The following is a 225,964-nucleotide window of genomic DNA, read 5'->3' on the forward strand; positions in this document are numbered from 1 at the left end:
ACCTGCAGCGGTTTGGCCCCGGCCATCCCCAGGCCACCCGCGCCGCTGCCGAGCTCGATGCTGCACTTGCTCCGTTGCTGGATGAAGCCGAGAGCCACGGGTACGCGGTCATCGCTGTGGCCGAGTACGGGATCGAAGACGCGCACTTACCCGTGGACATCAACCGGGTGCTGCGCAGGGAAGGCCTGCTGGAGGTCTATGTGCAGGACGGCAAGGAGCAACTGGATACGTGGGCCTCCCGCGCCTTTGCCGTCGCGGACCACCAGGTGGCGCACGTCTACGTCCAGGATGCAGGCGACGTTGCCCGTACGGCGGATATCCTCAGGGCGACCCGGGGGATCGATGAAGTCCTGGACCGTCATGCCCAGGCGAGGTACGGGCTGGACCATGAGCGGTCCGGAGAGCTCGCCGTCATTGCCGAGCCGGGCGCCTGGTTCACGTACTATTTCTGGCTGGATGATGCCCGTGCGCCCGAATACGCACGCGGCGTGGATATCCATCGAAAGCCGGGGTATGACCCGGGCGAACTCTTCTTCGACCCGGCTGACAAGCTCGCGAAGGCCAAGGCAGGCCTGAACCTGATCAGGAAAAAAGCCGGGCTGCGCTATGCCATGAGCACCGTGCCCTTGAACCCGGCGCACGTCCGGGGGACGCACGGAAGGCTTCCCGGCTCCCGCAACAGCACTCCGGTGGTGATCTCTTCCGAGGACCGGATGCCGCCTTTTGTCGAAGAGCTGATGCGCGGGGGAAAGCCTATCCCTGCTGCAGCGGTCAAGTCCCTCGTCCTCCAGACACAGGGACTGCCTGAATGAGCATCAGCTGACTTTTATTTATCAAACAACAAACGTTTCGAATCACTCCGAACGCTTGGAGCGGCTTTGTTGTGCGCCCGTCGGGGAAGCGAGTGTAAAGAGTGTTTTTGAAAGCTGGCTTTGTTTTTTCAAACCACTGGCGCTTGGGGTGGGCCTCCGTTACCGTTCATCGAACCTGACTCCGGCTCGTCCGGGTCCCTCAATGGCGAGAAGAGAGAGCGATGACAGTCACAAGACGCGGGTTAGCCCAATCACCCGGGCATCGGACGGATGCCAGCAAAACCTCGGCCAAACGTGCACGCCGCGGCAGCATGGCGCTGGCGCTGGCCGCGCTGATGGCCGTATCGCTTGCGGTAGCTCCGGCACAGGCGAAGCCGCGGCCGGGAGCACCCGCAACACCTCCGCCGGACTCGGCGTTCCAGAAAGTAACCCTCAACGATTTCCCGGGCGAACCTGTCGACCTTGCGGTGCTGCCCAATAAGGACGTCCTGCACACCACCCGCCAGGGTGAGGTATGGCTGAACGATTCCTCGACGGGCCTCAATACCCTGGCGGGGACACTCGACGTCTATGAGCATGACGAAGAAGGTCTGCAGAGCATCGCGATTGATCCGAAGTTCGGGCAGAGGGGCCACAACTGGGTCTACATGTATTATTCCCCGCCCCTGGATACGCCGGTTGATGACCCGGCAACCCCGGGTGTCAATGAAGGCGATGCGCCTGCCACGGGTACGCCGGCGGATTTTGAGCCCTTCAAGGGCTACCTCCAGCTGTCGAGGTTCCGGTTCGACGGTGCCACCATCGACCTGGCCAGCGAACAGCGGATGCTGGAGGTTCCCGTAGACCGTGGCCTCTGCTGCCATGTTGGGGGCGACATTGTCTTCGACGCCCAGGGGAACCTTTACCTCTCTACGGGCGACGACACCAATCCCTTCTCGTCGGGCGGCTACGCCCCGCTCGACGAACGGCCCGAAAGCAACCCGGCGTACGATGCCCAGCGGACCTCAGCCAACACAAACGATCTTCGCGGCAAGGTGCTGCGGATAACCCCCCAAAGGGACGGCGGATACACCATCCCCAGGGGAAATCTCTTCAGGCGGGGGACTCCTCTCACCCGTCCTGAAATCTACGTCATGGGACTGCGCAACCCGTTCCGGATTGAACTGGACCGGAAAACCGGCGAGCTCTTCATTGCGGATTATTCACCCGACGCCGGCACCGCCGATCCCCTCCGGGGTCCGGCAGGAACCGGCAAATGGGCAGTTGTGACAGAGCCGTCCAACTACGGCTGGCCCTACTGCGCCACCGCGGAGCTCCCTTATGTGGACTACGACTTCGCCACCAATACCTCCGGTGCGGCGTTCGACTGTTCGGCACCCGTCAACGAGTCGCCCAACAACACGGGCCTGCGCGAGTTGCCCCCGGTAGCCCAGCCTGAGGTCTGGTATTCCTACGACGTTTCCGAGACCTTCCCGGAACTGGGGACCGGCGGAATCGGCCCGATGGCCGGCCCGGTCTACAACTTCGATAAGAGGGCGAGCAAGGGCCGGGATTCCGTTGCCTGGCCGCGATACTACGACGGCAAGTCGTTCATGTACGAGTGGACGCGTGACTACATCAAGGCGATGACCATGAGGAGGGGCGAGCTCGTCTCGATCGAGGACGTTGTCAGCTCGATCGTGGTCGACAACCCCATGGATATGGAGTTCGGCCCTGACGGTGCGATGTATGTGCTGGAGTACGGTGACGGGTATTTCGGTGAGAACCCGGACGCCCAGCTCTCCCGCATCGACTACATCGGCGAGGGCGGGAACCACAGCCCGGTAGCCGTGGCTTCCGGTACTCCCACGGTGGGCCTGCCTCCCCTGACCGTCCAGTTCTCCAGCGCGGGCACTACGGACGCCGACGGCGACAGGCTGCGCTACGCATGGGACTTCAACTCCGATGGAGTGGTGGACTCGCGGGACCCCAATCCGACGTACACCTATGAAGAGATCGGGACCTACAGGGCAAGTCTTCAGGTGACCGATCGGGGCGGCAGGCACGGGGGTAAGTCCTCGTCCGCGGAGGTTGTTGTTGAAGTGGGCAATCAGGCGCCGGTGGTGGAGTTCGTGACGCCTGTTGCTGGTCAAACCTTCCAATTCGGTGACACCGTCAGCTACGAAGTCCTTGTCACGGATGACCAGCCGGTGGATTGCTCGAGTGTCCAGGTCACCTACATTCTGGGTCACGACGCCCACGGCCACCCGCAGACGAGCACCTCGGGCTGCACCGGGACCATCACCACCACCGTGCCCGCCGGGCATGATCCCGGGACCGACAACCTCGCGGGCGTCTTCAGCGCTACCTACACCGACGGCGGTGAGGGTGGAACGGGTCCGTTGACCGGTACTGCCGAAGTTGTTCTGACTCCCTCCAACTAACGTTTGCTGGAATACGGAGCATAAGCAGGAAAGGACCCTGTGTCGGGAAACCCGGCACAGGGTCCTTTCCCTTGAACGCTGTTATTCGTCTGCCGGCGTTTGCAGGAAGCCTGCCGGATCTGACAGCAGGGGTTCGAAAACCAGCTCCGCTGCTCCTATCAGGATGGGATCGTCCCCAAGCGGAGCAAGCTCGATTCTCACGTTGTCCCAGGGCCCGCGGGTTCCGGACCCGTGCAGCGCCTCGTCCAGGGCGCCGGGCGCGGCACGGACCAAGATGCGAAGGAACCCTCCCAGCACCACAACTGAGGGGTTGACGAGGCTGATCACCGTTTTCAATCCCACAGCGAGCAATTCGACCTGCCGCTGGATCACCGAACGCACCCCATCGGCGTCGGAACCGTCCATAAGCTTTTCCATGAGGATTTCTTCAAGGTTCTCGGTCTCGCCGGCCGGCAGCCCGATTGCCTCGATGAGCGCTTCCCTGGTGACCTCGGCCTCGAGGCAGCCACGGGAACCGCAGGTGCATGCGGCACCGTTTGTGCGCACATGTGTGTGGCCCAGCTGCCCGGCGAACCCGGTTGCACCCCTCAGCAGATGGCCGCCGCTCATGATTCCGCCGCCAATCCCGCTTGCCCCGCCGTAGAGGTACACCAGATCCGGAACATCCTGTCCGGCTCCAAAGGCCGCCTGTGCAATGGCACCCACTACGGCGTCGTTGGCGCTGACTGTCTTCAACTGGAGCGCGTCGCTGAGCAGTGCGGGAAGCGGCTCGTCCCGCCAGCCGAGATGCGGCGCCTCTATGACTTTTCCGCCGCCGGGTTCCACCAGCCCGGGAACGGCGAGTCCGACACCCACGACGCGGTGCCCGGGCGGCAGTGCAGTACGCATTCCTGTGTAGACCGCGGACACGATATTCACCACTTCGATAACTGACGGAGCCCTGACGGTGTGGAAACGGACCGCGTTGACGATGCGGCCGCCCAGGGAGACTAGGGCAACGCTGACGACGTCGACGTCCGGGTTGACGGACAAGGCCAGGGTGGCGGGACTCGGCTCGATCATCCTGCTCGGACGGCCGTGCTGCTGGGCCTGGTCAATGTCACTTTCGACCACGAGCCCCAGCTGTGACAGCTCGGAGACCAGCGCCCCAATGGTGGAACGGTTGAGTCCAGTGGTCCGCGTGAGCTGGGCGCGGGATACGCCAGCGGTGGAGTGCACGAGCTGCAGCACTGTTGAGAGGTTGTGCTGGCGGTTCGAATCCCTGTTGCTGCCGAGATACGTGCGTGCCGTGTTTTTGCCCTGTGTTGGGGAAGTCATGCGGCAGGCGTTCGTCCGGCACCGCGGTGGGGAGGACGCCCGGCCAACGACTGACTAAACGGTGAGGTCCGATTCCACGCCTGCATATTCTTCCCCCGTTGTAGGTCCCTCTGGCGGACGGCGCCAGAACCGGACTAGTTTCCCACAGTATTCCTGCTCCCGGGTACCACCTCCGGAAAGCAGGCTCAGAGCGAATGCAGACCGGCAAGAACTGAAGACAGGAGGCTTTCCAGGCTGTCGCCCAGCCCGGCCGGCACTTCGTCTCCCAACTGCTTGAGGGCGGCCTGTGCATGTTCGGATGCCAGCTGGACCGCGTGCTCCTGTGCCCCGCAATCCCTCAGCAGGGCACGGACCCATTGGGCCTCCGCAGCCGTCATCCGGTCTGAGCCTATAAGTTCCGAAATCTGCTTCCACTGAGGTTTCGTCGCCGCGTAGGAGAGCATGGCTGTCCGCTTACCTTCCCTGAGGTCTCCCCAGTTCGTCTTTCCGGTGTGCTGTTCCTGCCCGAAAACCCCGAGAACGTCATCGGCAATCTGGTAGGCAATCCCGGCGTCGCGCCCGAAGGCTGCGAGTGTTGCTGCAACGGAGGCCGTGGCTCCGGCCAGTACTGCGCCGGCCTGAAGCGGCGCTTCAAAGGAGTAGACGGAAGTCTTGTGGCGGGCCACTGTCCGGATCTCCTCCGGTGAGGGCATCTCCGCCGCCCGGGCAAATTCGACATCCAGGAGCTCTCCGCCGATCGTGGAAAAAACTGCGTAGTCCAGAATGCCGTTGAGTTCCTCCCTGACCTTGGGGCACGTTTCCACGCTTCCGTGGAGGCGGTAGGCTCCGGCAAGGACGAGGTCTCCGGCAAGGAGCCCGGAGGCCATGCCGGCATGCTGGGCGGCCGCGGCGGAAGCGCCCGCGCGCCGGGCCTTGTTGCTGTAGTGCCCCGAAACGTTGGGTACGCCGTGCCTCATGACGTCCCTGTCGATGACGTCGTCATGGATGAGGAACGCGTTGTGGAGGAGTTCGTAGGCGGCGCCGAGCCTGGCCGCGGCGGCGGAATCCATTCCTCCCAGCTGGCGGTAAGCCAGCAGAAGAAGGCGGGGGCGAAAGCGTTTTCCGCTGGCGGCGCTCCGTTCGATGGCTTCCCAAAGGCTGAGGTAGGCCGGATGGACGGAGACCGCGCGCAGCTTGGCATCGGTGAAAAACCAGTCCAGCACATCTTCAACCAGACCCAGGTCGGTATCCGTTTCCACTGCGTACTCTGTGTTAAGGAAGTTCACTGGTGCGCCCCCTGCTTCTTCTTCGCTGCCTGCATGCTGCCGATGCCGTCGCTGCGTGCGGGAGGCTATCCTCCCCGCTTGGATGGCCGTGTGGAAGCGAAACGCTGCTGAAGGAGGACCGCGACCACGATGATCAAGCCTTTCACGATGGCCTGGACAGAGGTGTCCAGGTTGTTTTGCGTGAAGACGTTGGTGAGGGTGCTGAAAATGAGCACACCGAGGACCGTGCCCATAATTGTTCCTCGGCCGCCGATAAGCAGGGTTCCTCCGACGACGACGGCGGCGATCGCGTCGAGTTCGTAGAGCAGCCCGTGGGTGGAGGTTCCTGCCGTCGTTCGGCCAAGCATCATGACTCCGGCAATGCCGGCGCAGAGTCCGGAGAGAACGTACAGCGTGACCAAGTGCCGATTGACCTTTATGCCTGCCAGGCGGGACGCTTCACGGTTTCCTCCAATTGCAACGGTCCTCCGGCCGAAGGTGGTGCGGTTCAGCAGGAACCAACCCGTTGCAGCCGCCACAATGAAAATCCACACGAGGACCGGAACGCCAAGGAACTCTCCCCTCATGACCTTGAGGAAGTCCCGGTTCGTCACGATTTGGGTGCTCCGGCCGGAGATGAGTTCAGCTACGCCTCGTGCTGCCACAAGCGTCGCGAGCGTGGCGATAAAGGCAACCACGTTTCCGTAGGCAATCACCACCCCGTTCAACAGCCCGACTCCCGCGCCGACCGCGAGGGGAACCAGGACCATAAGCAGCCACGATGATTCGGCTGCCGCGAGTTGGATGCTCGTCATGGTGGCGACCACCGTTGCCAGACCCATGACGGACCCCACGGAAAGGTCGATGCCCCCGGCCGTAATCACGAAGGTGACGCCAATGCTGATGACGCCGATGACGGACGCAAGCCGCAGGATGGTGAGTAGGTTCTCCACATTCAGGAACCGGTCGCCGCTCGTGACGGCCCCCACCACGAAGAGCAGGGCCAGTGCAATGACCAGCCCAAGGCTGCGTCCCAGGGAACCGCCGAGGGCGCCTTTCAGCGGGTTCGACCTGGCAGTGCCGGTGCCGCCGGCGGGGCTATCGGCCGGATTAGCGACAGTGGTGTTTGGCTCGCTCACGCGGCACTTCCCTTCATAATGAGATCGAGCACGCCATGCTCGTCAATGTCGCTTGGATTGGTTTCGGTGAGGACGTTGCCGTCATCGATGACGAGCACCGTATCCGCAAGTCCCAGCACTTCCTCGATTTCGCTGGAGACGACGATCATGGCTGTCCCGTCCGCCGCGAGTCGTCGGATCAGGTTGTAGATTTCCGCGCGCGCCCCGACATCGACGCCGCGGGTCGGTTCGTCGAGCAGCAGTACCGGGGTTCCGTGCACGAGCCAGCGGGCAAGGAGGATCTTCTGCTGATTACCGCCGGAAAGGGTGCGGGTGATGCGGTCAGGATCGGCTGGACGCAGTTCCAGGGCGCTGATTTGGCGGCGGGCGGCGTCCCGCTCCGCTTTTTCGTTGAGGTACCCCGCACGTGCGAACCGGTCGAACGTGGACAGCGTGACATTCTTGAAAAGCGGCTCGTCCAGTATCAGCCCCTGGCTTTTCCGTTCTTCGGGGGAGAGCCCGATCCCGGCCTTGACCGCGGAGCTCACGGAGCCCGGGCGGATTCTCCGGCCCTGAACCGAGACTCTGCCCGACGTTGCCTTCCGGACTCCGCAGATGGTTTCCAGAATCTCGGAGCGCTTGGATCCGACCAGTCCGGCAAAGCCCAGGATCTCGCCCGCCCTGACCTTGAAGCTGACCTTCCGGAACTGCCCCTGCAACGCCAGGTCTTCCACGTCGAGAACGACTGGCGCGTTTGGATCCACCGGTTTCCGTGCGGGAAAGACGTTTTCGACGTCCCGTCCCGTCATGAGCCGAATCAGCTCGGTTCTGGAGGTTTTCTCAACCTGAAGCCCGCTGGCAGTGCTTCTTCCGTCCTTGAGCACTGAAATCCGGTCGCCGATCTGGCGGATCTCCTCCAGGCGGTGGGAGATGTACACGACGGCGATGCCCTGGGCGGTGAGCTCCCGTACCACCCGGAAGAGGTTTGCCACCTCGCCCGAATCAAGGACGGCACTTGGTTCGTCCATGATAATCAGCTTGGTGTCGCGGGACAGCGCACGCGCCAGGCTGACGATCTGTTTGTTGGCTGCCGACAGCGTTCCCACCTCAGTGGCGGGCGGGAGCCGGCCGTGGCCGAGCCGTTCCAGCAATGACCGGGTGAGGGCGTTGGCACTCCGGACATGGAGGATCCCCCCGCTGGCGTTTTCGTGGCCGAGAAAAATGTTCTCCGCCACCGTCAGGCCGTCCACGACGTCCAGTTCCTGGTACATCGTTGCAATGCCCAGGTCCAGGGCCTCTGTGGGATGCGAAAACGAGACCTCCTGGCCCTCCCAGAGGATCGTCCCTCCCTCCGGCTGATGCACACCGGAGAGGGTCTTGATCAGTGTGGATTTCCCTGCACCGTTTTGGCCCATCACACAGTGGACCTCACCGGGGCGCACCTGCAGGTCCACTCCTTTGAGTACCTGTACTGCACCGAACCGCTTCGTGATGCCGCGGACCTCGAGCAAAGGGGGCTGGTCTCCATCGAACATGTGTGGAACGTAGCACATTACGTCGGGGCTCGGTATAAGGTCGTCGATTATTTTCTATCTTCTGTTATTGTGATGCACGTCACGCAAAGTTGCGGCTTCGGGGTGGCCGTGTCCTTGGCGAAGACGCACCTACTCAACGAGGAGACACAGATGCCCGCAGTTCTCAAGAAACGGAAAATGCTCATCACCGCCGGTGCCTTCCTGGCTGTAGGTTCGCTGGTCACCGGGTGCACAGCAGGCGATGACGAAGGTGACAGCCAGCCCTCAAATGCATCGGTTGAAGGGAATCAGGCCGAAGGGGACTCAGTAGTCATTGGATTCTCGGGACCGGCTGCTGACCACGGTTGGCTCGGTGCCATCAACAGTGCTGCTCTCGATGCGGCGGAGGAGATGCCGGACGTAGACCTGAGAGTGGCCGAAGGTACCAATGATGCCAACCTTCAAATCAGCCAGGTGGAACAGTTCATCAACGACGGAGTTGATGCCATTGTGCTGCTGCCGACGGATGGTGCGGCCCTGACCCAGGTCGCAACGCAGGCCACCGAGGCCGGCATCACCGTGATCAATGTTGACCGTGAGTTCTCCAGCCCTGCCGCAGCCCGTGCCACCGTCCTGGGGGACAACTACGGCATGGGCGTGAGCGCCGGTAACTACATCTGCGAGAAGCTGGGCGGGAATGACGACGCCGTCGTCGCGGAAATCGCCGGGGTCGACTCCCTGCCGCTGACCCAGGACCGCAGTCAGGGATTCGCAGACGCCCTCGAAACCTGCGGACTGGACGTGGATAACCGGGTGGCAGCGGACTTCACGATTGCGGGCGGCGAAGCGACAACGTCGCAGCTGCTGTCCGCCGCCCCGAAGATTGACGCCATCTGGAACCACGACGACGATCAGGGCGTCGGGGTCCTCGCCGCGATCGACAACGCCGGCCGGGATGAGTTCTTCATGGTCGGCGGTGCCGGATCAGCTAATGCCATGCGCGAAATCCAGTCCGGGGAAAGCGTCCTGGAGGCCACGGTGATCTATCCCTCCACCCAGGCTGCGGACGGCATTCGCCTGGCCAGGCTGATCGTGCAGGACAAGGCAATGAGCGACCTCGTGGAAGTCGAAGTCCCGAAGCGCATTGTCCTGAATGCGCCGGTGGTCACGCAGGAAAACGTCGAGGAGTACCTGCCGACCGCCTTCGAATCCTAGGACCGAAAGGCGGGGTGCCCGGGATCGGGCGCCCCGCCTGTCTCCGGGCGTTACCTGTCCACGGTAGGCATCTCGGGGATGGCGCTTTCCATGCGCTCGGGCGTCCAGTACTCCAACGCGTCGGCAGCCTCGCCGGGTTCTGCCGTCCGGGAGACGGACAGTGCGCAGGGATCAGAACCACTTGCCTCCGGGGCGGCATCATCCGGCGCGGCAGCCTCGTCGGGAGCGGCAGCCTCGTCCGGAAGCGGCTCGCCCGGGGGGACAGGCTGGGCCGGCAGCACGGGTGAAAACTCCTCCGCCGGTTCCGCCGGCCCGGCGTCCGTGCCGCCCCCGCATTCGATCTCCGGGGCAGAGTGGGCCGGCAGTGCAGGATCCGGGGAAGCAGCAGGCTCCGCACCCGTGCCGCTCCCGCAACCCGCCGCTAGCAGTGAGGCAGCCAGCACCAGGCAGCATGCTGCTATCCCTTTACGTGTCATGCGGGCAGGCTAGCGCAGATTGGAACCGAACGGTGCGTCCGGGAGCCCCGCGAAAACCGAGTAGCCGCCGCAGAAGGTGCCGGAACCGGAGTTGCAGCGCCTAGTAGCCGCGGCTGTTGGGTGATTCGGTGCCGATGACGGTCAGGCTGATGTCCGGGTGGTTCTTTTCCACCCGGCGCAGTGCCCAGACATCGTTGAACACGGCCACGAAGGCGCCGTCGGTCCGCACCAGCACTTCGGCGCCGTGTACGTTGCTGAGTTTTTCGGCGGCGTCTGCCGTGGTGAGCCGGGCCAGCGAGTAGGAGAGCTGCTCATAGCGCATGGGCGCATTAAAGTCCTGCGTCATGCGGTCCTCGACCACTTCGAACTGCATCGGGCCGACGGCGGCCAGGACCGGAGCCTGATCGCCGCGCCGGTCCGAGCGCAGCACCTGGATGATGCCCTCGTGCTCGAGCTGGTCTATGCCGCGGCGGAACTGCTTGTAGCGGCTGGGGTCCTGGGACCGGGCCACGCGGAAGTGTTCGGGGGAGAAGAACGGAATAGGCGGGTATTCCACCGGTTCCTCGACATAGAGGCTGTCACCCACCCGCAGGGCCGAGGCGTTGACCAGCCCGACGACGTCGCCCGGGTAGGCCTGGTCAATGACTTCGCGTTCGCGGCCGAACAGGTGCTGGGCGTACTTGGTGGCGAACGTTTTGCCGGTATTGGAGTGCGTGACCACCATGCCGCGTTCAAAGATGCCGGAGCAGACGCGGATGAATGCCACGTGGTCGCGGTGGGCCTTGTTCATGCCGGCCTGCACCTTGAAGACGAAGCCGGAGAACGGCGCCTCGACGGGACGGAGTCCGCCGTCCTTGTCCTCGCGGGCGGAGGCCGACGGCGCAAGGTCCACCAGTGCGTCCAGGATCTGCTTCACGCCGAAGTTCAGGGCTGCGGAGGAGAAGAGGATGGGGGTGGCCTTGGCGTCCAGGAACTTGTTGCGGTCGAACTCGCGCCCGTCGATGACCAGTTCGGCTTCGTCCAGCGAATCGGTCCAGACGTCACCTTCGCGGGCCAGGGCATCTTCGGGGCTGAAGTGCTCTTCCTTGGCCAGCGAGGCACCGGAGTTCTGCCGTTCGAAGTGGACGTATTCGTCCTTCTGCAGGTCCCACACGCCGCGGAAATCGCCGGCAATGCCCACGGCCCAGGTCAGCGGCATCGGCTCCAGGCCGGTGCGTTCGGTGATCTCGTCCATCAGGGCCAGCGGATCCAGGCCCGGCCGGTCCCACTTGTTGATCACGGTGATGATGGGCAGGTTCCGGGCACGGCAGACCTCGAACAGCTTCATGGTCTGGGTTTCCAGTCCCTTGGCAGCATCCACCAGCATCACGGCGCAGTCGACGGCTGCGAGGACGCGGTAGGTGTCCTCGGAGAAGTCGGCGTGGCCGGGGGTGTCCAGCAGGTTGATCACGGTGTCGCGGTAGGCGAACTGCAGGGCCGTGGAGCTGATGGAGATGCCGCGGTCCTTTTCCATCTGCATCCAGTCGGAGACCGTTTCGCGGCGGTTTTCCTTGCCGTTGGTGGCACCGGCCGTGCCGATCACCCGGGCGTGCAGGGCCAGCGCTTCGGTGAGCGTGGACTTACCGGCGTCGGGGTGCGAGATCACGGCAAAGGTGCGCCGGCGGGCGGACTCCCGAACGATCTCTTTGGTGGCGGTGGCGCTGACGGGGGTGGAAACCTGTTGGGACACTCCGCTGCTTTCAGACTCTGGTGATGGAACTGCCGGTGGGTGGAACTGCGTGGTACCCGGCAGCCGGCTGCTCAGAACACAGCTTTCTCATTCTACCCGCCGCCCACGGGACGCTATGACGGCGGGGCGGGTGCCGTCGTCGTCGTCACCGCGGCTGCGTTGCCGTCGTCACTGTCCGTGGCATCCGGGGTGTGCAACCGCGCACGGCGGGAAAGCAGGGGTGCCGCCGCCAGCAGGCAGCCGGCACCCATGGCCGTGACCAGTACCTGGTACGGCAGGACGCCGATCAGCACCGCCGCAATCACCGAGGCTGCGACCTGCGGCAGGTTCACCATCACCTGCGTCACCGCTGCGGTCCGGCCCTGCATGCCGGGCGGGGTCTCGGTCTGCCGCAGCGTGACGAAGGCGATGATCAGCCATGAGGCACCGGCGCCCGCTGCAGCGGCGGCGGCGAGGACCAGCGGCAGCATGGTAAGCGCGGTGCCCAGGACGCCTGCGGACAGCAGGATGACGCCGAGGACCATGCAGGAGCGCACTCCGATCCGCCGGATCACCAGGCTCGCCGTGACCCCGCCCAGAACGGCCATATCCCCCTGCACCCCCAGCAGGATGCTGAGAAATTCCGGCGGCCTGCCCAGCCCCTGCTCCACAGTGGCGAAGACGGTCACGTTGAGGATTCCGGTGGCGCCGATAGCAATGCCCAGCGTCAACAGGGCGCGGCCGAGCAGCGGATGCCGGGCCATAAACCGGATGCCCGCCGTCGTGCTGTGCCAGAAACTCTCCGCCGCATCCGGCAGGTGGACCGTTTCGGCGAGTTTCAGGGTGGCGAGGACCAGTGCCGCCGTGAGGAAGCAGCCGCTGGCCAGCAGCACCACGGGATCCATTCCCCACAGAGCGAGCATCGCGGCTCCCGCCAGGGGCGAGACGATGCGCAGCGACTGGTCAATGCTGCTGAGGATGCCGTTTGCCGGGGCGAGCAGGCGGGTATCCAGGAGGTCACGCAGCAGCCCGGACTGCGCGGCGCCGGTGATATATGAGCTGACGGCATACACCGGTATCACTGTGTAGACCAGCCAGACGGAACTGACGTCGCGGACCGCCAGGAGGGCCAGGACGACGACGCCGGCGGCCAGGTTGTTCAGGATGAGCAGCGGCCTGCGCCGGTAGCGGTCCGCGAGGCGGCCGGTGAAGGGGGCAAGCAGGGCCGGCAGGCCGAGAGCAGCGAACACGAGGCCCGCCGCGGCGTCGCTGCCGGTGAGCTGTTTGACCCAGATGGCTGCAGTCAGGAACAGCACCGAGTCGCCGAAGTTGGAGAACACCCAGGCGAGCGCGAGTCTGCGGAACCCGGGGACTCGCAGGACGTCACGGTTGGTGCCGGTCACCGGCCCCGCCGGGTTCACTCCTGCCCCGGATCCACGTTGAGGACGGAGAACAGGCGGACCGGAACCGCTCCTTCGGGGCGCTGTTCCGGGTTCTCCCAGCGGCCTTCGAAGCGTTGGGCCAGATGCCACAGCTCTTCCCGCAGCTGGAGGATCTCTTCGTGCGTGGCGTAGGTGCGGGCCTCGTGCACCGTGGAGACCTCGAGGTCTTCCGGGGGAAGCGCGGGGGAGCGGCGGAGCCAGGACTGAATCCGTTTCAGCTGGCGGTCCACCTCTATTGCGGCCACGGCTGAAACCGCGTGCACGGAGCCGGGTGCTTCCGGATCGATGACGTGGGACCGGTGGAGCGAAACCGGCTTCCACGGTTTTTCGCGCCCCTGCCGCTGGACCTGTTCGATGAAGCCGTGCCTGGCCAGGATGCGCAGGTGGTAGGAACAGCTGGCCACGGATTCGCCGATCGCTGCGGCGCACTCGGTCGCCGTCGCAGTGCCGACGTCGTCCAGGTGCCCGAGCAGTTCCAGCCGGACCGGATGGGCCAGGGCGCGGATCTGCACCGGATCGGCGAACACCTGCTCGCCGGACGCTCCCGGGGTGGCCGCGTGCTGCTTCGGGACGGTATCCGCCGGGTCCGGTGTCGAAGTCATGGACTGAGGCTAGATGCTAAAGGAATCTTTAGCAAGGGTTCTTTAGATTGGACCCGGGAGTCATACCGCCGGTCTGGTTACCCGGGCGTGCGAATCGCCTATTGTGGTGCACGGCACATACGCAGCGGCTTCGGACACCTGGTCCGTGGTCCGCTCCCCGCCTTACAACGACGAAAGGCCCTGAAATGGCTGAAGCGTTCATCATCGACGCCGTCCGCACTCCCGTCGGCAAGCGCAAGGGTGGGCTGAGCACCATCCACCCCGCTGACCTTGCAGCCCACGTGATTGCCGAAACGGTCCGGCGTGCAGGGATCGACTCCGAGGAATATGACGAGGTCATCCTTGGTGCCATTGACCAGGTGGGACCGCAGGCCATGGATATTGCCCGCACCTCCTGGCTCGCGGCAGGGCTGTCCGAACGGGTTCCCGGCACCACTGTGGAGCGTCAGTGCGGCTCCGGCCAGCAGGCCGTGTCCTATGCGGCGCAGGCCGTCATGAGCGGTACCAGCGACTTGGTGATTGCCGGCGGCGTGCAGAGCATGTCCTCCGTCCCGCTGTCCTTCGCCAATTCCGCGGCTAAGGAACTGGGCTTCCCGAACCCGTTTGCAGGCTCTGTGGGCTGGGAGAAGCGCTATGGAAACCAGCAGATTTCGCAGTTCGTCGGCGCGGAAATGATGGTGAAGCAGTGGGGGCTGACCCGCGGGGAGATGGAGGACTTCGCCGTCGAATCCCACCTCCGCGCCATCGCCGCCCAGGCCGAAGGCCGCTTTGACCGCGAAATCCTGCCTATGAACGGTGTGACAGCCGACGAGGGTCCCCGGGATCCGGACCGGGCGAAGATTGCCACCCTGGCGCCGCTGGCCGAGGGCGGGCACCTCACCGCCGCCACCTCGTCGCAGATTTCCGACGCCGCCGCCGTCCTGCTGGTCGCTTCCGAGGACGCGGTGCGCCGTTACGGGCTGAAGCCCCGCGCCCGGATCCATTCCATTTCCGCCCGCGGAGATGATCCGGTCATGATGCTCAGCGCACCCATCGAGGCAACCCGGCATGCGCTGAAGCGCACCGGTATGAGCATCGAGGACATGGACCTGCTCGAAATCAACGAGGCCTTCGCCTCAGTGGTGCTCGCCTGGCAGCGTGAACTCGGGGTGGATATGGGCAAGGTCAACGTCAACGGCGGCGGCATCGCCCTGGGCCACCCCATCGGGGCCACCGGTGCCCGGATCATGACCACCCTGCTGCACGAACTCGAGCGCACCGGCGGCCGCTACGGCCTGCAGACCATGTGCGAGGGCGGCGGCCAGGCGAACGTAACCATCATCGAGCGGCTGGACGAAGGCTTCCGGCTGTAGGCGGCACGGGGCGGCACCCGCATTGGGCATCAGGTGAAATTAGTCCGAGGCTTCCAGGATCGTGTCGTAAGCCTCGGCGTCGATGAGGCCTCTATCGAAGGCTTCTGCCACCTCATCAAATGTTCCCCGCTCTTCCGGCGGAAGTATGGCTTTCCATTCCGTTGCGAGCTGTTTGGCTGAGTCCTGCTTTTTGGCATAGGGCCACGTTGAGAGCTGGCGGATCATTTCGGCACGGTCGATGTCGCCTGCGGCGTAACGGGCGGCAATTTCCGAGGGAGTGGCTCCGCTGAACCCCGGCGGAACCGCCTGGATCTCTTTGGCTGCAGCCGCCTCGTGACGGGCCCCGGGGTGGTCCAGGCGGCCCAGGTCGGTGCGGGCTTTGTCAGGTGTGCGGTCATGGCTGGTGTTTGATGTCATATTCCAACCTCCTATAGGAGGAAGCTTATCTACACCGGGCGTTTGACACGTGACCCGGCTCACTTCAAACTGGAGCAGGTTTTCTAATACGCACCAGTTGTTTTCATGGAGCGTACTTCAAGAGCACCCCCACCCACTGAGGCTGCGCGCAGCCCGTTCTGAAAGGCTGGCCCATGGATACCCCCACTCCGGCCCGGTCCCTGTCCGAAAACGACGTCCTCGAAGCAGCGGCACGCCTGGTCGCCGCCTTTGCGCGCACGGACACGGCCGAGTACTTCGCCGCGTTCGCTCCGGACGCAACCTTTGTCTTCCACACGGAACCGGCCCGGCTGGAAAGCCGGGCCGAATACGAGGCGCTCTGGGCATTCTGGCTCGCCGACGGCTGGTCCGTCACGGCGTGTGAGAGTACCGATGCGCATGTGCAGGTGTACGGCACCAGTGCGGTGTTCAGCCACACGGTGCTGACAACGGCAGGCACTCCCGGTGCCACGGAGACCACCCGGGAACGGGAAACGATCGTCTTCACCCGGTCCGGGGATCAAATCCTGGCAGTCCACGAGCATCTTTCCCCGGTGCCGGACCCCGGCTTCAGTCTCGAGCCGGCCGATGCGGGTGCCGCCGCCGTTGCCGATGCGGGTGCCGACGCCGGCGCCACGCCCGTCGTCGTCGTCGCCTAAGGGGATCCGATGTCCGCAGCCGCGCAGCCGTCCGCCTGGACCCGTCTGTCCCGCCGCCTCGATAAGGACGCCGAGGGCTACGGGCCGCTCCGCGGCACCCTCGGCGTCGGGCGCATCGGCATGATCTGGCTGGCCGCCAACCTGGTGGTCACCACCCTGCTCACCGGAACCCTCTTCGTTCCCGGCGTCAGCTGGCCCATGGCCCTGGGCATGATCGTCCTGGGCACCCTCATCGGCGGCGCCGTGCTGGTGCTGGTGGGCAACATGGGCACCCGCACCGGCCTGCCCACCATGTCCCTGACCAAGGGGTCCTTCGGACTGCGCGGCTCGTTCCTGCCCGTGGCCGCGAATGTGGTCATCCTCATGGGCTGGAGCTGGGTGCAGGCAATGCTTGCCGGGGTGACCGTGAATTTCCTGGTGGAACGCGCCAGCGGGTTCTCCAGCCCCGTCCTCTTCTCCGTGCTCTGCCAGCTGCTGGTGGTGGCCCTGGCCATCTTCGGCCATAAGGGCATCGCCCGGGTAGAGCCCTGGCTGGCGCTGGTCATCCTGGCCATCATGGCCTACGTTTTCACGGTCGCGTTCCGGGAATTCCCGGTGTCGGACTTCGCCGCCATTCCCCGGGACGCCGAGGCCGGGATGTCCGCGATCTCGGTGCTCGACGTCGTCATTGCCACGGCCATCTCCTGGACCGTCCTTTCCGCCGAGTTCAACCGGCTGGCGAAGTCGCAGACCGCCGGTGTGGCCGGCTCGGCCGTCGGCTACGTGGTCTCGACGGTTCTGGCCATGGCGCTGGGCGCCACCGCCATCGGCTATGTGGTGCTCGACGGCGGCGAGGCGGTGGGCTTCGATCCGGCCCTGATCGTGGGGATCTTCGGTGCACCGCTGGCCGTGGTGATTTTCCTGTCCGTGATGGCCACCAACACCATGGTGGTGTACGGCATGGTCTCCTCGGTGGTGAACATGGTGCCGTCCCGGCGGATCCGCTTCCTGCCCACGGCCCTCGTACTGGGTGCCGTGTCCATCCTCGGTTCCACCTGGCTGGGCCTGCTGGACAGCTTCACCTCCTTCCTGACCGTCATCGGCGCCCTGTTCATCCCCGTCTTCGCGGTGATGATCGCTGACTATTACGTAGTGCAGAAGCGTTCGTACAGCGCGGACATCCTGCGCGGCGACGGGGGCCGGTACTGGTTCCGGAGCGGTGTCAACGCGGCGGCGCTGGCGGCCTGGCTGGTGGGTGCAGGTGCCTCCGTGCTGCTGACCTATGTGCTGCCCAGTCCGCTCGGAGCCACCATCCCCACCTTCGCGGTTACCTTTGTGCTCTACCTCGGCTGGTGTGCGGTGACCGGTCGCGTGGTTTCGGGCCGGCCGCAGTCCCTGCACCTGAGCGAGACCGCCCCGGCAGCCGCAGCCGGCGGAGCGGTCTAGCCGATGCAGGTTGTTGACCTCAGCCATCCGGTCAGCACCGGAATGCAGGTGTTCCCGGGCGACCCGTCCGTGGAACTGCGCAGCGCCGCCACGGTGGCTGCGGACGGCTTCGCCGTGGCGCAGCTGCACCTGGGCAGCCACTCCGGAACCCATCTGGATGCGCCGCTGCACACCGTGCAGGGCGGCGCGGCAGTCGACGCGATGCCGCTGGAGTCCCTGATGGGTCCGGCGCGGATTGTTACTCTGCCCGAGCCTGCCGCCAATGCCGTCCTCCGCTGGGAAGACGTGAGCGGACAGCTGGAAAACCTGCTGCCCGGAACCATCGTGCTGTTCTCCACGGGCTGGTCCCGGCACTTCGATACGCCCGCCTACCTGGAGCATCCGACCTTCGATGCCGGGATCGCCGAGCGTCTGGTGGCGGCCGGGGTACGGCTGGTGGGCGTCGATACCCTCAACCCGGATCCGACACCCGGACCGGCGGACCCAGGGCAGTCCCAGGGCGGACCGTTCCTGCCGTTCCACGATGTGTTTCTGGGTGCCGGAGGCGGGATTGTCGAGAACCTGACTCGCCTGGACGCGGTGCCGGTGCCGGAACCGTGGTTCTCGGCGCTGCCCCTGCGGCTGGAGGGACTGGACGGCTCGCCGGTACGCGCCGTGGCGTTTAGGCCCTGACCCGCTTCTTCAGGAGAATTTCCGCATGTGCTTCCAGCCCGGGTCGGGGAGGTGCCGGGTGTCCCCGCCGGCAGCACGGGCCGCAGTCTCGATTACCGCGCCGCTGTTTTGGTCCTCGGAGTCGGAGTAATAGTGCAGCACGCGCGTGCCGGCTGCCGTCTCCTGGGCCACCAGGATCCCGCGGGTTCCGAGTGCGGCAGAGATCCCGTCCTCGGCTCGGCGGAGGAAGTCCAGGGATGCCTGCGTGGGCAGGCCGTCGTCCTGGTAATCGCTGTAGGTGAGGCGCACCTCGGTGTGGAGGTCGAACATCGGGTAATCGATCCAGCGCAGCGGCCGTCGGGCTTTGGCCATGACCCGTTCCCCTGCGGGCGTCAAGGCCTCCATCAGGACCCAGGTTCCGCCTCGTTCCCGGTCCGCGAGAGCCTTGGCCGCTGCAGCAAGATCGGACGCGGTGGCCGTTGCGGTTGCTCCGTTGGTGCTTGTATCGACGGCACCCACCCATCGTTCCACTCCGTCCTCACCGAGAATCCAGTCGAGGATCAGGAAGGAGACCTGCAGCGGGACGCCTTCGGGCAGGTCAGGGAACACCGGATGATGCACCTCGAGGTTGAGCCGTTGCCCGCCGGGATCCTTCGAAATACGGAAACGGACATCACCGGCATCCAGGCGATAACCGTCGATCATGAGGGCCTGGCCGCTGACACCGGGAACGGGTTGCCGGGCGGCCGCGAATTCCCACGCGTCGTCTGCCGCCGGAGCCGCACGGAGCCACTGTTCCGCAATCCGGCGCAGAACCGCATCCCCGTCGGAACTGACGGCCAGCAGATGGCGGGCTCTCCGTCCGGCGCCGGTGTCCCAGGCCAGATCGGGATGGACGGCAGCCAGTTGTTCGCCCATCTCAGCGGAAAGACTGCCCCATTCTCCGCTGTCCGCCGCCGCGGTGAACCGCGCAGATCCCTCTGAGGCCCACCACTGCCAAAACCCCGTGATCGGGTGTACCGACGGAGAATCCCTGCGTGTGAAGAGCCCCATGTTTCCTTCCCCCTGCGCTGTGCTGACGCGCATGAATCTACTCCAGCCACGCCGCAGGACCTAACCCTGGCCTTCCGCCCTCACATCAGCCCGGCGGCCCAGCGCAGCCGCAGGCTCTCCTCCAGTTCCTGTTCGGCAATCCGGCGTTCGATGGCGGTCAGCTGTTCCTCCAACCGGGGGATCCACCGGTTCTCCACGGCCCGCTGCCGGGTGCGTGTGGCGGCGAGTTCCTCCGATACCAGCAGCAGGGCCCGCTGCCCGGCCGCAGCGGACACGGCGGCCTCCAGTGCCGTCCGGTGTGCGGCTGCCGTATACGCCAGGGCGGAACTGCCTCCCGGCGGCGGGGCTGGCGGCACCGTGCAGGACGCAGACTCGGGATAGGAGATTCCCATGGCCCCGCCCCACTGCACGACGGCGACGGCAGGGTCCGGCGGCGCGGCCTCCAGCAGCCGGTCCGCACCGTCCAGCCCGGTGCTGCGCTGCAGCCACACCGCTGCCGTCCGGGCCGCGGTCTCCCAGGCACGGATGCCGGCATCAGCCTGCTCCTGCAGTCCGTCGATGGCCGCCTGCAGGATGCGCTGCTTCCGGTCCAGCAGCTCGGCTCCGCGCCGGGCCGTGGCGAGCCGCCGCTGCACTTCGGACCGCTCGGCCCGGCTGCCGCCGGACCGGAACCCGCTCACGGCAGGTACCGGTCCAGGAACTCGCCGGACAGCATGGTCAGTTCACGCCGCGGCAGCAGGGACAGCGCCTGCCAGGCCAGGCCCAGCGTCTGCTCCAGGGTGCGCAGCTCGTCCCGTCCCTGGTTGAGCAGTTCCCGCTCCACGACGGTCCGGAACTCGATGTACGCCTTGTCGGTTTCGCTCAGCGCGGCGGCCCCCACGAGTTCGGCCAGTTCCGCTGCCGACCGGGCGCGGGCCATGGCGGAGAGGATCTGGGCCGCGACGTCGAGGTGGTCCTCCCGGGTCCGGCCCCGGCCGGCGCCGCTGCGCATCAGCCGTGACAGCGAGGAGAGCACGTCCACCGGCGGGTAGATGCCACGGGCGTCGATGTCGCCGTCGAGCACCACCTGCCCCTCCGTGATGTAACCGGTCAGGTCCGGCACCGGGTGGGTGATGTCCCCGGCGGGCATGGTCAGCACCGGCACGACGGTCACCGACCCCTCCCGCCCCCGGACACGTCCGCAGCGTTCGTACAGCGTGGCCAGGTCGCTGTAGAGGTAGCCCGGGTAGCCCCGCCGGGCTGGGATCTCCCGGCGGGCCGCGGACACCTCACGCACCGCCTCGGCGTAGCTGGTCATGTCCGACATCACCACCAGCACGTCCGACCCGTCGTCATAGGCCAGGGACTCCGCGATGGTGAGGGCAATGCGCGGGGTGAGGATGCGTTCGATCACCGGATCGTCGGCGGCGTTCAGCAGCAGCACCAGTTCACCGGCAGCGGAGCGTTCCTCCAGCCGGTCGCGGATATAGGCGATATCGGCGTGGGTCATCCCCATGGCGGCGAACACCACCCGGAAGGCCCGCCCGGAGGAAACGGTGGCCTGCGCGGCGATCTGCGTGGCCAGGGTCAGGTGCGGCAGCCCGGGGATGGAGAAGATCGGCAGCTTCTGCCCGCGGACCAGGGTGGTAAGGGCGTCCACCACGGAAATGCCGGTAATCACCGGGTCCTGCGGCGGTTCACGGTACACCGGGTTCAGCGGCCAGCCGCTCACCGGTGAACTGGTCTCCGCAGTGACCGGCGGACCGCCGTCGAGCGGCTCACCCCGCCCGTTGCAGACCCGGCCCAGCCACCCGGTGCCCACCGGCACCGCCAGTGGCCTGCCGGAGAACCGGACTTCCACCCCGCCCAGCGCCATCCCCTCGGTGCCTTCGAGTACCTGCAGGGTGGTTTCGTCACCGTCGACCTCCAGCACCAGCCCGTGCCGCTGGGCCGAGCCTTCGACGTCGACCGTGGCGAACTCGTCCCAGCCCACGCCCTCCGTGTCCCCGAGGACCAGCAGCGGTCCGCGCAGTTCCCGCACATCGCTGTGGCCCACCCGCGCCCGGTTGCTGCTAGCCATTCGCATCTCCTGTCACTGGCTGGTCCAGGGTCTCGGTCAGGCGCCGCACAAAGGCCCGGCCGCGCTCCTCCACACCGGCGGCATCTGTGGGCCCGGTGTCCTCGCGCAGGCGCAGGACGGGGGTGAAGTCGTAACGGTCGACGTCGGCCGGCGGCACTCCGCGCGCCACGAGGGTCTGGCAGGTTTCCACCACGTCCAGCACGGCCTGCAGCAGGGCGGCGCCCTTCCCGGCCGAGCTGTAGCCGTCATTGGGGCTGAGCGCGTTCTGCAGCAGCACCCCGTCACGCAGCAGCCGCCCGCCCAGCAGGACCATCTGCTCGTGTCCCGGGAGGGAGGAAGCGCCGATGATTTCCGCCAGGGCGGTCAGCCGGTCAGCCTCCGCCAGGAGCAGGGAGGCCTGCGCCCGGCGCTGCGCCCACTGCGGATCCCCGTGGGCGGCGTACCAGCGGCCCAGGGACTCGGCGTCGCGGGAGAAGGAGCCGCGCCAGCTGACCGCGGGGTAGTGCCGGGAGTAGGCCAGGTCCCGGTCCAGCAGCCACAGGGAACGGACAAAGCGCTGGGTGCCGGTGGTGACCGGTTCGCTCATGTCCCCGCCGGGAGGGGAGACCGCCCCGATCACGGTGACCGACGCCGTCGCCCCGCCCAGGGTGCGCACCCGGGCGGCCCGCTCGTAGAACGCGGCCAGTTCGCTGGCGAGGGAGGCCGGATAGCCTTCCTCCGCGGGGAGGTCGCCGTTGCGGTTGGCGAACTCGCGCAGCGCCTCGGCCCAGCGGGAGGTGGAATCGGCAATTACGACGGCGTCGTAACCCATGTCGCGGAAGAACTCGGCCACGGTGACGCCGGTGGCAATGGAGGCTTCCCGGGCCATCATGGGCATGTTGGAGGTGTTGGCGATGATGACGGTCCGGTCAATCAGCTTGCCGCCGGTGCGGGGGTCGTCCAGTCCGGAGAGTCCTTCGAGGACGTCGGCCATCTCGTTGCCGCGCTCGCCGCAGCCCACATAGACAATCACGTCTGCGTTGGACCACTTGGCGATCTGCTGCAGGGTGAGGGTCTTGCCCGTGCCGAAGCCGCCGGGGACAGCGGCCGCGGCGCCGCGGGGAACCGGGAACAGCAGATCCAGGACCCGCTGCCCGGTCTGCAGCGGCACCACGTCGGTGATGCGCTCGCCGAAGGGCCGGGGGGTATGCACCGGCCAGCGCTGCGCCAGGGGCACCTCCAGGCCGCCGATCCGGGCCACGGGGTCCAGCGGGCGGACCTTGCCTTCGGCCAGCCACGTCACCTCCCCGGAGACCGACGGCGGTGCCAGCACCCGGAACTCGACCGTCCTCACTCCGGGAACGGTCCCGAGGACCTGACCGGCCCGCACGGTGTCGCCGACCGTGATCGAGGGCGCAAACTCCCACAGGGTCTCCAGCACCGCCGGGTCTTCGGCCGAACTCTGCCGCTCCTGCGTGAGCCACAGGGGAGCGGAGGAGAGCGGACGCAGCAGCCCGTCGAAGACCGTGCCCAGCAGCCCCGGCCCCAGCAGTCCGGCCAGTTGGTGTCCGGTCCGCTCGGCGCGGTCGCCGGCCTTCAGCCCGCCGGTGTATTCGTAGGCCTGCAGCGTGGCTTCGTCTCCGTTGATGGATACCGCCTGCGCGGCAATGCCGTCGGGCCCGATGTTGACCACCTCGAGCATGGACAGCCCGGGCAGCCCGCTGACTTCCACGAGCGGTCCGCTGACCCGGGTGATCCGGCCGCTGCCTGCTGTTTCAGCGGGGTTCGGAGTCCTCACGCGTCGTGCCATAACCGCCGCACCTCCCCGGCGTGGTCCTCGAGTGCCTGCTCGGCCAGGGTGGACAGCGACAAATCCAGGCGCCGCGAGCCTGCGGTGCCGATGACGCCGCCCTTGTGGCTTTCGGTGACTGAGGCCATTGGTCCGAGGATCCGGTCCGCCTGCGCGGTCAGCCTCCGCAGGATCTGCGGATAGCGCGGGTCCCGCCGCACTTCGCGCACCTGGTTCTGCACATGCTCGGCCAAGAGGCTGCGCAGATGCTCCTGCTCCGCCAGCACCGTCCGGCGGGCCTGCCGGCGGGCACGGGCGGAGGACGCCACAGCTTCGGCGCGGGCGGCCTCTGCACCTTCCCGCTGCGCGGTGCGGTGGATGGTGTCCGCCTCTGCCTGGGCCCGGCCCAGAAGGTCCGCTGCCTGCTGCCGTGCCTCGGCATCGGAGCGGGCCACCGCCGTTTCGGCTTCCTGCTGCAGTGCCCGGCGCACCGGCTCCAGGGCTGTCTCGGCACCCTGCGGCAACCGGGTCATGAAGGCAGCACCACCGTCAGGGGCGACGCCGGATCCGCCAGTTCGTCGCTCAGATGCGCCGCGGCGTCGGGCGTGAGCAGGACAATGCAGACCGAATCGGGCAGCCCCGCCCAGACCGCCCGCACGTCCGCTGCCCCGGCGGCCGGGTACAGCCCGGCCCCCGCGAGCCGGTAGCCCTCCAGCAGCGACGGGCTGCCCACCGCGGCCACGGTTCCCTCCCGGCGGCTCATGCCTGGCCGATGAGGATGATGGAAATGATCAGTCCGTAGATGGCAATGCCTTCTGCCAGGCCCACCACCACCATGGCCCGTCCGAAGATTTCCGGCCGCTCGCTCATGGCCGCCAGGGCGGCTGAACCGGTGTACGCCACGGCAATGGCTGCGCCGATGGAGGATCCGGCGACGGCGATCGCGGCGCCGAGCAGGGCGGCGCCGCTGCTGTCGCTGCCGTCGGTGGCGGCAGCGACAGCGGTGACCGCGGCACCGCCGCTGCCCGCCGTGGCCGGGGCTGCGTTTAGTGCAGAGACCAGCAGCGCCAGCGCCCCGGCCATGAGGAAGGCGTTCAGCCCGAGCAGTGCGCGGACTCCGGCCCGCCGCCGGCGGCGCATCAGGGCCAGGGCACCTCCGGCCAGCAGGACGGTGAGAATCAGGACCAGCGGAAGGACGGCAAACCAGGGATTCACGGCAGGTGCCTTTCAACAGGGGGAAGGGCGGAGGCAGCGGGAACGGCGGAGGCCGCGGCGGGGGAGGTGGAGGCCGCACCGAGGTCGGGGGCCCAGGGCCGGAAGCGGCGTCCCTCCTCGGTGAAGACGCGGGAGAAAAGCTCGTAGTACTCCAGCCGCAGGGCCTGGATACCGGCGACGAGGCCTTCCAGGGCGAAGGTCAGCACATTGCCCAGCACGAACATCAGGATGGCGGGAATGATCCGCCACCCCGGTTCCCAGATGGCGGTTGTCGCCTGCCAGACCACCATCATCAGGGCGGCATGGGTGAGCCCGAACGCCGCCAGGCGGGTGAAGGACACCAGGTTCGATGCCAGCTGCACCACGGTGTCCACCAGCTCCACCGTGGCCTGCAGTCCGCCGGTGGGACCGCCGCCGGATTCCACGAACAACCCGATGAAGATGAGCACCAGGGCAACCAGCGCCACGGTTCCGGCGGCCACCAGGATCACCGGGCTGCCCGCCAGCAGTCCCCAGGCCACCAGCCCGATGGCGGTAAACAGCAGCGCCCCGGCCAACCCGGAGCGGGCGTACAGGGCATAGCCCCAGCCGCCTTCCCGGACCCGGTTGATGCTGCCCAGCGCGTAGGACCCGGCCAGCAGCACCGCTCCGAGCACCAGGGCGGCGACAATCAGCGGAATGGGTTCTTCGAGCGGTTCCAGCCACAGCACGGGCAGCACATGGGTGGGGCCGAAAAACTCCCCGTACAGGACGCCGAAGAACACCGCGGCGGCACCCGCGCCGGTGATGAAGAGCCAGGTTTTGCGGTACCGGTCCAGCCACGGCGCCGGAAGGAACCGGATCAGCAGTCCGGCGATCACCAGCAGCGCGCCTTGTCCGGCGTCGCCGAACATCATTCCGAACATCACGACGTAGGCCACTGCGGCTATCCGTGCCGGGTCCAGGTCCGCGTACGGGACCGTGGTGTAGGTGTCCACGAGCAGCCGGGACAGCCGCGGCCGGCGTCGTTCCTCCCCGGTGAGCTGGGTGGGCGGCTGCACACCGCGGGGCCGGCGCAGCGGAACGGCGGAAGCGCCGTGCGGTTCCAGGGCCTTCCGCAGTTCCGGCAGCTGCCGGCTGGGGGACCAGCCGACGAGCCCGGCCACGGGGCCATGCACGACGGCGGCGTCCGCAGCGCGGTCCAGTTCCTCCGGGCCGTTGCCGGGTTCGTAGGGCAGGTCCAGTTCGACGGCGGCGCTGGCGGCCACCTCGGTGAGCACGGGGCGGGCGGCATCGGCCGGCCAGACCAGGGCAATGCGGTCCATCCGGACCGGGCTAAGGGTTTCACGCCACGGCATCCAGCACCTCGCTTCTCCCGAATCCTGCAGCCGCCGCGGCCAGTGCGGCCCGGACCCGCCAGGCATCCGCGGCCAGGACCACCATGGCGCCGAGCACCACGTCCGGACCGGGCAGTCCGGCCCGCAGCAGGTTGAAGCCGTCTGCTTCCACCTGTGCGGCGACGCGGGCTTCGGCCTGCCACAGTTCGTGCGGCTCCTGCACCTCGGCCAGGACCCGGCCTGCCGCGGGGCTCAGGGCAGAGGTCAGTTCTGCCAGCGAGGCGGCTTCGGTCCAGCCGGTGCCGATCAGGGGGCGGAGCAGGGACACCAGCCGGTCCGGAGGCCGGATGCGATCCACCAGCAGCAGACGGGCTGCGGTCAGCACGGCACCGGCCACAGCCCACGGGCGTGCCGCCGGCGCGGCTGAGGCCAGCCGGCGGAGCCAGACGGCGGTGAGCAGGTCCGGCAGCGCCGTTTCGGTATCCGGGTCCCCCCACGGGGAGGCAGCGAGCATCGCGAACAGCGTCTCGGTGGAGTCTGCGGTGCGCAGCCGAGGCCAGGCCATGGCGAGGCCGCCCAGGTCGAAGGCAGCGGCGGAGGGCGGAGCGGCCGCCGGCGTGGCGGCAACGCCCGCGGAGGCGGACGGCTCCGGAGCGGCCGGGCCGACCGCGGTGCCGGGGCCTGCCCGGAGGGCGGCGGCGAGGGCGAGGATGTTGTCCGCCTCGAACCGTGCCGCTGCCGCCCGCACCAGCGGCGTACCGCCGGCAGGGAGCCAGCCGGCCAGGACGCGCAGCTGCCAAAGCACGGTCCGCCGGGTCGCCTGCTGCGCGGAGCTCAGCGTGCGGGCGCTGGAGAGCTGGTCGGAGTACACGGACCCCTCGAGCGACTCGACGGCAGCCGGCAGGTCCGGCAGCGTGGACAGTTCACGGCACGTGCCGGCGCCTACCCGCCGCTGCGCCATGGACCGGGCCCGCACTGAGGCTGCCACCCAATCCGCCCTCATTCGCCGGGGTCCGTTCCGCGGCCCAGGAGGTCCTGCACCAGGTCTGCCACGATGGCGGAGGCGAGCTCAGGTACGCGGGATTCGCCCTGCCTGCGAAGGGTTTCGGCCTCCTCTTTGGCGGCGGCGAGCAGTTGTTCGTCCTCGCGGGCGGCTTCGGCGGACACCCGCGCCGCGGCGTCGGCCCTTACGGCGGCGCTGTCCATCCGGGCCTGCTCCACCAGGGCCGCGGCCTGCCGGCGGGCGGCGGCCACCGTCTGCTGGGCCTGCGCCTCGGCGGATTCGGTACGGCCCTGGCTTTCGCTGATCGTGGTGTCGAGGGCTTCAAAGACCGGGATGAGCTCAGCGGCCATACCCTCGTCGTCGATGGCCGGAACACCGGCGGGTCCGGCGGGCCCGGGCGCGCCGACGGGACGGAAACGGTCCAGCAGGCTGTTGCGTGCCATGCGGCACCTCCCTGAGCGGAGGAAAACGGGTACGGCTAGTCGCCGGTGGCTTCAGCCTCCGAGGCCTCGCCGTGCCGGACTATGTCACCGTCGGTGAAGAGGATGCCCCGGGCGATGTCCCGCCAGAGGGGAGTGCGGCGCAGCAGGAATTCCAGTTCCATGCTGAAGTGTTTGAATTCCTCGCCGAGTGAATCGAGCATGATGGCCCGCGACTCGGCATCCGGCTCCACCGCCATCCGCTGGACGTACCAGCCGATGGCTTCGGCTTCCTCGGCGAGACTGGCGCACATGCGTGCAAAGGTCCGGGTTTCTGCGGGAAGTTCGGAAGGCGGCTCATGGTATTGGTCTGTGGCCATTTGCATCTCCTGAGGACCGGTGGTCCCGCCGTCCATGCGGCTGCGGAACATTTCCCCCGTTCCTCGACGTTACGTGGGACGCGGTGGGGAAACAATGGTTCCGGGCAGGATCAGCGGGCCAGTCGGGCGTAGGCGGAGGCGAAGTGCACGAGCGGGTCCGCCTCGTCGTCGGCGTTGGCCCGGCGGCCCATGGCTACCACCTCGCCGATGACCAGCTGGTGCGTAGCCGCCGTTGTCACCTGCGTGGTGCGGACCTCGAACCAGGCGATGGAGTCCTCGATGATGACGGCACCGGTTTCCGGCGCCCTGCCGTAGTCGACCTGGGTCAGGAGCCCTTCGAGGGGCGAGCCGGGGCTGGCGAGCCAGTTGGCGGTGCCGCGCAGCCGGGCCGGCAGCAGGCTCAGGGCCCAGCTGCCGGCGTCGACCACTGCCTCTGCAATGCGCGCCTCCGCGTACAGGCTCACCAGGAGGGTGGGCGGATCGTAGGAGACGGAGAGGAACCCGCTGACCGTAGCCGCGTAGTCGCGTCCGCGCAGGCGGGTGGACACCACGCCGACGCCGGACGCGATGTCCGCGCTCAGCTCCCGGTACGTGTCAATGACCTCGTCCGGGACGTCCGGCCCGGCCACGGTTTCCCCGGGAAAGACTCCGTGCTCCATGGGGTCCTACTCTGCGGTGCCGGCGGACGCGTCCTGCGGGACCAGCTTCACGGAGATGGAGTTGATGCAGAACCGCTGATCGGTGGGTGTGTCGAAACCTTCGCCCTCGAACAGGTGGCCCATGTGCGAATCGCAGTTGGCGCAGCGGACCTCAACCCGGTCCATACCCATGCTGCGGTCATGCAGGTAGCGCACCTTGCCCTCGGCCAGCGGGGCGAAGAAGGACGGCCAGCCGCAGTGCGAATCGAACTTCTCGCTGCTGGTGAACAGATCGCTGCCGCAGGCGCGGCACTGGTACACGCCGGCGGTCTTGGTGTCCCAGTACTCGCCGGTGTACGGCCGTTCGGTGCCGGCCTTGCGCAGCACCGCGAATTCCTGCGGGGTGAGTTCCTCGCGCCACTGTTCGTCGGTCTTCTGGACAGGGACGGTTCCGGTGTTCTCTTCGGTAGTCATATCCGCGTCAACGCTTAAGACTCGCCAATAAATCCCGAGCCGGTGTACAGATGCAGCACGGGCACGCCGAGCCGGTCCTGGGCTTCATTGGCCCAGTCGGTGCGGAACGTATCCTCGACGGCGTGCGGCCGGGTGATCACGACCACCTGGTCCGCGGACGTCCGCTTGGCGGTTTCGACGACGGCGGCCACCGGGTCTTCACCGGTGACCGTGCCGGTGGCCTCCATACCGGCCGCGTGCAGCTGCTCCAGTGAGTCGGCGAGCGAGGTGACAGCTTCCTTCACCTCGTCGGCCTTGGACTGGCGGCCGCCGGTCAGGCTCCGGAACGCTTCCGCGAAATCCAGCAGGCTGAGGTTGTCCAGCACGTCCACCAGCAGGTTCCGTCCCGGATCGGCGGGCACCAGTACGTCAAAGCGGACGGGGGCATCGCCCACCAGGGACCGCAGGTTCTCAATATCGCGGCTACCCAGCGATTCTTCCGTCAGCACCACAATTGTCGAAGTCATGCGCACCAGCCTAGTACGCCCCTCCCTGAAGCTCTCATCAGGGGCCGCACCGGCCTGCCGTTACACGGAGCCAGTGCCCATCCGGTAAAAATGTTCTATGGGTATTTCCGTTCCTCCTGATGCATCCGCCGGCACCACCCCGGTTCTGTCGGTTCCGTGGGTCCGTTGGACGGCGTTCGGTGCCGGCATCGGCGCCGCAGCATCCACGGCCGTCGTGGCGGCCGCCTCCGGCCTCGGCATTTACTTCGCGCGCCAGGTTGTCACGCCGGCGCGCGCGCGGGACGCGAACCTGGAAATCCTGGCTGTCCCCGACAGCGAGCATGGCCGCCAGATCATTCTGCCGGCCAACCTCGACACCACGGTCGAGGGTACCTACAGCCTGTACTTCGACAACGGCGACGGTCACGCCCGGATCGGTGCCATCCGCTCCTATGTGCCGCGCGAGGGTACCGTGCAGCGGGATGTGGAGGAGGTGTACAGCGGCGACCTGGGCAAGGCCCGGCGCGGCTGGTGGAGCGGCTCCGTCTATCCCTCGCCCGCCGCCGTCGGCCTTCCGGAAGAGGAAGTCTCCATTCCCGTGGACGGGGGAGAAGCGCCGGCCTGGCTGGTGCGTACCCCCGGGGCCGAGACCTGGGCGATCATGGTCCACGGCCGCGGCGCCCGGCGCACCGAGTGCCTGCGGGCCCTGCGCACCGCCCGGGAAGCCGGACTGACCAGCCTGGTGATTTCCTACCGCAACGACGGCGAGGCCCCCTACGCTCCCGACGGCCGTTACGGGCTGGGGCTGACCGAATGGCAGGACGTCGAGGCGGCCATCCGCTACGCCCTGGACCACGGCGCCAAGGACGTGGTGCTGTTCGGCTGGTCGATGGGCGGGGCAATCAGCCTGCAGGCTGCCGACCGTTCGCCGTTGAACCGGTACATCCGCGCCATGGTGCTGGACGGTCCGGTAATCAACTGGGTGGACGTGCTGGCCCACCATGCCCGGGTGAACCGGATTCCGGCGCAGGCCGGCCGGCTGGGCCAGTGGCTGATTTCCAACGCTGCCGGCCGCGCCTTGACCGGCCTGGCCGCGCCGCTGGACCTCAAGAGCATGGACTGGGTGACCCGGGCGGAGGAAATCCGGACCCCCACGCTCATCCTGCACAGCAAGGATGACGACTTTGTGCCCTACGGTCCGTCCGCGGAACTGGCGGAGAAGAACCCGGACGTCATTACGTTCGAGCCCTTCACCAGGGCCCGGCACACCAAGGAATACAACGTGGATCCGGAGCGGTGGGAGCGTGTGGTGCTGAGCTGGCTGAACGACGCACTGGGCCGCACCCGGCATCCCTCGGAGCACCGTCTCGACGCGGAGTAGCGGGTTTCTATCCCGCGGGCTTCTCGGCGCGGGCTAGGCAGGCGCCGCAGCGATCGGCGCCGCGACGGCGTGCGTGAGCCGGATCAGGTCAAACGGCGACAGCCCGATCTGCAGGCCCCGCCGGCCGCCCGATACATACACCGTGTCCAGCAGTTCCACCCGGGAATCGATTCCTGCGGGGGAGGGGTGCTTCTGGCCCAGCGGCGAAATGCCGCCCACCATGTAGCCGGTCCGCCGCTCTGCGTCGCGGCGGTCGGCCATCACGGCCTTGCGCGCACCCATCAGCGCGGCGAACTTCTTCAGGTCCAGGTTCAGGGCCACCGGAACCATGGCCACTGCGAGGTGCCCGCCGAGGTCCACCATCAGCGTTTTGTAGACAGCTTCGGGTGGCACGCCGAGCTTTTCCGCGGCTTCCAGCCCGTACGACGGCGCGCCGGCGTCGTGCTCATAATGACGCACCGCGTACGTAACCCCCGCGTCGTCCAGTACCTTGGTGGCCGGCGTCGCGCCCTTGCCCGAATGCTTGTCGCGGTGTCCTGACATGGCTGCGCCTCCTGTGCTCCTGCGGCCGCCCGAGTTACACCTGGGCCCGGCCGGTTACGGCTGCGACGGCTGCTGTGCCAGTTTTTCGTGCTGGGCGAGCCGGCGCTTGATGCGTCCCAGCATGGCTGACATTCCCCGCATGCGCAGCGGGGTGATGGCCCGCGTGAGGCCAAGACGGTCAGGAACATCGGCGGGAACGGCCAGGATGTCCGCGGCTGGAAGCCCGTTCAGGCCTTCGTACAGGACGCTGGCGAACCCGCGGGTGGTGGGAGCCTCCGGCGGTGCCTTGAAGAACAGCGACACCAGGTGTTCGGGGGAGTCGTCCACGTCCAGGCTGAGGAACACCGGCGACTGGCATTCCACGACCTGTTCCAGCAGCTCGGGGCGGTCGGCTATTTCGGCCGGCAGCTCGGGCAGGCTGCGGGAGAATTCCAGCAGCAGTTCCAGGCGGTCGGATTCCTCCATGGCCTGGAAGTCGTCAATGATCTCGGCCAGGGAGTCCGGGACGGCTGTTTCGGGGGTGGCAGTCATGCGTATTTCTTTCTTTGAAGCGGTGGAAGATCAGCTGGGGGCGTTGCCGGGTTCTTCACCGCGGGCAATCGGCACACGTACTGCGTTGCCCCATTCGGTCCAGGAGCCGTCATAGTTGCGTACGGATTCGAAGCCGAGCAGGTGCTTGAGGACAAACCAGGTGTGGCTGGACCGTTCGCCGATGCGGCAGTAGGCCACGACGTCGTCGCCTTCCTTCAGCCCGGCGTCGTCCTTGTACAGCGCCTCAAGTTCCTCCCGGCTGCGGAAGGTGCCGTCTTCTGCGGCGGCCTTGCTCCACGGGACGGACTTAGCGGTGGGGATGTGCCCGCCCTTCATGGCGCCCTCGTCCATGTAATCGGGCATGTGGGTGCGTTCGCCGGTGTATTCGGCGGGGGAGCGGACGTCGATCAGCGGTCCCTTGCCCAGGTGTCCGACGACGTCGGGCAGGAAGGCGCGGATCTTCTCGTCGTTGCGCTCAACGACGGGGTATTCGGTGGGGTCCACGGAAACCTTGTCCGTGGTCATCGGCCGGCCTTCGGCAATCCACTTGTCGCGGCCGCCGTCGAGCAGGCGTACGTCCTCGTGGCCGAACAGGGTGAAAACCCAGAGGGCGTAGGCGGCCCACCAGTTGCTCTTGTCGCCGTAGATGACGACGGTGGAGTCCCGGGTGATGCCCTTGCGGGCCATCAGCTGGGCGAAAGCCTTGCCGTCTACGAAGTCGCGCGTATCGGCATCGTTGAGGTCGGTGTGCCAGTCGATCTTCCGGGCACCGGGGATGTGTCCCGTTTCGTACAGCAGGATGTCCTCGTTGGATTCGAGGACCACCAGGTTCTCCGCGTCCAGGTTGTCGGCCAGCCACTGTGTGGAGACCAGACGTTCCGGATGGGCATAAGCGGTGAACTTGGGACTGCTGTCAGCTGCGATCGACATACGCGAAACTTCTTTCCTCGACAATTGGGCTTCTATCTAGCCTAACGACGACGGGGACGGAAAACTTCCAACGGATCGAACCGGAGAGGTGGGCGGGGCCTGCGGTCGTGTTGCGGGTGCCGGTTTCCAGCGGTTTGACCGACTCCGCAAACCAACTGGCTGACCCCGCAAATCATCATCGAGGGTTGCAGCTCGAGTTGGGCAGGCCGGTCCGGCGAGGGGCTCGGTGTGGCCCTGGATGCAAGTCTGGAGTATCAGCGTCCTGGGGTAAGTAGTGGCGTTAGAAAGACAGGTATTTTCGGTTTCTTGGAGGGGCTGTTTTGGGGCTGTTTTTGGTCCGGAAATGTCAGTGCCGGATGAAATCCTGAGGGTATGGATCAGCTCGGGAACACCGGACGGACAACCGAAGAACCAGGCAGTGAAGACCAGCAGCCAACGGGGCAGACTGGTGAAGCAGATGCGTCCCGTAAGCCTTGCACCCTGTCGGTGTACCGGGCGGAACTGGCTGCCCAGTCTTCCGGGACTGCTGACGCGAGTACGGACACTTCCGCTGCCACTCCCGAGGACGGCACCCGATCAGCCGAGAATCCCGTTCCTGATGCCGGGCCACGCCTTGTCGACCCCTCCGTCACCGAGCCAGCCGATCCCGGAGGTCCCACGGCCGCTGATTCCGGAGCCGACGCCTCTACTGCAGGCGCTTCCGAAGCCGGGATTCCTGCCGAGGGGTATCCGGACGGTTTTACCGGGACATTGGCGTTGCAGAACCTTGAATCCTTTGACGAGCAGATGGTCGGCGAAGCTCTGTCCCGGATGGCGCATGCGATGTCCTGGGTGCAGGCGCAGGAGGCCCGCCTAGTGAACCGGATGAAGGAGATTTTCCGGGACGATTTCCATGCCGCGTCGGGGCGGCTCGAACCCGGGATGGCGTTCAACCTCGCAGCTTCTGAATGCGCCGCCATCCTGAACGTTCCGCAAGTTACCGGGCAGCGGCTGATGTTCGAAGCTGGCATGCTGTGCGGGACTCACACCGCTACCCTGGCCGCGTTGGAAGAAGGGCAGCTTAGTTACCAGCACGCGCAGGTAGTGCTGGACCAGTGTGAGAACGTTCCCACCGAGAAACTGCCCGGGTTTGAGGCGGACCTGCTGAAGGCTGCAGAGGGGAAGACTAGGGCTCAGTTCGCCTGCAAAGCCCGGCGGCTGCGCGAAATGAAGTTTCCGGACACCGTCAGCAAAAGGCATCTGACCGCGTTCGAGAACCGCAAGGTCACCCTTGACCGCGAAGAAGATGGCATGTCCTGCCTGTCTGCCTATCTTCGGGCCGAGGAAGCCCAGCAGGTCTACACGACCCTTAGTACCGCTGCCCGTGGGGAACAGGCGGCCGGGGATTCCAGGTCCACCGATCAGCTGCGTGCCGACATTCTGGCCCAGCTGCTGATGGGCGGCCTCCGCTCAGGCTCGGGCGGGACGACTGACGGCGGTGGCCAGGCAGCCGGGAAGGCGAGTGCGGGCGGGACCAGGGCGGCCGGCGCCGGTGGGACCGGATGTGATGACGGCAGCGTCGTGCCGCGGGCGGAAATCATGGTCCTGATCAACGCCGAAACGCTCTTCGGAGCCGACGACAAGCCGGCCGAACTGCACGGTTACGGGCCCATCAGCGCCGAAGCGGCCCGACGGCTGGCCCGGAACGCTGCCGGCTGGACCGGTTTGGCGCAGGATCCGGAGACGGGAGAAATCCTGGGGGTGGGACGGCGCCGGAAAGTGCCGGCCGGCCTTAGACGCTGGCTCCGTGCAAGGGACGGAACCTGCAGGTTCCCCGGCTGCCGGGTCAGCACCGCGAACGCGGACATCGACCACACCATCGACTGGGCGAAGGGAGGGCCCACGGACCACGGGAACCTGGAACACCTCTGCCGCAGGCACCACCGGTTCAAGACCCTGGGCCTTTGGAAGGCCTGCCAACCTGAGCCGGGAGTGATCGAGTGGACCTCACCGACCGGACGCATTTACCGGACCGAGCCTTTCCTGGAACTCGGGCCACCGGAAACGACGCCCACCCGAACACCAGACCCTGACCCGCGACCGGATTCCAAGCAGGGAAACCCGGGACAAACCGAATCAGCGCTGCAAGAACATCTGGAGGACTCGATACCGCCGTTCTGAGCCGACCAAATAAACGTTCTGAGCCGACCAAATAAACACGGCACTGCTTATTCAGTTCAGTTGGCGGCACCGTTTATTCAGTTCAGTTGACGACGTCCGTTCAGCTGGTGACGTCCGCGCGATGTCGCGGTTGGCCACGTCCGAGGTGTGACGCAGGTGCCACCCAGGGAACGGCTGCAGCGGAAGCCTCAGGCGGCAGACGCAACGCCAGCACAACGACGGCGGCACCGACGGCCGCGAACATCACCTCCAGCGGCTGATACTCGACAACCACGATTTCCCACGCTTCGAGACCGATGAGAGAAACACCGGCTGCTAACGAAACCAACCGCGCTGCACGATGCCGCCGCAGGTGCAGCAGCCCCGCAGCCAGATAGCCCCCGCCGCAACCCGCGGCCAGGAGCAGGCCGGGAAGCCGCCAGTTCCGAAACGGGGTCCGCCGCAGCACGGACGGATCGGCATGCAGAAACGCCCCGTCAGGACGCAGAGCCAGAAGCATGCCGCCGCCCACGGCAGCAGCGGAGGTACCGAACTCCAACCCCATAAGCCCCAGCTCGCCCGCCGAATACCGTCGGAACCATCCGACATCCTTCCGCATTGTCATGCTCCGACTATGGGCTGCAGACCCTGCCCCGTCCATCGGCAGCGTTTCCAAATTCCCAGACGCATTGGCGTATCGTTGCGAGGGCGGCGAAACGCCGCAGGAAAGCAGTCCAGGCACCAGCCGGACGCAGGCATCAAACGGACGGAAAGCGCGCAGTGGCACAACTCGAGCACCTGACAGAACGTACTCCCCAGGTATCGGTGGATGAACTGCTGCAGGGATTCTTCCCCTCGCCCCGGTTCGGCAGCGTGTCCTTCGATTCCTACCGGCCCGATCCGGCGCAGCCGTCGCAGGCCAAAGCCGTGGGCGCGATGCGCACCTTCGCCGCCGACGTCGACACCCCGGAGCCCAGTGCCCTGCGGAAGTTCTTCGGCGGTAAAAAGCCCGAGACCAAAGCCGGGTTCTACCTTGACGGTGGTTTCGGCGTCGGAAAGACCCACCTTCTGGCCTCCCTCTGGCACGCGGTGGAGGGCCCCAAGGCCTTCGGCACGTTCGTGGAGTACACCAACTTGGTGGGCGCGCTGTCCTTCCGCAAGACCGTGGAGGCGCTGAGCGCCTACAACCTGGTCTGCATCGACGAATTCGAACTCGACGATCCGGGCGATACAGTGCTGATGTCCCGCCTGATGCGGGAGCTGGCCGACGCCGGCGTGAAGCTCGCGGCGACCTCCAACACCCTGCCGGGTTCCCTGGGCGAAGGCCGCTTTGCCGCCGTCGATTTCCAGCGCGAGATCCAGGTCCTGGCGGACCAGTTCGACGTCGTCCGCATTGACGGCGAGGACTACCGCCACCGCGGGCTGCCGGAGTCCCCGCAGCCGGTCTCGGACGGCGAACTGGAAAGCCGGATGGAAGCGGAATTCTCGGGCCGGACCGTCGCCGTTGACGACTTCTCCGAACTGATCAACCACCTCTCCCAGGTCCACCCCAGCCGGTACCGCCAGCTGATCGACGGGGTCGACGCCGTGGCCTGGCACAACGTGCAGACCATTACCGAACAGTCCGTGGCGCTGCGCTTTGTAGTGCTGGCGGATCGGCTGTACGACAAGGATGTGCCGATCCTGGCGAGCGGTGTTCCGTTCGATCAGCTGTTCACCAAGGAAATGATGGCCGGCGGCTACATGAAGAAGTATTTCCGCGCCGTCTCGCGTTTGACCGCCCTGGCCCGCGAGGGCCAGACAGGCGAAGCGTCCTGAATCCCTGAGTCCGGCCGCGCCGGACGTTAAACGAAGGAAGCGCCGGTGCCGCCTCACGGCGGGACCGGCGCTTCCTTTGTCGTGCTCCTGGGGCTGATTAGGCCGGAGGCGTCTGCTCGGGGCCGCTGCCGGCACCCGGCTCCCGGTTGCGGTTGGTCTTATCAACCGCTTCGGAGGCCTTGCTCTGGAAACCATCGATCTTGCTGGAGTACTTGCGGCCGGTCTTCTGGTCCACGAAGTTCCCCGCCTGATCGATACCGCCCTTGATCTTGTCGGCATTCTGTCCGACAAATCCGGTGGCCTTTTCCTTCAGCTCACCGGCCCTGCCCTTGAGCTCGTCAAATACAGACACGGATCACCTCCTTTCACAGGGGAAACCCGCTCGTTTCCCGTTCCCGTCCATGGTAGGTCCGCAAGGGGGTAGAGGAAAGGACTTTCCTCTACCGGCATAGCCTTCGCTAGTCCTCCTCGCCGCCGTCGCGGACACCGTTACCGGTATGACCGTGACGGCCGCCGTGGTGGTGGTCCCTGCCGCAGTTGTTGTCCAGCTCAATCCGGATGATGCTGGCGGCCGTCGGAGCCGGTTCTGCCGGAGGTTCCGCCACCGGCGGCTCCTCCGTGCTGGGCTCGGTCGGTGCTGCGCCGGCCAGGGCATCCACCGAGGCATACAGAGCATCACCGCGCAGTTCCAGGGCGGCTGGCTGGTTGACCTCAAGGAACAGCTCGGGGGTGTCCGATCCGGCCGGCACCACGGAAATCCGGCTGCCGAACAGTTCAGCCACGAAGATGTCTCCGTTGTCGTTCACTGCTAGTCCGGTGGCACCGAAGAAGCCGGCGGCCACAAGTTCCGTCACGCCCGTGGCTGGGTCGATCCGGAAGACCGATCCGGGGGCCGCTCCTTCCAGCCCTCCCGGCAGCGCGGTGACGTACAGGGCGCCGTCGGGCCCGCGTTCGACGTCGGTCGGCACGGGTTCCACGCTGTAGGTGAGTCCCACTATGCACTCGGGCAACCCGAAGGCTCCGGCCGTCTCAGCGGTAACGGTAAACGGTATCGGCGGCAGCACGGCAACCGTGGAGACGCTGCCGTCGTACCCGGCCAGGACCAGGGCATTCATCCCGGCGTCGGCCACAAAGACTCCGTCCCGGGACGGCAGGGAAGCGACGGGGTTGGAGTCCGTCAGCCCGGTGTAGGGAGCAGGGGCGAGAGTCGGCGGCAGCTGTGCCGCACATTCGGCGGGAAGCGCCTCCTCGAATCCGTAGGTGTTGATGCTGTCCGGATTCTCGGCGAATTCGTAGGCGGCGATGTCGGCGACGGTCTCAACGTTGCCGTCCCGGTCAACTGACTTCAGCAGCGCGATGGTCGTCTCCGGGTTGTACGTTCCCGCACCGATACCAGCCGTGTAGTAGGTGGTCCCGCGCGCGCGGGAAACGCCGGCAACACCATAACCCTCGGGCTCCGCCGCGAGGACTTCGGGTTCGCCGCCGCCGGTAACGCGGGTCAGAAGTCCAATAAATGATTGGGCTACGTCGAGGGTGCCCCTTCGGCCGACGGCGAAGCTCAGGGGACTGTTCAGCCCGTCGGCAACGGTGGTCACTTCCCCGGCAACGGGAGCGGGTGGGGGTGACGGCGGGTGGTGCCGGCCGCCGGCGGACGCAGGTGAGGCTGCCAGCCCCAGAGCTGCAGTTGCGGCAAGGACGGCGAGGGCAGGTGATGATTTCTTCACGGTGTTCTCCTCAGCATTGGTGGGTGCAATGCGAGACTTGCCTCCAGGCCTCCCGTGGTTTCCCCGCCACGCCCCCGGCCGAGGCAGTTCGAGCCTAGGGGCGGCTGAGTTCCGCGAACACGTAGCTTTTCCACATGGGCCGGCTCGGCCCTCAGAAAAACCAAGTAGTCCCCGCGGTGCCTATGCGAGTATTCCGGCTGCACGTCGGGCTCGAGGTGCTGTCCGCCGCCCGGGCGTGGCTCCAGAGGTCAGGGAGTTTCGGGTGGTGGACTGGGGCCGTATCACCGATGCCCTACCGCCCACGTACGAGGACCGATCGATGCCTGCACGCACTTTGACCCCCGGAGCCCCGTCCCCGCTACCGGAGCACACCCGCCGGCCAATTCCGCATGGACGGGCAGCTCTGGCGGCGGTTCTCGGTTGGGTGTTCCTTGGACTCGGCCTGGGTGTGTCGATCGGAATTTCGGAAGCCCTGGGTCAAGCTTTTGGCTGGGGGCGGCTGGCTGTAGTCCTGCTGCAGGCACTCCTGATGACCGCCATTGTGGTGCCGGGCATCGTGCTGCTGCGTCGTAGGCTGGACCACCGCGGTCTGGACGGGCTCGGCCTCAGCCGGTCAGCCGTCCGCCCGCTGACCCTGGGCGTCGCCGTCGGCGCCGTGACCGGAGTTCTCGTCTGGCTACCCGCAGGCCTGGCCGGGTGGATACGTGTGGAAGAGGTCGACGTCGCCGCTTTCCTGGGCTTCCTCCTCTTGAACGGCGTGGTGCTGGCCCTCTATGAGGCGCTTCCGGAGGAACTGGCCCTGCGCGGGTATGTATGGACGAACCTGCGGGACGGCTGGGGGACCGCGGTCGCGACGCTGGTGACCACGGCCCTGTTCCCGTTCATTGGAGTGGTGGTTGGTCCGGTGCGGTGGGCTGTCACCACGGTGCTCGGGGGCGACGGCGGGCACATCGAGGTGTTCCCGGCAGGCAATGACCCGGTTGTCTATATCGTGCAGCTGGTGCTGTTCGGGCTGGCGCTCATAGCGGCCCGCCGCATCCCTCTGTCCGGGGCGTTGCTGGTGGCGGTTGCATTCCACTGGACGCAGCTGACGGTCACCCGCACGATTCTCGGCGGAACGGGATGGCTCGACTCAGGATGGACCATCACATTTGTTGAACCGGACGCTATCGCTCTTGTGCTGGTGCACATAGTCCTTGCCGGCATTGTCTTCGTAGCCATACGGCGGCGGCTGGAGCGCCGGGCCGGCCAAGCGGGGTCGGGGGAAACGGGCTCCCGCTAAGCAGGTTCCGCCATCGCAAGAAGGCGGGCGCGGGCGGCTTTGAGTTCAGCCGCAGTCAGGTAGGGGGTTCCGACAGAGGCAGCGATTCCTTCAGCCGCATAGCGGATAATCAACGACTGGACGGAATCGATACCGTCGGCGTCGAAAGCTTTCCGCCATTTCTCCGCATCTGCCTTAAGCACCTCCTGGCCGGTCTGGTCACTCCCGATAATGAGCAGGAGCGAACCGGCCGAGAAGACGTCTCGTGCTGCGGCGTCGTCGTCGGTCAAAGTCCGGATGTACGCGCGGAGCAGCCTGCCCGGCCGGTCCTCTGATAAATCCAAGCGCTCGTGGACCGCGTCCCGGAAGCGCTGTGACACGTCCACCAGGATTGCTTCCTCAAGGGCGCTTCTGGTGGTGAAGTGGTGGGTCAGCGCACCCTTGGACACTCCGGCTGCTGCCGCAATGTCAGCAAGGCTGACGTTCGCGCCGTGCGTGTAGAACATTCGGGACGCGGCGTCGATGATGGCCCGCCGCGTCCGTTCCTTATCGCGCGTAGCAGGTGTTTCAGTGGGTTCCACGGGCGTCTCCGGTGTTCTTAGCAGACGGGATAAGCCGCCAGGCGATAACCGCGGCCACCACCAGCAGCGCGGCAGCAATAAACGATGTCACCTGCATGCCGTGCGTGAACGCCTGCTGCGCCAGGGCCAGCAATGCGTCATCGGTTCCGCCCAGTTCGCCGGCGGCGCTGGCCAGGGAATCCTGCAACGCCGCCGCCGCTTCGGGCGGGGTGCCGGCGGGAACCTCCAGCTGCGCCCGGTAGAGGGCGGTCTGGACCGATCCGAGGACCCCGATGCCCAGGGCAACACCGAGCTCATAGGCCGTCTCGGCGATAGAGGATGCGGCACCGGCACGTGCCGGCGGAGCCGCAGCCACCACGGCATCCGTGGACAGCGTCATGGCCAGGCCCGTCCCCAGGCCGATCACCGCCAGTGCAATTCCTATGCCCAGGTAGCTGGGCAGCCCTTCGGTCAGCCCGAGCATCGCCAGCCCGAGGGCACCGATGAGCAGGCCGGCTGCAATCGCACGCCCCAGACCCAGCTTGGACAAGGCGAACCCGACCACACCCACAACGGCCAGGGAAGCAACCGTCGCGGGCATTTCGGCCATGCCGGCCCAGAAGGGGGAGTATCCGCGGACTAATTGCAGGTATTGGGAGAAGAAGAACAGCAGTCCGAAGAAGGCAAAGATGGAAAGCGCGTTGGCGGCAACCGCTCCGCCGAAGGCTGGAATGCGGAACAGGCTGATGTCGACCAGGGGTGTTTCCAGCCTTTGCTGCCGCCGGACGAAAACCCACCCGGCGGCCAGACCAAGGAGGAGGCCCGGGAAGACGGACCAATCGATCCCTTGACCGACCACCTGCTTGACGGCGTAGACCACCGGCACAATGGCCAGCACGGAAAGCACGGCGGAAACGAGGTCGATTCTTCCGGCGTCGGGATTGCGCGACTCGGGTAGGAGCCAAATGCCAAGGACCACGATGAGGGCGATCACCGGAACGTTGATCAGGAAGACCGAACCCCACCAGAAGAATTCCAGCAGGGCGCCGCCTACCAGCGGCCCGACCGCGCCGCCTGCCATTGCTCCGGCAGACCAAATAGCTATGGCCCGCGTCCGCTGGATCGGATCGTGGAACAGGTTGCGGATGATCGACAGGGTTGACGGCATGATGGTCGCGCCGGCAATACCCAGCAAAGCGCGGGCCGCAATCAGGATCTCCGCGGAAGGTGCGAAGGCCGCCAGCAGAGAGGCACCGCCGAAGGCGATGCTCCCGATCATCAGGAGCCGTTTACGGCCGATCCGGTCCGCGAGGTTGCCCATGGTTACCAGCAGCCCGGCCAGGACAAACGAATAAATGTCACCGATCCAGAGGATCTGTGTCGCGGTAGGCGCAAGCTCGGCAGTCAGCGCGGGGACAGCCATGTAGAGGACGGTTCCATCAATGGCCAGCAGGGTCACGGTCAGGATCAGGACGATGAGCGCGAGCCATTCCTTGCGCCCCGCTTTGGCCGGAGAGATGTGGGGGTACGTGCTCATGCCCCTAGGCTAACAAACCATATGGTTCGTTGCCGATCGCGACGCTGGCGAACCCTTCGGCCTTCCGGCAGGGACTCAGCGCGGCGGAAGCATTACACATACCAAGCCAAGAAATTATCGAATCTGCGCTAGACCATTCCGGACACCGCCGCCTAGGGCTTGACGGTATTCGCGGGCCCACGCAATAGTTTCACTAATGCGTGGGCCCGGAAGCCCGAGCGTTACCGGATATTCCAATGCGATTTCAGGGGGAGCAGTGATGGAAAAGGCTAAGTGGTCGGCTGCGGAAGTCGTGATTTTCGGTGTTGCGGCTTTTTGCTTGATTCTGGCGCTCGTGGTGGCACCAGTGTCTTCGCCGGGTATTGCGTCGGCACAATGGGTTCCGTTGGGGATCGGCGCTTTTCTCGCCTTCGAATTCGTGGATGTCAGGCGCCGCCGCACGTCGGCATAAGACGTTGCTCAGTCGATCCAGGAACGCATCGTGTCGATCAGCGGCTCGGTAGGCCTTCCGATCAGCTTGGACAGCTCTCCCGGCGCCGGAGCCAGCGCGCCGTCGTGCATGTTGGCATTGAGCGTGCCCAGGAATCCAGCGGTCCCCTCATCGAGTCCGAGGCCGATCAGTTGTTTCTGTTCCTCCGCCGGTGTCAGGACCTCGTAGCGGACGGGAGTGCCAAGCACCTCCTGAGCGGCAGCCGCGAACTCCCAGTAGGTCCAGGCCGTGTCCCCGGACAACTCATAGGCCGTGCCCTCATGGCCCGGAGTGCTCAGCACGACGGCGGCCGCCTCGGCATAATCCCGGCGCGGAGCGCTGGCAATGCGGCCTGAACCCACGCTGTTGGCAACGACGCCCGTCCGGCGTGCGGCGTCGAACTCCTGCCGGTGGTTTTCCGTGTACCAACCGTGACGCAGAAAGGTCGACGGAATGCCGGAGGCGGTGATGAGCTCCTCCGTGGCCCGATGATCCGGAGCGAGGGCGAGTACCGACGTCGGCGCGTCAAGAACCGACGTGTAGACCAGGTGACGGACCCCGGCATCCTGCGCCGCTTCCACCGCGGTGGCGTGCTGCGGCACGCGCCGTCCCGGTTCGCTCATGGAAATAAGCAGGACCTTTTCGACGCCGTCCAGCACACCGGCTGCGGTGGTGGCGACGTTGAGGTCAACCTGTGCGGTACGCAGGCCGCGGTCGGCAAGCTCGGACAGGCGGTCCCGGTTGCGGCCGAGGGCAAGAATGTTCCCCGGGGCGGTGCCGCGTCCTATCAGGGAGTCGATGGTGAGGCCGCCGAGCTGTCCGGTTGCACCGAAGATGGCAATGCTCATGGATGGTTCCTTTCAACGAGGATCCGGGAGGCCATCCCGGCGGCAGGAATCGGTGACAGAGTAGGACACTGCCGGCTAGGTCGCCAGCGAGGCAAGTGGACGGTACCGTTTGCACATCGACAGCCGGCACCCAGCCGAGCAGACGCAGAAGGGGGCACCATGGCTTCGCAGAGATTGGCCGGGGGCGTCAGGTTCGTAGAGCGCCCGCCCGGATGGCTTCGGTGGGGAGGCGGTGCCTTCCTGGCAGCCGTTGGCGGCGCGTTGGCCGTCGGGGCAGCCGCCGATTCCGTCTGGCCGTTGTATTTAGCGGCCGCAGGGCTCCTGCTCGCTGCCGGTTGGTGGTGCTTCCTTGCGCGGATCACGGTCGCGGTGGACCAGCAGGCCGCCATCCTGAGAGGACCCCTGTGGAATCGATCCATTCAGCGCCAAAACATACAGGACATTACGGTGGCCAAAGATCACGGCCTGAATACCGGACTGGTGAACTGGCCGGTGACACGGCACGCACACGGCTCCCTGACGAGGCTTAACCTGGGCGGCGCCGGTGCCGTGACGTTCTCCGACGGCGGCAGCCACCGCTACCAAGTGGTGCTGGAGGATCTTTCTGCCGCCGAGGACCTGGCCGACGTGCTCAGGGCCTGATCTGCGGCCGGCGCCGAGGTGTGCCACAATCGTGGCCATGCCGCTGACTTCCGTCTCCGCCGACAATGGTTCCCTGGCGATCGCCTGGTCCTTTTCCGCATCGGTTGAGGCCGTCTGGAACGGATTGACCGATGCCGGCTTGCTGTCCCAATGGCTGGGCCGGCCGATCGAATGCGATGTGCGAACCGGCGGAACGGTCGCCGTCGACCACGGCGAAGGCTACAGATCCCGCAGCGTCATCACGGAAATGGCCCGCCCGCAGAAGCTGGCCATGACCTGGGAGTTCCCGGAGGAACCTGTTTCCCGGATCGCCATCCGGCTGCGCACCGTCGATGCCGGAACACTGCTGGAATTCGCGCACCACGATCTCGGGACCCTTGTGGATTCCTACGGGCCCGGTTGGATCACCCACCTGACGTATCTGGAGGCCGCCGTCGCCGGCGCTGCACTTCCCAACGCACAGTTCTGGCCGCTGCATTCCACTCTGGAGACGCTGTATGCGGCCCACCTGGAGCAGAAGCGGATTACGGCCTGACGTTTTTCTTCTGCAGGATGATCTCCGTCTCGACGGGCGTAAAACCAAGCCGGGTGTTGATGGAACGCATCCAGACATTCTGATCATCGCTGCTGGTCCGGACTCTGGAGACATTTCCACTCTCAACAGCACGGTGCAGCGACGCCAGCTTCACAGCTGCCCCGAGTCCGTGGCCGCGGTGGCCGGTAACCACGAGCGTTCCTTCAATCTGCGCCGGGCGGCCGGGATGGGTGGCGGCGAGCAAACAGGTCCAGGCCGCCACGTTTGCGTTCAGGTCCACGGCAATGGATTCAATGACTGTGGATCCCTGAGCCACCCACAGGTCGATTTCTTCCGCGTATTCAGCAGGGGAGACCGGGGTCTCGCCCCAGCCGAGCTCACCGTTGGGGGCCTCGGCGTCCACCAGGCCTTTGATCTGTCCCACTTGTTCCCGGAACCGTTCCGGGACGCCGTTGACGTACGTCGAGATCTCGTAGCCCGGCGCCGTCGTCGGGCCGGTCAACTGGGCGTCGCGGAGGTCAAGTTCGACGACGGTTTCGGTGGTTGCCGCGGTATAGCCCAGCGGGGAGGCGAACTTCCGGGTGAGCGCATCGATTTCGGCTGTGGTGGAGCGGTAGGCGCTTGCCACGAACCTCGTGGTCGACGCCGGACTCGCATCTTCCGCTGCACGGGCCAGCGCGGATCCAACTCCCGTGTTCTGGTGGGCAGGATCGACCCAGACAAATATCCACGTGGTGTCCGGAGTGTCCGCTGAATTCATCGCGGCAGCAAAGCCAAGCAGCGTGGTCCCGTTCCAGGCTCCAAACAAATGGTTTCGCCATCCGTTGGGTGTGCGCCACCCGAGAATACGTGCTTCCCGGCCGAGGGGAGTCCATCCGGTCCGGACATTTTGGTTAGCTGAGGATTCAACGCGGTACGCAGCAGCCATGTCGGCGTCATTAGTGAGGTCCAGCGGGCGGATGTCCATGGACGACACTCTAGGCATTTAAAACAATTCCGGCGCAGCACCCCTGGGTGCCGCGCCGGAATTGTTTTACCGGCACAGGGCCGGTCAACGCTGGTTACGCGTTGTTGTTGTTGCTGTGTCCGCGGTGGCCGGACTTGGCCAGGCCGCGGGCAACCATCAGACCGACCGTGAGGAAGGTGATGTATTCCATTGCCTGTGCGGCGTTGAACGCGTCAAGGCCGTTTTCGCTGGCGTTGTCGCCGACAACTGCAGCCGTGATGACCGTGGCGATAACCGCCAGGACGTAAACGGCGAATTCGAGGGTCCGCGTGGACACCTTGATGTCGTTGGCGTTGCGAACGGTGGTGCTGTGATCGTTGTGAGTCTGCGTATTCGCCATGTGGGTCTCCTAAGTAGTGGTGTGAGCGGCCTGACGGCCATGCAACTTTGATCCCGCTACTGAAACCATGTCGACATTTTCTCTACTCGAAAGACTTTATGCGTAGGAGAACTAATAAGCAAACTTACATTTGGCACCCGGGCGTCGGACTGGTGGGGGAGACGCTTAAACAAAAGAAGGAACAGGCAAAAACCTGTTCCTTCTTTTCCGGCGGTCAAAGCCGGGGGAGAGCGGACGACGGGATTCGAACCCGCGACATCCACCTTGGCAAGGTGGTGCTCTAGCCAGCTGAGCTACGTCCGCAAATAAAAACAGTCGAAACTGTCCGTGCGCGATACTGGGATCGAACCAGTGACCTCTTCCGTGTCAGGGAAGCGCGCTACCGCTGCGCCAATCGCGCCCTAAACTGCTCGGCCCGTTCAGGATTACTCCTGGAAAACCATAAGCAGAAGGGAGAGCGGACGACGGGATTCGAACCCGCGACATCCACCTTGGCAAGGTGGTGCTCTAGCCAGCTGAGCTACGTCCGCAAGAAAAGTACTGAAACAGTACTGTTCGTGCGCGATACTGGGATCGAACCAGTGACCTCTTCCGTGTCAGGGAAGCGCGCTACCGCTGCGCCAATCGCGCCCATAAATGGGTTCTTTACAATCCACTGTGGAGGTGGGGACGGGATTCGAACCCGCGTATACGGCTTTGCAGGCCGCTGCCTCGCCTCTCGGCCACCCCACCGTAACCGCCGCATAAAGCTTTGGAGAACCGAACCCGTAAACAACCGGGACCGGCTTGTACAGTGACTTGCGAGCGGACGACGGGATTCGAACCCGCGACATCCACCTTGGCAAGGTGGTGCTCTAGCCAGCTGAGCTACGTCCGCATGTTGATGAGTCGAGGTGCTAAGTGCCCCGGAATGCTTGCGCTTTCCGCGGCGAACCCCCGCTTTCCAACGAAGAAAAACTCTATAGGACGTTTGCGGGTTCGTCCAATCGGCCCCGGGATCAGGGCTGGTTTGGACTCGCGCCGGATGTGGGCTAGCATCTTTACACGTTGGAGTGCTTACGGGCGCATCAGCTCCAAACAGCAGAACAAAGCAGTACAGAGGGGCGATTGGCGCAGTGGTAGCGCGCTTCGTTCACACCGAAGAGGTCACTGGTTCGAACCCAGTATCGCCCACCCTTTCTTACCGGCAGGCATCAGGAATCACTCCTGGTGCCTGTTTTGGTTAAACGTCAGAGCCGGGTGACAAACTGTCTGTATGACTGAACCAGCACTGGCCCACGCCACCGAATACGGCCGCATGTACTCGCGGTCGCTTTCCGAGCCGCCCACGGTCCCGTCCATCACCACAGTGATTTCCCAGGGCTCCACCTCCCTGGACGGCTGGCACAGCTATATGGCGGCCTCCGCCGTCGTGAAGGATCCCAAGCTCACCGCCGCGCTCGGCAGCCCGTCCCAGCTGCGTTCCGTAGTGAAGGAAGCGTCCTCGGCCTCCGAACGCTACCGCGACGCCGCTGCCCAGCGGGGTACACGCGTCCACTTCTACTGCGAACAGGTGGCGCTCCGGGCCCTGGGCCGGCCGCATGAAGTTGAACGCGCCCGCGAGGACCTGGCCGCCCGCGGAGAGCACCAGTTCGCGGACCGGTTCGACGAATGGTGGAAGCTCTACGACGTCCAGCCCATCGCCCCGGAAATTACCGTGTGGAATGCCGAACTCGGCTACGCAGGCACCCTGGATCTCGTGGCGCGCATCGGCGGCCGGCTTTGCCTGATCGACTACAAAACCAAGAACACTGACCGAGACGGCCAGGTCAAACAGCTGGATGACAAAGTAGTTATGCAGCTTGTTGCAGGCATGAAGGCACAGGAATCCCTGGTCGACGCCGCTGCCGGCACCTGGGAGCCGTGGGCATACGGCCAGGACCCGCTGCTGCTCGGAGTCGCCGTTGGACAGACCGAGGTGCGTCCCATGCGGGCCAACCCGGACGTGCTGCCCCAGCACTGGTTCAAGTTCTGCGCGCTGCGGCGGGTCTGGCAGACCAGCATCGACGCCGTTGCCGCCGGCCGTGCCCTGCTTCCCGTGCCGCCGCCCCCGGTGGGAGCACACGAAACCCCTGCCCCGCGGGCTGCACCTCCCGCCGCCTCCGCCCCCGAGACTGCAGATCCGCAGACTTCAGTGCCGGCAGGCGCTCCGCAGCCCTGATCGTCCCGGTCAGCAGCGGAGCCAACTAGACTGGATTCCGATCCCATGCAGCAACAGTAAGGAACGAAACTCCAATGGCCATCCTGACTATCCGCACGCTCGGCGACCCGGTCCTGCGGACCCGCGCCGAAGACGTGACCGACTTCGGCCCCGAACTGGCGAAGCTGGTAGCGGACATGGAGGAGACCATGGAGGACGTGGAAGGGGCCGGACTGGCTGCGCCGCAGGTCGGCGTGAGCCTTCGGGTCTTTACCTACAGCGTCGACGGCCAGTCGGGCCACGTCGTGAATCCGGTCCTGGAACTCAGCGAAGACCTCCAGCCGGACCACCTGGAAGGCTGTCTGTCCATCCCCGGACTCGGCTACCCGGCCCCGCGCTTCCGCTGGGCCCGGGTCACCGGCGTCGACCTGCACGGCAACCCGATCAGCATCGAGGGCGAGGGCATGCTCGCCCGCTGCTTCCAGCACGAAACGGACCACCTGAACGGGTCGCTCTACATCGACCGGCTCGAAGGGGAACACCGTAAGGAAGCCCTGCGGGCCATCCGGCAGCGCGAATACGACGCCGTCGCGGACCGCACCGCGGCCCTGCGCGCCCAAAGCGTGGGGTCCAGCTTCGGCACCTTCGGCCAGGTCGCCGCCGCCAAAGGCACCTTCGGCACCCAGACCGGAGCTTAGGTAAGCGTGACACTGCGAGTCCTGTTCGCCGGCACCCCCGCGGTGGCCGTGCCGTCCCTGAACGCACTGATTGACGCCGGGTTCGACGTCGTCGGCGTCCTTACCCGTCCGGACGCGCCGCTGGGCCGCAAGAAGGTCCTGACGCCGTCGCCGGTCGCCGCCCGCGCCCAGGAGCTGGGCCTGCCGGTCATCCGCGCGGCGAAGGTCGACGACGAAGCGATCGCTGCCATTAGCGCGCTGGAGCCCGACGTCGCCGCGATCGTTGCGTACGGCGCCCTGGTTCCGGCCCGCGCCCTCACCGTGCCGAAGCACGGCTGGATCAACCTGCACTTCTCCCTGCTGCCTGCCTGGCGCGGTGCCGCTCCCGTGCAGCACGCCGTCATCGCGGGGGACGACATCACCGGCGCCTCGACCTTCCTGCTCGAAACCGGACTGGACACCGGCCCGGTGTACGGCACGCTCACTGAAACGGTGCGGCCCGAGGACACCAGCGGCGATCTGCTGGAACGCCTCTCGCACTCCGGTGCCGTGCTGCTGGCACAGACCCTCAGTGCGGTCGACGCCGGCGCTGCCGTACCGGTGCCGCAGCAGGGCGACATCACCCTGGCGCCCAAGCTCAGCATCGACGATGCCCGCGTGGACTGGCAGCAGCCCGCCCTGGCCATCCGCCGCCGGATTAACGGCGTCACGCCCGAACCCGGCGCGTGGACCACCTGGGACGGCGCCCGGTTCAAGATCGGAGCTGCCCAGCTGCGCTCCGACGTCACCGACCTGCGCCCCGGACAGGTCCGCTTCACCGGCGGCGGGGACGCCGCCGCCGTCGTGGGCACCGGCTCACACGGACTCGAACTGCTGCGTGTCCAGCCCGCAGGCAAGAAAATGATGCCGGGGGCCGACTGGGCCCGCGGCCTCGCCAACCGTGAGGACGTGGTCTTCGAATGACCCCCCAGCCCGACCAGCCCAACAAACACCGCAACGACAAGGGCCACGAACGCCGCCGCGCCGCCGTCAAGACCCGGACAGCCTCCGCCCCCGGCCAGCGCACCCGTGCCGCTGATCCGGCCCGGCTGGTTGCCTTCGAGGTGCTCCGCGCCGTCTCCGGCGAGGACGCCTACGCCAACCTTGTGCTGCCCAAGAGCATCCGCAAGCACCGGCTGGACAAGCGCGACGCCGGCTTCGCCACTGAGCTGGCCTACGGCGCACTGCGCGGCCAGGGAACCTATGACGCCATCCTCGCCAAGTGCGTGGACCGCCCGCTGGAACGGCTGGACCCCGCCGTCCTCGATGCCCTCCGCATCGGCACGCACCAGCTGCTGGCCATGCGCGTGCCGGCCCATGCCGCCCTTGACCAGACCGTGGGCCTGGCCCGTGCCGTCATCGGCGCCGGACCGTCGGCACTGATCAACGCGGTGTTGCGCAAGGTCTCCGCCCGCAGCCTGGACGAGTGGGTGGAGATCCTTACCGAGGGTGAAACCGACGCCGTGAAGCGCTCCGCCATCGAGCACGCGCACCCGGAATGGATTGTCCGTGCCCTCCGCCAGTCCCTGGTGGCGCACGGACGCAGCGTCGACGAAATCACCGACCTGCTGCGTGCTGACAATGACGCCCCGGTCGTGAACCTGGTCGCCCTGCCCGGACTCGGAAACCTCGATGAGGCCCGTGCCGCCGGAGCCGTGGACGGCGAGCTCGTGAAGGACTCCGCACTGTTCTCCGCCGGCGACGTCGGCCGGCTGGACTCGGTCCGCGCCGGCACCACCCGGGTGCAGGACGCCGGCTCGCAGCTGGTGGCCCGCGCCCTGGCCGAACTGGACCTCGGCGGTGCTTCCGTGGATGAAGACGGCGTGGAAAAGTGGCTGGACATGTGCGCCGGCCCCGGTGGAAAAGCGGCGCTGCTGGCCGCCCTCGCGCACGAATCCGGAGCCGTGCTGCTGGCCAACGAGCCCGCTCCGCACCGGGCGCAGCTGGTCCGCCAGGCGCTGGACGCGGTGCCGGGGGAGACCTGGAACGTGCGGACCGGAGACGGCCGCACCATCGCTGAGGACTACCCGGAAACCTTCGACCGGATTCTCGTGGACGCTCCGTGCACCGGTCTGGGGGCCCTGCGCCGCCGCCCGGAGTCCCGCTGGCGCCGCAAGCCCACCGACGTCGGCGAACTCGGTATCCTGCAGCGCGAACTGCTCACCACCGCCGTGGATGCGGTGAAGCCCGGGGGAGTGGTGGCCTACGTGACGTGCTCACCGCACCCGGCGGAAACCACCGCCGTTGTCGCCGATGTGATGCGCAAACGCAACGACCTGGAGCTACTCGACGCCGGCGCTGCCCTGGACGCGGTCAGCCTGCCCGGCTCGCTGGAGGCCGGCCATGAATCCACCGCCCAGCTCTGGCCGCACATCCACGCCACTGACGCCATGTTCCTGGCGCTGATCCGCCGCAAGATCTAGGAGACCCTTCGTGAGCAAGTGCTGCATCAACCCGAGCATCCTCTCGGCCGACTTCGTGAACCTCGAAGCCGAGCTGCAGCGGATCAGCGCCGCGGACGCCGTGCACGTGGATGTGATGGACAACCACTTTGTACCGAACCTGACCATCGGGCTGCCCGTGGTCGAACGGATCCAGCAGGTGTCCGCGCTGCCGCTGGACGCGCACCTGATGATTGCCGACGTCGACCGCTGGGCGCCGCTGTACGCCGAGGCGGGCCTCGCTTCGGTCACGTTCCACGTGGAAGCATCGGCGGCGCCGATCAAGCTGGCCCGCGATCTGCGGGAGCGCGGTGCGAAGGCCGGCATGGCCCTGCGTCCGGCCACCCCGGTGGAGCCGTACCTGGACATGCTGTCCGAGCTGGACATGCTGCTGATCATGACCGTGGAACCCGGCTTCGGCGGGCAGAAGTTCCTGGACGTGACGCTGCCGAAAATCCGGCGCGCGGCTGAAGCCGTCCGCGGCTCCGGGCTGCCGCTGGCCATCCAGGTGGACGGTGGAATCTCGCAGGAGACCATCGAACGGGCAGCGGAGGCGGGTGCAAACGTCTTTGTGGCCGGCTCGGCCGTGTACGGCGCGGGTGATCCCAATGACGCTATCCGCAAACTACGCGCATCTGCCGAAGCGGCTGTGTAAGAATAGTTAGCAACAAACGTGCTCCGGGGTCGGTGTAATTCCGAACCGGCGGTTATAGTCCGCGACCCGCACTGCTGATCCGAGAACCTCGGAGAAGCGGTTCGGTTGAATCGGTGAAATTCCGATACCGACAGTTAAAGTCTGGATGGGAGAAGCACGTGCAGTTTGTTGTTCCGCCGGCTTTGCCGACCCTTCGAGGTCCCCTTTTCCAGGGGTGACCCCTCGAACCGGACGCATCCCGGCGATGCATCGCACTGTCGTACCCCCGGAGCACCCGCTTAGGGATAGGACGACATGGATTTTCTGCGATGGCTCTTCGAGGCACAGATTCCGGTGGGCTCAAGCTCACTGCTGGTGCGCGAACTTGTGGGCAACATCTTCGGGCTGCTCAGCGCCTTCGGCGGTATGCGCCGCAAAGTCTGGGCCTGGCCGGTCGGCATCCTCGGCAACCTGCTCCTGCTGACCGTCTTCCTCGGCTCCATGTTCGGCGGGGCCGATACCGCCACCCTGCTGGGTCAGGCCGGACGGCAGATCATGTTCATCGCCGTGTCCATCTACGGTTGGCGACGCTGGCAGCAGAGCAAGACCAACGGCGAGGACGCCGTCACCCCGCAGTGGGCCACCGGCCGTCAGCGGATCGGGCTGGTCACCATCATGCTGCTGGGAACCGTCGCCCTGACCCCCGTTTTCGCCCGGCTGGGTTCCTACGAACCGGTGTGGGCCGATGCCTGGACCTTTGTCGGCTCGCTGCTGGCCACCTACGGCATGGCCAAAGGCTGGGTCGAGTTCTGGCTCATCTGGGTGGCCGTGGACATTGTGGGCGTGCCGCTGCTCTTCAGCACCGGCTACTACGCCACCGCCTTTATGTACCTCTTCTACGGCGGCTTCACCCTTGCCGGCTTCTTTGTCTGGTGGAAGGCCAAGCGGGACGAGAAGCCGCAGGTGGAAGTGATGATGCCGGATCCGCGTACCCGGTAAAGAACCCTTGGCCGGCAGTTAAACCCGGGGCCGGCGCCCAGGATGGACGCCGGCCCCGGCAACGAGGAGGCGCACCATGGAACCAACCAGCACCAGTGTCAGCAGCTTTATCGACGGCGTTGCGTCGCCCGTTCGCCGCCGCGACGCCCAGACCCTGGTCGCGCTGATGGCGCGGATCACCGGCGAGCAGCCGGCTATGTGGGGGCCGTCGATCGTCGGCTTCGGCAGCTACCACTACAAATATGCCAGCGGCCGGGAGGGGGACGCCGGCGCGGCGGCATTTTCTCCGCGCAAGGACGCCACCACGGTGTATCTTCCTGACGGGGTGGACACGTACACCGAGCAGCTGTCCCGCCTCGGGGACCACAAGACGGGTGCGGGCTGCCTCTACATCAAGGATCTGGCTAAGGTGGACCTCGATATCCTCGGAGGGATCATTGCCGAGTCCTACCGGCGCGTTACCGCGGAAACCCCCGGCAGCTGAATCGACCGGAAGGACGACTCATGAGTGAGCAGGACAGCCGCGGCCTGGGGACCAGCATCGACGACGCCTGACCTGAAAACCTCTCACTCCGTTCCGATAGGCTGGTTTGGCCCGATGCGGGTATCAAAGCAGCCGGAACGGGGGAGCACCATGGGTGCGATGGACGATTTGCTGGGACCGAACGAGGTCAAGGCACTGCACGATGTGCTGGCCGGCGCGGCACCGGGCGTCGATTGGGACGGGGTGCTGGCCACCCGGACCCGGCTGGAACCGCTCTCGCTGCGCGGCCGGACCGACGCCGTCGCGCACGCCCTCGTTCGCGCGTTGGGCACCTACCCCACGGCTGCAACGGCGTTCCGTGACGCGCTGGAGGATCCGGGCTTCACCGGTTGGGCGCTGTGGCCGGTCACGGAAGCAGCGGTCACCTTGGCACTGGACGACGGCGGCACCCGGGCCTTCGACGACGCCCTGGCCCTGCTCGCGGAACTGACTCCGGGGCTGACCAGCGAGTTCGCCATCCGACGGCTGCTGCAGGCCGATCATGACCGGGCACTGGCCATCATCCGGACCTGGACCGACCATCCCAACGAACACGTACGCCGGCTGGCCAGCGAGGGAACCCGCCCCTACCTGCCCTGGGCCGTCCGGGTACCGCTGCTGCTCGCTACCTCCGGGGCCACGCTGCCGCTGCTGGATGCACTGCACAATGACGAGTCCGAATACGTGCGCCGGTCCGTCGCCAACCACACCAACGACCTCGCGCGGCACGCACCCGAGCTGGTGCTGGAGACAGCCGCGCGCTGGCAGCAGACAGGCACGCCCGGCAGTGCATGGGTGGTCCGGCGCAGCCTGCGCACCCTGGTGAAAAAGGGCAATCCCGGCGCGCTCGAGCTGATGGGTTTTCATCCGGCGGAGGTGAGCGTTAACGGCCTGCGTACGGAAACAGCCATCCTGCAGCTGCCCTGTGAGCTGGCCTTCAACTTTGACCTGACGAACACCGGGGAGACTCCGGCCCGACTGTCGGTTGATTACGCGGTGCACTACGTCAAGGCGAACGGAGCGACGGCGGAGAAGGTTTTCAAGCTGACCACCGTGTCCCTGGAACCGGGGGAGTCGCGGCAGCTGAGCGGCCGGCACGGGTTCCGGCAGATGACCACCCGGCGGCATTACGCGGGCACGCATGCCCTGGAAGTCCAGGTCAACGGGGTCCGGCACGGCCGGCTGGAGTTTGATCTGGTCCTATAGGGTCCCCGAGGACCACGGCTTGTTAGCCTGTGCCCATGAAATCAGTCACGGTCCGGCAGCCCGGGCCCTCCGCCGTCGAAGTCCAACGCGCTGGACGGCGGGCAGCGTGGCTACTGCTTGCCCGCCTCGGAATGGTGGCGGCCGCAACGGTGGCGGCCTGGTGGATCGTGCTGGCCGTCGACGGTACGGCCACGTTCCCGCCCACGCCGATGCTGGCCGCCCTCAGCCTGATTCCGGTGAACATCGCCTCGCTGCTGCTCGTTTCGCGTCTGCTGAAAAGCGAGGGCTCGAGCCTGCGGTCCCTCTTCGCGCCGCGGCGGTCGGTGTTTCGGGACGCCGGGTGGGGCCTGCTGTGGATCGCCGTCCTCTATGTACCGTTTGTCCTCGCCGTTATGGCCACGATGTGGGTGCTGCATGGCTCCGGCATGTTCGACGCGTTCGCCACCGTGTTCTACGACCCCGACGCCGCCACAATCGCCTCACCGGTCTGGTCACTGATCCTCGGCATCCTAGCTGTGGTGACATTCGCTCCGTTGAATGCCCCGGCCGAGGAAGCCGTTTACCGCGGCTACGCGCAGTCCCGGCTTTCGGCCTCGTGGTCACCGTGGCCGGCGATGCTCGTCTGTTCCCTGGCCTTCGGCGCGCAGCATGCGTTCTTCGCTCCGACCACCGACGCGATGGTTGTGTACGTGGTTGCCTTCACCGTCTGGGGGCTCGGGTCGGCGCTCATCGTCCGCGCCCAGGGCCGCCTGCTGCCGATCACCATCGCGCATCTGATCGTGAACCTCATGACGAGTTCGCCTGCAGTTGTGTTCCCGATCCTAGTGCTCACCGGCGTCGTGCAGTACTGACTGGGTTACGGGACCGCAATGAACCAGACAAATGAAGCCGGCGTGATGGATGAGGCGCGCCGTGCCGCAGTTCAGCGGCGTACCCTCACCGTGGTTGTCCTCAGCCAGATTCTCGGCGGGGCGGGGCTGGCCGCGGGCGTCACGGTGGGGGCCCTTCTGGCGCAGGACATGCTTGGGTCGGAGGGGCTGTCCGGCCTGCCGGTGGGGCTGATTACCTTGGGGTCCGCGCTGGCTGCCTACCTCGTGGGAAGGGTTACCCAGCGGGCCGGACGGCGCATCGGACTCGGAGCCGGTTTCCTGACCGGTGGCCTCGGTGCGCTGGGCGTGGTCCTGGCTGCTGTGGTGGACAGCCCTCTTCTGCTGTTTGCGGCGCTGGTCCTTTACGGAGCAGGAACGGCCACCAACCTGCAGGCTCGATATGCCGGAACGGACCTTGCGCTACCGGACCGCAGGGGGCAGGCCATCAGCATTGCGATGGTCTCGACGACGTTCGGGGCGGTTGCCGGACCCAACCTGGTGACGCCCATGGGCCGCTTCGCCGACGGCCTCGGTATCCCTGCCCTGGCCGGCCCGTTCCTTCTTGCCGGAGCGGCGTTCCTGGCCGCCGGCGTCGTACTGCTGGTGCTTTTGCGCCCGGATCCGTTCTTGCTGGCACGCCTGTTTCGGAACCAGGCAGCGGATCCGGTGGAGGGCACCGTCGGTGCAGCAGCGGTACGTCCGGGGACCGGAGTCTACGTGGGTGCCGCCGTGATGGTGCTGACCCAAATCGCGATGGTGGCGATCATGACCATGACGCCGGTCCACATGCGGGCGCACCACCATGAGCTTGCTGCAGTCGGCATGGTCATCGGCGTGCACATCGGCGCGATGTATCTGCCGTCGCTCGGAACCGGCGTCTTAGTAGACAAAATCGGGCGTACTCCAATGGCTATCGCTTCTGGGGTAACCCTGCTCTTGGCCGGAGTCACCGCAGCCTTCGCACCGGGGGAATCCCTGGGCCTGCTGATCCTGGCCCTCGCCCTGCTCGGTATTGGCTGGAACTTCGGCCTTATTTCCGGCACGGCACTGGTGGTTGATAACACGTCCCCGGAGATCCGCCCACGTGTCCAAGGCAAGATCGATGTGCTCGTTGCTTTGGCCGGGGCCGGCGGGGGAACCCTGTCCGGCGTGGTGATGGCGGGCACCAGCTACGCCACACTAGCCCTTTCGGGCGGCATCCTGGCCTTGCTGCTGATCCCGGTGCTGTTCTGGGCCCGGCGTAGCAAGGCGGCCTGAGGTCGTTAGTCGCGGACGGCGGCTACGGCTTCAATTTCGACGAGCTGGTGGTCGTAACCCAGCACCGTCACTCCCAGCAACGTACTGGGCGCGTCGTGGCTGCCAAAGGCATCCCGGACTACTTCCCAGGCGGTGACCAGGTTCGAGTGGGAGCTGGACGCCACCAGCACCCGGGTGCTGAGGACGTCCTCGAGTGAAGCCCCTGAAGCCTTCAGTGCAAGCTCCAGGTTCACCATGCATTTCGCCGCCTGTCCGGCGTAATCGCCGATGGCCGCCGTCGAACCGTCTGCCTCCAGTGGGCAGGAGCCGGCGAGGAAGATCAACCGCGCGTCGGCGGGTGCCGTGGCGGCATAGGCGTACTCTGCGGCGTCGGAAAGCTGTGCGGAGCGGATGAGGGTTACCTGGGAGGACTGCGCTGAGACTGACATGGGTGCAGTCTAAGCGGCCCGGTTCCGCTCCCGTGGTTGACCGGCCGAGTTAGTCGGTTCCGGCGGTACCGCTGCGCCGCTCCAGGAACAGGGTGTCCCGCCATTGACCAGCGTGCGGTCCGTGGCTCATTTTCGCCACGCGGTGGCGCCTGCCAACCACGCGGAAGCCCTCTGCCTGGTGCAGGGCGAGGCTGGCCGTGTTCTCCGGAAAGATACTGCACTGCAGCGTCCAGATTCCCGAGGTCTCCGCGGACGCCACCAATGCACGCAGCAGAAGCCTTCCGATGCCGCGTCCTCTGGCTGCGGGGGCGATGTAAACAGAATGTTCGACGACGCCCCGGTAGGCATCCCGGGTGGAAACGGGGGAAGCCGCAGCCCATCCCAGAACGCCGTGTCCTGCGTCGGCAACAAGCCGGAGCCCGGGTAGATGGCCGGAATCAAAGGCTTCCCACGCGGGCACCTTGCTCTCGAAGGTCGCGTGGCCGGTGGCAATCCCCGCCGCGTAGATGCTGCGCACCGATGGCCAGTCCGAAGCCAGCAGGGAACGGACGAGCACCGCACCTCCCGGCTCAGCGGCAGGCCTGCTGCTCACCGGGGCGACAAAACAGCAGCAGCGCGTTCCAGTGCACCCGGCACGATGGAGTAGTAGGCCCAGACGCCGCGCTTCTCGCGGTGCAGGATGCCGGCGTCGACCAGGATCTTCAAGTGGTGGGACACCGTCGGCTGGCCCAGTCCGATCGGTTCGGTGAGGTCGCACACGCAGGCTTCCTTGTTCTCCTGCGCGGCGATCAGCGAGACCAGGCGCAGCCGGGTCGGCTCGGCCACGGCCTTGAGCAGCTGGGCGAACCGCTGGGCATCTTCGGCGCTCAGCGCTTCGGAGGTCAGCGGGGTGCAGCAGGCCTCAACGGCGGGAGCGGGAGCTGTCAGTGCAGTGGTCACCTGCCCATTATGCACAGATTGACAGGTATCGATATATCTCGGGATACTCGACATCGAGAGATATCGATATTCATCAATGTCGGCCGCCAGGTCAGCATCCCCGCCGAGGAGCTTTGTGAGCACGTCCACCGCACCACCCCAGACAGGCCAGGTCACCGCCCGGCTCTCCACCCTGGACCGCTTCCTGCCGCTCTGGATCCTCGCCGCGATGGCCGCCGGCCTGCTGCTGGGCCGTCTGGTTCCGGGCATTGGACCCGCGCTGGACTCGGTGAAGGTGTCGAATGTATCGCTGCCCATCGCCGTCGGCCTGCTGGTGATGATGTACCCGGTGCTGGCCAAGGTCCGCTACGACGAAACCTCGCGGGTGATTGCCGACCGGAAACTGATGATCACATCGCTGGTGCTGAACTGGGTGGCTGCACCGGCGTTTATGTTCGCGCTTGCCTGGATTTTCCTGCCGGACCTGCCGGAATACCGCACCGGGCTGATCATCGTGGGGCTGGCCCGCTGCATCGCCATGGTGATGATCTGGAACGACCTGGCCTGCGGTGACCGCGAAGCCGCCGCCGTGCTGGTGGCCATCAATTCCGTGTTCCAGGTCCTCGCCTTCGGCGCGCTGGGCTGGTTCTACCTGCAGGTCCTGCCCGGCTGGCTCGGCCTGGAAACCACCAGCACCGGCTTCTCTTTCTGGGCAATCACGGGCAGCGTCCTGATCTTCTTGGGCATTCCGCTGCTGGCCGGCTTCCTCACCCGCGTCCTGGGCGAAAAGGCGAAGGGCCGCGACTGGTACGAGGGTACGTTCCTGCCGAAGCTTGGCCCGTGGGCACTGTATGGCCTGCTGTTCACCATTGTGCTGCTGTTCGCCCTGCAGGGGGACGAGATCACCTCGAACCCGCTCGACGTCGCCCGCATCGCCCTGCCGCTGCTGGTCTACTTCCTTGTGGTGTTCGGCGCCGGCATGCTCCTGGGCAAGCTCCTGGACCTGGGCTACCCCCGCACCACCACGCTGGCCTTCACCGCCGCCGGGAACAACTTCGAACTGGCCATCGCCGTGGCGATCGGCACCTACGGTGTGACCTCCGGACAGGCGCTGGCCGGCGTCGTCGGACCCCTGATCGAAGTCCCGGTCCTGGTCGCGCTGGTCTATGTCGCCCTCTGGGCGCAGAAGAAATACTGGCCCGCCGCCACTCCCGCCCTTGCCACCTCTCCAAACGCCTCGACAGAAAAGACGAACCGATGAGCACCACCGAAACCCCCGCCAAGCCCTCCGTCCTGTTTGTCTGCGTGCACAACGCCGGGCGGTCGCAGATGGCTGCCGCGTACCTGCGCACCCTCGGCGAGGGGCGGATCGACGTCCGGTCCGCCGGATCCGCGCCCGCCGACTCGGTCAACCCCGCCGCCGTCGAGGCGATGGCCGAGGAGGGCATCGACATGTCCGCAGAGCTGCCCAAGGTGCTGACCACCGAGGCAGTGAAGGAGTCCGACGTCGTGATCACCATGGGCTGCGGCGACGCCTGCCCGATCTTCCCCGGCAAGCGCTACGAGGACTGGAAGCTCGAGGACCCGGCCGGCCAGGGCGTGGACGCCGTCCGCCCCATCCGCGACGACATCAAGGCGCGGATCACAGCACTCATCGCCGATCTGCTGCCGGCTAAGTAAAACCTTCGTACTCCTTGAGGAAAAGCACCAATGAACACTGATCTGTCCCAGCTTCCCGTCGCCGTCATCGGGTCCGGCCCCGTCGGCCTGGCTGCTGCCGCCCACCTGATCGAACGCGGGCTGACGCCGGTCATCTTCGAGGCCGGCGACGCACCTGCCGCGGCCGTGCGCGCCTGGGGACACATCCGGCTGTTCTCGCCGTGGCAGTACGACGTCGACGCCGCCGCCCGCCGCCTGCTCGCCGGCACCGACTGGCAGGAACCGGATGCGGAAACCCTGCCGACCGGCGCCGAACTCCTCGAGCAGTACCTGCAGCCGCTGGCCGCCGTCCCCGCCATCCGGAACGCCCTGCACACCAACAGCGAGGTTGTTGCGGTCAGCCGGGAAGGCCTGGACAAGACCCGCACCGGCGGACGGGATACCACTCCGTTCCTGGTCCGCGTCCGCAACACCGACGGCACAACGGCGGATCACCGTGTCCGCGCCGTCATCGACGCCTCCGGCACCTGGAGTTCGCCGAACCCGCTGGGCTCGGCAGGACTCGCAGCACCGGGGGAGGCCGAGGCCTATGCGGAGGGCTTCATCACCGCTCCGCTGCCGGATGTCACCGGCCGCGACCGCGCCCGTTTTGCCGGCAAGAACATCCTGGTGGTCGGCGCCGGCCATTCGGCGGCCAACACGCTGCTGGCACTGGGAGAGCTGGCCGAGCAGGAACCGGGCACCCGGATCAGCTGGGCCATCCGCCGTTCTTCGGCGGCGAGTGTGTACGGGGGCGGCGACCTCGACGGGCTGCCCGCCCGCGGTGCGCTGGGCAGCCGCCTGCGGACCCTGGTCGAGGAAGGCCGCATCGATCTGCATACCTCGTTCACCATCACCGGGTTCAAGAGCGCCGACACCCTGACCGTCGTCGGGAGCACGCCGTGCGGGGAGACGCAGCTGGATGTGGACCTGCTGGTGCCGGCCACCGGCTTCCGGCCGAACCTGGACATGCTGCGGGAAGTCCGCCTTGATCTGGACCCGGCCGTGGAAGCGCCGCGGGCACTCGGGCCGCTCATCGACCCGGAATTCCACAGCTGCGGAACCGTGACGCCGCACGGCGCCCGGCTTCTGGCCCATCCGGAGAAGGATTTCTACATCACCGGAATGAAGTCCTACGGCCGGGCCCCGACGTTCCTGATGGCCACGGGCTACGAGCAGGTCCGCTCCATCGTCGCGGCCCTGGCCGGCGACCAGAAGGCGGCCGACGACGTCGAACTCGTCCTGCCCGAAACCGGGGTCTGCTCCACGGACCTTGGCGGAAGCTGCGACACCGTGGCCGGCTGCGACACCGGCGACGCAGCTGATCAGGGTGACGTGTCCTGCTGCGGAACTCCGGAACCGGCTGCGGCACCTGCTGCCGAGTCCTGCTGCGGAACTCCGGAGCCTGAAGCAGCGGCACCCGCTGTGCCCGCTGAATCCTGCTGTTCGGCACCCGCTCCTGCGTTCCTGGGCATCCCGACGGGCCTGGCCCACGGGCGGTCCACAGAGCAGGAATAGGAGCGGCCGGGGCGCCTGCTGTGCGAGGCGCCCCGGGTCGCGTGCCTAAACCGTTTCGGCCGTCTTCTTGTTCCTTTTCTTGCGGATCATGTCGTCGGCGATTGCATACGTCATGAAGCCTCCTACTCCACCCATGAATAGGAGAATGAGTAGAGGCCCGAAGTACCCGTCTTCGTCGCCCTCCACAACGGCCTTGCCAGGCTCCTCAGGGTCGTAGAAAACGGTCATTTCCGTACCGCGGAGCTTGTCGGCCACCGCCGATTCCGAGCCTTCGCGCTTCTGGTAATACCGCTCGCGGTAATCAACCGAATAGGCAGCGCCGCTTTCGACAGCGTAGGAAACTTCCATGACCTTGTAGCGCTTGGCTTTGCGCCCATCGCCGAACCGAACGTCGGCGACTGTTCCTACCGAGGGGACGCCGTCTGAGACGAGCTTATGGTCTGAATATGCCATGACGATTCCAGGGATCCCAAGGCCCAGGCCGAACAGCAAGATGCAGACGCCAACAAGCAAAGCGCTCCAACTACTCATTTGTTTCTTCTTGGGGGAGCGGTCGCATTCTTCGCCCCTCTTGCACTTTTCACACTGGCTGGCGTGCAGGACCTCAATATTCCGCGCGCCGTCAGAACTCAGTTCCACGTGAATAACTCCCCCTGTTTTGTACCGTGAATATGCCGTGGGCGGCCTTATCCGGGATGGACTATATCACCGGATAATGCACCGAATGCTCCCTGTTTCAGGCGGGAACCCGTGCTCCTGACGCAGGGCGAAAGGCAGACCGCTTACTTCCGCAAAGCGTCGCAGGCCACCCACGTCCATGGAGCACGATGCTCCGGTACTACGCTCATGCGATGGACTCATCAACGTATCTTCGTGATCTCTTCGGCCTACATGAGCGCGTGGCTCTCGTGACGGGAGGAAGTTCAGGCATCGGCAAAGCGATCGCCCTCGCACTCAGCGCAGCGGGCGCACACGTACTCATCGCTGCCCGGACCGCCGCGGCGATTGACGGGGCAGTAGAGGAAATACGCCAGGCAGGAGGCTCCGCCGACGGCGTCGTCGTGGACCTCTCGACCCGCAAAGGTGCACACGCTCTTGCGGATGCTGCAGGTGCTGTCGACATTCTGGTGAACTCAGCCGCTATCAATCTTCGCCCCCTGATGCCCGAGCTCGACGAGAGCGCCTGGGATAAGACCATGCAGGTCAACCTCGAGGCACCCTTCATCCTCGGTCAGCGTCTGGCGCCCGGAATGGCCGAGCGCGGTTTCGGCCGGATCATTCACATCAGCTCTCAGCAGGCCCATCGAGCGTTCGCGTCAAGTGGTGCCTACGGGGTATCGAAAGCAGCAATCGAAGCTTTGGCCCGATCGCAATCCGAGGCGTGGGCGCCATACGGTGTCACCGCAAACGTACTGGTGCCGGGCTTTGTGGAAACCCCCTTGAATAAGCGGCTCAGCTCGGACCCTGCTGCAGTCCATGCTCTGGCCAGGCGGACACTTGTCGGACGAAATGGTGTGCCGGAGGACTTTGCCGGCGCCGCCGTGTTCCTGGCCAGCGCTGCGTCAACTTACGTCGTCGGGCAGCTTGTCGCCGTCGATGGAGGCTTCTCAGTCCATTAAGAATCCGCAGCTACCGCCGGCGCCGGAGAACTTAGTGGGTGTCGATCCAATACCGGCGTTTGGCGTTGCGGCTATCTTCGTAGATGCCGCCGTTCTTTTCGATGGTGGCCCGGGAACCGGCGTTGTCCTCATCGCAGGTGACGAGGACCCGGGAAATTCCCAGTTGGTGGGCGATTGGCAGGGCGTCTTTCAAAGCACGGCCAGCGTGGCCGAAGCGTCTGGCGGACGGCCTCACGCTATACCCGATATGCCCGCCTTCGTTGAGGAGGAAGTCATTCAATTCGTGCCTGATTGCCTGAGCTCCAACTACAGTGCCCGCTTCGGCAATCCACAGATAAGTGCAGGGAACGTAGCCAGGCTTCCGTGGACTAGCGGGCAGGGCGGCGGCAACGAGTTCATCCACGAATAGGCCAAAGACGTCTGGGTCCTGGAGTTCTCCCAGCGTCCAATCTTCGCCACCGCTGCCGTCCCTGTGTGCCCCATCGAATTCGGTGGCCGCAGCCAACCAAGAAGAGTGGTATTTCCGATCGGGGGTGATAAGCGTAGCCATCGCAAAAGACTATCTGAGGACTTTGCCTGACGTTCCTCCGTTCCGTGGACGTCTAATACTGCTGCCTGCGGCCCCGGCTCCGGCTTGGGTCTGCAGCATCCGCTCGACGGCGGTGACGACCGCTTGCCGGCGAGCGGCAACTTCCTTGCCTCTGACTGGATTTCCCTCGAGACCGGTAAGCCCTTCCGGTGAGAGCTGCCAGGCCTGCGCGATGGCGTAGATGAAGAGACGGCGTAGATGAAGACCAGAACGTCGACGGCGGACAGTGGGTGGGCGGCAGCCGTCGCGACGGCGAGACCTAGCTGGCGGCCTCATAGGGCTCGCACTGGGTCTGGAGTTCCGTGGCGGCGGTGGTCCAGGACTCGGCGTTGAACATCCACGCCCGGGAAGGCTTTTCGGCCTGCATGATGACGTTTTCAGTGGGTGAAGACAGCTCTTTCAGCAACGGGGCCATGTCTGCAGATGCATCCCCGGCTATGGCGAGGACTTCACTGTGGAGTGGGCGTGCGTCCTCCGCGCTCATCTCCACGCTGCTTGTCCCGCCGCCGATCCTCACAATGGAGATCATCTGGTTCAGTGGTCCTTGGCCGTCTGTCCCGAGGAGTTTGAGGCAGGACTGCTCTTCCGTATCCTTAACCACTGGTTCGGTCGAGGGCGCCGCCGATGCCGGAGGCGACGACGGCTTAGCTTCAGCCTCCGTGGTGGCCGTACTGCAACCGCTGACGAGCAGCAGCGCGAGGACAGGGACGGCAGCAGCTTTTCTCATGGTTTCCCCCGGGAGTCGTAGACGGTGGTGTCAACCTAGCGGCTAACTGCCTGCCCTGCCAAGCGACGGCGGTGCGCCGACCACGCAGATGGAACTGGAGATCAAACGCGATACGCACATCTGCCGGCGCCAACATCGACATAGTGATGTCCGCGGTGGGGAAGCGGTGGGGAAGCGGTGGCCGCGCGTCGCGCTGGGGGGACCCTCAATCGGGTGCCGTGCTTGTGCTGCCATGTCGTCAGTTTTGAACGGATGTGCTCGGGCACCCCTAGTCGGCGCAAGCGAAGGCGCGGGGCCCATTGCAGGTCCCGCGCCTCGGTGTTCCTATAGCTCACTACTGCCAGGTCGGGCTCATGCCCTCGGGGTAGCGGGAGCCGAATCCGCCGGTCGGAAGGATCTCTTTGATCCGGGCTAGGTCGGCATCAGTGAGACTGAGGTCAACGGCGCCGACGTTCTCTACGACGCGCTTGGCACTGCGGGTGCCGGGGATCGGGACGATGTGTTCACCCTGTGCGAGGAGCCAGGCCAGGGCGAGCTGCGCCACGGTGGCGTCCTTGGATGCGGCGAGTTCAGTCAGCTTACGGGTGGCGTCGACGTTCTTCTCGAAGTTGCCGGGCTGCCAGCGGGCGTCCCAGCTGCGCATGTCGGTCTCGTCATACTCGGCGGCCGGCTTCGCGGTGCCGGTGAGGAACCCGCGCCCGAGGGGTGAGTAGGGCACGAAGCCGATGCCGAGCCCGTTCAGGACGGGGAACAGGACCTCCACGTCGCGCTCGAAGAGCGAGTACTCGGTCTGAAGGACCGAGACGGGTTGAACGGCATGGGCGCGGCGCATGGTCTCCGGGCCGGCTTCGCTGAGACCGAAGTACTTCACCTTGCCGGCGTCGATAAACTCCTTGACGGTCCCGGCGACGTCCTCGATGGGGACGTTGGGGTCCACTCTGTGCTGGTAGAGCACATCGATGTGGTCTACGCCGAGACGACGCAAGCTGTTCTCGACGACCTCGCGGATGTGTTCCGGGCGGCTGTCGAGGCCGTAGTCGGGTGCCTTGAATCCGAACTTCGTGGCGATGACGACGTCGTCACGGAAGGACTTCACGGCCCGGCCTACGATTTCCTCGTTCGCACCCCAGCCATACATCTCGGCTGTGTCAAAGAGTGTCACGCCCAGCTCGTGTGCTTTCCGGATCGCGTCAATACCCTCCTGCTCGTCGCCGGGACCGTAAAAATCCGAGATCCCCATCGAGCCGTAGCCAATGGCGGAGGTGGTCAGGCCTTGCGTGCCCAAAGTGCGTGTCTGCATTATGTCTCCTCATGGGGGATCGAGCGGCGCCCAAGATGCCGGCCGAACGTGCGAGCAGTCTATGCCTTAGGTGGCAGAGACTGTCAACAGAGGCAATGTATGCTCTGAGCATGAGTGCAAGTAGCGACGGAGTCGGGTTGAGGCAGCGCACGCGCGATGCCGTACGCCAGCAGATCGCGGAGCTTGCTCTCGTAATCTTCGACGAGCAGGGTTTCGACGAGACCACCGTCGACCAAATTGCAGCGGCTGCCTGCATTTCGCCCCGGAGCTTCTTCCGGTACTTCGCCTCCAAGGAAGACGTGGTCCTGGGTGACCCCATGCTCTACGGCGAGCCCGTTCGACAGCGGCTGGCCCAAAGCCTGGAATCGATGCCCATATGGCAGGCCCTGCGCGCGGGGTTCGAGGCGGTCGTGGAGACAATCGAAGCGGACCCTGAACGGGCCCTGCGTGCAACGCGAGTGATGATCAGCACGCCGTCTCTGCGCGCCCGGAACACGGAGAAGCACCTGGCCTGGATGACCGTTCTTGTGCCGCTGGTCGCCGCCGCCCTGAACTGCCCCGAGGAGGAACGGCAGTATCACGCCCGGGCAATCACGCTGTGCGCTCTGACCTGCCTCGACGTCTCCTCCGCCGAGTTGGTACACCGCAACGGTGCGGTGACATCCCGGGTACTGCTCGATGAAGCGTTCAGGCTCCTGAAACCCACAACACTGGTCGACTAAGCCTGCTCCTGAAGGACTCACATTCCTTTGGTCCGGATCAGCGGTGGACTCGGCGCCGGGAAGATTGAAAAAGGGGGGGGCTGATGGGGGAGACACCGCGGGAGCACGGCATGCTCGATGTGGACGACGGCCAGAGCATTTACTGGGAAGAATGGGGCGTGCCCGACGGCACGCCCGCGCTGTACCTGCACGGCGGCCCCGGGAGCACCCTGGCAACCAGCGCCTACCGGCACCGTTTCGATCTCACGCGCACCCGGCTGCTGGGCCTGGATCAACGCGGCTGCGGACGTTCCCGTCCCCATGCGGCAGATGCGTCCACGACGCTCGAGGCTCACACCACTGCGCATCTCGTCCGAGACATTGAGACCCTGCGCGAAGCACGCGGCGTCGAGCAGTGGATCGTCAACGGAGTGTCCTGGGGATCGACCCTTGCCCTCGCTTATGCGCAGGCGCACCCCGAACGCGTCCTCGGCATGGTGCTGGTAGCGGTCACGACGACGAGCCGGCGGGAAGTGGACTGGATCACCGAAGGCGTCGGCGCAGTTTTTCCCGAAGCCTGGGATCGCTTCGCCGCGCACGCGGAGCGAAGCGGGATTGGGTACGAGCGCGGACACGGACGGCTGGTCGAGGCCTATCTGCGTCTGCTGAACTCGCCGGATCCTGCCGTCCGCGACGCCGCCTCCCGCGAATGGGCACTGTGGGAGGACACCCACATTTCCATCGGCACAGGTGGCTTCCGCCGTGATCCGCGGTGGAATGACGACGCCTACCGGACCGCCTTCGCCCGGCTCACCACCCACTATTGGACGGCTGCCGGCATCAGCGACCCACCCATCCCGGCCGGCATGGACCGCCTGCGCGGCATCCCGGGAACGCTGATCCACGGACGCCGCGACATTTCCGGTCCCGCCGTCACCGCATGGGACCTTCACCAACGCTGGCCGGGATCAAGGCTCATTATCGACGACGGCGACGGCCACGGCGGCGGGAGCATGGGGGAGCACTGGGAGCAGGCCAACGCATTGCTCGTCAGCGGAGTCACCTTTCCCTGATGCCTATGACACGAGTTCTTCTCCATCGAACAGCTGCTGAACCTCTGTCCGTGCGTTTCTGAACTTGGAAAACAGCAGCACGAACCCGGACAACAGGAGAATGCCCGCCGCGGCCCAGAGTGCCGTTCCAGTTCCGGCAACGGCTGCCAAGGTGCCTCCAAGCGGAGCGCCGATCACGATCATTCCGCGGTTCACCGAGCGCATGGTTGCACTCATCCGTGCAATGAGCCGATCCGGCGTCACGGCCTGCCGATAGCCCATTTCCAGCGGCCCTTCGGCCCCCATGGCCAGGCCGAAGAGGAACTGCCCCGCACTCGCCAGCAGAAACGCTGCCCACAGCTCTCCCGGCCACTCGGCCGGTGAACCGTGGCCCCCGCCGTCGTACGCCGGATCGGCAACGAAGGGTGCCAGTGCCACCAGAACGACGGCGACCGGCTGGCCGAGGCGGGCAGCGACGATGACGCGGCCCGTACCCCATCGGGTGCCCAGCCGGGTGGAGAGCGTGGTGCCGATGACCGCACCAATGCCCGCACAGCCCAGCACCAGACCCATGCCCAGGGCGCCCAAGCCAAGGTCAAGTAAAAGAACCGCAGGCAGGACGGCCCCGAGGATGGCGGAGCCGATGAACCACAGGTGCGTGCTCCAGGCCAGCGGACCAAGGTAGGCATGGCCGTACACCCAGTCCAGTCCCTCTGCGATTTTCCGGTGGAGCCGTTGTCCGCTTCTCACCGGAGCCAGAGGTTCCGGCCGTTCCAAGGTCAGGAGCACCGCTGCCGAAAGAAGATACGAGACGGCATCGAAAAGAAGTGCCACCGGTGCGGTCACCAAAGCCACCAGGCCGCCTGCGAATGCAGTTCCCGTCGCCTGGGCCGCGGTGTCACTTTGCTGCAGCCGGGCATTGGCCTGAGTCAGCAGGGGACGGGGGACCAGCTGCGGAAGGAAGCTCTGGTAGGCAGCGTCGCTGGTCAGCGCCAGGAGGCCGAAGGCGAACATCAGAACCAGCAGGACCGGAACCGAGATCCCATCCGCTGCCGCCGTGACGCATACGCCGACGAGGATCACGGCACGGCCGATGTCTCCGCCGACGAGTACCGTCCGCCGGGGAAACCGATCAATCCAGATACCGGCAACTAGACCGAACAACAGATAGGGGGCCCACCGGGCAGCATTGACCAGCCCCTGGTCCAGTGTCGTCCCGTTCATGGTTACGAGCACCAGTACGGACAAAGCCAAAGTGGTCGTATAAGTTCCGAAGTCGGACACCGTCGACGCGAGCCAAAACCGGACGAATGCCGGATAGCGACGCAGGCTCGGCTCTACCTCTTTGGCGCCGCCGCCCCTCATTGCTGCTCGTCGGGAAAGAAGAGCTCCTCGATGGTGCTGTTGAAGACCGCGGCGATCCGGAAGGCCAGGGGAAGTGACGGGTCGAAGCGGCCGCGTTCAATGGAGATGACGGTCTGGCGGGATACACCGAGCTCGTCAGCGAGCCGCTGCTGGGACCAGGTCAGGTGCTGACGGGATTCGCTGACACGATTCTTCACGTCAGCCTCGCCGCCGCAGCACCAGGTACCGGGTGCCGAAGGAGGCAAAGCCAAGAACGAGCACTGCTGGAAGGGCGAGCTTCAGATCAACCGGAAAGTCCCGGGGAATGAAGGCCAGAACGGTAGCAGCTATGCCCAGGACCAGAACCAGGTCCGTGAAGGAACCCGCTGCCGCCTTGTCATGCCAGCCGGATTCAACGGAGTCGTCAGGGCGTTCAAGGGCGCCCTCGAGGGTGTCCCGGTCCACTACGACGAGATATATCAGGAGCGTGGCCGGCATCGCGAGGCAGGCGGCAAAAACCCAGAAACCCAGGGCGGGATGCGAACCGGCCACGCCCGCGAGGATAGCCAGCAAACCTCCTGCCGCACCCAGTACCAGCCCGCCCGGAACGGCAATAGCCGGGGCCGGCACCCGTCCGGTTCCGAACTTGGCGTATCCCCACTTTGTACGTGTTTGCTTCACAGGCATTGCCGGCCTCCTCGCGGTGTACAGCGTGCTTTACACGTACAGTGAGCTTTACATTTCTGCTGCTGTCAAGGGTAGGGATCCACTACAACTTGGACCTCGTCTTCGTAGAGAACCCGGCCCGGATCGGGTGACCGCCTTTCCTGCCAGTTGGCCCCGTAGCGGGTGAGCAGGCCGAGGTATCCGGGGATCCTGGCCAGCAGGTGGTCTGCGGAAACCCGAAACCATGCCTGCGCGTGCGGGTTTATCGCACGGTCGTATACGCCGGGATCGGTTGTGCCGGGATCCGGGTAGGCGTCGTCGTACCAGGCGTTCGCGCTGGTCCACCACTCGTAGTCTTCACGGGACAGCCTGCCCTCCCTCGCGAGTCCGTTGGCTAAACCGAATATCCCGATTCTGGCTCCCCGTGCATTCGGTTCGGTTGCCTCGTACCTGACGAATTCCTGGTCTGCGTCCATGACCTGCATCCTTGCATGCTGGTGCCGGGGTAATGGGCTTCCGCTGGCGGGGCGGCAGGGTGTGGAACACAGCGACCGCCTGGCTACCGGGGACCGTCGAGGATGCTCAGCGCCCGGTAGATGGTTGTATGAATGGGTGCAGGGAGATTGTGCCGGGCTGCAATACGGATGACGGTGCCGTTTTGTTCCTCGAGTTCGGAGGGCCGTCCCGCGATGAGGTCGCGCTGCATGGAGGCGGTGCTGTCGGGCGCAAACGCGTCGTACTGCGCCATTGTGGCTTGGACGTCGTCCTCGGTGAGGTTCGCGCCGGCCGCTGTTGCGACGGCGGCGACCTCACGCATGGCGTCCTCAACCAGGGCACGGGTCTGCGGATGGGTACGCGTTTCACCCACGCTCCTGCGGCACAGCGCTCCAACTCCTCCATACGAGGTAATGAGCATGAACTTCCGCCAGAGGTCAGTGGTGATGTCGTCCGAGATGCGGGTGCTGATGCCGGCGGAGGCCAATGCCTCGGCGAGGACCCGTACGCGGGCCGTTGGTGCGCCGTCGAGCTCTCCGAAGGTGACAGCGGGGTATCCGCCAACATGATGGACGTGCCCCGGCTCCACGAGATACGAAATGATCATGCACAGGCCGCCGAGAGCATGCCCGCTGCCAACGGCTGCCGTGATCTGTTCGGATGCGGTGACCCCGTTTTGGAGCGGCAGCACCGGGGTGCCGGGTCCGAGGAGGGGAAGTGCGCCTCTCATGACGTGGCGGACGTGGCCTGCTTTACAGGCCAGGACGACGGCGTCGCACTCACCGATGGTCGCTGCATCCGTGGAAACACCGCTCACCGGGATGAATTCGTCCCGACCGTCGCCGGTGGTGACACGTATCCCGTGCACGGAAAGGGGTTCCACATGGCGCGGTGTGACCAGGAGATGGATGTCGTGTCCTGCCCGCGACAAGGCTGCGGCGAAGTAAGCCCCGACTCCGCCGGCACCGACGATTCCGATCTTCATGATTCCGTGGTGGGTAGGTTGCGCATGCGGCTAAGGATAACGGGAAGGCAGCCGCTCCCCACCGGAGCATGATCCGCTACTGAGCTTTCCTCCGGGAACGACATTGGCAATGTGGCAGACTCTGCGGATGCCACTTATTCAGGTACTTAACGCGTCGCCGTCCACCACCGAGAAGAAGCGCCAGCTGCTGGCAGCGCTCACGGAAACGTATGCCCGGGTTATGGAGATTCGACCGGACACTATCCGGGTTGTTCTTCACGAGCTGCCCCGTGAGAATTGGTCGGTCGCCGGAGTGACCCTGGCGGACTCCGGCCAGGATGAATCCGTCCGGGCGGGCTGACGACAGTCGCCGTTCCTCATCACTAGGTGAGGCTCTTCGACGCGCGGACGCGTTAGCGGGTCGTCCGGCCGGAGACCACTTTCCAGGTCTTCCAGGCTGACTGGGATAGGCCCTGGATTGCGGCCTGCGCGCTCGCAGCACCCTGCTCACGAAGGTCCTGGTAGACAGAAGTCAGCCCTCTGTCCGTTCCGGCAGCGGATGCGTCCCAGCCCGTTAGGGCCAGTTGACTGGGTACAGCGATTCCATTTGCTTCGACCGCCTGGAGCGCTCCAAGAGCCAGTTCATCACTCATCGTGAGGAACAGGTCGGGCGTGCCAGGGCCATCCAACAGTCTTTGTGCGGCCCGCGCTCCATCGCTGAAGGCATTGGTTGAGCAGAAAGCGACCGGGACTTGGTTCCAGTCGAATCCGGCAGCGGCAACTGCGTCCTGGAATCCCAGAAGCCGGTTGCGGGTGACCGGAAAGGTTGAGGCCAGAGGATCCGGGCCGTTGCTGAGCGTCTCGAGGCGTTCCTTAGTGGAGGGGAACGCAATGACCGCAGCGTTCCGGCTCCCGCGGAGCCCGAGCGCCGCAACTGCGCGCGCCGCTGCCCGGTCATCGATCCCAACAAATCCAAGTGACTGCCGTTCCGGGCCGGCATGGATAACAACAGGCTTGCCGGTCAGGCTGAGCGCCTCGAGGACCGGATCGTCGTCAGTGGTAGTCCAGACCACAAACCCATCGACCGCAGCTGCGCGGATCCGGGAACTGTCATCAGCGGACCCGTTGGTGGGAAGAATGGTCATGGCCAGACGGTGCTCCGCACAGACATCGGCGATGCCCGCCAGGAATCGGGCAGCCTGAGGGTCCTCGAACGCGTAGGGCAGTGTCTCACCGAGTACGACGCCGAGGGCGCCGCTGGTTCCTCTGCGCAGCGAGCGGGCACTCGGGTCAGGCCCTGCATACCCGAGCACTTCGGCTGCCGAGAGGACTTTCCGGCGCGAAGCAGCTGATACACGCGACGGCCTGCTGTACGTATACGACGCCGTCATCACCGAGACGCCGGCGCGTTTGGCGACGTCGGCGAGGGTGACTTTTTCGGTGTTTCCGGGCTCTGGCATGGCACCAGTGTATCTGTGTATCGTTACACATATGACTTCCCTTGCTGTGCAGGCGAACCTCAAGGGCCCCGGGGCCTCCTATGCCTCATTTGCCGCCTTTGGCATGTTCTGGGGAACGTGGGGAGCAAGTATTCCGCGGATCCGGGACCAGAGTGTCCTAACGGATGGGCAGCTGGGGACGGCGTTGTTGTTCATCGGTGCAGGGGCCCTGCCTGCCATGCTTCTGACGGGGCGCCTTCTCGACAGGTTCGGCATTCGGATGATCACTGCTGCGGCGCTGATTCTGCAGGCAGCGGCCGGTTTCTGTGTGGCCGTGACCGCAACCGGAATGACCAGGCTCTGCCTCGCCCTGCTGCTGGTGGGCGCATCCAGCGGAGCCGCCGACGTCGCCATTAATGCAGGAGCGGGGCACGCAGAAAGGGAGGCACGGAAACCGGTTATCACCCGATCCCACGGTACGTTCTCTGCATTGGTCGTTTGTTCCAGCCTGCTCACCGGCGTGCTAAACGGGTTCGACGCCCCACCGGCCGTCAGCTTCACACTGGTCGCCGCCGCAATGGCCGCCGCTGCCGTATATGTACTGTTCGCCCTTCCATCCCGGCCTCAGGTCCGCGAAGGCGCCCCGGCTCCCGAACCGGACGGGGCCGAAGCAGACAGGGATGTCCCCGCCCCGAATGCTCTCTTTCCCGTTCTGCCGGTGGTATTGGTGGGCTTCCTCGGGGCACTGGCCCTCGCCGGTGAAAACGCCCATCAAAGCTGGGCAGCGGTGTTCTTCGAAGACATCCTTCATACAGGTGCTGACCTCAGTTCAACTGCTCCAGCCATGTTCGCAGCCGTTGCGGCCATTACCCGCTTCAGCACGGGCAGATTGAACCCGGACCGTGCCACACGGACCGTACTCCTGGGCGCCGCCGCAGCAGCTGTAGGCGCAGGTCTGATCGCAGGGTCCACGACTGTTGCCGCAGCCTTGGCGGGACTTACGGTCGCCGCCGCTGGAACGGCAGTGCTGTACCCGACGCTGCTGGGCATCGTCTCCCGCACCACGAGCGGAGACGCTCAGGGAAGGGCAACATCCTTGCTCGCGACCATGTCCTATCTCGGGTTCCTGCTTGGCCCCGTCTATGTTGGGCTCTGGGCGGATGCGGCAGGGCTGCGCGGTGCGATGATCGCTGTGGCTGCTCTCGGCGTCGTTCTCGTTTTCCTCGCTCCGAAGATGCTTCGCCCCACCCTGCACGCTTCTGCACCAGGAAATGGATAAAGATGTTCGAAAACATGACATGGCTGAACGAACCAGCGAGCTGGAAAGACGGCGGCGACTCGCTGACGCTGGAAACCGCTGACGGTACGGATTTCTGGCGGAAAACCCACTACGGATTCATCCGCGACACGGGACACTTTCTCTCCACTGAAGTTGCCGGTGACTTCACGGCTACCGTCACGTTGGCCGGAGATTTCACCGCACTTTATGATCAGGCGGGGCTGATGTTCCGGATCGATGAGCGGACGTGGCTGAAGGCGGGAGTCGAGTACAGCGACGGCGCCCTCCAGCTCAGTACGGTGATCACGAACGGCACCTCGGATTGGTCTTTGTGCCCTCTCGGAGCTGACCAGGATGAGATAACCCTGCGGCTGTCCCGGCAGGGCACCGCGGTCCATGTGCAGTACCTGGAACCCGGTGCCCCGGCCGGACAGTGGAAAAGCCTGCGGCTGGGTTACCTTCCACTGGAAAGCCTTTGCCAGGTGGGGGTGATGGCCTGTTCGCCGCAGCGCGGAGGTTTGACCGTCCGTTTCACCGGCTTCAGCATTGCCCCCTCGGACGGGATTAATCTGCATCCCTGAGACAGGCATGAGTTATGCGGCCGCCGTGGGTTATCGTTCCCGGATGATGTTTGAAACCGACCGCCTTGAAGCCCGCCACTTTGTGGATGAGGATTTGGAGGACTTTGCAGCGCTCTGCGCGGATCCGGCGGTCATGCGGTTCGTCGGTGACGGGACGACGCTGGACCGGTCGGAAGTCGCAGGATGGATTCAGGTCTGCAAAGAAAAGTATCTGAAGCGCGGCTATGGCACCTCAGCCGTCTTTGAACGGGACAGCGGCGAATTTGTCGGCTATTGCGGCGTCATCCGGGCGCCCGGCCAGGACTTTGACGAACTGATATACGTTTTCCATCAAAGGTTCTGGGGCAAAGGTTATGCCACCGAAATGGGCCGGGCGATGCTCGCCTACGTCTTTGAGCTCTCTCACCTGGAGTTCATCTCCGCGACGATCGATGCCGGCAACGAGGAATCGAAACGGGTAGCGTGCAAGATCGGAATGGCGGAGCGGCCGTTTCCCGACGACGACGTGAGCTACTGGACTATCGATCGCCCCGACGACTAACGGGCTCGGAGCGGTACCGCACCTCCGACAGTGTGGACCCGGCGAAGACCTGTTCCTTGGTTGCCCCGTCCAGGGACATTCCCCTTCGTTCGTAGAAGGTTCGTCCCCACTGGTTGGAATCCAGCACCCACACCGAGACAGCGGTATGCCCGCTTCCGCGCAACTGGTCCATCGCTGCCTCCCACAAGCGGCGTCCGACTCCCGTGCCGACAAAGTCCGCCAGGAGATAGAGGGCGGTGACCTCACCGACCCGGGGATCGGCGTCGTCGTCGCCGCTGGTGTCAGCGTGGGAGAACCCCACTATTTTCGAACCGAGCACGGCCAGATGCGGTGCAGGCGCCGGCCCGTCACGGATCAGCCGCTTCCAACCCGCCGACCGTCGCTCTACGTCCAGCCCGTCCAGAAGGGAATCCGGCATGAGGCCGCGGTAGGCCCACTGCCAGGCTTTGACATGGACCAGCGCGAGAGACTCGGCGTCGTGTTCGGTGGCTCGGCGGATTTCGACGGTCGGCATGGATATCAGTGAACAATGCGGGGGACATTTGCGCCAGCGCTTCATGCCTCTGCCCTGAAACGGTACTGCTGCGGTGAGTGGACTAGCCCGGAGATGCCCGCCGTTAGCGGCAGACGACCGGCTGCTGCACAAACCCAGTCGGTCCCACCGGCACGTAACCGCTGAGCTCATTTCCGTCGGCGTCGAGCTGTACGGTGTATTCGCTGGATTCAACCAGCCGGTATCCATTAAAGGTGGAAGCGCCGTCGACGGTGAGCTGTCCGCCGGCCGCGTTCCATTCCAGGGTGTAGTTGCCGGCCTCGATTGGCCGGTAGCCGTCGTCGGTGTGCCACTCGCCAGCCGGCCGGCCGATTCCGTAGCGGCCCACCGCGTAAACCCTGCCACTTCCGGACGTGAAGAACGCGGACTCCCGCACCGCGGCGCGGCATCCCTCCGGCCCCTGGGGCTCCAGGATGAAGCTGTCCGTCCCTGCATTGAGCAGCGATCCGAAGGCGAGGCTTGCGACCGCGGCGGAGGCGAGGAGGGCCGGGGCCGAGGAGTGCGGCCGGGTATTCGGGTGGTCGCGATCCCGGCTCCACGTGCTGAGCCACCGGAACGCCAGTGCTACCAGGAGCAGTGCGATAGCCGCCATCCCGGGACTGACGATCCAGGAACCGATAACCAGGACCCACCCGGTGGCGGATGCCAGGATGCCCACCAGTCCAAGCAGCAGGCAGGCGCCCGGCACAACAACCCGCAACGCAACTGTCCGATAGTGAGGTTCGTTGGAATCCACGGTTACAACCTTTCCCGGAGCCAGGTGTTGGCCCGGGTGACCGCTTTCCCGATCTCGTCCGCTGGCCGGCCGTTCAGTAAAGCGAACGCGACCTGCTGCAGCCGGAACGTGTTCCGCCGGACCGCAGCACGGCGCACCTCCGGGGAGCTGGCAATCAGCGGCAGGTTGTCCCATCCATTCCAGGCACCGATGCAGGCAAGATCCGTGGAGCGGTCGCTCCGGGACGCCAGATCCCAATCCAGTACTCCGACTATGCGGTTCCCTTCCCAGAACACGTTGTGTCCTGCGAGATCGCCGTGGGCAAAGACCTCGCGGACCGGTTCGAGGTTCGCCAAGGCGGCGACCGCATCCGCAGCCCGCCCCTGAACGTCCTGATCAAGACGCGGCAGAACCTCTTCACACTGGATCCGGTACCAGTCCGAGCCTCCGCAGAAGGCCAGGGGCTCGGCCAGCAATCCCTCGAGCGGCTCCGCGGGAATGGAGGAGACCGAGCGGAGCAGCTCCTGCAGCTGGCCGGGGTCGCCGTCACCTGCCGGACAGGGCCCGCCCGGGATCAGCCGGGTCGCGACAGCCGAAAGCCCCTCGAGCTCCACGACGGGTCCCAGGGACCGGGGGAGGAGGAAGCCGACCGATTCCGGAATGCTGTCCACCAGCTGCTGCCGCTTCCGCATAGCCGGTGCCATGCCCGGATCCCGTCCGATCCGCACGGCGGCGTTGCCGTCCAGCAGGACCACAACATGAGCCGATCCAATTTCCACAATCGACCGAGGAGCCGCCTGCACCGCCGGGGGCAGCCCTTCGACGGCGGCATCCACGAGTGCATGCAAAGTGCGGTTCTCGATTGTCCCCATGGTCCGAACCTAACAGGGCCGTCGGCGTCGAGCCCGCAGCCCGGTTGCAGGACGGCCGTGGACGCGAACGCCAGTGACCCGGCGGTAGGCTCATCCTTCCCGGACGGACATCTACGTTCGGCGGCAGAGCGTTGGGGGACGAATGAAACAGGCAGTCATTCTCGGAGGGACGGGTGTCCTCGGGCAAGCCATAGCGCACCGCCTGCTGGAATCCGGGTGGGAGGTGCGGGTGACCGGCCGGAGCGCTTCGAAAATGCCGGCGGCACTCCGGCAAGCCGGGGCGGCATTCGTGTCGTCGGACGGGCGCAGTGCCCGCGACCTGGCGCACGCGATCGGTCCAGGCGCTGATCTGCTGGTCGACGCCGCCTGCTACACGGCCGTCGACGCCGAACTGCTCCTTCCCCATCTGGCGTCGATCGGCTCGGCGGTAATGCTGTCCAGCAAAGCGGTCTACATCGACGACGCCGGCAACCACGTCAATTCCGACGTCGCGCCTCGCTTCGAGCGTCCCGTGCAGGAAAGCCAGCAAACCATGAAGCCGTCCCACGGCAACTACGATTCCCGTGAGGGCTACGGGGCCAACAAGGTGGCGGCCGAGCAGGTGCTCCTGGACAGCGGGCATCCGGTGACGGTCATCCGTGCCTCGAAGGTCCACGGTGCCGGCGCCGTAAGGCCGCGGGAATGGATGTTCGTCAAGCGCGTCCTGGACCGTCGGCCCGCGGTCTTCCTCGCCGGCAACGGTGCCGGCGGCGATCACACCACCGCTGCCGTCAACACCGCGGCCCTGGTCGAAACGGTTGCCGGCCGGCCGGGCCGTCGGATCCTCAACAGCGCGGACCCCGACGCCCCCACCGCCCGGGAGATTGCCCGCACCGTCGCGGCGTACCTGGGCCACGACTGGGAGGAGATCCTCCTCGGGGCCACTGACGATCCCGGCCTCGGCGCGCATCCCTGGGATCTCACGCCGCCGCTGGTCCTCGACACCCAAGCCTCGCTGGCCCTGGGCTACCGCCCGGTGGGCACCTATGCGGAGACCGTTCCGGCCGCCGTCGACTGGCTCCTGGCTTCACCAGCCAATCAGCCCGCCGGCGGGGATCCGTTCTTCACGTATTACATCGACTACGCCCGCGAGGACGCCTACCTAGCCGCACGCTGAGAATCCATGACGTGCACGACGACGACGCGCGGCAGCCGGTGCGCAACGGCAGCGCAATCACGAAGGTTGAGCGGAACGGAAGGATGGGGAACACCATGCAGTGGAATGCCGGACAGGCGTTAAACGATTTGGAACAGGCGGCAAAAGCCGCACTTCCGGAGTACGTGTACGGCTACTTCGCCGGGACTGCCGGCGGCGGCGAATCCGTACAGGATGCAGCCGCCCAGTGGGGTGATGTCAGGTTCCGTCCGCGGGCGTTCACCCGGACGTCCTCACGGGGAACCGCGACGTCCGTATTGGGCGTGCCGCTCCAGACGCCCGTCCTGGCGGCGCCGATGGCACAGCAGAACGCAGCGACGCCCCTGGCGGAACTCGCCACTGCGCGTGCAGTGCGCCGCACCGGATCGCTGCTGGGAGTCTCCACCAATACATCGGTACCGTTCGCGAAGATCGCGGCAGAAGGGGTGCCGTGGTGGTTTCAGGTGTACGTCATGAAAGACCGTGGCCTGTCCGATGCCCTGGTTGAACGGGCTGCTGCCGCCGGCGCCAGGGCGCTTCTCCTCACCGTGGACACGACACGGCTGTCCTCGGGCGGACTAATCATCGATCCGCTGCTGTGGCCGGAGGTACCGGGCAAGACGAGGCTGGCCAACCTCCTGGAAGAGGATCTATCCGGACTTCCCGGCGGCGCCACGGAGGCAGCGGGGGACCTGACGCTGGACGTCATCAGTGACCTGCGCGAACGTTCGGGTCTTGAGGTGGTGGTCAAGGGGATCCTGCGCGGCGATGATGCCCGCAGGGCGGTCGATGCGGGAGCCGCCGGCGTGCTCGTGTCAACGCATGGCGGCCGTCGGCTCGGCAGATCGGTAACGTCCATCCAGGCGCTGCCCGAGGTGGTCCAGGCCGTCGGCGGTGACTGCGAGGTCTACGTCGACAGCGGTATCCGCACCGGGGACCATATTGCGGCGTCCCTGGCCATGGGCGCACGCGCCGTTTTTGTCGGACGGCCCATGCTGTGGGGACTGGCTACCGGCGGAGAGGACGGTGCAGCAGCCGTCCTGGGTGGACTCACCGAGGAACTGCGCGCCACCATGGCCGGTATCGGTGCGGACAGCATCGCGGACATTACCGCGGACCTGCTGTAGGACCCATCCGCAACATGTTGAGCGGCGTTCCCGGCTCGGACGACGGCGGACGGCGTCGAACCCGACTGGAGCGTCAGCACGGCTGGCGCCAAGACAGCGGGTGAGCCGGCCTTGATGACCGCCCGGGATCTGCACACGCACGGTAGACAACCGCGCAACCTGCCCGGAAACTTCAACCATCCCCGCCCCCGGAAGGAAAGAACACCATGCCCACCAAGATCACGTTCGTCATTGACAACCCCGCCGACCCCGACGCGTTTGAGACTGCCTACAAAGGCATCGCGGACAGCGCCAAGCAGCTCCCGAAGCTGCGTCGCTACGAGGCCGGCAAGGTCTGGCCGAAGGAAAACGGCTCACCCACCCCTGCCCACCGGACGCTTGACCTGTACTTCGACAGCTATGAGGACGCCTCGGCGGCCGTGACAACACCTCACGCTGCGGACCTCTTCGGTCAGCTGAAGGCCAGCGGGACCACCTTCATCGCCCTGTTCTCGGAGGTGGAAGAGGGCTAAGCGGTGCACGGTTTGCCTGCCTTAATCCTTATTCTCCTGGCGTCGATGCCCGTGTTCCATCACCGGACCACGGGCATCGGCTCTAAACAGTTCCGCTCGGTGATTCCCGGCCGGTTACCGAATCGCGCCCGCTGCAGTCCAGTTCCCGGGCCAGGGAATCCAGCTCTTTCGGGTAACCGCTCGGGAACTGAGGCTGGTTCTGTGTGGGTGGCCGGTTGCTTGCTTTCGGTGCACCTGCGTGCCGAAGATCCCGGTCTAGTGCGGCAATGCCCTCCACAGTCCATGTGCGTGCAATCCCAAGACCGCCGTCACCAAACGGGATACGGACTTCCTTGTCACTGAGGGGCTCGGGGTAGGCCTTGGCCGAGGTCCAGGACAGGTACGCTGCACGGGTTAACCAGATTTCCTGCTCCACGGACTGACTGCTAAGCCGTGCTCGGTCAGGCTCCCAGAGCCGGACGAGATCCAGAAACCACCGGGCAGCCTCAGGGGGAACGCCCACCGGGAAATCATCTGCGAGTTGCAACTTGACCTGATTGGTCAGTTCCTGATCGGATCCGGCCGAGCCGCTCAGGAGAACCATATAGGTGCCGTTTGGGTCCGGGCTGGAACGCATGGACATGAAATAGCTGCTCAACTGGGGTGCAGCATCGCGTTCCCTGGCAGTTCTCGGATTGATAAGTCCGGTAAGGCTTTGCTGTTCGGCCGGTACGACCTCATAGCTGACGGCGGTACTGTTCCGCTCACCGGTGTCGTGGTACCACTGCAGGCCGGTCCACGCGGACAGCAGCGACATCGTGCCCGCCAGACGTGCGGCGACGGTTTCGGGCTTTTCAACCCTCCCGGCCCAGTTCAGGTTGATGAACGGACCACTGCCGCTGCCGAACATTTCCTTCGCAGACTTCATATGGTCAACGTACAGCCTGCCCTGGCACCGAGGCCCGTGTCCCCTCACCGGGAACACGGGCCTCGGCTCTCACCGGCATATGTTCGGCCGGGTGCTGGACTGCGCGGATCAACCGTTTTCGCGGCCCGGATGCGGGCTTCCACCTGTTGTGAAACAGGTGGAATCAGAGACGCTGGGAGGACCGCCAGAGGTGCAGGGGCTAAGCGTGTAGACGACACCAGCTAGCTCGTAAGCAGGGAGAATCCATGGTTGAACCGGCCCCCGTACACAGCATGGGTCCGCCGTCGGCCGTGGTTCAAATCCGAGGCGCTCGGGTCCACAACCTGAAGGACGTCGACGTCAACGTCCCGCTGGACCGGTTAGTGGCCGTTGCAGGAGTCTCCGGCTCGGGAAAATCCTCGCTCGCCATGGGGGTGCTGTATGCGGAAGGGTCTCGGCGGTACATCGAGGCGCTGTCCACCTATACCAGGCGGCGGATGGCGCACGCCGCCCGCGCGGCCGTCGACTCCGTGCGCCACGTCCCCGCCGCGCTGGCCCTGCGCCAGCGGCCCGGCGTACCCGGGGTCCGTTCGACCTTCGGGACTTCCACGGAGCTGCTGAATGTGCTGCGGCTGATGTTCTCCCGGCTCGGATCCCATCTGTGCCCCAACGGGCACCGCCTGTCCCCGACCATCGACGTCGCCGCAGGCAAGGAACTCGTATGCCCCGAATGCGGGGCGGCCTTCCCTCCGCCGGGCGCGGAGTCCCTGGCCTTTAACTCCGCCGGCGCCTGTCCGGCCTGCGAAGGCACCGGCACGGTCCGGGAGGTGGACGACGCCGCCCTCGTCCCGGACCCGTCCAAAACCATCCACGACGGCGCTGTGGCCCCCTGGCGTATGTTCGGCCTGACCATGATGTCGCGCGTCGTGGCCGAATTCGGTGTGCGCACGGACGTCCCGTACGCCGAACTCACCGAACGTGAGCGGCAGATTGTGCTTGCCGGCCCGGAGGAGAAAAAGCACATCAGCGCAGCGACCAGTAACGGCAAGCTGTTCGAGGTGAACATAACCTACCGCAACGCCCGCCTGGCGGTGCAGGAAGCAATGAGGAACGCTACCAATGAGGCGGGCCTGGCCCGGGTGGCCCGTTTCATTAGCGCGCACACCTGCCCGGTCTGCCAGGGAACGCGCTTGTCCCGGGCAGCGCTGGGGACAGAAGTGGCGGGCATCAACCTCGCTGACGTTTCGGCCAAGACACTGGACGAGACGCTCATCTGGGTGCCGACCGTCGTCGACCCGCTGCCGGCGGAAATGCACCCGATGGCCCGGATGACCGTCTCCCAGTTCGAGGAGATGGCCCGGCGCCTGGTCCAGCTTGGCCTGGGCTACCTTACCCTCGACCGCGCCGGTGCCACGCTATCCACGGGGGAACGGCAGCGGGTGCAGCTCGCCCGCGCGGTGCGCAACGAAACCACCGGGGTACTCTACGTCCTCGATGAACCGTCCATCGGCATGCACCCGGTCAACGTCGAAGGCCTCGTCGGGATCATGCGGGACCTGCTGGACGGCGGGAACTCGGTGGTGCTGGTGGACCATGACGTGCAGGTGCTGCGCGAGGCCGACTGGATGATCGAGATGGGGCCCGGCTCCGGCACCGAGGGGGGGTCCATGATCGCTCAGGGGCCAATCAGCGGGATTACTGCGGATCCTGCTTCACTGATTGGGCCCTTCCTCGAGGGCAGCGGGGAGCCCATAGTCCGCCGACGTGCTGCCGCCGAGGCAATGTACGACGCCGGCACCGTCCACCTGGCAACGGTACCCCGCTTCCGGAGAACGTGGTGTCCGTTGATCCGTCCGGCCTGACTCGGGAAGACGTGGTGGATGCGACCCCCATTGGCGTGAATATCCGCTCCACCGTCGCCACCTATTCGGGCATCCTCGACAACCTGCGCCGTGCCTACGGCGCCACGGACGCCGCCAGGGAACGGGGGCTGGCGGCGGGGGATTTTTCCTACAACACCGGCTCGTTGCGGTGCCCTCGCTGCGAGGGCACCGGCCAGGTGGTGCTGGATGTCCAGTTCCTGCCCGACGTCGACATACCCTGCCCAGACTGCACCGGTTCCCGGTACGCTCCGGCCGCCAACGACGTCCTGCTGGACACCGCCGGCGGGAGGTTTACGCTGCCGGGTGTCCTGGCCCTGACCGTGCGCGAGGCGTACGAGGTCCTTGCCTCCCTGCCGAAGGTGCGCCGGAAGCTGCGGACCCTGAAGGACCTCGGCCTCGGCTACCTGACGCTGGGGGAGGACACTCCGGCACTATCCGGCGGCGAGGCACAGCGGCTCAAGCTTGCCGGTGAGCTGGGCCGGGACCAGTCCGGCACCCTGTTTATCCTCGACGAGCCCACGGTCGGCCTGCATCCGCTGGACACGCGGGTGCTGATCAAGGTGCTGGACCGGCTCCTGGCCAAGGGCGCCACGATCGTGGTCATCGAACACGACCTGGACCTGATTGCGAACGCGGACCACGTCATCGACCTGGGGTCGGGCGGGGGCGAGGCCGGTGGCCGGATCATCGCCACCGGTACGCCCGACGACGTCGCCGCCAACCCTGCCAGCAGCACCGGCCGCTACCTCAGGGCCTTGCTGCAAGGTGACGGATAGTCGCAGGGAAAGGCCGGAGTCGCCCCGTAGTACGCTTCGGGCCATGGGAACTCGGCGAAGCATCAGTAAATCGGATTACCGGCTTTACGCCCGGCCGGTGCCCGGGGAAAGCGGGGACTGGGTGGAAGTGGTAGCCGACGGCGGTGAACCTCCGCAGGCATCCAGTCGTACCACGCATACCGACGAGGAGTTCAATGACGCAGGCGGTGACGACACCGCTGCTGAATGGCCCTTTGACTCGGCTGCTACTCCCGGGAGCCGGTTCAATCCCTATCTATGTGCCGCGTGGGCAGTTGTGGCGATCATGCTTGTCCTGGGACTGTTCTGGCTCTTCGGCAACCTCCAAGCGATGACGGCTATCTACAGCACCACGGGAGCCATGAGCCAGCAGGACATGGTGATGATGAAATTCCACTTGATGGGTGTGTACCTGCTGCCCTTCGGCCTGGCCGGCGCCCTCGCCCTGCTGACCGTTCAAGCTGCCGGATACCGTCGCTAACGCAGGGACCGCCGCAGCAAGCCCAGGGCTGAATTCCTAGGACATTCCGGGCAGGGCGGCCAGAGCGAGACGGTTGTCGGGGTGCCATTGACGGCGGCACCGCAGCGCCGTAGGTTATCGACAATCGTTATTAACGAAAGTCGATATGGGGGAACCGTGAAGCTTACGAAAGACACCGGTGCACCGGCAGGCGAAAAGAGAATCGTTTCGCGAACGGACGCAATGGTGTTCATGGTTGTGGCGGCATTGGCCGCAGTCGTCAGCACCGCCTTTTCCGTCTCCGAAATCGTCGGGTACTTCACGGGCCCGGTGACGCTGGAGCTTCCGGTCGACGCGCAGGACCAGAGTGTGGACGGGCTGAGTGCCGGGGTAAGAGGGCACTACACAACACTGACGGCTACGGTTCCCGCTCTTCCCGCTGGCCCTGCAGCGCTCCTGGCCTGGTCTTCGGCGCTGCACCAGGCAGGTGTGCTGGCCGTCCAGGCGTTGGTCTTCCTGCTGGCCTACCGGCTGCGCAGCGCGGTCTTGTTCACCGCGGTGTCCGTGAGGATCATCGGTGCCTGCGGTATCGTCCTGCTGCTGGTAGGGACGTTTAGCCAGGGCCTCTACGGAATCGCGGTGCCCCGCGTGGCGGACCAGGTTGTTATGGAGCGGCAGACGGGCGACGAACTGGTCCTCTTTGAAGGCACGCTGAGCCCCTGGCCGCTGGTGCTTAGCCTCGTCCTGATACTGATTGCGGGGGTTTTCCAGTACGGACGCCGGATTCAGCAGGATTCGGACGGTCTGGTCTGATGCCGGCGGACGATTCTTCCGATATCCACTGCCGTCTTGATGAACTCCTGGAAGCCCGCGGCATGACCTTGACGGAACTGAGCCGGCAGGTCGGTGTCAGCCTGGTGAATCTGTCGGTGCTCAAGAACGACCGGGCCAAGGCCATCCGGTTCTCCACGCTGACCGCGATCTGCAATGCCCTGGACTGTGAGGTGGGGGATCTTTTGGTCACCGTTCATGGTGCATGAAATCAGGCTTTGCTCTACGTCCACTCCTCTTTCTGCATGAATCCGCGGAATCGTTACACTGCTACTGCTGAAGTTGTCTGGTCCTCCCGCCCGTTATCGATAGGTCTCGAAGTGTCTAAAGCGAAAGAAATCCCCGGCGTACAGCCGAGCGAAAGCCTTGTTCCGAGAGTGGCCGCGCCATGGCTGGCAGTCGTGTTGGCTATCGCTTCGATCGTGGGAATGATCTTTGCCAGCGAAACCATGGACGATCCTCAGGTTGAGGGTGACGAAGACTGGCTGATGCTGGGGATCGTCTTTCTTCTTATCGTTTTCGTTGTTTCTCTTGTTGTGCTCATCAAGGTCGGGGTCTCCGCCAAGCGGAAACTGTCCGCAGCCAACGGCCGGATCGCGGAATCGCTGCGCTGGCAATACGGCTTTACCGTTGACCGTCCGAAAACTTTGATCCTGACGGACCAGAGCAAGCCCAGGCTGAATCCCTACGACGTACCGGCTACCGATCAGTACAGGCGGCCGGTCAATATCCGGATTAGCCCGGATGAAACGGGCACCAAAGTGGTTGCCTCCATCTGCGAGGAACATCCCACTCCAGAGGACAACCATCCCCACGAACGGCACTAGGCCGGGGCGGCGAAAGCGCGCCAGGAGGAAACGCGCACTAGGCCCGCTGCGCCCTCCGTGCTTCCTGCAGGGACGCCCTCAGCTCCGGATCGGCCGCTGCGTCTGCGGCGGTCCAGGCCAGGGCCAGAGCGGCATCCAGCACGGCAGCATCAGCCCCAGGCCCCTGCGTTTCCGCGGCAAATCCCGCGGTATGCGGCGCGGCCGTGGCCCCCAGAACGGCGATCACCGGGTGGATCGCGGGCAGTGCGTGCGAGACGTTACCCATGTCCGTGGATCCTCCTCCGCCTCCCGGCGGACGCACCAGGGTACGGCCGGTCGCAGTGAGGTTCCGGTTCCAGAGACCGAGCAGTTCATTGTGCTGGCGCACCGGCAGGTAGGCGGGGGAATCCTGCTCCCAGGACCAGCTGCAGCCGGTAGCCAAGGCGGCTCCCTCACAGGCGAGCAGTACCCGTTTCTTGGTTTCGTGCTGCACGTCCGCGTCAAGGGCACGGACTTCGAGCAGCACTTCGGCATAGTCCGGAATGACGTTGATGGCCGATCCGCCGGCCGGCACCAGTGCGTTGATCCGCACACCGTCGGGCAGCTGCTGGCGCAGCAGACCGATGGCCACCTGCGCCACGGTTGCCGCATTCAGTGCGTTGACGCCGTCGGCCGGCGCGGCGGCCGCATGCGAGGCCTTGCCTCGGAACTTCACCCGGAACCGGTCACAGCCCTGCGACGACGTGCCGCTGCAGTCCAGATCGACCCCCGGTGTCGGATGGGCCATCAGGGCGATGTCGGCGGCAGCGAAGGCGCCGGCGTCGAGCATCAGGACCTTCCCTCCGCCCTCCTCTTCGGCCGGGGTGCCGAGCAGGACCACGGTCAGATCCAGTTCCGCGGCCACCGCGGCGAGCGAAAGGGCCGCGCCCACGGCGGAGGCGGCGATGATGTTGTGCCCGCAGGCATGGCCGATGCCCGGTAGGGCATCGTATTCGGCGCAGAGCACCACCCGGAAGGATCCGGTGCCGTAGACCGCCTCGATCGCTGTGGGCAGTCCATAACAGCCCACAGTCGTCGAAAAGCCCTCGTCCCGGAGCAGGGCGGCCACGCGTGCCGCGGACCGGTGCTCGGTGAAGGCCACCTCGGGGTCCGCATGCAGCTCGGCGGACAGGGTCAGGAGGGCTGACCGGTGCCGGGTCAGGCGTTCGGCGATGGCCGCCTTGGCGGTGACCGACGTCGTCGTGGTGCTCATGCGGTGTGTTCCCCCTGGGCGGAAGCGGACGGTGCAGTGCCGGCGGCCGGAACCTTGACCGGGGCTGCTCCGTCGTTGCCGCGGAAGCGCAGGGCCACCAGAGCCAGGGCCAGAGCCAGCGCCGCGCAGATCCCCCAGACGATCAGGTACGAGGTGTTGGCCGAAGCGACGGTGGCCTCGCCGTCGATCTGCAGGGTGACCAGGAACGCGGACATCACCAGCGCAAACACGGCACCGCCCACCGACCCGGCCGCGGTACGGGACGTGTTGTAGAGGGCGGAGGCGACGGCGACCGAGTCCGCCGGTGCCTTCTTCACCACGATGGCGGGCAGGACGCCGAGGATCAGGCCGTTGCCGAAGGCACCGACCAGCATGGCGGTCAGGAAGGGGACCGTGCTGGTGGAGAAGCCGATCATGGCCAGATAGGAGACCACGCCCAGCAGCGCCCCGAGGACCACCGTGGATTTGGCGCTGATCCGCGCCGCGATCCGGTCACCGAGGGTGGCGCCGGCGAAGCTGGCCAGCGCCAGGACCAGGAAGAGGACGCCGACGGTGGCCTCGGACAGGCCCAGACCGAAGCCGTGCGTGTCGGGATCGTTCAGGATGAACAGCGAACCGGCGGTCTGGGAGCCGAACATCTGCGCACCGAACAGGGACGCACCCAGGATGGGCAGGCCGATCCCCGACGTCGTAAGGACGTGCAGGTCAACAAGCGGGTAGCGGACCTTGCGCTCGACCATCACCCAGAGCACCAGGACCGCCAGCCCGAAGGCGATCGAGCCGAGGGTCAGACCTGACGTCCAGCCCCAGCTGCTGGCGTTGGCGATGCCCAGCAGGGTGGAGAGCAGGCCCGTGGTGAGCAAAGCGGCGCCGGCCCAGTCCACGGTCCCCGCGCTTCGGGTGGTGGTCTCCGGGACGAGCCAGGCCACGACCGGGATGCAGAGGAACATAAACACCGCAGGCACCAGCAGGACGATGGTCAGGTCGTTCACCACGGCGAGGAGGATGCCCGAAACCATGGCGCCGATGGCGCCGCCGACGGTCAGGGCGCCGACCAGTTTGGCGATGCTGCGGCCTGCGGTGTCCTCGCTCCGGCTGCGGACGATGGCGAATTCCAGCGGCAGGAAGGCCGCGAGCGGTGCCTGCAGGGCACGGCCGAGCAGCAGGACCCCGAAGCTGGGGGCAAAGGCCACGATCACCGACCCCACCGCCACCAGGCACACCGTGATCAGCAGCATCCGCTTGTGCCCGTAGAGGTCGCCCAGCTTGCCGAGGATCGGCACAAACGCGACGGTCATCAGCAGATAGACCACGCTGACCCAGTTCAGGGCAGCGTCATCCACCGAGAAGTCCTCGCCGATGCGGGCCAGCAGGGGCGGAAACCAGCCCTGCAGCAGCCCGGAGCCGAACTCCATAACAATCAGGAAGCCGACGGCGCCGCCGGCCGCCTTGGTACTGGTGCTGGGGGAGGACTTCATACTCATCCGTTCCGGATTTGGTCACGCGCGGTGATACAGTCCTGCCAAACTACCGAGGGCATCCGCCGGGCCCGAATAAAATGCAGAATGTTTAGCACAAATGAGGGTCGCATGCCGGAAAGTTCCCTAAATCCACTGGATCTGCGGATTATCAACGCACTCCAGATTTATCCGCGGGCGCCCTGGACCCAGCTGGCGCCCATCCTCGGGGCCGACGCTGCCACGCTGAACCGCCGCTGGCGGGACCTGCACGCGGCGGGCAGCGCGTGGATCAGCACCTTTGACACGGGCAGCTGGGAGGCGGGGGCGCTGGTCGAGATTAACTGCCATTCGGGCGCCAACCTGCGCGTGGCGGCAGCGCTGGCCGAGACGCCGGAAGCCATCGGCGTCGACCTTACCGCCGGCGGCCGCGACATCGTGGCCACCGTTGCGGCCTCCAGCGAAGCCGCGCTCTGGGCGTATCTGCTGGACGAACTGCCGCTGGTCGACGGCATTGAATCCGTCCGCAGCCATCCGATTGCGCGCAACGTGTTCGACGGCAGCGCCTGGCGGGTGCGGGCCCTGGATGCCGTGGAAACCTCGCAGGTGCAGGCCCTGCTACCTGCCGCCGGCGGCCGTCCGGCCGGCCGGAACGCCCGCCTGGAGCGGGAGATCATTGCCGTCCTGAACCAGGACGGCCGGGCCACCGCGACGGCAATCGGCACCGCGCTGGGCGAAAGCGCGCGGCATATCCGCGAAACCCTGGCGCAGATGACCGCGTCCGGGCGGCTGCACCAGCGCACCGACCTGGTCCGCGGTGCCTCGGGCTGGCCGGTGAGCGCCTGGTATTTCCTCCGGGTACCGGCTTCCAAGCTCGACGCCGTGGCCGCCCGGCTGCCGCATCTGGACGAACTGCGGATCGTCTCGCACACGGTGGGACCGTATGACCTGATCATGGGCGTCTGGCTCAAGAGCCTGGCCGAGGTGCAGCGGCTGGAGCAGCATCTGGAGGTGAAGCTGTCCGGGGTGTCAACGGCGGACCGCTCGGTGGTCCTGCGCAGCGTCAAGCAGCTCGGGCAGATTCTGGACCACCGCGGGCGGGCCACCGGCCGGAGCAACCTGCACGCGGTCTAGGGGCTTAGCTCTCCAGAGCGTAAACCTGAGCCGGGTCGCGCTCGAGGATTCGGTCCCGCATTTCGCGCTTGAGGACTTCCAGGTGGGCCAGCTCCGCGGCGGTCTTGTCCGGCTTGGCGGTGAGCTCGATGAACTCGTCCGCGACGATGCCCTCGTTCCGGATCACGCAGGTGACGGTTGCGTCCCCGGCGGTCAGCTCGAAGACGTAGCGGGCCAGGGTGTTGCCACGCTCGGGCCGGGCGAGTTCCGGCAGGACGGCATAGCGGTCGCCGGTGACCGCACGGGTCACGAGTTCGAAGGCGTCCCGGGCGCCGGGACCGCCGAAGGGGGTGCGGATCCGGATGTCGCGGCGCTCCACCCGGCCGCCGGGGGTTCGTGCGGCCAGCTCAGGCAGCGCCCGGCCGAGTGCGGCGAAGGCATGCGCGACGCCGCCGGGGAAGCCGGGGCCGTGGTACTTCATGCAGTCGGCGAAGGTGAAGTCCAGCTGCACGCCGTCCTCCCACACGGTGAGCGTGCGTTCGGGGTTCGGGATCGGCGTCGGTTCGGGGCGTTCGGGGGTGGCTGCGGGCTTGCTCATGGTGGGGTCTTACTCTCGGTGCGGGGAAATCTGGCCATCAAAACTTTACCGACCTACCGGTTTATGCGCCTAGCCGGGGCCGTTCCGCGGCGTCGGATCCAAGCCATTGTGGCGTTTGAGGTAAGACTTTAATATGTTCGTGGGGGAGCCCGTGGTCCTCGTTCTGTAAGGGGCGATCCAAATGACTGACTTCTTTACGGCCCAGCCGGGCGAGACCGCGGCTCCATTGCCGCCGGGGCCCATCCTCTGTACCGGGACGGTCGGAATGCGGCGCGTTCACCGTTTTTTCCTTTGGGCCTACGACGAGGCACCCGGCCTGGTGCGGTCCACCCCTATTGGCGATACGGATCGCGCCGCATACGTTGGGGAAGTGCTCGGAAACTTCGACAGCGTGCTGCACATCCACCACGAGGGTGAGGACCTGCTCATGTATCCCCAGCTGGCTGGCCGGGCACCGGGGTGCGCCCTGCATGTAGCGCAGATGCTGGAACAGCACCGGCAGGTGGGGCAGCGGCTTGAACACATCGAACCGGTCCGGCGACGCTGGATGGAGACGGCGGACGCGGCGGCCGGCGAGGAACTCGCTGAACGCTATGAGGACCTCTCCGCTCTGCTTAAAGTGCACCTGCGCCGCGAAGTCACTGAGGTGATGCCCGTGGTGGACAGGGTGTTGAGCGAAAAGGAAATGGACGCGGTCGGCCAGCACGGGATTGAACAGTTCGACAAGAAGTTTTTGGTGGGCTACCTCGGGATGATGATGGCCACGAACCCTTTGGACGACCGAAAGGCTTTCTTCAAGGAAATCCCTGCGCCGGTCAGACTTGCCTACCGCCTCGTGGGGCGCCGAATGTATCGGCGACAATATTCGTCACTCTTTCCCGGGCGTGAAATCCCGGAGACACTTTAATCTGTTCGTTAGCATCCGTGCGGTTTCTCTTTTCGCCGACCTGCCGATTTATCCACCTAGCCGGAGCGGTGCCGCGCAGCAGCGTTGAGCCGTGCGGCCTGCAGGGTCAGGTGGTTCCGCTCCGCCAGATTCGGCGCCAGCAGTGCGGCCTCCGTATAGAGCCGAGCGGCCTGTTCGACGTCGCCGCTCTTCTCATGCAGGTACGCCCGCGCCGCAGTGTGCCGGGGGAGCGACGCCTCCAGTTCCGCCAGCGCGGCAAGGCCGGCACGCGGCCCGTCCGCCTCACCGACGGCGACGGCCCGATTTAACTTCGCGACCGGGCTGCCCGTGAGCCGAACCAGTTCGTCGTACCACTGCACAATCTGTGGCCAGTCGGTCTCCTCCGCCTTCTGCGCATCCGCATGCAGGGCGGCGACGGCGGCCTGGGCCTGGTATTCACCCAGCCGGTCACGCGCCAGCGCCCGCTGCAGGATACCGACCCCTTCGGAGATCGCGCGGGTATCCCAGCGGCCGCGGTCCTGCTGCGCCAGCGGAACGAGCCGACCGCCGTCGTCAATCCGCGCCGGCCGGCGGGCGTGGTGCAGCAGCATCAGCGCCAGCAGTCCCCGCACCTCCGGATGGTCGACGGCGGCGGCCAGCTGCCGGGTGAGCCGGATGGCTTCGGCGGCGAGGTCGACGTCGCCCGAGTAGCCCTCGTTGAACACCAGATACAGCACGCGCAGCACGGTGGCGACGTCGCCGGGGGTGTCGAACCGGACGCCGGCGACGGTCCGTTTGGCCCGGCTGATCCGCTGGGCCATGGTCGCCTCGCCGACCAGATACGCGGCGGCGATCTGCCGGGTGGTCAGCCCGCCGACGGCGCGCAGGGTCAGCGCGACCGCCGAGGACGGGGACAGCGACGGATGCGCACAGAGGAAATACAGCTGCAGCGTGTCGTCGGTGGAGCCGACGACGCCGGGTGCGGGTTCGGCGTCGATCCTTAGTTCACGACGACGGCGGGACGACTCTGCGCGGGCCGCGTCGAGGAACTTCCGCCACGCGGCGGTGACCAGCCAGCCCTTCGGGTCCCGGGGCGGATTCTCCGGCCAGGTGCGCAGGGCTTCGAGCAGAGCGTCCTGCACCGCGTCTTCGGCCGCCGCGAAGTCGGCTCCGCGGCGGACGAGGACGGCGATGACCTGCGGGGTGAGCACCCGCAGCCGGCTTTCCTCCACGGGGTTATTCCGTGATCGTGACGGGCGCAGCCAGGAACGGACGGACCTCGATCCACTCGTGCAGCGGTTTGCCGCCGGCGGCCGGTGCCGCGGACAGCTCGCCGGCCAGTTCGAGTGCGCGGTCATAGCCGTCCACATCGATGGCGAACCAGCCGGCAATCAGGTCCTTGGTTTCCGCGAACGGACCGTCGGTCACCGGAGGCCGACCCTCGCCGTCGTACCGCACGAAGGTTCCCTCGGGGGAGAGGGCCTGGCCCTCGACGTATTCGCCGTTGGCCTGCAGCCGTTCGGCATAATCCTCCATAAACTGCATGTGCGCCGCGACTTCATCCGGTGTCCACTGGTCCATCGGTACGTTGTTGAGCGCCTCGGGTGCGCCGCGGTAGTGCTTGAGCAACAGAAACTTGGCCATGACGGTCTCCCTTGTTCTCCTGCAACTGTTCCCCCACGACACCGCCATTGTGGCTGTGTTCACTGCTGGGACGGAACGGGGAAGGGAATCTCGACATGGAATTGCAGGGCCGTTTCCGCGGCCGTCTGAGAGTTTCGGCGGAGCCTAGGCAGCTGTGCCGGGCGGGCGTAGCGTCGGTAGGCGTGAGTGAAGTTTCGCTGCCGCTGCGTCTGGCCCGGGCCGTGGGTACCAGCCCGGTCGCGGAACGCGTTGCCGCCGCCCAGGAGTTCCTCTACAAACCGGTTCTCGAATGGGCGCGGAAAAGCCCGTTCCATACCGGCGTCCTTGGGCACTCAATCCATCCGCCGCTCACTGATCTGACGCTTGGCTGCTGGGGCAGCGCGTCCATCCTCGATGTAGCCGGAGGACCTCAGTCACGGCACGGTGCCGCCGTCCTGGTGGGCGCGGGGCTGGCCGCGGCGGTGCCCACCGCTATCGCCGGGGCCAGCGACTGGGCAGGAATGACCGGCGACGCACGTCGAATCGGCGCCGTTCATGCCCTGGGTACCGATGTGGCGGTGTTTACCAACGCGGGATCCCTGATCGCCCGGGCACGCGGCCGGCACGGACTGGGCGTGGCCCTGGCCCTTGCCGGCAATGCGGTTCTGGCGGGTTCCGGCTTCCTGGGCGGGCATCTGGCGCTCAACCGCGGAACGGCCCGCCGGGTACCTGTCGACGTCTGAGGGGTTTGCACGCGGGACTCAAGCGAGAGAAGTCAGGAACGCCGTCGTATCCGCTGCGACCTGTTCGGGGCATTCCCACAACACCAAGTGAGCGGCGTCGGGATAGATCTTCAGTTCCGCTCCGTCTATGCGGGCGGCCAGGGTGTCCTGGTCCGCGCGGGGCAGCAGGCCGTCCTGTCCGCCCAACAGGATCAGCGTGGGAACGTCGATGGTTCCCGTTTCGGTTGGCGGAACTGCCGTGTACAGGCCGCGCAGACTCAGCTTCCACGCGTGCGCTGGCATCTTGACGCCGTCACGCACCCGGTCCTCCATGAACCACGGGGGAACCTCCTGGATGAGGGGAAACGAAGCGAGGAAACCGCGCACCCAGTCCTCGGCGACCGGATCAGTCAAGCCGTTGACGTCGTCGGCGAACCCGGGCCGGCCCTGCAGGGTCAAGGGGGAGCCCACCAGCACAAGCGCCGCCACCCGGTCAGGGTGCTCAATGGCCAACTGCTGGGCCACATAGCCGCCGCTCGAGGAGCCAAGGACCGACGTCGTCGCCACCTCGAGAGCGTCCAGAACCGCTGCGGCATCCGCTGCCTGTTCTGCCAGCGAGTATCCGTCCTGCGGTTTGGCGGCATCGCCATGGCCGCGGAGGTCCGGGGCATAGACCCGGAAGTTGGCTAGACCGGGCAGCAGCCTGTCGAAGCTCCGGCGGGATTCGGCCCAGGCGTGCAGCAGCAAGACCGGTGGTGCATCGGCGTCGCCCTGGACGAGACACGGCACAGTGATGCCGGTGTGAAGCCGAAGATTCCGGACCTCGGATGCCATGGTTCAGGGTACGTCGCGCGGGCGAGAGGTTCGAGTAGAAAGCCATCGCAGCTAAGTCGCGGCGGAGAGCTCTGGATAAAGACAACGCATAACATCCGCAGCAGGTTCGTTATCTGGACCGGTAGGTTCGCTATATGAGCAGATGCTTCGTGAGCTCCCGCTCTCCCGTCGTTATCGCGGCCGCTGCAAGAGACAACCTTGAACAGTTACATGACCAGACAGACGCCCTCATCATCCAGCCTTTGTTGCTGTATTCACCTTGGCGCGGCGGGAAAATGTCCTCCAGGGTGGAACTGGTCCTATGAAGTATGGAGCCCGCTAAAGTGACCTAACCGTAACACCTGACTAGAAATACGACAGAAACTCAACTTGTCGAAGCGATGCCGTTGGTTTCAACCCATGACGGCAGTTAGCAAGGTAGGATGCACGGTATGGCACTGGGTATGCAAGATCATAGTGAGATCCGGGACTCGGAACTCAAGGAACTGTCAAATAGGGTTTCAAAAAGAAGTTATGGCAGTTATATGCTAGCCATGCACCTGAATAAGCTTCGAGCGTATTCAGGTGCTTCCATTCGGTTCGACTTTCCGGTCACAGCACTTGTAGGACCTAATGGGGGCGGTAAAACCACAGTGTTGGGTGCTGCTGCCCTCATTTTCGAGGCGATCCCGCCCCGGCGTTTTTTCGCAAAGAGTGGCAAATATGACGCCAGTATGCTCAATTGGAAAGTCGAATACGAGCTTCTGGAGCGCGATAGTAAGAATACTGTCGCAACTCGGACAGCCAGTTACCGTAAGTCAAAATGGAACAGAACCGGTATAAAAAGGCCAGTCCTGCTCTTCGGTGTCACTCGTACAATCCCCGCAAGTGAACGAACCGACTTGCATTCCTTTATTGGCGGTTCCTTTGAAGGATATAGTGAGCAGGTGCTCTCCGAGGGAACTCGGGAAGCTGTTCAGCGAATTCTCGGAAAAGAAGCGCAGAGGTATCTCCTGGTAGATGCGTCAAAAATGAGTGACAAGAAGTTGTATGCTGCGACGACGCCCTCAGGGGACGCGTACTCCGAGTTTCACTTTGGTGCTGGCGAAGCTAGTGTCATCCGCATAGTTGCAGATATTGAAAAAAGCCCCGATGAGTCGCTAATTCTGATTGAAGAAATTGAAAATGGTCTACATCCGGTGGCAACGAAACGCCTCGTCGAGTACCTCATAGGTGTGGCCAGGAGGAAGTCGTGCCAGGTTATATTCTCGACGCACTCCAACGATGCCCTGGCACCACTGCCAGATGAAGCCGTCTGGTCTTGTAATAACGGAACTCTAGCCCAAGGAAAATTAGATGTTGGCGCTCTCCGTACGCTGACCGGACAAGTTCAGGCGTCATTTGCCATTTTCGTTGAAGACCGCTTCGCAGAAGAAATGGCGCTGGCGGCGTTGCGTCGCTATCACCGAACTATGGGTGTGGACCTGCTCGGTGTAGCAATCCATGCCGTAGGCGGTCATGGAAATGCGGCTAAGTTCGCCCGTGCCCACAACGACAATCCGGCTATATCGTTTCGAGCCATGGCCATTCTCGACGGTGATATGAAGGATAAGGTCGATCAGGATAAAATGATAGTTGCATTTCCTGGGGATAGTGACCCCGAGCTCCACGTCGCAATTTCTATCGCGAGCATCCTAGACCGAGTGGCGGCAAAGATCGCCGTTTCCTTCGGACTCCCTGTTTCCGAGCAGACTCGGGTTAGCGAGGTGATTCGCAGTCGCATGCGAACAAATCATGACCCACATGTGCTCTTTGAGCAGATTGGTGAGGATCTGGACTTCACTGCGGGTATTACTGTTGAGCGGACATTCCTCGGGCTCTGGGCAGAAGAGTTCCCCGAAGAGGTCGAAGCGATCTTCGCCCCAGTAAAGGCTGTCATGCCTCGGCGCAGCTCAAAACCGCAGGCTTCGCTGGCCTAGTTTCTGCTGTTTGCGCTTACTCGTCTGGAGCACACAAGTGCGTCGATTGCCGACGCTCTATCGTCTTAACCTTGGCTCCTAGTTTTGCGAGGGTCCACTCACCCACGCTCCCCTTAGTACGTCCACTCTGCGAAGCAGAGGGAAACTCTTTGACTAGTTCGTCACATTCATATATTGTGCATTTGGGCGCGAGCGCAACGGGCGCACTGGGGAATACTCCAGGCACAGGTTCGACTCCTGCGCGTCAGGTTGCATGAGTCGGTGTAATCATGCAGTCTGACGTACAGGAGTATAACTTTGGCAGAGTGGCCGCGGACTGAGGAATTCAGTCGTCATTCAGAGAACCTGAAGGCAGTTAGTGCCGATCTGAGGCAATTGCAGAGGATTCATAAGTCTCTAATTCGACAGGGCGGGGAAGCTGCAGCAAAGAACACGGCTCCCGAGGTGTGGGCCATATCTCGCATGCACTACCTAACGTTGGGTGTCTGGGCCGAGGCGTCACTTAGGAAAATACTCACCGACCCTACAGGTTTCAACGATAGGGAGCGGGGTGTCGTTTGGCGTAATTCCAGCCAAGAGACGCAGTGGTTATCCACTATCGAGTTCGCGGCTCGTAGGCACTTTTCTGTGCCGATGCACTTACCGGTGAGCAGCGTGACGACTGATCCGCGTTTTTTTCAGCGATATGAGGCGGTTCTGGAGATCTTTGTTGATCACATCAATCCAGTTATTCGTGACAGGAACACCTTGGCTCACGGCCAATGGGTATGGAAGCTGAAGAGCCGAAAGTATAACGAGTTTCTTGTCGGCCGCGTCGAGCTTCAGCGCCAAAACTATAAGGAGTTGTTCGCGAAGGCGGAGATTCTCAAAACGTTTGGCCTCTTGATTCAGACCCTGGCTGTATCGGGCCCCACCTTCCACCGTGACTTTAACGCCTATTCGAAGAAGATCCTAAGTGCCATGGATGGTACCTCCGCAGACGATTATTACGCCTACGCAAAGGGCCTTCAAGTAAGCCGAGTAGTGCCGAGCTGAGGTCGCCGGCCATGTAGCGCGAGTCAGATTACTGACTAAACTATAAATCAAACTTTCTGCCATATGGGATTGATCGCCGCTCTCCCGCGGACCAATATGGCTTGCAACTCCTGAATCAGAGGCCTAGTTGGTAAGGGGCAACGGGCGTGCCCCGTGTGTCGTGAGCGAGTGGACCGCTGGGCTGCCAGGCCCCCGCTCGTCACACCACGCCCCACGATTCCGCCCCACCCGGCGCCACAGCGTACCCTTGCACTGTGAAAACCTTCGAAGACCTCTTTGCCGAGCTGAGCCAGAAAGTTCAGGACCGCCCCGCCGGGTCACGCACCGTGGCCGAATTCGAGTCGGGCGTGCATGGCATCGGTAAGAAGGTTGTTGAGGAGGCCGCCGAAGTGTGGATGGCCGCCGAATACGAATCCGATGCCGAATGCGCCGAAGAAATCTCCCAGCTGCTCTACCACCTCCAGGTCCTGATGCTGGCCAAAGGCCTGACCCTGCAGGACGTCTACAAGCATCTCTAGCCGCGCGCTGACTTTCAGCGTGTGGCCCGCCGGTCGAACCTTTTTCCAATCGAACTTCCAGCGAAAGATGCTCCCATGCTCCGTGTAGCCGTACCCAACAAGGGTGCCCTGTCCGAATCCGCCTCCGCCATGCTCAACGAGGCGGGCTACCGCCAGCGCCGCGACACCCGCGAACTGGTCATGGTGGACCCCGATAACGACGTCGAGTTCTTCTTCCTCCGCCCCCGTGACATTGCCGTGTACGTCGGCGCCGGAACGCTCGACGTCGGCATCACCGGCCGCGACCTGTTCCTGGACGCGGAGGTGGACGCCGAAGAACTGATGAACCTCGGCTTCGGCGCCTCCACCTTCCGCTTTGCCGGCCCGGTGGGGGACTTCTCCTCCATCGACCAGCTCGAAGGCAAGCGCCTCGCCACCAGCTACGACGGCCTGCTGCGCTCCTACCTGTCCGAACGCGGCATCAACGCCTCCGTGGTCCGGCTCGACGGTGCCGTGGAATCCTCCGTGCGCCTCGGCGTCGCCGACGCAATTGCCGACGTCGTCGAAACCGGCACCACCCTCCGCGCCGCCGGAATGGAAATCTTCGGCGAACCGATCCTGAAGTCCGAGGCAGTGCTGATCGGCCGCAAGGGTGCCAGCCCCGCCGGCGTCGACGTGCTGATCCGCCGCCTCCGAGGCGTCCTGGTGGCACGCCAGTACGTGATGATGGACTACGACGTCCGCAAGGACCTCGTGGACGAGGCCGCGGCGCTGACCCCGGGCCTGGAATCGCCCACCGTCTCCCCGCTCCAGAACAGCGACTGGGTGGCCGTGCGCTCCATGATCAAGAAGTCGGACACCAACCGGATCATGGACGAGCTCTACGATATCGGCGCCCGCGCCATCCTGGTCAGCAGCATCCACGCCTGCCGGATCTAGGGAAGGGGACACGCCATGAGTGTTGCCATCCGCGTCATCCCCTGCCTGGACGTCGACGCCGGGCGGGTGGTCAAGGGGATCAACTTCGAAGGCCTGCGCGACGCCGGCGACCCGGTGGAGCTCGCGCACCGGTATGACCGTGCCGGCGCCGACGAACTGACCTTCCTCGACGTCACCGCCTCCTCCGGCAACCGCGACACCACGTTCGACGTCGTTGCCCGCACCGCCGAAGAGGTCTTCATTCCGCTGACCGTCGGCGGGGGAGTGCGCTCCATCGCGGACGTGGACCGGCTGCTGCGCTACGGCGCGGACAAGGCCTCCATCAACACCGCCGCCGTCGCCCGCCCCGACGTGATTGACGAAATCACCCGGCACTTCGGTTCGCAGGTGCTGACGCTCTCCGTGGACGCGCGGCGCACGCACGACGGCGCCACGCCGTCGGGCTTCGAAGTCACCACCCACGGCGGGCGCACCGGCACCGGGATCGACGCCGTCGCCTGGGCGAAGGAGGCCGCCGACCGCGGCGTGGGGGAGATCCTGCTGAACTCCATCGACGCCGACGGCACCCGTGAGGGCTTCGACATCGAGATGATCCGGGCCGTCCGCGCCGCCGTCGACGTGCCGCTGATCGCCTCCGGAGGGGCCGGCAAGCCGGAGCATTTCCCGGCCGCTGTGATTGCCGGGGCTGACGCCGTCCTGGCCGCCTCGGTGTTCCACTTCGGCCCGGACGACGCGATCCATCAGGTGAAGCAGGCCATCCGCGACGCCGGGTTCGACGTCCGCTAGCTGCTGCCGGAAACCCCTCACGGCCGCGCCGGCCGTGAGGGCGCGCGGGGCCGCCTCCGTCTTCCGCTGTGAGCGCGGATGGATGTGGCATGCTCACGTCCATGACTTTGCAAACACGCGTGCGACGCGCCGAAGTAAGCGACCTGCCTTTCATCCTCCGTCAGGAGCGCGAGTACATGGAGACCATCGAGCCGGATGCGCTCCTGGGGTGGCTGACAGTTCTCGACCAGAACCTCGAGCTCTGGATCGATTGCCTTCCCAACACGCTCTTCTGCGTTGATGAAGACGGGCACCCGCTCGGGTATGTGATGTGGAGCCTCGACGGCGACACCGCAACCCTGGTCTCGATCAGTGTCCTCCGCAGCCATCGTCGTCAGGGACTCGGGCGGCTCCTCCTGGAGGCGTTCGAGCAGAGAGCCACCCCAAGCGGAGCCCGCGTTGTGGAAATCGCCGTGTACCGCACCAACCAGGCACGCCTGCTCTACCAGGGCGCGGGCTATGAGGCTACGGGCCAGGACGGCGAATATGTGCTGTTCAGCAAGATGCTCAGCCCTGCCGAAGAGGATAACCGGGCATTGCTGGGGTGAGCGACCGGTGAAGTACGGACGCCCGCAACGTGCGAAGCATGTGAACCGTCAGGACGCGGGGACGGCAGGGAGCATTCTTCGAGTACGACGTAGCGCCACAGTTTTTGTGCTGCTGTTGGGTATCGCCGGATGCGCGGACGATTCGTCGGTGGCGCCGACATCTGCGAGTTCAACGGGAGGGGGCGCAGCCGTGGAGACAGAGGTGACGTGGCAGGGAGCCAAGGCCCGGACGCAGGCTATGGAACTGGAAATCGCGACTTCGATTCCCGAAGGAAAAGTGGCCAAGATTGATCAGCAGCCGACCGGTGTTTTGCTCGACTGCAGCGATTCATTGGTGAATTGGAATGGCGGGGCCATCATTACTTTGACTGCTGGGACAGAGCCGGAGCCCTTAGTCAGTGCGATTAAAGCAAAGTATGAGGACAGCCGGTTCAACATCAAGACGCGTGATCCCAATCCGGCGGGACGCTACGAAGTGCAGCTGCGCTCTCGCGATACCGCAGAAATCTACTTCATCGTAGCGGGATGGGATCCGGGCACTATCCGTATTGCTTCTGGTTCGGACTGCTTCACGTGGCCCGAGAATGAGTACAAGGGCGGTGAGTTCTAGGGTTCCCTGCGGGGGTAGGACCGGTACCCCCGCAGAGAGGCTCCTGCGTGCGGCGACGGAGGTTGTTCCTCTAGGCCCTTGCCTGGACGAGGTTGGCGAAGGGGAGCCTGCCGTATAAACGGACAAACTCCGCCTGGTACTTTGCGAGGGCCGGGTTGAGCTCGTCGGGCGGCAGTTCCTTCCACGCCACCAGAAGATCATCTGCATCGAGCAGCTGCCAGATCAGCCGGCCGTCCCAGTGCCCCGGCGGCTTTCCCCTGCCGAAGTCCACGAATTCGGAGATCTGCCGGCGCAGGCCGCGGTTGCCCTGGCTGCCGGCGCCGGCCTTGCCGAGAAACAGCACGTCCGCATCCGCCACCCACTCGGCGGCGAGCTCATCCCGGGACAGGGTTGGCTTCTTCTTTTTGAACACCCCGGCCGTGCTTTCCTTGAGGAACCGCGGTTCGAACCCCTCGGGCCGCAGCACGGCGAAAATGCCCTGACGCTGCGGGATCCGGTTGATGTCCAGACCGTCGATGGGCCGGAAACCGGTGAAGCCGTCATCCTTGAGTGATTTCCTGTTCAACGGGTTCGGGTTCCTTGCATCGAAATTGGGGCGGGTGCCCACCAATGATATCCGGACGCCCCGGCGGTCGCACTCGGTAACTTCCGGGTCGGCAGGCCACAATGGTCCTGTTACTCCACGAAGGGACTCAGAGCGTGCGCTCCACCGCCGGACCCGGCCTGCTGTTTGTGCTGGTCTGCGCCATGGGCGCCGGCCCGATGATGAACTACGGGCTTTCGGCCACCAGCACGCTGATCATGGCGGACCTGGGGATCAGTGAAGCGCAGTTCGGCGTGCTGGCGGCCACCTGCTTCGCCGGAGCTGCGGTGTCCTCGATGTGGCTGGGCCGGCTGAGCGACCGGATCAGCGCCCGCTCCCAGCTCCTGATCATCTTCGGCGGCACCGCCCTGGCCCTGGGCTTCGCCGCCGTCTCCGGCAACTACTTCTGGTTGCTCGCCGCCGTCCTGCTTTCCGGCCCGGCGCAGGCCATCTCCAACCCCACGACCAACCGGATCATCATCCGCGCGGTCGAACCCGGCAAACGGCCCGGCTGGATGGGCATCAAGCAGTCCGGGGTGCAGGCCAGCCAGCTGTTCTCCAGTCTCTTTTTCCCGGCAGCCGCCCTGGTTGCCGGATGGCGCGGTGCCGCCGTCGGCGCCGTCGTCGTCCTGTTCCTGCTGCTGGCCTACGCGTGGTTCCGGCTGCCGCCCGAACCGCGGCTCGCAGCCCCGCAGGCCTCGGGACGACGGACGGCAGACCGCAAGTTTCCCGGCTCGGTCTGGCTGCTGGCCGCGTTCGCCCTGTTTTCCGGCGCCGGCATGCAGGCCACCAACGTCTACCTGCCCCTGTTCGCCCAGCGGGAGATCGGCTTCTCGCTGCTAATGGGCGGCGTCACCGCCGCGGTGGCCGGCGTCGTCGGGGTGACCTCCCGGGTGCTCTGGGGGCGGCGGATGGCCGACGGCGTCCGCGCCTCCACCCTGCTGCTGATCCTCGCAGCCGGCGCGGTCTGCGGCGCCGCCCTGCTGCTCGCCGCCGGACAGACCGGAGCGTCCGCGCTGCTGTGGTCCGGCGTCGTCTTCCACGGCGCCTCCGTGCTGGGGGTGAACGTGGTGGTGATGGCCGGGGTGCTTCGGGAAGTGCCGCCGGAACGGGTGGGCTCGGCGTCCGGAGCGGTCTCCCTGGGCATGTACTCCGGGTTCGCGCTGGGACCGCTGGCGATGGGCCTGCTGCTCCAGTACTCCGGCGGTTTCCTCGCCGGGTGGCTGTCCATCGGCGCGGCGTACCTGATCTGCGGCGGCATCGGCCTGGCGTACCGGCGGCGGGGCCCGAAGCGGGACGGATCCGCCGTCGTCGGAACCCCGGGGAAATAAACGACGCCGGATCGGACTTGTGCTTTAAGTGCCCTATGGCACGGTTCCCCACAGCTTGGAGAAATATGACTACCGCACGCGCTTACGCAGCCACCTCCGCCACCGATCCGCTGGTTCCCACCACGATCGAACGCCGCGAGGTCGGCCCGCATGACGTCCTCATCGACATTGCCTATGCCGGTGTCTGCCACTCGGACATCCACACCGTCCGCGGCGAATGGGGACCCATCGCGTACCCGCAGGTTGTCGGCCACGAAATCGTGGGCACTGTGGCCGAGGTCGGCACCGAGGTCACCGCACACAAGGTCGGCGACCGCGTAGGCGTGGGCTGCATGGTCAACTCCTGCGGCGAATGCGAAAACTGCCAGGCCGGCATGGAGAACTACTGCCTCAACGGCAACGTCGGCACCTACGCCAGCAAGGACCGCGACGGCACCATCACCCAGGGCGGCTACGCCACCTCCGTCGTGGTCAATGACGGCTTCGTGCTCCGCGTTCCGGAGAGCATCCCGTATGAAGCAGCCGCTCCGCTGCTCTGCGCCGGCATCACCACCTACTCGCCCCTCGCACACTGGAACGCGGGACCGGGCAAGCGGGTCGCCGTCGTCGGCATGGGCGGGCTCGGCCACATGGCCGTGAAGATCGCCGTCGCCATGGGCGCCGAGGTCACCGTGCTGTCCCAGACGCTGAGCAAGCAGGAAGACGGCCTGCGTTTCGGTGCCGAGCACTACTACGCCACCAGCGACGAGAGCACGTTCGAGAAGCTGCAGAACACGTTCGACCTGATCATTAACACGGTCAGCGCGCCGATCGACCTGCAGCAGTACCTGTCCCTGCTGCGCCTGGACGGCACCATGGTCAGCGTGGGTGCCCCGCCCGAGGCGCTGCCGATCTCCGTCTTCACCCTGATGAGCAAGCGGCGCTCCTACGCTGCCTCCAACATCGGCGGCATCCGCGAAACCCAGGAAATGCTGGACTTCTGCGCCGAGCACGGCATCGCTCCCGAGATCGAGCTGATCAAGGCCGAGGACATCAACACCGCCTACGAGCGCGTGCTGAAGTCCGACGTCCGCTACCGGTTCGTCATTGACGCGGCGACTATCTAATTCTTAACCGTTTCGCAGGAAGGGCGCTCCACCATTGGGTGGGGCGCCTTTGCCGTATGTGCAGGTAAGCGTGCCCGCTCCGCGTCCCGTAAATCACCTCCGTCCCTATGGCGTAAAGCCGGGCATTCCCGGGGGTAACGCCCTCAACCGACCCGGTGCCGCTGTCCGGGACAGGTCCCCGGCGGACTTATTATTCTTATATGCCAATTCTGCGTCTCGAGGACGCCATCTACGACCACCTGCCCGTCCCGCATCATGGAGCCGGACTGTGAGCGGGGGACTCGTCGCCCTGCTGGATGACGTTGCCGCGCTTGCACGCATAGCCGCCGCCTCCGTGGATGACATTGCTGCCGGTGCCGCGAAGGCGGGAGCCAAGGCTGCCGGCGTCGTCATCGACGATGCCGCCGTGACCCCCCAATACGTATCCGGTGCCGACCCGTCCCGTGAACTCCCGATGATCAAGAAGATCTTCTGGGGCTCACTGCGGAACAAGCTGCTGATCATCCTGCCGGCACTGCTGCTGATCAGCGCCTTCATCCCCGGTGTGATCCCCTTCATCCTTATGCTCGGCGGCACCTACCTCTGCTATGAGGGTGCGGAGAAAGTCTGGCACAAGTTCTTCGGCCACCATGAGGACAAAGAGGCGCCGGCGGTGGAGCGGGGTCCCGACGCCGAGTCCAAGGTAGTCAAGGGAGCCATCACCACCGACTTCATCCTGTCCTGCGAGATCATGGTGATCTCCATGAACGAGGTGGGCGACTCGTCCATCTGGGCCCGCGCGGCCATCCTCGTGGTTGTGGCCATTGCGATCACCATCCTCGTCTACGGGGCCGTGGGGCTGATCGTCAAGATGGATGACATTGGCCTGCATCTGGCGAAAAAGGAGTCAGCAGGCTCCCAGCGCCTCGGCGGACTCCTGGTGAAGGGAATGCCTGCGGTGCTGGCCGCCATCACCCTGGTGGGAACCGTCGCCATGCTCTGGGTGGGCGGCCACATCATGCTGGTAGGCGCATCCGACCTCGGCTGGCACGCGCCGTACGACCTGGTCCACACGCTGGAGCACCCCGTGGCCGGCCTTGCAGTGGTGGGCGGCATCCTGGGCTGGCTCGTGAATACGCTCTGTTCGGCCATCGTCGGACTGGCCTGGGGCCTGGTCATCATGGCGGTTCTGCACCCGCTGATGAAGGTTCTGCCGTTCGGTAAGAAGGACGCACATGCCGGTGAGGCCAAGCCATCAGCCGCCGGGCACGCAGCGGCGGAGAAACAGGATACCGATCCCGCCGGCTAATCACCGGCACTGCGGTGCCGTGCGGTTACCGTCGCAGATGCATTCGCCGCCGACCTAAGTTCACCGTTTGACAACAAAGGCGCCCCACCGTTTGGTGGGGCGCCTTATTGCTGCCCCGGTAGCAAAGCGTTTTTCCTGAATGGCTCGCGCAGCCCTTGGCTCAGTGCCCCGCTGTTTACTGTTTGGGTTTCTATGGTTTTTCCTCTTCGAGTGCGGGGCGGCATTTTCACATAAGTAATTTTTTACCCTTGTTTGATGCAGAAGGCGTTGGTATGGTCACCACCGTCCAGTCGCTGGTGATTCTGAGTCCGGCGGAGAAGCATTAATTGCCAGGGGGAAATTCTCATGTCACGTGTGTTGTCTACCGAGCAGGCTAAGACTGCTATCGGCCAAGTTCAGTCCATCATCAACGGCGGTTTCACGGAACAGATTGCAGCGCTCGATGCGCAGGGCAAGATCCTTTCCGATCCGAACACTTGGGATGGACCCCTAGCCTCGCAGTTCCGGGGTTCCGTGTGGCCGGAAACCAAGGCTGCACTGGATAAGGCCCGGGAGGAACTCGAGCAGCTGCGTACCCAGCTCCAGCAGATCTCGGAGAACATCTTCTCCGCAGGCGGCGGCGCCTAAGCGCTCGTAGTTCTCTTCACGTAATGACCGGGTAGCCGCACCGCTTCGGCGGGCGGCTGCCCGGCCCTCAAACCCTTATCTTGACCGGCCGCGGATTTTCCGCGCCCGTGCTTCAGGGTTTCGATTTTTAGAAGTGTTTTCTGCCGTTTTGCCTCCTGTGTTATGTCCCGGAAGTAAAACGCAGCGTCTTGGTTGATCTTTTCCGGGTTTGTCCAGTGGGGGGCATTGAGCATGTCTGATTCTGAAACTTTCGTTGAGGTGCCGTTGCTGCCGGAGGATTCCCGGGGACGGTTTGTCTATTCGGTGGCCGAGGGGCTGAAATCCGCGTTCGAAGATGCTGCCTCCCGGCTTGACGGCCAGGCCGGATCCCGGGCCTCTTACGTCTCCACAGGCAAGCAGGAGTTCAACGGGCAATTCGCCAACAAGTTCCAGGACAACGCCGGCGTTGCGGCCGCGGACGCGAGGAATCTGGCCGAGGCACTGCGGACAGTGGCCAAGTACGCGGGGCAGATGATCGACGCCGGCCATGACGAAGACGACCGCCGCCGGGAAAACAATGAATGGGTCTACCGGCACAATAACCGCAGCATGTTGGAGGAGATCGGGGACTGGATCTGGGGGGAGGGAAAGCGCCCGAACGAAGATCGCGGTCCGGCGCCGACGTTTGAACCGGCGACGGCGGTCCCCGGGGACAGGGACACACCGCCGCCCGGCAGCGGCGGATACGGCGGCGGGACGTCCTCGGCGCGGCCGGAAAACCTTCATTCCTTCGCGGTAGGATCCCGCGGTCTGGACGGCGAGCTGACCGCGGTTCCGGGCACCTTGGAAGGCCACCTGTCCTCGTTCGCGTCTCTCTGCACCTGGGGGACCATCGAAGCATCCGGGGTGATGCGGGCCTACCACGAATACCTGACGGCCAATGAGAACGATGCGCGCTGGGCGGTCACCGTCGCAGATGCGTTCGCAGCTGCCGGCGCGGAGACGGACGTCTCGACGGTCTCGGACGCGGCCCTGGCCGCAGCACTGGCCGCCGCAGGCGTGGATGCGACCCGTGATGCACTGAAGATTGACCCGCCCACAGCTGCGGGAGCGATTCCCACCACCGGCTACGCCAACGACCCCGTGAACACGGCCACGGGCAACTTCATCGAACCGGAAACGGACTTGGGCTTCCCAGGCACAGCCTCGAACCTGGTCCTTACACGGATGTACAACTCGCTGGCCTCAGGCCTTCAGACCCCGGGTGTGTTCGGCCCCGGCTGGGCATCCGTCCTGGACCAGCACCTGGTGCTCTCGGATGAGGGCTGCCGTTGGGTGCTGGCCGACGGCCGTGCCGTGGACTTCCCGCGTGAAGGCGAGGCCTGGGAACGTGCGGTGGGGGAGAACTACTGGCTGACCCGCGAACCAGCAGCGGCCCCCGCATTTGCCGGACTGGCCTCCGTACCCGAAGGCAGCACCGATCTGCTCGTGGTCCGCGACAACCAGGGCGCCTGGTGGGCCTACACCCTGGCCGGTGTCTGGCTCGGCGCCGGGTCCGGTCCCGGCCGGACAGTGTCCGTCCACCGGGAAGACACCGACGACGACGGCGCCGGCCGGGTGACCCGCCTGTCCCATGTGCGCGGCCGGTTCCTGGACATCGACTACGTGAACGGCTTGGCCGCCGTGGTCCGGGCTTCGGACGGACGCCGGGTGGAATACGGGTATGACGACGCCGGGCGGCTCGTTTCGGTCACCACCGAAACCGGAACCCGGACCTACCGCTGGAACGAAGCCGGTCTGATCGATGCCGTCTACTCCGCCGTCGGGGTGCTGGAAGCCGAAAACACCTACGACGAGCAGGGTCGGGTGATCCTGCAGGTCACCCAGCACGGCCGCCGGACCCGGTTCGCCTACCTCCCCGGCCGCGTCACCGCCGTCTCGGATGAGGACGGCACCCGCTCCAACTCGTGGATCGCCGATCCCAAGGGCCGGCTGGTCGGGGTGCTGGATTCCCATGACCAGCGCCAGTCCATGGCCTACGATCGGCACGGCAACCTCGTCTCGCTCACCGAACGCGACGGGTCCGTCACCGTCCACGCCTACGACGAGCGCGGACGGCGCACCCGCACCGTCACCCCCGAGGGGGCGGACCTGACCTACGGCTGGGATGAGCAGGACCGGATCACCACCCTGGTCACGGAGACCGGGTCAGTCGTCACGTATGAATACAGTGATGAGCTCACCCGGGACCCATCGGTCATTCTCGATCCGCTCGGCGGGCGCACCGAACTGTCCTGGCAGAACGGGCTCCTGACCCGCGTCACCGACCCGGCCGGAGTAACCGTCGAGTTCGACTACGACGGGTCCGGCGATCTGGTCGCCACCCGCAACGCGGTCGGGGATACCGCCCGGATCCTCCGCGACGCTGCCGGCCGCCCCACAGCGGCGGTCAGCCCTTCCGGGGCGCAGACCCGCTTCTCCTACAACACTGCCGGCCTGCTGGTCCGGCGGGAGGAAGCCGACGGGGCCACCTGGTCCTTCGAATATGATGCCGCCGGGCGGCTCACCGCGTCGGTTGTCCCCGACGGCGGCCGGACCACGCTGGAGTATGCCGTCAACGGTGAACTGGTCCGCACCATCGACCCGCTGGGCCGGGCCACGGAGCGGGTCTTCGACGAACTCGGCAACGTCACCGCGACGGTCCTGCCCGACGGCGCCCGCTGGGGCTTCACCCACGACACCCTCTCCCGCCTGACGGGCATCACCGACCCCGCGGGCCACGACTGGATCCGTGAATACGACAAGATCGGCAACCTGACCGCCGTCGTCGATCCCACCGGTGTCCGGACCGAGGCCGCCACGGACCGCGGGGCGGGCACCGCCACCGTGGCGGACGCGTTCTCCGCCGCGACCTACAGTTTCGACGAATACGGCCGCCCGGTCCGGGTCGAAGGGGCAGACGGGTCCGCGGAGCTGGTCACCTATGACGCGGCCGGCAACCCGGTCGAGCTCATCGACGGCGAGGGTGGACTGACGATTCTGGGCCGGGATGTGTCCGGGAAGATCATCTCAGTGACCTCCCCTTCGGGCGCGGTGACCCGGTACGAGTACGACCTCTGCGGACGTCCCTGGAAAACCATCGACCCCCTGGGCGCGGTCACGGAACTGCTCTACGACGCGGACCAGCGCCTCACCGCCCGGATCCTGCCCACCGGTGAAACCGAGACCTTTGACTACGACCCGTCCGGCCGTCTGGTCCTGCGCGCGGCCCCCGGCAACGGTAATGCCCGGTACGGATACGACAGAGCCGGCCGGCTGAGTTTTTCCCAGGACTCCTGGTACGGCACCCGGCGCTTCAAGTACAACGTAGCCGGGGAACTGGTCGAAACGATCAACGGCGTGGGCGGGCGGACCCGGTTCGAGTACGACGTCCGAGGCCGGCTGATCCGGATCACCGACCCGCTCGGCGGAGTCACCACCCGCACCTACACCGCAACCGACAAAGTTGATTCGGTCAGTGACCCGCTCGGCCGGGTCACCACGGCCACCTATGATCCGGCGGGCCGGCAGCTCTCGCAGACGGATCCCGACGGAAACACCACCACCTGGACCTATGACGCGGCAGGCCGGGAGACGAGCACCTCCTATAACGGGAAGCTGCTCTCCTCGGTGGACCGTGACCGGCAGAACCGCCGCGTAGTCATCACCGATTTCACCGGGGACGACGGGCTGGCGGTTGAGCATGAACTTGGCTTCAACCGCCGTCATCAGTTGGTATCCCGGACCCGTGGCGGGCAGGGGATGTCCTGGGAGTACGACGCGGATGGAAACCGCACCGGGTTCACCGACGCGACCGGGACCACCACCGCCTATCAGTGGGACGCCGCCGGCCGGGTGACGACGGTCCGCAACGCCGTGCTGGGCGAGGCGGTGTTCATTCATGACGCGTCCGGGCGGCTGGCTGCCGTCACGGCGGGGGATTTGGTCCAGGAATGGGTCTACCGGAACGGGTACCTGGCCGAGCACAGCCGGACCAACCGTGCAGCTGGCGACGGTCCGGATATCACCTTGATTGGACGGGATGATGATGGCCGGATCACCGGCCTGACCCGGGCGGGCGCGGTAACCCGGTATGGGTATGACGGTGCCGGGCAGATGGTCGCGGCTGCGACCACGCCTTTGGGTGCGTCGGATGCTGCCGCTACCGTTCGGGCGCAGGTCTCGGAGTGGGAGTACGACGCCGGCGGCCGCCTGGTCCGCGAACACACCCCGGCTGGGCCCCGCACTTATGCCTATGACATGGCCGGGCAGTTGGTCTCCGTCATGGAGACGGACGGGTCCCGGACGGAGTACGTCTACGACGGTCTCGGGCGGCGGTCCCGGCTGATCGGTGCCGACGGATCCTGGACCGAATACGCCTGGGGCGACACCGGGTACCTGCAGGGCACGGTCGAGCGGACTCCGGACGGGGCAGAGACTTCCCGGCATAACTTGTGGGTGGATGCCCTGGGCGACCTGGCGTCGGTTGACGGCTGCCCAGTGTGGTGGGACACGGCGAGCCCGATCCCCACGCTGGCTGGCATCGGGGACGAGCAGGTGTTGTCCCTGCCCGGCGGTGTCACTGGCATTGGCGAGGCCTGGACCGCGCCGGGGTGGCGGGCCGCCCGGCCCACAGATGAAACCGATCCGTGGGCAGTACTGGGGGCGTCGGTCATCCCCGAACCCGGTGCGGTATCCGGGGTGTCGGGTGGTTTACCGGCCGGGATCGGTCTGACCGGTAACGGCGGCCTGGATGTTGCGGGTCTGGAGTGGATGGGAGCCCGGGCGTATGACCCGGCAGCCCGTGGTTTCCTCTCCACCGACCCGCTGGCACCGGTCCTGGGTGCAGGCTGGGACGGCAACCCCTACGCGTATGCAGGCAATAACCCGCTGAACGCCAGTGACCCCACCGGCCTGCGTCCGTTGACGGATGAGGACCTGAAGGCCTACGACGCGGCCAACCGTGGCGCGTTGGCTGCTACCGGTGATTGGTTTGCGGATAACTGGGAATACGTTGTCGGCGGTGCGGCGATTCTGGGCGGGGTCGCATTGATGTTCGTGCCCGGCGGCCAGGGCTTCGGTGCAGCATTGATCATGTTCGGTGCCGACGTGGTGATCCAGAAGGCCACCACGGGTGAGGTGAACTGGCTTCTGGCCGGTCTCAACCTGGTAGGTTTCGGTGCCGGCGCGATTGCAGCCAGAATCATTCGCAACCCCGTGGTGCGTGAGGCCGTGAAAGACGGGGTCGAATGGGCGGTTGACGAGCTCGGAGAGCAGATTGTCGGACCGGATCCAGAAGTTGTTCCAAATCCCTCGCCAACTAAAAAGTTGGGCGAACTTGACCCCGTGCCGGACGGGGTGGTGTACCTCCGGACGGACGATCTCGGGGGCGTGAAGCCATACATTGGGCAGGCAAAGAGCCCGGAGAGGTTCAAAATACGAAAAACCGAACATCGCAGGGCATTCCCCGACGCAACATTTCGGTACCGTCCATTGGGCTACGCGGAACCGGGGATTGAGCTGGATAGACTGGAGGAGTTCCATATCCGCGAATGGGGTGGGCCCACAAATAAGGGGAACCCAGATAGCGGGATTTCTAATAAAAGGCACCAAATGAATGATAAGAGATATCAGGAAGCTGGAGGCGATCCGCGGTGAGTAGGCAAAAGTGGCCTTCTTTGAAAGATGGTGACGTCTTCAAGATCCCACTGGGTGACGGCAGGGCGGCCGTTGGTCAGATTGTATCTGAGCATTTGTCTGAGTATTACGTGGTTATCTTCGATTTTGTGGCCCCCGAGGAAGAAGTGCCTTCGCGGGTCACGGAGGCACTAGAGTCTGAGCCGCTCTTTTCTGGACTTTCCCTGGATGCTCTGTTCCGCCCAGGGCGATGGCAGGTACTGGAGAACAGGCCAGTGGACGGCCGGAATTTTCTTCCGGCGTATCGGATCGTTATTGGCGGTCCCGGCAACGTCATGGCCGAGAATTTCCGGGCCACCCGGAGACGACCTGCCACGGACTTGGAGAAAGAGATACTGCCTTACCGGGACACATTTTCCGCAGCGATTTTTGAGCGGGCGATGCGAGCCCATGTCGGGTTGGAGCCCTGGCGAGATGTTTTCGATGAACTCCGAGTGGGGAGACACGTCAAGAGTGCGGACCTTTTCGACGACTGAAAACCGGGCTTACATGGTGCGACACAGGAAGCCCTGTGACAGGGCTGGAAGCTGATGCGTGCCGGTGCCGTGCCCGGTCCGCGTAACGCTTCCGGTCAGGGGTGGGGCGCACGGCATCAGGAAGCTGGAGGCTATCCACGATGAATAAGCAAAAGTGGCCTTCCTTGAAAGATGGAGACGTCTTTAAGGTCCCTCTGGGCGACGGCAGGGCCGCTGTTGGCCAGGTTGTTTCCAAGTACTTGTCTGCCACGTATTACGTACTGATTTTCGATTTCATCGCAGCGGAGGAAGAGGTGCCGTCCTTGGTCTCGGAGGCGCTCAAGTCTGAGCCTCTCTTTGCCGGGCTCACCTTTGATGCATTGTTTCGCCCTGGGCGCTGGCAGGTACTCGAAAACAGACCGGCGGACGGTCGGAAGTACCTTCCGGCCTATAAGGTCGGGTGGCATGTGCCGGGACAGTACGTGGTCGAGGACTTCCGTGCCACACGGAGGCGACCTGCCACAGACTTGGAAAGGGAGATCCTGCCTCACAGGAAGACACGCTCGCCCGCAATTTTTGACGACGCTATCCGGGCTCACGCTGGGTTGGAGCCGTGGCTCGAGTACTACGATGAGCTTCGGCCATGGACTATCGTCACCAGTGCGGAGCTCTTCGACGACTGAAATCCGGGCGCGTGGTTCGGCCCCGGAAGAGTTGAGACAGGGCTACGGCCCGGCTCGTGCCGGTGCCGTGCTCGGTGCGCCTATCGCTTTCGGTCAGCTGATGGGGGCGAGCCCGGTTCGCTGGACAGGTTTCTCTTTCTATCCCAGCCTCGTCGTGGATGCCGGGAAGGACTAATGCGAGATATCAGGAAGCTGAAGGCGATCCACAGTGAATAAAAAGTGGCCTTCTTTGAAGGACGGTGACGTCTTCAAGATCCCACTGGGCGACGGCAGGGCGGCCGTTGGCCAAGTTGTTTCCAAGTACTTGTCTGTGTACTACGTGGTTATTTTCGATTTTGTGGCTCCGGAGGAACAGGTCCCTTCACGGGTCACGGAGGCACTTGGTTCTGAACCTCTTTTTGCTGGACTTTCTCGCGATGCCCTGTTCCGCCCAGAGCGATGGCAGGTGCTCGAGAACAGGCCGGTGGACAGTCGGAAGTTCCTTCCGGCCTATAAGGTCGGGTGGCGCGTCCCGGGACAGTACGTGGTCGAGGATTTCTGGGGCACCCGGAGACGCCCTGCCACGGATCTGGAGGAACAAATTCTTCCCTTCAGGGCAACAAACTCCGCTGCGATTTTCGAGGATGCTATCCGCGCGCATGTTGGGCTGGAGCCTTGGGATGAGTTCTATGACGAGCTCCGAGTGGGGAAGTTTGTCAAGAGCGCGGACCTTTTCGACGACTGAAAACCGAGCTTACATGGGGCGGCCCAGGAAGGGTTGTGACAGGTCTGCGGCCCGGCTCGTGCCGGTGCCGTGCCCGGTCCGCGTAACGCCTCCGGTCCACTGGAGGGCCGACCCGGTTCTCTGGACAGGTTTCTCTTTCTACCCCAGCCTCGTGGCGGCCGCGGAGAAGGACTAATGATGCGATGTATCAGGAAGTTGGAGGCGATCCGCGGTGAGTAGGCAAAAGTGGCCTTCTTTGAAAGATGGTGACGTCTTCAAGATCCCTCTGGGCGACGGCAGAGCCGCCGTTGGCCAAGTAGTTTCTTCGTACATAGGTGAGTATTACGTAATCATCTACGATTTCGTGGCGCCGGAAGAGGAAGTCCCCTCGATGGTCTCGGAGGCGCTTGAATCCAAGCCTCTTTTTGCTGGGTCGTCTCTCGGTGGGCGGTTTCGCTCGGGGCGATGGAAGGTACTTGGAAACATGCCGGTAGACGGCCGAAAGTTCCTTCCCGCATACAAAATCGGATGGCGCATTCCAGGAGAATACGTGGTCGAGAATTTTTGGGGCACCCGGAGACGCCGCGCCACGGATCTGGAGGTACAGATCCTTCCTTTCCGGGCGACACATTCCGCTGCGTTTTTCGAGCACGCGATGCAAGCACATGTAGGGCTGAATGCATGGCACGAAGCGTTCGATGACGTCTTGGTAGGGGATATCGTCACCAGTGCGGACCTCTTCGACGATTGAAACCGTGCGACCCAGGAAGGGTCGTGACAGGGCTACTGGCTGACCCATCCGGGTGAGTTGGGCCCACCAGATGAGCGACCGAAGATGCGAAAATTCAGGAGGAGCCCCATGGTCAAGAATCGAAGAGTTTCAGCGCCGAAAGGCGGCGACATCTTCACGATTCCGTTAGATGATGACCGGGTTGCGCTGGGGCAAGTTATCTCGTCTTTTCATGCCGCGTATTACATAGTTGTATTCGAATGTACTTCGCTGGCAAATGAAATTCCATTACAGATCCCTGAGGCACTGCGCTCCAGGCCCTTCCTTGCGGGACTGACCTTTGCTGCCCTCATTCGTCATGGGCACTGGACAGTCGTGGAGAATAGGCCCGTGGACAGTAAAAAGTTTCTGCCGGCATATAAGACCGGGACCGACAAATTGGGAAACTGTATGATTGAGGACTTCAAAGGGCAAGTGTGGCGACCCGCCACCGCACTGGAGGAAAAACTAATACCCTTTAGGGAAATAACCTCACCAATCCGCTTTGAAAAGGCTATGAAAGCCCACATTGGCTTGGAGCCTTGGGATGAATCAATATGAGCGCCTTCGGATGGGAGACGTGGTCACCAGTGCGGATCTATTTGGTGATTACTAAGACGGATCCATCTGACAGCTGAGTCGCTTATGGAGAAGTGAACGGCAAGTCAGTGCTCCATTGGCCGTACCCGCTAGTGCTAGCGACGATCCGCGGGCCGGAAAGCCGGTGTGTCACGCCGCATGGATCCCTCTTGGGCAGTACTCTCCGAGTCATGACTTACGACATTCTGGCGTTCGATCCGGACAGTGTGACGGACGCGAATTTCCCCGCCTGGTGGGAAGCTCAATCGAGTTGGTCAGAGAGCCACTCTTACGATGACGTCTCCGTGGCAACTCCCGCGCTGCGAGCATTTTACAACGAGCTCGTTTCGACTTTCCCTCCGATGAACGGGCCAGACTCTCCGACCAATGAGGAAATCGAGGAAGATCCCGATTTGGAAGATCGACTTACCGATTACTCGATCGGCACGGCCGTGATCTATGCGGCGTTTGCCTGGAGCCAAGACTCAAAGGCGCGACCTCTTTTTACCTCGTTGGCTGCAAAGCATGGCGTCGCCGTCGCGTTGGTCAGCGACGGCGACGAGATCCTTCGCCCGCCGACTACTCAATAAGCCGACAAGGGCACCACGCCGGCACGGAAAGCTCACGGGACAGCCGGCACAGCCGATGGGGTCCCACTACAAGTACTGTGAGCATGGTGCTGCGGTCATGACCCGACCGAACGCCGGAACGTGACGTGCGTGGTGCCACTCGGTGCTGACTCAGCGGTGACCTGCGAGCCCGCCTCCAGACCGCGCAGGTCATCCCACAGCCGGACCCCGCGGCCGAGAATGATGGGGGCGATGCCGACGTGAAGGTCATCGACGAGGCCGGCCCGAAGGAAGTCGCGCACGGTCGACGCGCCACCGCCCACTCGCACATCCCCGCCCCCGGCGGCCGCGGTGGCCGTATCCAGCGCCTCCTCGGGCGTTGCCGTGAGGAATTGGAAGGTGGTGCCTCCGGCCATCTCGAGCGGGTGCCGCGGCTCGTGCGTCAGCACAAAGACAGGAACATGGAAGGGCGGATCCTCGCCCCACCATCCGCACCACTCGGGGTCATTGGGGTTCGCATGCAGCCCGAACATCCCCGCCCCCATGATCTCCGCGCCGACGTCTTCAAAGTAGCGCGCGGCATAGCGGTCATCGACGCCGGTGGTTCCTTCGCCGCTTTCATCGTGCAGCACCCGCTGACGGAAAGTTCGGGTGGCAGCATACGCGGCGGTGAGGCGCCCCCAGTCGTCACCGAACGGGTTCTCCGGAGTCTGGTCCGTAGTCGTGGCGAAACCGTCGAGAGAGATATTCAGGTCAACGCGGACACGGCTCATAGCTGGCCTCCCTGCGGGTCAGGCGCCTCGCGACGCCCTTCCAGTAATAACTAAAACCTAAAGCCCGATGCCGGCACTTTCCAATAGGGCGACGGCGTCCGGCTGGCCTTCGTACATCACCAGGGCATGCCCGGTCCGGCCGTGGGCGTGCAGCAGCAGCTCACAGGGTTCGCCGACAATCGCCACCGAGACCGGAGCGCGTTTGGCGACATGCCGGGGACCGTCCGGGCGGACCAGCACAATGCCCAGGGTCCACGCCGCGGTGCGGCGATTCTGGGCGGGGTCGCATTGATGTTCGTGCCCGGCGGGCAGGGCTTCGGTGCAGCATTGATCATGTTCGGTGCCGACGTGGTGATCCAGAAGGCCACCACGGGTGAGGTGAACTGGCTTTTGGCCGGCCTGAACCTGGTGGGTTTCGGTGCCGGCGGGGTTGCATCCAGAATCGTTCGCAACCCCGTGGTGCGTGAGGCCGTGGAAGACGGGGTCGAGGGCGCTGTTGACGAGCTGGGAGAGCAAGTTCTCGGACAGGAGAGGCTAGGAGGCCTCTCCCCTGAGCCGGAAGGGATCGTCTATCTGCGCACTGACCCGTCAGGTCAGGTGAAGCCTTACATTGGGCGGTCTGAGTCCGGAGAGGTTTGAGGCGCGAAAAACAGAACACAACAGAAGCATTCCCGGGATCACATTTGAATTCGATGAATTGGACCGAGCAGAGCCGGGCGTCGAGTTGGATAGACTGGAGGAGTTTTATATCCGCGAATTCGGCGGACCTACAAATAAGCGGAACCCGGATGGCGGACTTTCTAATAAGAGGCACCAAATGAGCGATAAGAGATATCAGGAAGCTGGAGGTGATCCGCGGTGAGTAAGCAAGAGTGGCCTTCTTTGAATGATGGTGACGTCTTCAAGATCCCTCTGGGTGACGGTAGGGCCGCTGTTGGCCAGATTGTTTCTAAGTACTTGACTAGCTATTACATGGTTTTTTTCGATTTCATCGCAGCGGAGGAAGAGGTGCCGTCGTTGGTCACGGAGGCGCTCGAGTCTGAGCCGCTCTTTGCCGGGCTGACCCATGATGGATTGTTTCGCCCTGGGCGACCGGCGATGGCAGGTGCTCGAGAACAGGCCGGTGGACGGTCGGAAGTACCTTCCGGCCTACATCATCGGGGGGCACATCCCGTCACGGTGCAAGGTCGAGGACTTCCGGGGTACCCGGGGACGCCCTGCCACGGACTTGGAGAGGGAGACGCTTCCTCACAGGAAGACACGCTCGTCCGCTATTTTTGACGATGCTATCCGGGCTCACGCTGGGTTGGAGCCGTGGATCGAGTACTACGATGGCCTCCGGGTGGGGGATGTAGTCACCAGCGCGGAGCTCTTCGGCGACTGAAACCGGGCGACTCAGGAAGGGTCGTGGCAGGGCTACTGCCTGACCCGTCCGGGTGAGTGGGGCCCACCAAATGAGCGACCGAAGATACGAAAATTCAGGAGGAGCCCCATGGTCAAGAATCGAAGAGTTTCAGCGCCGAAAGGCGGCGACATCTTCACGATTCCGTTAGATGACGACCGGGTGGCGCTGGGGCAAGTTATCTCGTCGCTTCATGCCGCGTATTACATAGTCGTATTCGATTCTGCGGTACCAGCGAACGAAGTTCCATTACTAATTCCAGAGGTGCTCCAAACCAAACCCTTCCTCGCTGGGCTAACCTTCGATGCCCTTATTCGTCACGGGCACTGGCAGGTAGTTGACCAGCGACCGGTCGATAGCGAAAAGTTCCTGCCTGCATATAAGACAGGCACGAGGCAGTTGGGGAACTGTATGATCGAGAACTTCAAGGGAGAAGTGTGGCGACCGGCCACTCCATTGGAGGAAGAGATGATCCCGTTCAGACGAGACACCTCGCCAATTCGTTTTGAAATGGCTATGAAAGCCCACATTGGTTTGGAGCCGTGGGACGAGTCATATGAACGCCTTCGGGTTGGAGACGTGATCACCAGTGCGGATCTTTTTGGCGGTTAGGAAGACGAAGCCAGAGCACGACGAGTCTCATATGTAGAAGGAGTGCCGGGAGTCGGTGGGACCGTTCAGCAAATGAACGCACGGAAAACCTTCACACAGGGAACTGCATGAGGTTTGACGCAAAATCATTAGCGCCCTTGGGGCTGGATCCGGTCGGCTTCCTGACCTATATTTTGCTCACCCAGACGGGACGCCGGATGTTGAGCGCACGAAGGACTATATGGAGACGATTCAGGCTGTGCGGCGGTTCGCAAGGCGGGCGGTACCGCCTCGGTCCTGCTTTCTGTTCTGAAGAGCTCGACCTGGGACTAATAGTCAAGGAGACCGTTGAACCAATGGTAGGAAATGAATCACTGCCTGCTCTGTACGGCCACATGATCGAGTACGGGATAATCGACCTTCACCCATGGTTTCTTCTGCGAGGAGAAGACCAGTTATGGCGAGCTCAGCATATTGAGAAGGTATTCCCGGGCTGGGAGGTCATTCCCTTTGCCCGTCGGACTGATAATGATGACGTGGCGTGCTGGACCGGCAGCAAGGTTGTAGTAACCGATGACTGGGATCTGATTTGGAAGAACGGGGCGCCGCTGCGTTGGGTCGCACGTGAGTACGCCTCCATGGAGGACTGGTTCCTCGCTGCCTCCCAGGACTTCATCGAGCACTACTTGAGCGGAGGCGGCGGAAGCAATGTGGGAGCAACGTGACGTCCTCAGTACTTCGGGATTGGAATAGTCACCGTGAATTATGTTGACGATGCTGTACGGAATATATCGAGGTTCGCTGAACTGTTGAGCCTGGTGGGACTCCCGGAGCTGGGCGAGAATTGTAAAAAGCTCGCAGAAAGACTGGACCGTGATAGGTCCGATCAGACTCTAAGTGATACCCGTAATTGGATTAGGGAAACCTTTAAATACCAAGGCAGTGGAAGCATCCCTGATCGATATGTGGCACAAGAGGACGGTTCAGCCGATCTTGTCCTGACCACGGAGTATCACGGGCTTATACATACCCTCGGCGCCTTCGTCTGCGACGGCCATGAGATCAGCCGCCAGGCCAACCGGAACAGCGGTCCACACGGGTCCTAAGCCGACTACTGGGGTTGACGGACTAAGGCCGGCGGCAGCCTAAAGCCCGATGTCGGCGCTTTCCAGCAGGGCGACGGCGTCCGGCTGGCCCTCGTACATCACCAGCGCATGCCCGGTCCGGCCGTGGGCGTGCAGCAGCAGCTCACAGGGCTCGCCGACAATCGCCACCGAAACCGGAGCGCGTTTGGCCACGTGCCGGGGACCGTCCGGGCGGACCAGCACAATGCCCAGGTCCACGCCGCGGTACAGGATGGCAGCACGCTTGATCAGTTCGGCCCACAAGGCATCCGAATAGTCCGAATCCAGGGCGCGCGGCGCCCAGCGGTCCGAGGCACGGCGGATGTCTTCAGTGTGCACAAAGTACTCGCTGAGGTTGGCGCTGTTATCCACCGATTTGAGGTGCATGGGGGAGAGGCGGGGCGGGCCGGCCCGGAAGGCTCGGACCAGCTTGCCGTAGCCTTCCGTGGTGGACGCTTTCTGCGCCGTTTCCTCCAGCGCCTTGTCCGTGCGCGCCGCCAGGGGCTTGATGAACATGCCCAGGGCAGCACTCATACGGTGCTCGCGCAGGTACAGATGAGCTGCGAGCTCCTTGGTCTGCCACCCCTCGCAAAGCGTGGGTGCATTGGGCCCGGCTGCAAGCAGCGTCTCGGCCAGGACTTCACGGGACGGATCAACGAAATGCATCACTGCTGAAACTAGCATGGAACCCGGTGTTTCGGCGGGGCTGCGGCTCCAATTCGCGCGCGCGGCGGCGTTTTAGTGCCGGGCAGTAGAATCGGTAGCGATGCTTCCTTCACCTTCCCCCCAGAATCCGCCGGCTGCCCTCGATCCGGAGCTCGCCGCGTCGCTCAAGCGCGACGACGCCGGGCTGGTGGCCGCCGTCATCCAGCAGTACGACACCAACCAGGTCCTGATGCTCGGCTGGATGGATGACGAAGCCCTGCACCGCACCCTGACCACGGGCCGGGTGACGTTCTGGTCCCGCTCCCGGCAGGAGTACTGGCGCAAGGGGGACACCTCCGGACATGTGCAGTGGGTGAAGTCCGTAGCAGTGGACTGCGACGGTGACGCCCTGCTGGTCCGCGTGGACCAGGTGGGAGCGGCCTGCCACACCGGCACCCGCACCTGCTTCGACGGCCGTGAGCTGCCCGCCGTCGTCGGCGCTGCCTAAGACCGAAGCTCCACCACCACCGCAGGGAAGAAGTAGGAACAACATGCAGGATCTAGGAGCCATCCGCCCCACTCTGGAGGAATTCCGGGCCCTGGCGTGCGACCGCCGGGTGATCCCCGTGCGCCTCACCGTGCTGGCGGACGCCCACACCCCCATCGGCATCTACCGCAAGCTCACCAACGGCGAGCCCGGCACCTTCCTGATGGAATCGGCCGCGTCCGGAGGCGTCTGGTCCCGCTACTCCTTCATCGGCGCCCGGTCCCGCGCCACCCTCACCACGCTGGACGGGCAGGCCCACTGGCTGGGCGAACCGCCGGCCGGCGTACCGCTGGACGGGAGCCCGGTCGAGGCCCTGGCCCGCACCGTGGACCTGCTGGCCACCGACCGTTTCGACGAGCTGCCCCCGTTCACCTCCGGCATGGTCGGCTTTGTCGGATGGGAAACCGTGCGGCACTGGGAGAAACTGCCCAACCCGCCGGCGGATGACCTGGACCTGCCCGAGATCGCGATGAACCTGGTCTCGGACATGGCCATCCACGACAACAGCGACGGCACCGTCACGCTGGTGGCCAACGCGATCAACTTCGACGGCTCCGACGAACGCGTGGACGAGGCCTGGCACGACGCCGTGGCCCGCGTCCGCTCCATGCTCGGCCGGCTCGCGGCCCCCACCCCGCAGGCCGTCTCCGTGCTGGCCGCGGGCACCACCATTGACGTCGCTGCGAACGTCAAGGAGAGCTGGCCCAAACCGGAGTACACCCGGGCGGTGGAGCGCGGCAAGCAGGCCATTGTGGACGGCGAGGTGTTCCAGGTGGTCATTTCGCGCCGCTTCGAAGCCGACTGCCGGGCTGAAGCACTGGACGTCTACCGGGTACTGCGCACCACCAACCCCAGCCCGTACATGTACCTGTTCAACTTCGAGGATGCGCACGGCAATCCGTTCAAGGTGGTCGGCTCCTCCCCGGAAGCCCTCGTCACCGTGACCGGCCGCGACGTGATCACACATCCGATTGCCGGCTCCCGGCCCCGCGGCCGGACCTCCGAACTGGACAGGGCACTGGCCGAGGAACTGCTGGAAGACGAAAAGGAACGGGCCGAACACCTGATGCTGGTGGACCTGGCCCGCAACGACCTGTCCAAGGTCTGCCGCCCCGGCAGCATCGACGTCACCCAGTTCATGGAGGTGGAGCGGTTCAGCCACATCATGCACCTGGTCTCCACCGTCGTCGGCCGGCTCGCGGACGCCTCCACCGCCTATGACGTGCTCGCCGCGACGTTCCCGGCCGGAACACTGTCCGGAGCACCGAAGCCGCGCGCGCTGCGCCTGCTGGACGAGGTGGAACCGCACCGCCGCGGGATCTACGGCGGGGTGGTCGGCTACCTCGACTTCGCCGGGGACATGGACATGGCCATTGCCATCCGCTCCGCCCTGCTGCGGGACGGCAAGGCATACGTCCAGGCCGGCGGCGGCATCGTCAACGATTCGGACCTGGAAGCGGAAGCCCAGGAAACCGTCAACAAGGCGGCCGCGCCGCTGCGGGCCGCCCTCCTCGCCGGATCACTGGAGACCGTCGCGGCGCCTCCCGCCGGCACCATCGCACAGGAAGCAGACAAGTGAGCACCACCACCCCCCGCTGGGGCCGCAAGGGTACCGTCATCATGGGGACCGTCCTCCTGGCAGCCCTGGCCTTCGGCACCACCACCCGCACCTGGCTCAACGTCACCCTCCCCGCCACGGACGTGGTGACGCCCGACGTCGCCGTCTCGGGCAGCGATGCCGCCACCGCCGTCACGGCGTTCGCCGTGGTCGGTGTCGCCGCCGCCCTGGCCGCCGGAATTGCCGGCCGGATTGCCCGCTGGGTCATCGCCGTCATCATCGCGGTCTCCGGGATCGGCGTGGCCGTGGCCAGCTACCGGATCATCACCGACCCCCTGCAGGGCGCGGCCGGCGCCATCGGCAAGGCGATCGGCGTCAGTTCCGCCGAGGGCACCGTGGCGGAACTGACCGTCATGCCGTACGCCGCCCTGGCCATCGGGATCCTGATTGCCCTGGCCGGTGTCTGGCTCGCCCTCGCGGGCCGGTACTGGACGACGTCGCGCCGTTACGCCCCGACGGCGGAGCCCGCCGCCGGAGCCACCGCCGCGGACTCCGCGGAAGGAACCGCCGCGCCCGGCCCGGACGTACGCAGCCGGAAGGACGCCGCGTCAGGCCCGCCCGTCGACGAAATCGACAGCTGGGACCGGCTTACCCGCGGCGAGGATCCCACCGACCCCAAGTAGGTCCACCCACCAGACCACCGGATTGCGCCGAACACCGGAGCAATATGTGAAAGGGTTTCCGCCCAGTAATGGCAGAATGGAAACCAGATTCGTTAACGAGGAGATTCATCATGAGCACAAACGCCACAGACCAGCACCTGGGAGCGGGCCAGGAAAACGCGGGCGAAAGCCACGCCAGCATTCACGACGAGACCATCGGGCACGGCAACACCCCCGCCGCCTGGGCCTGCGTACTGATCATGATTATCGGCGCTGCTGTGTCCTCTGTTGCCTACTGCATGGCCAGCTACGTTGGCTTCTTTGCGGGCATCGCCGTGATGCTGGTCGGCCTGCTGGTCGGCTTCATCATGCGCAAGGCAGGCTACGGCGTCAACGGATCGAAGCTGAAGAAAAGCAGCCACTGAGTGAGCGTTCTCGACGACATCATTGCCGGCGTTCGGGAGGACCTTTCCGAACGCCGGCAAAGTGTCCCGCTCGAGCAGGTCCGCGGCCAGGCGCTGCAGGCACCGGCACCGCTGGACGCCTACGCAGCGCTGGGCGGAACAGCCGAACCCCGCACCGAGCTGCGGGTCATCGCCGAGGTCAAACGCAGCAGCCCCTCCAAGGGTGAGCTCGCAGACATTGCCGACCCCGCTTCGCTGGCCGCAGCGTATGAGCGCGGGGGAGCCGCCGTCATCAGCGTGCTCACCGAACAGCGCCGGTTCCGGGGTTCCCTCGCGGACCTGGACGCCGTCCGCGCCGCCGTCGGCATCCCCGTGCTGCGCAAGGACTTCACCGTCGACGAGTACCAGATCTGGGAAGCACGCGCCCACGGCGCAGACCTCATCCTGCTCATTGTCGCGGCTCTGGACGACGATCAGCTGCGCCGCTTCCTGGACATCACGCACGAATTGGGTATGAACGCCCTGGTCGAGACGCACACCGCAGACGAAGTAAACCGGGCCGTCGCCCTGGGGGCGCGGATCATCGGCATCAACGTCCGCAACCTCAAAACGCTCGACGTTGACCGCTCAGTGTTCGCCGCCCTGGCCGGCAGCATTCCCGCCGGCCCCGTGGTCATTGCCGAGTCCGGCGTCCGTGACGCCGCCGACGTCGAGCACTACGCTTCCAACGGAGCCAACGCCGTGCTGGTGGGCGAAGCCCTCGTGAAGCACGCATCCCCGGCCGAAACCATCGGCGAGTTCACCGCCGCCGGCGCCAAGGCCCTGGCTGCCCGCGCCCGGCTCCACGGTGAAAGCTGACCCCTAGCACCACCACCCTGTCCGGGCAGGAACGGCCCGGGCCTAAGCAGGACAGGACACAAAGCCCATGATCGGGAAGTCGGAACAGGCTCAGGCAGCAGGAGCTGCCGCGGAAACCGGAAGCGGAAGCGTCACGGAGGCCTTCCTGAACGGGGGAGTGTCCTCCCTGCGCCACGCCTCCGGCCCGTACTTCGGCGAGTACGGCGGCCGCTGGATGCCCGAATCCCTGATCGCTGCCCTGGACGAACTGGAAGACACCTTCGAAAAGGCCAAGGCCGATCCGGAGTTCACCGCCCAGGTGGCTGACCTGAACAAGAACTACTCCGGCCGCCCGTCGCTGCTCACCGAAGCCAAGCGCTTCTCCGAACACGCCGGCGGAGTGCGGATCTTCCTCAAGCGCGAAGACCTCAACCACACCGGCTCCCACAAGATCAACAACGTCCTGGGCCAGGCACTGCTCGCCAAGCGGATGGGCAAGACCCGGGTCATCGCCGAGACCGGCGCCGGACAGCACGGCGTAGCCAGCGCCACCGCCGCGGCCCTGCTCGGCCTGGAATGCGTGGTTTACATGGGGGCCGAGGACTGCCGCCGCCAGGCCCTGAACGTGGCCCGGATGGAACTGCTCGGCGCCAAGGTCATTCCGGTGACCAACGGCTCCCAGACGCTGAAGGACGCCATCAACGAGGCGCTGCGGGACTGGGTCGCGAACGTGGACAACACCCACTACCTGCTCGGCACCGCAGCCGGGGCGCATCCGTTCCCGGCCATGGTCCGCTACTTCCACGAAGTGATCGGCGAAGAAGCCCGCGCCCAGATGCTGGAGCAGGCCGGCCGGCTGCCGGACGCGGTGTGTGCCTGCATCGGCGGCGGCTCCAACGCCATCGGCATCTTCCACGGCTTCCTCGACGATCCCGACGTGAAGATCTACGGCTTCGAGGCCGGCGGCGACGGCGTCGAAACCGGCCGCCACGCCGCCACCATCACCCTCGGCCGGCCCGGCGTGCTGCACGGTGCCCGCTCCTACCTGATGCAGGACGACGACGGCCAGACGGTCGAATCCCACTCCATCTCCGCAGGGCTGGACTACCCCGGAGTCGGACCCGAACACGCCTACCTGGCCGACATCGGGCGGGTCAGCTACGAACCGATCACCGATGCCGAGGCCATGGACGCCTTCCAGCTGCTCTGCCGCACCGAAGGCATCATCCCCGCAATCGAATCCGCCCACGCCCTGGCCGGTGCCATCAAGGTGGGCCAGCGCCTGGCCGCCGAGGCGGCCGGCTCCGACGGAAATGTTTCCGAGAAAATCGTGCTGGTGAACCTCTCAGGCCGCGGCGACAAGGACGTGGCAACCGCCGCGGAATGGTTCAACCTGCTGGACGAGCGCTCAGCCGAAGCAGAAATCGGCAAAGAAGGGGAACAGCTGTGAGCACCGAGGCAACGCAGAGCAAGTCCGCCGCAGCCATTGACCGGGCCGCCGCCCAGGGGCGGGCCGCGCTCATCGGCTACCTGCCCGCCGGCTACCCCACCGTGGAAGCCACCATCGCCGCAGGCATCGCCCTGGTGGAAAACGGTGCGGACCTGATCGAAATCGGCATCCCGTACTCCGACCCCGTGATGGACGGGCACGTCATCCAGGCCGCCACCACGCAGGCGCTGGCGGACGGCTTCCGTGTAGCGCAGGTATTCGACGTCGTTGCCGGCATCACCGCCGCCACCGACGCCGCCGTGCTGGTCATGACCTACTGGAACCCCGTGGTCCGGATGGGCGTGGACGAGTTCTCCCGCCGCCTGGCCGAAGCCGGGGGAGCAGGGCTGATCACCCCGGACCTGGTTCCGGATGAAGCCTCCGAATGGCTGGAAGCCTCCGACAAGTACGGCCTGGACCGCGTCTTCCTGGTCGCCCCGTCCTCCACCGAGGCCCGGATGAAGAGCACCGTGGCCGCCAGCCGCGGCTTCGTCTACGCCGTCTCCATCATGGGCGTCACCGGCGCGCGGGACAGCGTCAGCGACGCCGCCCAGAGCGTTGTCAGCGCCGCCCGCGACGCCGGCGCCGAACGCGTCTGCGTGGGACTGGGCGTCTCCCGTGCCGAACACGTCCGCGAAATCGGCGCCTACGCCGACGGCGTCATTGTGGGCACCGCCCTGGTGGCGGCCCTGCGCGACGGCGGCACGGACGCCGTCGCTGCCCTCACCCGTGACCTCAGTACCGGAACCCCGAAGGCCAGCCGATGAACCCGATGTCCGTGTACGCCAGCATCCCCAGCCCGCCCGCTGAGTTCAGCAGCTTCTCACTGGGGCCGCTGACCATCCACGCGTATGCGCTGTGCATCCTGGCCGGCATCATGCTCGCCCTGTGGCTCACGGCCCGGCGGTGGAAGGCCCGCGGCCTGGACGCGGACGCGGTCTGGGACATCTCCATCTGGGCCATCCCGTTCGGCATTATCGGCGGACGGCTCTACCACGTGTTCTCCTCCCCGGACGCCTACTTCGGACCGGACGGGGACCTGTCCCTCATTCCGCAGATCTGGCTCGGCGGGCTGGGTATCTGGGGTGCGGTGGCCCTCGGCGCCGTCGGTGCCTGGATCGGCTGCCGCCGGGCGGGCATCAAGCTCTCCACCTTCGCCGACGCCGGCGCCCCCGGGCTGCTGCTGGCCCAGGCCGTGGGCCGCTGGGGCAACTGGTTCAACCAGGAACTGTTCGGCTCCGAAACGGACGCACCCTGGGGCCTGGAAATCGACGCGGACAACGCCAATTTCCCCGCCGATGCCGCCCCCGGCACCACGTTCCACCCCACCTTCCTCTACGAGTCGCTCTGGAACCTGGCCGGCGTGGCCCTGCTCCTGCTGCTGGACCGCCGGTTCCGGCTCCGCGGCGGCCGCCTGTTCTGGATTTACGCCGCCTTCTACACCGCCGGACGGCTCTGGATAGAGGTGCTGCGCATCGACGATGCCGAAATGATTACGCTGCTCGGCGTCACACAACGCCTTAATGTGTGGACCAGCGTGCTGATCCTGGCCGTCTCCATCGCGATGTTCATTTACCTCACGCTCAAGGCACGCAAGGGCGGCGAGGGCTCGCTGTACCTCCCGGGACGTGAACCTGCGCAGGGAAGCGGTATTACCGCAGCAGATAACAAGAATGAAACAGAAGCGGGGAATGCGGAATCGGCATCAGCAGAACGCCCGGTGCGTGCTAATCTCGCAGAGACAAAAACCGAGGATTCCCTTCCTCACCGGTCCAGGAACAACGGACCTTCTGCCTGACCCACAGGGTTACCCTCCCGGTGCTGCAGGCGGAGCCACAGAGACGTGGCGCCAGAGCGCTGCAGCACCGGGCCACCCCTTCCGGAACGCGGCGGTTACCGGCATCCAGAATTCCTTATAAAAACGGATCAGTTTCCGGGTTTATCAGGGTGAAGTGAGCCGTAAAATCAATCAATGCCGCGGAGCGCCCCCTCGGGGATCCCGCTGGGGCCAATGCTGTCCCCTCCCAACGCTCTACAAGGGGGAAGGACTCACTTCTTATGGCTGATTCCCTGTCTGCATACCCTGACACTGCGATGTCGCCTTTCATCCGCTTTGCCGCGCTTCCGGAAGACGCCGGCCTGTACCGGGCCGAGAACGAAAAGGACGCGTGCGGCCTGGCCGTCATTGCCACCCTGCACGGTGAGCCCACCCACGGGATTGTCGACGCCGCCCTCGCGGCCCTGCGCAATCTCGAGCACCGCGGTGCCGTGGGCGCTGACGAAGGCACCGGCGACGGCGCCGGACTCCTCACGCAGGTCCCGGACGAGTTCTTCCGCGCAGTAGTGGACTTTGAGCTTCCCGCGGCCGGAGGCTACGCCGTCGGCACCGCCTTCCTGCCCACCGAGGACCGCGAGCAGCAGACCGCCCGCGCCGGCGTCGAACTCATGGCCGCCAGCGAGGGCCTGCGCGTGCTGGGCTGGCGCGAGGTGCCCGTCGTGGCCGAGCTTGTCGGTGCCATGTCCCGGGCCTGCATGCCCCATTTCGAACAGGTGTTCCTGGCCCCCGAAGAGGGGACCGGCACCACGGACCTGGACGCGAGGGCCTTCCGCGTCCGGAAGCGTTCACAAAACAAGTTCGGCGTCTATTTCCCCTCGCTGTCCTCTCGAACCATGGTCTACAAGGGCATGGTCACCACCGCGCAGCTGGAACCGTTCTTCCCCGACCTGTCCGATCCCCGGTTCAAGACCCGGCTGGGCATTGTCCACTCGCGCTTCTCCACCAACACCTTCCCGTCCTGGCCGCTGGCCCAGCCGTTCCGCGCCATCGCGCACAACGGCGAGATCAACACCGTCAAGGGCAACCGGAACTGGATGCGCGCCCGGCAGTCGCAGATGAAGAACCCGCTGCTGGGGCAGACCCCGGAGGAGCTGTTCCCCATCTGCACCCCCGGCGCGTCCGACTCCGCCTCCTTCGACGAGGTGGCCGAGCTGCTGATGCTCTCCGGCCGGCCCATCACGCACGCGATCATGATGATGATCCCGGAGGCCTGGGAGAACCACGCCACCATGGACCCGGCCCGCCGGGCCTTCTACCAGTACCACTCCATGCTGATGGAGCCGTGGGACGGTCCCGCCGCCGTGTCCTTCACCGACGGCGTCTCCGTGGGGGCGGTGCTGGACCGCAACGGGCTGCGCCCCGCCCGCTACTGGGTCACCGACGACGGCCTGGTGGTCCTGGCCTCCGAGGTGGGCGTGGTGGACATTGATCCCGCCAAGGTGGTCCGCAAGGGCCGCGTCTCGCCCGGCAAGATGTTCCTGGTGGACACCACCGAGGGCCGGCTGATCGAAGACGAGGAAATCAAGGCCGAGGTAGCCGCCGCCAACCCGTGGGCGGACTGGGTGAAGGAAAACCAGGTCCGCCTGGAGGAGCTGCCCGAGCGCGAGCACGTGCTGCACACCAAGGCCTCGATCAACCGTCGCCAGCGGACCTTCGGCTACACCCAGGAGGAACTGCGGATCCTGCTGGGCCCGATGGCCCGCACCGGTGCCGAACCGCTGGGAGCCATGGGCTCCGACACCCCCATCGCCGTGCTCTCGAAGCGGCCGCGGCTGCTCTTCGACTACTTTGTGCAGTCCTTTGCCCAGGTCACCAATCCGCCGCTGGATTCCATCCGCGAGGAACTGGTCACCTCCCTGCAGGCCTCCATCGGCCCCAACGGCAACCTGCTGTCCCTGAAGCAGGTGAAGACCAGCCAGATCGCACTGAAGTTCCCGGTGATCAACAACGATGAGCTGGCCAAGATCGCCAACCTCACCGACGACGACGGCGACCGGATAGCGCTTAAGGTCCGCGGCCTCTACCGGCCCGAAGGCGGCGAAGCCGAACTGCGGGCACGGATCAGCGAGATCTGCGAAAAGGTCTCCGGCGCCGTCAACCGGGGTGTGCAGTACATTGTCCTCTCGGACCGGGATTCCAACGCCCAGTGGGCACCCATCCCGTCCCTGCTGCTGCTCTCCGCCGTGCACAACCACCTGCTCAAGAGCGCCAACCGCACCAAGATCTCCCTGCTGGTGGAAGCCGGCGACGTGCGGGAGGTCCACCACGTGGCCCTGCTGATCGGCTACGGCGCCTCCGCGGTGAACCCGTACCTGGCCATGGAGAGCTGCGAGGAACTGGTCCGCAACGGCGACATCACCGGTGTCACCGGCGAAGAGGCCGTCACCAACCTGATCAAGGGCCTGGGCAAGGGCGTCCTGAAGATCATGTCCAAGATGGGCATCTCCACCGTCGCCTCCTACTGCGGCGCGCAGACCTTCGAAGCCCTCGGCCTGGGCCAGGAACTGGTGGACGAGTTCTTCCACGGCACCCAGACCCAGCTCGGCGGCGTCGGCCTGGACGTGGTGGCCGCCGAAGCCGCCGCCCGGCACGCCGAGGCGTACCCCGGCGACGGCATCGAGGAACCGCACCGCGCCCTGGACAACGGCGGCGAATACCAGTGGCGCCGCGAAGGACCGCCGCATCTGTTCAACCCCGAGACCGTCTTCCGGCTCCAGCACGCCACCCGCGAACGCCGGTACGACGTGTTCAAGGCCTACACCAACGGCGTGAACGACCAGTCGAAGAACCTCATGACCCTGCGCGGGCTGCTGGACTTCCGCACCGGCGACCGGACTCCGGTGCCGCTGGACGAGGTGGAACCCGTCTCCAGCATCGTGAAGCGTTTCTCCACCGGAGCCATGAGCTACGGCTCCATCTCCCAGGAAGCGCACGAAACCCTTGCCATCGCGATGAACCGCCTCGGCGCCAAGTCCAACACCGGCGAGGGCGGAGAAGATCCGGAGCGGCTGCTGGACCCGGAGCGCAACTCCGCGATCAAGCAGGTCGCCTCCGGCCGCTTCGGTGTCACCAGCCTGTACCTGACCAACGCGCAGGACATCCAGATCAAGATGGCTCAAGGTGCCAAGCCCGGCGAGGGCGGCCAGCTGATGGCGCAGAAGGTCTACCCGTGGGTGGCCCGCACCCGGCACTCGACGCCCGGCGTCGGGCTGATCTCCCCGCCGCCGCACCACGACATTTACTCCATTGAGGACCTCGCCCAGCTGATCTATGACCTGAAGCGCTCCAACCCCAGCGCCCGGGTGCACGTGAAGCTGGTCTCCGAAGCCGGGATCGGCACCGTGGCGGCCGGCGTGACCAAGGCGAAGGCCGACGTCGTGCTGGTCTCCGGGCACGACGGCGGCACCGGCGCCTCGCCGCTGAACTCGCTCAAGCACGCCGGGGCTCCCTGGGAGCTCGGCCTCGCCGAAACGCAGCAGACCCTGATGCTCAACGGACTGCGGGACCGCGTGGTGGTCCAGGTGGACGGGCAGCTGAAGACCGGCCGCGACGTTGTGATGGCCGCACTGCTGGGCGGGGAGGAATTCGGCTTCGCCACCGCGCCGCTGGTGGTGTCCGGCTGCGTGATGATGCGCGTCTGCCACCTGGACACCTGCCCGGTGGGCGTCGCCACGCAGAACCCCGAACTGCGGGCGCGGTTCACCGGCAAGCCGGAGTTCGTGGTGAACTTCTTCGAGTTCATTGCCGAGGAGATCCGCGAAATCCTGGCTGAGCTCGGGTTCCGGACCCTCGAAGAGGCCATCGGCCGCACCGAGCTGCTGGATACGCAGGCAGCCATCAACCACTGGAAGGCCGACGGACTGGACCTGGAACCGATCCTGCGCGGACCCGAGGTGGACCCCGGCGCACCGCTGCGGAACATGGTGCAGCAGAACCACGAACTTGATCTGCACTTCGACAATAAGCTCATCGAGATGAGCGCCGATGCGCTGCAGAACCGGGCACCGGTCCGGATTGCCCTGGACGTGGTCAACACCGACCGGTCCGTGGGCACCATGCTCGGGCACACCGTCACGAAGACCTTCGGAGTGGACATCCTCGCTCCGGACACCATCGACGTCACGCTCACCGGGCAGGCCGGGCAGTCCCTCGGCGCGTTCCTGCCCGCCGGCATCACCCTGCGGCTGTTCGGCGACTCCAACGACTATGTGGGCAAAGGCCTGTCCGGCGGCCGGATCATCGTCCGCCCGGACCGCGGCAACGTCTTCGCAGCCGAACGCAACGTCATTGCCGGCAACGTGATCGGCTACGGCGCCACCAGCGGCGAGATGTTCCTCAGCGGCCAGGTGGGCGAACGCTTCCTTGTCCGCAACTCCGGGGCCACCGCCGTCGTTGAAGGCATCGGCGACCACGGCTGCGAATACATGACCGGCGGGCAGACCCTGATCCTGGGACCCACCGGCCGGAACTTCGGCGCCGGAATGTCCGGCGGTACCGCGTTTGTGGTGGACCTGGACCCGGCCCGCGTGAACAAGGAGTCCCTGGGACGCGGCGAGCTGCGGCTTGAGGCTCCGGACGCCGAGGATATCGACATTGTCCGCGGGCTGCTGATCCGGCACCTCGAGGAGACCGGCTCCGACCTGGCCCAGAAGATGCTGGAAAGCTTCGAGGACACCGTGTCCCGCATAACCAAGGTGCTGCCGCGGGATTACGCCGCAGTGCTCGGCGCCCGCGCCTCCGCTGCCGAAGCGGGACTCGATCCCGACGGCGCCGAGGCCTGGAACAAGATTTTGGAGGTTACCGGTGGCTGATCCACGCGGATTCTTGAAGGTACGCGAACGCCAGACCCAGCCGCGGCGCCCGGTGCCGGTGCGCATTATGGACTACAAGGAAGTCTACGAAGCGCAGGAAAAGGGCGTGCTGCAGGCCCAGGCCGGCCGCTGCATGGACTGCGGCATCCCGTTCTGCCACCAGGGCTGCCCGCTGGGCAACCTTATTCCGGAGTGGAATGACCTGATGCGGCGGGACAAGGGCGCCGAGGCCATTGAGCGGCTGCACGCCACCAACAACTTCCCGGAGTTCACCGGCCGGCTTTGCCCTGCACCCTGCGAGGCGTCCTGCGTGCTGGGCATCAACCAGCCGCCGGTCACCATCAAGCAGGTGGAGGTCTCCATCATCGACGAAGCCTGGGGCGAAGGCTGGGTCACCCCGCACCCGCCCGAGCGGCTGACCGACCGGACCATCGCCGTCGTCGGCTCCGGCCCCGCCGGCCTCGCCGCCGCCCAGCAGCTCACCCGCGCCGGACACACCGTGGCCGTGTACGAGCGCGACGACCGTATCGGCGGGCTGCTGCGCTACGGCATCCCGGATTTCAAGATGGAAAAGATCCAGGTGGACCGCCGGCTGGAACAGATGCGTGCCGAGGGCACCCGGTTCCGGACCGGCGTCGAAGTGGGCAGGGACATCAGCTGGGAGCAGCTGCGCCGCCGCTACGACGCCGTGGTGATCGCCACCGGAGCCACCGTGCCCCGCGACCTGCCCATTCCGGGCCGGGAACTGTCCGGCGTGCACTTCGCCATGGACTACCTGGTGCAGTCCAACCGTGCCGTTGCCGGTGACACCGTGAAGAACCAGATCAGTGCCGAGGGCAAGCACGTAGTCATCCTTGGGGGCGGCGACACCGGCGCGGACTGCCTCGGCACCGCACACCGCCAGCAGGTCGCCTCGGTCACCACGCTGGCGATCGGCCAGCAGCCGCCCGCGGAGCGTGCCGCCCACCAGCCCTGGCCGATGTACCCCACGCTGTTCGAGATGGCCAGCGCCCACGAGGAAGGCGGCGAACGCACCTTCCTGGCCTCCACCGTGGAGTTCGTGGGGGAGAACGGCAGGCTCACCGGCGTGAAGGTGGCCGAGACTGAGTTCGTGGACGGCAAGCGGCTGCCGAAGGCCGGCACGGAACGGATTCTTCCGGCGGACCTGGTGTTCCTGTCCTTGGGCTTCACCGGCCCGGAACCGGCCGGCCTGGCCGATCAGGTCTCCGCGGAGTTCGACGAGCGGGGCAACGTGGTCCGCGACGGGTACTACATGACCGGAACCCCGGGCGTATTCGCCGCCGGCGACGCCGGGCGCGGACAGTCCCTGATTGTCTGGGCCATCGCCGAGGGACGGGCCGCGGCCGCCGCCGTGGACCAGTGGCTGATGGGATCGACCCGCCTGCCGGCGCCGGTGGCGCCGACCGATCGGGCGATCACCGCACTGTAGCTCCGCTCCCGCCGGGACCGCCCGGAGACCAGCCCCACCGGCTGGATCTCCGGGCTTTTTCTTTGCCCTAAGCCCCTTTGCTCAGCCGGTACTTAGTGTTACTGTCTAGTGGTAGTCAGCAACACTGAGTAGACGGGTACGGCTCCATGGGTAAACAGATGACCGAGATGCTCAAGGGCACCCTCGAGGGCATTGTCCTGGCGATCCTCGCCGTCGAGCCTGCCTACGGTTACGACATCACGGCGCGGCTGCGCGAGCAGGGTTTCACCGATATCGCCGAGGGAACCGTGTATGCGCTGCTGCTCCGGATTGAGAAGCGGGGACTGGTCGACGTCGAAAAAATGCCGTCGGAAAAGGGACCCCCGCGCAAGGTCTACGCCCTGAACGCCCAGGGTTCCGAGTACCTCCGGGAGTTCTGGGGCACGTGGAGCTTCCTGGCGGCACGGATCGAACAGCTTCAACAGCACGCCGAGAACCCGCAGAACGAAGGAGGGGAATGATGGCCGCACAATGGATCGAGCTGGTCACGGGACCGTGGGAGGACAAAAGGCGGTGGCGCCGGCTCAAGCAGCGCAAGAAACAGCTGCCCGCGGGGTACCGCACCGCCATGGACGGCCTCGAGCGATACTTCATGTACGCGGGACCGATTGCCAGGGGAGACGTCTACCTCCAGATGCTGGAAGACCTCGCTGACCTGGTCGAGCGTGCCGCCGTCGACGGCACTTCCGTCCGCAGCGTCGTGGGGGAGGACCCGGTGGAATTCGCCGAGGCCTTCATCGCGAACTACGCGGACGGCCAGTGGATCAACAAGGAGCGCGTGCGCCTGATCGAGACCATCGACAGGTCCGCGAAAGAGGGATAGCTCACCGGGAATGGAGAACCGGATATGCCTACCGACCACACCCTCGACCCCGCCGTCCGGGTACAGGGCATCGAAAAATCGTTCCGGGAGCTGCAGGTGCTGCGCGGCGTCGGCTTTGACGTGAGTGCCGGCAGTATCTACGCCTTACTCGGCTCCAACGGAGCGGGAAAAACAACGCTGGTGCGGATCCTCGCAACACTGCTGAAGGCCGACGCCGGGACCGCAGCGGTCTCCGGGTTCGACATTGCCGCCAGCCCCGCCGAGGTCCGCCGCTCCATCAGCCTGACCGGCCAGTTCGCCGCCATCGATGAAGTGCTGACGGGCCGGGAAAACCTCGCGCTCATCGCGAAACTCCGCCACCGGAAGGATCCGGGCGGGATTGCTGAGGACATGCTGGACCGGTTCGGGCTCACGGACTCGGGAAACCGCAGGGCGGGGACATATTCGGGCGGAATGCGCCGGCGCCTCGATATCGCGATGAGCCTGATCGGGGAACCGGAGATCATCTTCCTGGATGAGCCAACTGCCGGTCTTGATCCGCAGGCGCGCAACGAGGTCTGGCACACCATTCGGGAACTGGCTGCGGGCGGAACCACTGTGCTGCTGACCACGCAGTATCTCGAAGAAGCCGAGCAGCTGGCCGACCGCATCGGCATCCTGCACCAGGGCGTCATCATCCAAGACGGCACCCTGGCCGAGCTGCAGCAGCTCCTGCCGCCGCCGACAGAGGAATCCGTGATCAGGCAAGCGTCCCTGGAGGACGTTTTCCTCACCCTTGTCGGCGACACCGGCCGGCGCGCCGAACCCGGCGGCGGTTCCTCCGCGGCCGCGGATGAAAGGGAAAGCCGATGACCGCCATCAGCGACACCACTGCCCTGACGGGCCGCTCCCTGCGCCACGTGCTGCGCAGTCCCGACACCATCATTACGACGGCGGTGACCCCGGTCGCGTTGATGCTGATGTTCGTCTACGTCTTCGGCGGTGCGATCAGCACCGGAACCGGGGAGTCCTACATTAACTACACGCTGCCCGGCATCCTGCTGATTACCGTGGCGTCCGGCGTCGCCTACACGGCCTACCGGTTGTTCCTCGACAGGCAGGGAGGCATCTTCGAACGCTTCCGGTCAATGCCGATTGCCCGCTCCGGAGTGCTCTGGGCCCACGTCCTCACCTCGGTAACCGCGAATCTGGTCTCGCTCGCACTGGTTGTCGCCGTCGCCCTGATGGCAGGATTCCGCTCCGGCGCCTCCGCAGCGGCATGGCTCGCCGTCGTCGGCATCCTGGTCCTGTTCACACTGGCCCTGACCTGGCTGGCCGTGATAGCCGGGCTGACCGCCAGGACCGTCGACGGCGCCAGCGCCTTCAGCTACCCGCTGATCTTCCTGCCGTTCATCAGCTCCGCGTTCGTGCCGACCGATACGATGCCCGGCCCGGTGGCGTGGTTTGCCGAGCACCAGCCCGTAACCTCCATTGCGGACACCCTCCGGGCGCTGCTTGCCCAGCAACCCGTGGGCAGCGACTTCTGGGTGGCACTTCTCTGGCTGGCCGGCATCCTCGGCCTCGCCTACGCCGGCGCCACGGCCATTTACCGGCGTCGGATGAACTGATTCCGCCTCCGACCCTGGTTTACAGTTCCTGGTACTGAGCGCCTTTCCCGCCACCAAGGAGTCTCCGCCATGTCTGTTGATGTCACCCTGGGCGCCCGTCCGCCCGTACCGTCGCCGCTGTCCCCGGAGACGCTGGGGCCGGTCCGCCTGCGCAACCGGATCATTAAGGCCGCAACGTCGGAGGGCAGGTCACCGGACGGGCTCGTCACCCAGGACCTCATCGACTTCCACGTCGGGTTCGCCCGCGGCGGCGTGGGCATGACGACGGTGGCTTACTGCTCGGTCGCGCAGGAGGGCCGCAGCGCCCCGGGGCAGATCATCATGTCCGCCGAAGCCGTACCGGGACTGCTGCGCCTCACCGCCGCCGTCCACGCCGAAGGTGCCGCCATCTCCGCGCAGCTGGGCCACGCCGGCGTCGTCGCCAGCCGTGCCGTTACCGGGACTTCCGCCCTGTCTCCCAGCACCTTCCTGAACCCCACGTCATTCCAGCTTTCCAAGGAGATCACCCGCGAGCAGATGCGCGGCGTCGTCGGGCAGTTCCGGGATGCGGCGCTCGTTGCGGTGGAGTCGGGGTTCGACGCCGTCGAGCTGCATTTCGGCCACCTGTACCTTCCCAGCTCGTTCATGAGCCCCTGGATCAACAAGCGCAGGGACGAATACGGGGGCAGCATCGAGAACCGCACCCGCTTCGCGCGGGAAATTGCCCAGGCGGTGAAGGAAGCCGTTGGCGACCGCATTGCCGTTATCGCCAAAATGAGCATGGATGACGGGATCAAGGGAAGCATCTGGCTGGATGAATCCCTGCAGTCCGCCCAGCTGCTGGACTCGGACAAGGTGCTGGACGCCATCGAGCTGACCATGGGTTCCTCGGTGAAGAAGCAAATGTTCCTCTTCCGCGGCGACGTGCCGGTGGACGGAATGGCGGCCGTTATGAAGGAGCCGTTCAAGACCGGCGTGAAAATGCTGGGAAAGAAGATCCTGGGGGAATACCCCTACTACGATCTCTACATGCTGGAGGCCGCCCGGCAGTTCCGCCCGGTAGTGAACAATGCGAAACTCATCCTGCTCGGCGGGGTGAACAATATGGTCCACCTGGAGGCCGCCATGGCCGAGGGATTCGAGTTCGCAGCGATGGGCCGGGCGCTGCTGCGCGAGCCGGACCTGATCAACCGCCTGGCGGAGGACCCCACCAAGCCCGGTCTCTGCATTCACTGCAACAAGTGCATGTTCACCGTCTACGGGAAGACCCACTGCGTGCTGGCGGAGGCGGTTCAGCCGGCTTAGGGTCAGGTCGGCGCCGGACCCGCGTGCACAGATTCCCACGACGGTCGGCAGGCGGGCCGCCCGTCCGCCCCCTGAAACCGAGCTTTTCCCGCTTTCTGGGAATCTGTGCAGGCTCCCCCACTACCGGTCGGGGTCAATAAGTGCTTGGCGGGGCTCCCGCCCGGGTTTCCGGCGTGACCAACGGCCTGTTCCCATGCGCAAACTGCCAAGGGAGACTAGGCTAGAAGTATGAGACGCGCAAAGATTGTTGCCACATTTGGACCAGCGATCGCCAGCTACGAAAATACCGTAGCGGTTCTTCGCGCGGGCGTGAATGTCGCCCGTATGAACATGAGCCACGGCGACCACTCCGTACACAACGCCACGTATGAAAACGTGCGCAAGGCCTCTGCTGAGCTGGGAATGCCCGTGGGCATCTTCGCCGACCTCCAGGGCCCCAAGATCCGGCTCGGCCGGTTCACCGAGGAACCCCACTTCCTGAGCGTGGGGGATACCTTCACGATCACCACGGATGACATTCCCGGTACCAAGGACATCTGCTCCACCACGTACAAGGGCCTCCCCGGCGACGTGAACATCGGCGACTTCCTCCTGATCGACGACGGCAAGGTCAAGCTCCGCGCCGTGGACGTAACCGCCAACACCGTTGTCACCGAGGTAGTCGTACCGGGCAAGGTGTCGAACAACAAGGGCATCAACCTGCCCGGCGTGGCCGTCAACGTGCCCGCGCTGAGCGAAAAGGATGAGGACGACCTCCGCTGGGCCATGCGCCGCGGCGTCGACATGGTTGCCCTGTCCTTCGTCCGCAACGCCGGTGACATTTCCCGCGTGCACGAGATCATGGACGAGGAAGGCCGCCGTGTGCCGGTCATCGCCAAGATCGAGAAGCCGCAGGCAGTGGAGAACCTCGAAGAGATCATCGACGCGTTCGACTCCATCATGGTTGCCCGCGGTGACCTCGGCGTCGAACTGCCGCTCGAAGAGGTTCCGATCGTGCAGAAGAAGGCCATTGAACTGGCCCGCCGCTGGGCCAAGCCTGTCATCGTGGCCACCCAGGTGCTGGAATCCATGATCGAGAACCCCCGCCCGACCCGTGCCGAGGCCTCCGACTGCGCCAACGCCGTGCTCGACGGTGCTGACGCAGTGATGCTCTCCGGTGAAACCTCGGTGGGTTCCTACGCCATCGAAACCGTCGAAACCATGGCACGGATCATCGAGTCCACCGAGCAGCACGGCCTGAACCGCGTTCCGCCGCTGGGCTCCAAGCCGCGGACCCGCGGCGGCGCCATCACCCGCGCCGCAGTGGAGATCTCCGACCAGCTGGATGCGAAGTACATCTGTACCTTCACCCAGTCCGGCGATTCCGCCCGCCGCCTGTCCCGCCTGCGCCCGTCCAAGCCGGTGTTCGCCTTCACCCCCGTGGAGGAGACCTACCGCTACATGACCCTGTTCTGGGGCGTGGCGCCCATGCTGGTGGAGTTCGCTGAGCACACCGATCAGATGACCGCCCAGGTGGACCGCACCCTGCTCGAAGAGGGCCTCGTGGAAGACGATGACCTGGTGGTCATCGCTGCCGGTTCGCCTCCCGGACAGGCCGGCTCCACCAACAGCATCAAGGTGCACCGCGTAGGCGACATCGCCGACGCAGGCCAGCGTGCTGACGGCCAGGAGCGGGTCAAGGAAAAGGTCGGCCCGTGGCCGGTCAAGGAAAGCAAGAAGGGCCAGGCCAAGGCCATCTAGGTTCCCGTTTTCCCTTTACCAATAGGAAAGGTCCCGTCCATTTGGACGGGACCTTTCCTGTTGGTTCTGTATCTGTTGGCTTAGTTGACCTGGTTGATGATGGTTTCGGCGACTTCGCGCATGCTCAGCCGGCGGTCCATGGAGGTTTTCTGGATCCAGCGGAAAGCCTCGGGCTCGGTCAGGCCCATCTTGGTGGTGAGCAGCGACTTGGCGCGCTCCACCAGCTTGCGGGTGGCGAACTGTTCCTGCAGGTCGGAAACCTCGGCTTCCAGCGCCTTGATCTCCTCATGGCGGGACAGGGCGATCTCGATGGCCGGGATCAGGTCCGCCGGGGTGAAGGGCTTGACCACGTAGGCCATGGCGCCGGCTTCGCGGGCACGCTCCACCAGTTCCTTCTGACTGAAGGCGGTCAGCAGCACCACGGGGGCGATGCGGGCCTTGACGATCTGCTCGGCGGCGGTGATGCCGTCCATAAGCGGCATCTTCACGTCCATCAGCACCAGGTCCGGCTTCAGTTCCTTGGCGAGCTGGACGGCCTTCTCGCCGTTGTCTGCCTCGCCGACGACGTCGTAACCCTCACCGGTGAGGATCTCGACAATGTCCAGGCGGATCAGGGTCTCGTCTTCGGCGACGAGTACACGGCGGGCCGGGCCGTTGGAGGCGTTGGACGGTGCGGCGTTGGACGACGCGGCGGGCGCGGACTCGGGGGACTCAGACACAGATGCTCCTCAGATACGGTCTCTCCTGCCGGCAGGCCGACAGTTCACAGATTCAGCCTATCCGCATGTAGAGTTGTTTTGCGCCCAACACGGTAAGTACTCGTACTTCGTGACGCGGCGCACGCCCGAATGGCGGAATTGGCAGACGCGCTGCACTCAAAATGCAGTATCGAAAGGTGTGTGGGTTCGAGTCCCACTTCGGGCACCGTTTTGCTGCTTCTCGAAACACCCCCGGTCTGCGGACCGGGGGTGTTTTGTTTTGGGCCCTACTTGTACCGGTCAAAAGCCTCGAGCAGCCGCGTCACCGACCCGCCCAGGTTCCATTCCGTGCCCAGCTTCTCCAGTTCGGCGCGCTCGTCGCCGGTGATCGGGTGCAGCTCGGCGCCCGCCTTCTTGGGCGTGGGTAGATCCAGGTCCCGGACCACCTTCACTACCTTCGGGGCGACCGCCAGATAGTCAGCGGCCTTGGCGAGCTTGGATCGCACGGGGGATGAAAGGCCGCTGTCCGGGTCCTCCGCAGCCTCCAGCAGGGAGTCGAGGGTACCGTACTCGGCCAGCAGCGACGCCGCGGTCTTCTCGCCGATCCCGGAGACGCCGGGGAGGCCGTCCGAGGCATCGCCGCGCAGGGTCGCGTAATCGGCATACTGCCCGGGCAGCACCCGATACTTCGCCACCACCGATGCATCGGTCATCACGTCCAGGTTCTTCATGCCGCGGGCGGTGTAAATGACGCGGACGTCCCTGTCGTCGTCGATTACCTGGAACAGGTCACGGTCCCCGGTGACCACGTCCACGGGCATGGACGCGGTGGACGCGTAGGTGCCGATCACGTCGTCGGCCTCGTGTTCGGCGGCCCCGACGACGGCGATGCCCGCCAGCTCCAGCGTCCGGCGGATCATCGGGAGCTGGGCCTCGAGGGGATCGGGGACGGTTTCGACGTCGGGGTTGCCCGTTACTTCTTCGGCCACCCGATGCGCCTTGTAGGTGGGGAGCAGCTCCACCCGCCACCGGGGACGCCAGTCGTCATCCCAGCAGGCGATCAGATGGGTGGCTTCGTAGTCGGTGGTGAGCCGGGCGATCATGTCCAACAGGCCGCGTACGGCGTTGACCGGGGTACCGTCGGACCGGCGGATGCTGTCCGGCACCCCGTAGAAGGCACGGAAGTACAGCGATGCGGTGTCGAGGAGCATAAGGCGCTGGGTCATAGGGCCGATCCTTGCACGGATCCGGCCGTGATGGGCAGCGGCGACCGGGTCCGGCTCGGTTAGGCTGAAGCCCCCTGCCTTCCACCGAGGAGTAGAAGTCCGTTGACCGTCCCGTTCCAAGTTGTGCCCGCCAGTTACCTCCTGTTCCAGCGCAGGGACTCCGTGCTGCTGCAGCTGCGGCAGGGCACCGGCTATCTGGACGGCTACTGGGCGACGGCGGCCGCCGGCCATGTGGAAGCCGGGGAGTCAGCGGTGCAGGCGGCCGTGCGCGAGGCGCGGGAGGAACTGGGCATCGAGGTGGCCCCCGGCGACGTTGTACCCCTGACCTCCATGCACCGGAGCAACGGCGGCGGCCAGGCAGTGGATGAGCGGGTGGACTTCTTTTTCCTGTGCAGCGCGTGGCAGGGGGAGCCGCGGATCATGGAACCCGGCAAGGCGGCCGGGCTGGAATGGTTCGCCCTGGACGATCTACCGGACGCCGTCGTGCCGCATGAAAGGTACGTCTTCGAGCGGCTGCGGACAGGCCTGCCGCCGATTGTCAGTTTCGGGTTTGCGGACACCGGCACCGGGGACGGCTCCCGGCCATGATCACGAGTGCGGGGATCCTGCTGTACCGGCGGGCTGCGGCGGGGGTGGAGGTGTGGATCGGCCACATGGGCGGACCGTTCTGGGCGCGGAAGGACGAGCACGCCTGGTCTCTTCCCAAGGGGGAGTACCTTCCGGCCGAGGAACCGCTGGCCGCTGCGCTGCGGGAGTTCGCCGAGGAGATGGGGACTGAGGCGCCGGAGGCCGAGTATGTGCTGCTGGGCAGCTTCCGGCAGTCGGCGCAAAAAACCGTCACAGTGTTCGCCGCGGAGGCGGACTTCGACCCGGAGCGGATTGCCAGCAACACGTTCGAGCTGGAATGGCCCAGGGGCTCGGGCAAGGTGCGCGAGTATCCGGAGATCGACCGGGCCGGCTGGTTTCCCGAGCCCGCTGCCCGGACGAAGCTCGTCAAGGGGCAGGCGCAGGTGCTGGATGCACTGCTTCGGGTGCTGGGGGAGGCGTAGCGGAGTTATTCGAAGCGGGTAGTTGCCGGGACGCCGCGGCAAGCTCAAGGAGCTAGTGCGTGACCGTGGTCTGCTGGTACAGGGCCAGCCGGAGCCGCCCGTTGAGGAGACAGTAAACGCTGGACATCAGCGCCTCGAACGGCTCCTGCCCGTCGCGGTGCACCGTCGCACGGTAGGCCAGCGCTGCTGCCCCGGTGCCCGCCGCCACCAAACGTTCATCCGTGATGCGGTAGGAAGACCACGGCGGCGCCGCATTGAGGGAAACGGCGATAGCCGGGCGGTCCAGCACCATGCCGTTGACCAGGACCATCACGGCGTCCGGAGTCATAAGCTCCCCGTAGAAATCGCCGCCCTGGCCGCGGCACAGGGACTGCCAGCCTTCGTGTTCGAGCCTGAGCAGGTTGGCAAGGGTGAGGTCATCCACATCCCGAGGCTAGCTTCACGCGCCCCGCCCGGCAACGGGCGCGGTGACGGCACGGGTATCGGCCATCTTGACGCAGCCGGGCGCACCGCTATATCCGCAGCCCCCGCGCCGCGGTTACCCTCGAACGGTAGGACGCATCCGCGCTCAGGCTCAGCTGAGAGGTCAGTCCATGCCCGCACATTCAGAAACTCCCCGGCAACGGGAGTCCCGACCCGCAGCGCGTTCGGGCACCTACGCGTCACCCCGGTTCTGGCTGCTGCCGCTGCTGGTGCTCCTCCTCCTGGGCGGCGCCGGGACCGCCCTCTACATCGGCGGACTCGGCAGCCCGGGGGACCACCTGAAGCACTTTCCGGTGGCTGTGGTGAACGAGGACCGTGGTGCGACGCCGGCCGACGGCGGAAGCCCGCAGAACCTCGGGCAGAACATCACCGACCAGATGCAGCAGGGCTTCTCCGAGTCGGACGAAATCGACCTCCGGGTCCTGTCCCCGGACGAGGCCGAAGAGCAGCTGCGCAAGGGACAGATCCATGCCGCCGTCCTCATTCCGGAATCCTTCTCAGCCGATGCGCTGGGGCTGGTGAGCGGTGCATTGAGCGACACGGAAGTCACGCGGCCGTCCATCACCGTCTACACGAATCCACAGGCGGGGCCGCTGGCCAGCAGCCTGGCCACGTCCGCCGTCGACCCGGCCCTGGAACGGGCGAACACCGGCCTTGGCGAGCAACTGACCGCGGCTGCCCAGGCGGCGCAGGGCGAAGCCCGGGCCGAGCAACAGCGCGAACTCGGGGAGCTGGGCCTGCCGGCACAGGTGCAGCAGCAGGTGGCGCCAACTGTTGACGGCACATCGGCTGACCTGCTCCGGGCACCGATCTCCGTCACCACCACCGCCTATGAAACCCCGCCGGAGGGGACGGCCCTGGGCATGGGGGCGTTTTTCTATTCGGTGCTGCTGATGGTGGTGGGAGTCAGCGGCTCCGTGGCCATCCACTTCCTGGTCGACTCGCGGCTCGGGGTGGCGCCGGTGGAAATGGGGCCGCGCTTCGCGCTGGGCCCGCGGCTGCAGCCGGCCCGCTGGAAAACCTACCTGATCAAGTGGGGCATCGTGGTCCTGGGGGCGCTGCCCACGGCGGGGCTGATGATGTGGGTGGCCTCCGCCGTCGGAATGCCCATCCCGCACGGGGGCTGGTTCTTCCTCACCACCTGGCTGTCCATTGTCACGGTCTCGGCGGTGACCACGGCGCTGATCACCCTGTTCGGCAGTATCGGCATGGTGCTCTCGCTGATCTACGTGGTGTTTATGGGCCTGCCGGCCGCCAGCGGAGTGGTGCCGCTGGAGGCGCTGCCAGGGTTCTTCACCTTCATCGCCCGCGCCGAGCCGCTGTACCACATGACCACGGCGAACCGGGCGGTCCTGTACTTTGACGCCCAGGCCGACGCGGGCCTGCAGAGCGGGATTATCGGCATGCTTATTCTCATCCTGATAGCCGTGGCGCTGGCCCTGGTCTTCGCGGTGCTTTATGACCGGATGTTCGGCCGCCGCAGGGCAGAGCTGGTCCCGGCATCGGTCGAGGCGTGATCTTTGGGGGCGGTACGCACCGCCGAACCGGAGCGGGCCGACCTAGAGCAGGAAGACCGGGGAGGGCTGGGTAATGAAGTCGCCGGGGTGGGTCACCGGGGCGGACAGCATCCCCGCGCAGGAATCGATGAGGAAGTAACCCACTCCCGTCCAGTTCGGAGTCTCCGCTCCGTCATGGATGCGCGACTCGTACTCGGAGCAGACCCCGATGGTCATGCTGCCCAGGATCCACGACCGGCCGTGGAGCACGGAGGTGGGGATGTCGCCCACGGCGGCAGCAGTACGGCGGATGAGGTCCTCCGTGACGGGGCTGGCGACGGCCGTCCGGTTCAAGAGGGCCTTCATGGAGGGCACCGCGCGCATCTGATGCAGGAAACGCGCCCGCCAGCTCGGCACCGGAAGGGATGCCAGATGGTCCACCCAGGGCAGGATCAGGCAGGCGAGAAGATCGTGGAGGGCGGCGCCGTCGTCGTCGAGCTGTTCGGTGAGTGCTGCCCGGCGCCGGTGGGTGTCTTCCAGATGGCGGGTGATCAAGGCTTCCATCAGTTCGTCCCGGCCGCCGAAATGGTAGGCGACGGCGGAATGGTTGGCAGTGCCGGCATGCTCGGCAATGCGACGGTTGGACACGGCGTCGATGCCGTAGCGGGCAAAGAGCTCCTCGGCGGCATCGAGCAGGGTTTCGCGGGCCTTCTCGCCGTGCTGTCCCATATGTGATCCCTTGTGTCGGCGTTACTGCGGCTTCGATTACCCAATTTACGCCACATGGCGTAATTTTGACGAGTCGGTCCCACAGACCCCGCCTTGACGATCGCGTTGACGCGCACTTCGCACCATCACCCTTGAATTCAGCTACAGGAGCACGTCCTTGACCAGTACTTCCCCGACATCCCCGGGCTCTCCGCCGGATACGGATCCGACCCGCGAAACCCAGGCTCCGGATGCCGGCACCGAGGACCTTGCCGCGGCAAAGCGCGCAAAGGCAGAGAAGATCGGCCGTTACGTGGCGATGTTCCTGATGCCGCTGCTGATGGTCTCCATGCTGGTGGGCGGTTACCTCGTGGCCATGCATGCACCGACACCGAACGACATGCCCATCGCCGTCACCGGCCAGCAGGCGGAACGCTTTGCGGACTCCCTGGAAGCCGCGGATCCGGACGCCGTCGACGTCCGCGTAGTCGGTTCCGACGCCGAGGCACGCCAGTTGGTCCTGGACCGGAAAACCTCCGGTGCAGTGTCGCTTACCGAAGGCACCGCGTCGGTGTATACGGCAAGTGCCGCCGGCGCCTCGCAGTCCAGCACCGTGACGGCGCTGCTTGCCCCGCAGGTTCTTGGACAGGGCCTGACCCTGCAGTCCGAGGACCTGGCTCCGCTGCCCGACCACGACATGGCCGGCCTGGGTGCAATGTTCCTCACCACCGCGCTGATGCTTGCCGGCTACATGCCGCTGAGCCTGGTCCTGTCCAACTCACCCGAGTTGCTTCGCTTCCGCCGCTTCGTTCCGCTGCTGGCCGGATGGGCCGCGCTGATTGCCGGCCTTGTCTGGGCCGTCACGGGTCCGATGCTCGGCGTTGTGGAAGGACACTCCGCCGCCGTGCTGGGCGTGTCCTGGCTGACCGTCTTCGCCGTCGGCAGCGTCCAGCTGTTCCTCACCCGGATCCTCGGCCCGATGGCCGTGCTCGCCGGCATGCTGTTCCTCATGGTGCTGGGTGTTCCGGCATCCAACATGAGCATGTCCGTGCACACCATGCCGGGTCTCTACCCGTATCTGCACAGCTTCCTGCCCGCGGCCGCCACCGGTGAGTCGCTGCGGTCCTTCCTGTACTTCGACGGCAACGGTGCCGGGCCCCATCTGCTGGTGCTCGTGATCGGTGCCGTGGTCTCGCTGCTGCTCACCCTCATCCTCGATGCGGTTCAGCGCCGCCGCAAGCCGAACGCCGCTCCGCCGGCAATCAACGTCGCCTCGCTGCACGGCGGACCGCGCCCGAAGACCCGCCGCTGGCGCTACGGCACCCTGGCCTTCTTCCCGCTGGCCATGGTCACGATGATGCTCTCGTTCATGTTGGGCGCAATGTACGAACCCACGCCGCGCGACATGCCGGTCGCCGTCGTCGGCTCCACCGCCGAACAGGCAGAACAGGCCGTCGCCGGCCTGGATGAAAACATGTCCGGCCTGTTTGACCTCCGTGCCATGGATTCCGCTGACGAGGCACGCAGCCAGGTGCAGGACCGGACGGTGGTGGGCGCCTACGTCCTGCCCTCGGCCGAAAACCCCGCCGCCACGCTCATTACCAACCAGGCAGCGGGCATAAGCCAGCAGCAGGTCCTCACCTCGGTGTTCGGGCAGGTGGCCGCAGGCCAGCAGATGGAACTGACCTCCGACAACGTGGCCCCGCTGAAGGACTCGGACTCCATGGGCATGGCCACCATGTACCTTGCCATGGGCTGGATTATGGCCGGCTTCATGATTATTGTGGTCGGCTCGACGGCGGCTCCGGCCAGCCGTCCGCTGCGTAAACTGATCCCCATTGTCGCGGCCTGGGCCGTCGGCATGTCGGCCTTCCTCTGGGTCATCGCCGACGTTTTCGTCGGGGCGATCGACGGGCACTTCCTGCCGCTCTGGGGAGCCGGCGCCGTCGCGATCTTCTCCATGGCCATGTTCACGGCGGTCTTCGAACGGTTCATGGGCATGCTCGCCATCCTCCCGGTGATCGGCATCCTGATGTTCCTCGGTGTGCCGGCCTCCGGTGCGGCCATGTCCATCTACATGGAACCGGAGATTTTCCGCTTCCTGCATGAGGTGCTGCCGATGCCGGCCGCGGTGGAATCGATCCGCTCGATCCTCTACTTCGGCTCGGACACCGTCTGGTCCCACCTGGGAACCCTCGGCATCTGGGGTGCGGTGTCGCTGGCCGTGGTCACGGTTATTGACCACTTCAAGCCGCCGCGCACCGAGAGCCATCCGGTGGACGCCGAGACACCTGCTGCGCACGAGCCGAAGCACGCAAAGGTGCCGGCCGGCGTCTAACCGGCACGCAAGGAACCATCCGCCCATGGGCCGCTGCAGTACGCAGCGGTCCATGGCTGGTTAAGGCGAAGGACGGCCCGGACTTCCTGGTGGAGCAGGAAGCGCCCGATCTTGGAAAATACCCTTGACCTCAGCAATGTGAACGGTAACACTAGCGCCAGGGCATGGCGCCCACGCAGCAACGAAGGTGCGTTTTCCTGGCTGCGGACTGACTTCAGGAGGCAGCAGTGTTTCGGAAATCCCTTACAGCGGTTCTCGCCGTGTCAGCCCTCGGTCTCGCTGCCTGCGGCGGCGGATCCGATAGCGGGAGCGGCGCGGAGGACGGCATCACCATGGGCTTTGCCCAGGTAGGCGCCGAGAGCGGCTGGCGGACGGCCAACACCAAGGACGTGCAGGACGCCGCGAAGGCCGCGGACGTGGACCTGAAGTTCACCGACGCCCAGCAAAAGCAGGAGAACCAGATCAAGGCGATCCGCTCCTACATCCAGCAGCAGGTGGACGTGATTGCCTTCTCTCCGGTGGTCGAATCCGGCTGGGACACCGTCCTGAAGGAGGCCAAGGACGCCGACATTCCCGTGATCCTCACCGACCGTGCCATCGATTCATCGGACACGACCCTCTACACAACCTTCCTGGGGTCGGACTTTGTCAAAGAAGGCAAGACGGCCGGGGAATGGCTCGTCGAAGAAAGCGCGGCCACTGACGGGCCCGTGAACATTGTGGAACTGCAGGGAACCACCGGTGCCGCCCCGGCCCTCGATCGGAAGGAAGGCTTCGAAGCGGCCATCGCCGCGGATCCGGACCTGAAGATTGTCGAGTCCCAGACCGGCGACTTCACGCGCAGCGGCGGCAAGCAGGTGATGGAGGCATTCCTGAAGAACAACCCGGACATTGACGTCGTCTACGCCCACAACGACGACATGGGACTGGGCGCCATCGAAGCGATCGAGGCCGCGGGCATGGTGCCGGGGGAAGACATCAAAATCATCACCGTGGATGCGGTTAAAGACGGTATGACCGCCCTCGCGGACGGAAAAATCAACTTCATCGTCGAGTGCAACCCACTGCTGGGCGAGCAGCTGATGGATCTCGCCGAGAAGGTGGTCAACGGCGAAGACGTCCCCGCCCGCGTGGTTGTTGAAGAAACTGCGTTCACCCCTGAGCAGGCGAAGGAAGCCCTGCCGAACCGCAAGTACTAACCATGGAAGCAATCTCTCCCGTGGTGGAAATGCGCGGTATCACCGTTGCATTTCCGGGCGTGAAAGCTCTGGACGGCGTGGACTTTCGACTCTTTCCCGGGGAAGTCCACGCCCTCATGGGCGAAAACGGGGCCGGTAAATCGACCCTGATCAAAGCCCTCACCGGGGTTTACCGGACCGACGGCGGTTCCATTACCGTCGCGGACCGGCCCCGGGAGTTTGCCACGCCGTCGGCAGCACAGGAGGCGGGGATCAGCACCGTCTACCAGGAGGTGAACCTGTGCCCGAACCTGACCGTCGAAGAGAATATCCTGCTGGGCCGGGAACCCCGGAGGTTCGGACACATCCACTGGAAAGAGGTCCGAAGGGCAGCCCGTGCCGTCCTGGCGCAGCTCCAACTCGGCCACATCGACCCCGGCTCCGTGCTGTCCACCCACTCCATAGCCATTCAGCAGCTGGTGGCCATCGCCCGTGCCGTCCAGATCGACGCGAAGGTCCTGGTCCTCGACGAACCCACTTCCAGCCTGGACGCGGACGAGGTGCAGCAGCTCTTTGACGTGGTCCGCGCCCTCCGGGACCGGGGCGTTGCCGTCCTGTTCGTTTCGCACTTCCTGGAGCAGGTCTACGACCTTTCCGACCGCATGACCGTACTCCGGAACGGCAAACTGCTGGGCGAGTACCGGACGGCCGAACTGCCCCGCATGGAACTGATCAAGAAGATGATCGGCAAGGACCTGGAAGTCCTGGAGGAGCTGGACCGCGGGGACATCCGGCCGGCAGCCGGCGACCGGGACAGCCGGCCGGTGCTGCAGGCGGAGAACCTGGGACGGAAGGGATCGGTGGAGAACGTCACTGTCTCGATCGGCCCGGGACAGATCCTTGGCCTTGCCGGCCTGCTGGGGTCCGGGCGCACGGAAACGGCGCGGCTGCTCTTCGGGGCGGACCGCGCGGACATCGGCAAACTCCGGATCCGCGGTGCGGAGCGCTCCCTTCGCAGCCCCCGCACGGCCATCGAACAGGGCATCGGTTTTTCCTCGGAGAACCGCAAGGAAGAGGGCCTGGTGGGCGACCTGTCCGTCAAGGACAACATGGTCCTGGCCATGCAGGCGCGAAAAGGATGGCTTCGGAAAGTCCCCCGTCAGCTGCAGGACCAGCTGGCGGACAAGTTCATTGAAACGCTGGATATCCGGCCCGCGAACAAGGACGCACTGATCCGCGACCTCAGCGGCGGAAACCAGCAGAAGGTGCTCCTGGCCCGCTGGCTGATCACGAACCCGGCGCTGCTCATTCTCGATGAACCCACCCGCGGCATCGACATTGGCGCCAAGACGCAGATCCAGATGCACATCAGCAGCCTGGCCGACCAGGGCATGTCCATTGTCTTTATTTCCGCGGAACTCGAGGAAGTGCTGCGCCTCAGCGACCACATTGCCGTCCTCAAGGACCGCAGGATGGTCGCCGACCTGCCCAACCAGGGAGTCAGCATGGAGGATGTCATGACGATTATCGCCGGGACAGGCGAATGACCGGGGTGCTCAGGCACCGGCTGCTGTGGCCGGTCCTGGCCCTTGTCCTGCTGCTGCTGCTCAACCAGGGATTCCGCAGCGACTTCCTGCTGGTCCGGGTTCAGGACGGCCACCTCTACGGCAGCCTGATCGATATCCTGCGCAACGGTGCGCCCACCCTCCTGATCGCCCTGGGCATGACGCTCGTGATTGCGTCCCGGGGAATCGACCTCTCAGTGGGGGCCGTGGCGGCCATCGCGGGCGCCGTCTCCTGCACCTACATCTACAACTCGGACAATCCGGGATCATTCTCGACGGCGGCCACCGCCGTCGCCATCGCGGTGGCCGCAGGGGTGGCGCTGGGTGCCTGGAACGGGCTGCTGGTCTCCATCATCGGCATCCAGCCCATCATTGCCACGCTGGTGCTGATGACGGCGGGCCGCGGCCTGGCCCAGCTCGTGACCGACGGACAGATCATTTCCGTGTCCAACGAATCCTTCCACGCGATCGGAGCGGGGTTTTTCCTCACCCTGCCTATTTCCATCCTCATAGCAGCACTGGCCTTCGCCGGGGCAGCGCTGCTGACCCGGCGTACGGCACTGGGAACACAAATTGAATCGGTGGGCATCAACCCCCTGGCAAGCCGGCTGGCCGGCCTCAGCGCACGGCGGATCCTCTGGATTGTCTACATCTTCAGCGGCTTCTGCGCTGCCGTCGCCGGGTTGATGATCAGTTCCAACGTCACCGCTGCAGATGCGAACAACGCCGGGCTCTTCATCGAGATGGACGCCATCCTCGCCGTCGTCATCGGCGGCACCTCGCTGGCCGGCGGACGCTACAGCCTCGTGGGCACCCTGATCGGCGCCCTCATCATCCAGACCCTGACCACCACTGTCTACACGCTCGGCATTCCGCCCGAGGTGACCCTGGTCTTCAAGGCGCTCGTGGTCATCCTGGTGTGCCTGCTTCAATCCCCGAAGGCGCGGACACTGCTGCGGCAACGCAGGCGTCCGGCTCCGGCACTTCCCGCAACGAAGGCGGCGCTTTGATGTCAGTCCTCACCAGTCCCTCCGCCCCGGCCACGCGGCAGCGCATCAGCCGGCTGCAGGGCAAGGCCAAATACGCCCCCACTGCGGCGACCATCGCGTTGTTCTTCGCGATGTTTGCCGCTGGATCCCTGATCTATCCGGGATTCTTTTCCGGACAGGTGTTCCTGAACCTGCTGATCGACAACACCTTCCTGATTGTGCTGGCCGTGGGGATGACGTTTGTCATCCTGACCGGGGGGATCGACCTGTCCGTGGGGTCGGTTGTCGCGCTTTCCATGATGATTGCCGCCGCCCTGCTGCAGGCGGGCTGGAACCCCTTCGCAGTGATCGCCGTGGTGCTGCTGACCGGGGCAGTGTTCGGGCTGGCCATGGGCCTGGTGATCCAGGTGTTTGAAATCCAGCCGTTTATCGTCACCCTCGCCGGCCTGTTCCTGGCCCGCGGGCTTTGTTACGTCATCAGCCTCGACGCGATCACCGTCACCGACCCGTTCTTCACGTCCATGGCGCAGGCACGGATCCCGCTGCCGGACGACATGTTCGTCTCGCCCGGTGTCATCATTGCCCTGCTTTTCGTGGCCGGCGCGTTCTATCTGCTTCACCACACGCGTTTCGGCAGGACGGTTTACGCAATCGGCGGGGGAGAGGCCTCGGCAAGGCTGATGGGGCTGGCCGTGCCGCGGACCAAAGTGCTGGTCTATACGGTCAGCGGGTTTTGCTCCGCCACGGCCGGCATCCTCTTTTCCTTCTACAGTCTCTCCGGCTACAGCCTCGCCGCCCAGGGGATGGAACTGGACGCCATCGCCGCGGTGGTGGTCGGGGGAACCCTCCTGACCGGAGGTTACGGGTATGTTGTCGGATCCCTGGCCGGGGTGCTGGTGCTGGGCATTGTCCAGACGTTCATCTCCTACCAGGGGACCCTGAGTTCCTGGTGGACGCGGATAGTCATCGGCGCGCTTCTGCTGCTGTTCATCCTGCTGCAGAAGGTGTTCTCCCGGAAAACGAAGCTCACCTAGCTTGTACGGAGGGTTCCGCGGAGGGCTCCGGGAACGGAAAAAGGATCGGCCGCCTAAATTTATCCTGAGGTTTTGAGGGAAACAAGGTTTTTGCAGGGCCCCGGCCTATGGGAAAGTGGACGGGGAGGGAAACACCATGCCGCGCCAGCACATCACCGCACACATCGCCATCCTTGGCTGCGTGTGCCTCGGGCTCCAGGCCTATCTCTTCCATCTCGACCAGCCGGTCTCGGCCGGAACGACGCCGGCTGCCGGACAGGATTTCGACTCCCCGGCCAGCGTCTTTGTGGTCGTCAACAAGGAACGTCCGCTCCTGGACCCCGCTTATGCGCCCGGGGACCTGGCCGACGCCGGCGGCGTGGCACTGCGCCGGGAAGCCTCCGATGCGTTTGCCCGGATGACAGCCGATGCCGCCGGGGCCGGCGTCACCATCACCGCGGTGAGCGGCTTCCGGACGGCCGAAGCCCAGGCCGCGCTGCACGCCGATTATGCCGGCCGCTACGGATCCGCCCTGGCTGAATCGATTTCCGCCCAGGCGGGCCACAGCGAGCACCAGACCGGGCTGGCCGTGGATATCGGCGCCGCCGACGGGGCGTGCTCACTGCAGGCCTGCTTCGAGGGGACGGGCGCCGGAGCATGGGCAGCGGCCAACGCCCATCAGTACGGGTTTATCGTCCGCTACCCGGCAGGTGCCGAGCACGTCACGGGCTACGCCTACGAGCCTTGGCATCTTCGCTATGTGGGTCCCGCTGCGGCCGGGAAGATCCACGACGCCGGCATCACGCTGGAGCAGTATGCCGGGCTGTACCACCCATCGGGAACGCCGGCGCCGACGCCGGCGCCGTCGCACCCGTCGCTGGACCCTCTGCCGTAATCCCTGTTCACCAGGGAGCGTGGTCAGCGAAGGTTGGCTCGGTCGTTTCCGCCGGTGTTTCAGAACTCGGTTCGCAGGCGGGAGGTTATCTGCCTGGATTGCCGGGAAGGCTATTGCCCAGAACTTCGTCACCGACACGATTGCCGGGGAATAAACAACGGAGTGGTAATTTAAACAACTGTGATGAAAGCGGCTTGCAGCTAAACATAGATACAAACTGCGGGGTTGCCAGCGGTATCACGAAGAAAACCGTTGCGGGAGAAAATTACTCGTGCGGAAATGCGTTTCGGGTCCCATGCAGGGTCCTACAGCGGAAGCAGTGCCTATTTCGTCGAACATCTCGGTGAGAATATTGATTCCGGAATGGCAATGTACCAGCAGGTTCAAGAACGGGAGAGTAACTAACAAGATGAGCCATAGTCTGGAATCGGGTGGCGCACCGTCAGAGGTAGCGGAAAAGCAGATCACTGCGGATGCACGTTCCGCGAAAAAGGCTGCCCTCATCCGTGACGTTTTGTATGCACTTGCTCTCTTGATCTGCGTTGGGCTTACGGTCTACGTGCTCCAGAACGTCCCCTCCGGTACGCGGCTACCTTTCAGCGGCCGGCGCGGTGTGGATGAGATTTCGGTTCCTTACGCGATGATCATGCCTTCGGTAGTGATGGTGTTGATTTGGTGGATTGGTAAGCGACGGCCTCTCCGCCCAGGCAAGGCCGCCCTCATCCGAAAATATGTCTTCTCCACCCTGATTCCGCTGGTGGTAGTGGCCGGCCAGCTCGAGACGGCCAGAAAGCTGATTGATATAGGAGCCCTGGGCGGATAGGCATCCAGCCTTTGGCAGGTTCAAGGAAGTAAGCAGAGGCGACAACCCGGCAATTACGCCGGGAAGCGGTCCCAGGGGCAAAGGTGCGGGCCAGCGCCAAGGGCGTTGCTGCGTTGGCTCTCGTTATGGGTGGTTTCCGGGCGCTCCTTAGCGGCGGTGCGTTGCTGGCGGTTTACGCGGGGCTTCTCCCCATGCTGCTGAGTGTAGGAACTGTGGTTCTGCTGTCGGTTGCCAGGCCCATCCTTGTGCCGCGCATCCATCCTTTCGTTATCCGTCAGGGCGGACCGGCAACGTCCGGGAAACGAATGCGGCGTGATGACTCTGCCGTATATGCCGAGCACAGGGCCGCCATAGCGCGGGGTGAACAGCGCGCGCTGCGTTGGACGGTGTCGGGTGCTCACCACAGTTATGCGCAGGACGAGCATGTGTCGCCGACCGCTGATCCCTACAACGTCAGGTCACTGGGGCTCGGCATTCCTCTTGCCGCGGGGTATCTGGGTGCCTCCGGTCACAAATCCTCCCCGGGCGGTGTCCAATGTGCAGCCGGCGCGGAAGCCGGAAGCGACGGATATCAGGGAGTGCACTCATGGGCACCACAGCAGTCATTCTGGGCGGGGGATACGCAGGGGTCATGGCCGCCAACCGGCTGGCGGCCAGCGGGAGGCCGGGACTCGACGTCGTCCTGGCGACGCCGGAGGAAAGGTTCGTGGAGCGGATTCGGCTTCACGAGTACACGGCCGGCACCCGTGCGGACGCCACCGTTGATTTCACCTCGATCCTGCACCCGGCCGTGCGGCGGATCGCCGGCCGTGCGGTGCGGATCCTGCCGGGGGAGCGGACTGTGCAGCTGGCCGGCGGGGAAACCCTCACCTACGACTATCTGGTGTACGCCGTGGGCTCTGCCGCGGCGGCGGCGCCGGACGGAGCGGTGCGGATCGAACAGCTCGAAGGAGCCACGGCGGCACGCGGCCGACTCGCAGCACTGCCTGCCGGTGCCCGCGTAGCGGTGGTGGGCGGCGGGCTGACCGCCGTCGAGATGGCCGCTGAAACCGCCCGGTCCTGCGACGTCCGCGTTAGCCTGCACAGCGCCGGCCCCGTCGCGCCGCGGCTGCGCGCACAGACCCGCCTGTCCGTGGAGAAGAGCCTGCGCCGGGCCGGAGTGGAACTGCACAGCGGCACACCGGTGCCTGCCGACGGCGACGTGCGGACGGTGCTGGGCGCCGACGTCGTGCTGTGGTGCGCCGGGTTCGGGGTGCCCGGACTGGCCAGGGTGAGCGGGCTCCCGGTGAACGACGACGGGCGGCTGCGTGTGGATCCGACGCTGCGGGTACGCGGCCAGGACCGGGTCTACGGAGCCGGCGATGCCGCGGTGATCGACGAACCCTTCTACGACTACCTCCGGATGTGCTGCGCGGCCGCCCTGCCGATGGGGGCCGACGCGGCAGGGAACATCCTCCGGGCACTGGACGGAGAGACGGGAGTGCGGCACGACAGCGGATTCCGCGGCCTGTGCATTAGTCTGGGCCGCAGCGACGGAGCGGTGCAGTTCCTGTCTGCCGACGATTCCCCGACCCGCTTTCACCTGCACGGCAGGACGGCGGCTGTCCAGAAGGAAATCATCTGCCGGATGACACTGCGGTGGATCCGCGGTGAAGCCAAACGAAGCGGAGCATACACATGGCCAACAGGTCCGCAGGTGGGCAGGGCGACGACGGCGGGTCCCGTGCCGATGACACGCAGCTGAGCGGTGCGCGGGCTGGCCGTGACGCCGAATTCCTGAGGCACCGAGGGATGGTCTTCACCATTGCCTATGACGTCCTCGGCACCGTGGCCGATGCCGAGGACGTGGTGCAGGAGACCTATCTCCGGTGGCGCGCGGTGGAGACTCCAGTGGAAAACCCACGGGCCTACCTGGCCCGCACCGCCTCCCGCCAGGCACTGAATTCCCTCCGCACTGCATCCCGGCGGCGGGAGGACTATCCGGGCGAGTGGCTGCCCGAACCGCTGCCTACCGGACCCGCGCGGCTGCCGGCGGATCCGGAGGCGGCGGCCCTGACCGCCAGCGAGGTGTCGACGGCCATGCTGGTACTCCTGCAGACCCTGAGCGGGCCGGAGCGGGCCGCCTTCATTCTGCACGAGGTCTTCGACTTCGGATATCCGGAGATTGCTGCAACCCTCGAGATGGGCGAGCCCGCCGTGCGGCAGACAGTTCACCGGGCACGGACCCGGCTTCGGGCGGGCACGCCCCGGACTGCGCCGGACACCGGAGAGCACCGGGCCGCCGTCGAACGTTTCCTGGCCGCCACCATGACCGGGCAGGTGCAGTCCCTGCTGGACGTGCTGGCTCCGGACGTGGTCCTGGTGTCCGACGGCGGCGGTAAGGTCAGCGCCGCGCTGCGTCCGGTCCACGGGCCGGAGAAGGTGGCCCGCCTGATGATCGGGCTGGCGGACAAGTACGGTGCCGGGGCCGTCCCCGAGTTCATTGAACTGAACGGGCTGCCGGCGGTCGCGTATCGGGAAGACGGCACTGTGACCACTGTGTTCCAGCTGGACCTCGCGGATGGCCGGGTGCAGGCGGTGTACGCGGTGCGCAACCCGGACAAGCTGATCCGGCTCCAGGGCTAGACTCCGCAGCACCCCCGGCTAAGGTGGGAACGGTGTTGCCGCTCACGGCCGCGCTCTGAGGAAAGCAGGATTTTGTGTCTCCCAAAACCATCGTGATCACCGGCGCCAGCGACGGAATCGGCGCCGCTGCGGCAAGGCGGCTGACCGAAAACGGGCATCACGTCGTGGTGGTGGGACGGTCGCCGGAGAAGACCGCCGCCGTCGCCAAGGATACGGGCGGCGAGTATTTCCTGGCCGATTTCGCGGACCTGGGCAGCGTGCGTACCCTGGCTTCGGAACTGCTCCAGCGTTACCCGCGGATCGACGTCCTGGCCAACAACGCCGGCGCCGTTTTCGGCAATGTCCGCCAGGTCACCGGGGACGGACACGAGATGACCTTCCAGGTGAACTACCTCGCGCCGTTCCTGCTCACCCAACTGCTGACCGACCGGCTCCTTGAATCCAAGGGCACGGTCATCAACACCTCCAGCATGGCCAACCGGTTGTTCGGCAACGTGGACCTGGACGATCTGGAGAATGAAAACGGGTACAACCCCAGCAAGGCCTATGGAAACGCCAAGCTGGAGCAGATCCTGTTCACGGAGGAGTTCGACCGCCGCTACCGCTCGCACGGGGCAACTTCCACCGCCTTCCACCCGGGCGTGATCGGGTCGAGCTTCTCCAGTGCGGAAGGATCGGCAATGCGTGCGGTTTACCAGTCGCCGCTGCTGCGCAGGCTGCTCCCGACGCCGGAAAAGGGTGCCAGGACACTGGTCTTCCTGGCCGAGGGAACCCCGGGAACGGACTATCCCACCGGCAAGTACTTTGTCCGGAGCAAGGTGGCTAAGCCCAACAAACAGGCCGGGGACGCCGCGCTGGCTTTGGGCCTCTGGAACCGTTCGGTGGCAATGCTCGCGAAGTGACCGGGGTTGTTGGTCGGGATGACGGTCCGGGTCTCAGGCGCCGGCATCCCGGTGGGCCGCCCCGGCACGGTTTCCCACTGGGTGTGACAGGTGGTGCGCCTGTTGTCCCACCAGTAACGGCGGCACCACTTGGTGGGACGCAGGGTCTCAGCCTGATTCATAGTGCAGTAGATGTCGCCTGGCCGGTCAGCAAGCAGCACTTACTGCACTATGAATGTCCGGGGCGGCATCTACTGAGCAGATAACGGGGTTACGCGCCATCTAGTGAGCAGATTACGGGGTGACGCGGCATCTAGTGAGCAGATCACGGGGTTACGCGGCTGGGATAAGCCCGGTATCTGCTCAGTAGATGCGGCAACGCGTGCCGTGCATCCGGGACAGGGCCGGTTAAGCCTGCAGCAACACGGCCGCGGTGCCCGGCTGGGGCATCAGGCGGTGCCGCGGAGGCGGTAGGGAAACGTACGGAGCAGCTAGTCCCGCCGCAGGGCGAAAAAGAACGGAGCTTCGGGACCGCGCAGGTCCATGGCACCGAGCACCGTGCGTGCGTCGACCCGGCGGAAGACGTCCAGGACCGGCAGGGCGTCGTAGATCATTGACGCGCTCAACACCCCGCGGTACTCGGTCATCCGCAGCCGGGCGCCGGGCCGCCGGGTCCGCGCCACCCGCAACGCAGGACGTACAGCCGCCAGCACGCCCGGCTTCCGCAGCAAGGGACCGAAACGCAGCACTGCAGAAAGCGGGACCAGCGCCGGATTGACGTTGAACACGCCTCCGCCGGAACCGGAGAAGACCAGCGGGAACACCTCCTCCGCGCCGTCGAACCGCTTGCCGTACCAGCCCATCGGCTCGAGCAGGCCGTCGAGCCGGTGCCCGGTGGGCACTTCGGTACCCCGCCAGGAGCCGTTCAGCTCCGGCACCTGCACCGGTGGCTGGGAATCGAAGAACGCCAGGGCAGTCCCGGCGTCGGTCCCGGCCTGCAGTTCCTGCAGCCGAAGCACAGCGGGATCGGGTTCATTGGCCACGCGGGTTCCTCCTCGATCGGTTGGAACGGATCCTACGACGACGCCAGCCGCCGCGCGGAGTTCTCGTCCAGGATCAGGTCCGTGACCAGTCCCGCACGCAGGGCACCGAGCAGGCTGGTGGTTTTGGTTTCCCCGGCCACCACGCAGATCCGGCGGGGGACCTGGCGCAGCGTGGAGAGGTCGGGACCGGTGCTGCGGTGATTGAGCTTGATCCCGTCCCAGGTGCCGTCGGCCCGGTAGAACATGGTGGCGACGTCGCCCACCACGCCCTCGGACACCAGCTCATCCAGGTCTTCCTCGTCGAGGTAGGCCCCGTTGTAGACATGGCTGGGCACGCCCGCCTCCATGGACCCCACGCCGAAAATCGCCGTGTTCATCCGGGCCTGCAGATCCAGCACCCGCTTCACCGGGCGTTCCCGCCACATCGCTTCCTTGGTCTCGGCATGGTCGAAGAAGGCCGGGACGGGGAACTGGACCACGCGGGCACCGTACGCATGGCCGAAACGCTGCAGGATCTCGCTGGCATAGGTAATGCCCGAGGTGCGGAAATTCCCGGCCCCGTTCATCTGCACGATGGTGCTGTCATGCGTGTTCTTGATGGGCAGGTGCTGGCTGACGGCCGTCAGTGTGGAGCCCCAGGCGACGCCGATGATCGCGTCCGAATCGATGAGCGGACCGATCAGATGGGCGGCCTGGACGGCGACCCGCTGCAGGGCCTGGGCGGGGGAGACAGTTTCGGCAACGGGGACCACATGGGCCTGGATGCCGAAGCGGGAGGCGATCTCCTGTTCCAGCGCCGGAGCCCGGTCCGAGGGGTTGCGGATCTCAATCCGGACCAGGCCGGTGCTTCGGGCATAAGAGAGCAGCCGGGACACCGTGGAGCGGGAAATCCGCAGTTCCCGTGCAATGGCCTCCATGGTCAGGCTCTGCAGGTAGTACATCTGCGCCGCCCGCAGCGCATCCCGGTCGCGGCTTTCCTTCTCGCCTGCCCCCGGCCCGGTGCCGGAGGGGTCCGGGAACCTGCCACTGACACCAATGTTCATTTGCCGTCCATCGACACAGCTGCGTACTCCATGAATCCATTATCGCAGGGTGCACGTATGTGCATTGGTTGGGCCCCTGGAGCCGCAGGCTTCGACCATTGAGTAGATATGGCAATGCAGCCACAGAAGCGTTTGGAGAGATACGTGGACAATTCCGTGAACCCCAGCAAGGCAAAGACCGCCGCCCGGACCCGTCCGGTGGTACAGCAGCTGAAGGACCGGCCCAAGGCCTCGGTGCTGATCATCGGCGGCGGCATCAACGGCGTCGGCACCTTCCGGGACCTGTCGCTGCAGGGAGTGGACGTAGCCCTCGTAGAGCGCGGGGATTACTGCCAGGGCGCCTCCGGTGCGTCGTCCCACATGATCCACGGCGGCATCCGCTACCTGGAGAACGGCGAGTTCCGCCTCGTGCACGAGTCCGTCGTCGAGCGCAACGCCCTGCTCCGCCTGGCACCGCACTACGTCAAGCCGCTGCAGACCACCATCCCGATCACCACCACATTCTCGGGCATCACCGCTGCTCCGCTGCGCTTCCTGACGCACAAGCAGGGCAAGCACACCGAGCGCGGCGCCGTGCTGATCAAGGCCGGCCTGCTGATGTACGACTTCTTCTCCCGCGGCGGCCGCGTGGCCCCCAAGCACAACTTCGTCGGCAAGAAGAAGTCCCTGCAGGAACTGCCGAAGCTCCGCCCGGACGTAAAGTACACCGCCACCTACTTTGACGCCTCGGTGCACAACCCCGAGCGCCTCACCCTGGACGTCCTGCGCGACGGCCTCGAAGCCAACCCGCAGTCGCGCGCCAGCAACTACGTCAGCGCCGTCGGCACCACCGACGCCGGCACCGTGCTGCGCGACGAAGTCACCGGTGAAGAGTTCGTCTTCGACGCCGACGTCGTCATCAACGCCACCGGCGCCTGGGTCGACGAGACCAACGATTCCTTCGGCAAGCGCACCAGCTTCATGGGCGGCACCAAGGGCTCGCACATCGTCCTGGACCACCCGGAACTGCTGGAAGCCTGCGCCGGCCGCGAAATGTTCTTCGAGCACACCGACGGCCGCATCGTCCTCATCTACCCGATGGGCGACCGCGTCCTGGTGGGCACCACGGACATCGACGCCGACATCAACGAGGCCTCGGTCTGCACCGACGAAGAGATCGAGTACTTCTTCGAACTCATCGCCCACGTTTTCCCCACGGTTGACGTGCGCCGCGACCACATCGTGTACACCTTCTCTGGTGTCCGCCCGCTGCCCAAGCACGACGACACGCAGCCCGGCTTCGTGTCCCGCGACTACCGCGTGGAAAAGCGCTCGGACTACCGTGGCGGCCGCAGCGTCACGAGCCTGTCGCTGGTCGGCGGCAAGTGGACCACGTTCCGTGCCCTGTCCGAGACGCTGGCAACCGAGGCAATGACTGCCCTCGGCGTGCCGCGGAAGACGACGACGGCGGAACTCCAGATCGGCGGCGGCAAGGACTTCCCGCGCACCGAGGCTGAGGAGCGCCTGTGGGTCAACCGCATGGCTTCCGACGTAGCCGACCGGGACCGCGTCCGCGTCCTGCTGACCCGCTACGGCACCCGCGCCGTCGACGTTTTGGAGTTCCTGTCCCAGGGCGGGGACCAGCTGCTGGCCTCCACCAAGGAGCTCAGCACCCGCGAGCTCACCTACATGGTGGAGAACGAGCAGATCACGCAGCTCGCCGACATCCTGATCCGCCGCACCTCGCTGGCCTTCCGCGGCCTGGTATCCGAGGACATGCTGACTGAGCTGGCGGACCTGCTGGCTCCGCAGCTGGGCTGGGACGACGCTGAAACGCGCCGCCAGGCCGAGTTTGCCCGCAATCTGCTGGTCACCATGCACGGCATGAAGATCCCGGCGCTGGCTTCCTAGTCCAGGAGTAACAGCCGGAACAGCAAGAGGACGGACACCGCTACGGTGTCCGTCCTCTGCTGCGTTCCGCGTCCGGGACCAATCCTCTCCTGAACACGCCCTTGAGGTGCTTGCCGACAGCTGGCACCATCTGCTCTGTGACGGGGTTTAGAGCAGCAGACGGCGAGGAGGCAGACGCGATGGCGCAACGGCGGAGTTCTGCCTCTGCCCTGTGGCCTCTGGTTCACGCGGAGCGGCGGGCTCTGGCGGACGACCTCGGTGAGCTGGGCACTGAACAGTGGCGGCACGAGACCCTGTGCGGAGAGTGGAACGTTGAAGACGTGGTTGCCCACCTGATTGCCGCGGCAAGCCTGAACCGCTGGGAATGGCTGCGCAGCATGGCCGGCGCACGGTTCCGGCCCGACGTGCACAACCAGCGGCGGCTGGACGAAAGCCGGGGTGTCGATCCGGCAGCTACGTTGAGTCGGTTCCGCGCCGTAATTGCCAGTACGACGGCGCCCTCCAGCCATATTCCGGCATATCTCGGCGAGGTGGTGGTCCACAGCCAGGACATCCGCAGGCCGCTTGGCATTCACCGGCAGCCCAGCATCGAGGCGCTGACCGCCGTCGCCGGGTTTTTCGCCGGACGGGACTTTGCCGTGGCCAGCCGGACGCATATCGCGGGACTGCATCTGCGCGCCGACGACGGACCGTTCGCCGCCGGCAGCGGTCCGCTGGTTACCGGATCGACTCTAGCCCTGGTGATGAGCATGGCAGGCCGGCCGGCATACCTCGCCGACCTTAACGGCCCAGGAGTGCCGACGCTGCGGGAACGGCTGAGCTAAGCCACAGCGCCGGACGGAGCCCAGACCGCGTCCAGCTTGTCGCCGGCCTCTCCCTCGGAAACACCGAGCGACAGGGAAATCTCCGTCAGCAGCGGCCTGCGGGCATGCCGGAGCATCTCCCGCTCGGCCTGCGAGAGACCGCGGTCCGCCTCGCGCAGCATCAGGTTGCGGACCACGGCGGCTATCACCATCGGATCACCGGTGGCAATCTTCTCCGCGTTGTCCTTGTACCGGCGGGACCATTGGGCATCTTCCTTGTCCGCCGGAGCGCGAAGGACGCCAAACAGCGTCTCGAGTCCCGCCCGGTCCAGGACCGGACGGAGGCCGACGTGGTCCACCTGGTCAACGGGCACCCAGACCATCAGGTGGGAGGACTGGACCTCCAGGACAATGCAGTTCTTCTGCATGCGCGGATGGGTTTGGAAAGAGCTGACAACGGCGGGGCCATGATGGGGGTGGACCAGGATCTGGCCTTTGGAAAATGGCAACTGCTACCTCCAGGGAAGAGGAAAGGCAGGGGCGAGTGACGAGACCCTTAACATTTTACAGCTTCCGGCAGGAGGCAGAATGGAAGAGTGACTTCTCCGGCCTCTCCGCACCCAACCGACCCGCCCTTCGACCTTGCGGGCATCGGCCGCGGACTGGTTTTTGCCGAGTCGGTCCCGGAGCTCGCTGCGGTGCTGAGCGGCGGTGCCGGTGATACGCGCGGCGGCACCGCCGTCGTCCAGGCGCCGCCGGGAACCGGCAAGACCACCCTGGTGCCGCCGCTCGTGGCGAACATCCTCGCCGGCGGCGGAACCCGGCCGCGGGTGGTGGTCACCCAGCCCCGCCGCGTGGCCGTCCGCTCGGCGGCCCGCCGGCTCGCAGCCCTTGACGGCACGGCCCTCGGCGGACGGATCGGCTACACGGTCCGGGGCGAGAGCCGCACGGGTCCTTCTCCGCTGGTGGAATTCGTGACCCCGGGCATCCTGCTGCGCCGCCTGCTGGCCGATCCGGGCCTGGAAGGAACCGCCGCGGTCATCCTGGACGAGGTCCACGAACGCGGCCTGGAAACGGACCTGCTCCTGGGCATGCTCACCGAAGTCCGCCAGCTGCGCGAGGACCTGACCCTCGTGGCCATGTCCGCCACCCTCGATGCGCCGCGTTTTGCCGCACTGATCGGGGCGCCCGACGGCGGCGGCCCGGCTCCCGTCATCGGCTGCCCCTCGGCGCTCCATCCGCTGGAAACGGTCTGGGTGCCTCCGCCGGTGCCGCGGCTCGACGACCGCGGAGTCCCCCGCGGCTTCCTGGACCATGTCGCGGACACCGCCCTGGCCGCACACTTGCGGGCCGTCAGCAGGAACCCCGGGACCGATGCCCTGGTGTTTGTGCCCGGTGCACGCGAGGTGTCCACTGTGGCGGACCGGCTGCGTTCACGGGCGCCGGCCGGAACCGAAGTGCTGGAGCTGCACGGACAGATTCCTCCGGCCGAGCAGGACCGGGCGGTTTCCGGCCGCGGTCCCGGCGAACCGGCCCGCATCATCGTGTCCACGTCCCTGGCGGAGTCCTCGCTGACGGTGCCGGGCGTGCGGCTGGTCATCGACTCGGGCCTGGCCCGCGAACCGCGCAGGGACGCGCTGCGCGGCATGTCCGGCCTCGTCACCCTGTCCTGTTCGCGCGCCTCCGCCGAGCAGCGGGCCGGCCGCGCCGCCCGGCTCGGCCCCGGAACCGTGGTCCGCTGCTACGACGACAAGGCATTCGGGGCTGCGCCCGCACACCAGACTCCGGAAATCGCCGTCGCCGACCTCACGGCGGCTGCCCTGGTGCTGGCCTGCTGGGGTGCACCGGCGGGTGAGGGGCTGTCCCTGCCCGATGCGCCGCCGCCGGCCGCCATGCGGGACGCCGTCGAGGTGCTGCGCGGGATCGGCGCCGTGGACGCCAAGGGGCAGGCGACCGCCCGGGGCAAGACCCTCGCGCACGTACCGGCCGATCCGCGGCTGGCCCGCGCCCTGCTCGACGGCGCCGGTGCGGTGGGCGCTCGGACTGCGGCCGAGGCCGTTGCCCTGCTCGCGGGGGACAACCGGGCACCCGGAGCGGACCTGACCCGCCTGCTCGCCGGGCTGCGGACCGGCCGCGAGCCCGGGGAACGGCGCTGGGCCGACGACGTCCGGCGGCTGGAGCAGCTAGCCCGCCGGGAGAAGGGAAATGCGCCGGCCGCGGCGGGAGTTTCCCCCGGCGAAGCCCTCGGATACGTGATTGCCCTGGCCTTCCCGGACCGGATTGCGCGGCGCGTTCCCGGCTCCGGCCCCGAGCGGTACCTGCTGGCCTCCGGAACCCGCGCCGGACTTCCCGCCGGCAGCTCCCTCACAGGCTCTGACTGGCTGGCCGTCGCCGACGTCGCCCGGGCCGAGGGGCGGGACGCCGCCGGCACCGGTGCCGTCATCCGCGCCGCCGCCCCCCTGGCCTTCGACACTGCGGAAGCGGCTGCCGAACACCTCGTGACGGACGCGGTGGAGGCAGACTTCGCCGGCGGCCGGGTCACCGCGCGCCGGGAACACCGGCTCGGCGCGATCCTGCTTGGCTCCACCCCGGTACGCCCGTCCGCCGAGGAGGGACGCGCCGCCGTCGCCCGCGCCCTGACGGCACGGGGCCTGGACCTGATCGGATTCTCGGGCGGCGCCGATGCCTTGCGCCGGCGCCTGGCCCTGCTGCACCGGGAACTGGGGGATCCGTGGCCGGACGTCAGCGAGCCGGCCCTGCTGGCCGGGCTCCAGGACTGGCTCGGCCCCGAACTGGACGCACTGGCCCGAGGAGCCTCCGCCAACAGCATCGACCTCACCGATCCACTGCGGCGCCTGCTGCCCTGGCCGGATGCATCCCGGCTGGGCAGCCTGGTCCCGGAGCGGCTTGAGGTTCCCAGCGGTTCCCGGGTCCGCATCGACTACCCGCCGGCGGAGGACGACGGCGGCCGGCCGGTGGTTGCGGTGAAGCTGCAGGAATGCTTCGGCTGGGCCGAAACGCCGCGGCTGGTGGAGGGGCGGGTGCCCGTGCTCTTCCATCTGCTGTCCCCGGCCGGCCGGCCCCTGGCTGTTACCGATGACCTGGCGTCCTTCTGGTCCGGTCCTTATGCCCAGGTTCGGGCCGAAATGCGCGGGCGGTATCCCCGGCACCCGTGGCCCGAGGATCCGTGGTCCGCCAAGGCCACCGCCAGGACAAAGGCCCGGATGTAACCCTGGCGCTAGCGTGCCGACGCGCTGAAGAGCTGTGCCGAGCCCTCGACGTCGGCCGTGGTCGGGTCGCCCAGGTAGAGCATGCTCGCGCCCTGCTCCAGGAACGTGCTCACGTCACCCACCGTGACCCTCGCTTCGCCCAGTGCGGCAAGCACCACGGTGAAACGTTCCAGCGGGATGGTTGCTGTGCCGCCGTCGATCACTGTCCGCCGCAGGTCCAGATCGTCGCTCCAGAGCGGAATACGTTCCTGGCACTCAGTGATACGTGCCACCTCCAGCGGAGCCGGGCCGGGCTGGCCGCTGCCCAGAATCTGCTGCAGCTCGGCGATGTCTACGTAGTCCTTGGTCAGCCCTGCCTTCAGGGCATTGTGCGAGAGGCCCATCACCACCATCGCCTGCCCGGACAGATAGGAGTGCAGGCAGCCGGCAGGCGTGACCATTGCCTGCCCCGGGGCCAGCTTGATGAGGTTCATGCAGATGGCTATGAGGATCCCGCGGTCGCCGGGGAAAAGCGGCGCCAGCCGGCGGAAGACGGCAGCTGCATCTGCGGCAAGACCCTCGGTCTCCGTCACGGCAGCCACGGCAGCCTCGGTTTCCCGGAGTGCCCGGGCAACCTCGGACGGCTCCATGCGGAGAAGGGCATGCACCGGCAGCTCATGGCGGAACGTCAACAAGGCGCGAAGCCACGGAAGGTCCACTCCGTCGGCAATGGCCCGCAGTTCTTCCCTCGTGCGCTCTCCGGACAGCACACGCAGGGGCGTGAGTGCCACCGCCACTTCGAACTTGGCGTATCTGTCCTTGTAGTTCCGGTTTCCGGCGCCCAGAGGGACCCCGCGGGTCTGCTCACGGACGTAGCCGGCCAACGCCTGGTCCGGCTGCGGGTGCAGCTGGATGGACTTGGGCACATCCGCGTCCAGGAGATGCATCCGGAAAGGGATAGGGCGCACCGGCAGCGCCTCCGGAGCAGTGAAATTGTGCGGGTGGGCGGCAATCAGCCGATCGAGGGCACCGGGCAGGTCATCGGGATCCCAGGCAATGACGGCTCCTGTAGCGGAAGGAGCATCGTGCCGGTCATCTTTTCCGTGCTGCGCGCCTGCGCCGGCATCCCCCTTCAACGCGTTCATTGCAGCGGAAGGGTTGCGGGTTTCCCTCACCACTCCGTAGACGGCAGTCATGGATGCAGTGCCCCCTTCCGGACGGCGGGAGGAGTCAATGCAACGGGGGAGAAGAAGACCTTCAACTCAAATCACCGGGATCTTGCTTATGTCGCTGGTGGACGCCGAAGCGGCTTCCTTGGACGCACAAACTTCCGTTCAATTTTAGCGGGTTTTGGGTGCGGCGCGAAGAGCCCGGGCTTTGGTTTTCGGTGATCTCAGTAACCCGTCCCATGATCTCCCCGCCCGCCCCGGAACGTTCCGCCGGCCGCGCCACCACCGCAAACCTCCCCGTCATTAGCTGCACTCAATGCAATAATTAACGAAATACTTACACATCCGAAAGAAGCAGGTGCGGAGATGGAATACGCGGCGCGGTCGGTCCGAAGCAAGCTCCGAGCGGACGGCTGAGCCGGTGGATTTCCTCATACTCCTGATCGGACTGCTTTTCGGAACCGTGCTGGCCGCGGGGATCGGTGAGCGCATCCGGCTGCCGTATCCGGTACTGATGCTGATTTCCTCGGCCCTCATCGCGTTCCTGCCGATCATTCCCGAAGTCCACATCAACCCGGAACTGATCCTTCCCCTCTTCCTTCCGCCGCTGCTCTTCGCCGCCGCGCAGCGCAGCTCCTGGTCCGTCTTCCGGCTGCGCTGGCGCTCCCTGGTGCTGCTGGCCGTGGCGCTGGTGGCGGTCACCGTGGCCGTGGTGGCCGGCGTCTCCTGGGCGATGGTTCCGGCGCTCGGGCTTCCCGCCGCAATTGCGCTAGGCGCTATCGTTGCCCCGCCCGACCCGGTGGCTGTGGAAGCGGTCGCGCGGAAGGTCCGGATGCCGCGGCGGCTGATCACCGTGCTGCAGACCGAGGGCCTGTTCAACGACGCGATCGCCATTGTCATCTTCCAGGCTGCCGTTGCGGCGAGTACCAGCGGCGGGCACGTGGGCTGGGACGTGGTGCCGGACTTCCTCATCGCCGCGGCCGGCGCCGTGGTGCTGGGCCTGGCAATGGCGTGGGTTGTCGGCAGCCTCAACCGCTTTGTGCCGAACCTGGTGGCACGCTCGGCGTCCACCCTCGTTGCACCCTTCGCCGTCTACCTGCTCGCCGAAGAGGTGCACTTCTCCGGAGTGGTCGCCGTCGTCGTCACCGCGTTGGAACTGGGCCGCCGTGCCCGCCCGCAGGACTCGGAGGAGCGCCTGACCCGCACCGCGTTCTGGGACGTGGTGGAGCTGCTGACCACCGGTGCCGCGTTCGGCCTGGTGGGCATCGAGATGCGGTACATCATCGAGGACGAGGGCGCCGAGCTGCTGAGTTTCATCCCCGGCATCCTGGCCGTGTGCGCGGCCGTGCTGCTGGTCCGGTTCCTGTGGATGATGGCGATCTACCGGATGGGCGGGACCGAAAAGAACCACGTGCCGGGTTCGCTGAAAGAGGTCCTGGTCCTTTCCTGGTGCGGCATGCGCGGCCTGGCAACCCTGGCGCTTGCCCTCGCCCTGCCGGGCACCACGCTTGCCGGAGACGCGCTGCCCGGACGCAACTTCGTCGTCGCCTGCGCCTGCGCGGTCCTGGTGGTGACCTTGGTGGTACCGGGATTGACGCTGCCGTGGCTGATGCGGGCCCTGAAGCTGCCCAACGACCATAAAGAGGCCGACCGGATGGAACGCGAACTCGCGCTCCGGGCCGAACGGGTCGCCGTCGAGACCATGAAGCGTTCGGCAGCCATCCAGCAGCTGCCGCCGGACCGACGCGCCGCCCTGGCCAAGCGGATGGCTTCGCTGCACTCCATGCTGGAGAGCGACGAAGAGGACGAATCGCAGAAGATGCTGGACCGCAAGGCAACCCTGGAAATCATGGACGTGGTCCAGCGCGAAGCCATGGACGCCGCGCGCCGCGAAGTACTTGACGCCCGCCGGCAGCGCGGCATGGATCCGGAGGCCGTGGACCGCGTGCTGCGCCGCCTGGATCTGCGCACCGTCACCATGGACCGCCCCGAACGCCACTAGACTTCCCCAACATGAGTAAGAACGTGGAAGCCTGGCCGCATCTCGGCACTGCCTGGCTCGTGCAGTCCGCAGCGGCGGCGGTGCTGGCCGTGACCGTCGTCGTCCTGCAGCTGTGGATCTTTCCCGAAAGGGTGCAGGCCACCGTCCTGCTGGGCCTGATCCTGGGCTCGGCGGTGATGCTGCTGCTCTCCGCCCCGCTGGTTTTCGAGTGGCTGCGTCAGCGGTTCCAGCGTCCCTGGGTGTCGCTGGTTCTGACGGCAGCGGCCGCCATCGCGGGCGGCTGCTGGCTGGTGGTGCTGTTTGTGCTGGGGTTCGGACTCCTGGTCACCGGGTTCTAGCGCACCACGGCTTTCCGCGTTGGGCGAATATCCCGAACGCTTGATCCTTCAACCACGTACGATGGCAGGCCGGGCCCGCTGAAGTGCCGTCCGTCCCCGCGCCCTCCAAGCGGCGCCCGCGCACCATGAATAGGACTCTGCCTCCTTGAGTATCGATCCCTCCGCAACACCCGTGTCCACTGCCGGAACCGCCCGGCGCGCACGAAAGAAGCCGGCCCCGGCCACGCTGGATCCGCGCACCAAGACCGTGATCGGGCTGCTGCTCGTCTCCTCGTTCGTGGTCATCCTGAACGAAACGATCATGAGCGTGGCGCTGCCCCGGCTCATGGCTGACCTGGACATCACTGCGGGAACCGCCCAGTGGCTGACCACCGGCTTTATGCTGACCATGGCCGTGGTCATTCCCGCCACCGGCTTCCTGCTGCAGCGGTTCTCCATGCGCGGACTGTTCCTGACCGCCATGTCCCTGTTCAGTGCCGGCACGCTGCTGGCGGCGCTGGCTCCGGGGTTCGGCACCCTGCTGGGCGGCCGGATCATCCAGGCCGGCGGTACCGCCATTATGCTTCCGCTGCTGATGACCACGGTGCTTAACGCGGTTCCCGCACATAAGCGCGGACAGATGATGGGCACTATTTCCATCGTTATCGCCGTGGCGCCGGCTATCGGCCCCACGGTCTCCGGCATCATCCTCAGCGCGCTGGACTGGCGCTGGATGTTCTGGCTGGTCCTGCCCATTGCCCTGCTGTCACTGGCTGTGGGCGCAATGAAGGTCCAGAACCTCACCCAAACCAAGCGCGTGCCCTTCGATGTGCTTTCCATCGTGCTGTCCACCTTCGCCTTCGGCGGACTCATCTTCGGCCTCAGCAGCATCGGCGAGGCCGCGCAGGGCAAGGAACTGATGCCGCTGTGGATCCCGCTCTCTGTCGGCGTCATCGCCATGGCCTGCTTCGTTCTGCGCCAGCTCGTGCTCCAGCGCACCGACAGTGCCCTGATGGACCTGCGCACGTTCACCAGCAAGCCCTTCGTGGTGGCGATCGTTATGGTCCTGGTCTCCATGATGGCCCTGTTCGGCTGCCTGATCGTGCTGCCCCTGTACCTGCAGAACGTGCTGGGACTGGACACGCTGCACACCGGGCTGCTGCTGCTTCCCGGCGGTGCCGTGATGGCCATCCTGTCGCCCATCGTGGGGAACCTGTTTGACCGCTTCGGTCCCCGCCCGCTGGTGATTCCCGGCGCCGTGGTGCTCAGCGCCGCCCTGTGGGGCATGACCCTGCTGACGGATGAAACCCCGGTGGGCCTCGTGATCCTGATGCACTGCCTGCTGAACGCCGGGCTGGGCTTCATCTTCACTCCGCTGTTCACCTCGGCGCTGGGCTCGCTGGACAAGTCCCTGTACTCGCACGGCAGCGCCATCATCAACACGCTGCAGCAGCTTGCCGGCGCCGCCGGCACTGCTGTCTTCATCACCCTGATGACCACCGGCACGACGGCGGCCCTGGCCGACGGCGCGTCAGCGGTCTCCGCCGCCGCCTCCGGCGTTCATACGGCGTTCTTCTGGGGTGCGGTGGTCTCCCTCGTCGCCGTCGCGGCGTCGTTCTTCGTCCGCCGGCCCACCAACGAACTGCCGGAAGGCGTGGCCATCCACTAGCCGCCGCAGGCGCCGCCGGAAACCATGGAGACCGGTGATTTCAGGCCGCAGCGCTCCCACCGAACGTCCCCGGACCGCCCCGAACCACACCCCGGCGCCGTAGGCCAGATCATCCAGGCGGCGGGCAACAGCGAACCGCACCGGATCCAGCTCGGCTCCGGTGCGCCGGTACTCCACGGCGGCGTCCACCACTCCGGCGAGGAGCGCTGCCCGGCGCAGGCGCGAGGAAAACAGGCAGCCCGCGGCCGTCAGCGGCCACCAGTGCCGCAGCAGCAGCGCCGATCCCTGCCCCAGCGCAGCCAGGACCCCCTGTCCCACGAGGACTGCCGCAAGCTGCAGGGGCTTCGGGCTGCGCCGGAGGCGTCGGGCCAGCCGCAGGACCGTGGCCGCCGCCAGAACGGCGGCCACGGGCAGTGACCAGCGGCGCTGGGCCAGCAGGGCAAAGAGGAACGCGACGCTCCACGGTGCCAGCACCGCCGGGGCCACGTTGCTGCCGTGCCGCCGGGAAAGCTCGTGCGCCCCGGACCCGTAGAACGTTTTGCGGGCCAGCCACGGCACAAGCTCCCGCCGGTGCTCGTGCCGCGCAGCCACCGATGGGTCGTAACGCACGCGCTTGCCCTGGCGGACCAGGTTCCAGACCAGATCCACGTCTTCCGCGACGCGCAGTTCGGCGCTGAAGCCGCTGCCCAGGGCCTCGACACGTCCCACCAGACACGCCGCGGGGAGCCAGGACACCGTCCCGCGCGGATGCACCAGGGCCGGGCGCCTGCCGAGGTCGAGGGAGGAGCGGGAATCCTCATACCGGCAGATCCACCCGGTGTCATTGCCCGGATTCCAGCCCAGGATCCGCGGCGCCACAAGCGCTACGCCCGGATCGGCGAAATGCCGCAGCAGTGCAGGAACGGTCCCGGGATCCAGCACCATGTCGGAATCCACAAACGCCACGTAGGGTGTCCGGACCCGTGCCAGCCCGGCATTGCGGGCAGCGGCCGGCCCCGCGTTCACGGCCAGGGGAACGTACTCGGCGGCGTAGGCGGCCGCGGCGTCGGCGATCGGCTGCGGGGACAAGGAAGCGTCATCCACCACCACCACCCGGTGTCCCGGACCGATGCTCTGCAGCAGCCGGCGCAGATGGTCCGGGCGGTCCCGGACGGGCACCACGAACGTCACGGCCGGGTCCGCCGGTGCCGCAAGGACAGCGGCTGCGGGGTCGGCCATGCCGAAGGCAAGCAGTTTCTCCGCCAGCGCTGCGGAAGGACCGTCGCTAACGGTGAACCCGCCTGTTTCGAGCAGCTCCCGTGCCGCCGCGCCCGGGAAGAGTACGCGCAGGGGAGAGCCGCCGGTGAGTACCTGGGCACTGCCGCCGACCCGCACGTTTTCGGAGAGCCGGATGCCGAAGCCGACGGGGAGGCCGGTCACGGAACCGCCGCCGGCAGCGGCTGGAGGCACCCGTACCGATCCGGAGCGCCGGCCAGGCGGGCGGCAACGGCCCCGGCGGCGCGAACGAGGAGCTCCTGCCCTTCGGCCGCGGAGGCCCCGGCCGGGTCGCCCAGGACGCCGAGCGGGGAGACAGCCTTCACGCCGCCGGACCGCAGCGCCGGCATCAGCTCGGGAAGCGGGCGCGTGTCCCCGCGGACTGCCCGGTCCAGGTGGACGCTCCCGGGCGACAAATACAGCATCAGCGACGTTTCCGTCCGGCCCGCATGGGCATCCCCGGGTTCGAAGGTGCAGGGCACCCATCCGACCGAGTGGTTTTCGGCAAGGAGCTGCCCCACCGCCCGGACCAGTCCCGCAGCGTTTCCACCGTGCGCGTTGACGAAGACAACCCGGCGCGCCCAGGTCGAAAGCGAGCGGACGAGTTCCACCAGCATCAGGCTCAGTGCCTCATGCCCCAGCGACACCGTGCCGGGAAAATCCTGATGCTCCCCGCTGGCACCGTAGGCCAGCGCCGGGGCGACGACGACGTCGGCCGGCCCGGTCCTCGCGGCAGCCTCGGCCGCGACCGCCGCCGCAATCACGGTATCCGTGTCCAGGGGCAGGTGCGGGCCGTGCTGTTCGGTGGAGCCGGTGGGCACCAGGACCGTGGCGCCCCGGCGGACCTCCGGCCAGGTGCGTGCCGCCAGACTCCACGGCGGTGGCGACGACGGCGGCAAGGGCGCGGACGGGGCCACTCAGCTCTCCCGGTCCTTGGGCGGGTCTCCCACTGACCGGGTGAACCCGGACGGAATGACCAGGTCCTCGGGGCGCAGTTCATGGATGGAGGTCTTCCCCAGCCCCCGCAGGGCGGAGTCAAGGCCGCCCTGGAGGATGTCCAGGACGTTCTCCACCCCTGCCTGGCCGTTCGCGGCCAGCCCCCACAGGTAGGCCCGGCCGATCATCACGGCCCGGGCACCCAGGGCCAGCGCCTTGGCCACGTCGCTGCCGCGCCGGATACCCCCGTCGAGCAGGACCTCAACCTGGCCGCCGACGGCCTGGGCAACGGCGGGGAGGAGCCGGATGGTGGCCGGGGTGCCGTCGAGGTTGTTGCCGCCGTGGTTGGAGACCGAGAGTGCGGTGACGCCGGCGTCGACCGCCCGGCGGGCATCGTCCACGCGGGTGACGCCCTTGAGCATAAACGGCCCTCCCCACGTCTCGCGCAGCCAGGCCACGTCCTCCCAGGTGGGCGGCGGCGTCTGCATCCACTCGCCGTACGCTCCGAAGAAGGTGGGGGCTTCGCCTCCCGGCGGGACCAGGTTCGGCACCGTCAGGTCCGGTACCCGCCCGGACCGGGCAAAGGCCAGCAGCCAGCGGGGATGCGGAAGCACCTCCGGAGCCAGCCGAGTCATGGCCTTCAGCGTCATCTTTTCCGGGATCACCGGGCTGCCCCAGTCCCGGCCGTTGGAGAAGGACCAGTCCAGGGTGGAGATCAGTCCCGTGGCACCGGCGGCCCGGGCACGCTCCATGCGCTGGATCATCGCCTCCCGCGTTCCGCTCCAGTACATCTGGAAGAACAGCTGGGGAGCAGCCGCTCCCACCTGTTCCACGGGTTTGCTGGCGAACGAACTCAGGCTCATCACGGTCCCGCGGTTTGCGGCCGCACGCGCCACTGCGACTTCGCCCTCGGGGTGTACAGCCTGCACGCCGGTGGGGGAGATGATTACCGGCAGGGCGATCTGCTGCCCCATGACGGTGGTGGTCAGGTCACGCTTTGCGGACTGTCCGACCACGTGCGGGGCGAAGCCCAGCTCCGAAAACGCGGCAATGTTGTCCTCCACGGTGACACCTCGCTCCGATCCGGCGACCAGCGCGCCGTAGACGGATTTCGGCAGGTTTTTTTTGGCGCGGCGCTGGGCCTCGGCAACGGTTTCGAACCAGGGATTGGTGAACATGGCACGGCCTTTCATGGTTGAGACTGGACCTTCAGGTGGCGAACACTGCGCTTACGGCTGGCGCAACGTCCCGGTAGGTATGGATGGTTCGGGCGGTGCCGCGTCCTTCCCGGGCGAGCTGGCGGCCCAGTTCGACGTCGGTTTCGGCGCTGGTGTCGATCAGGACGTCCAGCCGAGGCAGGCGCGCCGCGGCAATCCGGGGATCCGGGCCGGCGTTGTGGACGCAGTCCGAGAGCAGCAGCACCCTCGCGTCCCGAACCGGGATCCGCAGCAGTTCACGGTGGGCGAGCTCCAGCGGAAAGCTGATGTTGGTGAGCCCCCGGGCCGGGATGCGCAGCAGCGTGTCCAGCAGCTCCATCGGCTTCAGCTCGGCGCCCAGCGGCAGCAGCAGGGCGGCATCGGACCAGAAGGCAATGACGGCCAGCGCGTCCCGGTGCAGTTCGGCGGCCAATGCCCCCACCGTGGCAGCGGCGGTCTGGAGGCGTTCGCCCTTCATCGACCCGGACACGTCCACCGCGAGCACCACGGACCGGCGGGTGCGCACCCGGTCCCGGACCACGATGTCCTCGTCGTCGGGGACCGGCCGCTCGGCCAGCACTTCCAGGGTCCGGTCCAGGTCGATGTCATCACTGCCGCCCCGGTAGGGCAGGCTGGCGAGTGATCCGCTGCCGCGGCGCGGCACCGCGTCCGCCCGCGGGCGGGGTACGGACAGCAGGGCGGCGATATGCCGGACCCGTGCGCGGACCGCCGGGTCGACAGGTACCGCGGCCGTCCCGGCTTCCGCCGGTGCAGCAGCCTCGTCGGTGAATCCCGGGCGGGACGAACCCGGAGGTGCCGCCCCCGCCGGAGTGCGCCGGCGTGCCGCGACGGGCTGGATCACTGCGCCCGGACCTGAACCGGGCACCGGCTCAAACACGGCGGGATCCTCGGTCAGCTGTTTGGGGGCACGGCGCAGCGGCGGGCGCCGTTCGGGCCGGCGTCCGGTGCGGCGGGATACCGGCGAATCGGCGGAAACTTCTCTTCAACCGGGTGCCGCCGCCGCAGGATGAAGGATGAAGTGGTCCTCCCATATCTCCCGCAGCACCCGTTCCGGAGTCGTCTCGGCGGCTTCGTCCAGGTGGATGCGTCCGGAGAGGCAGACCGCCATCGCGTCGTAGACCAACTCGCGGTAGCCGGCATCGCCGGGGTCGGAGATCCCGCGGAGGCCGGCGAGCTGGCCGGACACCAGCACGCAGTCGATGGCGCCGCGCACGCTGGAGCCCTGGCGGATATCCGGATGGTCCCGGGTGGCCCGCGTCAGTGCCACGGCGTCGGCGATGAGCGCTTCTCCAAGCGCCCCCGGCGCGTCGGTGCGCAGTGCCACGATGCCGCGTTCGGCGTCGTCGTCCTGATAGCCGACGGCAAGCCGGTTCAACCGGTCATGCACGGACGTGGAGAGTCTGGTGGTGCCCTGGTTGTCGTAGGGATTCATGGACGCGATGACCCGGAAGGTGTCCAGGGCCGGGATGCTGCCGACGCGGGGGACCGCGATGGAACGGTCCGCCATGGCAGCCAGCAGCGTGTTCAGTGTGTCTTCCGGAGCCCGGTTGAACTCCTCGATGTACAGGAATCCGCCGGTCTGCATTGCTTCCACCAGGGGGCCGGCCACGAAGTTGTCGGCACTGTAGTCCTCGCGCAGTACCCGTGCCGGGTTGTGGTGTCCTACGAGTTTGGCCGGGGTCAGATCCGCGTTCCCCTCGACGAAGAGCAGCGGAATGCCCCATTCGGCAGTGATGGCCTTGAGCATGGTGGTCTTGCTGGTGCCCGGAGGGCCCTCCAGGACTATGTCGCGGCCGGCCGCGACGGCCGCGAGCGTAAGTTCCAGCTCACGCTCACGGCCGACGAGGTGCGCGGCGATGCGGTCCCGGGTGGCCCCGATATCCGTGGTCTGCACAGGGTTCCTTTCCCATCCGGTCAGTGGACGGCGCCGCCGGCGTCGACCGGGATCTGGCCGCCGGAGACGTAGTAGGACTGGTCAGAGGCCAGCCACGCCACGGCGTTGGACACATGCTCGGGCTCAATCCATGCCTTGCCCATGGGATTGGTGCCCGCGAACGCCGCTTCGGCGTCCGCGGCCTGCGGATCATCCAGTTCGGGCCGGAACAACTGGTAGGTCTTCCGGTTCTTCACCATGGGGGTGTCCACGGAGTTCGGGTGGATGGTGTTGACCCGGATCCCGTACGGGCCTAGCTCGTTGGCAAGCACCTTCATCAGGCCCACAACCGCATGCTTGGTGGTGGTGTACGCCGCGACGTTCGCCAGTCCCTTGAACCCGGCCAGCGAGGAGATGATGACGACGGAGCCGCCGGGTCCGGATGCGATCAGGTGCTCGGCGGCCGCTTTGTAGGTGTGCCAGACGCCGGTGACGTTGATGTCCATCAGGTCCTGCCAGGACTGTTCGTCGACCTTGTGGGTGGCGGAACCGAAGGTGAAGATGCCGGCGTTGGCCACCACGATGTCCAGCCGGCCCAGCTGCGCCACCCCGTCGTTCACCGCCGCAGTCAGCGCTTCGATGTCGCGGACGTCGGTCTCCACCGCGACAATGCGCCGGTCCAGGGCTTCGACCTGGCGTGTGGTTTCCTTCAGATCCTCCGGGGTTGCCGGGGGATAGAACTCGGTCACGGTCTCCACCGGACCGCAGAGATCGACGGCGATGATGTCCGCCCCCTCGCGGGCCAGCCGCAGGGCGTGCGCCCGCCCCTGGCCGCGGGCTGCGCCCGTGATAAACGCTACTTTTCCGTCAAGGTTTCCCATGGTGCTTTCCTTTCCTGGGAGTGTGTTGCCGGTCGGTTCAGTACTGGGTAACCCCTGCATCCACGGTCATGGCCAGGGACGTGACGTAGCGGGCCTCGTCGGAGGCCAGGAACAACACCGCATTGGAAATATCCGCCGGCTGGACCGCCTGGACGTCCAGCAGGTTGGTCGACATGCTGCCCAGCCGGGGATGTTCCTCCAGCCAGACGGGAAAGGACTGCATGTCCTCACCGCTGATCATGGGAGTCATCACCCCGGTGGGATGGAGGGAATTGACCCGGATATGGTGTTCGGCAAGCTCCGTGGCAAAGGCCCGCATCAGTCCCACCACGCCGTGCTTGGCGGCGACATAAGGCGCCAGGAACGGCAGTCCCTTCAGCCCCGCGGCGGAACTGGTGAGGATGATCGAGCCGCCGCCGGCCTCCACCAGATGCGGGGCGGCCAGCTGCACGGTGTTCCAGACACCGGTGAGATTGATTCCCACGGTGTCATCCCAGATGTCCTGGGTGGTCTGGTCCCACGGCCGCATGATCATGATGCCCGCATTGGCCACCACGATATCCAGCCTGCCCAGCTCCGCCGCACCCGCATCGATGGCGTTCTGCAGGGCGCCCCGGTCCCGGACGTCCGCCTTGACCGCGACGACGCGCCGGTCCAGGGCTTCGACCTCCTTGGCCGTCTGGGCGAGGTCCTCCTCGGTCGCAGCCGGGTAGGTTACGCCCCGCACGGAGTCGCAGAGGTCAACGGCAATGATGTCCGCGCCCTCCTGTGCCAGCCGGATGGCGTGGCTGCGGCCCTGACCCCTGGCCGCCCCCGTAACCAAAGCAACTTTTCCCTGCACACGCCCCATGACGTGCTCCTTTCGATTCGGTTGGTTGGCTAGTACTGGGTGTTGCCGGCGTCGACCGTCATCGCGAGCGAGGTGACGTAGCGGGCCTCATCCGAGGCGAGGAAAAGCACGGCGTTGGATATGTCCACCGGCTGCGTGATGTCCACCGGCAGCAGGTTGGTCATCATGCCGCCGATCCGCGGGTGGGCCTCCAGCATTGCGCCCATGGCCGCCATTCCGTCGCCGGACGCCATCGCCGTGTCGACGCCGGTGGGATGCACCGTGTTGACCCGGATGTTGTGCTCGGCCAGCTCCGTGGCGAAGGCGCGCATGATGCCCACCACGCCGTGCTTGGCGGCGACATAGGGGGTCAGGAACGGCAGTCCCTTCAGGCCCGCGGCGGAGCTGGTGAGGATGATGGAGCCGCCGCCGGCTTCCACCAGGTGCGGCGCCGCCAGCTGTACCGTGTTCCAGACGCCGGTCAGGTTGGTGCCCACGGTGTCGTTCCAGATTTCCGGGGTGACTTCGTTCCACGGCTTCATGATGCAGATGCCGGCGTTGGCCACCACAATGTCCAGCCGGCCGAGCTCCGCGACGCCGGTCTCGATGGCTTTCTGCAGGGCGCCGCGGTCCCGGACATCGGCTTTGGCGGCGATGATGCGCCGGTCGAGTGCCTCAACTTCCTTGACGGTCTGGGCCAGGTCTTCCTCCGTGGCCGACGGGTAGCCGACCCCCGGCAGTGTGTCGCAGAGGTCCACGGCGATGATGTCCGCGCCCTCCTGCGCCAGCCGGACTGCATGGCTGCGGCCCTGACCGCGGGCAGCTCCGGTAATAAACGCGACTTTTCCTTCTACACGCCCCATGGCATGCCTCCTCTGATGGTGGAAAGGATTACTTGGCGGTGGATCCGGCGTCGACGGGCAGGGTCACGCCGGTGATGTACCGCGCCTCGTCAGAGGCCAGGAACAGGACGGCGTTGGAGATATCCACCGCGTCCACCCACTTGATCGGCAGCACATTGAGGGCCTGGAAACGTTCTCCGATCTGCTCCCGCGTCGGATTGTCCAGATCGGGTGCGAAGAGGTTGTAGGTGGCACTGTTGTGGATCATGTCCGTGTCCACGCTCGTGGGGTGCACGGAATTGACCCTGATCATGTCCGGCGCGAGTTCGAGCGCCAGCGCGCGCATCAACCCGACGACGCCGTGCTTTGCCGACACGTAGTGCGCAAGGTTTCCAATGCCCATCAGTCCGGCGGTGGAGCTGGTGAGAATGATGGATCCGCCGTTGCCGCCGGCCCGCAGATGGGGGATGGCGGCCTTCGCCGTGTGCCAGACACCGGTCAGGTTGATGTCCAGCATGTCCCGCCATTCCTCGTCAGTCAGCTCATCGACGGCGCCGAAGCCCGCTATCCCGGCGTTGGCACTGACGATGTCCAGCCGCCCCAGCTGTGCGACGCCGTCGTCGACCGCGGCCTTGAGCGTGCCGTAATCCCTGACGTCGGCTTCGATAGCCACGATGCGGCGGTCCAGTGCCTCCACATCCTTGACGGTCTGCGCCAGATCCTCAGGGGTAGCCATGGGATAGTGCACGGTGTCCACCTGGCCGCAGATGTCGACGGCGATGATGTCCGCCCCCTCCTGGGCCAGCCGCAGCGCATGGCTGCGGCCCTGCCCCCGGGCGGCTCCGGTAATGAATGCGACTTTGCCTTCAACACGCCCCATTGCGTGTACCTTCTTTCTTTTTGTGGCGGGCCGCCGGGTGCGGCCCGGACCTTAGGTGCCGCAGCTCCCGCCGCAGCCCGATGGTTCAGCCGCGGGGTTGAAGCCTGCGAGCGGATCTTCAGCACAGGCACTGACCGGCGCGGCAGCGGGCCGGCGCCGGGAAATGGTGACCGGAACGGCGCCGCTCCGGGGCCGCGGGGGAGCGGTGCGGTGGGAATGGTCTCCGTCGGGACGGGGCAGGGCTTCCCCGGCCCGGGCCTCGAGGGCCGCCTCGCCCAGCCCGCGGACGCACTCCGGATCCGGCCCGTCCAGCGGCAGCCCCGTGAAGAACTTGGCCGCCATGCACCCGCCGCGGCAGGTGTCGAAGAACGGGCAGCCGGAGCAGGCCCCGCCGGTCTGCGGGGAGCGCAGCCGGGTAAACAGTTCCGAGTGCCGCCATACCTCGGAGAACCCGCCGGGATTGCGGATGCTGCCGGCCAGGAACTCGTCGTGGATGGCAAAGGGGCAGGCGTAGACGTCTCCCACCGGATCAATCAGGCAGACCACCCGGCCGGCGCCGCACATGTTCAGCCCCGGCAGGGATCCGCCGTACGCGGACAGATGGAAGAAGGAATCACCGGTAAGCACGTCCTCGCCGTGTTCCACCAGCCAGTCGTAGAGCTCCCGCTGCTGCGCGGCCGTGGGGTGCAGATCGTCCCAGACGTCGGCGCCGCGGCCGGAGGGCCGCAGCCGGGTCAGGCGCAGCTGGGCCTGGTACTTGTCCGCAATGGCTTTGAACCGGTCCAGCTGGGGAATGTTCTGGCGTGTACAGACCACGGAGATCTTGAAGCCGGTGAACCCTGCGTCGGCCATGTTCTGCATGGCACGGAGCGCGGTGTCGAACGAACCGGGACCGCGGACGGCGTCATTGACGTCCGCGGTGGCCCCGTCAAGGGAAATCTGCACGTCTACGTAGTCGCTCGCCGCCAGCCGGGCTGCCACGTCGGGGGTGATCTTCACGCCGTTGGTCGAAAACTTCACGCCCACGTGGTGGGCGGTGGCGTAGTCGACGAGTTCCCAGAAGTCCGGGCGGACCGTGGGCTCCCCGCCGCCGATGTTCACGTAGAACACCTGCATTCTTTCGAGTTCGTCGATCACTGCCTTGCACTCCTGGGTGGTCAGTTCCCGGGGGTCCCGCCGGCCGGAGCTGGAGAGGCAGTGGACACAGGAGAGGTTGCAGGCGTAGGTCAGTTCCCAGGTGAGGCAGATCGGGGCGTCGAGGCCGGTCTCGAACAGATCGACCAGGGTTCCCGGCCGGGGAGTGGAGAGCACCGTCATGGCGTCCTCTCGATCACCATATTTGAGGAGGCCAGTGCGCCCAGGGCCCGCTGGTAGCGGGGGAGGTCCGCGGGGCCGACGCCGGCCGATGTGCAGGCCGCGCCGGCAGTCGGTTCAGTGCGCAGCTGCTGCACGACCGACAGGAGGGTCCTGTCCTTGAGGAAGGACAGCCGGCGGGTGCCGAAGTGGTAGAGCAGCGCGCCGAAAGGTTCCGGACGGACCGAGACCTGGGGGTGCAGCCGCCAGGGGCGGTTGAGATCAAACGTCTGCATTCCGCGCCGGCCCTAGTAAACGCCGCACATACCGTCGATGGAGACTTCCTCCACCAGCAGGTCCTCCGTTGCCTCCGGTTCCGCTCCGGTGCGTACGGCTCCTTCGGGGACGGAATCTTCGGTGAGCGGGGTTGCAATCGGGTCTTGGGCGGCTCGCATGGGTGCTCCTTCTGGCAGAATCCGGCTTCGGCGGCGATACTCTGTGTGCCGGCGAGAGTAACGGCACCGAGTGCCATTGGGAAGAGGTAATTTCGTGGCAACTGCAGCGGCGTTGGGGAAACCGGAACGAGCCGGAAGGAAACCGGTCACGTCCAAGGCAGAGCTCAGCCATACGGCGCTGGTCCTCTTTGACCGGAAGGGTTTTGACCAGGTCACCGTGGACGAGATTGCTGCTGCAGCGGGGATCGGCAGACGGACCTTTTTCCGGTACTTTCCGTCGAAGAACGATTTGCCGTGGGGAGACTTTGAGGAGCTCCTGGCCCGGATGGACGGATATCTGGATTCACTGCCGGAAACCGTGCCGCTGGCCGGCGGACTCTGCAGCGCAGTCATTGAGTTCAACCGGCTGCCGCCCGGGGAGGTTCCGTATCACCGGCAGCGGATGGAACTCCTGCTCGGCGTTCCTACGCTGCAGGCACACTCGACGCTGAGGTACGCTGCCTGGCGGCGGGTGGTGGCCAGATTTGCGGGCAAGCGGCTGGATCTGCCGGAGGGCAGCCTCAAACCACAGGCGATCGCCTGGGCGCTCCTGGGGTTATGCCTGGCAGCGTACGAGCAGTGGCTGGAAACAACGGACACGGAACTTACCGGGATCCTGCAGGAATCCCTGAAGCTGTTTCCTGATGTTCTGGACGGACAGGCCGGGGTTTAGCCGGTACGGACACGGGGGGATGGATATGCCGGAGCACTACGACGTGATTGTGGTGGGCGGCGGAGGCAGCGGAGCACCCCTCGCTGCCCGTGTGGCCGAGGATCCGGACCGCCGGGTGCTGCTGATTGAGGCAGGTCCGGCTCCGGGAGACCGCGCCGGGTACCCGTCGGAGCTTCTGGACGCGGGCACTGTGCAAGGGGCAATGCCCGGGCATCCCAACAACTGGTCCTTTTTGGGTGAGCTCACTCCCGGCAGGCCGTACTCAATTGCCCGGGGGAGGATCCTCGGAGGCTCGACGGCGCTCAACGGGGGCTATTTTGTCCGTGCACCGAAGGAGGATTTTGACCGGTGGGCCCGAGTGGGCGGACCGGCGTGGTCCTTTGCCGAGGCAACGAAGCTGTATGCGGCAATCGAGGCGGACCAGGACTTCGGAACCCTGCCGGGACACGGGTCGGCGGGCCCGGTGCCGGTGCAGCGGCCGCCGCAGTCCCACCCCATCACCCGTGCCTTCCATCAGGCCGCCCGGGAGCTCGGGTTCCCCGAGGAGCCGGATAAGAACGGCGAAGGTGGGCCCGGGGTCGGGCCGGTACCCATGAACGTGGCAGGCGGCCTCCGGTGGAATACGGCGCTCGCCTATCTGGTGTCCGGGCGCGTCCCCGCGAACCTGACCATTCGAGGGCAGACCCTGGTCCGCCGGGTCCTCTTCGAGGGTGCCCGTGCAGTGGGCGTCGAGGTGGAGTGCGCGGGGAAGGCATCGGTTCTCCGGGGCGACGAGATAGTGCTCTGCGCCGGCGCCATCCAGTCGGCGCATCTGCTGCTGCTCTCGGGGATCGGGCCGGCAGCGGCCCTGCGGGCGCACGGCATCGAGGTGATAGCCGACAGGCCTGGTGTGGGTGCCGGTTTCACCGACCATCCGCAGGTCGCGGTTCAGTGGTCCCCTCAGCGGGGCGTGGTGGACACCACGGTTCCGCGGATTATGGAAAGCTCCCTGAATTTCAATGCGGGCGGGCAGCAGGTGCGCGGTGCGGGTGACCTGCAGATTCTGCCTCTGGTGAAGCCGATGGGTTATCTGCTGTCAGCGGGCAACCCCCGGGTGGGCCGAGGGAGTGACCGTGAGGACCTGGAGTTCCTGGTTGCCCTCAAGGACGAGCATGCCAGAGGCCGGCTCACCCTTACGTCCTCCAACCCGGACGTCCAGCCGCGGCTGGAGTACAACTACCTGTCCGTGGAATCCGACCGGCAGCGGATGCGGTACGCGGTACGGACGGCGGTGGCCCTCCTTTCGACCCGCGCGTTCCGGCCGCTGGTCGCCCGGATCACGGAACCGTTGCCGGCCGCCCTGGCCCGGGACGACCTTCTTGATGAGTGGATGCAGTTACGCCTGGGTACGGCCCTGCATATGAGCGGAACGGCCGGGATGGGTCCGGCGGATGATCCGGCATCCGTTGTTGACCCTTTCGGCCGGGTCCACGGTGTCCGCGGACTCCGGGTGGCGGACACCTCGATCCTGCCTACGGCACCGCGGCGCGGACCGGCAGCCACGGCTGTCCTGATAGGCGAACTCGTCCCGGCCACATCCGCACGGGCAGGAATCGCCGTTGACCACGGGTGTGATGCCGGTCATACTAACTGAACGATTAGTTAGTGAACCCCAGGAGCCTCCCATGACCGTCACACAATCCGCGCGTGCCGCCTTCGACCCCACCGCTTTGGACGGCATCGACGCCGACCTGTACCTCTTAGATGAGCTGCTCGATGACCAGGCCCGCGACGTCCGGGACCAGGTCCGCGCCTTCGTGGACAATGATCTGCTGCCGGTCATCAACGACTACTGGGAAAGGGCCGAATTCCCGTTCGAACTGGTCCCCAAGCTCGCCGCGCTGAACATTGCCGGCGGCACCATCTCGGGCCACGGCTGCCCGGGGCTGAGCCGGATCGCCGCCTCCACGGCGGCCGCCGAACTTGCCCGGGGCGACGGCTCCATCAACACCTTCTTCGGCGTCCACTCCGGCCTGGCCATGGGCAGCATCGACATGCTCGGCAGCGAGGAACAGAAGCAGCGCTGGCTGCCCGCCATGGCGCGGTTCGAGAAAATCGGGGCCTTTGCCCTCACCGAGCCGGGGCACGGATCGGATTCGGTCTCCCTGGAAACCAGCGCCCGGCGCGACGGCGATTCCTACATCCTGAACGGCAGCAAGCGGTGGATCGGCAACGCGAGCTTTGCCGACGTCGTCATCATCTACGCCCGCGACGAAGCCGACGGCGCCGTGAAGGCGTTCGTGATGGAAAAGGATGCGGACGGCAACCACCCCGCCGGCTACCGTGCGGACGTGATTACCGGAAAGATCGGCAAGCGGGCCGTGCTGCAGCCGGACATCCTCATTGAGGACCTGCGCATCCCCGCGGCGAACCGGCTGGAGAACTGCAACTCCTTCAAGGACGTCAACAAGGTGCTGGCAGCGACCCGCGGGGGAGTCGCATGGGAGGCACTGGGACACGCGGTGGCCGCTTATGAGATTGCCGTCGCCTATGCCAAGGACCGGGTGCAGTTCGGCCGGCCCATTGCCGGGTTCCAGCTGGTGCAGAACAAGCTTGCCAATATGCTTGCGCAGCTGACCGCGATCAAGCTGACCTGCTTCCGGCTCAACGAACTCGGCGACGAAGGCAAGATGACCGGCCCGATGGCGTCCATGGCCAAGATGTTCGCCGCCCGGCAGGGCCGCTGGATCTGCTCGGAGGCACGCGACATCATGGGCGGCAACGGCCTGCTGCTGGAAAACCACGTGGCCCGGCACCTGACCGACATGGAGGTGGTGTTCACCTACGAGGGCACCGATTCCATGCAGTCGCTGATCCTGGGCCGGCACATCACCGGCCTGTCGGCGTTCGCCTAGCCGCCGAGGAGGCCCGCCGGCAGGACTTTCCGGGCGAGGAACGGGTTCACGAACTTGCGCTCCGGATCCAGCCGGCGGGCCAGCTGCTGGAAATCGCCCAGCCGGGGGTACAGCTGCTGGAGCTGCGGATGCTCCAGAGTGAACAACTTCCCCCAATGCGGGCGGGCCCGGGAGGGGGCCAGAGCGGCTTCCAGCTCCGGCAGGAGGGCTTCGACGGCGTCCTGCCGGGGTTTCCAGGTGAAGTGGAAGGCCACCGTATCCCGGCTGTAACTGGTACTCAGCCATAAATCGTCCGCGGCTACGGTCCGGATTTCAGCCACCAGCAGCAGGGGCGCTATCCGTCCGGACATGGCACGCAGTGCCCGGAGTGCCTCGACCGCGGACGCCCGGTCCACCAGGTATTCACTCTGCAGCTCATCTCCGTTGCTGGGCATAAAGCCCAGGCGGAAATGGGAGAGCCGGTCGGACCAGGATCCCGGAACGCCCAGCTGCCGGGTGCAGTTCACCGGACTCATGCCCGGCACCGGGTTCCGGGGGACGTCGGAGGCAGCTGCACCGAAGAAGTCCTGCCTGCCGGCATACGGCTGCTCCTTGTCCATCCGGCTCTTGAGCCACACCTGCGAGGCGGCGGCGCCGGTGAAGTTCCCGAAGATACTCACGCTGTATGCGGCAGTGGTGATGGTGTCGAAGTGCTCCTCCACAGCCGCCCACGGCAGGTCTGTGAAGACATCCTGGCGGACCTCGTACGCCGGTTCGATGTCCAGCGTAATCCGGGTGACCACTCCCAGGGCGCCCAGGGACACCACCATGCCGCTGAAGTCGGGACTGCTGCGGTCGACCCGGAGCAGGCCGCCGTCTGCCGTGACCAGTTCCAGGGCCGCGACGGCTTGCGCCAGGTTGCCCGTGCCGGAACCGTGAGTGGCAGTGGCAACGGCCCCGCCCACGGAAATGTGCGGCAGGGAGGCCATGTTGTGCAGCGCGAAGCCGTGCTCCACGAGGAAGCCGGCGACCTCCCCGTACCGGGTGCCTGCGTTCACTGTTACGGTGCGGGCGTCTGCATCCAGCACCATCGGGCCGCCGAGCTTTTCCAGGTTCACGAGGACGCCGGTGGTGTCGGCGATGCCATTAAACGAGTGCCGGGTGCCGAGGGTGCGGACCGCCGCAGCCGCCGCGACGGTTTCGCGCACTTCGTCAATGCTGGCGGGTTGGGTGATCTCTTCGGGGGAGTAACGCAGGTTTCCCGCCCAGTTGTATTCCTCTAGCACGCAGCCGTCCTTCGAATGATGTGATGGCGGTTGCCGGCGTTCGGCTCCTAACCCCTGGAGCAGACGATAGTAGGCTGCGGCGGGTTTTCGTGCATTGACCCGCGGGAGCGGAGCTGCAGCGGTGAGGGGCGGGCAGTGCCTAGCGGACCCGCAGCCCCAGCACCTGGCCGCTTCCGGGGGTTGCGGGATCCATCACTTCCGGCCACCGGGCAGTCATCATAAACAGCAGTCCGCCGTCAACGCCGCCGGTGGCGCAGGAGAAGCACCCCTGGTCCAGCTGCACCGTCTCCACGACCGTTCCGCCCTCACGGACGCGGACGCAGCGTTCCCCCGGCACCTCTGCGAACCAGATGCCGCCGGTGCCGTCCCAGCAGATGCCGTCAGGTGCGCTGCCGGAGACCGCGGCCCATTCCCCGGCGGGGGTGAGGCCGCCGTCGTCGTTGATCGCGAAGGACGTGAGGCAGCCGGCATTGGACTCGGCCACCACCAGCGTGCCGCCGTCGTCGGAGACCAGCATGCCGTTGGGGAACGCGAGACCGTCCGCCACCTGTTCCACGGACCCGTCCGGGCGGATGAGTGCGATCACCCCGCTGGCCTGCGGGTCGGCGGAATAGTCGTAGCCCAGGCCGTTGACGTAAATGCCGCCGGAGGGGTGCACGGCAATCTCGTTCCACGGATAAACCGACAGTCCGGCCAGGTCCGCATGGGGTACCAGGCCGGCATTGGGTACTTCCAGCAGGACGGTTCCGTCCGTTCCGGAGACCACGGCCATCCGGCCGTCCGGCAGCCAGTCAAAGCTGATGGGAAATGACGGGACCGCCGTCACCCGCCGCACATTGCCGGAGGCATCCAATGCTGAAATGGTTCCGGCCGTCCAGTCCGCGAACCAGAACTCGCCGGCATGCCACCGGGCTGATTCGCCCATACCGATCCCGGAGACCAGCGTCGTAAGTTCCGCCATGCTGCACCTCGATTTCCAGAGGATCCGGCTTCCAGTATGCCGCGCTCTCCGGAGCGGACAACAGGCTCCCGGAGGTATTGCCTGCCGGTTACGACGACGCCGCGCCCAGCATCCGCAGCGCCAGCCGGCTGTGGTGTTCGCCGATGCCGGCGGCCGTCTGCCGTCCGTCCCCCCGGTACCAGCGGGCCACGTCCACGCAGAGCGAGAGCAGGGCCAGGACCGCAAGGCCCGTGTCCTCGACGTCGAACAGTCCCTGTCGGCGCCCGCGGTCGACGACGGCGCGGAACTCGGCGTCCACGGACCGCCGGATTTCCAGGACCTCGGCCCGGTGATCCTCCGTGAGGGCCGCGAGCTCGAAATTCACCACGCTGGACTTGGTGCGGTTGGCCGCCTGCCATTCCACAAAGTCGCGGACCATGGTGCGGATCTGCTGCACCGGATCGGTGCTGGAGGCCACCCCGGTGCGCACCAGCTCCAGCGTGCGCTCATGACCGACCCGGGAGATGCTGTACAGCAGCTCTTCCTTCGAGCGGTGGTGCACGTAGACGGCGCCGGGGGTGACCCCCGCCGCCGTCGCGATGTCCCTGGTGGTGGTGCCGTGGAAACCTTTTGCTGCGAAGGCTTCCGTAGCGGAATCCAGCAGGCGTTGGCCCGTGCCGGTTGCGGGCACCTGTACCTCCGTGGGTGAGCGGAATGAGCGTTCAGCAACCAGAGTAACAGCGGGGGATCGCGCTGCTGTCAGGCCAGGCGGGACCGGACAATCTCGCTCACTGCCTTGCCGTCAAACCGCCCTGCCACCTTGGCGGTGACCGGCTTCATCACGGATCCCATCTGGCGCATCGAGGGTTCTTCGCCGCCGGCGCGCAGTGCCGCGATGGCTTCGTCCACAATGGCTTCGACGTCGGCCCGGGTCAGGGGAGCGGGCAGGTAGGCCTCGATGATCTCCGCTTCGGCAACCTCGGAGGCAGCGCGGTCAGCCTCGCCGGCCTCCGTGTAGATCCGGGCCGTGTCACGGCGCTTCGCGGCTTCCTTCTGCAGCAGGGACACAATCTGGAGGTCATCGAGCTCCACCGGTGTCTTGCCCGACTTTTCCCGGGTGGTGATTTCGCCCAGGACGTTGCGCACGGTGGTCAGGGCCGTCCGGTTGCCCGACTTCATGTGTGCCTTCATGTCCGCCTGCAGCTGCTCTTTCAAAGTGCCCATGGTGTTCCTTTTGTTGGTTCTTCGTCTCTTCCCTCTATCGTCCCCTACCCGGGCGTCTCCTGCGGCAACGGTCACAGCGTCCGGAATCACAGCCCAAAAGGCCGCCAGTTGTCTTGAGCCAATCAAAACAACTGATAGGGTTTTTGTTATGCAGGAAGCGGCGGACACAGCACAAACCCTGGCCGCGAACATCCGGTCCGCGGGGCTGAAGTCCACGTCACAACGCGTTGCCGTCCTGGCAGCGCTGCAGCAGGCACCGCACTCCAGTGCAGACACCGTTCTGGTTTCCGTTCGATCGGAGCTGCCGGGTATTTCCGCCCAGGCCGTCTACGGCATCCTGTCCGCCTTCACCGAGGCCGGACTGGCACGGCGGATTGAACCCGCCGGTTCGCCTGCACTGTACGAGTCCAGGGTGGGGGACAACCACCACCATTTGGTCTGCATCCGCTGCGGAGCCATCAAGGACGTCGACTGCGTGATTGGCCAGGCACCCTGCCTGACCCCGGCCGACGATTCCGGCTTTACCGTACTGGCTGCCGAAGTAACCTTCAGCGGCATCTGCAGCACCTGCGCCCAGCAGGCGGAGACCTCCGCCCGCTAAGGCGCATTACCGCCACTACTAAGGGCGGGCACTATTCAACGGCGACACACTACCGGGCTTAACGCTGCCCGGAATCCGTCGCTGCGGTGGCCCGAGTCTCACCCCGCAAGCGTCAACTGAGGAGACACCATGACCACCCTGATGAACCGACCGACCACGACCCACACTGCCGAGCGCGCCGCGTCGAACGAATACACCGCGGCGGCTCCGGCTGCCCGGACCCGCCGCCGGGGTACGTACACCACCTGCTATGACAGCCCGCAGGGAACCCCGCGTCCCGCCGGGAGCTACGTCTCGATCGGCCGCCGCGCCGTCACCCGCCCCCGGGACATGGGGAGCTACGTAGACACCTCCGCGTACCGCAACCGCCGGCCCGAGGGCGCCTACACCCTGCGCGGCTAAGCCCGCGGCAGGCATATAAACCGTCTGCCTGGGGTGCTGCTGGGTACTGTAACGGCATGAAGAACATGGACCTGAACCTGCTGCCTTTACTGCAGGTGCTCCTCGAAGTGCGCAACGTGACCCGGACCGCGGAACGGCTGAAGCTGAGCCAGCCTGCCACGAGCGCTGCGCTGGCGAAGCTCCGCCGGCATTTCGACGACGAGCTGCTGGTGCGGAGCGGCCGCCACTATGAGCTCACTCCCTTCGCCCAGGCACTTGTTCCCGTGGTTGACGAAGCGATGCTGCAGATCCGGCGCGCCACCCGTATCCGGTCCGGTTTTGAGCCGCTGACAAGCACCCGGGGGTTCACGATTTCGGCGTCGGACTATGCCTCCGCGCTTATCGTGGGGCCGCTGCGCCGCATTCTGCGTGAGGAGGCGCCGGGAGTTTCCGTTGACTTCGTGCCGAATTCCGGTTTTACGGGCCAACTGGCCGAACTGACGCGGACGGACCTCCTCGTGGGTCCCGTGGGCTACGGCATGCAGGGGACCCACCGGGAACTTTTCCGCGACGGATTCGTGGCGGTCACCGGCACCGGCAACGAACTCCTGGCCCGGGAATCCCTGACCCTCCAGGACCTGGCGTCCGTACCCCAGGCTGTGGGCTACATCGGCGACGGCATCCTGACCCCCGCCGACCGGCTCTTCGACGACCGCGGCCTGAAGCGGAACACAGCAGCAGTGGTTTCCGGTTTCCTGGCCCTGCCCACGCTGGTGGAGGACACGGACCTCGTGGCCCTCGTGCCGCGGATGCTGGCCGCACGGTCGCAGCGCGGCGCAGACATCGCGATCCTCGAACTGGCGGACAGCGGCGCCGCCGCTTTGGTCGAGGCGCTCTACTGGCACCCGTCGCTGGCGGAGGACCCCGCCGGCATGTGGCTCCGGTCGGTGGTGCACCGGGCCTGCTACCGCCTGCCCGAACAGTGGCCCGCCCGGGTCCATCCCGTGGCGGTCGGCCTCGGGGATGCCCGCGTCACGTACGTCGGCTAGCCCCGGGCTGCGGCGGTAGGATGAATGGTCGTTGTCCCGCGGGGCGAGAAAACCAACCCCTTTGAGAGGACACCATGAGCCTGATCCGGCTGCAGGACGTCAACACTTCCTTCGAGAACAAGCAGGTCCTGCGCGAAGCGTTCCTGCGGCTCGAGCCGAAGGACCGGATCGGCCTGATCGGCAGGAACGGCTCCGGCAAGTCCACCATCCTGAAACTGGTCCTGGAGCAGGTCCAGCCGGATTCCGGCACCGTGACCGTGGAGCCGGGCGTCAGGATCGGCTACTTCTCCCAGTTCTCGGAACTGGACGGACAGGCCAGCATCGCCGAGATCCTGGACGCCGTCTTCACGGAGATCAAGGACGTCGAGGCCGAGCTGGCCGGGATTGACGAAGCCATCGCCGCCAATCCCGCGGACAAGGAAATGGACCGGCTGATCCGCCGCCAGTCGGAACTGTTCGAAACCATGGACCGGCTGGACGGCTGGGACTACCCGCGCCGCATCGACACCGTGCTCACCACTCTCGGATTCACCGCCGCACACCGCATCTGCCCCATCGATGCGCTTTCCGGCGGCTGGCGGAACCGTGCGGCACTGGCAAAAATCCTGCTGGAACAGCCCGATGTCCTACTGCTCGACGAACCCACCAACTTCCTGGACGTGGCCGGCGTCGAATGGCTCGAGGGCTGGTTCCGCGACTTCCGGGGAGCGGCCATCATCGTTTCCCACGACCGGAAGTTCCTGGACGCCGTCGTCACCCGCATCGTGGAGGTGGAGAACTTCCACCTGCACGAATACCCCGGCAACTTTGCCGAGTACGTGGTGCAGAAACAGTTCCGGCTCAAGAACCTCCAGGCGCAGTTCGTGCACGAGGCGGAGCTGCTGGCCTTCGAAGCCGAGGGCATCGCGGACCGCCGCGAGGCAGCCAAAGCCGGCGGACGGCTGAGCACCCAGCTGGCCCGCATCAAGAAATCCCGGGCGCCGCGTCCGGTGGATGAAATCATCACCGGAATCTACGACGGACTTCACGTCAAGGACGTCCTGGGCCGAGTCCGCGGTGTGTCCAAGTCCTACGGCGACAAGGTGCTCTTTGAGGACCTGAGCTTCGAGGTGAACAAGGGCGACCGCATCGCCGTGACCGGCACCAACGGCAGCGGCAAGACCACGCTGCTGCGCGTGCTCACCGGCGAGGAGAAGCCCGACGCCGGCGACGTCGCCTGGCCGAAGGGCCCCGCCATGGTGTCCTACAACCAAATGCTCACGGAGCTCGACGACACCGACACCGTCACCCACGCGGTGAACTCGCTGCCGGGTTCGCTGGCGTTCAGTGCCACGAAAAAGTCCGTGAACCGGTTCCTGACCATGTTCCAGTTCTCCGAGGCGGACCTGACCTCCAAGATCGGCAATCTCTCCGGCGGGCAGCGTGCCCGCGTCGCGATGGCCCAGTGCCTGCTCTCGGGCGCTCCCGTCCTGCTGCTGGACGAACCCACCAACCACCTGGACATGTCCAGCACCCAGGTAATGGAACGCGCCCTCCTGCATTTCCCCGGCGCCGTTATTGTGGTCAGCCACGACCGGTTCTTCACCGAAAAGATCGCCACCCGCTGGCTCGTGTTCGGGGCCGAAGGAGCGGAACCGGGGCAGGTCGACATCCGCGAGGCGTAAACCGCCGACGCCGGTTCGGCGCGGCACCTGTCAGCGCGCCCGGAACCGAGTAATCTCGGGGAGTGTTTGACGGACCCAGCCTCGTATTCTTTGCCGCCGGCCTTGCAGTCTTCCTTGCCGCCGTGCTGCCCAAACTGCTGCGCAATGTTCCGGTGTCCATGCCCATGGTGTTCCTGGGTGCCGGCATCCTGGCGTTCAGCCTCCTGAAGGACCTGCCGGACCCGGATCCGGTGCGCTACGGAGAATTCACCACGCACCTGACCGAGGTGTGCGTGATCATTTCCCTGATGGGCGCGGGACTGGCACTGGACCGGCCGGTCGGCTGGTGGCGCTGGTCCACCACCTGGCGGATGCTGGGCATCGCCATGCCGCTGAGCCTGCTGGGCCTGACCCTGCTGAACCTCTGGGTCCTCGGCGTCGGCCTCGCCGCGGCCATCCTGCTGGCCGCCGCCCTGGCCCCGACCGATCCGGTCCTGGCCTCCGAGGTCCAGGTGGGCGAACCCGCCGACGACGAAGAGGAGGACTCGGAGGGCGAAGCCGAGGACGAGGTCCGGTTCGGCCTGACCTCCGAAGCGGGACTCAATGACGGCCTGGCGTTCCCGTTCGTGTACCTCGCCATCGGCATGAGCCTGGTGGGGACGGCGCCGTCCGACTGGTTCCCGCACTGGATTGCCGTCGACGTCTCCTGGCGGATCGGCATGGGCGTCCTTCTGGGTTTCCTGACCGGCAAAGTGCTCAGCCGGCTCTTCTTCTCCGCACGGCTGGAAAGCATCCGCCTGTCCAACCACTCCGAAGGCTTCGTGGCCCTGGCGGCCACCTTCCTGGCCTACGGAATCACTGAAATGCTGGACGGGTACGGGTTTGTCGCCGTCTTTGTCTGCGCAGTCACCATCCGGGCCGCGGAACGTACGCACGGTTACCACCGCGTGCTGCACAGCTACGTGGAGCAGCTGGAACGGCTGCTGACCGTGGTCCTGCTGCTCCTGCTCGGCGGCGCCATTGCCCGCGGACTGCTGTCCGGCATCGGCTGGCGTGAAATGGCGGTGGCCGCGGCGTTCCTGCTGGTGGTCCGTCCCCTCGCCGGATGGCTGGGCCTGCTGGGCGGCAAGCCGGGCCCCCGCGAGCGGATGGCCATCGCCTTCTTCGGAGTCCGGGGGATCGGCTCGCTGTATTACCTCGGCTATGCCCTTGGCAAGGGACACTTCGACGATGCGGAGCAGCTCTGGGGACTGGTTGGCCTGGTGGTGGCGTCATCCGTCGTGCTGCACGGCGTCACGGCGGCGCCGCTGATCAACCGGCTGGACCGGATCCGGAAGAAGACGGCAGTGGAACGCTTCGGCGAAGAACGGCCGGACACCGCGGTTTAGGCTCCGGCCGCCGGGTCTGCGCTGTTCGCCCGGCAGTCCCGCTGTTACCTTGGCGCCATGGCTTCACACGCGCGCCGCGTGCCGGACCCCCGGCCTGCCGGATCACGGGTTCCCCCGCCGGTCCTCATGGCCCAGACCTGGGCCGCGGCTGTGTTCCTGCACTGGCGCATCGATCCGTCCGTGGCAGCGCCCTACATGCCGCCCGGCGTCGAACCCGATGTCTTCCACGGCTCCTCATGGGTGGGCCTCATCGGCTTCCGGGCACCGGAGACCGAACTCGCCGGGGTTCCGATGCCGTTTTTCGGTTCCTACACCGAGATCAACGTACGCCTGTACTCGCGGGGCCGTGACGGCAGCCGCGGGGTGCTGTTCCGGAGCCTGGACGCCTCCCGGCTCGCCCCGGTGCTGGCGGCCCGTTCGCTGCACATCCCGTATGTCTGGTCCCGCTGCCGGCCCAGGCGTTCCGGCTGGGGCCTGGGGTACGACGTCGCCCGGTTCGGCAGGCAGGCCCGCTCATCCTTCGCCGTGGTGCCGGACTATGGCCGTACCGCAGACGACGACCTGTCCATCCTGCTCACCGCACGTTTCGGGCTGCACGCGTTCCTGGCGCGCCGGACGGTGTTTTTTCCGATCTCGCACCGGCCGTGGCCGCTGCATCCTGCCCGGCTGACCCACCTCCACGACGAGCTGGTGCCGGCCGCGGGGCTGCCCGTCGAAGGGCCGCCGGACACGGTGCATTACTCGCCCGGAGTCAGGACGCTGTTCGGCCGTCCGCGGCGGGTGGCCTGAGCCAGTTCGCGGCGCAGGCCGCGTTCGCCCTGCCGCATCAGCAGAGCGTGGGCTGCTGTGAAGACCGGCCGGGCCACCGGAGTGAGCGCACGCATCCAGCGCCGGGTGGGCCGGACCCGCCAGTCAATGTCCATCCTGGTCTGCGCCGGTACGCCCGGAGCAGGGGCCGTGACGGGGAACAGACGGATCCGTCCGGTGCCGGCCAAGTCGCCGCCGGCGTCGAACTCTATGATCCGGGGGCGGGCCGCAGAGGTGGGATGGACAGTGATGGACAGCCGGTAGCCCAGGGAGGCGCGGAACTGCAGGCGGACGGTGGTGCCGAGCAGCCGGGTGACCGGATCCGCGGCGTCGGCGGACGGGTCGGTGGCAAGGTCCTGCAGCGTGCACCCCGGCCACCAGCGGGGCCAGCTCATCTCCGGGCTGGCAACGGTTTCCCAGACCGCCTCCGGGGTCGCGTCGAGCAGCCAGCTGGAAGGAAGAACATAGAGACCGGGCATCCCTTCAGCATGCCATTGGTACTTGCTGCGTGCCGAAACGGGCCACCGTGCCGGGACCGATGCTGTGGTCCCGGCACGGTGCCGCGCGGTGGGGCTTAGCGCTGGTAGGCCCGGGGCAGATCGAAGCCCCGCTCCGCCATCACTGCTCGCAGCCTGGTGGGGTAGTCAGTGATGATCCCGTCCACGCCCAGGTCAATGAGCCGGTGCATGTCGGCCACCTCGTTGACGGTATAGGGAATCACCGTCATGCCGAGGTTGTGCGCGTCGGCCACCATCTCCGCCGTGACGGTGGTGAAAACGGGGGAAAGTACGTCATAGCCCTGGGCATGGGCGGCACGGACCACGGAACCGCCGAAGTCGTCAATGTCGATTCCGCCCAGCTCCGGGGCAGCTCCGGGCTGGCCAACGCCGAGATCCTCCGCGGTGCCGGCCAGCGCCACCCGTGTCAGTTCCGGGGCGATCCGCTCGAGCAGGTTCAGGGTGGACCAGTCAAAGGACTGGATGGTGGTGCGGCGCTCCCGGTTCGCATCGCGGACCACGTCCACCACTGCCTCGGTCAGGGCGACGCTGCGCGGTCCGCCGGCCTGGCCATCCTCGACCTTGGTTTCGACATTGAACTGGATTTTGCGGGCCCGGTACTCCCGGGCGAGGCGATAGACATCGCTCAGCTCCGCAATCCGGTTGCCCTCCGCGACATCCTGCTCCGGGTAGCCCGGCAACGGCTGGTAGCCGCAGTTCAGGGTCTGGAGCTGCACAAGGCTCAGGTCCGCCACGCGGTCGCCCACATACGGATATTCCGGATCCCCGGCCACCGCAGGCGCGGTGTCGGCGCACTTCGTGTCCAGGATGATGTCGTCATGCCAGACAATCACCCGGCCGTCCTCGGTCAGATGGGCATCCAGTTCCAAGGTGGTGACGCCGAGTTCCAGCGAGTGCGCGAAAGCGGCCAGGGATTCTTCGGTTACTTCACCCCGGCCGCCGCGGTGGGACTGGAGGTCAAAGTCGCGGTCCGTGCCGGAGCGCATGACGGAGACCATCACGTCGAAGATGCGGGTGTTCTCGTAGACGCCGGTCAGCATTTCCGCGCCCGGCCCCATGGCGGTCAGCGGGACGTCGTCGCCCGTGTGGCCGCCTGTGGTCCAGTCAATCTGGAACTGCTGGTCCGAGCCTGCGACGTCGAACGGTCCTTCCTGAACGGGGCTGTCCGGGTTGGAGTCGTCGCCCAGGGGTTCGATGGTCATGCCGCCGGTCTGGTGGTCGCCCACGGTGATCAGCAGGGTGTTCCCGTCCTGCTCGGCGAACTCCTTGGCCAGGGTCACGGAACGGTCGAACTCGATGCCGGACTCAATGGTCAGCGCCCCGTTGTTGACGTGGCTCATCGCGTCAATGCCTTCTTCCTCGACCATCAGGAAGAAGCCGTTGTCGTCCTGGTTGCCGTTCAGGACGTCAATGGCTTTCCGGGTCATTTCGGTCAGCGGAACCGTGGGGTTGTAGACGTCGTCCACGTCGTCTCCGTATTGGAACATTTCCTCGTTGGCGAACAGTCCGAGCAGCATGTCGCCCTGTGCCGCCTGCAGGCCGGGCAGGTCCCAGACATATTCGTATCCCTGCTCCTGGGCCTCTTCCACGAGGTTGCCCTCGGTGCCGGCGCTCTCCTCGGACTCGTCTTCTGCCGGGTTGTCGGGAAGCCGGCCCGGGTCTCCCGCGGGGTACCAGTAGTCCTCGCCGCCGCCCAGGATTACTTCCGGGCGGGAGCTTCGCAGGTACTGGGCGGCGATGGCGCTCTGCTCATCCCGGTCCAGCACGTGCGAGCCGAAGGCAGCGGGAGTTGCATCCGTGACCTGTGCCGTGGTGACCAGGCCGGAGGACTTTCCGAGCCGTTCGGCGACTTCCAGGGCCGTGGTGACCGGCTGCTGGTCCAGGTCCACGCCGATGGCACCGTTGTAGGTCTTCACCCCGGCGGCCATGGCCGTGGCGGCGGCGGCCGAGTCAGTGATAAACGTGCCGGGGTCCGCGGAGTTGGTGTGTACCCGTCCCACTTCGGGAAGCGAATCCATGGCCAGCTCTCCGGTCAGTCCCACCGAGGCCAGCCGGATGGCGTCCCGCTGCGCGGTGCCCATGCCGTCGCCGACCATCAGGATCACGTTGACGGCGTCGTCGTTGCCCTGGCCGCCGTCGTCGCCGTCGTGCCCGTCGCCTTCGTCGTGCGTGGGCGACGGGGTGGGCGTCGGGGCGGGTGATGTCGACGTCGACGTCGGCGTCGGCGTACCGGTGGGCGTCGTGGTGGGAGTTGGTGTGGAGGTCTTGGTGGGCCCGGGATAATCGGCTGGATCGCTTGGTCCGCCGATTGTGCCCGGAAGTCCGGTACCTACGCCGCATCCCGCCAGGACGCAGATGCTCAATATCGCCGTTGATAGTGTTGTGGCCGTTTTCTTCATGTGGATTCCCCTGCGAGTGCCTAGCGATGGTTCCCCCTGACGCGTGCCAGACTCAGTGCGCGCCAGGGTGGAGTCAACCGCAGGGACCGATAAAAGGTCACCGGCCGCAGGGGTTATTCGAAGGGTGCTGGATCTCCGGTTCCGCGCCGGACGATCACGGGGGAATCACCGGAGAAGTCGATGACGGTGGTCGGATCCGGGCCGCAGAACCCGGAATCGATGACGGCATCCACCTGGTGGTCCAGCCGTTCCTTGATTTCCCAGCCCTGCGTCATCGGATCTTCGTCGCCGGGCAGCAGCAGCGTGCTGGAGAGCAGCGGTTCGCCGAGGCTGTCCAGGATCGACTGCACCACTGTGTTGTCCGGGATGCGTACGCCGACGGTCCGCTTCTTAGGCTGGAGCAGCCACTTGGGGACTTCCTTAACCGCGGGCAGGATGAAGGTGTAGCTTCCGGGGGTGGCGGCCTTAATGCTGCGGAACACCGAATTGTCCAGCTGCACGAACTGTCCCAGCTGGGCGAAGTTCCGGCAGACCAGGGTGAAGTGGTGCTTGTCGTCCAGCTGGCGGATCTGGCGGATCCGTTCCAGCCCTTCGCGGTTGCCCAGCTGTACCCCGAGTGCGTAGCAGGAGTCGGTGGGGTAGGCGATCAAACCGCCGGATTCGAGCAGGTTCACAATCTGGCTGATGGCCCTGGGCTGCGGATTGTCCGGGTGTACGTCAAAGTATCTGGCCATTCCACCAGCCTACCGGCGGCGGCCGCTGTCCGGGACAGACCGCCACCCCTGCTGCCTGCGGAGGTTCCAGGCCGGCAGGGTCGCAGGGTGGTGGGCAGGTCGGCGGGCAGAGTCGGGTCGGCGAGCGCCGGGGGAGCCAGCCTATGCTGCCCAAACCAGGTCGGCCATCACCCGTTCAACAACGGCGGAGAAGTCCTCCGGTGCGCCTACCAAGGGCGGCGTGCCTACCAAGGGTCGCGTGCCTACCAAGGGTGGCGCGGTGGATCGGTAGGTGTGCCCGGTGGGGGTGGAGGTCTCCACGGTGTGTTCGGGTGATCCGACCACTCCGGGCCCGCCTGCTGAGCCCGTTGCACTGGTTGGACCTATTGCACCGGGCGCACCGATTGCCCCTGTTGCACCGTTACCACCCAATGCCCCTGCTATGCCCCCAGTGCCCGGAGGTTTGATGACCTCGGCCGACCAGCCGGGGGCTTCCTTGGCATGGTTGCACGCCTCGCAAAGTCCCTGCCCGTTTTCGGCTTTGGTGGGACCACCCCTGCTGTGCGGGCGGATGTGGTCGAAGTGCCGGATTGGTGCGCCACACCACGGCATCCGGCAGGTCTGATCCCGTGCGGCGATGAAGCGGCCAAGGGAAGTCGGGAACAGGCGTGCCCTTGCGTCCATGGCCACCAGCTCACCGGTTTCGGGAGCCGCATACAACCTGCGAATGAAGGTCTGGACGTTCCTGTCCTGCCCCCGACCTTGCTTACGTTTAGTCTGGCTCTCCTGCTGGCCCTTCTCCTGAGTCCGGTCCTGACCCTGGCCCCGACCTTGGCCCTTGTCCTGACCCCGACTCTTGCCCTTGCCGTTTCTCCGGCTCCGGACAAGATCCCGTGCCCACTGCGCCGGAACCGGGCCGTACCCGGGAACGAATGCCGGTTCCGACTCTCCGGCGAGCAGTGTCCGGTCCGTCATCACCAGCTGGACCTCCACCTTCATCGAGTCCGGGTGTCCCTGGCCGGTAATCCGTCCTACAAGGGTGTCCGCCATGATCTGTCCCCGGGTGCGGCCGTCCCCGGCAGCGGTGAGCCGGTCAGCCTCCTTCGACAGGGCAGCATATACACCTACACCCTGGGCGACTGGGAGCAGGCCTGTCAGGTAGGTCATGGTGTCCGGAGCCGGACGGCAGGACACGAAACGTTCCGAGGCGGCCTTCGCGGCCCGGTTCACGGCGGCCCGCGGGTCCAGACGGTAGGCCGCCGTTCTGGCGCGGGAGATGATCTGCCGATCACCCAGAGTCTCCAGCAACTCCGGATTCCCTGCTACCTCCCGGTCAACACGCTGCCGGTCCTCGACGCTGAGGCACGCCGTCTCCCGCACCAGCAATGTTGCCCGCCACTCGCTGATCTTTCCCTGACTCAGCGCCTGCAGGGTGCAGGGCATTTCCTGCGTCAGCGCCTTGGCGAACCCCAGCAGCCGGCCGCCGCGGTTAGCCGATTCCCTCCGGGCCAAAGCGATCTGCGACGCCACTCCACAGCCCTGCTTGTCCTTTGGCACTTCCGCCAGTGCCTGCTTTCGGCGCTGGGAGGCATCGAACGCCGCAGCCGCTCGGGCCTGTGCCGCCGATGCCGCTGCCTTCAATTCCTCAAGGGCACGTATCCGGTCGATGAGTTCGGCATCAGGCTGCTGTGCGGGTTCGGTCTCGCTCTCGTCGCTGAGCGCGCCAACCCACGTATTCACCAGCGCGCTGCTGACACAGGACCTGTCCGGTCCGTAGTGCCGTTGAGAAGGTGAATATTCGAAAATGTGTTCGAGTTTATCGGTCCCGGACGGCAAGAGGAAGGAACTAAATACGCGATGTACTACCTGTTTTTGCCGGCCGAGGGTGGTGTTCCGTGTTGGGGCAGGAATCCGGTGATCTGCACGGTGTAGAGGGGCACGGTGCCCGACGACGACGCCGCCGGCACGGTGACCGACGCCCGCCAGTACGGCGCAGGGAGGTCCTGCCGGTACGATGCCCGACGCCGACGCCGACGCCGCTGCCGACGCTGGTGCGAGTGCGGCGTGCAGGGGCACGGAGCCCGCGGCCGCCGGCACTTCAGCTGAATCCGAGCCCTGCCGGGCCCCGGGGGAGTCCCATGCCGGGTCCGGGAATCCCATCCCCGGTGCGGGAGGCCAAACCCGGCGCGGGAGGCCAAATCCAGCCTGGCTACTCCTTCGACCCGCCGTTAACCGTGGAGCTCCACGCTGCGCTATTCCGTAGGAGTGGGCCGGGCGTACTGACCCGCGGATCTAACCTGCTCTTGGAGAGCCCTTGCGCAGGGAATGTCCGCTCGCGCTCGCAGCACCGAAACCAACGCGCGACAGGAACCGCGACACGCACCTGACCAAGACAACCCGACCAAGGCAACCGGCCAACCCCCGAGCCAAACACCTCCAGGCGATCTACGGCCCTGACTCGGTGAGTTGCTCTCCCCAACACCACTAAGAGGTACTCCATAAACCCGGCAGCAAACCCCGCAGCAAGCCCCGCAGCGCTCGCAGCACGCGCTCGCAGGAACCCAGGGGCTTAGCCCAGCATTCGCCGTCGGATCCGGCGGACCGAATGCGCTGCAGTCTTCAGCCGCACACCGGAATACGGCACCCCGCCGCGCAGCCGCCACTGCACCGCGAGCCAGACACACACCGCCCGCTCGAGAATCCACAACGGAGCCCAAAGGGCCGACGTCGGCCCGAACACCTGCCGCCCGCCGTTGCGTCGGCGTCCAAATTCGGCCGCTGCGGCAACGGCAGCAGAAAGAGCCGCCAGTCGTCGAGGCCTGCGGGCGCTGCGCAAAAGCACCGGGAGCAGAGACAGCTCGGCAGCCAACCGCAGAGGCTGGGCCAGATCGTCATAGGCCTGGCGTACCCGCTGCCGGAAGAACTGCGACGTGGAGGAGGGAAGCCGGGCAACAAACAGGTCGTCGGCGCGCACCTCGGTTCCGCCGGCCGCACGGACAGTGCGCAACAGCTCGAGATTCTCGAACAATGCGTCCCCGCTGTAACCGCCCGTCCGCCGAAGCACCTCTGTCCGCACCGCGAGCGTTCCCGGGTAGTCGGCGCCGAACGCACGGTTCAGCAGGGTCCGGCCGGTGTCCCACCGGGCGTGCCACGGCAGGGGAGGGCGAGGGCGCACGGAAGACGGTACGGAGGACGGCAGCGACGAGCGCACGGGAGGCGGCGAAACAAAGTAGTTCTGCGGACGGACGACGTCGGCATCCCCCAGGAGGGCGCAGATTCTTTCCAGCTGCTCCGGGGTGTAGCGGACGTCGTCGTCGGCAATCACGAGGTATTCAGCCTCGGCCATGTCGACGCCGGTGAGGACGCCGTTGACTTTGCCGTTTCGGCACTCGGGGTGCCGGGGCCGGTAGTGGCCCACGCCGGCAGGGAAGGCCCGGGCGTGTGCCGCAAACAGCTCGTCGCCGGAGCCGTCCACCACCAGGACCCGGACATACGCACTGAGCAGGTCCAGATAGTCCGCCAACTCAGCCAGACCGGTGTCCGCGCTCCATTTCAGCGGCAGCAGATACTCCAGGTGCGGAGGGTCCAAACGCGGAGAACGGTCGTCCATGCGGGAAAGATATCCACCCCGATCATTGCTAAGCAACCTTAGTAAAGCCCGCGTGTCCCCGTTCCCCGGCCTGCCCCCGGGACGTAGGCTGGTCGGATGTTCGTGCTCATTGGATTCAAAACCGTGCTCCGCACCCTCTTCTCCCGCCCCGCCACCTGCCAGTACTGCGGTGTCTACGCGGAGCAGCAGGTGGAGGAACGTGCCAACCGCCTGACGCTCTTCTTCGTCCCGATCTTCACCACCAGCCGCCGCTATGCGTTTACCTGCACCAACTGCGGCCGCAGCACAGGGATCAACCGGTCGCAGAAGAACGCGCTCCAGCGGGCCTGAGGGCCGGCAAAAGCAGCACCGAAAGCCGCCCGCACGTCTCCGCCGATCACCCGCAGGATCCCCGCCGAAGCACCCTGAGACTCTCCGGGAGAGCCCGGTGTCCCCGGCGCGCCGGAAAAGTCAATAGAATGAAAGAAGCACAACAGCTGCCGGCCCTGTTCTGGCCGCACCACAGACTTCCGGAATGCCGCCGTACGGCTGCCGTTCCACCTGCAAATCCCATCCCCGACGAAAGAACCCTCATCCGTGAATAGAACACCTGCCGTCCTGAAAGCCCCCCGGGAACTAGCCAAGGGAACCATGCGTGTCATGAACCTCGGCGGCCTTGGCGAAATCGGCAGGAACATGACCGTTTTCGAATTCGACGGCAAGCTGCTGATCGTTGACTGCGGCGTGCTCTTCCCCGAAGAAGAACACCCGGGCGTAAACCTGATCCTGCCTGATTTCACTGCCATCCGCGACCGTCTGCAGGACGTCGTCGCCGTGGTCCTGACGCACGGCCACGAAGACCACATCGGCGGCGTGCCGTACCTGCTGCGTGAGCGCTCCGATATCCCCATTGTCGGCTCCAAGCTGACCCTGGCCTTCATCGAAGCCAAGCTGAAGGAACACCGGATCAAGCCCAAGCTGATCCAGGTCAAGGAAGGCGACCGCCGCACCATCGGCGGCTTCGACCTTGAGTTCCTCGCCGTGAACCACTCCATCCCCGACGGCCTGGCCATCGCCATCCGCACGGCCGCCGGCATGGCGCTGCACACCGGCGACTTCAAGATGGACCAGTTCCCGCTTGACCGCCGCATCACCGACCTCACCGGCTTCGCCCGGCTCGGCGTGGAGGGCGTGGACCTGTTCCTCACCGACTCCACCAACGCCGAGGTTCCCGGCTTCATGGCCTCGGAAAAGGAACTGGCCCCGGCCATCGACACGGTGTTCCGCACCGCGCCGCGCCGCATCATCGTTTCCAGCTTCGCCAGCCACATCCACCGCATCCAGCAGGTCATCGACGCGGCATCGCGCTACAACCGCAAGGTCTCCTTCGTGGGCCGCTCGATGATCCGCAACATGACCATCGCCGAGGAACTGGGCTACCTGAACATCCCCAAGGGCATCTTGGTGGACTTCAAGTCGCTGCAGCGCACCGATGACCACAAGGTGGTGCTGATCTGCACCGGTTCGCAGGGTGAGCCCATGGCCGCGCTGTCCCGGATGGCCAACAAGGACCACCAGATCCGCATCCACGAGGGCGACACCGTGCTGCTGGCCAGCTCGCTGATCCCGGGTAACGAGAACGCCATCTACGGCATCATCAACAACCTGACCAAGATCGGCGCCAACGTGGTGCACAAGGGCAACGCCAAGGTGCACGTCTCCGGCCACGCCAGCGCCGGCGAACTCGCCTACTGCTACAACATCGTCAAGCCGCGCAACGTGATGCCGGTGCACGGCGAATGGCGCCACCTCAAGGCCAACGGAGCCATTGCGGTGGAGACCGGCATGGATGCACGCGACGTCGTCATCGCGGAAAACGGCATGACCGTTGACCTGCGCCGCGGCCGGGCAACGATCTCCGGCAAGCACCAGGTGGACCTGGTCTTCGTGGATGGCGACAGCGTCGGCCACACCACCGAGGAAACCTTGAAGGAACGCATGCAGCTGGCCGAGGAAGGCGCCGTAACGGTGCTGGCCCTGGTCGATGCCGACACCGGCACCATCGCCGAGCCGGCTGAGTTCTTCACCAAGGGCTTCACCGTCAAGTCCGAGGACCTGGGCAAGGCGGAGGAGGCGGTGGAGAAGGCCCTGGCCAACGCCGCCACCGGCCGCGGACCGAAGGGCGAGGAGCTCGAAGACGTCATTGAACGCGCCGTCGCCAACTGGATGCGCCGCTTCTACAACCGCACCCCGGCGATCACCGCGATTGTCGTCGACGCCTAAAGAGCCGTTCATGTGAGGCGCCCGCCTCACCGCAGGGGAGGGGCCGCCGTCGAATATTCGACGGCGGCCCCTCCCTTTGCTATGCGGGTTTCGTGTGATTTTATTCTCTGCGTAACACGGCTCCCGTGCCCGTCGGGTTCTCCGCCGCAGACCAGAAGCCTGCTCCGCTTCCCAGTAACGGCGCGGATTTCGCGGGTCCTGCAGGCCATGCACACATCCGCGCGTTATACCTTTCGGCACAGGGACGGTCAAGAGGCCTCACAGGCAGTGTCGATAAATTGGGCGAATGCGTCCCCCCACATCCTCATTCTTCCGGAAACTCTCCGTGCCCGGACGGCTCGTTGCGTTCTTCCTCGTCAGCGTGCTTGCCGGCGTGCTGGCAGCCGGCACCCTGATTCCCATTGCTGCTGTGGCGGCCACGGGAACGGATATGGCCGTTGGAGTGCTGGACCAGCTGCCGGATGAGCTGGAAACCGGCCCCCTGGACCAGGGATCGAAGATCTACAGCGCCGACGGCGTCCTGCTGGCCACGTTCTATGCCCAGAACCGGGTTCCGGTAGAGCTGGACGAGATCTCGCAGAGCATGCAGGATGCGATCGTCTCCATTGAGGATGCGCGCTTCTATGAGCACAACGGCATCGACTTCAAGGGCATTGCCCGCGCCGTTGCCTCCAACGTGTCCGGCTCGGACACGCAGGGCGCCTCAACCCTGACCATGCAGTACGTCAACAACGTGCTCATCAGCCGGGACATCGCCTCCGGCAAGGGCGGCAGCGACCTCACGCTCAGCGGCACCAAGGACCTGGGTGACAAACTCCGGGAAGCCAAGCTGGCCGTGGCAGTGGAAAAGGAGTACTCCAAGGAGGAAATCCTGGAGGGGTACCTGAACATTGTGCTCTTCAGCGGCCAGACCTACGGGGTTGAAGCAGCCGCGCGCAGCTTCTTCGGCATCTCCGCCGCGGAACTGACACCGGCGCAGTCGGCCATGCTGGCCGGCATGGTGCAGTCACCCAGCCGCTTCAACCCGTTCACCAACCCCGAAGCCACGAAGGCGCGCCGGGACACCGTGCTTGCCGCCATGCTGAAGAACGACAAGATCAGCCAGGCGGAGTATGACGAGGCAGTGGCCTCCGGACTGGACCTGAACCCGCAGACAGTGGTCTCGGGCTGCACCGGAGCCGAGATGGCCCAGTACTTCTGCAGCTATGTGGAACAGACGGTCCTGCAGTCCGAGGCCTTCGGTGCCGACGTCAAGGACCGGGCCAAGCTCCTGGCCCGGGGCGGGCTGACCATCAGGACCACGCTGGACTCCCGGCTGCAGTCGCAGGCTCAGAAGCAGATCGAGGCACAGGTTCCGGTGGGGGACGCCTCCGGCGCCGGCTCCGCCATCGTCTCCGTGGAACCGGGCACGGGCAAGATCCTGGCCATGGCACAAAACACCGAGTACACCCCGGAGCTTGGCAACGGAAAAACCCAGCTGAACTTCAATGTGGACGCGGACATGGGTGGAACCCCCTACGGGTTCCAGCCCGGCTCGACCATGAAGCCTTTCACCACCGCCGCCTGGTTGGCGGCCGGCCACAAGCTCAGCGACACCATCGACGCCACGCGTACGTCCTACCCGGCCGGCTTCGACTGGAAGGCCAGCTGCCTCGGCTCGAATGCGGAGTTCGATGAATGGAAATTCAAGAACGCCTCAGAGGGCTATGAAAAGAAAATGACGGTGGCCGAGGGCCTGACGCAGTCCGTCAACACCGCCACCGTGGCCCAGGCAGCCCAGCTCGACCTCTGCGACATCCGCGATACCGCCACCAGCATGGGCGTGCACCGGGCCGTCGACGGGGAACCGCTGGAGGTCACCAGCCCGTCCTTCGTCCTGGGCGGCCAGGAAGTCTCTCCGCTGACCATGGCCTCGGCCTATGCCACCTTCGCCAGCGGCGGCGAGTACTGCACACCCACCGCGATCACGGAGGTCACTGACGCCTCCGGCAACGATTACGACGTCGCCGGCGGGGAATGCACCCGCGCCATCAGTGCGGACGTGGCCGCTGCCGTGACGCAGCCGCTGCAGAAACTGGTCGAGGGCTCCCCGGGCAGTATCCACCCGATCGGCGTTCCGGCAGCGGCCAAGACCGGCACCACCGACATGTCCGAGCAGACCTGGACCGTGGGCTACACCACCGGCATTTCCACCGCGTCCTGGGTGGGCAACTGGAACTCGTACTCCACGTTGAACAACCAGTCGATCAACGGCGTGACCCGTTCCTACGTTGACGGCTCCGCCATCGCCGGCGCGCAATGGACCGAGTACATGAGCGCGGCCGCCAAGCTGTACGAGGCGAAGGACTTCCCCTCGGTCCCGGCCCGCCTGCGCTAGGGCGCTAGATGCACGTGCCGGTGTAGGGATCGCACAGGGACTGCCCGGTGGGGACGGCGGCAACGCCGTCGCCGCCGGAAACCAGCCGGAGCGCACCCATCTCTTCCAGTTCGGTCAGCACATTCAGGGTCTGCACCCCGCCCAGGTCAAACTCCTCGGCAATGTCCTGCGGCTGGACCCGGCCGTAGCGGGCCACATAGTCAATGACCCGCTGCCGGGTGGAAAGCTGGATGTTTTCATCGGCTGTTGAGGCCATGGTGTCCTTCTCTTTCTGCGGTTGGTTCTCCTGCTTTAAGCGCAGCCGGCCGGGAGGAAATTCCCGAAGGTAAGCGTGCTGATGGCAGACTGTAAGGGGCATTACTCCACCACGCGAAGGGAAGAAACCGTATGACGACGCCGGACTGGGTGGATCACGTGGTGTGGTGGCAGGTCTACCCGCTGGGCTTCGCCGGCGCCGAGAAGGCGGCTCTTCCGGAGCAGGCCCCCGTGCAGCACGGGCTGGCGAAGCTGGTCCCGTGGCTGGATTACCTCGTGGAGATGGGCGCCTCCGGGCTCGCCCTCGGGCCGGTGTTTGCCTCCGAGACCCACGGGTACGACACCACGGACTACTACCGCATCGACCCTCGGCTGGGCGACGACGCAGATTTCGACGAACTGGTGACGCAGGCGCACGCCCGCGGAATCCGGGTCCTGCTGGACGGCGTCTTCAACCACACCGGCCGCTCCTTCGCACCCTTCCGGCAGGCGCTGGAGCAGGGCCCGGAGGCGGCGACGGCGGACTGGTTCGGCATCACCTGGCCGCAGGGCTGGACACCAGGGACCGAACCGGACTACGCGGACTTCGAGGGCCACCACCACCTGGTTGCCCTGAACCACGCCGAGCCGGCCGTGGCGGACTTCGTGGCCGACGTGATGAAGCACTGGCTGCGCCGCGGCGCGGACGGCTGGCGCCTGGATGCCGCCTACGCCGTGCCGTCGTCGTTCTGGGCCGCCGTGCTGGACAATGTGCGCAGCGAGTTCCCCGAAGCTTATTTCGTCGGGGAGTACATCCACGGCGACTATCCGGCGGACGTGCTCGCCGGCCAGCTGGATTCCGTGACCCAGTATGAACTGTGGAAGGCGGTCTGGAGTTCCCTTGCCGAGGCGAACTTCTACGAACTGGCGGCCGCACTGGAGCGGCACAACACCTTCCTGGACACCTTCGTTCCGCTGACGTTCATCGGCAACCATGACGTGACCCGCATTGCCAGCCGGCTGGACCCCTCCGGCAGGCTGGCACACGCGCTGGTGCTCCTGTTCACCCTGCCGGGCACTCCGGTGGTCTATTACGGCGACGAGCAGGGGTACCGCGGCATCAAGGAAGACCGCGCCGGGGGAGACGACGACATCCGTCCGTCCTTCCCCGCTTCGCCGGACGAGCTCTCGGCGGTCGGGCAGCCGCTCTACCATCTGCACCAGGAACTGATCGGGCTGCGGCGCCGGCACCACTGGGTGCATGCCGCCCGCACCCGGGTACACACACTGGCCAACGAGCAGCTCGTCTACGAGGTGTACGACGCCGGCCACTCGCTCTTCGTGGCCATGAACCTCGCGGACACCTCGGTCACCGTGCAGGTGCCGGCCGCCGCCCGGGACGTCCTCGCCGGTGCAGGCGGGCTGGACGGAACGGGCGGGCGGCTGGCTCTGCAGGCGCTGGGCTGGGCCGTTCTCGGCCCTGCGTCTTAGTACAGCTTGGCCTAGTACAGCTTGATGGTGCCGCCGTCGGCCATGAGGGTCTGGCCGGTCAGGTACTGCGAATCCTCGCTGGCAAGGAAGACGACGATGGGGGCAATGTCCGTTTCGGGATCGCCCAGGCGGCCCAGCGGGACGCCGTCGACAACTTCCTGGTAGGCCTCCGGGAACGCCTTGCTCCACTGGACAATGCCGGGAGTGAGCGCGACGGGGGAGACGACGTTCACGCGGATGCCGTCCACGGCCCATTCATTGGCCGCGGTGCGGGAGATGGCGCGGATGGCTTCCTTAGCCGCTGCGTAGGCCACCTGGTTCGGCAGGCCCTTGATACCGGCGCCGGAGCCGAAGTTGATGATGCTGCCGCGGGTCTTCTTCAGCTCCGGGTAGGCGGCGCGCATCAGGTGGAAGGTCGCCATGGTGCCCGTGTTGAAGGACAGGTCCCAGATCTCCGGCGTGGTTTCCATGATGGGTGCCTGCTTGGAGGCGTGCGCGTTGTTGACCAGGATGTCCAGGCCGCCGAAGCGCTCCACGGTTTCGGCCACGATGGCTGCGGCGTTTTCGGCCAGCGAGATGTCCTTGGCAATGAAGATGACCTCTCCCTTGCCCTCCAGATCGGCCAGGAGCTTGTCGCCCTGCGCCTGGTCGATGTCCACTACTGCCACCTTGGCGCCCTCGGCGAGGAACCGCCGGACAATGCCCTGGCCGATGCCGCCGGCGCCTCCGGTGATGATCGCGGTCTTGTTGTTCAGTTTCATTTGCTTCCTTCCGTAAAACCGGACGGTTTGTCAGCGTCCGGAGCTTTGTTGAGGTTCTGTTCGACGCCGGCAATGAAGTTCGCGACGAAGAACTCCAGTGACCGGCGCGAGTCCGGATAGCTGATGCCCCGGGCCTGGAACCGGGCTGCCTGCGGATGCTCCACTGCATCGTCCGCGGTCCAGCGGCTATGCCCGGCTGCTGCCTGCCCGGACTTCTCCGGTGCCCCGGAATGTGCCGCCGTCGTGATGGCAGCCGTGCCGATCACGGCCGCCGAGATGCCCAGCAGGCAGTCAAAGCCGTCTTCTTCACTGAGGCCGGCGGAGCGCAGGCGGGTAAGGACCAGTTCCACCTCGGCCGGCGTTGCCATGTTCACGAGCCGCCGCGGAGTCAGGACAATGCGCAGCAGCCAGGGGTGCGCCGTGAAGGCACGCCATTGGGCGTCGGCCAGATGTTCGAGGGTTTCCTGCCAGCCCAGGCCGCGTCCCGGCAGGAGCGCGTAATCCCCGGCCGCGGCCTCGGCCATCAGCAGCAGCAGGGCACTGCGGTCCGCCACATGGCGGTAGAGCGCCATGGCGGAAACCCCGAACTCAGCCGCCACCCGGCGCATGGATACCGCATCCAAACCGTCCGCGTCAGCGATGCGGACGGCGGCCGCAGCTATAGCAGCGGGGCTGAGGGGCAGGTTCCGGGACAAGGTGTGTTCCTTCGGTGGGCGTCAGTTTACAGTGTATACCGGCCCGGGCGGCGCTCCGGGGCAGACCCGGAAGACGAGGTCATAAAACGCCCGGTACATGCATTCCGTAAGGGTTTGGCACCCCTGCGTGAGGGAAACGTGAGGATGGTCATCCGGGCGCCGGCGGAGGCATCTAATCGAATGCGGCACAAGGTGTGCCCGTGCTGCCAGTGGCGGCACGCTGACCGGCTGGGGGCAATTCCCGTGCTTGATGTTCTATTTGTGGTGGGCTTCGCAGGGCTTTTCGCTGCGTTTGTCCTGATGGCCGGGGCGGTGGAAAAGCTGTGATCGTTTTCAACGTCCTGGCGCTCTGCCTCGGGGTGGCCGCCGCCGGCTACCTCCTGGTTGCTCTTATCCGCCCGGAGCGGTTCTGATGGGCGGGTGGGTAACGGTTGCGCAGGCCCTTAGCCTGGTGGTCCTGCTTGCTGCGGTCTACCGGCCGCTCGGCGACTACATGGCCCGGCTCTACTCCTCCGAAAAGCACCTCCGCGTGGAGCGCGGCTTCTACCGCCTGGCCGGAGTGGACGGTTCCTCCGGCCAGGCCTGGCAGAGCTACCTGCGCGGCGTCCTGGTGTTCTCCGGAGCGAGCATGCTCCTGCTCTACCTGCTCCAGCGCGTCCAGCCGCTGCTGCCGGGCTCGCTCGGACTTCCGGCGGTGCCCGAGGCCCTGTCCTTCAACACGGCGGCGTCCTTCGTGGCCAACACCAACTGGCAGTCCTACTCGCCGGAAGTGACCATGGGCTACGCGGTGCAGATGCTCGGCCTCGCTGTGCAGAACTTCCTCTCGGCAGCCGTGGGACTGGCCGTGGCCGTGGCATTGATCCGCGGCCTGGCCGGACGCAACTCATCCACCATCGGCAACTTCTGGGTGGACCTGACCCGCGGCGTGCTGCGGCTGCTGCTGCCCGGGGCAGTCCTGGGTGCGATGGTGCTGATGATCGGCGGCGTGATCCAGAACTTCAACGGCTTCACCTCGGTCACCAACCTCATCGGCGGCACCTCTACCATCCCCGGCGGGCCGGTGGCCTCCCAGGAAGCCATCAAGCTGCTGGGCACCAACGGCGGCGGCTTCTTCAACGCCAACTCCGCCCATCCGTTTGAGAATCCCAGCGGGTGGACCAACCTGGTGGAGATCTTCCTGATGCTCGTTATCCCGTTCAGCCTGCCCCGCACGTTCGGCACCATGGTGGGGGACCGCCGGCAGGGGTACGCCATCCTGGCGGCCATGGCTGCAATCTTCACGGTGTCGCTGGCCGCGATGACGGCCTTCGAATTCGGTGCCGCGGACGGTGCAGCCGGTTCCATGGAAGGAAAGGAACAGCGGTTCGGCATCGCCGCGTCCACGCTCTTCGGCTCGACCAGCACCCTGACATCCACCGGTGCGGTGAACGCCATGCATGACAGCTTCAGCCCGCTGGGCGGCATGATGGCCATGCTGAACATGATGCTCGGCGAAGTCGCCCCCGGCGGCGTCGGCTCCGGACTCTACGGCATGCTGATCCTGGCAATCATCACCGCCTTCGTGGCCGGCCTCCTGGTGGGACGCACCCCGGAGTACCTCGGCAAGAAGATCGGTCCGAAGGAAATCAAACTCGCCAGCCTGTACATCCTCACCATGCCGACCCTGGTCCTGGCGGGAACTGCGTTGAGCTTCGCGGTCCCGGGCATCCGGGCCGACATCGAGGGCACCTCCATCCTGAACACCGGACTCCACGGGTTCAGCGAGGTCCTGTACGCCTTCACGTCCGCGGCCAACAACAACGGCTCCGCGTTCGCCGGGCTTACGGCCAACACCCCGTGGCTGAACACGGCACTCGGCGTGGCCATGCTCGTGGGACGCTTCCTGCCGATGATCTTCGTGATCGCCCTGGCCGGAGCCTTTGCCGAGCAGGGCAAGGTCCCCGCCTCGGCCGGCACCCTGCCCACCCACCGGCCGCAGTCCGTGACGCTGCTGTGCGGCGTCACCGTGATCGTGACCGCCCTGACCTTCTTTCCCGTACTCGCGCTGGGTCCCCTGGCGGAAGGACTGCAATAACCATGTCCACACTTACCAAACCCCTGGAGTCCGAAGCGGCCCCGGCACCGGCTCCTGCCGCCCGCGGCATCACCGCTGGATCGCTGGCCGCCGCCCTGCCCGGAGCCTTCCGGAAAATGGACCCGCGGCTGATGGTCCGCACCCCGGTGATGTTCATTGTCGAAATCGGAGCCGTCCTGATCACTGCAATCGCCGTCGCCGAACCCTTCCTCGGCGGTCCGCAGGATTCCGGCGGCACCCCCGTTCCCGGCGCGTTCTCCTGGCTGATCGCCGGCTGGCTCTGGGCCACCGTCATTTTCGCCAACCTCGCTGAAGCGGTGGCCGAGGGCCGCGGCAAGGCGCAGGCTGCCAGCCTGCGCAACAGCCGGGCCACCACCACCGCCTACCGGGTGGAGGGCTACGACTCCGGCCGTGATCCCGCCGCCCTCGGGGCCGCCGTCTCAGAGGTCCCCTCGGCCGATCTGGGCCTGGACGACGTGGTGGTGGTCGTAGCCGGGCAGATCATTCCCGGCGACGGCGACATCATTGACGGCATTGCCTCGGTGGACGAATCGGCAATCACCGGCGAATCCGCCCCGGTGGTCCGCGAATCCGGCGGCGACCGCTCGGCCGTCACCGGCGGCACCCGCGTCCTGTCGGACCGGATAGTTGTCCGGATCACCAGCAAACCCGGTGAAACCTTCGTGGACCGGATGATCCGGCTCGTCGAAGGTGCCGCACGGCAGAAGACGCCCAACGAGATTGCGCTGAATATTCTCCTGGCCACCCTGTCCCTGGTCTTCATCGTGGTGGTGCTGACGCTCAACCCGCTGGCCGGCTACTCGTCTGCCACGGTCAGCATCCCGGTCCTGGTGGCCCTGCTGGTCTGCCTGATCCCCACGACCATCGGCGCGCTGCTTTCCGCCATCGGCATTGCCGGCATGGACCGCCTGGTCCAGCGCAATGTCCTGGCCATGTCCGGCCGCGCCGTGGAGGCCGCCGGTGACGTCACCACGCTGCTGCTCGATAAAACGGGCACCATCACGTACGGCAACCGCCAGGCCGCCGGGTTCATCCCGATCAACGGCACCGAGAGCACCGACCTGATCGACGCCGCCGTGCTGTCCTCCTTCGGTGATCCCACCCCGGAGGGCAAGTCGGTGGTGGAGCTGGCTGCCGCGAAGGGCTGCCGGCCGGAACCGCCGGCGGGCTCCGTGAGTGTGCCGTTCACTGCCCAGACGAGGATGAGCGGCATGGACTTCCCCGACGGAGCGAAGATCCGCAAGGGAGCGTCCTCGGCCATCCTGGACTGGACCGCCGAATCCGGCGGAATAGAGGTGGACGTCCTGATGGCCGTCGAGGACCAGGTCAAGAAGATCTCCACCGGGGGCGGCACTCCGCTGCTGGTGGCGGTCCGGGACGCCGACGGCGGCACCCGGGTGCTCGGCGTCGTCCACCTCAAGGACGTGGTTAAGGAGGGTCTGAAGGAACGCTTCACCCAGCTGCGGGCCATGGGCATCCGCACCGTCATGATCACCGGCGACAACCCGTACACCGCCAAGGCCATTGCCGCCGAGGCGGGAGTGGACGACTTCCTCGCCGAAGCCACCCCCGAAGACAAGATGGCCCTGATCCGCCGCGAACAGGCCGGCGGGCACCTGGTGGCGATGACCGGTGACGGCACCAACGACGCCCCGGCACTGGCCCAGGCCGACGTCGGGGTGGCCATGAACACCGGCACCTCCGCGGCCAAGGAAGCCGGCAACATGGTGGACCTGGACTCGGACCCCACCAAGCTGATCGACATCGTCGGCATCGGCAAACAGCTGCTCATCACCCGCGGCGCGCTGACCACCTTCTCCATCGCCAACGACATTGCCAAGTACTTCGCCATCATCCCGGCCATGTTCGTAGGCGTCTTCCCGGGCCTGGCCGCGCTGAACCTGATGCAGCTGCATTCGCCGGCCTCGGCCATCCTCTCCGCGGTGATCTTCAACGCGGTAATCATCGTGGCACTGATTCCGCTGGCGCTGCGCGGCGTGAAGTACCGGGCCGCCGGATCCTCCTCGATCCTCAGCCGCAACCTGCTGATCTACGGGGTGGGCGGAGTGATTGCTCCGTTCATCGGGATCAAGCTCATCGACCTCCTGATCAGCCTGATCCCGGGGTTCTGACATGGCATCCATCATCCGCATCCACCTCATCAAACGCAGCACGTCCCTTACAAGGAGCAGGAAATGAACCCCGTCCGCAGCAGCATGCGCCAGCTTGGCGTCTCCCTCCGCGTCCTGGCGGTGCTCACGCTCGTGCTCGGCGTCGGATATCCGCTGGCAGTGGCCGGAATCGGCCAGGCCGCACTGCACGGCCGGGCCAACGGCTCGATGGTCAGCAGCGGCGGCAGCGACGTGGGTTCGGAGCTGATCGGCCAGTCCTTCACGGACGCCGACGGCGCGGCCCTGCCCCAGTGGTTCCAGTCCCGGCCCTCCGCGGCCGGCGACGGGTACGACGGCGGGGCCTCCAGCGGTTCCAACCTCGGCCCCCTGAGCGAGGACCTGGCCGCCGCCGTGGCGGAGCGCCGGGGGACCGTGGCAGAGCTGGAAGGTGTGGCTCCGGAAGATGTCCCCGCCGATGCCGTCACGGCATCGGGTTCGGGGCTGGATCCGCACATCAGCCCCGAATACGCCCGGATGCAGGTGGACCGGGTGGCGCGGGAACGCGGCCTGGAACCGGAGCAGGTCTCTGCCCTGGTCGACGACGCCACGCAGGCCCCGTTCGCCGGAATTCTCGGCAGCAGCACCGTCAACGTGTTGCTTTTGAACATTTCGCTGGCGGAGCTGGACACTTAGTCCATGACGCGAGGACAGCTAAGGGTTTTTCTGGGGGCGGCACCCGGTGTGGGCAAAACCTACGCCATGCTCGAAGAGGGGCGCCGCCTCCGGGACGAGGGATCCGACGTCGTCGTCGCGCTGGTGGAAACGCACGGACGCGCCGGGACGGCCGCCGTGGCCGAGGGCCTGGAGACTATCCCGCGCGCGGTCCTGCGGCACCGGGGGCTGGAACTGCAGGAGATGGACCTGCCCGCGGTCCTGGCGCGGGCGCCCGAATATGCGCTGGTGGACGAACTCGCCCATACCAACGTGCCCGGGGGAAAGCACGAAAAGCGGTGGCAGGACGTGCAGGCCCTGCTTGACGCCGGGATCAACGTCCTGTCCACCGTGAACATCCAGCATATTGACTCCTTGAACGACGTGATCGAGCAGATCACCGGCACTCTGCAGGCCGAAACCGTGCCGGACGCCGTCCTGCGCGGCGCCGAACAGGTGGAGCTGGTGGACCTCACTCCGCAGTCGCTACGGGGCCGCCTGGCCGACGGCGTCATTTACCCCGCCGAACGGGTCGACGCCGCCCTGTCCAACTATTTCCGCCTCGGAAACCTGACGGCCCTGCGCGAGCTGGCCCTGTTGTGGCTGGCCGACGAAGTGGACTCGGCGCTGAACCGCTACCGCGAAGAGCATGGCATCAGCCGCAAATGGGAGGCACGGGAGCGGGTGGTGGTGGCGCTCACCGGCGGCCCCGAGGGTCGCACCCTGCTGCGCCGCGGAGCACGTATTGCAGCCCGGTCCGCCGGCGGTAAGCTGCTGGCCGTGCACGTCTCCGGCGCCGACGGACTGCGCGGACCGGAACCGGGGGAGCTGGCTTCGCAGCGGCTCCTGGTGGAGAAGCTCGGCGGCAGCTTCCACCAGGTGGTGGGAAACGACGTTCCGCGGGCGCTGGTGGACTTTGCCCGCAGCGTCAACGCCACCCAGCTGGTGGTGGGTGTCAGCCGGCGCCCCCGGATCGCGGCACTGCTGTCCGGGCCGGGAATCGGGGCCACGGTTATCCGGGAGTCCGGGGACATCGACGTGCACATGGTCTCCCACTCGGCGGCCGCCCGCACCCTGGTGCTGCCGCATTTCGGCAGTGCCCTCTCGGTGCGCCGGCGCCTGCTCGGCTTCGGCTTCGCCCTGGTGGGCGGGCCGCTGCTCACCGCCGGGCTGGTGTCCGTGCGCAGCGCCGAAACCATCACCGGCGACGTGCTCAGCTACCAGCTCCTGGTGATCCTGGTGGCCCTCGTCGGCGGCATCTGGCCGGCGCTGTTCGCCGCCCTGCTCTCGGGCCTGACCCTGGATTTCTTCTTCATTTCTCCGCTCTATACCGTCACCGTGGCCACCCCGTCCCACATGCTGGCGCTGGGGCTATACATCGTCAACGCCATGCTCGTGAGTTACGTGGTGGATGCCGCCGCCCGGCGGGCCCGAACCGCCCGGCGCTCGGCGTCGGAATCCGAACTGCTGGCCTCGGTGGCCGGCAGCGTGCTGCGCGGGGAGGACGCACTGGGTGCCCTGGTGAGCCGGACCCGCGAGGCCTTCAACGTCAGCGCCGCACGCATGCGGTCCGAGGGCGAAGACCTGTACGCCGACGGCGACTGGCCGGCGTCCGTCACGCCCGACGACCCGGCCTTCACCCGGTTGCCGGTCGGGGAGCGTTGCTTCCTGGATTTGTGGGGCCGCGAACTGGCGGCGTCGGACCGGCGCCTGCTGGCGGTCATTACCGCCCAGCTGGAGGCAGCGCTGGAGCACCGGGAACTGACCGAAACCGCTCGGGGACTGGGCTCGCTGGCTGAAGCGGACAAGGTCCGCACGGCGCTGCTGGCCGCCGTCGGGCATGACCTGCGCCGTCCGCTCACGGCCGCAACGGCCGCCGTCACCAGCCTGCGGGCGACGGACGTCACCTGGTCCGAGCAGGACCGGAACGAACTGCTGGCCACCGCCGAGGAATCCCTCGCCTCCCTGTCCGGACTAGTCACCAGCCTGCTGGACGTCAGCAGGCTGCAGGCCGGCGTCGTCGGGGTGAGCCTGGAGCCGCTGAACGTCGCCGATGCGGTGCTGCCGGCGCTCGAGGAGCTGGAACTGGGCCCGGCGGAGGTGGAACTCGAAATCCCTGCTGCACCGCGCGTGGTCCTGGCCGATCCTGTGCTCCTGCAGCGGGTGCTGGTCAACCTGCTGGCCAACGCGGTGCGCTTCAGCCCGGAAGGAATCAGATGCGTGCTGTCGGTCAGTGAGTTCGCCGGGCGGGTGGAAATCCGCGTCATAGACTCAGGACCGGGCGTTCCCGAACAGCGGCGGGGGGAAATTTTTGTTCCGTTCCAGCGGCTGGGGGACATCGACAACTCCACCGGGCTCGGCCTCGGGCTGGCCCTGGCCAAGGGATTTACGGAAGGAATGGGCGGAACACTGGAAACTGAAGACACCCCCGGCGGCGGACTGACCATGGTCCTCTCACTGCCGGTTGCCGCACCCCGCATCCCCGCGGGCGGACTGTCGGCGGTGGCAGGATGAAGATCCTGGTCGCCGACGACGACGTACAGATCCTCCGGGCACTGCGGATCACCCTGAGCGCGTACGGATACGAGGTGGTGACCGCGGAAAGCGGAAGCGCCGCCATCCGTAAGGCGGTGGACACCCATCCGGACCTGCTGGTGCTGGACCTGGGCATGCCGGGACTGAGCGGGATGGACGTCATTGAAGCCGTGCGCGGCTGGAGTGCCGTGCCGATCCTGGTGGTGTCCGGTCGGATCGATCCGGCGGACAAGGTCCGGGCACTGGACCTCGGAGCGGACGACTACGTCACGAAGCCCTTCTCCACCGAAGAACTGCTGGCCCGGATCCGTGCGTTGTCGCGCCGGTCCCCGTCCACGGCGGGGCCCAGCGAAATCACTTTCGGGGCGGTGCGGGTGGATCTGGCGGCGCGGCGGATCGCCCGGCTCGACGACGGCTCGGACATCCGCCTCACCCCCACCGAGTGGCGGTTCCTGGCGGAGCTGCTCGCCCATCCGGGGATGCTGATCACCCAGCAGACGCTGTTGACCAATGTCTGGGGTCCGGGCACCACGGACTCCGGCTACCTGCGCCTGTACATCGGGCAGCTGCGGCGGAAACTGGAGAGTGACCCGGCTGCTCCGGCGCACCTGCTGACCGAACACGGCATGGGGTACCGGTTTGTGCCCTGACTCTGCCGGTGCAGGGCCTGCCCGTTAACGCAATGAGCGCCCGGCCCCTAACGGGGGCGGGCGCTCATCTTTGCACGTTGGGGCTAGGAAGCCTTATGCGCGGTAGAACACGGGGCCGGAGCCGACGTTGACGGACTGGACAACCGTCTGGTTGCCGTTCCAGCCGCTGTGGATGGCTTCGCCGTTGCCTACGTAGATGGCAATGTGGGCCAGGCCCATGCCGCCGTCGGCGTAGAAGACCATGTCACCGGGCTCCGGGGTGGAGACCTGGGTGCCGTAGGCGGCCAGCTGTGCGGGACCGAGGTCTCCCACGTTGTGGCCTGCGGCGCGCAGGGCAACCTCAACCAGCACGGTGCAGTCCTGGGCTGCGCCCAGCTGCGACTGAGCCGAAGCCAGCATGATGGCGTTGGTGCCGGAGGCAGCGGGAGCGGAGAATGACGTTCCCTGCGTGGTGACGACGCCGAGGTTGGCGGCCTCAGCCGGTGCGGCTGCGGCGGCCGGTGCGGCAACCGGTGCGTAGGACGCAGCGGGTGCAGCGGCAATCGCCGGAGCGGCCTCGCCGGCAACGGTGATGACATCACCGGGGTAGATCACTGAGGCCAGGGACAGGCCGTTCAGGGACAGCAGGGTGTCCAGGCCGACGCCGTAAGCGGCGGAGATCTGGCCCAGGGTGTCACCGGAGACCACGGTGTGGGTGGCGGCAGCAGCTGCGGGGGCAGCGGCCGGAGCGGCAGCAACGGGAGCGGCCGGGGCAACCGGAGCAACAGCCTGTGCAGGGGTGTAGTTGTCGTTGGCGACAACACCGGCGGAGGCCGGAGCAGCCATGCCGAGCATGAGGCCGGAACCGGCCACTACTACAGCAGCGGTGCTTCCGATGGTGCGGCCGCGGCCTGCAACGGCCTGTGCGATGGTGGTGCGGGCGTCGATGTTCTCGGCGCGGTGGCGTCCACGAGTCTTGTTGAAAGTCATGTAATAACCTCTCCCGATACCTGCGAGGTGAGCTGTCGGATTCGGATGGGAGACACCCGGCCGCCGGTGGAAACCGGTCGGCTTAACCCCAAGGATTCAAGGAACCCGTAAATGGTTCCCCCGCCTCTGCCGTGGTTGTGCGATCTGTGGACCCCGGGACCAGCGGCAGAGCTAGGTAACAAGCCCGGGGGAGCCGCATCAGAAAGCGGCATGGGTATAACCGTACTGGATAGTTACGGTTGGATAACCATTATGTGATCTGCTTCTCTTGGGCGTGTGATCGGGGGCGCGGTATGCTACTCGATTTGCCCGTCACCTGCCACTTCGCACAACATTCAACTCGATTTTAACAAGGTTCGCCGGCCCATCCCAACTTCGGACAATGTGCAGGTGAAATCCCTGTAATCCCGTGGGTAACAGGGGCACCAGGGAACAGCACTCCGGGGGCTTCCCCTCCGCTGTTCGGGGCCGAAAAAACAGGCGCGGTTACGGAAGTGGCGCCTGGGTTCCCATGCACCCCAGCAGCATCATCACGAAAAGGAATGTGCCCGGGATCACGAAAAGCGGCGCTGCTTTGCGCGCCCTAGCCGCGTCCGGCTGCGCGTAGAATTGTTAGGCAGCCTTTCAATATGGGGCGGCAGATGTCGACAAACAGGAGTGAGCAGTGGCTGGCAGCGGTTCGAAATTATGGACCAGGGGATTTGTGCTGGCGATCATCACCAATCTCTTTATTTCACTGGTGTTTTATCTGTTGATGACCACCATGGCGCTTTACGCGGTGCAGGAGTTCGCCGCCTCGGACGGCGCGGCCGGATTCGCCTCCGGGTCCTTCGTCCTCGGCGCCCTCGCGGCGCGCGTGTTTGCGGGTAAGTTCCTGGACTTCGTAGGACGCCGACGCCTGCTGGTGATCAGCCTCGCGGTCTTCGTGGCCGCTTCGCTGCTCTACATTCCGGCCTCGAACCTGGCTCTGCTGCTGGCCGTGCGGATACTGCACGGCATGGCCTTCGGTGCGGCGAGTACGAGTATCTCCGCCTCGGTCATGGGGCTCATTCCCGTACACCGGCGCGGTGAGGGAACCGGCTATTTCGGTATCTCCACCACCCTGGCCACGGCAATCGGCCCCTTCCTGGCCGTGTTCCTGGTGAACTCCGTCAGCTACCGCGCCCTGTTCCTGTTCGCCGCCGGCTGTGCCGCCGTCGCCCTGGCGCTCTCCCTGGTGCTGCGGCTGCCTGAACGCATACCCGGCCCCGAGGAACAGAAGAACAAGTGGCGGATGCACCTGACGGACATCATCGATCCGTCCGCACTTGCCATCGCCTCGGTGATGTTCATTGCCGGTGCGGCGTACGCAGGCATCCTGTCCTTCCTCAACTCCTACGCGCAGAGCGAAGGCCTGGCGCTCGGCGCCAGCCTCTTCTTTGTGGTCTACGCCGGCGTTGTGCTGGTCTCGCGGCTCTTCGTAGGACGCATCCAGGACCGGCACGGCGACAACGCCGTGGTCTACCCGACCCTGGTGTCCTTTGCCGTCGGCCTGGCCCTCCTGGCCTACGCCCCGAATGACATGGTGATGGCGGCGGCCGGAATCTTCGTGGGCTTCGGTTTCGGTGCCCTGATGCCGTGTGCCCAGGCGATTGCCGTGAGCATGGCGCCGGCTGCCAGGATCGGCCTGGCCACCTCCACCTTCTTCATCCTGATGGACGCGGGCGTGGGCCTCGGCCCGCTGCTGCTGGGTGCGCTCCTGCCGTTCACGGGCTTCCACGGAATGTACTGGGTGCTCGCCGCCGTCCTGCTGGCGTCCACCGTGCTCTACTACTTTGTGCACGGCCGGAAGAACTACCGCCCCGGCACACCGGTGGAGTAAGCCCCCGGGTGTTCCGGCCGGCTGACACGGTAACCTCTTTCCCACACGGCTCCGTCAAGGGAAAGCAGCACCATGGCACGCGAGGAAACCACCCTGACCGTCCCCGGCCCGGAAGGGGATCGGCAGGTCCGCATCTCCAGCCCCGGCCGGGTCATCTGGCCTGATCCCGGCATCACCAAACTGGATCTGGCCCGTTATTTCGCGGAAGTCGGTGATGCTTTCATCCGGGCCAACGGCGGGCGGCCCGTCTCGCTGGAGCGGTTCCCGGAGGGCATCGGCGGGGAAGTCTTTTTCTCCAAGAACCCGCCGCGCGGCATGCCGGACTGGATGCGCTCGGTCACCGTCACGTACCCCAGCGCCCGGTCGCACCCGCAGGTGGTGCTGGACGAGCCGGCCGCCGCGGTGTGGGCCGCGCAGATGAACACGGTGGTGTTCCATCCCTGGCCCTCGCGGGCGGACAACACGGACAACCCGGACCAGCTGCGCATTGACCTGGATCCCCAGCCGGGCACGGACTTCGACGACGCCGTCCGGCCGGCCCAGGAACTGCGGTCCATCCTGGCCGAGGCCGGATTGGAGGCGTTCATCAAGACCTCGGGCAACCGCGGCATCCACCTGTTCGCCCCGATCCGGTCGGACTATGAATTCCTGGACGTCCGGCACGCCGTCATCGCCGCGGCCCGGGAGGTGGAGCGCCGGATGCCGGACAAGGTGACCACGGCCTGGTGGAAGGAAGAACGCGGCGAACGCGTGTTCGTGGACTTCAACCAGGCCAACCGTGACCGCACCATGGCCGGCGCCTACAGCCCCCGGGCACTCCCGAACGCACCCGTCTCCTGCCCCGTCGCGTGGGAGGAGCTGGAGCGGGTGCATCCTGCAGACTTCACCATGCAGACGGTTCCGGAGCGCCTGCGGACTATAGGGGATCCCTGGGCGGACATGGCCGCCCGGCCGGGGTCCATCGACGTCCTGCTGGGCTGGTGGGAGCGGGACCTCGCCAACGGGCTGGGCGAGCTGCCCTTCCCGCCGGACTATCCGAAGATGCCGGGGGAGCCGCCCCGGGTCCAGCCCAGCCGGGCCCGCCGGAAGGATTAGGCCTTCTGCACCGTGATCGACCACTCGGCCGGGCCGCGCTTGGAGAAATCCGTGACCGGGTAGCCGCTCTCGGCTGCCCAGCGCGGAATCGCATCCGTGGCCTGGGTGCAGTCAAAGTGGATGACGAGTTCGTCGCCGTTCGTCAGCGTTGTCATGGCCTGCTTGGCCTCCACGAGGGGGAAGGGGCAGACGGATCCGTTGGTTTCCAGGGTGACCTGTGCCATGGTGTGTTTCCTTTTCTAGCTTGGAGGGGATTAGACGCCGGCGGGGACGCGTGCGGAGGCAGGCGCCGGCCGGCGGTTCATGATGGTGAGCTTCGCGGCGACGCCGGTGCCGAGGATCATGAAGATCAGCGCGGTCCAGCCCTGGAAGGTGAACTGGGCAGTCTGCACCATTGCGTTGCCGATGGTGCAGCCGCCGGCCAGCGCTGCGCCGATGCCCATCAGGGCACCGCCGCCGAGGCTCTTTACTGCCGTGGCGGCGTCGGGCACCCGGACCCGGAATTCGCCGCTGCCCTTGGCTGCAATGAAGGAGCCGAGCAGGATGCCGATGACCAGGTACACGCCCCAGTCCACCAGTTCCGCATCACCGGTCACCAGGTAGCTGACCAGCTTGGAGGACGGGGTGGTGATGCCCAGGCCGTCCTCACGGCCGGTGGCCCAGCTCAGCGGCCACGCAGCCGTGGCGATAAGGCCGATGACGACGGCGGTGGCGAAGGCGTTCCACGGCTTTTCAAACAGAAGGTGCGCCAACCCGGTCTTCGATGCCGGCAGGGCCGCCATTGTGAATTTGGGCTTGGCCAGGTGATGCCGGACGGCCAGCGCCACGGCCGCCACGAGCACCGCCACCAGCAGCCACGGTGAGATTCCCAGGACGGAGTAGAAGTTGCTCTGCTCCACGGTGACGGACCGCATGGCCGTGTTGAAGCCGGCCAGGGGACCGGTCTTCATGACCGCGGCGAACAGGGCGTAGGAGATCAGTGCGAGCCAGCTGCCGACCAGGCCTTCGCCGGCGCGGTAGTAGGTTCCGGTGGCGCATCCGCCGGCCAGCACGATGGCGAAACCGAAGATGAAGCCGCCCACGATGGTGGCCAGCCAGGGAAATGCCTCGGCCTGCAGGGTGATGATGCCTGCGGCGTCCAGCGCGAAAACGCCGACGCTCTGCACGGCCACCACCACGAGGAAGGCGGTGAGCCATCGGGTATTGCGCGTGACCCAGACGTCCCGGAAGGCGCCGGTGACGCAGAATCTGCCGCGCTGCATAACGAACCCGAGCGCCAGCCCGACCAGCAGGCCTGAAATAAGCATGGAAACTGCTCCTAGGGGAAAAGAGGATTCCGCGGCAGGATGCCGCGGCTATGCAACGCTAGTTGGGCCGGTTTCCCGCCGCCAAGGAATGTGGCCCAGCATGTCTGCGGGTTAAGCCGCGTGACGGCGGGCTGGACGAAGGACGGTCCGGGATGCACCGTTGCCCGCTTCGCTGGTCCGGCCGGTCCCCGCTGCCCGTGCCATGGCCGGAGAAGGGACGCGGTGGCAGAATCGGAGGGCAGGCAGCACAACCGGCAGCCAGGACGCGATGTCGACCATCACAGTGGTGATCCCCTCCCATAACGACGCCGCCATGCTTGCCGCCTGCCTGCGGGCGGTGGCCCGGCAGACCCGGCCGCCGGACGAGGTGCTGGTGGTGGACAACGCCAGCACCGACGCGACGCCGGATGTCTGCCGGGCGGCGGGAGTCCGCAGGATCTACGAGCCGGAGGTGGGGGTTGCCTCCGCGACCTTCCGCGGCTTTGATGAGGCGCGCGGGGAATGGCTGGCTCGGCTGGACGCTGATTCGGTGCCGCCGCCGCACTGGCTGGCACGGCTGGAGGCGGACCTCCTCGCCGCGGGGGAAGACACCGCGGTGACCGGACCGGGGGAGTTCTACGGTTCCGGCCCGGTGATCCGGTGGATAGCCCAAACCCTCTACATCGGCGGCTACCGCTGGTCCATGACCCTGCTGCTGGGACATCCGCCCCTCTTCGGCTCCAACTTCGGCCTGCACCGCAGCATGTGGAACCGCTTGCGGGGCCGGGTGCACCGGGGTAATCCCCGGGTGCATGATGACCTCGACCTCTGTTACCAGCTCCGTCCCGGGATGCGGGTCCGCTGGGACCGGGACCTGCGCGTGGGTGTCTCGGCCCGGCCGTTTGGTACGTGGCGGGGGCTGGGCCGGCGGCTGGCCATGGCCTACGCCACCTTAAGGGTCGACTTCGAGCAGGAGCCGCCGTGCCGGCGCAGGCGGGACCGGCTCCGCGGCTTCAGGCGGCGGAACCGAAAAGGCGCAGCAGGTCGCGCGTGAACTGGTAGGGCGATTCCTCGCTGGGGCTGTGCCCGCTGCCGTAGGCGGCAAACGACGCACCGATATCGGCGGCAAAGTCCCGGTGCAGCCGCAAGGGCCAGACATCATGCTCGCCGACGGCCACGAACTTCGGCACGCCGGCAGCGGCCAGCGGGGTCCGCAGGTCCGGGGCATGGCGCATCAGTCCCACCATGTCCCGGATCGAATCCTTCCGGGTCAGCGTGAACCGGTGGGCAACCAGCGCCATCCGCCCGGGGGACGCATGGATGAAATTGCGCTGCACACCCCAGACAATCAGGTCGGCACTGATCCTGTCTCCGACCAGGGGAGAAGCCCAGCCGATGCGGCTCACCCCGCGGAAACTCTGCCCGCCCCGGGGCGGGCAGCCGAGCAGGGTGATGCTGCGGAACAGGTCCGGCCGCTGGAGCAGTGTCAGCTGGGCAACGATGCCGGCAAAGGAATAGCCGACCACGTGGGCCGGGCCGTAGGCGGACAGCACTGCCGCGAGATCGCCCGTGAACAGGGCGTAGTCGTACCGGGGGCGCGGCGGGCACAGGTGCTCCGGGCCGGCGTCGGCGGATTCGTACTGGCCGGCAAGATCGAAGGTGAAGGCGAAATACCCTGCAGCTGCAAGCTCCGGCAGCATCAACGAGAAGTCCTCCTTTGACCCCATGGCTCCGGGCACGAGGACCACCGCAGGCCCGCCCGGGTCTCCCATGCTCACGGCAGCCAGCGGCCCGCTGGGGGCCGGGAACCGCGAACGGACCGCACCGTCCGGAAGTGCGAACCAGTCGACGTCGCCCAGTTCCGCGTCGCGGAGGGCTGCAGGATCCGCCGTCGCGGGCGGTACGGTGCGTCCCCTGCCGGGAGACCCTTTGCCAGCGAACCTCCCGCGTATCACCATGGCTAAAAGATAACCGTCAAACCATTTGCCGTCGCCTGTTCCGGTGCCCCGGACCGCGGTGTCCGGCCATTTGCCCGGGACGCGGACCGGCGGGTCTGCTGCCGTCCGCCGCCGCGGTAGAATTCCTTTGCCTGCCCCGAAATCCCCCTACTCAGGAGCCGACGTTGCCCGCAAAGCGTAACCCCAACAAGTTCGTCTATCGAGGCATCGTATTTACGGGCCTCACTGCCCGCAGCCTCTTCAGGGTTCCCGTGATCCCCTCCGGCCTGGAGAACCTTCCCGCCCACGAAGACATCCGCGGCCTGAACCGCGCCGTCGTCCCCGGCAAGGGGGCAGTAGTGGCCATCACGCACTTCGGGTACCTGGACTTCGCGTTTGCCGAGCTGCTGATGTGGCGGAAGCTGAAGGTCCACATGCGGTTCCTCGTCACCAAGAAGGCCACCAAAAAGAAGTTCGTCAAGGCCGTCTGCGACTGGTGTGAGCACATTGTGGTGGACCGTGCCGACGGGGCAGCAGCCTACAAGGAGTCCGTGGAAAAGCTGCGCGGCGGCGATTACCTGGCGGTCCTGCCCGAGGCAGGCGTCAGCCGCAGCTTCACCGTGCGGCAGCTGAAGACCGGCGCCGTGCGCATGGCCGCCGAGGCCGGCGTCCCGATCATTCCGGTATCCGTCTGGGGCGGCCACCGCATGCTGACCCGCGGGCACGGCCTGAGCATCAAGGCCGCCTGGAAAAACCCGGTGCGCGTGCACGTCGGTGAAATCATGCGCATCGAAAAGGATGCCGACGTCGTCGCAGAGACCCGCCGGCTGCAGGAGGAACTGCAGGAGGGAATTGATTACTGCATCGATACCTACCCCGTGACGCCCGAACCCGGTGCGTGGTGGATGCCGCGGAGCCGCGGCGGCAGCGCCATGGGCGTGGAGGAGCAGCAGGTCCTCGACGCCGCGGACCGCGAAAAGTACAAGATCACGGGTTAACGCCGGGGACATAACAACGGCAGCCGCAGGTGCGGCTGCCGTTGCTGTTGGTGGACGGGTTAGGCGAGCGAGTCCAGGGCTTCGGCCACCGGCGTCGAGCCGTTGTTGAACTCGATGGTTTTTCCGGCGGTTTCGGGGCGTTCGAGGACTTCGGCCGCCACGTGGGCAACGTCCTCACGCGAAACGGATCCGCCCTCCACACCGGCGCCGGTTTCAATCCGGCCCGTGCCGGGATCCAGGGTCAGCGCGCTGGGGCCGAGAATGGTCCAGTTCAGGCGGCTGGCACGCAGGTGCTCGTCGGCGTCGGCCTTGGCCTCTGCGTAGGCAAAGAAGCCGTCGTCTTCGGGAACACCGTGGTCCTTGCCGGCACCGAAGTAGGAAACCATCACATAGCGGTCCGCTCCGGCTGCTTCCGCGGCGTCCATGGAACGGATCGCGGCGTCGCGGTCCACGGCAAAGGTGCGTTCGGGAGTACCGCCGCCGGCACCGGCGCTCCAGACGACGGCGTCCTGGCCGCGGAGCAGTTCCGTGATCTGCTCCGTGGAGAGGTTTTCGACGTCGGCCACCACGGCCGCTGCGCCGGTCTGTTCAACTTCGGCTGCGTGGTCCGGGTTGCGGAAGAGCGAGGTGACGCTGTGGCCCTTGTCGCTGAGCCGGCGGGCCAGGTGCAGGGCTACTTTTCCGTGGCCTCCGATAATGGCGATGCGGGACATATTGCACTCCTTCAGTTGATAGCGGTTCTTCCACCATAAGCATGCTGTCCTTTTTTTGCCGGGATTCCGCCCGGCGTCCGCCGAGGGCTTAGCTGACGGCGGCGAATAGCACCGCAGGGATGGCGGCGGGCTCCGGGGCGTGCTTATGATCGCGCAGGGCGCCTAAACCTCGGAAGGAACACTGTGGCAACAACTACGGCACCGCCGGACCTCACTGTGCAGACGTCGGAGGGAACGGTGCGGGGGACACTTGCCGACGGCGTGCGGACGTGGCGGGGAATCCCGTACGCAGCGCCGCCGACCGGGGAGGCGCGGCTGCGCAGGCCCCGGCCCGTGCAGCCCTGGAAAGGGACGCTGGACGCCGCCCATTACGGCCCGGTCCCGCCGCAGGAACGCGGCCTGCCGTCCATGGGTGCCGGCCGGAAGACACCCATGGACGAGGACTGCCTCACCATCAATGTCACGGCCCCGTTGCATAACGCGCCGCCCCGCCCCGTCCTGGTGTACTTCTACGGCGGAGCATTCACCATCGGCGCGGCGTCGTCCCCGGCCTACGACGGCCGGAATCTGGTGAAGCACGGGGACGTGGTCTACGTCTGCATGAACTACCGGCTGGGTGCCCTCGGCTGGATGGACTTCCGCAGGTATTCGACACCGGGACGGCCTTTTGACGTCAATGTCGGACTGGCGGACCAGGTCGCTGCCCTGCGCTGGGTGCAGCGCAACATTGCGGGCTTCGGCGGCGACCCGGACAACGTCACGGTTTTCGGCGAGTCTGCCGGCGGTATGTCGATTACCGCGCTGATGTGCGTTCCTTCCGCCGAGGGATTTTTCCACCGGGCCTTCGTCCAGAGCTCGGCACCGGCCACCGCCTACGGCCCCGGGCTGCCGGAAAAGTGGGCCGGCACCCTGATGGGCCTGATGGGGGTGCGGGAGCAGGACGCACCGGACGCCCTGGCTACGCTGTCTGCACAGCGCCTGGTGGAAGCGGTGGGCAGGCTCACCCGTAGGGTCACGCCGGAGTCCGAGCCCGGCGCCCGGGCGGTGGCGCCGGTGGTCGACGGCGAGTTCCTTCCGCTGCATCCCATCGATGCCTTCCGGGCGGGAAAGGCACACCGCATCCCGCTGGTCATCGGCAATATGTTCCGCGAGGGTGCGCTGTTCGACCGGGTGCAGGACATCCTCCCCACCACCGTGGAACGGATCGACACCATGTTTGCCCGCACCGAACCGGAGCTGAAGGACCAGGTCCTCGCGGCCTACCCCGGCTATCCGGCCCGGCGCGCCGCCGTGGACGTGGGCGGCGACGCCGTTTTCTGGCTGCCCAGCGTCCAGGTGGCGGAGGCGCACTCCGCCCACGCCCCCACGTGGTCCTACCGGTTCGACTACGCCCCGCGGATGGCGAACCTGCTCGGCATGGGCGCCACCCACGCCATGGACGTCCCCGCGGTATTCGGCAACTACGACGACGGCGTGGGCCGGTTCCTGACCCTGGCGGGCGGCAGGCGGACCGCAGTGTCCGTCGGCAACCGCTTCCGCGGAGCCCTGCTGCGGTTTGCCCGTACGGGAAGTCCCGGACTCTGGCCGGGCTACAACACCGGAACCCGGACAACCAAGATCTTCGACAGCACCGACCGGGTCATGCTGGATCCGCACCGGGCCCGCCGGGAGGCCTGGAACGGCTACCGCGGCTTCCGCTGACCTAGACCGGAAGCTCCCGAAGCAGTCCGCCCAGCCGAAGGAGTTCCAGCGGCGCGTGCTGGGCCAGGGAGAGGC

General features: G+C 66.1%; 223 protein-coding genes, 8 tRNA genes, 2 pseudogenes and 2 riboswitches (2 of these 235 cut by a window edge). Of the genes and pseudogenes, 128 read left to right on the forward strand and 105 right to left on the reverse strand.

Annotated features, from left to right (window positions below):
- Both N2K95_RS06865 and N2K95_RS06870 read left to right on the forward strand, forming a co-directional pair.
- Window positions 1-812 carry the 3' portion of an alkaline phosphatase family protein gene (locus N2K95_RS06865; protein ID WP_260653456.1) on the forward strand. Its footprint begins 589 nt before the window's first position, so 812 of the gene's 1,401 nt are visible here — the last part of the coding sequence; its start codon lies off the left edge, out of view; its stop codon occupies window positions 810-812.
- Window positions 813-1,033: 221 nt separating this feature from the next.
- Window positions 1,034-3,235 (forward strand): PQQ-dependent sugar dehydrogenase, encoded by a 2,202-nt coding sequence (locus N2K95_RS06870; protein WP_260653457.1) that lies wholly within the window; start codon window positions 1,034-1,036, stop codon window positions 3,233-3,235.
- Between the two features lie 81 nt (window positions 3,236-3,316).
- On the opposite strand, the gene N2K95_RS06875 is transcribed toward N2K95_RS06870, so the two are convergent.
- The 4 genes from N2K95_RS06875 to N2K95_RS06890 form a co-directional block, all read right to left on the reverse strand.
- Window positions 3,317-4,552: an ROK family protein gene (locus N2K95_RS06875; RefSeq protein ID WP_260653458.1), complete on the reverse strand. Its 1,236-nt coding sequence runs from the start codon at window positions 4,550-4,552 to the stop codon at window positions 3,317-3,319.
- Between the two features lie 185 nt (window positions 4,553-4,737).
- Complete coding sequence (locus N2K95_RS06880; protein WP_260653459.1) at window positions 4,738-5,817, reverse strand: polyprenyl synthetase family protein; 1,080 nt, start codon at window positions 5,815-5,817, stop codon at window positions 4,738-4,740.
- Between the two features lie 65 nt (window positions 5,818-5,882).
- Window positions 5,883-6,935, reverse strand: a complete 1,053-nt coding sequence (locus N2K95_RS06885) for an ABC transporter permease (protein WP_260653460.1) — start codon at window positions 6,933-6,935, stop codon at window positions 5,883-5,885.
- Window positions 6,932-8,449 (reverse strand): sugar ABC transporter ATP-binding protein, encoded by a 1,518-nt coding sequence (locus tag N2K95_RS06890; protein WP_260653462.1) that lies wholly within the window; start codon window positions 8,447-8,449, stop codon window positions 6,932-6,934. The genes N2K95_RS06885 and N2K95_RS06890 overlap by 4 nt, the downstream gene beginning before the upstream one ends.
- Window positions 8,450-8,599: 150 nt before the next feature.
- Here N2K95_RS06890 and N2K95_RS06895 point away from each other — a divergent pair, with 150 nt between their 5' ends.
- Window positions 8,600-9,643 (forward strand): substrate-binding domain-containing protein, encoded by a 1,044-nt coding sequence (locus tag N2K95_RS06895; protein WP_260653463.1) that lies wholly within the window; start codon window positions 8,600-8,602, stop codon window positions 9,641-9,643.
- Between the two features lie 50 nt (window positions 9,644-9,693).
- On the opposite strand, the gene N2K95_RS06900 is transcribed toward N2K95_RS06895, so the two are convergent.
- The 4 genes from N2K95_RS06900 to N2K95_RS06915 all read right to left on the reverse strand — a co-directional run bounded on the left by N2K95_RS06900 (window position 9,694) and on the right by N2K95_RS06915 (window position 13,871).
- Entirely contained in the window at window positions 9,694-10,119 is a 426-nt protein-coding gene (locus tag N2K95_RS06900; protein ID WP_260653464.1) for a hypothetical protein, read from the reverse strand.
- Window positions 10,120-10,219: 100 nt separating this feature from the next.
- Window positions 10,220-11,848, reverse strand: coding sequence for a peptide chain release factor 3 (locus N2K95_RS06905; RefSeq protein ID WP_255792550.1), 1,629 nt, complete (start codon window positions 11,846-11,848; stop codon window positions 10,220-10,222).
- Between the two features lie 113 nt (window positions 11,849-11,961).
- Window positions 11,962-13,248, reverse strand: coding sequence for an MFS transporter (locus N2K95_RS06910; RefSeq protein ID WP_260653465.1), 1,287 nt, complete (start codon window positions 13,246-13,248; stop codon window positions 11,962-11,964).
- A complete protein-coding gene (locus tag N2K95_RS06915; protein ID WP_260653466.1) occupies window positions 13,245-13,871 on the reverse strand; it encodes a winged helix-turn-helix domain-containing protein in 627 nt (208 codons plus the stop codon). The genes N2K95_RS06910 and N2K95_RS06915 overlap by 4 nt, the downstream gene beginning before the upstream one ends.
- 185 nt (window positions 13,872-14,056) lie before the next feature.
- Between N2K95_RS06915 and N2K95_RS06920 the strand changes: the two genes are divergently transcribed.
- Window positions 14,057-15,223: an acetyl-CoA C-acetyltransferase gene (locus tag N2K95_RS06920; protein ID WP_260653467.1), complete on the forward strand. Its 1,167-nt coding sequence runs from the start codon at window positions 14,057-14,059 to the stop codon at window positions 15,221-15,223.
- A gap of 39 nt (window positions 15,224-15,262) precedes the next feature.
- Here N2K95_RS06920 and N2K95_RS06925 read toward each other — a convergent pair whose 3' ends face one another.
- Window positions 15,263-15,640, reverse strand: coding sequence for a hypothetical protein (locus N2K95_RS06925; protein WP_260653468.1), 378 nt, complete (start codon window positions 15,638-15,640; stop codon window positions 15,263-15,265).
- Between the two features lie 173 nt (window positions 15,641-15,813).
- On the opposite strand from N2K95_RS06925, the gene N2K95_RS06930 reads away from it, so the two are divergent.
- From N2K95_RS06930 to N2K95_RS06940, 3 genes are read left to right on the forward strand one after another with little or no spacing between them, the layout of a single operon-like run.
- Window positions 15,814-16,317 carry a YybH family protein gene (locus N2K95_RS06930; RefSeq protein WP_260653469.1) on the forward strand — a complete coding sequence of 168 codons (504 nt, stop codon included), beginning with the start codon at window positions 15,814-15,816 and terminating at the stop codon, window positions 16,315-16,317.
- 9 nt (window positions 16,318-16,326) lie between these two features.
- Entirely contained in the window at window positions 16,327-17,742 is a 1,416-nt protein-coding gene (locus N2K95_RS06935) for a purine-cytosine permease family protein (protein WP_260653470.1), read from the forward strand.
- Window positions 17,743-17,745: 3 nt separating this feature from the next.
- Window positions 17,746-18,414, forward strand: coding sequence for a cyclase family protein (locus N2K95_RS06940; protein WP_260653471.1), 669 nt, complete (start codon window positions 17,746-17,748; stop codon window positions 18,412-18,414).
- Window positions 18,415-18,423: 9 nt separating this feature from the next.
- Here N2K95_RS06940 and N2K95_RS06945 read toward each other — a convergent pair whose 3' ends face one another.
- The 14 genes from N2K95_RS06945 to N2K95_RS07010 form a co-directional block, all read right to left on the reverse strand.
- Window positions 18,424-19,446 carry a DUF695 domain-containing protein gene (locus N2K95_RS06945; RefSeq protein ID WP_260653472.1) on the reverse strand — a complete coding sequence of 341 codons (1,023 nt, stop codon included), beginning with the start codon at window positions 19,444-19,446 and terminating at the stop codon, window positions 18,424-18,426.
- Between the two features lie 80 nt (window positions 19,447-19,526).
- Window positions 19,527-20,126: a V-type ATP synthase subunit D gene (locus tag N2K95_RS06950; protein WP_255792533.1), complete on the reverse strand. Its 600-nt coding sequence runs from the start codon at window positions 20,124-20,126 to the stop codon at window positions 19,527-19,529.
- Window positions 20,123-21,505 carry a V-type ATP synthase subunit B gene (locus N2K95_RS06955; protein WP_260653473.1) on the reverse strand — a complete coding sequence of 461 codons (1,383 nt, stop codon included), beginning with the start codon at window positions 21,503-21,505 and terminating at the stop codon, window positions 20,123-20,125. The genes N2K95_RS06950 and N2K95_RS06955 overlap by 4 nt, the downstream gene beginning before the upstream one ends.
- Entirely contained in the window at window positions 21,498-23,282 is a 1,785-nt protein-coding gene (locus tag N2K95_RS06960) for a V-type ATP synthase subunit A (protein ID WP_260653474.1), read from the reverse strand. Before N2K95_RS06960 ends, N2K95_RS06955 begins: the two co-directional genes overlap by 8 nt.
- Entirely contained in the window at window positions 23,279-23,806 is a 528-nt protein-coding gene (locus tag N2K95_RS06965; RefSeq protein WP_260653475.1) for a V-type ATP synthase subunit E family protein, read from the reverse strand. The genes N2K95_RS06960 and N2K95_RS06965 overlap by 4 nt, the downstream gene beginning before the upstream one ends.
- Window positions 23,803-24,036 (reverse strand): hypothetical protein, encoded by a 234-nt coding sequence (locus N2K95_RS06970; RefSeq protein WP_260653476.1) that lies wholly within the window; start codon window positions 24,034-24,036, stop codon window positions 23,803-23,805. Before N2K95_RS06970 ends, N2K95_RS06965 begins: the two co-directional genes overlap by 4 nt.
- A complete protein-coding gene (locus N2K95_RS06975; RefSeq protein WP_260653477.1) occupies window positions 24,033-24,488 on the reverse strand; it encodes an ATP synthase subunit C in 456 nt (151 codons plus the stop codon). Before N2K95_RS06975 ends, N2K95_RS06970 begins: the two co-directional genes overlap by 4 nt.
- Entirely contained in the window at window positions 24,485-25,825 is a 1,341-nt protein-coding gene (locus N2K95_RS06980; RefSeq protein ID WP_260653478.1) for a V-type ATPase 116kDa subunit family protein, read from the reverse strand. Before N2K95_RS06980 ends, N2K95_RS06975 begins: the two co-directional genes overlap by 4 nt.
- A complete protein-coding gene (locus N2K95_RS06985) occupies window positions 25,812-26,792 on the reverse strand; it encodes a hypothetical protein (RefSeq protein WP_260653479.1) in 981 nt (326 codons plus the stop codon). Before N2K95_RS06985 ends, N2K95_RS06980 begins: the two co-directional genes overlap by 14 nt.
- A gap of 11 nt (window positions 26,793-26,803) precedes the next feature.
- On the reverse strand, window positions 26,804-27,250 hold the full coding sequence (locus N2K95_RS06990) for a hypothetical protein (protein WP_260653480.1): 447 nt from the start codon (window positions 27,248-27,250) through the stop codon (window positions 26,804-26,806).
- Between the two features lie 35 nt (window positions 27,251-27,285).
- Complete coding sequence (locus tag N2K95_RS06995) at window positions 27,286-27,606, reverse strand: ferritin family protein (protein WP_255792516.1); 321 nt, start codon at window positions 27,604-27,606, stop codon at window positions 27,286-27,288.
- A 110-nt stretch (window positions 27,607-27,716) separates the two neighbouring features.
- Entirely contained in the window at window positions 27,717-28,265 is a 549-nt protein-coding gene (locus tag N2K95_RS07000; RefSeq protein WP_260653481.1) for a flavin reductase family protein, read from the reverse strand.
- A 6-nt stretch (window positions 28,266-28,271) separates the two neighbouring features.
- Window positions 28,272-28,718, reverse strand: coding sequence for a peptide-methionine (R)-S-oxide reductase MsrB (gene msrB / locus N2K95_RS07005; RefSeq protein ID WP_255792514.1), 447 nt, complete (start codon window positions 28,716-28,718; stop codon window positions 28,272-28,274).
- Window positions 28,719-28,732: 14 nt separating this feature from the next.
- On the reverse strand, window positions 28,733-29,224 hold the full coding sequence (locus tag N2K95_RS07010) for a hypothetical protein (RefSeq protein ID WP_255792513.1): 492 nt from the start codon (window positions 29,222-29,224) through the stop codon (window positions 28,733-28,735).
- A gap of 97 nt (window positions 29,225-29,321) precedes the next feature.
- On the opposite strand from N2K95_RS07010, the gene N2K95_RS07015 reads away from it, so the two are divergent.
- Entirely contained in the window at window positions 29,322-30,584 is a 1,263-nt protein-coding gene (locus N2K95_RS07015; protein ID WP_260653482.1) for an alpha/beta hydrolase family protein, read from the forward strand.
- 33 nt (window positions 30,585-30,617) lie between these two features.
- Here N2K95_RS07015 and ybaK read toward each other — a convergent pair whose 3' ends face one another.
- From ybaK to N2K95_RS07030, 3 genes are read right to left on the reverse strand one after another with little or no spacing between them, the layout of a single operon-like run.
- Window positions 30,618-31,127: a Cys-tRNA(Pro) deacylase gene (gene ybaK / locus N2K95_RS07020; RefSeq protein ID WP_260653483.1), complete on the reverse strand. Its 510-nt coding sequence runs from the start codon at window positions 31,125-31,127 to the stop codon at window positions 30,618-30,620.
- A gap of 54 nt (window positions 31,128-31,181) precedes the next feature.
- Window positions 31,182-31,658 (reverse strand): SufE family protein, encoded by a 477-nt coding sequence (locus N2K95_RS07025; protein ID WP_255792506.1) that lies wholly within the window; start codon window positions 31,656-31,658, stop codon window positions 31,182-31,184.
- Between the two features lie 30 nt (window positions 31,659-31,688).
- A complete protein-coding gene (locus N2K95_RS07030) occupies window positions 31,689-32,588 on the reverse strand; it encodes a sulfurtransferase (RefSeq protein WP_260653484.1) in 900 nt (299 codons plus the stop codon).
- A gap of 372 nt (window positions 32,589-32,960) precedes the next feature.
- Between N2K95_RS07030 and N2K95_RS07035 the strand changes: the two genes are divergently transcribed.
- On the forward strand, window positions 32,961-34,748 hold the full coding sequence (locus tag N2K95_RS07035) for an HNH endonuclease (protein ID WP_260653485.1): 1,788 nt from the start codon (window positions 32,961-32,963) through the stop codon (window positions 34,746-34,748).
- A gap of 100 nt (window positions 34,749-34,848) precedes the next feature.
- Here the strand turns inward: N2K95_RS07035 and N2K95_RS07040 are convergent, their stop codons facing one another.
- Entirely contained in the window at window positions 34,849-35,352 is a 504-nt protein-coding gene (locus N2K95_RS07040; RefSeq protein ID WP_260653486.1) for a hypothetical protein, read from the reverse strand.
- A gap of 155 nt (window positions 35,353-35,507) precedes the next feature.
- Here N2K95_RS07040 and zapE point away from each other — a divergent pair, with 155 nt between their 5' ends.
- A complete protein-coding gene (gene zapE, locus N2K95_RS07045; RefSeq protein ID WP_260653487.1) occupies window positions 35,508-36,545 on the forward strand; it encodes a cell division protein ZapE in 1,038 nt (345 codons plus the stop codon).
- 97 nt (window positions 36,546-36,642) lie between these two features.
- Here zapE and N2K95_RS07050 read toward each other — a convergent pair whose 3' ends face one another.
- Window positions 36,643-36,897 (reverse strand): antitoxin, encoded by a 255-nt coding sequence (locus N2K95_RS07050; protein ID WP_260653488.1) that lies wholly within the window; start codon window positions 36,895-36,897, stop codon window positions 36,643-36,645.
- A 106-nt stretch (window positions 36,898-37,003) separates the two neighbouring features.
- Complete coding sequence (locus N2K95_RS07055; protein WP_260653489.1) at window positions 37,004-38,269, reverse strand: ScyD/ScyE family protein; 1,266 nt, start codon at window positions 38,267-38,269, stop codon at window positions 37,004-37,006.
- Between the two features lie 448 nt (window positions 38,270-38,717).
- Between N2K95_RS07055 and N2K95_RS07060 the strand changes: the two genes are divergently transcribed.
- Window positions 38,718-39,551, forward strand: a complete 834-nt coding sequence (locus N2K95_RS07060) for a CPBP family glutamic-type intramembrane protease (RefSeq protein ID WP_260653490.1) — start codon at window positions 38,718-38,720, stop codon at window positions 39,549-39,551.
- On the opposite strand, the gene N2K95_RS07065 is transcribed toward N2K95_RS07060, so the two are convergent.
- Window positions 39,548-40,111: a TetR/AcrR family transcriptional regulator gene (locus N2K95_RS07065; RefSeq protein WP_260653491.1), complete on the reverse strand. Its 564-nt coding sequence runs from the start codon at window positions 40,109-40,111 to the stop codon at window positions 39,548-39,550. The genes N2K95_RS07060 and N2K95_RS07065 overlap by 4 nt on opposite strands.
- Complete coding sequence (locus N2K95_RS07070) at window positions 40,098-41,627, reverse strand: MFS transporter (RefSeq protein WP_260653492.1); 1,530 nt, start codon at window positions 41,625-41,627, stop codon at window positions 40,098-40,100. Before N2K95_RS07070 ends, N2K95_RS07065 begins: the two co-directional genes overlap by 14 nt.
- 259 nt (window positions 41,628-41,886) lie before the next feature.
- Between N2K95_RS07070 and N2K95_RS07075 the strand changes: the two genes are divergently transcribed.
- The gene (locus tag N2K95_RS07075; protein WP_260653493.1) at window positions 41,887-42,078 is read left to right on the forward strand and encodes a hypothetical protein; all 192 of its coding nucleotides are present in this window, start codon (window positions 41,887-41,889) and stop codon (window positions 42,076-42,078) included.
- Window positions 42,079-42,086: 8 nt separating this feature from the next.
- Here the strand turns inward: N2K95_RS07075 and N2K95_RS07080 are convergent, their stop codons facing one another.
- Window positions 42,087-42,944, reverse strand: a complete 858-nt coding sequence (locus N2K95_RS07080; protein ID WP_260653494.1) for an SDR family oxidoreductase — start codon at window positions 42,942-42,944, stop codon at window positions 42,087-42,089.
- 159 nt (window positions 42,945-43,103) lie between these two features.
- On the opposite strand from N2K95_RS07080, the gene N2K95_RS07085 reads away from it, so the two are divergent.
- The gene (locus N2K95_RS07085; protein WP_260653495.1) at window positions 43,104-43,586 is read left to right on the forward strand and encodes a hypothetical protein; all 483 of its coding nucleotides are present in this window, start codon (window positions 43,104-43,106) and stop codon (window positions 43,584-43,586) included.
- 37 nt (window positions 43,587-43,623) lie between these two features.
- Complete coding sequence (locus N2K95_RS07090) at window positions 43,624-44,121, forward strand: SRPBCC domain-containing protein (protein WP_260653496.1); 498 nt, start codon at window positions 43,624-43,626, stop codon at window positions 44,119-44,121.
- Here the strand turns inward: N2K95_RS07090 and N2K95_RS07095 are convergent.
- From N2K95_RS07095 to N2K95_RS07130, 8 genes are all read right to left on the reverse strand, one after another.
- Entirely contained in the window at window positions 44,111-45,088 is a 978-nt protein-coding gene (locus N2K95_RS07095; protein WP_260653497.1) for a GNAT family N-acetyltransferase, read from the reverse strand. The genes N2K95_RS07090 and N2K95_RS07095 overlap by 11 nt on opposite strands.
- A gap of 94 nt (window positions 45,089-45,182) precedes the next feature.
- The gene (locus N2K95_RS07100) at window positions 45,183-45,467 is read right to left on the reverse strand and encodes a hypothetical protein (protein WP_260653498.1); all 285 of its coding nucleotides are present in this window, start codon (window positions 45,465-45,467) and stop codon (window positions 45,183-45,185) included.
- Window positions 45,468-45,696: 229 nt separating this feature from the next.
- A tRNA-Gly gene (locus N2K95_RS07105) sits at window positions 45,697-45,770 on the reverse strand.
- Window positions 45,771-45,795: 25 nt separating this feature from the next.
- Window positions 45,796-45,867, reverse strand: a tRNA-Val gene (locus N2K95_RS07110).
- A gap of 56 nt (window positions 45,868-45,923) precedes the next feature.
- A tRNA-Gly gene (locus N2K95_RS07115) sits at window positions 45,924-45,997 on the reverse strand.
- Window positions 45,998-46,025: 28 nt separating this feature from the next.
- Window positions 46,026-46,097 (reverse strand) — tRNA-Val (locus N2K95_RS07120).
- Between the two features lie 28 nt (window positions 46,098-46,125).
- Window positions 46,126-46,199 (reverse strand) — tRNA-Cys (locus N2K95_RS07125).
- Window positions 46,200-46,270: 71 nt separating this feature from the next.
- Window positions 46,271-46,344, reverse strand: a tRNA-Gly gene (locus tag N2K95_RS07130).
- Window positions 46,345-46,568: 224 nt separating this feature from the next.
- Between N2K95_RS07130 and N2K95_RS07135 the strand changes: the two genes are divergently transcribed.
- The 11 genes from N2K95_RS07135 (at window position 46,569) to N2K95_RS07185 (ending at window position 56,291) form a co-directional block, all read left to right on the forward strand.
- Window positions 46,569-46,640, forward strand: a tRNA-Val gene (locus tag N2K95_RS07135).
- 82 nt (window positions 46,641-46,722) lie between these two features.
- A complete protein-coding gene (locus N2K95_RS07140) occupies window positions 46,723-47,667 on the forward strand; it encodes a PD-(D/E)XK nuclease family protein (protein WP_260653499.1) in 945 nt (314 codons plus the stop codon).
- Between the two features lie 74 nt (window positions 47,668-47,741).
- Window positions 47,742-48,344, forward strand: a complete 603-nt coding sequence (gene def, locus N2K95_RS07145) for a peptide deformylase (protein ID WP_260653500.1) — start codon at window positions 47,742-47,744, stop codon at window positions 48,342-48,344.
- 12 nt (window positions 48,345-48,356) lie between these two features.
- On the forward strand, window positions 48,357-49,286 hold the full coding sequence (gene fmt / locus N2K95_RS07150; protein ID WP_260653757.1) for a methionyl-tRNA formyltransferase: 930 nt from the start codon (window positions 48,357-48,359) through the stop codon (window positions 49,284-49,286).
- Window positions 49,283-50,785 (forward strand): RsmB/NOP family class I SAM-dependent RNA methyltransferase, encoded by a 1,503-nt coding sequence (locus tag N2K95_RS07155; RefSeq protein ID WP_260653501.1) that lies wholly within the window; start codon window positions 49,283-49,285, stop codon window positions 50,783-50,785. Before fmt ends, N2K95_RS07155 begins: the two co-directional genes overlap by 4 nt.
- Before the next feature lie 10 nt (window positions 50,786-50,795).
- On the forward strand, window positions 50,796-51,458 hold the full coding sequence (gene rpe / locus N2K95_RS07160) for a ribulose-phosphate 3-epimerase (RefSeq protein WP_260653502.1): 663 nt from the start codon (window positions 50,796-50,798) through the stop codon (window positions 51,456-51,458).
- A gap of 15 nt (window positions 51,459-51,473) precedes the next feature.
- A riboswitch (FMN riboswitch) is annotated at window positions 51,474-51,619 on the forward strand.
- Between the two features lie 133 nt (window positions 51,620-51,752).
- Complete coding sequence (gene pnuC, locus N2K95_RS07165; protein WP_255792463.1) at window positions 51,753-52,436, forward strand: nicotinamide riboside transporter PnuC; 684 nt, start codon at window positions 51,753-51,755, stop codon at window positions 52,434-52,436.
- A gap of 76 nt (window positions 52,437-52,512) precedes the next feature.
- Window positions 52,513-52,920 carry a DUF1801 domain-containing protein gene (locus N2K95_RS07170; protein ID WP_260653503.1) on the forward strand — a complete coding sequence of 136 codons (408 nt, stop codon included), beginning with the start codon at window positions 52,513-52,515 and terminating at the stop codon, window positions 52,918-52,920.
- Window positions 52,921-53,079: 159 nt separating this feature from the next.
- Window positions 53,080-54,165 carry a DNA alkylation repair protein gene (locus N2K95_RS07175; RefSeq protein WP_260653504.1) on the forward strand — a complete coding sequence of 362 codons (1,086 nt, stop codon included), beginning with the start codon at window positions 53,080-53,082 and terminating at the stop codon, window positions 54,163-54,165.
- 35 nt (window positions 54,166-54,200) lie between these two features.
- The gene (locus tag N2K95_RS07180) at window positions 54,201-55,016 is read left to right on the forward strand and encodes a CPBP family intramembrane glutamic endopeptidase (protein WP_260653505.1); all 816 of its coding nucleotides are present in this window, start codon (window positions 54,201-54,203) and stop codon (window positions 55,014-55,016) included.
- An 18-nt stretch (window positions 55,017-55,034) separates the two neighbouring features.
- The gene (locus N2K95_RS07185; RefSeq protein ID WP_260653506.1) at window positions 55,035-56,291 is read left to right on the forward strand and encodes an MFS transporter; all 1,257 of its coding nucleotides are present in this window, start codon (window positions 55,035-55,037) and stop codon (window positions 56,289-56,291) included.
- Between the two features lie 5 nt (window positions 56,292-56,296).
- On the opposite strand, the gene N2K95_RS07190 is transcribed toward N2K95_RS07185, so the two are convergent.
- From N2K95_RS07190 to N2K95_RS07200, 3 genes are read right to left on the reverse strand one after another with little or no spacing between them, the layout of a single operon-like run.
- Complete coding sequence (locus tag N2K95_RS07190; protein ID WP_260653507.1) at window positions 56,297-56,719, reverse strand: RidA family protein; 423 nt, start codon at window positions 56,717-56,719, stop codon at window positions 56,297-56,299.
- Window positions 56,720-56,768: 49 nt separating this feature from the next.
- Window positions 56,769-57,311 carry a GNAT family N-acetyltransferase gene (locus N2K95_RS07195; protein WP_260653508.1) on the reverse strand — a complete coding sequence of 181 codons (543 nt, stop codon included), beginning with the start codon at window positions 57,309-57,311 and terminating at the stop codon, window positions 56,769-56,771.
- Window positions 57,308-57,658: an ArsR/SmtB family transcription factor gene (locus N2K95_RS07200; protein WP_260653509.1), complete on the reverse strand. Its 351-nt coding sequence runs from the start codon at window positions 57,656-57,658 to the stop codon at window positions 57,308-57,310. The genes N2K95_RS07195 and N2K95_RS07200 overlap by 4 nt, the downstream gene beginning before the upstream one ends.
- Before the next feature lie 76 nt (window positions 57,659-57,734).
- On the opposite strand from N2K95_RS07200, the gene arsB reads away from it, so the two are divergent.
- Genes arsB through N2K95_RS07215 form a run of 3 tightly spaced genes read left to right on the forward strand, consistent with a single transcriptional unit; the run spans window position 57,735 to window position 60,853 of the window.
- Complete coding sequence (gene arsB, locus N2K95_RS07205; RefSeq protein WP_407080126.1) at window positions 57,735-58,898, forward strand: ACR3 family arsenite efflux transporter; 1,164 nt, start codon at window positions 57,735-57,737, stop codon at window positions 58,896-58,898.
- Window positions 58,895-59,317 carry an arsenate reductase ArsC gene (locus N2K95_RS07210; RefSeq protein WP_260653510.1) on the forward strand — a complete coding sequence of 141 codons (423 nt, stop codon included), beginning with the start codon at window positions 58,895-58,897 and terminating at the stop codon, window positions 59,315-59,317. Before arsB ends, N2K95_RS07210 begins: the two co-directional genes overlap by 4 nt.
- A gap of 30 nt (window positions 59,318-59,347) precedes the next feature.
- Entirely contained in the window at window positions 59,348-60,853 is a 1,506-nt protein-coding gene (locus N2K95_RS07215; protein ID WP_260653511.1) for an FAD-dependent oxidoreductase, read from the forward strand.
- Window positions 60,854-60,898: 45 nt separating this feature from the next.
- Here N2K95_RS07215 and N2K95_RS07220 read toward each other — a convergent pair whose 3' ends face one another.
- A complete protein-coding gene (locus N2K95_RS07220) occupies window positions 60,899-61,492 on the reverse strand; it encodes a DUF3592 domain-containing protein (protein ID WP_260653512.1) in 594 nt (197 codons plus the stop codon).
- 260 nt (window positions 61,493-61,752) lie between these two features.
- On the opposite strand from N2K95_RS07220, the gene N2K95_RS07225 reads away from it, so the two are divergent.
- On the forward strand, window positions 61,753-62,472 hold the full coding sequence (locus N2K95_RS07225; RefSeq protein WP_260653513.1) for an SDR family NAD(P)-dependent oxidoreductase: 720 nt from the start codon (window positions 61,753-61,755) through the stop codon (window positions 62,470-62,472).
- A gap of 31 nt (window positions 62,473-62,503) precedes the next feature.
- Here N2K95_RS07225 and N2K95_RS07230 read toward each other — a convergent pair whose 3' ends face one another.
- The 3 genes from N2K95_RS07230 to N2K95_RS07240 form a co-directional block, all read right to left on the reverse strand.
- On the reverse strand, window positions 62,504-63,022 hold the full coding sequence (locus N2K95_RS07230) for a GNAT family N-acetyltransferase (protein ID WP_260653514.1): 519 nt from the start codon (window positions 63,020-63,022) through the stop codon (window positions 62,504-62,506).
- 298 nt (window positions 63,023-63,320) lie between these two features.
- Entirely contained in the window at window positions 63,321-63,788 is a 468-nt protein-coding gene (locus N2K95_RS07235) for a hypothetical protein (protein WP_260653515.1), read from the reverse strand.
- 334 nt (window positions 63,789-64,122) lie between these two features.
- Complete coding sequence (locus N2K95_RS07240) at window positions 64,123-65,088, reverse strand: aldo/keto reductase (RefSeq protein ID WP_260653516.1); 966 nt, start codon at window positions 65,086-65,088, stop codon at window positions 64,123-64,125.
- 110 nt (window positions 65,089-65,198) lie between these two features.
- Between N2K95_RS07240 and N2K95_RS07245 the strand changes: the two genes are divergently transcribed.
- Window positions 65,199-65,810 (forward strand): TetR/AcrR family transcriptional regulator, encoded by a 612-nt coding sequence (locus tag N2K95_RS07245; RefSeq protein ID WP_260653517.1) that lies wholly within the window; start codon window positions 65,199-65,201, stop codon window positions 65,808-65,810.
- An 83-nt stretch (window positions 65,811-65,893) separates the two neighbouring features.
- The gene (locus N2K95_RS07250; RefSeq protein WP_260653518.1) at window positions 65,894-66,862 is read left to right on the forward strand and encodes an alpha/beta fold hydrolase; all 969 of its coding nucleotides are present in this window, start codon (window positions 65,894-65,896) and stop codon (window positions 66,860-66,862) included.
- 3 nt (window positions 66,863-66,865) lie between these two features.
- Here the strand turns inward: N2K95_RS07250 and N2K95_RS07255 are convergent, their stop codons facing one another.
- The 5 genes from N2K95_RS07255 to N2K95_RS07275 all read right to left on the reverse strand — a co-directional run bounded on the left by N2K95_RS07255 (window position 66,866) and on the right by N2K95_RS07275 (window position 70,331).
- Window positions 66,866-68,206 carry an MFS transporter gene (locus N2K95_RS07255; protein ID WP_260653519.1) on the reverse strand — a complete coding sequence of 447 codons (1,341 nt, stop codon included), beginning with the start codon at window positions 68,204-68,206 and terminating at the stop codon, window positions 66,866-66,868.
- On the reverse strand, window positions 68,203-68,403 hold the full coding sequence (locus tag N2K95_RS07260) for a helix-turn-helix transcriptional regulator (RefSeq protein ID WP_260653520.1): 201 nt from the start codon (window positions 68,401-68,403) through the stop codon (window positions 68,203-68,205). The genes N2K95_RS07255 and N2K95_RS07260 overlap by 4 nt, the downstream gene beginning before the upstream one ends.
- Before the next feature lies 1 nt (window position 68,404).
- Window positions 68,405-68,866, reverse strand: coding sequence for a hypothetical protein (locus N2K95_RS07265; RefSeq protein WP_260653521.1), 462 nt, complete (start codon window positions 68,864-68,866; stop codon window positions 68,405-68,407).
- Window positions 68,867-68,937: 71 nt separating this feature from the next.
- Window positions 68,938-69,327, reverse strand: coding sequence for a hypothetical protein (locus N2K95_RS07270; protein WP_260653522.1), 390 nt, complete (start codon window positions 69,325-69,327; stop codon window positions 68,938-68,940).
- An 83-nt stretch (window positions 69,328-69,410) separates the two neighbouring features.
- Window positions 69,411-70,331, reverse strand: coding sequence for a 2-dehydropantoate 2-reductase (locus tag N2K95_RS07275; RefSeq protein ID WP_260653523.1), 921 nt, complete (start codon window positions 70,329-70,331; stop codon window positions 69,411-69,413).
- 127 nt (window positions 70,332-70,458) lie between these two features.
- Between N2K95_RS07275 and N2K95_RS07280 the strand changes: the two genes are divergently transcribed.
- Window positions 70,459-70,671, forward strand: a complete 213-nt coding sequence (locus tag N2K95_RS07280) for a tautomerase family protein (RefSeq protein ID WP_255765983.1) — start codon at window positions 70,459-70,461, stop codon at window positions 70,669-70,671.
- A gap of 52 nt (window positions 70,672-70,723) precedes the next feature.
- Here N2K95_RS07280 and N2K95_RS07285 read toward each other — a convergent pair whose 3' ends face one another.
- On the reverse strand, window positions 70,724-71,770 hold the full coding sequence (locus N2K95_RS07285) for a LacI family DNA-binding transcriptional regulator (protein ID WP_260653524.1): 1,047 nt from the start codon (window positions 71,768-71,770) through the stop codon (window positions 70,724-70,726).
- Between the two features lie 31 nt (window positions 71,771-71,801).
- On the opposite strand from N2K95_RS07285, the gene N2K95_RS07290 reads away from it, so the two are divergent.
- Genes N2K95_RS07290 through N2K95_RS07300 form a run of 3 tightly spaced genes read left to right on the forward strand, consistent with a single transcriptional unit; the run spans window position 71,802 to window position 74,150 of the window.
- Window positions 71,802-73,028, forward strand: a complete 1,227-nt coding sequence (locus N2K95_RS07290; RefSeq protein ID WP_260653525.1) for an MFS transporter — start codon at window positions 71,802-71,804, stop codon at window positions 73,026-73,028.
- Between the two features lie 2 nt (window positions 73,029-73,030).
- Window positions 73,031-73,609: a DUF1349 domain-containing protein gene (locus N2K95_RS07295; protein ID WP_260653526.1), complete on the forward strand. Its 579-nt coding sequence runs from the start codon at window positions 73,031-73,033 to the stop codon at window positions 73,607-73,609.
- 43 nt (window positions 73,610-73,652) lie between these two features.
- Entirely contained in the window at window positions 73,653-74,150 is a 498-nt protein-coding gene (locus N2K95_RS07300; protein WP_260653527.1) for a GNAT family N-acetyltransferase, read from the forward strand.
- On the opposite strand, the gene N2K95_RS07305 is transcribed toward N2K95_RS07300, so the two are convergent.
- The 3 genes from N2K95_RS07305 to N2K95_RS07315 all read right to left on the reverse strand — a co-directional run bounded on the left by N2K95_RS07305 (window position 74,128) and on the right by N2K95_RS07315 (window position 76,290).
- Window positions 74,128-74,664 carry a GNAT family N-acetyltransferase gene (locus N2K95_RS07305; protein ID WP_260653528.1) on the reverse strand — a complete coding sequence of 179 codons (537 nt, stop codon included), beginning with the start codon at window positions 74,662-74,664 and terminating at the stop codon, window positions 74,128-74,130. The two genes, N2K95_RS07300 and N2K95_RS07305, sit on opposite strands and share 23 nt — an antisense overlap.
- A 103-nt stretch (window positions 74,665-74,767) precedes the next feature.
- Window positions 74,768-75,439 carry a hypothetical protein gene (locus N2K95_RS07310; protein WP_260653529.1) on the reverse strand — a complete coding sequence of 224 codons (672 nt, stop codon included), beginning with the start codon at window positions 75,437-75,439 and terminating at the stop codon, window positions 74,768-74,770.
- A 2-nt stretch (window positions 75,440-75,441) separates the two neighbouring features.
- A complete protein-coding gene (locus tag N2K95_RS07315) occupies window positions 75,442-76,290 on the reverse strand; it encodes a phosphotransferase family protein (protein WP_260653530.1) in 849 nt (282 codons plus the stop codon).
- A gap of 142 nt (window positions 76,291-76,432) precedes the next feature.
- On the opposite strand from N2K95_RS07315, the gene N2K95_RS07320 reads away from it, so the two are divergent.
- From N2K95_RS07320 to N2K95_RS07330, 3 genes are all read left to right on the forward strand, one after another.
- Window positions 76,433-77,446 (forward strand): NAD-dependent epimerase/dehydratase family protein, encoded by a 1,014-nt coding sequence (locus tag N2K95_RS07320; RefSeq protein ID WP_260653531.1) that lies wholly within the window; start codon window positions 76,433-76,435, stop codon window positions 77,444-77,446.
- Window positions 77,447-77,457: 11 nt separating this feature from the next.
- Window positions 77,458-78,591, forward strand: a complete 1,134-nt coding sequence (locus tag N2K95_RS07325; protein WP_260653532.1) for an alpha-hydroxy acid oxidase — start codon at window positions 77,458-77,460, stop codon at window positions 78,589-78,591.
- 206 nt (window positions 78,592-78,797) lie between these two features.
- Window positions 78,798-79,103 (forward strand): EthD family reductase, encoded by a 306-nt coding sequence (locus tag N2K95_RS07330; RefSeq protein ID WP_260653533.1) that lies wholly within the window; start codon window positions 78,798-78,800, stop codon window positions 79,101-79,103.
- Between the two features lie 82 nt (window positions 79,104-79,185).
- Here N2K95_RS07330 and N2K95_RS07335 read toward each other — a convergent pair whose 3' ends face one another.
- Entirely contained in the window at window positions 79,186-79,992 is an 807-nt protein-coding gene (locus tag N2K95_RS07335) for a hypothetical protein (protein ID WP_260653534.1), read from the reverse strand.
- A 263-nt stretch (window positions 79,993-80,255) separates the two neighbouring features.
- On the opposite strand from N2K95_RS07335, the gene N2K95_RS07340 reads away from it, so the two are divergent.
- The 6 genes from N2K95_RS07340 to N2K95_RS07365 all read left to right on the forward strand — a co-directional run bounded on the left by N2K95_RS07340 (window position 80,256) and on the right by N2K95_RS07365 (window position 84,784).
- Window positions 80,256-81,851: an excinuclease ABC subunit UvrA gene (locus N2K95_RS07340; RefSeq protein ID WP_260653535.1), complete on the forward strand. Its 1,596-nt coding sequence runs from the start codon at window positions 80,256-80,258 to the stop codon at window positions 81,849-81,851.
- Complete coding sequence (locus N2K95_RS07345) at window positions 81,827-82,648, forward strand: excinuclease ABC subunit UvrA (RefSeq protein WP_260653536.1); 822 nt, start codon at window positions 81,827-81,829, stop codon at window positions 82,646-82,648. Before N2K95_RS07340 ends, N2K95_RS07345 begins: the two co-directional genes overlap by 25 nt.
- Before the next feature lie 43 nt (window positions 82,649-82,691).
- Window positions 82,692-83,147, forward strand: coding sequence for a hypothetical protein (locus N2K95_RS07350; RefSeq protein ID WP_260653537.1), 456 nt, complete (start codon window positions 82,692-82,694; stop codon window positions 83,145-83,147).
- 156 nt (window positions 83,148-83,303) lie between these two features.
- On the forward strand, window positions 83,304-83,939 hold the full coding sequence (locus N2K95_RS07355; protein WP_260653538.1) for a hypothetical protein: 636 nt from the start codon (window positions 83,304-83,306) through the stop codon (window positions 83,937-83,939).
- The gene (locus N2K95_RS07360) at window positions 83,939-84,166 is read left to right on the forward strand and encodes a helix-turn-helix domain-containing protein (RefSeq protein WP_260653539.1); all 228 of its coding nucleotides are present in this window, start codon (window positions 83,939-83,941) and stop codon (window positions 84,164-84,166) included. The genes N2K95_RS07355 and N2K95_RS07360 overlap by 1 nt, the downstream gene beginning before the upstream one ends.
- 111 nt (window positions 84,167-84,277) lie before the next feature.
- Window positions 84,278-84,784, forward strand: a complete 507-nt coding sequence (locus N2K95_RS07365) for a hypothetical protein (RefSeq protein WP_260653540.1) — start codon at window positions 84,278-84,280, stop codon at window positions 84,782-84,784.
- 37 nt (window positions 84,785-84,821) lie between these two features.
- On the opposite strand, the gene N2K95_RS07370 is transcribed toward N2K95_RS07365, so the two are convergent.
- Complete coding sequence (locus N2K95_RS07370) at window positions 84,822-86,015, reverse strand: amidohydrolase (RefSeq protein ID WP_260653541.1); 1,194 nt, start codon at window positions 86,013-86,015, stop codon at window positions 84,822-84,824.
- Window positions 86,012-87,493 (reverse strand): MFS transporter, encoded by a 1,482-nt coding sequence (locus N2K95_RS07375; protein ID WP_260653542.1) that lies wholly within the window; start codon window positions 87,491-87,493, stop codon window positions 86,012-86,014. The genes N2K95_RS07370 and N2K95_RS07375 overlap by 4 nt, the downstream gene beginning before the upstream one ends.
- 111 nt (window positions 87,494-87,604) lie before the next feature.
- On the opposite strand from N2K95_RS07375, the gene N2K95_RS07380 reads away from it, so the two are divergent.
- A complete protein-coding gene (locus N2K95_RS07380) occupies window positions 87,605-88,606 on the forward strand; it encodes an Lrp/AsnC family transcriptional regulator (protein WP_260653543.1) in 1,002 nt (333 codons plus the stop codon).
- A gap of 4 nt (window positions 88,607-88,610) precedes the next feature.
- Here N2K95_RS07380 and N2K95_RS07385 read toward each other — a convergent pair whose 3' ends face one another.
- Window positions 88,611-89,183 (reverse strand): hypothetical protein, encoded by a 573-nt coding sequence (locus tag N2K95_RS07385; RefSeq protein WP_260653544.1) that lies wholly within the window; start codon window positions 89,181-89,183, stop codon window positions 88,611-88,613.
- A 181-nt stretch (window positions 89,184-89,364) separates the two neighbouring features.
- On the opposite strand from N2K95_RS07385, the gene N2K95_RS07390 reads away from it, so the two are divergent.
- A complete protein-coding gene (locus N2K95_RS07390; protein WP_260653545.1) occupies window positions 89,365-90,090 on the forward strand; it encodes a hemerythrin domain-containing protein in 726 nt (241 codons plus the stop codon).
- A 56-nt stretch (window positions 90,091-90,146) separates the two neighbouring features.
- On the opposite strand, the gene N2K95_RS07395 is transcribed toward N2K95_RS07390, so the two are convergent.
- Complete coding sequence (locus N2K95_RS07395) at window positions 90,147-91,301, reverse strand: RNA polymerase sigma factor (protein ID WP_260653546.1); 1,155 nt, start codon at window positions 91,299-91,301, stop codon at window positions 90,147-90,149.
- Between the two features lie 4 nt (window positions 91,302-91,305).
- The gene (locus tag N2K95_RS07400; protein ID WP_260653547.1) at window positions 91,306-91,713 is read right to left on the reverse strand and encodes a YciI family protein; all 408 of its coding nucleotides are present in this window, start codon (window positions 91,711-91,713) and stop codon (window positions 91,306-91,308) included.
- A 182-nt stretch (window positions 91,714-91,895) separates the two neighbouring features.
- Here N2K95_RS07400 and N2K95_RS07405 point away from each other — a divergent pair, with 182 nt between their 5' ends.
- A complete protein-coding gene (locus N2K95_RS07405) occupies window positions 91,896-92,435 on the forward strand; it encodes a DUF2231 domain-containing protein (protein WP_260653548.1) in 540 nt (179 codons plus the stop codon).
- 18 nt (window positions 92,436-92,453) lie between these two features.
- Here N2K95_RS07405 and N2K95_RS07410 read toward each other — a convergent pair whose 3' ends face one another.
- Complete coding sequence (locus tag N2K95_RS07410) at window positions 92,454-93,248, reverse strand: alpha/beta fold hydrolase (protein ID WP_260653549.1); 795 nt, start codon at window positions 93,246-93,248, stop codon at window positions 92,454-92,456.
- A gap of 431 nt (window positions 93,249-93,679) precedes the next feature.
- Here N2K95_RS07410 and N2K95_RS07415 point away from each other — a divergent pair, with 431 nt between their 5' ends.
- The 7 genes from N2K95_RS07415 to N2K95_RS07445 all read left to right on the forward strand — a co-directional run bounded on the left by N2K95_RS07415 (window position 93,680) and on the right by N2K95_RS07445 (window position 99,660).
- Window positions 93,680-95,206, forward strand: a complete 1,527-nt coding sequence (locus N2K95_RS07415) for an ATP-dependent nuclease (protein ID WP_260653550.1) — start codon at window positions 93,680-93,682, stop codon at window positions 95,204-95,206.
- 645 nt (window positions 95,207-95,851) lie between these two features.
- A complete protein-coding gene (locus N2K95_RS07420; RefSeq protein ID WP_260653551.1) occupies window positions 95,852-96,241 on the forward strand; it encodes a hypothetical protein in 390 nt (129 codons plus the stop codon).
- 254 nt (window positions 96,242-96,495) lie between these two features.
- Window positions 96,496-96,759, forward strand: coding sequence for a phosphoribosyl-ATP diphosphatase (locus N2K95_RS07425; protein ID WP_152218540.1), 264 nt, complete (start codon window positions 96,496-96,498; stop codon window positions 96,757-96,759).
- 75 nt (window positions 96,760-96,834) lie between these two features.
- Complete coding sequence (hisG, locus tag N2K95_RS07430; RefSeq protein WP_260653552.1) at window positions 96,835-97,677, forward strand: ATP phosphoribosyltransferase; 843 nt, start codon at window positions 96,835-96,837, stop codon at window positions 97,675-97,677.
- A gap of 15 nt (window positions 97,678-97,692) precedes the next feature.
- Window positions 97,693-98,463: an imidazole glycerol phosphate synthase subunit HisF gene (gene hisF, locus N2K95_RS07435; protein ID WP_229952087.1), complete on the forward strand. Its 771-nt coding sequence runs from the start codon at window positions 97,693-97,695 to the stop codon at window positions 98,461-98,463.
- Between the two features lie 101 nt (window positions 98,464-98,564).
- Entirely contained in the window at window positions 98,565-99,050 is a 486-nt protein-coding gene (locus N2K95_RS07440) for a GNAT family N-acetyltransferase (protein ID WP_260653553.1), read from the forward strand.
- A 238-nt stretch (window positions 99,051-99,288) separates the two neighbouring features.
- Window positions 99,289-99,660 carry a hypothetical protein gene (locus N2K95_RS07445; RefSeq protein WP_260653554.1) on the forward strand — a complete coding sequence of 124 codons (372 nt, stop codon included), beginning with the start codon at window positions 99,289-99,291 and terminating at the stop codon, window positions 99,658-99,660.
- Between the two features lie 70 nt (window positions 99,661-99,730).
- Here the strand turns inward: N2K95_RS07445 and N2K95_RS07450 are convergent, their stop codons facing one another.
- On the reverse strand, window positions 99,731-100,225 hold the full coding sequence (locus N2K95_RS07450; protein ID WP_260653555.1) for a hypothetical protein: 495 nt from the start codon (window positions 100,223-100,225) through the stop codon (window positions 99,731-99,733).
- 134 nt (window positions 100,226-100,359) lie between these two features.
- Here N2K95_RS07450 and N2K95_RS07455 point away from each other — a divergent pair, with 134 nt between their 5' ends.
- The 11 genes from N2K95_RS07455 to N2K95_RS07505 all read left to right on the forward strand — a co-directional run bounded on the left by N2K95_RS07455 (window position 100,360) and on the right by N2K95_RS07505 (window position 114,089).
- Window positions 100,360-101,574, forward strand: a complete 1,215-nt coding sequence (locus tag N2K95_RS07455) for an MFS transporter (RefSeq protein WP_260653556.1) — start codon at window positions 100,360-100,362, stop codon at window positions 101,572-101,574.
- A 65-nt stretch (window positions 101,575-101,639) separates the two neighbouring features.
- A complete protein-coding gene (locus N2K95_RS07460) occupies window positions 101,640-102,680 on the forward strand; it encodes an NAD(P)-dependent alcohol dehydrogenase (RefSeq protein WP_260653557.1) in 1,041 nt (346 codons plus the stop codon).
- A gap of 268 nt (window positions 102,681-102,948) precedes the next feature.
- Window positions 102,949-103,968 carry a DUF808 domain-containing protein gene (locus tag N2K95_RS07465; protein WP_260653558.1) on the forward strand — a complete coding sequence of 340 codons (1,020 nt, stop codon included), beginning with the start codon at window positions 102,949-102,951 and terminating at the stop codon, window positions 103,966-103,968.
- A gap of 345 nt (window positions 103,969-104,313) precedes the next feature.
- Window positions 104,314-104,595: a pyrophosphorylase gene (locus tag N2K95_RS07470; protein ID WP_260653559.1), complete on the forward strand. Its 282-nt coding sequence runs from the start codon at window positions 104,314-104,316 to the stop codon at window positions 104,593-104,595.
- A 231-nt stretch (window positions 104,596-104,826) separates the two neighbouring features.
- On the forward strand, window positions 104,827-110,271 hold the full coding sequence (locus N2K95_RS07475; RefSeq protein WP_260653560.1) for a DUF6531 domain-containing protein: 5,445 nt from the start codon (window positions 104,827-104,829) through the stop codon (window positions 110,269-110,271).
- Window positions 110,272-110,291: 20 nt separating this feature from the next.
- Window positions 110,292-110,786 carry an immunity 26/phosphotriesterase HocA family protein gene (locus N2K95_RS07480; RefSeq protein ID WP_260653561.1) on the forward strand — a complete coding sequence of 165 codons (495 nt, stop codon included), beginning with the start codon at window positions 110,292-110,294 and terminating at the stop codon, window positions 110,784-110,786.
- Window positions 110,787-110,950: 164 nt separating this feature from the next.
- Entirely contained in the window at window positions 110,951-111,448 is a 498-nt protein-coding gene (locus tag N2K95_RS07485) for an immunity 26/phosphotriesterase HocA family protein (RefSeq protein WP_260653562.1), read from the forward strand.
- Window positions 111,449-111,656: 208 nt separating this feature from the next.
- Window positions 111,657-112,172: an immunity 26/phosphotriesterase HocA family protein gene (locus N2K95_RS07490; RefSeq protein ID WP_260653563.1), complete on the forward strand. Its 516-nt coding sequence runs from the start codon at window positions 111,657-111,659 to the stop codon at window positions 112,170-112,172.
- A 235-nt stretch (window positions 112,173-112,407) separates the two neighbouring features.
- Complete coding sequence (locus N2K95_RS07495; protein WP_260653564.1) at window positions 112,408-112,902, forward strand: immunity 26/phosphotriesterase HocA family protein; 495 nt, start codon at window positions 112,408-112,410, stop codon at window positions 112,900-112,902.
- A 108-nt stretch (window positions 112,903-113,010) separates the two neighbouring features.
- A complete protein-coding gene (locus tag N2K95_RS07500) occupies window positions 113,011-113,481 on the forward strand; it encodes an immunity 26/phosphotriesterase HocA family protein (protein WP_260653565.1) in 471 nt (156 codons plus the stop codon).
- A gap of 209 nt (window positions 113,482-113,690) precedes the next feature.
- Complete coding sequence (locus N2K95_RS07505; RefSeq protein ID WP_260653566.1) at window positions 113,691-114,089, forward strand: hypothetical protein; 399 nt, start codon at window positions 113,691-113,693, stop codon at window positions 114,087-114,089.
- Window positions 114,090-114,184: 95 nt separating this feature from the next.
- Here N2K95_RS07505 and N2K95_RS07510 read toward each other — a convergent pair whose 3' ends face one another.
- Entirely contained in the window at window positions 114,185-114,841 is a 657-nt protein-coding gene (locus N2K95_RS07510) for a dihydrofolate reductase family protein (protein ID WP_260653567.1), read from the reverse strand.
- Window positions 114,842-114,898: 57 nt separating this feature from the next.
- Window positions 114,899-115,090, reverse strand: a pseudogene (locus N2K95_RS07515) (TIGR03085 family metal-binding protein); the annotation flags it as partial.
- A 39-nt stretch (window positions 115,091-115,129) separates the two neighbouring features.
- Here N2K95_RS07515 and N2K95_RS07520 point away from each other — a divergent pair.
- From N2K95_RS07520 to N2K95_RS07530, 3 genes are all read left to right on the forward strand, one after another.
- Window positions 115,130-115,480: a hypothetical protein gene (locus N2K95_RS07520; RefSeq protein ID WP_260653863.1), complete on the forward strand. Its 351-nt coding sequence runs from the start codon at window positions 115,130-115,132 to the stop codon at window positions 115,478-115,480.
- A gap of 853 nt (window positions 115,481-116,333) precedes the next feature.
- The gene (locus tag N2K95_RS07525) at window positions 116,334-116,855 is read left to right on the forward strand and encodes an immunity 26/phosphotriesterase HocA family protein (RefSeq protein WP_260653568.1); all 522 of its coding nucleotides are present in this window, start codon (window positions 116,334-116,336) and stop codon (window positions 116,853-116,855) included.
- A 107-nt stretch (window positions 116,856-116,962) separates the two neighbouring features.
- Window positions 116,963-117,559: a hypothetical protein gene (locus N2K95_RS07530; protein ID WP_260653569.1), complete on the forward strand. Its 597-nt coding sequence runs from the start codon at window positions 116,963-116,965 to the stop codon at window positions 117,557-117,559.
- A gap of 420 nt (window positions 117,560-117,979) precedes the next feature.
- Here N2K95_RS07530 and N2K95_RS07535 read toward each other — a convergent pair whose 3' ends face one another.
- Window positions 117,980-118,624: a TIGR03085 family metal-binding protein gene (locus tag N2K95_RS07535; RefSeq protein WP_255792835.1), complete on the reverse strand. Its 645-nt coding sequence runs from the start codon at window positions 118,622-118,624 to the stop codon at window positions 117,980-117,982.
- A 100-nt stretch (window positions 118,625-118,724) separates the two neighbouring features.
- On the opposite strand from N2K95_RS07535, the gene hisI reads away from it, so the two are divergent.
- The 16 genes from hisI to pyk all read left to right on the forward strand — a co-directional run bounded on the left by hisI (window position 118,725) and on the right by pyk (window position 137,691).
- On the forward strand, window positions 118,725-119,111 hold the full coding sequence (gene hisI / locus N2K95_RS07540) for a phosphoribosyl-AMP cyclohydrolase (protein WP_255792348.1): 387 nt from the start codon (window positions 118,725-118,727) through the stop codon (window positions 119,109-119,111).
- A gap of 43 nt (window positions 119,112-119,154) precedes the next feature.
- Window positions 119,155-120,729: an anthranilate synthase component I gene (locus N2K95_RS07545; protein ID WP_260653570.1), complete on the forward strand. Its 1,575-nt coding sequence runs from the start codon at window positions 119,155-119,157 to the stop codon at window positions 120,727-120,729.
- Window positions 120,726-121,391: a Trp biosynthesis-associated membrane protein gene (locus N2K95_RS07550; RefSeq protein WP_260653571.1), complete on the forward strand. Its 666-nt coding sequence runs from the start codon at window positions 120,726-120,728 to the stop codon at window positions 121,389-121,391. Before N2K95_RS07545 ends, N2K95_RS07550 begins: the two co-directional genes overlap by 4 nt.
- 110 nt (window positions 121,392-121,501) lie before the next feature.
- Window positions 121,502-121,795, forward strand: coding sequence for an HGxxPAAW family protein (locus tag N2K95_RS07555; protein ID WP_255792344.1), 294 nt, complete (start codon window positions 121,502-121,504; stop codon window positions 121,793-121,795).
- Complete coding sequence (gene trpC / locus N2K95_RS07560) at window positions 121,796-122,632, forward strand: indole-3-glycerol phosphate synthase TrpC (protein WP_260653572.1); 837 nt, start codon at window positions 121,796-121,798, stop codon at window positions 122,630-122,632.
- Between the two features lie 67 nt (window positions 122,633-122,699).
- The gene (gene trpB / locus N2K95_RS07565; RefSeq protein ID WP_260653573.1) at window positions 122,700-124,061 is read left to right on the forward strand and encodes a tryptophan synthase subunit beta; all 1,362 of its coding nucleotides are present in this window, start codon (window positions 122,700-122,702) and stop codon (window positions 124,059-124,061) included.
- Complete coding sequence (gene trpA / locus N2K95_RS07570; protein WP_260653574.1) at window positions 124,058-124,867, forward strand: tryptophan synthase subunit alpha; 810 nt, start codon at window positions 124,058-124,060, stop codon at window positions 124,865-124,867. Before trpB ends, trpA begins: the two co-directional genes overlap by 4 nt.
- A complete protein-coding gene (gene lgt, locus N2K95_RS07575; RefSeq protein ID WP_260653575.1) occupies window positions 124,864-125,898 on the forward strand; it encodes a prolipoprotein diacylglyceryl transferase in 1,035 nt (344 codons plus the stop codon). The genes trpA and lgt overlap by 4 nt, the downstream gene beginning before the upstream one ends.
- Window positions 125,899-126,194: 296 nt before the next feature.
- Window positions 126,195-130,748: a glutamate synthase large subunit gene (gltB, locus tag N2K95_RS07580; RefSeq protein WP_260653576.1), complete on the forward strand. Its 4,554-nt coding sequence runs from the start codon at window positions 126,195-126,197 to the stop codon at window positions 130,746-130,748.
- Entirely contained in the window at window positions 130,741-132,198 is a 1,458-nt protein-coding gene (locus N2K95_RS07585) for a glutamate synthase subunit beta (protein ID WP_260653577.1), read from the forward strand. Before gltB ends, N2K95_RS07585 begins: the two co-directional genes overlap by 8 nt.
- A 146-nt stretch (window positions 132,199-132,344) precedes the next feature.
- Window positions 132,345-132,698 carry a PadR family transcriptional regulator gene (locus N2K95_RS07590; protein ID WP_260653578.1) on the forward strand — a complete coding sequence of 118 codons (354 nt, stop codon included), beginning with the start codon at window positions 132,345-132,347 and terminating at the stop codon, window positions 132,696-132,698.
- A complete protein-coding gene (locus N2K95_RS07595; RefSeq protein WP_260653579.1) occupies window positions 132,698-133,060 on the forward strand; it encodes a DUF1048 domain-containing protein in 363 nt (120 codons plus the stop codon). The genes N2K95_RS07590 and N2K95_RS07595 overlap by 1 nt, the downstream gene beginning before the upstream one ends.
- Before the next feature lie 24 nt (window positions 133,061-133,084).
- Complete coding sequence (locus N2K95_RS07600) at window positions 133,085-133,912, forward strand: ABC transporter ATP-binding protein (RefSeq protein ID WP_260653580.1); 828 nt, start codon at window positions 133,085-133,087, stop codon at window positions 133,910-133,912.
- Window positions 133,909-134,667, forward strand: coding sequence for an ABC transporter permease (locus N2K95_RS07605; protein ID WP_260653581.1), 759 nt, complete (start codon window positions 133,909-133,911; stop codon window positions 134,665-134,667). Before N2K95_RS07600 ends, N2K95_RS07605 begins: the two co-directional genes overlap by 4 nt.
- A gap of 69 nt (window positions 134,668-134,736) precedes the next feature.
- On the forward strand, window positions 134,737-135,951 hold the full coding sequence (locus tag N2K95_RS07610) for an NADH:flavin oxidoreductase (protein ID WP_260653582.1): 1,215 nt from the start codon (window positions 134,737-134,739) through the stop codon (window positions 135,949-135,951).
- A 228-nt stretch (window positions 135,952-136,179) separates the two neighbouring features.
- Window positions 136,180-137,691: a pyruvate kinase gene (gene pyk, locus N2K95_RS07615; RefSeq protein WP_260653583.1), complete on the forward strand. Its 1,512-nt coding sequence runs from the start codon at window positions 136,180-136,182 to the stop codon at window positions 137,689-137,691.
- A gap of 80 nt (window positions 137,692-137,771) precedes the next feature.
- Here pyk and N2K95_RS07620 read toward each other — a convergent pair whose 3' ends face one another.
- Complete coding sequence (locus N2K95_RS07620) at window positions 137,772-138,305, reverse strand: ANTAR domain-containing response regulator (RefSeq protein WP_255792834.1); 534 nt, start codon at window positions 138,303-138,305, stop codon at window positions 137,772-137,774.
- A 228-nt stretch (window positions 138,306-138,533) separates the two neighbouring features.
- Between N2K95_RS07620 and N2K95_RS07625 the strand changes: the two genes are divergently transcribed.
- A tRNA-Leu gene (locus tag N2K95_RS07625) sits at window positions 138,534-138,615 on the forward strand.
- A gap of 61 nt (window positions 138,616-138,676) precedes the next feature.
- Here the strand turns inward: N2K95_RS07625 and N2K95_RS07630 are convergent.
- On the reverse strand, window positions 138,677-139,615 hold the full coding sequence (locus N2K95_RS07630) for a 5'-3' exonuclease (RefSeq protein ID WP_260653584.1): 939 nt from the start codon (window positions 139,613-139,615) through the stop codon (window positions 138,677-138,679).
- A 102-nt stretch (window positions 139,616-139,717) separates the two neighbouring features.
- On the opposite strand from N2K95_RS07630, the gene N2K95_RS07635 reads away from it, so the two are divergent.
- Window positions 139,718-140,203: an NUDIX hydrolase gene (locus N2K95_RS07635; protein WP_260653585.1), complete on the forward strand. Its 486-nt coding sequence runs from the start codon at window positions 139,718-139,720 to the stop codon at window positions 140,201-140,203.
- Entirely contained in the window at window positions 140,200-140,664 is a 465-nt protein-coding gene (locus tag N2K95_RS07640) for an NUDIX domain-containing protein (protein ID WP_260653586.1), read from the forward strand. Before N2K95_RS07635 ends, N2K95_RS07640 begins: the two co-directional genes overlap by 4 nt.
- Before the next feature lie 52 nt (window positions 140,665-140,716).
- Here the strand turns inward: N2K95_RS07640 and N2K95_RS07645 are convergent, their stop codons facing one another.
- Window positions 140,717-141,088: a nuclear transport factor 2 family protein gene (locus tag N2K95_RS07645; protein WP_260653587.1), complete on the reverse strand. Its 372-nt coding sequence runs from the start codon at window positions 141,086-141,088 to the stop codon at window positions 140,717-140,719.
- Between the two features lie 169 nt (window positions 141,089-141,257).
- Between N2K95_RS07645 and N2K95_RS07650 the strand changes: the two genes are divergently transcribed.
- Window positions 141,258-142,664 (forward strand): YhgE/Pip domain-containing protein, encoded by a 1,407-nt coding sequence (locus N2K95_RS07650; RefSeq protein ID WP_260653588.1) that lies wholly within the window; start codon window positions 141,258-141,260, stop codon window positions 142,662-142,664.
- 42 nt (window positions 142,665-142,706) lie between these two features.
- Here N2K95_RS07650 and N2K95_RS07655 read toward each other — a convergent pair whose 3' ends face one another.
- Complete coding sequence (locus N2K95_RS07655) at window positions 142,707-143,372, reverse strand: TetR/AcrR family transcriptional regulator (RefSeq protein ID WP_260653589.1); 666 nt, start codon at window positions 143,370-143,372, stop codon at window positions 142,707-142,709.
- 157 nt (window positions 143,373-143,529) lie between these two features.
- Between N2K95_RS07655 and N2K95_RS07660 the strand changes: the two genes are divergently transcribed.
- The 10 genes from N2K95_RS07660 (at window position 143,530) to N2K95_RS07705 (ending at window position 155,679) form a co-directional block, all read left to right on the forward strand.
- Window positions 143,530-145,689 carry an ABC transporter permease gene (locus N2K95_RS07660; RefSeq protein ID WP_260653590.1) on the forward strand — a complete coding sequence of 720 codons (2,160 nt, stop codon included), beginning with the start codon at window positions 143,530-143,532 and terminating at the stop codon, window positions 145,687-145,689.
- A gap of 260 nt (window positions 145,690-145,949) precedes the next feature.
- Window positions 145,950-146,888 carry an ABC transporter substrate-binding protein gene (locus N2K95_RS07665; protein ID WP_260653591.1) on the forward strand — a complete coding sequence of 313 codons (939 nt, stop codon included), beginning with the start codon at window positions 145,950-145,952 and terminating at the stop codon, window positions 146,886-146,888.
- Window positions 146,889-146,890: 2 nt separating this feature from the next.
- Window positions 146,891-148,414 (forward strand): sugar ABC transporter ATP-binding protein, encoded by a 1,524-nt coding sequence (locus N2K95_RS07670; protein ID WP_260653592.1) that lies wholly within the window; start codon window positions 146,891-146,893, stop codon window positions 148,412-148,414.
- Window positions 148,411-149,442: an ABC transporter permease gene (locus tag N2K95_RS07675; RefSeq protein WP_260653593.1), complete on the forward strand. Its 1,032-nt coding sequence runs from the start codon at window positions 148,411-148,413 to the stop codon at window positions 149,440-149,442. Before N2K95_RS07670 ends, N2K95_RS07675 begins: the two co-directional genes overlap by 4 nt.
- Window positions 149,352-150,455: a galactofuranose ABC transporter, permease protein YjfF gene (gene yjfF / locus N2K95_RS07680; protein ID WP_260653594.1), complete on the forward strand. Its 1,104-nt coding sequence runs from the start codon at window positions 149,352-149,354 to the stop codon at window positions 150,453-150,455. Before N2K95_RS07675 ends, yjfF begins: the two co-directional genes overlap by 91 nt.
- Window positions 150,456-150,591: 136 nt before the next feature.
- Window positions 150,592-151,329 carry a M15 family metallopeptidase gene (locus tag N2K95_RS07685; RefSeq protein ID WP_260653595.1) on the forward strand — a complete coding sequence of 246 codons (738 nt, stop codon included), beginning with the start codon at window positions 150,592-150,594 and terminating at the stop codon, window positions 151,327-151,329.
- A 409-nt stretch (window positions 151,330-151,738) separates the two neighbouring features.
- Window positions 151,739-152,152, forward strand: a complete 414-nt coding sequence (locus N2K95_RS07690; RefSeq protein WP_260653596.1) for a hypothetical protein — start codon at window positions 151,739-151,741, stop codon at window positions 152,150-152,152.
- 586 nt (window positions 152,153-152,738) lie between these two features.
- Window positions 152,739-153,896, forward strand: a complete 1,158-nt coding sequence (locus N2K95_RS07695) for an NAD(P)/FAD-dependent oxidoreductase (RefSeq protein WP_260653597.1) — start codon at window positions 152,739-152,741, stop codon at window positions 153,894-153,896.
- Window positions 153,830-154,777, forward strand: a complete 948-nt coding sequence (gene sigJ / locus N2K95_RS07700) for an RNA polymerase sigma factor SigJ (RefSeq protein ID WP_260653598.1) — start codon at window positions 153,830-153,832, stop codon at window positions 154,775-154,777. Before N2K95_RS07695 ends, sigJ begins: the two co-directional genes overlap by 67 nt.
- A gap of 74 nt (window positions 154,778-154,851) precedes the next feature.
- The gene (locus tag N2K95_RS07705; RefSeq protein ID WP_260653599.1) at window positions 154,852-155,679 is read left to right on the forward strand and encodes an SDR family NAD(P)-dependent oxidoreductase; all 828 of its coding nucleotides are present in this window, start codon (window positions 154,852-154,854) and stop codon (window positions 155,677-155,679) included.
- A gap of 470 nt (window positions 155,680-156,149) precedes the next feature.
- Here the strand turns inward: N2K95_RS07705 and N2K95_RS07710 are convergent, their stop codons facing one another.
- A complete protein-coding gene (locus N2K95_RS07710) occupies window positions 156,150-156,701 on the reverse strand; it encodes a DUF4334 domain-containing protein (RefSeq protein ID WP_260653600.1) in 552 nt (183 codons plus the stop codon).
- Between the two features lie 32 nt (window positions 156,702-156,733).
- The gene (locus N2K95_RS07715; protein ID WP_260653759.1) at window positions 156,734-157,642 is read right to left on the reverse strand and encodes a sugar-binding transcriptional regulator; all 909 of its coding nucleotides are present in this window, start codon (window positions 157,640-157,642) and stop codon (window positions 156,734-156,736) included.
- Between the two features lie 216 nt (window positions 157,643-157,858).
- Between N2K95_RS07715 and N2K95_RS07720 the strand changes: the two genes are divergently transcribed.
- Together N2K95_RS07720 and N2K95_RS07725 are read left to right on the forward strand one after the other, a co-directional pair.
- On the forward strand, window positions 157,859-159,634 hold the full coding sequence (locus N2K95_RS07720) for a glycerol-3-phosphate dehydrogenase/oxidase (RefSeq protein ID WP_407080143.1): 1,776 nt from the start codon (window positions 157,859-157,861) through the stop codon (window positions 159,632-159,634).
- A 137-nt stretch (window positions 159,635-159,771) separates the two neighbouring features.
- Window positions 159,772-160,458, forward strand: a complete 687-nt coding sequence (locus tag N2K95_RS07725) for a maleylpyruvate isomerase family mycothiol-dependent enzyme (protein WP_260653601.1) — start codon at window positions 159,772-159,774, stop codon at window positions 160,456-160,458.
- Here N2K95_RS07725 and N2K95_RS07730 read toward each other — a convergent pair.
- Window positions 160,455-160,946: a CarD family transcriptional regulator gene (locus tag N2K95_RS07730; RefSeq protein WP_260653602.1), complete on the reverse strand. Its 492-nt coding sequence runs from the start codon at window positions 160,944-160,946 to the stop codon at window positions 160,455-160,457. The two genes, N2K95_RS07725 and N2K95_RS07730, sit on opposite strands and share 4 nt — an antisense overlap.
- A gap of 87 nt (window positions 160,947-161,033) precedes the next feature.
- On the opposite strand from N2K95_RS07730, the gene hrpB reads away from it, so the two are divergent.
- Window positions 161,034-163,667: an ATP-dependent helicase HrpB gene (hrpB, locus tag N2K95_RS07735; protein WP_260653604.1), complete on the forward strand. Its 2,634-nt coding sequence runs from the start codon at window positions 161,034-161,036 to the stop codon at window positions 163,665-163,667.
- An 8-nt stretch (window positions 163,668-163,675) separates the two neighbouring features.
- On the opposite strand, the gene N2K95_RS07740 is transcribed toward hrpB, so the two are convergent.
- Window positions 163,676-164,842 (reverse strand): type I phosphomannose isomerase catalytic subunit, encoded by a 1,167-nt coding sequence (locus N2K95_RS07740; protein ID WP_260653605.1) that lies wholly within the window; start codon window positions 164,840-164,842, stop codon window positions 163,676-163,678.
- Window positions 164,843-165,236: 394 nt separating this feature from the next.
- On the opposite strand from N2K95_RS07740, the gene N2K95_RS07745 reads away from it, so the two are divergent.
- The 3 genes from N2K95_RS07745 to N2K95_RS07755 all read left to right on the forward strand — a co-directional run bounded on the left by N2K95_RS07745 (window position 165,237) and on the right by N2K95_RS07755 (window position 168,803).
- A complete protein-coding gene (locus N2K95_RS07745) occupies window positions 165,237-166,817 on the forward strand; it encodes a Na+/H+ antiporter (protein WP_260653606.1) in 1,581 nt (526 codons plus the stop codon).
- A gap of 11 nt (window positions 166,818-166,828) precedes the next feature.
- Window positions 166,829-167,155, forward strand: coding sequence for a hypothetical protein (locus tag N2K95_RS07750; RefSeq protein ID WP_260653607.1), 327 nt, complete (start codon window positions 166,829-166,831; stop codon window positions 167,153-167,155).
- A gap of 145 nt (window positions 167,156-167,300) precedes the next feature.
- The gene (locus N2K95_RS07755; RefSeq protein WP_407080127.1) at window positions 167,301-168,803 is read left to right on the forward strand and encodes an MDR family MFS transporter; all 1,503 of its coding nucleotides are present in this window, start codon (window positions 167,301-167,303) and stop codon (window positions 168,801-168,803) included.
- Window positions 168,804-168,848: 45 nt separating this feature from the next.
- Here N2K95_RS07755 and mftF read toward each other — a convergent pair.
- The 12 genes and pseudogenes from mftF to mftA all read right to left on the reverse strand — a co-directional run.
- Window positions 168,849-170,252 (reverse strand): annotated as a pseudogene (gene mftF / locus N2K95_RS07760) (mycofactocin biosynthesis glycosyltransferase MftF); the annotation flags it as partial.
- Complete coding sequence (mftE, locus tag N2K95_RS07765) at window positions 170,219-170,974, reverse strand: mycofactocin biosynthesis peptidyl-dipeptidase MftE (protein ID WP_260653608.1); 756 nt, start codon at window positions 170,972-170,974, stop codon at window positions 170,219-170,221. The gene mftE and the pseudogene mftF, both read right to left, overlap by 34 nt.
- Window positions 170,975-172,171, reverse strand: coding sequence for a pre-mycofactocin synthase MftD (gene mftD / locus N2K95_RS07770; protein WP_260653609.1), 1,197 nt, complete (start codon window positions 172,169-172,171; stop codon window positions 170,975-170,977).
- A 31-nt stretch (window positions 172,172-172,202) separates the two neighbouring features.
- Window positions 172,203-173,087: a vWA domain-containing protein gene (locus N2K95_RS07775; RefSeq protein ID WP_260653610.1), complete on the reverse strand. Its 885-nt coding sequence runs from the start codon at window positions 173,085-173,087 to the stop codon at window positions 172,203-172,205.
- Window positions 173,088-173,192: 105 nt separating this feature from the next.
- Window positions 173,193-174,104 carry an AAA family ATPase gene (locus N2K95_RS07780; RefSeq protein WP_260653611.1) on the reverse strand — a complete coding sequence of 304 codons (912 nt, stop codon included), beginning with the start codon at window positions 174,102-174,104 and terminating at the stop codon, window positions 173,193-173,195.
- 20 nt (window positions 174,105-174,124) lie between these two features.
- On the reverse strand, window positions 174,125-174,964 hold the full coding sequence (locus N2K95_RS07785; protein WP_260653612.1) for a mycofactocin-coupled SDR family oxidoreductase: 840 nt from the start codon (window positions 174,962-174,964) through the stop codon (window positions 174,125-174,127).
- A gap of 37 nt (window positions 174,965-175,001) precedes the next feature.
- Entirely contained in the window at window positions 175,002-175,814 is an 813-nt protein-coding gene (locus tag N2K95_RS07790) for a mycofactocin-coupled SDR family oxidoreductase (protein WP_260653613.1), read from the reverse strand.
- Window positions 175,815-175,843: 29 nt separating this feature from the next.
- On the reverse strand, window positions 175,844-176,656 hold the full coding sequence (locus tag N2K95_RS07795; RefSeq protein ID WP_255792270.1) for a mycofactocin-coupled SDR family oxidoreductase: 813 nt from the start codon (window positions 176,654-176,656) through the stop codon (window positions 175,844-175,846).
- Window positions 176,657-176,684: 28 nt separating this feature from the next.
- Window positions 176,685-177,515, reverse strand: coding sequence for a mycofactocin-coupled SDR family oxidoreductase (locus N2K95_RS07800; protein ID WP_260653615.1), 831 nt, complete (start codon window positions 177,513-177,515; stop codon window positions 176,685-176,687).
- Between the two features lie 51 nt (window positions 177,516-177,566).
- Window positions 177,567-178,832 carry a mycofactocin radical SAM maturase gene (gene mftC, locus N2K95_RS07805; protein ID WP_260653616.1) on the reverse strand — a complete coding sequence of 422 codons (1,266 nt, stop codon included), beginning with the start codon at window positions 178,830-178,832 and terminating at the stop codon, window positions 177,567-177,569.
- A complete protein-coding gene (gene mftB / locus N2K95_RS07810) occupies window positions 178,829-179,104 on the reverse strand; it encodes a mycofactocin biosynthesis chaperone MftB (protein WP_260653617.1) in 276 nt (91 codons plus the stop codon). The genes mftC and mftB overlap by 4 nt, the downstream gene beginning before the upstream one ends.
- A gap of 12 nt (window positions 179,105-179,116) precedes the next feature.
- Complete coding sequence (mftA, locus tag N2K95_RS07815; RefSeq protein ID WP_255792266.1) at window positions 179,117-179,263, reverse strand: mycofactocin precursor MftA; 147 nt, start codon at window positions 179,261-179,263, stop codon at window positions 179,117-179,119.
- A gap of 94 nt (window positions 179,264-179,357) precedes the next feature.
- On the opposite strand from mftA, the gene mftR reads away from it, so the two are divergent.
- The 3 genes from mftR to N2K95_RS07830 are packed head-to-tail and all read left to right on the forward strand — an operon-like array spanning window position 179,358 to window position 182,869.
- Window positions 179,358-179,975 carry a mycofactocin system transcriptional regulator gene (gene mftR, locus N2K95_RS07820; RefSeq protein WP_260653618.1) on the forward strand — a complete coding sequence of 206 codons (618 nt, stop codon included), beginning with the start codon at window positions 179,358-179,360 and terminating at the stop codon, window positions 179,973-179,975.
- Between the two features lie 25 nt (window positions 179,976-180,000).
- Window positions 180,001-181,608, forward strand: a complete 1,608-nt coding sequence (gene mftG / locus N2K95_RS07825; protein WP_260653619.1) for a mycofactocin dehydrogenase MftG — start codon at window positions 180,001-180,003, stop codon at window positions 181,606-181,608.
- Between the two features lie 31 nt (window positions 181,609-181,639).
- On the forward strand, window positions 181,640-182,869 hold the full coding sequence (locus N2K95_RS07830) for an acyl-CoA dehydrogenase family protein (RefSeq protein ID WP_260653620.1): 1,230 nt from the start codon (window positions 181,640-181,642) through the stop codon (window positions 182,867-182,869).
- Here N2K95_RS07830 and N2K95_RS07835 read toward each other — a convergent pair.
- The 4 genes from N2K95_RS07835 to N2K95_RS07850 all read right to left on the reverse strand — a co-directional run bounded on the left by N2K95_RS07835 (window position 182,866) and on the right by N2K95_RS07850 (window position 186,298).
- Window positions 182,866-184,134, reverse strand: coding sequence for a D-arabinono-1,4-lactone oxidase (locus N2K95_RS07835; RefSeq protein WP_260653621.1), 1,269 nt, complete (start codon window positions 184,132-184,134; stop codon window positions 182,866-182,868). The two genes, N2K95_RS07830 and N2K95_RS07835, sit on opposite strands and share 4 nt — an antisense overlap.
- Window positions 184,135-184,273: 139 nt before the next feature.
- Window positions 184,274-185,095 (reverse strand): SMP-30/gluconolactonase/LRE family protein, encoded by an 822-nt coding sequence (locus N2K95_RS07840; RefSeq protein WP_260653622.1) that lies wholly within the window; start codon window positions 185,093-185,095, stop codon window positions 184,274-184,276.
- Between the two features lie 88 nt (window positions 185,096-185,183).
- Window positions 185,184-185,765, reverse strand: coding sequence for a TetR/AcrR family transcriptional regulator (locus tag N2K95_RS07845; protein ID WP_260653623.1), 582 nt, complete (start codon window positions 185,763-185,765; stop codon window positions 185,184-185,186).
- A 68-nt stretch (window positions 185,766-185,833) separates the two neighbouring features.
- Complete coding sequence (locus N2K95_RS07850) at window positions 185,834-186,298, reverse strand: GatB/YqeY domain-containing protein (RefSeq protein ID WP_260653624.1); 465 nt, start codon at window positions 186,296-186,298, stop codon at window positions 185,834-185,836.
- A 148-nt stretch (window positions 186,299-186,446) separates the two neighbouring features.
- Between N2K95_RS07850 and N2K95_RS07855 the strand changes: the two genes are divergently transcribed.
- The 6 genes from N2K95_RS07855 (at window position 186,447) to N2K95_RS07880 (ending at window position 192,149) form a co-directional block, all read left to right on the forward strand.
- Window positions 186,447-186,899, forward strand: coding sequence for a Fur family transcriptional regulator (locus N2K95_RS07855; RefSeq protein ID WP_260653625.1), 453 nt, complete (start codon window positions 186,447-186,449; stop codon window positions 186,897-186,899).
- Between the two features lie 129 nt (window positions 186,900-187,028).
- Window positions 187,029-187,301: a hypothetical protein gene (locus N2K95_RS07860; protein ID WP_260653626.1), complete on the forward strand. Its 273-nt coding sequence runs from the start codon at window positions 187,029-187,031 to the stop codon at window positions 187,299-187,301.
- 56 nt (window positions 187,302-187,357) lie between these two features.
- On the forward strand, window positions 187,358-188,329 hold the full coding sequence (locus N2K95_RS07865; protein ID WP_260653627.1) for a LysR family transcriptional regulator: 972 nt from the start codon (window positions 187,358-187,360) through the stop codon (window positions 188,327-188,329).
- Window positions 188,330-188,403: 74 nt separating this feature from the next.
- Window positions 188,404-189,993, forward strand: coding sequence for an ABC-F family ATP-binding cassette domain-containing protein (locus tag N2K95_RS07870; RefSeq protein WP_260653628.1), 1,590 nt, complete (start codon window positions 188,404-188,406; stop codon window positions 189,991-189,993).
- 62 nt (window positions 189,994-190,055) lie between these two features.
- Window positions 190,056-191,360 carry a cation:proton antiporter gene (locus N2K95_RS07875; protein WP_260653629.1) on the forward strand — a complete coding sequence of 435 codons (1,305 nt, stop codon included), beginning with the start codon at window positions 190,056-190,058 and terminating at the stop codon, window positions 191,358-191,360.
- A 57-nt stretch (window positions 191,361-191,417) separates the two neighbouring features.
- Entirely contained in the window at window positions 191,418-192,149 is a 732-nt protein-coding gene (locus tag N2K95_RS07880; RefSeq protein ID WP_260653630.1) for a YqjF family protein, read from the forward strand.
- On the opposite strand, the gene N2K95_RS07885 is transcribed toward N2K95_RS07880, so the two are convergent.
- The 5 genes from N2K95_RS07885 to N2K95_RS07905 form a co-directional block, all read right to left on the reverse strand.
- Window positions 192,098-192,646 carry an SRPBCC family protein gene (locus N2K95_RS07885; protein WP_260653631.1) on the reverse strand — a complete coding sequence of 183 codons (549 nt, stop codon included), beginning with the start codon at window positions 192,644-192,646 and terminating at the stop codon, window positions 192,098-192,100. The two genes, N2K95_RS07880 and N2K95_RS07885, sit on opposite strands and share 52 nt — an antisense overlap.
- Window positions 192,647-192,741: 95 nt before the next feature.
- Complete coding sequence (locus N2K95_RS07890) at window positions 192,742-195,048, reverse strand: alkaline phosphatase (RefSeq protein ID WP_260653632.1); 2,307 nt, start codon at window positions 195,046-195,048, stop codon at window positions 192,742-192,744.
- A gap of 149 nt (window positions 195,049-195,197) precedes the next feature.
- Window positions 195,198-195,818 carry an L-threonylcarbamoyladenylate synthase gene (locus tag N2K95_RS07895; RefSeq protein WP_255792243.1) on the reverse strand — a complete coding sequence of 207 codons (621 nt, stop codon included), beginning with the start codon at window positions 195,816-195,818 and terminating at the stop codon, window positions 195,198-195,200.
- A 141-nt stretch (window positions 195,819-195,959) separates the two neighbouring features.
- Window positions 195,960-197,537 carry a DUF222 domain-containing protein gene (locus tag N2K95_RS07900; RefSeq protein WP_313771192.1) on the reverse strand — a complete coding sequence of 526 codons (1,578 nt, stop codon included), beginning with the start codon at window positions 197,535-197,537 and terminating at the stop codon, window positions 195,960-195,962.
- A gap of 829 nt (window positions 197,538-198,366) precedes the next feature.
- A complete protein-coding gene (locus N2K95_RS07905) occupies window positions 198,367-199,407 on the reverse strand; it encodes a glycosyltransferase (protein WP_260653633.1) in 1,041 nt (346 codons plus the stop codon).
- Window positions 199,408-199,503: 96 nt separating this feature from the next.
- Between N2K95_RS07905 and N2K95_RS07910 the strand changes: the two genes are divergently transcribed.
- From N2K95_RS07910 to N2K95_RS07920, 3 genes are all read left to right on the forward strand, one after another.
- Window positions 199,504-199,737: a zinc ribbon domain-containing protein gene (locus tag N2K95_RS07910; RefSeq protein WP_260653634.1), complete on the forward strand. Its 234-nt coding sequence runs from the start codon at window positions 199,504-199,506 to the stop codon at window positions 199,735-199,737.
- Window positions 199,738-200,037: 300 nt separating this feature from the next.
- Window positions 200,038-201,669, forward strand: a complete 1,632-nt coding sequence (locus tag N2K95_RS07915) for a ribonuclease J (RefSeq protein WP_260653762.1) — start codon at window positions 200,038-200,040, stop codon at window positions 201,667-201,669.
- 286 nt (window positions 201,670-201,955) lie between these two features.
- On the forward strand, window positions 201,956-204,046 hold the full coding sequence (locus tag N2K95_RS07920; RefSeq protein WP_260653635.1) for a transglycosylase domain-containing protein: 2,091 nt from the start codon (window positions 201,956-201,958) through the stop codon (window positions 204,044-204,046).
- Window positions 204,047-204,050: 4 nt separating this feature from the next.
- Here the strand turns inward: N2K95_RS07920 and N2K95_RS07925 are convergent, their stop codons facing one another.
- Entirely contained in the window at window positions 204,051-204,302 is a 252-nt protein-coding gene (locus tag N2K95_RS07925; RefSeq protein ID WP_260653636.1) for a hypothetical protein, read from the reverse strand.
- A gap of 131 nt (window positions 204,303-204,433) precedes the next feature.
- On the opposite strand from N2K95_RS07925, the gene N2K95_RS07930 reads away from it, so the two are divergent.
- The gene (locus N2K95_RS07930) at window positions 204,434-205,771 is read left to right on the forward strand and encodes an alpha-amylase family glycosyl hydrolase (RefSeq protein ID WP_260653637.1); all 1,338 of its coding nucleotides are present in this window, start codon (window positions 204,434-204,436) and stop codon (window positions 205,769-205,771) included.
- Between the two features lie 11 nt (window positions 205,772-205,782).
- Here the strand turns inward: N2K95_RS07930 and N2K95_RS07935 are convergent, their stop codons facing one another.
- Both N2K95_RS07935 and N2K95_RS07940 read right to left on the reverse strand, forming a co-directional pair.
- On the reverse strand, window positions 205,783-206,532 hold the full coding sequence (locus tag N2K95_RS07935) for an SDR family NAD(P)-dependent oxidoreductase (RefSeq protein WP_260653638.1): 750 nt from the start codon (window positions 206,530-206,532) through the stop codon (window positions 205,783-205,785).
- Entirely contained in the window at window positions 206,529-207,227 is a 699-nt protein-coding gene (locus N2K95_RS07940; protein ID WP_260653639.1) for a TetR/AcrR family transcriptional regulator, read from the reverse strand. Before N2K95_RS07940 ends, N2K95_RS07935 begins: the two co-directional genes overlap by 4 nt.
- A gap of 323 nt (window positions 207,228-207,550) precedes the next feature.
- Here N2K95_RS07940 and kdpF point away from each other — a divergent pair, with 323 nt between their 5' ends.
- The 6 genes from kdpF to N2K95_RS07970 all read left to right on the forward strand — a co-directional run bounded on the left by kdpF (window position 207,551) and on the right by N2K95_RS07970 (window position 215,329).
- A complete protein-coding gene (gene kdpF / locus N2K95_RS07945; protein ID WP_255792234.1) occupies window positions 207,551-207,640 on the forward strand; it encodes a K(+)-transporting ATPase subunit F in 90 nt (29 codons plus the stop codon).
- The gene (kdpA, locus tag N2K95_RS07950) at window positions 207,640-209,301 is read left to right on the forward strand and encodes a potassium-transporting ATPase subunit KdpA (RefSeq protein ID WP_260653640.1); all 1,662 of its coding nucleotides are present in this window, start codon (window positions 207,640-207,642) and stop codon (window positions 209,299-209,301) included. Before kdpF ends, kdpA begins: the two co-directional genes overlap by 1 nt.
- A 2-nt stretch (window positions 209,302-209,303) precedes the next feature.
- Window positions 209,304-211,454 carry a potassium-transporting ATPase subunit KdpB gene (gene kdpB, locus N2K95_RS07955; RefSeq protein WP_260653641.1) on the forward strand — a complete coding sequence of 717 codons (2,151 nt, stop codon included), beginning with the start codon at window positions 209,304-209,306 and terminating at the stop codon, window positions 211,452-211,454.
- 63 nt (window positions 211,455-211,517) lie between these two features.
- Window positions 211,518-212,126 (forward strand): potassium-transporting ATPase subunit KdpC, encoded by a 609-nt coding sequence (gene kdpC, locus N2K95_RS07960; RefSeq protein WP_260653642.1) that lies wholly within the window; start codon window positions 211,518-211,520, stop codon window positions 212,124-212,126.
- A 3-nt stretch (window positions 212,127-212,129) separates the two neighbouring features.
- A complete protein-coding gene (locus N2K95_RS07965) occupies window positions 212,130-214,658 on the forward strand; it encodes an ATP-binding protein (protein WP_260653643.1) in 2,529 nt (842 codons plus the stop codon).
- A complete protein-coding gene (locus N2K95_RS07970; RefSeq protein WP_260653644.1) occupies window positions 214,655-215,329 on the forward strand; it encodes a response regulator in 675 nt (224 codons plus the stop codon). Before N2K95_RS07965 ends, N2K95_RS07970 begins: the two co-directional genes overlap by 4 nt.
- Window positions 215,330-215,422: 93 nt before the next feature.
- Here N2K95_RS07970 and N2K95_RS07975 read toward each other — a convergent pair whose 3' ends face one another.
- Window positions 215,423-216,298, reverse strand: a complete 876-nt coding sequence (locus N2K95_RS07975) for a LysM peptidoglycan-binding domain-containing protein (RefSeq protein WP_260653645.1) — start codon at window positions 216,296-216,298, stop codon at window positions 215,423-215,425.
- A 3-nt stretch (window positions 216,299-216,301) separates the two neighbouring features.
- Window positions 216,302-216,450: riboswitch (cyclic di-AMP (ydaO/yuaA leader) on the reverse strand.
- Window positions 216,451-216,962: 512 nt separating this feature from the next.
- Between N2K95_RS07975 and N2K95_RS07980 the strand changes: the two genes are divergently transcribed.
- Complete coding sequence (locus N2K95_RS07980) at window positions 216,963-218,159, forward strand: MFS transporter (protein WP_260653647.1); 1,197 nt, start codon at window positions 216,963-216,965, stop codon at window positions 218,157-218,159.
- 72 nt (window positions 218,160-218,231) lie between these two features.
- Window positions 218,232-219,254 (forward strand): non-homologous end-joining DNA ligase, encoded by a 1,023-nt coding sequence (gene ligD / locus N2K95_RS07985; RefSeq protein ID WP_260653648.1) that lies wholly within the window; start codon window positions 218,232-218,234, stop codon window positions 219,252-219,254.
- On the opposite strand, the gene N2K95_RS07990 is transcribed toward ligD, so the two are convergent.
- Window positions 219,251-219,478, reverse strand: coding sequence for a sulfurtransferase TusA family protein (locus tag N2K95_RS07990; protein WP_255792216.1), 228 nt, complete (start codon window positions 219,476-219,478; stop codon window positions 219,251-219,253). The genes ligD and N2K95_RS07990 overlap by 4 nt on opposite strands.
- A gap of 30 nt (window positions 219,479-219,508) precedes the next feature.
- Window positions 219,509-220,561, reverse strand: coding sequence for a YeeE/YedE family protein (locus tag N2K95_RS07995; RefSeq protein ID WP_260653649.1), 1,053 nt, complete (start codon window positions 220,559-220,561; stop codon window positions 219,509-219,511).
- Window positions 220,562-220,829: 268 nt separating this feature from the next.
- Between N2K95_RS07995 and N2K95_RS08000 the strand changes: the two genes are divergently transcribed.
- A complete protein-coding gene (locus N2K95_RS08000) occupies window positions 220,830-221,594 on the forward strand; it encodes a glycosyltransferase family A protein (RefSeq protein ID WP_260653651.1) in 765 nt (254 codons plus the stop codon).
- Here N2K95_RS08000 and N2K95_RS08005 read toward each other — a convergent pair.
- The gene (locus tag N2K95_RS08005; protein WP_260653653.1) at window positions 221,554-222,498 is read right to left on the reverse strand and encodes an alpha/beta fold hydrolase; all 945 of its coding nucleotides are present in this window, start codon (window positions 222,496-222,498) and stop codon (window positions 221,554-221,556) included. The two genes, N2K95_RS08000 and N2K95_RS08005, sit on opposite strands and share 41 nt — an antisense overlap.
- A 164-nt stretch (window positions 222,499-222,662) precedes the next feature.
- Between N2K95_RS08005 and N2K95_RS08010 the strand changes: the two genes are divergently transcribed.
- On the forward strand, window positions 222,663-223,475 hold the full coding sequence (locus N2K95_RS08010; RefSeq protein ID WP_260653654.1) for a lysophospholipid acyltransferase family protein: 813 nt from the start codon (window positions 222,663-222,665) through the stop codon (window positions 223,473-223,475).
- 59 nt (window positions 223,476-223,534) lie between these two features.
- Here the strand turns inward: N2K95_RS08010 and N2K95_RS08015 are convergent, their stop codons facing one another.
- Window positions 223,535-224,188 (reverse strand): SDR family oxidoreductase, encoded by a 654-nt coding sequence (locus tag N2K95_RS08015; protein WP_260653655.1) that lies wholly within the window; start codon window positions 224,186-224,188, stop codon window positions 223,535-223,537.
- Window positions 224,189-224,371: 183 nt separating this feature from the next.
- Here N2K95_RS08015 and N2K95_RS08020 point away from each other — a divergent pair, with 183 nt between their 5' ends.
- The gene (locus tag N2K95_RS08020; protein WP_260653656.1) at window positions 224,372-225,889 is read left to right on the forward strand and encodes a carboxylesterase/lipase family protein; all 1,518 of its coding nucleotides are present in this window, start codon (window positions 224,372-224,374) and stop codon (window positions 225,887-225,889) included.
- Window position 225,890: 1 nt separating this feature from the next.
- On the opposite strand, the gene N2K95_RS08025 is transcribed toward N2K95_RS08020, so the two are convergent.
- Window positions 225,891-225,964, reverse strand: the 3' end of a protein-coding gene (locus N2K95_RS08025; protein WP_260653657.1) for an arginase family protein. 820 nt of this gene lie beyond the right edge of the window; only the last 74 of its 894 coding nucleotides appear in the window; the start codon falls outside the window, past its right edge; the stop codon is at window positions 225,891-225,893.

The sequence above is a fragment of the Arthrobacter zhaoxinii genome, from assembly GCF_025244925.1.
In the GTDB taxonomy this organism is placed as follows: Bacteria; Actinomycetota; Actinomycetes; order Actinomycetales; family Micrococcaceae; genus Arthrobacter_B; species Arthrobacter_B zhaoxinii.

Excerpts from the sequence above, each read along its gene's own strand:
- N2K95_RS06870 (WP_260653457.1), top strand. The coding sequence starts at position 1,034 with ATGACAGTCACAAGACGCGGGTTAGCCCAATCACCCGGGCATCGGACG.
- N2K95_RS06875 (WP_260653458.1), bottom strand. The coding sequence starts at position 4,552 with ATGACTTCCCCAACACAGGGCAAAAACACGGCACGCACGTATCTCGGC.
- N2K95_RS06890 (WP_260653462.1), bottom strand. The coding sequence starts at position 8,449 with ATGTTCGATGGAGACCAGCCCCCTTTGCTCGAGGTCCGCGGCATCACG.
- N2K95_RS06895 (WP_260653463.1), top strand. The coding sequence starts at position 8,600 with ATGCCCGCAGTTCTCAAGAAACGGAAAATGCTCATCACCGCCGGTGCC.
- N2K95_RS06900 (WP_260653464.1), bottom strand. The coding sequence starts at position 10,119 with ATGACACGTAAAGGGATAGCAGCATGCTGCCTGGTGCTGGCTGCCTCA.
- N2K95_RS06915 (WP_260653466.1), bottom strand. The coding sequence starts at position 13,871 with ATGACTTCGACACCGGACCCGGCGGATACCGTCCCGAAGCAGCACGCG.
- N2K95_RS06920 (WP_260653467.1), top strand. The coding sequence starts at position 14,057 with ATGGCTGAAGCGTTCATCATCGACGCCGTCCGCACTCCCGTCGGCAAG.
- N2K95_RS06925 (WP_260653468.1), bottom strand. The coding sequence starts at position 15,640 with ATGACATCAAACACCAGCCATGACCGCACACCTGACAAAGCCCGCACC.
- N2K95_RS06930 (WP_260653469.1), top strand. The coding sequence starts at position 15,814 with ATGGATACCCCCACTCCGGCCCGGTCCCTGTCCGAAAACGACGTCCTC.
- N2K95_RS06935 (WP_260653470.1), top strand. The coding sequence starts at position 16,327 with ATGTCCGCAGCCGCGCAGCCGTCCGCCTGGACCCGTCTGTCCCGCCGC.
- N2K95_RS06940 (WP_260653471.1), top strand. The coding sequence starts at position 17,746 with ATGCAGGTTGTTGACCTCAGCCATCCGGTCAGCACCGGAATGCAGGTG.
- N2K95_RS06945 (WP_260653472.1), bottom strand. The coding sequence starts at position 19,446 with ATGGGGCTCTTCACACGCAGGGATTCTCCGTCGGTACACCCGATCACG.
- N2K95_RS06955 (WP_260653473.1), bottom strand. The coding sequence starts at position 21,505 with ATGGCTAGCAGCAACCGGGCGCGGGTGGGCCACAGCGATGTGCGGGAA.
- N2K95_RS06965 (WP_260653475.1), bottom strand. The coding sequence starts at position 23,806 with ATGACCCGGTTGCCGCAGGGTGCCGAGACAGCCCTGGAGCCGGTGCGC.
- N2K95_RS06970 (WP_260653476.1), bottom strand. The coding sequence starts at position 24,036 with ATGAGCCGCCGGGAGGGAACCGTGGCCGCGGTGGGCAGCCCGTCGCTG.
- N2K95_RS06980 (WP_260653478.1), bottom strand. The coding sequence starts at position 25,825 with ATGCCGTGGCGTGAAACCCTTAGCCCGGTCCGGATGGACCGCATTGCC.
- N2K95_RS06990 (WP_260653480.1), bottom strand. The coding sequence starts at position 27,250 with ATGGCACGCAACAGCCTGCTGGACCGTTTCCGTCCCGTCGGCGCGCCC.
- N2K95_RS06995 (WP_255792516.1), bottom strand. The coding sequence starts at position 27,606 with ATGGCCACAGACCAATACCATGAGCCGCCTTCCGAACTTCCCGCAGAA.
- N2K95_RS07000 (WP_260653481.1), bottom strand. The coding sequence starts at position 28,265 with ATGGAGCACGGAGTCTTTCCCGGGGAAACCGTGGCCGGGCCGGACGTC.
- msrB (WP_255792514.1), bottom strand. The coding sequence starts at position 28,718 with ATGACTACCGAAGAGAACACCGGAACCGTCCCTGTCCAGAAGACCGAC.
- N2K95_RS07010 (WP_255792513.1), bottom strand. The coding sequence starts at position 29,224 with ATGACTTCGACAATTGTGGTGCTGACGGAAGAATCGCTGGGTAGCCGC.
- N2K95_RS07015 (WP_260653482.1), top strand. The coding sequence starts at position 29,322 with ATGGGTATTTCCGTTCCTCCTGATGCATCCGCCGGCACCACCCCGGTT.
- ybaK (WP_260653483.1), bottom strand. The coding sequence starts at position 31,127 with ATGTCAGGACACCGCGACAAGCATTCGGGCAAGGGCGCGACGCCGGCC.
- N2K95_RS07025 (WP_255792506.1), bottom strand. The coding sequence starts at position 31,658 with ATGACTGCCACCCCCGAAACAGCCGTCCCGGACTCCCTGGCCGAGATC.
- N2K95_RS07030 (WP_260653484.1), bottom strand. The coding sequence starts at position 32,588 with ATGTCGATCGCAGCTGACAGCAGTCCCAAGTTCACCGCTTATGCCCAT.
- N2K95_RS07035 (WP_260653485.1), top strand. The coding sequence starts at position 32,961 with ATGGATCAGCTCGGGAACACCGGACGGACAACCGAAGAACCAGGCAGT.
- N2K95_RS07040 (WP_260653486.1), bottom strand. The coding sequence starts at position 35,352 with ATGACAATGCGGAAGGATGTCGGATGGTTCCGACGGTATTCGGCGGGC.
- N2K95_RS07070 (WP_260653492.1), bottom strand. The coding sequence starts at position 41,627 with ATGAGCACGTACCCCCACATCTCTCCGGCCAAAGCGGGGCGCAAGGAA.
- N2K95_RS07075 (WP_260653493.1), top strand. The coding sequence starts at position 41,887 with ATGGAAAAGGCTAAGTGGTCGGCTGCGGAAGTCGTGATTTTCGGTGTT.
- N2K95_RS07080 (WP_260653494.1), bottom strand. The coding sequence starts at position 42,944 with ATGAGCATTGCCATCTTCGGTGCAACCGGACAGCTCGGCGGCCTCACC.
- N2K95_RS07085 (WP_260653495.1), top strand. The coding sequence starts at position 43,104 with ATGGCTTCGCAGAGATTGGCCGGGGGCGTCAGGTTCGTAGAGCGCCCG.
- N2K95_RS07090 (WP_260653496.1), top strand. The coding sequence starts at position 43,624 with ATGCCGCTGACTTCCGTCTCCGCCGACAATGGTTCCCTGGCGATCGCC.
- N2K95_RS07095 (WP_260653497.1), bottom strand. The coding sequence starts at position 45,088 with ATGGACATCCGCCCGCTGGACCTCACTAATGACGCCGACATGGCTGCT.
- N2K95_RS07100 (WP_260653498.1), bottom strand. The coding sequence starts at position 45,467 with ATGGCGAATACGCAGACTCACAACGATCACAGCACCACCGTTCGCAAC.
- N2K95_RS07140 (WP_260653499.1), top strand. The coding sequence starts at position 46,723 with ATGACTGAACCAGCACTGGCCCACGCCACCGAATACGGCCGCATGTAC.
- def (WP_260653500.1), top strand. The coding sequence starts at position 47,742 with ATGGCCATCCTGACTATCCGCACGCTCGGCGACCCGGTCCTGCGGACC.
- N2K95_RS07155 (WP_260653501.1), top strand. The coding sequence starts at position 49,283 with ATGACCCCCCAGCCCGACCAGCCCAACAAACACCGCAACGACAAGGGC.
- pnuC (WP_255792463.1), top strand. The coding sequence starts at position 51,753 with ATGGATTTTCTGCGATGGCTCTTCGAGGCACAGATTCCGGTGGGCTCA.
- N2K95_RS07170 (WP_260653503.1), top strand. The coding sequence starts at position 52,513 with ATGGAACCAACCAGCACCAGTGTCAGCAGCTTTATCGACGGCGTTGCG.
- N2K95_RS07175 (WP_260653504.1), top strand. The coding sequence starts at position 53,080 with ATGGACGATTTGCTGGGACCGAACGAGGTCAAGGCACTGCACGATGTG.
- N2K95_RS07180 (WP_260653505.1), top strand. The coding sequence starts at position 54,201 with ATGAAATCAGTCACGGTCCGGCAGCCCGGGCCCTCCGCCGTCGAAGTC.
- N2K95_RS07185 (WP_260653506.1), top strand. The coding sequence starts at position 55,035 with ATGAACCAGACAAATGAAGCCGGCGTGATGGATGAGGCGCGCCGTGCC.
- N2K95_RS07190 (WP_260653507.1), bottom strand. The coding sequence starts at position 56,719 with ATGTCAGTCTCAGCGCAGTCCTCCCAGGTAACCCTCATCCGCTCCGCA.
- arsB (WP_407080126.1), top strand. The coding sequence starts at position 57,735 with ATGTCGGCCGCCAGGTCAGCATCCCCGCCGAGGAGCTTTGTGAGCACG.
- N2K95_RS07210 (WP_260653510.1), top strand. The coding sequence starts at position 58,895 with ATGAGCACCACCGAAACCCCCGCCAAGCCCTCCGTCCTGTTTGTCTGC.
- N2K95_RS07215 (WP_260653511.1), top strand. The coding sequence starts at position 59,348 with ATGAACACTGATCTGTCCCAGCTTCCCGTCGCCGTCATCGGGTCCGGC.
- N2K95_RS07230 (WP_260653514.1), bottom strand. The coding sequence starts at position 63,022 with ATGGCTACGCTTATCACCCCCGATCGGAAATACCACTCTTCTTGGTTG.
- N2K95_RS07235 (WP_260653515.1), bottom strand. The coding sequence starts at position 63,788 with ATGAGAAAAGCTGCTGCCGTCCCTGTCCTCGCGCTGCTGCTCGTCAGC.
- N2K95_RS07240 (WP_260653516.1), bottom strand. The coding sequence starts at position 65,088 with ATGCAGACACGCACTTTGGGCACGCAAGGCCTGACCACCTCCGCCATT.
- N2K95_RS07245 (WP_260653517.1), top strand. The coding sequence starts at position 65,199 with ATGAGTGCAAGTAGCGACGGAGTCGGGTTGAGGCAGCGCACGCGCGAT.
- N2K95_RS07250 (WP_260653518.1), top strand. The coding sequence starts at position 65,894 with ATGGGGGAGACACCGCGGGAGCACGGCATGCTCGATGTGGACGACGGC.
- N2K95_RS07255 (WP_260653519.1), bottom strand. The coding sequence starts at position 68,206 with ATGAGGGGCGGCGGCGCCAAAGAGGTAGAGCCGAGCCTGCGTCGCTAT.
- N2K95_RS07270 (WP_260653522.1), bottom strand. The coding sequence starts at position 69,327 with ATGGACGCAGACCAGGAATTCGTCAGGTACGAGGCAACCGAACCGAAT.
- N2K95_RS07275 (WP_260653523.1), bottom strand. The coding sequence starts at position 70,331 with ATGAAGATCGGAATCGTCGGTGCCGGCGGAGTCGGGGCTTACTTCGCC.
- N2K95_RS07280 (WP_255765983.1), top strand. The coding sequence starts at position 70,459 with ATGCCACTTATTCAGGTACTTAACGCGTCGCCGTCCACCACCGAGAAG.
- N2K95_RS07285 (WP_260653524.1), bottom strand. The coding sequence starts at position 71,770 with ATGCCAGAGCCCGGAAACACCGAAAAAGTCACCCTCGCCGACGTCGCC.
- N2K95_RS07290 (WP_260653525.1), top strand. The coding sequence starts at position 71,802 with ATGACTTCCCTTGCTGTGCAGGCGAACCTCAAGGGCCCCGGGGCCTCC.
- N2K95_RS07295 (WP_260653526.1), top strand. The coding sequence starts at position 73,031 with ATGTTCGAAAACATGACATGGCTGAACGAACCAGCGAGCTGGAAAGAC.
- N2K95_RS07300 (WP_260653527.1), top strand. The coding sequence starts at position 73,653 with ATGATGTTTGAAACCGACCGCCTTGAAGCCCGCCACTTTGTGGATGAG.
- N2K95_RS07305 (WP_260653528.1), bottom strand. The coding sequence starts at position 74,664 with ATGCCGACCGTCGAAATCCGCCGAGCCACCGAACACGACGCCGAGTCT.
- N2K95_RS07315 (WP_260653530.1), bottom strand. The coding sequence starts at position 76,290 with ATGGGGACAATCGAGAACCGCACTTTGCATGCACTCGTGGATGCCGCC.
- N2K95_RS07320 (WP_260653531.1), top strand. The coding sequence starts at position 76,433 with ATGAAACAGGCAGTCATTCTCGGAGGGACGGGTGTCCTCGGGCAAGCC.
- N2K95_RS07330 (WP_260653533.1), top strand. The coding sequence starts at position 78,798 with ATGCCCACCAAGATCACGTTCGTCATTGACAACCCCGCCGACCCCGAC.
- N2K95_RS07335 (WP_260653534.1), bottom strand. The coding sequence starts at position 79,992 with ATGTTCGGCAGCGGCAGTGGTCCGTTCATCAACCTGAACTGGGCCGGG.
- N2K95_RS07340 (WP_260653535.1), top strand. The coding sequence starts at position 80,256 with ATGGTTGAACCGGCCCCCGTACACAGCATGGGTCCGCCGTCGGCCGTG.
- N2K95_RS07350 (WP_260653537.1), top strand. The coding sequence starts at position 82,692 with ATGGGAACTCGGCGAAGCATCAGTAAATCGGATTACCGGCTTTACGCC.
- N2K95_RS07360 (WP_260653539.1), top strand. The coding sequence starts at position 83,939 with ATGCCGGCGGACGATTCTTCCGATATCCACTGCCGTCTTGATGAACTC.
- N2K95_RS07370 (WP_260653541.1), bottom strand. The coding sequence starts at position 86,015 with ATGAGCACCACGACGACGTCGGTCACCGCCAAGGCGGCCATCGCCGAA.
- N2K95_RS07375 (WP_260653542.1), bottom strand. The coding sequence starts at position 87,493 with ATGAAGTCCTCCCCCAGCACCAGTACCAAGGCGGCCGGCGGCGCCGTC.
- N2K95_RS07380 (WP_260653543.1), top strand. The coding sequence starts at position 87,605 with ATGCCGGAAAGTTCCCTAAATCCACTGGATCTGCGGATTATCAACGCA.
- N2K95_RS07385 (WP_260653544.1), bottom strand. The coding sequence starts at position 89,183 with ATGAGCAAGCCCGCAGCCACCCCCGAACGCCCCGAACCGACGCCGATC.
- N2K95_RS07390 (WP_260653545.1), top strand. The coding sequence starts at position 89,365 with ATGACTGACTTCTTTACGGCCCAGCCGGGCGAGACCGCGGCTCCATTG.
- N2K95_RS07400 (WP_260653547.1), bottom strand. The coding sequence starts at position 91,713 with ATGGCCAAGTTTCTGTTGCTCAAGCACTACCGCGGCGCACCCGAGGCG.
- N2K95_RS07410 (WP_260653549.1), bottom strand. The coding sequence starts at position 93,248 with ATGGCATCCGAGGTCCGGAATCTTCGGCTTCACACCGGCATCACTGTG.
- N2K95_RS07415 (WP_260653550.1), top strand. The coding sequence starts at position 93,680 with ATGGCACTGGGTATGCAAGATCATAGTGAGATCCGGGACTCGGAACTC.
- hisG (WP_260653552.1), top strand. The coding sequence starts at position 96,835 with ATGCTCCGTGTAGCCGTACCCAACAAGGGTGCCCTGTCCGAATCCGCC.
- hisF (WP_229952087.1), top strand. The coding sequence starts at position 97,693 with ATGAGTGTTGCCATCCGCGTCATCCCCTGCCTGGACGTCGACGCCGGG.
- N2K95_RS07440 (WP_260653553.1), top strand. The coding sequence starts at position 98,565 with ATGACTTTGCAAACACGCGTGCGACGCGCCGAAGTAAGCGACCTGCCT.
- N2K95_RS07445 (WP_260653554.1), top strand. The coding sequence starts at position 99,289 with ATGGAACTGGAAATCGCGACTTCGATTCCCGAAGGAAAAGTGGCCAAG.
- N2K95_RS07460 (WP_260653557.1), top strand. The coding sequence starts at position 101,640 with ATGACTACCGCACGCGCTTACGCAGCCACCTCCGCCACCGATCCGCTG.
- N2K95_RS07470 (WP_260653559.1), top strand. The coding sequence starts at position 104,314 with ATGTCACGTGTGTTGTCTACCGAGCAGGCTAAGACTGCTATCGGCCAA.
- N2K95_RS07475 (WP_260653560.1), top strand. The coding sequence starts at position 104,827 with ATGTCTGATTCTGAAACTTTCGTTGAGGTGCCGTTGCTGCCGGAGGAT.
- N2K95_RS07500 (WP_260653565.1), top strand. The coding sequence starts at position 113,011 with ATGGTCAAGAATCGAAGAGTTTCAGCGCCGAAAGGCGGCGACATCTTC.
- N2K95_RS07505 (WP_260653566.1), top strand. The coding sequence starts at position 113,691 with ATGACTTACGACATTCTGGCGTTCGATCCGGACAGTGTGACGGACGCG.
- N2K95_RS07510 (WP_260653567.1), bottom strand. The coding sequence starts at position 114,841 with ATGAGCCGTGTCCGCGTTGACCTGAATATCTCTCTCGACGGTTTCGCC.
- N2K95_RS07525 (WP_260653568.1), top strand. The coding sequence starts at position 116,334 with ATGGTCAAGAATCGAAGAGTTTCAGCGCCGAAAGGCGGCGACATCTTC.
- N2K95_RS07530 (WP_260653569.1), top strand. The coding sequence starts at position 116,963 with ATGAGGTTTGACGCAAAATCATTAGCGCCCTTGGGGCTGGATCCGGTC.
- N2K95_RS07535 (WP_255792835.1), bottom strand. The coding sequence starts at position 118,624 with ATGCATTTCGTTGATCCGTCCCGTGAAGTCCTGGCCGAGACGCTGCTT.
- hisI (WP_255792348.1), top strand. The coding sequence starts at position 118,725 with ATGCTTCCTTCACCTTCCCCCCAGAATCCGCCGGCTGCCCTCGATCCG.
- N2K95_RS07545 (WP_260653570.1), top strand. The coding sequence starts at position 119,155 with ATGCAGGATCTAGGAGCCATCCGCCCCACTCTGGAGGAATTCCGGGCC.
- N2K95_RS07555 (WP_255792344.1), top strand. The coding sequence starts at position 121,502 with ATGAGCACAAACGCCACAGACCAGCACCTGGGAGCGGGCCAGGAAAAC.
- trpB (WP_260653573.1), top strand. The coding sequence starts at position 122,700 with ATGATCGGGAAGTCGGAACAGGCTCAGGCAGCAGGAGCTGCCGCGGAA.
- lgt (WP_260653575.1), top strand. The coding sequence starts at position 124,864 with ATGAACCCGATGTCCGTGTACGCCAGCATCCCCAGCCCGCCCGCTGAG.
- gltB (WP_260653576.1), top strand. The coding sequence starts at position 126,195 with ATGTCGCCTTTCATCCGCTTTGCCGCGCTTCCGGAAGACGCCGGCCTG.
- N2K95_RS07590 (WP_260653578.1), top strand. The coding sequence starts at position 132,345 with ATGGGTAAACAGATGACCGAGATGCTCAAGGGCACCCTCGAGGGCATT.
- N2K95_RS07595 (WP_260653579.1), top strand. The coding sequence starts at position 132,698 with ATGGCCGCACAATGGATCGAGCTGGTCACGGGACCGTGGGAGGACAAA.
- N2K95_RS07600 (WP_260653580.1), top strand. The coding sequence starts at position 133,085 with ATGCCTACCGACCACACCCTCGACCCCGCCGTCCGGGTACAGGGCATC.
- N2K95_RS07605 (WP_260653581.1), top strand. The coding sequence starts at position 133,909 with ATGACCGCCATCAGCGACACCACTGCCCTGACGGGCCGCTCCCTGCGC.
- N2K95_RS07610 (WP_260653582.1), top strand. The coding sequence starts at position 134,737 with ATGTCTGTTGATGTCACCCTGGGCGCCCGTCCGCCCGTACCGTCGCCG.
- pyk (WP_260653583.1), top strand. The coding sequence starts at position 136,180 with ATGAGACGCGCAAAGATTGTTGCCACATTTGGACCAGCGATCGCCAGC.
- N2K95_RS07630 (WP_260653584.1), bottom strand. The coding sequence starts at position 139,615 with ATGACCCAGCGCCTTATGCTCCTCGACACCGCATCGCTGTACTTCCGT.
- N2K95_RS07640 (WP_260653586.1), top strand. The coding sequence starts at position 140,200 with ATGATCACGAGTGCGGGGATCCTGCTGTACCGGCGGGCTGCGGCGGGG.
- N2K95_RS07650 (WP_260653588.1), top strand. The coding sequence starts at position 141,258 with ATGCCCGCACATTCAGAAACTCCCCGGCAACGGGAGTCCCGACCCGCA.
- N2K95_RS07655 (WP_260653589.1), bottom strand. The coding sequence starts at position 143,372 with ATGGGACAGCACGGCGAGAAGGCCCGCGAAACCCTGCTCGATGCCGCC.
- N2K95_RS07670 (WP_260653592.1), top strand. The coding sequence starts at position 146,891 with ATGGAAGCAATCTCTCCCGTGGTGGAAATGCGCGGTATCACCGTTGCA.
- N2K95_RS07675 (WP_260653593.1), top strand. The coding sequence starts at position 148,411 with ATGACCGGGGTGCTCAGGCACCGGCTGCTGTGGCCGGTCCTGGCCCTT.
- N2K95_RS07685 (WP_260653595.1), top strand. The coding sequence starts at position 150,592 with ATGCCGCGCCAGCACATCACCGCACACATCGCCATCCTTGGCTGCGTG.
- N2K95_RS07690 (WP_260653596.1), top strand. The coding sequence starts at position 151,739 with ATGAGCCATAGTCTGGAATCGGGTGGCGCACCGTCAGAGGTAGCGGAA.
- N2K95_RS07695 (WP_260653597.1), top strand. The coding sequence starts at position 152,739 with ATGGGCACCACAGCAGTCATTCTGGGCGGGGGATACGCAGGGGTCATG.
- sigJ (WP_260653598.1), top strand. The coding sequence starts at position 153,830 with ATGGCCAACAGGTCCGCAGGTGGGCAGGGCGACGACGGCGGGTCCCGT.
- N2K95_RS07715 (WP_260653759.1), bottom strand. The coding sequence starts at position 157,642 with ATGTACTACCTGCAGAGCCTGACCATGGAGGCCATTGCACGGGAACTG.
- N2K95_RS07720 (WP_407080143.1), top strand. The coding sequence starts at position 157,859 with ATGCAGCCACAGAAGCGTTTGGAGAGATACGTGGACAATTCCGTGAAC.
- N2K95_RS07740 (WP_260653605.1), bottom strand. The coding sequence starts at position 164,842 with ATGACTGCCGTCTACGGAGTGGTGAGGGAAACCCGCAACCCTTCCGCT.
- N2K95_RS07750 (WP_260653607.1), top strand. The coding sequence starts at position 166,829 with ATGAGTAAGAACGTGGAAGCCTGGCCGCATCTCGGCACTGCCTGGCTC.
- mftD (WP_260653609.1), bottom strand. The coding sequence starts at position 172,171 with ATGTTCACCAATCCCTGGTTCGAAACCGTTGCCGAGGCCCAGCGCCGC.
- N2K95_RS07785 (WP_260653612.1), bottom strand. The coding sequence starts at position 174,964 with ATGGGAAACCTTGACGGAAAAGTAGCGTTTATCACGGGCGCAGCCCGC.
- N2K95_RS07790 (WP_260653613.1), bottom strand. The coding sequence starts at position 175,814 with ATGGGGCGTGTGCAGGGAAAAGTTGCTTTGGTTACGGGGGCGGCCAGG.
- N2K95_RS07795 (WP_255792270.1), bottom strand. The coding sequence starts at position 176,656 with ATGGGGCGTGTAGAAGGAAAAGTCGCGTTTATTACCGGAGCTGCCCGC.
- N2K95_RS07800 (WP_260653615.1), bottom strand. The coding sequence starts at position 177,515 with ATGGGGCGTGTTGAAGGCAAAGTCGCATTCATTACCGGAGCCGCCCGG.
- mftC (WP_260653616.1), bottom strand. The coding sequence starts at position 178,832 with ATGACGGTGCTCTCCACTCCCCGGCCGGGAACCCTGGTCGATCTGTTC.
- mftB (WP_260653617.1), bottom strand. The coding sequence starts at position 179,104 with ATGCAGACGTTTGATCTCAACCGCCCCTGGCGGCTGCACCCCCAGGTC.
- mftA (WP_255792266.1), bottom strand. The coding sequence starts at position 179,263 with ATGCGAGCCGCCCAAGACCCGATTGCAACCCCGCTCACCGAAGATTCC.
- mftG (WP_260653619.1), top strand. The coding sequence starts at position 180,001 with ATGCCGGAGCACTACGACGTGATTGTGGTGGGCGGCGGAGGCAGCGGA.
- N2K95_RS07830 (WP_260653620.1), top strand. The coding sequence starts at position 181,640 with ATGACCGTCACACAATCCGCGCGTGCCGCCTTCGACCCCACCGCTTTG.
- N2K95_RS07840 (WP_260653622.1), bottom strand. The coding sequence starts at position 185,095 with ATGGCGGAACTTACGACGCTGGTCTCCGGGATCGGTATGGGCGAATCA.
- N2K95_RS07850 (WP_260653624.1), bottom strand. The coding sequence starts at position 186,298 with ATGGGCACTTTGAAAGAGCAGCTGCAGGCGGACATGAAGGCACACATG.
- N2K95_RS07855 (WP_260653625.1), top strand. The coding sequence starts at position 186,447 with ATGCAGGAAGCGGCGGACACAGCACAAACCCTGGCCGCGAACATCCGG.
- N2K95_RS07860 (WP_260653626.1), top strand. The coding sequence starts at position 187,029 with ATGACCACCCTGATGAACCGACCGACCACGACCCACACTGCCGAGCGC.
- N2K95_RS07865 (WP_260653627.1), top strand. The coding sequence starts at position 187,358 with ATGAAGAACATGGACCTGAACCTGCTGCCTTTACTGCAGGTGCTCCTC.
- N2K95_RS07870 (WP_260653628.1), top strand. The coding sequence starts at position 188,404 with ATGAGCCTGATCCGGCTGCAGGACGTCAACACTTCCTTCGAGAACAAG.
- N2K95_RS07880 (WP_260653630.1), top strand. The coding sequence starts at position 191,418 with ATGGCTTCACACGCGCGCCGCGTGCCGGACCCCCGGCCTGCCGGATCA.
- N2K95_RS07885 (WP_260653631.1), bottom strand. The coding sequence starts at position 192,646 with ATGCCCGGTCTCTATGTTCTTCCTTCCAGCTGGCTGCTCGACGCGACC.
- N2K95_RS07895 (WP_255792243.1), bottom strand. The coding sequence starts at position 195,818 with ATGGCCAGATACTTTGACGTACACCCGGACAATCCGCAGCCCAGGGCC.
- N2K95_RS07905 (WP_260653633.1), bottom strand. The coding sequence starts at position 199,407 with ATGGACGACCGTTCTCCGCGTTTGGACCCTCCGCACCTGGAGTATCTG.
- N2K95_RS07910 (WP_260653634.1), top strand. The coding sequence starts at position 199,504 with ATGTTCGTGCTCATTGGATTCAAAACCGTGCTCCGCACCCTCTTCTCC.
- N2K95_RS07915 (WP_260653762.1), top strand. The coding sequence starts at position 200,038 with ATGCGTGTCATGAACCTCGGCGGCCTTGGCGAAATCGGCAGGAACATG.
- N2K95_RS07920 (WP_260653635.1), top strand. The coding sequence starts at position 201,956 with ATGCGTCCCCCCACATCCTCATTCTTCCGGAAACTCTCCGTGCCCGGA.
- N2K95_RS07925 (WP_260653636.1), bottom strand. The coding sequence starts at position 204,302 with ATGGCCTCAACAGCCGATGAAAACATCCAGCTTTCCACCCGGCAGCGG.
- N2K95_RS07930 (WP_260653637.1), top strand. The coding sequence starts at position 204,434 with ATGACGACGCCGGACTGGGTGGATCACGTGGTGTGGTGGCAGGTCTAC.
- N2K95_RS07935 (WP_260653638.1), bottom strand. The coding sequence starts at position 206,532 with ATGAAACTGAACAACAAGACCGCGATCATCACCGGAGGCGCCGGCGGC.
- kdpA (WP_260653640.1), top strand. The coding sequence starts at position 207,640 with ATGGGCGGGTGGGTAACGGTTGCGCAGGCCCTTAGCCTGGTGGTCCTG.
- kdpB (WP_260653641.1), top strand. The coding sequence starts at position 209,304 with ATGTCCACACTTACCAAACCCCTGGAGTCCGAAGCGGCCCCGGCACCG.
- kdpC (WP_260653642.1), top strand. The coding sequence starts at position 211,518 with ATGAACCCCGTCCGCAGCAGCATGCGCCAGCTTGGCGTCTCCCTCCGC.
- N2K95_RS07965 (WP_260653643.1), top strand. The coding sequence starts at position 212,130 with ATGACGCGAGGACAGCTAAGGGTTTTTCTGGGGGCGGCACCCGGTGTG.
- N2K95_RS07970 (WP_260653644.1), top strand. The coding sequence starts at position 214,655 with ATGAAGATCCTGGTCGCCGACGACGACGTACAGATCCTCCGGGCACTG.
- N2K95_RS07975 (WP_260653645.1), bottom strand. The coding sequence starts at position 216,298 with ATGACTTTCAACAAGACTCGTGGACGCCACCGCGCCGAGAACATCGAC.
- ligD (WP_260653648.1), top strand. The coding sequence starts at position 218,232 with ATGGCACGCGAGGAAACCACCCTGACCGTCCCCGGCCCGGAAGGGGAT.
- N2K95_RS07990 (WP_255792216.1), bottom strand. The coding sequence starts at position 219,478 with ATGGCACAGGTCACCCTGGAAACCAACGGATCCGTCTGCCCCTTCCCC.
- N2K95_RS07995 (WP_260653649.1), bottom strand. The coding sequence starts at position 220,561 with ATGCTTATTTCAGGCCTGCTGGTCGGGCTGGCGCTCGGGTTCGTTATG.
- N2K95_RS08000 (WP_260653651.1), top strand. The coding sequence starts at position 220,830 with ATGTCGACCATCACAGTGGTGATCCCCTCCCATAACGACGCCGCCATG.
- N2K95_RS08005 (WP_260653653.1), bottom strand. The coding sequence starts at position 222,498 with ATGGTGATACGCGGGAGGTTCGCTGGCAAAGGGTCTCCCGGCAGGGGA.
- N2K95_RS08015 (WP_260653655.1), bottom strand. The coding sequence starts at position 224,188 with ATGTCCCGCATCGCCATTATCGGAGGCCACGGAAAAGTAGCCCTGCAC.